Genomic DNA, 230,686 nt, shown 5'->3' with positions numbered 1-230,686 from the left:
TTTTTGCAGACAGAGCGTTATATTACAGCATATTGTAATGCTTTTAATAAGTGTCGCAAAAGGAGAGGATTCAAATACTGCCAGTCTCCAATAATGCAATCCGAGTCAAACAAATTAATGTGGAGTTAGTCAAAAACACACTGAAGTCTCTTGAATATGCCACCAAGTCATCCATAGCAAGCATAACTGGACTCAGTGTGGCAACTTGCGGCAATATTCTGAAGGAGCTTCTTCAAACCAGGGAAGTGTTAGAGACAGAGCTGGAGGAATCCAACGGTGGACGCCCGGCAAGGCGGTACAAATATAACGCCGATTATTCCTATATTCTCTGTTTAAATGTGAAAACGGAAGGCGGATTGGATTCTCTTACTTATGCAGTATCCAATTTGCTGGGCGACATCATTGTAGAGAAGACCTCGATTGTGCCTTATATTGATTATGAGGTCATAGTGAAACAAATTGGAGAACTCATTAACATCTATGGAAATGTCAAAGCGGTTGGCATTGGTATTCCCGGGGTTGTACATCAAGGGGTTATCGGTGTGTGTGATATCGACCCGCTCATAGGAATTCCTCTGGGCCCGCTGCTTTACAACAAATACGAACTGGAAATCACTATTGAAAATGATATGCATCTAACAGTTTACGGATTTTATAAAATGCAAAATTATGATGAAGACAAAACCTTCGCGATTGTTAATTTTCCCAAGGATAATTTCCCGGGAGCGGGGTTTATTGTCGACGGACACCTGTTAAAAGGAAATACCAAATTTGCGGGAGAAGTTTCTTTTTTGCCCTTTGATATGACAAGGGAAGAACAACTAAAGCAGAGCAAAAATACTCAGGGGTTCGTTCCTTTGGCTGTCAAAACGATAACTTCCATTATTGCTATTATTGATCCTGTATCTATCGCTTTGACTGGAGAATTATCCAAGCCGACTCTGTTGGACGATATTTATAACGGTTGTCTAAAAGATATACCCCAAGAACATATGCCAGAGATTTTTGTGAAAAGTGATACGAATGACGAATACATGAACGGGTTGATTTCGGTGACCCTCGAAAGTCTGACGTACAATTTGCAATTGGTGAAAAAAAGAAAATAGGGTATTGCTCCATTAAGCAAGAGAGGATGAGATCAATGACTCAAAAAGCAATTTCATGGAACGCAGGAATCTGGACTAACCCTCCTGTGTTATCCTTGCAAGAAGGCCAGTTCCTCCAAGTTGAAGCCAGCGAAGGAAGCGATTATTGGGAAAAAACCTTATATGGATTCGAACGCAGTAGTGGACATTCTCTGCTTGCAGCATGGGAGAGGGATTCTGCTATAGAGGTCACGTTTCAGTTAGGCTCATTTACTGAGCTTTATGATCAGGCAGGAATCATGCTGTATCAAGGACCAGGAAAGTGGATTAAAGCTGGCATTGAATTAAATGATGGAATTCCTCAACTGGCTGTCGTTGTCACAGACGACTATTCCGATTGGTCATTATCTCCTGTACCTGAATGGGTAGGAGATCATGTCACGATTCGCGCTTCCCGAATTCAGGATGCAGTGGTTATTAGAGCGCGAACAGATCATCATGACTGGCGCACCGTGCGTGTGGCACGTTTTCCTTACGAATCCGGGCAACAGGCTGGTCCTTTTATATGCGCGCCGACCCGGGCCGGTTTTCAAGTTACCTTTACGCGTTGGATAAGCACTGAACCGGACAACGATATTCATACAGACCCGCCCATCTAAAAATAGTCATTGGCAATCTGGCCAGAGTGTACGGAGTAACAGGATTACATCAAAAAATTAACATGTCCAAACACTACTATATTTTAAAGGCGGGAGGCTATAACTGCTTGCATCAAGATTTGTATGGTGAGGTGTTTTCCCTTTTCAGGTCGTAATTACGTTAAATCAGCGAGAGATGATCGTATTAAATGTATTTATCAGCGTGAAGCCTGAAAAAGAGAAGGAATGTTTGTAGAGTATCAATGAAATAATCAAGAATTCTCGTCTTGAAAAGGGAATTATCAGTTACGATTGAGCATTGGCAAGACGACGAGGCGATTTTGAAACACATCAATTGTAGAAGGAATTTCCTTAAGAGGTGAATATAACTCTTGAGGCAGTTTTTTTAGAATCACAAAAAAGGAGCTCCTTAGCTGGAGTTCCTTTTTTTAATATCGTTTAATCTCCACAGACCACCTGCCATCCATAGGTGTTTACTAGTCGCTGCTCAGATCGATGTGAAAAGATTTAAAGTTCGTTGACAACTTGTATATACATGTTATAATCCTGTATATACATTAGTGATTGAAAGCGCTGTACTTTGTGCTTGTAATATTTAATTTAGAGAGAAAGGAATGAGTATGATGCAAACGACAAGCAAAGGCTTGGTTCACCAAGATAAGGACTGGTGGCGCAAATCGGTGGTCTATCAGGTTTATCCCAAAAGCTTTCATGATACAACGGGCAATGGAACAGGTGACATCCGAGGACTGACGCAAAAGCTTGATTATTTACATGAGCTGGGTGTTGATATTATCTGGTTACAGCCGGTATATGTCTCCCCACAGCGTGATAACGGGTATGATGTAGCGGATTATTGCAGGATTAACCCAGATTTTGGGACTATGGAGGACTTCGAGGAATTGAGTCGGGAAATCAAGGCGCGTGGAATGCGTCTGATGATAGATATTGTGGTAAATCATTCTTCGACAGAGCATGCCTGGTTTGAGGAGGCACGACAATCAAGGGATAATGCGTACAGGGATTATTATATCTGGCGTAATCCTGCACCTGATGGCGGGCCACCTAACAACTGGAAGTCCAAATTTGGTGGGCCTGCATGGCAATATGACCCAAGGACAGATCAATATTTTCTAACTCTGTTTGACAAAACTCAGGCAGATCTTAATTGGGAGAATCCAAAGGTACGTGAGGAAGTCGTAAATCTGCTGGAATTTTGGGCTGAAAAGGGAGTCAGCGGATTCCGACTGGATGTGATTAATTTAATTTCCAAGGATCAACGATTCCTGTGTGATGATCACAGCATGGCTCCGGGTGACGGACGCAAGTACTATACGGACGGTCCACGCGTACACGAGTACATTCACGAGTTATATGAGAAGGTATTCCGTAAGTATAATAACGTGACTGTGGGGGAGATGTCCTCTACGTCGCTGGAGCACTGTATCCGTTACTCCAATCCAGAGCAAAAAGAACTGTCCATGACCTTCAATTTTCATCATTTGAAAGTAGATTATCCGAAGGGTCAGAAGTGGGAACTGATGCTCTATGATTTTGAAATGCTGAAAAGCCTATTCTCGGAATGGCAGATTGGCATCCAACAGGGAGGCGGCTGGAGTGCATTGTTCTTTAACAATCATGACCAGCCACGAGCGATCTCCCGTTTTCTGGATGATGGCGCATATCACGCCGAAAGTGCTAAGCTGCTGGCGACGACCCTTCACGGACTTCAAGGAACGCCCTATATATTCCAAGGCGAAGAGATTGGTATGGCCAATCCGAAGTGGTCAGATATCGAAGAATTCCGGGACGTGGAATCTCTGAATATGTATCGCATTTTGCAGGAGCAGGGCAAGAGCGCTGAAGAAGCATTAAATATGATCCGTGAGCGATCCCGTGATAATTCGAGAACACCAATGCAATGGGATGATAGTCCAAATGCGGGTTTCACTTCAGGTACACCCTGGATCAAGGTAGATGAACGATATCCACAGATCAATGTCCAGGCACAGTTAAAGGAACCGAACTCCATCTACCATCATTACCAAAAGCTGATCAGATTGCGCAAGACGGTGCAAGTCATTACCGATGGAAATTATCAACGACTGGATGAAGCCCATCCTAAGATATATGCCTACCAACGCAGCAATGAAAAGGAGACTCTGATCGTCATCTCTAATTTTAGCGGGCAGGAGGCTGAATTCGATTTACCTGATTCATTTTACTCACAACTACAAGCTCAGGTATTGGCTTCAGCGGAACTGTTAATTGGCAATACCGAGCAAGTGCCGGAATTAAAGCAGTCTATCACATTGTCCCCATATGCTTCCTATATGTGGCTCCTTCGTTAGACGCAGTTTATAGTGTGGCAACAACCAATAGCCCCGGGTTCCTTACTGTCATGGCGACCGGGGCTGCTACTTTATTAAAATTAAGGGAGTGAGTTAAATGCCGATTGAAAGAGCACAGGTGGAACGAATTATAGAAGCCGTTGGCGGCAAAGATAATATTGAGGCTGCTACCCATTGTGTAACCCGTCTGAGGTTCGCCCTCTATGACGACAAGCTGGTCGATAAAGATGCATTGGATCAAAATGATTTGGTCAAAGGCCAATTTTCCTCACAAGGACAGTATCAGGTCGTCATTGGGCCAGGTCTGGTTGATAAGGTGTATGACGAAATGATTGCAATTACAGGCGGCAACCGGGCTTCCAAAGATGATGTTAAAAATGCGGCCAGCAAGAAACAGAATCCGATTCAGCATGCCATCAAGACACTGGCAGATATTTTTATCCCTATACTGCCCGCCATTGTGACCGCAGGCTTACTGCTTGGAATTAATAATATTTTGACAGGCCAGGGGATTTTCTTCGAGGGAATGTCTCTGGTTCAGGTCTATCCACAATGGACTGATTTTGCTGCTATTATCAATACGATCGCCAGTACCGCCTTTACGTTCCTGCCTGCCTTGATCGGATGGTCGGCAGTTATACGGTTTGGTGGTAGCCCGTTACTCGGGATTGTACTTGGCCTGATTTTGGTTCATCCAGACTTGCTCAGTGCTTACAGTTATGCAGATGCAGTTACGAAGGGAACGGTTCCAGTATGGAATCTGTTCGGCTGGGAAGTGAACAAAATCGGTTATCAAGGCCAGGTTCTGCCGGTTCTCGTATCCGCTTACGTGTTGGCACAAATTGAAAAATTCTTGAACAAAAGAATAGCCGATTCATTTAAGCTGTTATTAGTCGCACCGATTACATTATTAATTACGGGATTTCTTGCATTTACGGTTATCGGACCGGTTACTTTTATGATCGGTAATGCGATTACGAGCGGTCTTGTATACGTTTTCGCTCTGGCTCCTGCGCTGGGAGGGCTGATTTATGGAGGTCTTTACGCGCTGCTCGTCATTACGGGAATGCACCATACTTTCTTGGCCGTAGACGTACAATTAATTGGAACACAGGGCGGTACCTTCCTATGGCCGATGCTGGCGCTTTCTAATATTGCTCAGGGTGCTGGTGCACTGGCTATGATGCTGGTATTAAAGGATCAGAAGGGCAAAGGGCTAGCCTTTACCTCATCCGTGTCTGCTTTTCTGGGTGTCACGGAACCGGCGATCTTTGGGGTAAATATCCGTTATAAATATCCATTTGTGTTCGGAATGATCGGTTCCGGTATTGCGGGTGTATTGCTAACGGTGAATCATGTCATGGCTTCTTCAATCGGTGTTGGGGGGATTCCAGGTTTCCTGTCTATTTTCCCTATGAACTGGGGCGTATTCTTCATTGGAATGTCGATCGTGTTAATTCTGCCGTTCAGCTTAACTTTAGCGTATGGCAAATTACTAAATAAGCGCCAGCAAAATAACCCGCCTGCCAAGACGGCAAATGCTTCCGCACCAAAAAGCACTAACCACAAGACCTCTGCACTCGATGTGCTTGAAGTTATGACTCCGGTGCAGGGTCGCATCGTGCCTCTGGAACAGGTTCCTGATCCGGCCTTTGCCGAGCGTCAGATGGGACAAGGCATTGCGGTCGAACCGGAAGAAGGTCGGATTTTTGCTCCTTTCAGCGGCCAAGTCATCCATATTATGACGAAAAGCAAGCATGCCCTGATTTTGGAGCATGCGACAGGTGTACAGATTCTGGTGCATGTGGGCGTTAACACTGTATCCCTAAAGGGAGAAGGATTCACTATGCACGTGGAGACAGGCCAAACCGTCGAGCAAGGACAATTACTGATGGAATTCGACCGTGATCTGATCCAAAAATCCGGATATCCGGTTATTACACCTGTAATCGTTCCGGATGGTCAAGAAATGATTGAATCGATTGAAGAATTGCCAGGCGAGGCGAATGATTTGCAATATATCTCGATGAGAATTCACTTCAAGTCATGATCTGTTTGACAAGGATTATCACAAACTTTAAAAGCATACAGGTCGCCAAAGTGAAAGAATGCTACAATAAACGTGGTGATGAAAATTGACAACGAATATATTTCTGCAAATTTATCAGGATTATGTGGAACGAATCCGGGCAGGTGAATTGGCCCCAGGCACAAAGATACTCTCTGAGAATGAATTGGCCAGGGAATATAATACTTCCCGTGAGACCGTACGTAAGGCACTTCACTTGCTTGCACAAAATGGGTATATCCATAAAATAAAAGCTAAAGGTTCCTTTGTTCTGGATATTGGGCGTATGGATTTTCCAGTTGGCGGATTGGTCAGCTTCAAAGAGATGTCCGAGCGCATCGGGCGTAAATCACGTACGATTGTGCACGAGAATCGCCTGATTCCGGCCTCAGAAGAGATTGCTGGTCATCTTGAGCTTGACAAGCATAGGCATCTTGTCTGGGAAGTGATTCGCGCGCGTATGATTGAGGACGAATCCGTAATTCTGGATAAAGACTATTTTCGATCAGACATCGTGCCTGTACTTACCAAGGAGATTAGCAGCGGATCCATTTATGAATATCTGGAGAATGAGCTTCACCTTCAAATCAGTTATGCCAAAAAAGTAGTCTCTGTAGAAGATGCAAGTGAAGAGGATCATAAGCTGATGGATCTCAAAGGCTATATTCATGTGGTAGTAGTGCGTAATTATGTTTATCTGGAAGACACTACCTTGTTCCAGTACACCGAGTCACGGCATCGGCTGGATAAATTCCAATTTGTCAACTTTGCCCGACGTGTTCACGGGGAAGAGAAAAAAACGAGTGAGAAACCCTCTCTTTAGAGACGAGGGTTTCTTTCCTGTATAAGTTGAACTCGAAAAATGCACATTAAAACGGATAAACTTTTATGAATGGGGAAAAGAATAATATAAAAAATACTTGACATGAAACGCGTTACAAAACTTAGTATTGGTATAGAAGTATTTTATAACACAATAGTAAAGGCGGAGAGAATATGAGTACACAGTTTCCAAAAGATTTCCTGTGGGGCGGAGCAGTTGCTGCTAACCAGCTCGAAGGCGCTTATCAAGAAGATGGAAAAGGTTGGTCTATTCAGGATGTAACCCCTCGTGGTGGTTGGGGACCCGTTACGGATGTACCAACAGAAGATAATATGAAGTTGATCGGTATTGATTTCTATCACAAATATAAAGAAGATATTAAACTTTTTGCAGAAATGGGTTTCAAAGTGTTCCGGACTTCCATCGCTTGGTCACGGATTTTTCCTAAAGGCGACGAACTGGAACCGAACGAACAAGGCTTGCAATTTTATGATGATTTGTTTGATGAACTTCACAAATATGGAATTGAACCACTCGTTACATTATCTCACTATGAAACACCTTTACATCTGTCCAGAGAATACGATGGTTGGGTGAACCGTAAGCTTGTTGGTTTTTATGAGCGTTATGCTACAACAGTATTTAACCGCTACAAAAATAAAGTAAAATACTGGTTGACTTTCAATGAAATCAACTCCATTCTGGAAGCTCCATTCATGAGCGGAGGCATTAGCACACCTAAAGATCAGCTTAGTGAACAAGACCTTTATCAAGCCATTCACCATGAGCTTGTTGCAAGTGCAAGAGCGGTAAAAATCGGTCATCAGATTAACCCGGATTTCAAAATTGGTTGTATGGTACTAAGCATGCCTACTTATCCGCTGACACCTAATCCAGATGATGTGATCGCTGCAATGGAGTTTGATCACAGAAACATGGCCTTTGCGGACATTCATGCAAGAGGTCAATACCCAGGCTACATGAAACGTTTCTTTAGAGAAGAAGGAATCACGATTCATTTTGAACCGGGTGATGCCGAAGATTTGAAGCATACGGTTGATTTTATCTCGTTCAGCTATTATATGAGCACTTGTGAGACAGCCGACGAAGCTAAAAAAGTCCAAGGTGAAGGTAACATCCTCGGTGGTGTCAGCAATCCGCATCTCGAGGCAAGCGAGTGGGGCTGGCAAATTGATCCGCAAGGCTTGCGTTATGTACTGAACACATTCTATGACCGCTTCCAAAAACCACTATTCATTGTTGAAAATGGTTTGGGCGCCGTTGACGAGCTGATCACCAATGAAAAAGGTGAAAAAACCGTTGAAGATGACTATCGGATCAACTATCTGAATGATCATCTGGTTCAAGTAGGGGAAGCCATTGACGACGGAGTAGAAGTTATGGGCTATACGTCTTGGGGTTGCATCGATGTTGTTAGTGCATCGACAGCTCAGCTTAAAAAACGTTATGGTTACATTTATGTAGATCGTCATGATGACGGTAGCGGCACACTTGAAAGATACCGGAAAAAATCGTTCCATTGGTACAAAGATATTATTGCCACGAATGGCCAAAGCCTTAAACGTTAATTTATAAATAAACCAGTGATTTTGTTTTAAATAACAATGAAGGCTTTATGTAGCGACCGCTTCTGCTCTTTTACGGGGAAGCGGTCGCTAATTTTTTAGGTATTAGCAACCGATTGTCAAGCTAAGTGCGTTTGAAAATGTCTTGGAAGAATTGAGCCCATAAATTAATGCAGATGGAGGAAAATAATGAAGATTGAGCATGTAGCGATCTGGGTTAGAGACTTAGAGAAAATGAAGAACTTTTATGAACAATATTTTGATGGAAAATCTAATGATAAATATTATAATGCTACAAAGGGATTTGAGTCCTATTTTATCACCTTTGAGGATGGAGCCAGGTTAGAGGTTATGCGTAAAACGGGAATAGAGCATTCACCACAGATAAATATTACTGGCTGGGCTCATGTTGCATTTTCCGTTGGAAGTAAGGCACTGGTGAATGAAAAGACAGAACGGCTCATGCATGCAGGATATGAAGTAGTGGGCCAGCCAAGATTGACAGGTGACGGCTATTATGAAAGCGTAATTAAAGATCCAGAAGGCAACTTGATAGAAATTACAATGTAAATAGTTTTCCAGCTCTATTGCTGCAGGAAACCCTTGCAAGTTAATCCGAAAAATCACGGCAGATGGGAATTAACAATAAAACTACAGCTCATTCAAAACGGGAAGAAACCCATTTTTGCACAGATTTGTTCAGGGAATAATGTAATAATGGACTTAAGAGGAATATTTTCTAAATTATAATGGCCTATTCAGAAAGGAAAGAACAATCATGAAACTGATGTGTATATCTGATATTCACGGCTCGCTTCACTGGTTGCAGCTGGCGCTGCAAAAGTTCAGGGAGGAGAAAGCCGATTGTCTTGTCCTGCTCGGAGATTATATGTACCATGGACCGCGCAATCAACTGCCGGAGGGATACAACCCAGCAGAAGTAGCTTCTTTGCTGAATCAGTACAAGCCGCATATTGCGGTGTCTGTCCGCGGGAATTGCGATGCAGAAGTGGATCAGATGCTACTTGAATTTCCGATGATGGGCGATTATGCTTTATTGTACCATGAAGGTCGGCGTATCTATGTCACGCACGGACATGGCTTTAGCATGGGGAACTTGCCACCACTGGAAACAGGGGATGTGTTCATTCAGGGACATACCCATATTCCGGTAGCGGATGTGGAAAAAGGAGTTTTCGTTCTAAATCCGGGCTCAATCTCGTTGCCAAAGGAAAACTATCCGCCATCTTACGCTTTACTGGAAGAAGCACAGTTTACAGTGAAGGATTTTGAAGGAAATACGCTTAAAGCCATCACGTTTTCAAAGTAATTACTCCCATATGAATATAAAATATTCAAAACTTTTCCGATCTGATTGAGACAAAGATCATATTATTGTATGATAGGAACGGAGTCTGTCCGTCGTTTATTAGACAACGTTTTTCAGCTACAGATAAGACTCAACATTATAATGAAGAAAGAGAGCTTCAATACATGCAAATTAAGGATTCACATTATAAGATGCCGCCTGAATGGGCACCGCATGAACGTACGTATATTTCCTGGCCTGTGCAGTCTTCCATGGTTTACCCGGATATGCATGCCGATGTATGCAAGGGCTACGCTGGAATTGTACGTGCCATGGCTGAGTTTGAACCAGTTACCGTGGTCGTAAATCCAGATGATCTGGAGAGCGTCCAGGCACTTGATCTCGGGGAACGGGTGGAACTGCTTCCAATAGAGCATAGCGATGCGTGGCTGCGCGACAACGGTCCTACTTTTCTAACGAATGAGCATGGACAGTTGGCAGGTGTGAACTGGAAGTTTAATGCCTGGGGCGGCAAATACGCTCCGTGGGACCTGGATGATCAGGTAGCGCCGCAAATTTTGGACAAGCTTGGATTACCGAGGTTTGATGCACCGCTTGTGATGGAAGGCGGCTCACTGCATGTAGACGGTGAAGGCACATTAATTACAACAGAAGAGTGTTTGCTGAATCCGAACCGCAACCCGGAATTAAGCAGGGAAGAAATCGAACGGTATGTGTGCGAATATACAGGCGTTGAGAAGATTATCTGGCTGAAACGTGGACTTAGTGGTGACGAAACGGATGGGCATGTAGACAATATTGCTTGCTTTGCTGCTCCCGGTAAGGTCATTATGCAAGTATGCGATGATCCTGGGGATGAAAATTACGAAATCACACAGGAAAACCTGCGTATTCTGGAGCAGGCAACGGATGCAAAAGGCCGCAAGCTGGAAGTGATCCAAATCGGGCAACCGCCGCGCGTGGATTATGAAGACAGCCGGTTGACGCTGAGCTATATCAACTTCTATTTTGTGAACGGCGGCATCATTTTGCCAGTGTTTGGCGGCACTGCGGCTGAAAGTGACCGCGCAGCCGAGCAGGTACTGGCAAATGTATTTCCAGACCGTACCATTCGTACGGTGGACGGCATGGCGGTTATCCGTGAAGGCGGTAACGTACACTGCACTACCCAGCAGATGCCTGCTGTGAATCAATAAATGATATAAATATCCAAGAGGAGGACTGACGTGAGAAAAGTAAAAGTAGCGGCAACCCAAATGAGCTGCTCTACCAACATTGATGAAAACATAAGCAAAGCTGAGAAGCTGGTGCGTGAAGCGGCTGCACAAGGTGCACAGATTATTTTATTGCAAGAATTGTTCGAGACTCCGTACTTCTGCCAGAAGGAAAAGTCCGATTATTTTGCATATGCAACCGAGCTGGAGCATAACAAGGCGGTTAACCATTTTAAGAAGATTGCCAAAGAATTGCAGGTTGTGCTGCCAATCAGTTTTTATGAGAAAAAAAATTACGCCCGCTACAACAGTCTTGCTGTAATTGATGCAGACGGTGAAGTGTTGGGTAAATACCGCAAGAGCCATATCCCGGACGGTCCCGGTTATGAGGAAAAGTTCTATTTTAATCCAGGCGATACCGGCTTTAAAGTATGGAATACACGATATGCCAAAATTGGAATAGGCGTTTGTTGGGATCAATGGTATCCCGAAGCTGCCCGTTGTATGGCGCTGATGGGTGCAGAAATATTGTTCTATCCAACAGCGATTGGTTCGGAACCGCAGGATTCTTCCATTGACTCCAAGGATCACTGGCAGACCTGCATGCTCGGTCATGCTGCTTCCAATTTGATGCCAGTTATTGCTTCCAACCGCATTGGAATGGAGACAGATGAGGACTCCAGTATTACGTTCTACGGCTCATCCTTTATTGCTGGGCCACAGGGTAACAAGATTGCAGAAGCTGGTCGTACCGATCAGGAAGTGCTTACTGCTGAATTTGATCTGGACGAGCTGGAAGTGGGGCGGATTGAATGGGGTATTTTCCGTGACCGCCGCCCGGAGCTATACAAAACGATTGCTACCTATGACGGTGATTTAAAAGTATAATCTTTATATGGACATAGACAAAGTACCCCTTGCCGGCAAGCCAAGGCGTTTCCCTCATTCGGATTCGCCTCGCTTTTCGGGAAGGGGATTTTTAGTTTGTGATCACAAGTTTTCATTAATGTCCTTTTCTATTCCGTTTCCAGCAACAGCTTCTTCCCAAATAAGGCGAATGACAGTGCCATTCCCCAAAGTTGTTTCCACCGTAATTTTACCACCCATGGCTTCGATCAGCCCTTTGGATATAGCCATGCCAAGTCCTGTTCCATTCACCGCCGCAGAGGTAGCGGTTCCCCGGTAGTAACGCTCAAACAATCGGTTTACTGTATTTTCATCCATTCCCGTGCCATTATCAGCGAACTGGATGGTGAGTCCTTTGCCACCTTCGCCCGGTATAACCGAGACGATAAGTACCGTATCCGGCGGATTATGCAGCAGAGCATTGGCTACCAAATTGTTAATGATTCTTTCCAGCCAAGGAGTATACAGCCTAACGGTTACGTCAAAAGAAGCGGCCTGAAACAAAATGGTTTCTTTTTTATAAAAAGGGTCGGCAGCCGCTTGCTTTAATGCGTCCTCTAGCCAGCTATTGAGTTCAATCTCCTCGGATTCTGGCGGACGGGCGCCGCTTTTTAACCGATAAGTCATCGCAAGATCATTAATCAGCATCTCCATATGTGCAGATTTCTCCAGCATTGTGCTGGAAAATTGACGAACCTCCGCCACCGTCCAATCATATTGAGGTTCAGCCAGCAGGTGCGCATAGCCTTTAATTGAAACGAGCGGTGTTTCATGGTTAGCCTCCGTTTGGTGTTCATGATCGCTGGGAGCTCTCTATTTCCGCTTGTACAAGCTTATAGCCCAGTCCCCTAACATTTACGATAAAGCTCGGGTTTGCGGGGTCAGGCTCAATTCTTTCCCGGATGCGATGAATATGAACCATGACGGTATTGTCATCACGCAGCTCTTCTTCGCTCCATACCGATTCATATAGCTCGCTTTTGCTGAAGATACGATTGGGGTTTTTACATAAGAACAGCAGTAATTGGAAGACGAGCGCCGGACAGCTTACCAGCTTTTGCTCAACGCGAAGCTCGCACGCTGCTTCATCGACCTGAAAACGCCCGTAATCATAAATAACATTCATTCTACTGGTGGGTTGCTCAGATCCAAATGGTCTGATTGCACGATTGGCTGCCAAGTAACGACGTAGCTGGGAGCGTATACGTGCCACAACTTCCAAAGGATTAAACGGCTTGGTAATATAGTCATCGCCACCAACGGCAAAACCGGTCAGTTTATCAAAATCAGATTCCCGAGCCGTAAGAAATAAGATGGGAGCATCCGTCGTTTGACGGAGAAACGGACAAATTTCGATTCCGCTGCGTCCAGGCAGAAGGACATCTAATAGGATCAGATCATATTTTTTTTCTTCACAGGCAGCAATCGCTGCTTCACCTGTCATGACCGTGTCTACATTCGTGTAGCCTTCCTTGCGGAGTACAGTCAGCAAGAGTTCAAGAATGGAGTGCTCATCATCGACAAGTAAAATTGACGCATGGTTCATGCTTGTGTTCCTTTTTCCACCGTAATCTTTCCTACCATCATATCATGCTTTCTTTAGCGTGATCTTATGATGTTGTCTTAACGAAAGCTTAATTGTGGACTGTGGTCATGGATAAGTGTTAAGACACGGTTAAAGTAGCGTTACACGTGACCTAAGAGTGGTTTGTTAGAATGAGTTAGACAAATACTATATTATGAACAAACATACTTGCGGGGGTGTGGAATGAAGAGACCAAATAGAAAGCACAGAATGAAAATCATCCACTATAGCAAAATGATATGGGTCATGGGTGCGCTTGCTGCTCTGATCACGGCATGTGGAGGAGCAAATCCGGAAGTGGCAACAAACATTCCTAAAGAAAAAACTGAAAAAACAAACACAAAGACTCAAACGTTGAAGCCTGAGGAGATCCCGGTAGAGCTTCTTGATGGCAAATATGCTGAGGTGTATGGCCACTTTAGTGATGAGTTTAAAAAGCAGGTCAGTGAAGCTGATTTTGTAAGCAAGGCTGCTGATTCTCTAAAAGGGGTAAAGTCGTTTAAGCAGGCGTCGGTCATCCAATTTAATGGCAGCGATAAGCGTACATGGATAAGCGATTCCGGGAAAATGGGACTGACCACTGTTTTTGATGAAAAGGGAGAGATATCAGGCCTTCAGGCCAAGCAACTTTCTCCTTTCCCACAAACAGATCATATCCTGACCAAAATCAAATACGATTGGCCTTTAAAAGGGGATTGGTTTATTGTCTGGGGAGGAACAAATGCACTGGTTAATTATCATTATGAATATGAAAGCCAGCGATACGCCTATGATATTATACAGAACAAGGATGGCTATTCGTATAAAGGTGATCGGCTGAAAAATGAAAGCTATTATGCCTTCGGTCAGCCCGTTCTTGCTCCAGCAAGTGGTACTGTGGTATCAGTCGTAAATCATATTCCAGATAACGAGCCTGTCGGTGTTATGAACGAGAAGGTACCTGCGGGGAATGAGGTTGTCATTGATCATGGCGGGGAGTATAGCGTGCTGGCTCACATGAAGAACGGCTCCATTAAAGTAAAGGTAGGAGATAAGGTGAAGAGCGGCGATGAAGTTGGTTTGCTTGGTAATTCAGGTAATTCTAGCGAAGCGCATCTTCATTTTCAGGTGTCAGACGGTGCGGATCTATTCAAGTCTCGTTCGATCAACATTCATTGGAAGGATGACATTGCTCCTGTACAGGGCGAGACGATAAAGGCCGAGTAACCCGCTTGGCAAATTAAATGAAACGTTAGGGAAGGAATTAAATGATGAAAAAAACGCTTTTCTTTATACTTAAATCACTAGGAATAATGCTTACAGCAATAGGGATTTTTCTGGTTATTGTTTTTACAGTTAATATTATCTGCAACCAATTGGAGAAAGGAAAAATAGAACCCTATGGTCAGCTTGTACCAGTAGATAGAAAAAATATGAATGTTTTGATCCAAGGAAAGGGCAAAGAAACGATCGTACTACTACCAGGTTATGGAACAGGAGCACCAGGTATAGATTTTAAGCCACTTGTGGAGCAGCTAACTCCATTTTACAAAGTAGTCGTGATTGAGCCTTTTGGTTATGGATTAAGTGATGTAACCGAAAAAGAACGAACCGTTGAAAATATTGTAGCTGAAATTCATGAATGTTTACAAAAATTAAATATTGACCGATACACTCTGATGGGTCACTCCATTGCCGGCATTTACGGACTAGAATATGTGAACAAATACGAAAAAGAAGTCCGTGCATTTGTTGGGATTGATAGCAGTTTTCCAACGCAAGGTGGCACGGATGATGAGTTTCCAACAGAAGCCTATAAACTGATTAAAGAATTCAGGTTTTAACAGATTGCTAATGAAACTAAATCCTGACCAACTTGTTGCACCTAAAGTAGATGATGAAACGAGAGAACAAATTAGAATAATTTCTCTCAAGAACGCGATGAATCCAAATATTATAAGCGAAGGAGAAAATTTTAAAAATAATTTTAAATCCGCCGAAAACTTTAAATTCCCTAAAAATCTTCCTGTTATATTCTTTTTACAAAAAAATAATACGGATGTTGAAGGCTGGAAACCAAAACATGAAGAACAGATAAGAGATTCTGTACATGGAAAAGTAGTGGAGCTTGAAGGAGAACATTATTTACACCATACCCAATCCAAAGAAATCGTTAAAGACTTTAGAAGCTTTATGGAAGAAGTGAAACTGAAAAAGACCCCTCCACTATGAAAAAATTTAAAGAGTCGAGCGATTCACAGAATATTGTGAATTGCTCGACTCTTTTTATATGAAGAGCAGAAATATCATATTTTCAGGGTCTGTGAATAATTTTGTGTAAACTCATTTGGAATACATTACCAGTGTGGAGGATACCCCTTATCGCAAGTGCTGACCTACGCGGTCTGGAAAGAAAATAGACAATTGAAGTAGCATTAGTCCCCAGTGTTGAACCCGACCTGTCCATTTGTGAACGACGTCCATGGTACCCAGGTAAAGCATCTTGAGCAGAGCTTCATCGGTCGGGAAAATGCTCTTGCCCTTCGTGACTTTACGAAGCTGGCGGTGGTAACTCTCGATGATATTGGTGGTGTAAATCAGCTTGCGAATCTCGGGTGGATCAGATCTTTGTACGAGACATAACGGCAGGACGCTAGGCCAGAACTTGGCGGACTCATGCTCACCGATCCACATGCCCAGCAAATCCTTGTTCCCGTCCAGATCGATACCAATGACCATGTACGCCGCTTTGTTCACAATGGCTCCATCTGGCTTGACTTTGAAGTGAATCGCGTCCAGAAAGACGACCGCATATACGCCTTGCAGCGGTCGATTTTGCCACTCTTGAATGAGCGGTACGATCTTGTTCGTCACATGGCCCAAGCAGCCCATAGATGGAATTCTCCTGAATAGACATCTTGACGTTGTTCATTGCCTGCTGGTCCCTGAAGGTTTTGCGGAGATTTTGAGTCTGTAAAATAATGTTGTCCATATAAGTTCATTCTTTTCATTCGTTCTGACAACTACTTTAAAGGTCAATTCTAAGAACTTTATAAGGATTTAAAATATAATGTACTCATAGCCGATGTTGATGTTCGTCTAACATGTTTATCTCAATTGAAATAAATTGTTAATATTATGCATTCATGCAGTATCCGCTATAATGGATACAGTGATTTAGGAAAGGAATGTAATCATGAAGAAGGTCATCGTAATTGGATCAGGGATTCTTGGGGCATCGACAGCTTATCAGTTAGCCAAAATGGGTGCTAATGTCATTATTGTAGACCGCAAAGATAAAGGACAGGCTACTGATGCCGCTGCTGGCATTATCTGTCCCTGGCTATCACAGCGACGCAATCAGGCTTGGTATCGGCTGGCAAAAGCTGGTGCACGTTTTTACCCCGGACTGATTGAAGAACTCAAAAGCGAGGGAGAAACAGAAACAGGCTATGCTCAAGTGGGTGCTCTTAGTATCCATGATGATTTGGAGAAAATCAGAAAGATGGAAGAGCGGGCACACATACGACAAGCGGATGCACCGGAAATCGGTGAAATTACCCGCTTAAATGAAAAAGAAACCCATGAACGGTTTCCTTTGTTAGTAGAAGGTTATCATTCTGTTCATATTAGTGGTGCCGCCCGTATAGATGGTCGTGCGCTGCGCGATGCGTTGCTCCGATCAGCACAAAGAAATGGGGCCATCCTTGTACATGGGGATGCTGCGCTTCAATATGAATCCGACCATGTAACAGGAGTAGCAGTCGGTGCAAAGAGCTTCTCGTCTGACGAAGTCATTGTCTGTGCAGGTGCATGGGCAAATCAACTGCTGCAGCCTTTAGGCATTCACTTTAAGGTTAGTTTTCAAAAAGCACAAATCATGCATTTACAGGTTCCTAATAGGCAAGACACAGGCACCTGGCCTGTAATCATGCCGCCTTCTGATCAATATCTGCTGGCTTTTGATAAACAGAAGATCGTAATAGGGGCGACTCACGAAAATGAAATCGAAGGTTACGATACGAGAGTAACAGCAGGTGGGATGCAGGAAATTCTGAATAAAGGTCTAGAATTGGCACCTGGTTTAGCAAACAGCAATTTTCAGGAGGTAAGAGTTGGTTTCCGTCCTTTTACACCCGGTTTTCTTCCGGTGATAGGCGCTGTTCCTGGGTGGGACGGCCTTATAGCGGCAAACGGACTTGGAGCATCCGGGTTGACTATGGGTCCATATATTGGAAGTCAGTTGGCAAAGTTGGCACTTGGAATGGCTTTGGATATCGATATAAATGATTATGATATTCGAAAAGCAATAGATGAAAGTTGATCCTTACCTACAGACAACACCATATAGCTTAAGAAGTCGCCATATTGGCGGCTTTTTTTTGTTTTAGCGATATAAGTTCTTGTCCTTAGGGCGGGACAAGAACATGTATTCATAGCCGATTAGAAGTTTGACTAATGGCCTGGAGTCACCGAGGAAGCCTAGCTATTCATTCTATACGTCATTCATCATGTCATTGATATAGAAATTCTTCAACGATTGTGTTGTGGTTTGCATGTTTTTCGAGTAGTCGATTTTATAGATACAGGAGTAAATCACATTTAATACGTAATCAAAGGCAATTTGCGACGAAAATGTACCAATCTTGGCATGTTTTACTTCGTCATTAGGCACCTGGATGCAGATATTACTGAGTTTTGCCAATTCACTTTGATTAGTTGCTGTAATTGTGATAAAAGGGATATTTTCACGTGTAAAATGCTGAGCTGCTTTTAAATAAATCGGCGACTTCCCGTGGTAAGTTAAAAAAACAGCACAATCCTGTGGCGTAAGATTAGCCGTATGGTAAGCCCATTCGTACAGCTCCGTGGCAATAACTACGTATTTGTTGATTTTAATCAATTTATTTTGGAAACTTTTCGCTCGGATTTGTGAATCTCCCAACGCATATATAAAGATCCTTTTCGCTTGATCCAGCAACTGGGCTGTTTGCGACAGTAAGTCATCATCCATGAATGCAAAGTTTTTTTCGATCGTTTCCTTCATTAACTCTGCGATTTCTTTCGCCACTTGAAGTGGGGATTCATCAAGACCGAATGGATAGTTGGGGTCCACGTTGGAAATGTTCTGGGTATTTTGCTGAAATTCCCGAGCAAGTTTTATTATAAAATCCTTGAAGCCGGATAGCCCAAGTTTATGTGTTAATCGATTAATTGCGGAATGCGAAGTATACGTTGCCTTTGCAAGCTCCTGAATATTTAAGTGCAGGATGCTTTCCTTGTGAAGCAAAATATAGGATGCAATGCTTTTTTCGTTTGGTGTAAAGTTTTGCATTTCTGATAATTGCATCAGTATTTTCAACAGGTTCACCCCGGCTCAATTGAATATAACGTTCGATAAATAATATGAAATAAACATTTTGTTTAAAAATAAACAACCATTTTTAAAAATAATCGGTTGAATGTACCATTTTGGCGGCAAATCCTTTACGATCGACGTTCTTCTTCTATAATAAATGAAAAAGAGCCTAAGGGGGAAATAATATGCTTACCATCGGTTATATTGGAAATGGGAAAAGCACGAACCGTTATCATCTTCCAATACGCTAAAGAGAAAAATCTGGTTATACAATGCTATCAAAATAGACGTTACGATTCGGATTTCCTCACTACCAAGAAGGTTATTGAATCAGGAAAGCTTGGAGATTTGCTGGAGGTGGAGATGCATTACGATTATTATCGCCCTGAGATCCCGAACTCCACTTCTCATTTTTCCAAATATAACAGTTACCTATATGGGCATGGCGTTCATACCATTGATCAGGTTCTTTCCTATTTTGGGAAGCCGGACACAATCCATTACGATGTTCGTCAATTGCTGGGTGCTGGGAGAATGAATGATTACTTTGATCTGGATTTTTATTATCCCTCGCTCAAGGTATCCATCAAATCCAGCTTTTTTCGTTTAAAAGAGCGGTCGAGTTTTGTTGTTTACGGCAAAAAAGGCGTTTTTATAAAGCAAACGAAGGATCGTCAGGAGGAGCATCTGAAATTATACTATCTGCCTAGGGGACACGCCGATTTCGGCATCGACCAGCCCGAGCATTACGGCATCTTAACATATCTGGATGATAAAGGCGAGTATCATGAGGAAAAAGTCGTTTCTGAAAAGGGAGACTATGCCCGAGTGTATGACGATATCTATCAGTCGATCATACTTGGCAAAGAAAAAGTGATTAAAGACGAAGAAACGATAGCTTCTATGGAAATACTAGAAAAAGGTATAGAGGAGTGTAACTAAAGTGAAGTTGGGAATTGTCGGAGCAGGGATGATCGTAGAGGATCTATTGAGCTTTATTCAGGAAATCCCCACCATTTTATTAAAGGCCATTTGTTCTAGACCTAGCCACGAGGAGAAATTACTGGATTGGCAAAATAAATATGGTATATCTCAGATTTATTCGGATTACAGCGAGATGTTGATGAATAGTGATGTAGATACAGTCTATATCGGACTGCCTAATCATCTTCATTATTCATATGCCAAAGAAGCATTATTGAGTGGTAAACATGTCATTTGTGAGAAGCCGTTTACTTCCAATTTGCATGAATTTCTAGAGCTAAAAGAAATTGCTCAGCAAAGAAAACTCATATTGGTGGAAGCCATAACGAATCAATACCTGAAAAATTATTTGTCAATGAAGGAGTATCTTCCTAAGCTGGGTGAGATCAAAATAGTTGAATGCAACTATTCCCAATATTCATCTCGGTATGAGGCATTCAAATCGGGAATAATACAGCCTGCGTTTAATCCGGAAATGTCTGGTGGAGCCTTGATGGATATTAATTTATATAATATTCATTTGGTTGTTGGTTTCTTCGGGAGCCCTAAGAAGGTGGAGTATTGGGCGAACATGGAGCGTGGAATTGATACTTCAGGTATGCTGCTGCTGGATTACGATGATTTCAAGTGTGTCTGCATAGGTTCAAAAGACAGTACGGCCCCCAATGCAGTGAATATTCAAGGTAATAAGGGCTATATACACATGGCAAGTCCTGCTAATGTATGCGACTGCTTTGATTACACTGCGAATAAGGAAACGCCAATTCGGGTGAACCTGAAAGATCATCCGCATCGTATGTATGACGAATTCGTTGAATTTGACCGTATTATCAGAGAAAAAGATTTGGAAAAAGTCTCGGATATGCTTGAACATAGCGAGAAGGTCATGAATATCATTGAGAAAGCCAAGCAGTCCGCCAATCTTGTATTTGGTCCCGACAAACCATTTCATTCCAGATAATTTTTTTCATTTGAGCTACATAAGCGCAAAGAACCTAACTAACTTTTAGCTAGGATGGAGATCTTTACGCTTATGTAGACTAAAAATATCATTGAAGAAAGTTCCTGCTTCATATACAAAACAGCACTATAGAATATCTGTTTTATTCCATTTTCCGGGATTCGTATCATCCGGGATCATATGATTGATTATATCTAAGTAGTGATTTGCTTTGTCTTCCATGTATTCGGCCCTTAGCTTCGCTTCCTCCAACTGAGCCAGTGCAGCGGCTTTTTGTTCCAGGATGATTTCATAGCGTTTCTGAATAGTAGAATCGCCTTCCAAACATAGATCTACATAGGTTTTGATGTTTTCCACTGACATGCCACAGTGTTTCAGATATTTTATACCTGTGAGCCAATTGATGGATTCGTCATCAAGCTGAAAAGCATAATAAATCTGTTGCACAGATCATTTTACGTTGGTTGAAACTACGAGGAGTCGTTGTAATTCCAAAGTCTGTTCGTAAAGAAAGAATCATCGAAAACTTCAATATCTTTGACTTTGAATTAAGCGAAGAGGATATGGAGTTGATTACTATGTTGGATACGAAAAAGAGCTTGTTCTTTTCACATAATGATCCTGAAATCGTGAAATGGCTCGGCAGCGTTAAATACGATATTTAATGCTTTTATAACAGTAAACAACTGAAAATGAAGAAGCAGCTCGCTTACTGAGTTGCATCTGATTTGCTTACTTGAGAGTAGCAGACATATAGTCTGCTACTCTTTTCGCTCCAGATTCACAATCTCCGGTCCAACAGCATGCCAATTTGCTCGGCCATCTCGACAGGAGGGAGAGGTATATCGTTCAAAAACCACCACTCCATAATCCCCACCACGGCGGACGCTGCATAACGGACAACCACTTCTTCGTTTAGTCCCCGATTTCTTTCTTCATTCATGTCGACCTCCGAATTGGGCTTGAAGACCGGCGGAATGATGCGGAGGGAGTCGTCCCGTTCCCGGTTTATAAGAAACCTTTCGCTGTGAACTGCAAGATAATCGAATCATACCGAAAAAGGGACGACTGTAACCGCCCCTTTTGGCTTCTTCGCCGACCGGTCCAGATGCTCAGTCATTCATGACCTGGTCGTATTTTTCCTTCAATCGCTTGATGTCCGCTCTTGGAGGAGCCCCGAACATGCGGGAGTATTCGCGACTGAACTGGGAGGAACTCTCGTAACCGACTCTGAAAGCGACGTCCGCGGCGTCCGCCGATTCAGCCAATAAGAGGCGGCGGGCTTCCTGAAGTCTCAGTTGCTTCTGGAACTGAAGCGGGCTCATGGCGGTTACCTCTTTAAAATGCCGATGAAACGAAGAAACGCTCATACTGGCGGTCTCCGCGAGATCTTCGATCCGAAAAGACTGATCCCAATTTCGGACAATATGGTCGATAGCTTCCCGGATCCGATAGGTGCTGCTTCCTTCGACCGCAATCTGAGCCAATTCGGCTCCATAGGGTCCCTGCAGCAGCCTGTATAGAATCTCTTTCGTGTAAAGAGGGGCGAGAAACGGGATTTCTCCCGGGGTGTCCAGCAGACGGGCAAGCCTGAGCACGGCGTCCTGAATGGACGATTCCATCTGGCCGACGAACAGGGCACGTTTGGCGTTATCTTTTGACGTGACCTTAATATCACAATCGTTCAGCACTTCAAGGATCTGGTTCTGTGTAAATTCGAGCTTGAGACTCAGGTAAGGAGAGTCAGCAGAAGCTTTTATAATTTGACCGATCACAGGCAGATTCATGGAAGCGATGAGATAATTGGATGGTCCATATTCAAATCTCTCCTGTGCCAGCAAAATTTCTTTCAAACCTTGAACGACAACACAAAAAGAAGGCTTGTAAACCCGATAAGCGGGCTCGGTTATGCTGGAATGCTGATAGAAAAATAGGGAAGGGATCGCCGTTTCCCTGGAGCTATTCTGAAGCGAGTGACGCTTGATCAATCCGGTGAGCTCCTGCTGCTGTTGAAGAATGTTCTCGGACATTCAAATCCTCCTTGCGGGTTTGTCTGGTTCCATTATAAGACTTACCTGCCTGTAGCAAAAGTGGTCGTGATAGGATTGGGCAATCATTTAAGACGAATGAGATACCGCTTCGCTTTCTCCGGTCGGCATAATAAGACTAAGCTCGCAGAATCAAGCAAGGGGTGATAACACCGCAATAAGGAGGCAAGATTACATTTGAATAATACTTGGAAAATCTACATGCTGACTCTCATCAGTTTCCTGGTGGGTACGTCGCAATTTGTTATCGTCGGCATTCTGGATCAAGTCGCTTCTTCTGTCGGCGTATCTGTATCGGCGGCAGGGCAACTTACGACTGCATTCTCGCTCGCCAATGCAATCGGCACCCCGCTCGTCATCCTGGCAGCGGCGAAGCTGGATCGACGCCGCCAACTGTTGATTGCACTCTGCATTTTGCTGCTCGGCATTGTCTCCACGCTAGCTCTTCCAGGCTTTGGCTTTCTGATGGTCTCACGTGCCGTTCTCGGCGTTGCGACGGGAGTGTTTATCGTCACGGCCTACGGGACAGCTGCACAGCTCGCGCCTCCCGGAAGGCAGGGAGGCGCGATGTCCAACGTAGCTATGGGGTTCAGTGCTGCTCTGGTCTTTGGCGTTCCGATTGGCCGTGTTGTCGCTGGAGCGTATGACTGGAAGACGATCTTCTGGGGACTCGGATTTCTCAGCCTACTTGCGCTCGTTGCAGTAGCCCGTACGACTCCGGCTTCCGAAAGTGAAGCGCCCGTTTCTTTACGTCGCCAACTCTCCTATCTTAAGAAACCGAAAATCGCTGCTGCCCTTGGCGTGCCGTTCTTCGTATTTATAGGCTACTCGGCGGTCAATACCTATATCACGCCTTTCTTGGCTACACTTATCCCGATAAGCGAGCAGGGTATCAGTGCCGTACTTCTGGCTCTGGGCATCGCAAGTCTGATCGGATCGAAAGCGGGCGGATTTCTGACGGACCGGATTGGCACTAGCCGAACGCTCCTCATCAGTATGAGTGTCCAGGTCGTTGCGTTGGTGCTACTATCTCTATTCACAGGATCGGTAAGCATGAGCGTCTCTCTTCTCATGCTCTGGGCGATTGCGATTTGGTCATTTGGACCGACACAGAACTTCAATCTGATTTCAATCGCTCCGGAAGCCTCCAGTATCATGCTTAGCCTAAACAGCTCTTTTGTACAGCTCGGCTTCGCCGCAGGCGCAGGCATTGGAGGAATCGCCGTAGGGAGTTCATCGGTCATGGCCGTTAGCTGGATCGGTTCTGCCGCTATATTGACAGGTCTCTCGATCGCTGCCGTCTCCTTCGGACGTACCCACACTTACGCGAGAATCGAATAGATGAAAAAAGTAGATGGAGTGATGAAAATGAATAATATCTTAATCCTGGGCGCTAACGGCCAAATTGCACGTCAGGCCATCGACATGTTCCTCAAGGAAACTGATGCCCAGCTTACACTTTATTTGCGCAGGTCCAGCCGACTGGAAAATGTTGATTCCAGTCGTGCACAAGTCATTGAAGGTGACGTCATGGATATGGAAAAGCTGAAAGAAGCCATGATTGGAAAGGACGTCGTCTATGCCAATCTTGCTGGTGATCTGGAACAGTACGCCAAGAACATCATGGAAGCTATGAGCGCCACTGGTGTTAAACGTTTGATTTTTATCAGTTCGATGGGCATTTATGATGAAGTGCCGGGAGAGAAGTATGGCAGTATTCTAGAGCCATATCGAAAATCAGCTCAAATCATTGAAGCCTCTGACCTCGAATATACAATCCTTAGACCCGCATGGTTTACGAATTCAGATGAAATTGACTATGTGACCACTGAGAAAGGCGAACCGTTTAAAGGGTCAGTTGTCTTGCGCAAGAGTGTTGCTGATTTGATCGTTAAATTAGCTGAATCACCTGAATTGGAAGTTCGCCGCAGCTTAGGAATAAACAAACCCGAATAAGGAGAGATAAAGCAACTGGATTTTTAAGGTGCTCTGTCGTGGAGGGTTTAAAGCTGGAGCGGAGTAAGGGACTGATGTCTCTAAAAAGGGAGAAGATGAATAATTTGAATCGTTGGTTTGGGAATTTATTGGTTTAAAGGCTTATCACATTAATAGAGTTTGAAGAGGATGAATCTTTCAAACAAATATATAATAGTTTTCTTGATAGGATAGTAGCCAAATAACTAAAGAAAGATAATTAACATTTTTAATTAAGTTGATCACTGATAAATCAAATTTTGTTCTTTTATTGCTTTACTAGAGCGAAGGAGTAGAGAAAACATATGTGCAAAACTCATGTTCTAAGTGTTCCAAGCGCAAAAGCGCCCTTGCCTTTTCCGTGATTATGGGTCGCCGGAGTATTGCTGGTTCGAACGTTGGTGGAATCCGGGAAACGCAGGAGATGCTTGATTTCTGCGCTCAACACGGCATTGCACCTAAAATCGAGGTCATTCACGCCGACCAGGTGGATGAAGCTTATGAGCGTGTTCTTCGCAGCGATGTACGTTATCGATTCGTGATTGATATGTCTACTCTGTAATTTGGTAAAGATAAAATCATATTAAGGAAGGAAGATGTATGATGCAAAAGCGTAAATTGGGAAATAGCGGCCTGGAAGTTTCGGCGATCGGGCTTGGATGCATGGGAATGAGCTACGGTTATGGTCCTGCTTCAGACAAGAAGGAAATGATCTCGGTCATTCGGGAAGCCGTAGAGCGCGGCGTGACTTTCTTTGATACCGCCGAAGTATACGGACCTTACACGAATGAAGAGCTCGTGGGCGAAGCGCTCCTCCCTGTTCGCGATCAAGTCGTGATTGCCACGAAGTTCGGCTTCAATATTCAGGATGGCAAGCAATCCGGGATGAACAGCCGCCCTGAGCATATCAAGAAAGTTGCCGAAGAATCACTTAGACGTCTTAAGATTGAAGCCGTCGACCTGTACTATCAGCACCGGGTCGATCCGGATGTGCCGATCGAAGAGGTAGCGGGAGCTGTGCAAGATCTGATTCGGGAAGGAAAGGTGAAGCACTGGGGATTGTCTGAAGCAGGAGTGAAAACGATTCGCCGTGCACACGCGGTTCAGCCGCTCACCGCGCTTCAAAGCGAATACTCGCTGTGGTGGAGACGTCCCGAAGAGGAGCTAATACCTACCCTTGAAGAACTCGGCATCGGCTTCGTTCCGTTCAGTCCTTTGGGCAAGGGATACCTGACGGGAAGTTTTAACGCCAATACGACATTCGATCATGGCGACTTGCGCAGCATTCTTCCGCGCTTTACTCCTGAAGCTCTGAAGGCCAATCAAGTGCTGGTTGACCTGCTGAAAGAAATGGCTGAGCAGTTAAAAGCAACGCCAGCCCAAATCGCACTCGCCTGGCTGCTCGCCCAAAAACCATGGATCGTACCAATCCCCGGTACGCGGAAATTGAGCCGTCTGGAAGAAAATCTGGGTGGGGCGGACATTGAGCTTACGTCAGAAGACGTGCGGAACATTAACGACGCAACTTCGCAGATCCCTTTGATGGGCGAGAGATATACAGAGGAACTGGAGAGAAGAACCGGTCTTTGATCCGATCTTCAAGTCATTCGACAGTGATGCGATTCTTTCAATCGTGGAACGACATTGTAGAATGGCGGGTGAATAAGATGAAGAAGTTATCTGAGCAGTTGCCCGTCCTGTTGAACTTCAGAACGCAAGGGCGCAAGAAAATTAAGGCAACTGTCTTATTCCATATCCATTAAAGGAGTGTGTGAAACATGGAATATGTAAAGCTGGGCCGTACTGGATTGGAAGTTTCAAGACTGTGTCTTGGCTGTATGAGCTACGGTGTGCCAGAACGCGGAATCGCTCCGTGGTCGCTGAACGAGGAGGAAAGCCGTCCGTTTATCAAAAAAGCGCTGGAATCGGGCATTAATTTCTTCGATACGGCCAATGTGTATTCGGACGGAACCAGCGAAGAAATCGTTGGACGTGCACTGAAGGATTTCACCCGGCGCGACGAGGTTGTTATTGCGTCGAAGGTCTTTTTTCGTATGAGCCCGAGCCCGAACGGCGCAGGATTGTCAAGGAAGGCGATCATGAACGAAATCGACAACAGCCTGAAACGGCTAGGCACCGATTACGTCGATCTGTATCAGATCCACCGCTGGGATAACACAACGCCGATCGAAGAAACGATGGAGGCACTTCATGATGTCGTGAAGGGCGGCAAGGCCAGATACATCGGAGCTTCTTCCATGTACGCCTGGCAGTTTATGAAGGCTCAGCATACAGCCGAACGCAATGGCTGGACGAAATTTGTCTCGATGCAAAATCATTTGAATTTGTTGTACAGGGAAGAAGAACGGGAGATGCTGCCGCTCTGCCATGAAGAAGGAATCGGCGTCATTCCATGGAGTCCGCTGGCCAAAGGGAGGCTCACCCGGGATTGGGAGGAGCAGACGGCACGCTCGGAGAAAGACGAAGTCGGAAAAGCTTTCTACGGAAAAACAATGGCTGATGCTGATCGCAAGGTCGTGGAGAGCGTGGCTGAAGTCGCCGCCAAACGCGGCATTCCCCGCGCTCAGGTAGCCCTGGCGTGGCTGCTGCAGAAGGCGCCGGTAACTGCTCCAATTATCGGGGCAACCAAGCTTCATCATCTGGAAGATGCGGTTGCCTCGCTGTCAGTGAAGCTCGATGCGGACGAAATTGCGAGTCTGGAAGAGCCTTATGTGCCGCACCCTGTGACGGGCAATCTAAGCCAGACAGGCAGGCGGAATACTGAGCGAAAATTCTTACCAGTGAGCGCAAAGCGCGTTATCAGGCATTTTAAAAAGGACTTATAACTTGCGACCAATACAGACTAGATCTATATATAAAGAGAGGGTAACTCGTGAAAAAATTAATTCTGGTATTGGCATTACAGAACAACAGGTTAAGGGGAAGCTTGGAGCACCACTGCATATTCTTCATAAAAAGTGAATCTTTTTTTCAAAAAGTGGATAAGGTCATGGAAGAAGCAGTGAAAGTGGGCGCGGTCATCGCTGTTCCTGCACATGATACTTTTTGGGGAGGGTATTCGGGCTATTTTCAGGACACGGACGGCCATTTATGGGAAGTCGTCTGAAAATCCGGAGTGGGAATTCGCGGAATGAGTCTGAAAATCGGAAAGCAAGCAATTTTGATCATCCTGGAAGCAGTTGCGTGGATAAGAGGTAAAAAAGGGTATTCCGCAGCCGGAAGGCTTTTCGGGATACCCTTCTTGTAGATATTTTCAAATCAAGCCTGCCTGTCGTGCGGCATCAAATGTCTAAACATAAGCCCCAGCTTTAACAGTAGCAGGTGGTCAGTATTCTTCAAATCCAGATTCAGCAGCCCCGAAATTTTCTCCAGCCTGTACAGCACCGTGTTGCGATGGATAAACAGCTCACGCGCGGTTTCATTCACCTGGCCGTTGTTGGCGAAATAGGCTTCAAGCGTGTGCATCATCTCGCCGGCATATTCCTCGTCCTTGTCCAACAGTGGACGGAACAGATAAGAGCAGTACCTGCTCATGACCTGCTTCGGAATATGTTTGAATAGATAAATGAATTCCAGGTCGGCAAACATGACAACCGTTTCGCTTGAACCGAGCTCCGTGCTAATTCTCTCGGCCTCGGCACACTCCCGGAAGCCGTCGATGAACTCCTCCATACCCATCCTGACTTTGCTGATGTAACATGTCCTTGCTCCTGCTCCGTGGTCCCATGCGTGCATCAAATCCGCATACAAACGCGCGGAATTCTCATACTGTCTGCGCTTCTTGGCCTCCTCTTCCGGAATGGGAAAGAGGGAATATACGCGGTTCATCACATAGAAATGATGGGATTCCAAGGAGGCCGTCTTCGGATGGTCCTGAAGCTTATCCCGAATCTCCTTCAGTCTACGTCGCTGACTCTCATGGTCCCATGTATCAGCTCCTGTGGAGGATATCATACATACATAGGGAGTGCTCCAAAATGCGCTTCCCAACGCTTCGGCAAATTCGAGAACCGTTTCCCGAGAGGCGTTTCCCTTCAAGTAACGCTCCATGGCCGCACCAAGACGACTGCCCGCCGCAGAAGCCTCTTGATTCCAGATGATCTCCAGATGATAGGAAAGAATAACGGCAGCCTGGTGAAAAATGCCCTCCATATCATGTGCTTCCTGCAGATTTTCAGTCTGAACCAGCAAATAACCGTATGATTTTCCGTTTTTCAGCAGGTGGACCCGATACAACAGGTTGTTGGCTGCCTTATAAAACCGATTGTCCTGATGCCAGGGCCAGTGACTCAATAGCTCTATTTCGGAATAGCTTGTCACGTTATACAAGGCCTGTCCCTCGGAGGAGACGATGGCTACAGGATGTCCCAAAATGCTGGTGATGCTTTGAAAATAATTGGTGTACTCATCCGCCTGCATCGCAAAATCAACCAGCTTCTTCTGCGTTTCAAGCAATTCATTCAGCCGGCGGGTATCACGTTGGAACTCGGATTGGAAAAGAGCAGTGATCTGCTCGGAGAAGGTGAATTCAAAAGGCAACTCAATCAGGGGGAAGCTCAAACGGTCGGCTTCAAGCAGGGCAATCTCGGGAATTTCCGTCCAGTAGCGGCCAAGCTTGATGCCAAGCCCGGAGGCGCCCCGTTCATTCAGCTTTTGCAGTAAATTGACAAATTCCTCGGGTGAATCCCTGATCGCATAAGCCGTAGTCAGCAGCAGCTCCCCTTCCTTTATCCAATTGATCACGTCCGGGGCATCCATCAAATTAATGGAGGTGATTGTTCGGGAAATTCCCTTTTTACCGGCCGCCAGCTTCCCTTCCGATAACGGATAGACCATCAAGGCGTCTTCTATAGTTAAATGCATGTCAAATCACTCCCCAAAAATGATGCGTATATGATTCAGGTCCCGGACACGACGTAACTTTTTAAGCAATTATATAGGGTTTCCTCGACTTTATGCAATCCTTTTCGCCTCTTAAATGTAATATAAGTTAACATTATTTACGGATAATTCTGTTTTTTAACCAACCCATAGCCCTTTTTGTTAGATTAAAAACCAAAATTGTGTTAGGAATATTTACATTCATATTTTTTAGCTATATGATAGGACACAACTTCAAAGAGAAGAGGGGATTCAGATGCAGCTTACCCAAAATCAACAGGCTGCGGCCGAAAAGGACAGCCGTTCCATGCTTGTTGTCGATGATGTCGGCAAAATCTACCCCAATGGCACTGTAGCTGTGCAGCATGCGGATCTGCATGTAGGGGAAGGGGAATTTCTCTGTTTTGTCGGCCCTTCCGGTTGCGGTAAATCGACTATTTTTAATATGATTGCCGGTTTGACGGAACCGACCTCCGGTCATCTGTCCGTGCTGGGCACCTCACCGAAGGAAGCGCGCAAGCAGAATGAGATTGCCTTTGTGTTTCAGGAGCATACCCTGCTGCCATGGGCCAAGCTAATTGATAATGTCACCATGCCTCTTACTTTGCGCGGAGTATCCAAGAAGGAGCGTATTACCGAAGGGGAGCGGGTTCTTGAGCTGGTAGGCCTAAAGGAATATATGAAAGTGCTGCCCCGTGAGCTGTCAGGCGGAATGAAGATGAGGGTATCGATTGCACGAGCGTTGATATCCAGACCCAAGTTGCTGTTAATGGATGAACCGTTTGGCGCTCTTGATGAAATTACCAGGCAGACGCTACAGGATGAACTGCTGAATATTTGGGAACAGGACAAAAAGATGTCGGTTCTGTTCATTACGCATAACGTGTTTGAAAGTGTGTTTCTATCGACAAGAGTAGTGGTGATGACGCCCCGTCCCGGTAAAATTTCGGACATCATCGATATCCCGTTTGCTTATCCAAGGAATGATGGATTCCGGACCCGTCGGGAATTCAGTGAATATGTACGTAGCGTGTCCGCTGTGCTGAAACATGGATAGCCAGAAATGAGAGGAGAGTGAAGAAAAATGGAAGAGATCGCATCCATTTCAGCCGTTGAAACGGCAGTGGGTATCCAGGCTTCCGCGAAGGAAAATGCCCGCAGCGGTTATCCGGCAGTCGAGAATAAGGTCCTGAGCCTGCTAAAGAAAGTTCTGCCGCCATTTGTGGTGTTTGTCCTGTTTATCGGCGGATGGGAGATCATTGTGCGGATGATCGGAATGCCTCCGTATATTTTGCCCAAGCCATCCGATATTGCGGCGGCGGCCGCCGAGAACAGCACGAATCTGATTACGTCGGTAAGCACAACCATTGTAGAGGCGTTGATCGGTTTTGCGATTAGTGTAGTGCTCGGCATTTCATTAGCCATTCTGCTGGCGCTGTCCAAAACGGTGGAAAAAAGCGTATATCCGTACGCCATTATCCTACAGACTATTCCGGTCGTAGCGGTAGCCCCGATCATTGTGATCTGGTTCGGAGCGGGGATTAATGCCATTGTGATCATCTCATTCCTGATCAGCTTTTTCCCGATTTTATCGAATACGCTGATCGGATTGAACTCAACGGATCAGAACATGAAAAATTTATTCTATTTGTATAATGCGAGCAAGCTGCAGACCATCTGGAAGCTGCGATTTCCGGCGGCGCTCCCGTACATTATGGCGGGGCTGAAAATTTCATGCTCCAGTTCAGTTGTCGGAGCGATCGTGGGTGAATACATTGCCGGCATTGGCGGCGGACAGGGTGGACTCGGATACGGGATTACCGTTGCGGCAACCCGCCTGCAAACTCCTTATCTGTTCGCCTGCGGTTTGGCAGCATCCATCTTGGGAATAGCATTTTTCCTAATCATTAACATGGTATCGAACAAGCTTTTGAAGTCCTGGCATGAGTCGGCAATGAAATGATACCAGAACCGGGAGAGGGTCCAACATGTCCAAACATCTTATGAACTTACGGTACAAGAAGTGGCTGCTGTTGACTGCAGCTTTGATCATGTTGCTTCTGAGCGCATGCTCCAATTCCGGCGCTCCGGAATCCTCGGCCTCGGCGAAGGGGGAAGACGGAACAGATCTGAAGCAGGTGAGACTGATCGAGGGCTGGTACGCCAAAGGGGAAGATGGAGGCTATTTTGCGGCATTGCAGCAGAACTACTACAAGGACAAGGGGATCGATATGACGATTCAACCGGGAGGTCCCGAGGTGTCAACCATGCAGCTTGTCGCTGCGGGCAAAGCCGAATTCGGTATCTCTTATGCAGATGAAATTTTGAAGGCGCGGGAACAGGGAATCCCTGTTGTTGGCATCCTTGCCGGCTTTCAGAGCACACCGCAGGTTCTTATGTACCACAAAGGGCAAGACATCCAGGATTTCACCGACCTGAACGGCAAAACCGTATACATCGGTACAGCGGTGCCTTACTGGGAATATATCAAGAGTCAATACAATCTGACGGATGTAAAAGAAATGAAGTATAACGGACAGCTTGTCAATTTTATTAATGACCCCAATTCGCTGAATCAGGGCTACATCACGAACGAGCCTTACGCACTTTCCCAGCAGGGGGTTGAGGTGGACTATCTGAAAATCGCCGATTCCGGTTATGCGAACTATGCGGATGTTCTTTTTACAACTGAAGACTACCTTAAAAAGCACCCCGATGTCGTAGAGGCTGTGGTTCAGGCAAGCCAGAAGGGTTGGAGCTATTATCTTGACAACTATAAAAAGGTAAACCCGTTCATTCAGACCTACAATCCGGATATGACGGTAGAAGCAATGAATTATGAGGCGGTGCAGGAAAAGCCCTTTATTCTTAACAAGGAATCCGAGGCAAACGGTATCGGTTATATGACAGAGGAACGCTGGAGCACCCTGCAGGATCAGATGATCAAGAGCAGAGGATTAACGAAGGCACAGGATGTTGCCCAGGCGTTCAAGACCGAATATCTGATGAAGCCATGAGTGTGAACCGAGTATTTATAGCTTCAAACCAGAATTTTCAGAAAAATGAGGGGACTTTATATGTTCAAACTTGGAAATCAAAAGAGCTATTGGCAAGTGTCCGAAACGCTTGTGGATCTAAGGCGGACGCAAAAGTACGGCAAGCCCGTAACCCTTCCTGCACAGCCGCAGGAAATCATATTTGATCTGGAACATACGGCGCTCATTGTCATTGATATGCAGAATGATTTCTGCACACCAGGAGGCTGGCTGGATTCCATCGGGGCGGATACATCGCCGCTCCTGAGCCCGGTCAGTCGGCTGAATCGGCTGCTGCCTGAGCTGCGTAAAGAGGGTGTGCCTGTCATCTGGGTGAACTGGGGCAACCGGGAAGACCGGATGAATGTGCCGCCATCCGTGCTCCATGTATACAATCTGGACGGACGGGGCAACGGCATCGGGGATGCGCTGCCGGGGAACGGCTCCAAGGTACTGGAGAAAGGCAGTTGGGGAGCGGCTATTGTCGACGGCCTGGATGCGGCCCCTGACGATATCTATGTGGATAAATACCGCATGAGCGGGTTTTGGGACACACCACTGGACAGCATCCTGCGCAATCTGCATATTCAGACGGTGTTGTTTGCCGGGGTAAATCTCGATCAGTGTGTCATGCATACACTGCAGGACGCGGCTTGCCTCGGATATGACGGCATACTTCTGGAGGACTGCTCGGCAACGAATTCCCCGGCTTTCTGCATGGAAGCCACTTTATACAATATCAAGCAATGCTATGGCTTCGTGGCCGATTCCAATTGGCTGGTGGAGGAGCTGAACGGGGCAGCGGCCCATACAGAGGGAAATACACCGGAAGAGCTGGCTCCTCTGGAAGGGTGAGCGGATGGGAGGGGTGACCCGATGAAAGATCAATGGAACGCCGTTGTAAACCACCAGCTGACGGTTGAACCGACAGGACAGGGGACGCTGAGCGGACTCAGTTTTATGGTCAAAGACGTGTTTGCTGTCCGTGATTATACAAACGGCGCGGGCAATCCGTGTTGGCTGGAGACACACAGCCCGGCGGCGGAGCACGCGGAAGCGCTCAGCCTGCTGCTACAGCAGGGGGCGCGGCTAACAGGCACGACACATACGGATGAGCTGATGTTCAGCCTGAACGGTGAAAATGTCCATTACGGAACACCGGTGAATCCGAAGGCCCCGGACCGTATCCCTGGCGGTTCATCCAGCGGATCGGCGGTCGCCGTCGCCGCAGGGCTTGCCGACTTTGCTCTTGGAACGGATACGGGAGGATCGGTACGTGTGCCGTCTTCGTACTGCGGAATTTATGGAATACGTCCTACGCATGGGATCGTCTCCGAGAAAGGCGTTATCCCGCTCGCTCCCAGCTTCGACACCGTCGGCTGGATGGCACGCGATCCCGAGACGCTACGCCGGGTAGGTGAAGTGCTTCTGCCGCAGGCAGCCTTGGGTTCCGGCTTTAGCAGGGTGCTGATCGGTGAGGATGCCTGGGAGCTGGCTGATACCGAGAGCAAAGAGGCGCTTGCCTCTTGCCTGGAGTTGCTGTGCGGCTTGGCTGAGAGCCATGAAGCTGTTCGCATCGCCCCGCAGGGTCTGCCTGAATGGATGGCCATGTTCAGGACAATCCAGGGCTACGAAATATGGCAGGAGCATGGGACCTGGATTGAACGTGAGCAGCCGGTCTTCGGATCGGATATAGCCGGGCGGTTCTCCTGGGCAGGCACCATTGAACGTGCCGATCAGGAGAAGGAAGCAGAACGCCGGCTTGAGGTGCGCAAGCACATGGCTGACCTGCTCGGAACAGATGCGGTGCTTGTGATACCGACGACTACCGGAGCGGCCCCGAAGCTGGGGCTGGCCGGGCCGCTCATTGAAGAACGAAGAGTGCGAACGATGCGTCTGACCTGCATTGCTGGCTTGTCGGGACTGCCGCAGCTTACGATCCCCGCTGCCGAGATACTGGGCTGTCCGGTCGGTATTTCCCTCATCGCCGGCCCGGGACAGGATCGGCGTCTGCTGGAATGGGCTACATCCCTTGTTCCGGCAGTAAAAGTATAAGGATTATCACTCGATATATAAGGACATTAAGCTACGCGAAAAGAACATCAAAGCCGCAGGAGAAAGGGTGTCAGTTATGTTTCAACGATATGAAGGAACGACATGGGAGGAGCGCTTTTTGCCCCGTCTGACAAGCAAACAGGTCAAAGAACTGCCGAAGGAGAAGGCGCTGGTTATTCTGCCGGTCGGAGCTGTGGAGCAGCATGGGCCCCATCTGCCTGTATATACGGACACTCTGATTGGGGAGGCGACATTAACACAAACGCTGGAGCGGGTGCGGTCGGATAAGGAGATATGGCTGTTGCCTCCGGTCTCGTATGGCAAAAGCAATGAGCATATCGGGCTGCCGGGCACCATTTCCTTGTCTGCGGGCACGCTACATGCCATAATGCTGGACATTGCAGAAAGTCTGAAGGCCAGCGGTTTTCGCAAGCTACTGCTGTTTAATACGCATGGCGGCAACGTGGATTTGCTGAATACCGTATCACGGGAAATCCGGATTAGAACGGGGATGATGGTTTTCTATCTCAGTCCCAGCAGTCTGAATGTGGCGGAGGACCTCCTGTCTCCCGAGGAACTGGAATACGGAATTCACGGCGGCGATTATGAGACTTCTCTGGTCATGTCCATTAAACCGGGCTGGGTGCAGAAAGAGTTCCTTGTCAAAGAGCTTCCCGATATGTCCTCTTACCGTTTTCTTACATTAGAAGGGAAAATCCGCTTCGCCTGGAAGATGGCTGATATATCCGCTACCGGCATTGCCGGGGATGCTACGATGGCCACGCCTGAGAAAGGCAGGATCATTCAGGACAGAATTACGGCAATTCTGTCGGAGGCGCTGGAGGAGCTGTGTGATTTTGAAATCACCGATGTCCGCGGGACTGAGACGGCTCAGCAGCCGGCAGGAAGCCGCCCGTGAAGCTCGTCAGTCTTAAACACGGCGATGGGGAACGGGCCGCGATTGAGCATGAAGGCCGATTTTTCCTACTGGAGGAGATCAATAGGGCGGAAGGAAGCGCATGGGGAACCTCCGTCATGGAGATATTGCAGCAGGGTCAGTTGGAGGAGCTTGTCCAATGGTATCAGAAGCACGAGAACAAAACATGGTCATCGAGCCCTTTCATACCAGCAAAGGAGGCCATACCGGCTCCTCTCTTCCGCCATCCCCGCAAAATATGGGGAATTGGCATGAATTATGTACAAAAAGCGATCGATCTCGCCTCCACTCCTCCAGAGCTTGAGCCGATCTGCTTCATGAAGCCGGACTCAAGCCTGATCGGGCCGGAAGAGTATATCCGGCTGCCGGCTCAGTCCGTGAATGTGACATCAGAAGCGGAGCTTGGCATTATTATCGGCCGAAGCTGCAAAAATGTGCCGGAAGAACGCGTGCGGGACGTCATCGCCGGCTTTGCCGTAACCCTGGATATGACAAGCCAGGACATTCACGCACGGAATCCCAGATTTCTGCAGCGATCCAAGGTATTCGACACATTTCTCAGTCTCGGGCCACAGCTAATAACACCTGACGAAATAAGCGATCTGCAGAGCCTTGCTGTTGAAACCGTATTGAACGATGAGGTTATTCATAGCAATACCGTGTCTCGCATGATTTATCATCCATGGTTTATTGTCTCGTATTTTTCACAGATGATGACTCTCTATCCAGGCGACGTGATCATGACGGGCACACCAGGGTCCGTCCAGATTCAGCACGGAGATGTTGCCGAATGCAGAGTCAGTGGCTTTATGACGCTTCGTAATCCGGTAGCGGATGCAGAATACAACCATCAGTAATTTTCCTTGGGGAGTGGTAATGAGATGAACAAGTACAGACAAAAGGGATCTGCTGTTTTACTGGTAGCAATGCTTTCCTTATCAACATTGCTGGCTGCTTGCGGCAATCAGCAAACTGCTCAGAATGCCGCTGCTGAGACACCGGGTTCCACGAGCGAAAGCGGGGAACTCACGGCAGTCACACAGGTGACGAACTGGTTTGCCCAGGCTGAGCATGGCGGTCTGTATGCGGCAAAGGAGCAAGGTATTACAAAGAGGCTGGTCTGGATATGACCATCCAGGCAGGAGGGCCGCAGGTGTCTCCCACACAGATCGTGGCTTCCGGCAAAGCGCAGTTCGGACTTACCACGGCGGATCAACTGCTGGTCGCCCGTGAACAGGGAATTCCTTTGGTAGCGATTGCGACGATTTTCCAGAAAAGCCCTCAGGGACTTATGGTTCATGCCAACCAGAACATTTCCTCCCTTGCCGATTTGAACAACCGTGCCGTTTACGTGGGGGCAGGCTCGGTATTCTGGGATTATGTGAAGAGCAAATACCAATTGGATAATGTGAAGGAAATGGCTTATACCGGTTCTCTGGCTCCTTTTATACCCGATGAAACGGCTGCCATTCAGGGATATGTAACTAGTGAGCCGTACGAGATGAAGAAGCAGAATGTGGACGTTAAATTCCTGCTGCTGGCGGATGCCGGTTATAATCCGTATTCCAATGTGCTGTTCACGACAGAGCAGTATATTCAGGACCATCCCGATCTTGTGCGTGCCTATGTTGAGGCTTCGATGAAGGGCTGGGATTATTACAAGACCAATTATGATAGCGTGAATGATGTCATTTTAAAGGAAAACCCGGATTTTACGAAAGAAAAGCTGAACTATGCGGCGGAAGCGCTCATCCCGTTCGTATATGAAGGTGATGCGGCGGAACATGGTGTCGGCTATATGAAAGAAGAGCGCTGGGCGGAGCTGGGACAGCAGTTGATGAAGATTGGAGCATTGAAAAAAGAGCCCGATGTCAGCAAGGTATTCACGGATAAGTTCTTGCCGCATTCTTAGGAGGAAGGGCCTTTAGGCGGGCTGAATGAAAACATACGGGAGGGGAACCGAATGAATGAACATTGGACAGCCATTCTGAAAGAACGCATCGATCCTGAGCTACTGCAGTGGGAGGAGCCAGCAATTGCCAAATATTCGATGGATTATCATCACTTCTCCCCTGTGCTAACCAGTCAGCTGCAGGGCAAGGTCGCCGAGTGCATCGCCAGTCCACGCACCGAGGATGAGTTTGACACTCTGCTATCCATTGCCGCGGAGCTGGGGGTTCCACTTACCGTCAGGGGCAACGGTACTGGCAACTATGGCCAATGTGTCCCGGTCACAGGCGGAATCGTGCTGAATCTGGCGAAGTACAACAAGGTCCTCGAAACGGGAGAAGGCATAATGCGGGTTCAGGCTGGAGCAAGGCTAGGCAAAATGGAATCCACTGCCCGCAAGGCGGGCTATGAGCTGCGAACGATGCCTTCCACCTTTCAAACTGCGACGATCGGCGGTTTTTTGAGCGGTGGTTTTGGCGGCATCGGTTCGATCAGTTGGGGAACCATCTGGGACGATCTGGTACGTTCCCTGAAAATCAAGACCGTCGAGGTTCAGCCCCGTACCATTGAGCTTCAAGGAGAAGAGGTGCTGCCTTACCTGCATACCTACGGTACGATTGGCATTCTGTCCGAGGTGGAAATTAATCTGACTCCGCGGGTGGAATGGATGCAGTGGGCAGTAACCTTTGACAGCTTTGAACAAGCTTTTCGCTTCGGGCAGTTGGTTGCCGAAGATACGTCCTTTATAAAGAGGCTCATTTCTATTCATGAATGGCCGATTTCATCCTATTTTGTACCTCTCGATATTCCCGAAGGGCGTACCGCTGTACTGCTTGAAATGGATACGGCCTGTGAATCGCGGCTGGAGCATGCCATAGCGGAAAACAGCGGGCTGACGTCTAAAAAGGTCTCCGCCGAGCAGTATCATAAAGGCGTCGGTGTATCCGACTTTACATGGAACCATACAACCCTGTGGGCGCGCAAGGCAGACCCGGGCTTGACCTACCTGCAACTGAATTTTGATCCTGCCCATGCCCTTGAGCAAATCTCGGCTATGAAAAAGGAATATCCGGAAGTGATGAATCATATAGAATTTGCCCGGCAAAGCGGAAATTTGCTGATTTCCGGCCTGCCGCTGGTTCCCTTCACAACGGAGGAACGCCTGAATCAACTGATGGAGCGTTACGAGGAAAACGGGGTTGTAGTCAATAATCCGCATACCTGGGATTTGAAGGAAGGTGGACGATCATACGCCCACGACCGTTTGTGGGAGATCAAACACCACAACGATCCGAAGGGAATTCTAAATCAGGAGAAATTAAAACGTCCGGCTGTCAGCGGCATCTGATCAACGGGTGATGGGAGATTTTCCACACAGCAGCAGCTAGCTTACCATACGGATTTTTATAGTAAATCCGGATCTACAGCAAAGGAGCGGGTCGCATGAAATTTGGAAATGTGGTCATCCGCCGCAAGGCTCCTTGTACGATGCGTGACGGTGTAACGTTGTATTCAGATATATACATGCCTGATGAGACGGGAGAATATCCCGTGCTGCTGATGCGCCAGCCCTACGGCCGGTCGATTGCCTCTACCGTTACGCATGCCCATCCCGTCTGGTATGCCAGTAAGGGATACATCGTGGTAATCCAGGATGTCAGGGGACGGGGAGAGTCGGAAGGCGAATTTGAACCGTTTGTACAGGAAGCTGAGGACGGCTTTGATACCATCGAATGGGCAGCAGTTCTGCCCGGCTCGACCGGGAAAGTAGGCATGTACGGTTTCTCTTATCAAGGGCTCACACAATGGGCTGCGGCTTCCCTTCAACCGCCCGCGCTCAGGGCGATTGCGCCGAGCATGTGCCCGGCAGACATGTACCATGGCTTATTTTACCCGCATGGCTCCTTCGCGCTTGGCAATCACCTGCCGTGGGCTTTCCAACTGGCTCGTGATACGGCGCAAAGGGCGGGTGACTTCGAGACGGCCGAGCAATGCTCACGGTTTATGCGCAGCCCCGAGGAGATGCTGTGGAAGATGCCACTGAATGAAAGACATCCGATTCTGGAGCAATACTTTCCTGCATTTTATGATTGGATCGATCGTATAGAGTACGATGAGTACTGGGAGCGGATGAACTGGATCGACGAGATTGTCGGGGATCCGGTGCCAGCTTTGCATATTGGCGGCTGGTATGACGGTTTCCTGATGGGCACGCTGCAGTCGTTTGAGGCTCTGCAAGCTACTGCCACACCGGCTTGCTTTCATCGGCTCATCGTCGGCCCGTGGTCCCACATTCCATGGGGGCGTAGAGCGGGCGGAATCGATCATGGCGAGCAGGCGGACGGCGGTCATCATCTGGAGCAGCTGCGTTGGTTTGATTATTGGCTGAAGGGCAAGGAAGACACGGAATTGTCCGGAGAACCGCCGATCCGTTATTTTGACCAATTGAGTCATGAATGGCATACGGCGGAGCAGCTTCCTTTTGTACTTGAGGGTGAGCCCTCCCCGTCCGAATGGTTCTATCTATCAGGGTCACAGACCCCGGCAAACGGTGCGGCAGGAGGCGGCAGACTCGAAAGGCATAAGGAAGACGTGGAGGAGGCTGTGCCGGATGTATTCGTATACGACTCGCGTCTGCCGATGCGTCTGGACTCTTACCTGCCGTCCGACCGCATGGCCATTCAGGAACGGCAAGAGATTCTGGTATATACGGGAGGACCGCTTGCAGAGGATATCCCGATTTTTGGGTCACCGGAGTTGTCCGTTCAGTACCAGACACTGGGAGGTCCGACTGATCTGGTGGCCGTCCTCACGACCGTATCCGAGAATGGAACGGCCCGGCTGCTCAGCGTGGGCCGTACGGAAATCTGCAGTGAAGGAGCAGAAGCCTCCAATGAATGGAAAACGGCGCGGATCCGGCTGCGTCCCTTGGCGGCCACCCTGCCGGCTGGCACGTATGTCCGGCTTGAATTGACAGGCAGCGCCTTCCCGTTGTTCGCTCGGCATCCGAATGGTGTCAGAGGTGAGACGAACAGCACGGGAACAGGCGGGCTGAAGATTGCCACCACGGCTGTGCGCAGCACGGAACAGGACATATCCTGTTTGAAGCTGCCGGTGAAAAGATGACAAGCGAAGCATAAATTAAAATCAATCAAAGTGAGGGTGAATGTATATGGTGAACATTCCAGGACTGGTTGCCGGTAACTTTGAGAATTGTCCCGTCCACAAAATTTCCGCACAGGATACGAACAAGTTCATACTGCTGTGCGACAGGGAGCAGGTGCCTTTCACTTCATTTGTAGAGATCTTCGAGGTGGGAGGCAGAACTCCATCCAATGAACACCGGGAAGCTTATGAATATTTTTATGTGCTGAAAGGGGAGGGGGTTGCCAAAGTTGGCAACGAATATGAGACTCCGATCCGCCAAGGCTCATTCATTATTATTCCGCCGGGCAACCATCACGATATTATCAACACGGGCAGCACACGCCTGTATTGCCTGACGACCATGGTACCGGACGAATTGTTCTCGGATATGATCAAAGCAGGTCCTGTCGCCGAGCTGGATGAGGAGGATCTGGCCGTGCTTCAGGCGCTGGCTACCGCGCAATGAGTACAGGGCTGCATTTCATTAATGTACACCTTCCGCATCGGGAAGACTCCCGTCTGTATGAACTAAAGGCGGAGGGTGGGAAATGGGTTAGCATCCGGCGACAAGACCGTTTCCTTGATGCGGGGGATAGCGGCGGTTCCCGTCTGATTGCCCCGCAGCAGGCTGGATCGGACCTGAAACGGCTGGCGGACGCGGATTGCATCGATCTGCGGGGCGGCATTATGCTTCCCGGATTGGTCGACTGTCATATGCATCTGGACAAAGCCTTTTCGCTCGTGCAGGTGCCGAACCGCTCCGGCACGCTTCAGGAAGCCATTCATAATTACAGCCAGGCCGTACAGAGCTTCAGCAAGGAGCAGCTGACAGAACGCATGCTGACAGCCGCCAGAATGGCACTGAGCTACGGGACCACGACCATAAGGAGCCACCTTGACTTCCCTGTTCATTTGGAGAGAGAGGTGGCCTTTCGGACAATTGAGGCAGCCTTGGAGGTACGGGAGAAGCTAAAGGGCAGTATGGTGATCCAATATGCGTTGATGGTTCCGTTTCGCGGCAATCATGAAGTTGCGGATGAGGCAGTCGAGGAAGCGCTGCGGATGGGGATTGATGTACTGGGCGGAGCTCCTCATCTGGCAGACGACCCTGAAAGGGAGATTGGCAGGGTTTTCCGGCTGGCGGAACGTTTCGGGGTACCGGTTGATCTGCATGCGGATGAAAGTGACGACCCCGAAAAAAGAACCGTGCTGAGCATAGCAGAGCATACGATTTGCTGCGGCTATCAAGGCAGGGTGACGGCAGATCATCTGTGCTCGCTGTCCGCGATGACGGATAAGGATGCACAGCATGTGATGGGGAAGATGAAGGAAGCCGGTCTTAACGCGGTAACGCTGCCTGCGGTGAACCTGTATCTTCAGGGACGGGAAGATCGCGGCCTGGTAAGACGGGGCACAACGCGAATTCGCGAGCTGCTTGCGGAGGGCATTCCGCTGGCGGCGGCCTCCGACAACATTCAAGACCCGTTCCATCCGTTCGGCCGCGGGGATCTGATACAAATCGCCCAAATTACATCGTATGCGGCCCACATGGGCAGTGAACGGGATTTGGTACAGCTGCTGCGGATGATCACGGATATACCTGCTGGTATTACAGGCTGCGAAGGGTACGGAATAGAAGAAGGGTATGCCTGCAACTTTGTTGTAACGGATGCGGCTGATGCGACGCAACTGCTGTCAGGCACAAAAATGAGCCGCTGGGTGTATGCCTGCGGCGGCTGGCAGTCCGCTCTGCATGCATCTCAGGCATATGCGTAAAGCCGTATAAAGTAATGGCATCAAACAGAATTGATTTATCAGTTATAAAGGGGAGAGAAAGTGGGGGGGCATAATGGTTGCACCGATTACAGGAACACAGACGATGGTTGTCAGCCCTCATTACTTGGCAAGCGCGGCCGGATCGCTTATTTTGCAGCAGGGAGGTAACGCTTTTGATGCCGCCGTGGCGGTGAGTGCCTGTCTTGCCGTCGTATACCCACATATGACGGGATTGGGTGGCGATTCCTTCTGGCTGACCTATAGCAGCCAGGAGGGAAAAGTCAGGGCCTATAACGCGAGCGGCCGTTCGGGCAGCCGGGTTACAGCCGCCTGTTTTGCGGGCGAATCTGCCATCCCGCAGCGGGGACCCCGCAGCGTCATTACCGTGCCGGGCATGGTGGACGGCTGGGATGCCGTACTGCGGGAATACGGCTCGAAGACACTGGCAGAGGTGCTAGAGCCCGCGATCCGCTATGCGCTGGAAGGCTTCCCGCTGTCGCCGGACCAGCATGCCAATACGACCGAGTGCTTCGAGGTGCTGGCGGCTTATCCGCAGACGGCCGCCATCTATCTGCCGGGAGGAAAGGTCCCGGAGCAGGGCAGCTGCTTTGTGCAGTCTGCTCTGGGAAGCAGCTTGCTGCAGATTGCGGACCATGGCCGGGACGAATTTTATTCAGGCAGTGTTGGTCAGGAGATTGTTCGCTCACTTGCGGAGCAGGGCGGTCTATTGACGCTGGAGGATTTTGCGAGGCACAGAGGTGAATGGGTGGAGCCGATCAAGGGGAGCTATCGTGGTCTTGACCTTTACCAGGTCCCGCCGAACTCACAGGGCTTTACCGGCATCATGGCGCTTCATATTCTCGAGCAGTTTGATTTGGGCAGTATAGAGCACGGTTCCTATGAGTACTATCACCTGCTTGTGGAGGCGCTGAAGCTGAGCTTCCGTGAGCGAAACCGGTATTTGACAGATCCACGATTTTCCTCCATCCCTCTGGACCGTCTGCTGTCCAAGTCCTACAGCGCGGATCTGGCAGCCTGCGTCGATATGGACCACTCTCTGTCGATGGATACCCAGCCTGTAGGCAATGATACGGCGTACGGGGCGGTTGTAGACGGAGAGGGAAATGCCGTCTCCTTTATCCAAAGCCTGTATTTTGAATTCGGATCAGCTGTGACGGGAGGAGACACCGGCATTCTGCTGCAAAACCGGGGCTCGTTCTTTTCCCTGGATCCTTCGCATGTGAACAGGCTTGAACCGGACAAGAGAACATTTCATACGCTGATGCCGGCGATGGCCTGCCGCAATGGAAAGCCATATATTTTATATGGCACCCAGGGAGGGGAAGGCCAGCCGCAGACGCAGACCGCGCTGCTGACCCGTATGGTCGATTACGGCATGGACCCGCAGACCGCCGTACATGAACCGCGATGGGTGTGGGGCCGAACATGGGGGGAGGAAACGCAGGATCTGAGACTGGAAGGCCGGATCGCTGAAGAAGTGCAGCGTCGTTTGAAGCTGGCCGGGCACGTGGTAAAACCGGTTGAGGATTTTGCCGGAGCCATGGGGCACGCGCATGCCATTTTGATCGATGACAGCGGCTTGCGGATCGGCGGCACGGACCCCCGCTGCGATGGAGCGGACATCGGCTGGTGATCCGGGAACGGGACATAGCCTTAACAGCACACATTAGAAACGCCCTGATCGGGAAGAAAACTGTTTTCTTTCCTTGATCAGGGCGTTTTTTGCTGTTTCTATGCAGCCCGCGTGAATATTTTGCTCTTTCGTAATACTTTCGCCATGTTCACCGGGTCACTTATAACCGATGAATAAGGAGGTTGATGACACGGGAGGTATAACCGAGGCAGGGATTTAAGACGTCCCGCAGTGCCCGCCCTTTGGGTATTGGTAAAGATTCGATTTTGGTATCGAAGAGAAAAATATTGAACAAAAACCTACAGAAGAATCCCGCGCCTTGTCAGGACAACAGGACCATGATGAGGGCTTTGAGGCCCACGGATACCGGGAGGAATAACACTGTAAGATTATAGGAAGAATAGGAGTAATTCAATTTTATTTATAGTATAATGGTTACTTCAATAGGGGATGGAAAACAGGGAAAGAGGAAACGAATGCCTACTATACTGGTTGCTGACGACGATGCGAACATTCGCGAACTCGTCTGTTTATTTCTACGCAACGACGGATTCGCAACAGCCGAAGCCGCAGACGGCAAGGAAGCACTGACCGTCTACGCTACAACGCATGTCGATCTTGTCGTGCTCGATATTATGATGCCGATAATGGATGGTTGGACGTTATGCAAGGAGCTCAGAAGAGCCAATCCTGATCTTCCCTTACTTATGCTGACTGCGAGAGGCGAAACATGGGAGAAAGTGAAAGGTTTCGAACTTGGAACAGATGATTATTTGACGAAACCATTTGATCCACTGGAATTGACAGTTCGGGTCAGAGCACTGCTGAAACGCTACCGGATTGGCACCACGCAGACGATCCAGTTCGGCAACGTCATCCTTGATCGACAGACCTATAAGGTGATGAGAGGGACGGAGTCGCTCACGTTGCCGCTAAAGGAGTTCGAATTGCTGTATAAGCTCGCTGGAACACCTGGACAAGTGTATACGCGCGAGCAGTTGATCGATCAAATTTGGGGGATCGATTACGCTGGAGATGATCGAACGATAGACGTACATATTAAACGCCTGCGCGAACGGTTCGCGACTACACCCGATTTTCGTATAGAGACGGTGCGTGGGCTTGGCTATCGGCTTGAGGTTTACGAATGATCAGATCCTTATATACACGTGTTGTCCTGACATTTCTGGTCTCCGTCCTCACGGGCACGATCATTGCTTTTTTTGTAACATTTTGGGTGTTTGAAGAGAAATTGAACGAAAATTTGCAAACCACCTTATTTAACTTTGGTCAGGACATTGTCCGGGTTTACGAAACCATTCCGTTACGTGAAGCGGACTTATTCGTAAGTGGAATGAAACAACTCGATTCCTATTATATTCGAATTTTCGATGAAACGGGGCAGTTCCAGTCTTACGGAACGCTTAACGGACAAAATCCTGCTACTGTGACGATGGGTCAAGTAAGGAAAGTATTGGGTGGAGAAGTTGTTCAAGTTAATCCGAATAGTGTTTCAACCAACCTCTTGGGACTGAGGTTGAAAACGGAAATGGGAATGAAAGCGATGTTTGTGGAGCCGCTTATGTATCCTTCCGCCTCTTTTACCCAAAAGTGGTTATTTACTTTTTTGACCTATTCGTTGGTAACAGGAAGCCTATTGATTTTGGTTGCCTCTATATTCCTAGTTAGACCGATCAAAAAGCTGACAAAAGCGACCAGACGTATTGCAGCTGGAGATTTCAACGTCAAGCTGAATATTAAGCAAAAGGGTGAGCTAGGTACTTTGGCTCGCAGTTTTGAAGAAATGATGCATGATCTACAGCAACTTGAGCAGATGCGTAGGGAGTTCGTCACGAATGTGTCGCATGAAGTTCAGTCGCCGCTCACCTCGATATCCGGTTATGCTATAGCACTCAAGCAAGTAGACATAGCAGATCACGAGCGAAGCCGTTATCTCGATATCATCATCGCGGAAGCAGATCGGATGTCCAAGATGAGCGATAGCCTGCTAAAGCTGAGTTTGCTTGAATCGCAGTCACAGCAGATGCGGTTGGTCACGTTCAGCCTTGATGAACAGATCAGACGAGTCATCGTCGCGATCCAGCCGCAATGGTCGGCTCGCAACATCCGTTTCGAGCTCAATTTGAAGGCCGTTCGCCTATTGGCGGATCAAGATCAATTAAACCAGGTATGGACGAACATACTCGGTAATAGCATCAAATTTTCCAAGGATGGCGGCGTTATTAACATCAGCATCAAGCAAGATATTAAAAGCGTAACAGTCCGAATATCCGATACGGGCATTGGTATTTCCCTTGAGGACCAGAAGCGTATATTCGAGCGATTTTTTAAAGCTGATCGTTCCCACAGTCGTAAATATGGCGGTAGCGGTATGGGACTCGCCATCGTTAAACAGATCGTATCGCTTCATCAAGGCGACATCCGAGTGGAAAGTGAACCCGGCCAAGGAACGACCGTCATTGTCACCTTGCCAATCACAACGCCAACAGATTAGTTAGATTCATAGGGTATCATTCGGATTATCTAAACCGCATTTTCCATGATACAGCATTATATGCAGCTTCCTTGCATGTGACGACGTAGCATTTTTTTTGCTTGTTCATACTCCGTTCATATTGTCGTCATAGGGAGTACATCTTCTTTGGTTAAGCTTTCATTAGCGGCTCGTTAAGGTAGCCCAACAAACAGATGAGGACAGGAGAAGTTGAGCGTGAAACGAAGAGAGGTAATGAAAACGAGGAATGGAACGAGAACAAATAAAGTACGAAGCATTTTGCTTAAAATAATAGGAACAATAATTATAGCAATCGTGCTTTTTCTAGCCATTGTTTATACAGTTAATATTATCAGCAGCAAATCAGAGCAAGGAAAAATACAATCCTATGGTCAGTTCGTACCTGTAGATGGGAAAAAAATGAATGTTTTGATTCAAGGAAAAGGCGAAGAGACCGTCGTGTTACTACCAGGTTATGGAACAGCAGCACCAGCACTTGATTTTAAGCCGCTAGTAGAAGAGCTATCTCCATTTTACAAAGTCGTCGTTATCGAGCCTTTTGGTTATGGATTAAGTGATCTAACCGAAAAGGAACGAAACACAGAGAATATTGTAAGTGAAATTCATGAAGCTTTACAGAGTCTTAAAATTGACCGATATATTCTAATGGGTCATTCCATTGCAGGCATTTACGGACTGGATTATGTGAACAAATATGAAAACGAAGTGAGGGCATTTGTCGGAATTGATAGCAGTGTTCCAACACAAGGCGGTATGGATGCTGAATTACCAATAAAAACGTTTAAATTTCTCAAAAAATCAGGTTTAGCCAGATTGGTAATGAAACTAACTGGTGACCCATATGCTGGACTACCATATGATGATGAAACAAAAGAACAAATGAGAATTCTTTCTCTCAAAAACATGTATAATTCCAGCACCTCAAACGAAATGGAAAATATTTATCCTAATTTTAAAGCAGCTAAAAATTTAAAATTTCCAAAAAATCTGCCCCTTATTTTCTTTATACAAGCAAATAATACAGGTGTGGAAAGATGGATACCACTGCATGAAGAGCAAGTCAAAGATTCTGTACATGGAAAAGTAATGACACTTGAAGGAGAACATTATTTACACCATACCAAATCAAAGGAAATCGCTGAAAACTTCAGGAGCTTTATGAAAGAAATAAAATAAGTGCACTGAAAAAGGCACCTTCACTATTTTCTACAAATGTATAAGTGAAATAAAAACCGTCCTTTGGTCATATCCCTGTCAAGTAGACAGATGAAAAAAGCAATGCAGCCAGCGCGTGCCGATACTCAATCGGTGCGCGCTGTTTGAGTTTAGACTGGAATCACTGGTAGTTCGGCTAACGATAATTTTCGTCTCTTCCTTGTTCACAAAACCCGCATTTCTTTTAATTTTCAAATTAAATCATACAAGCTGCATTCAGAATTGATGTTATATATAATTGTCATAGTATAAGCTGTGGATACGATCTGCTCCAGCATGGATTCATATTGCTATTGCTGTGAAATAGATCTTTGCACGCGGTGGAAGCCTCGATCACAAGTGCGTCGAATTTGCTCTGCTTCTTCGGTCAAGTACTTGTTCCCCTTTGTCGTAAAGGACATAAACATGATCTTTTTGCAGATCAGATACCTCGTTCACTGAATGGGTGGATGGACAGATGCAGAAAATGATAGAACCATATTTCAAGATATTCTGAAAAGTCATTTCGGATTTAAAAAATCGCTTGATTATTGAACAAGAGAATTAATATAGAGGAACGATGCTCTATTAGATCGCTTTCTAGTTACTGTAGTTAAGATTCTAGGAGCGTATTCTTCAAAAAGAAGCCCTTTATATAATTAAATTTATACTGTACTGCTTTGAAAAAGCTCAATAAACCTTTGAGCTGCTGAAGAAAGGGGCAAATCTTTTTTGATAGCAATACTTAGAAACCTTTTAGGTATGGTTTCTTGGATTGGTACTATGAATAGCTGTTGTTGATCCAAATCGCTGCGAACAAAATCCTCGATTACACATGATATGCCCAAACCTTTTTTAGCAAACTCAATTAACAGTTCCATGGTACTCAGCTCTACTTTGGGTATTACTTTTAAGCCATATGAAGTGAAAAAGTTGTCAATATATTTTCTTGTATTAAGTCCTTTCTGCATCAGAATGATCGGGTAATTTACTACTAGTTCTTTTAAGAATATTGGTTTATCACATATTTCTTTAAATCTCTCACCTACTATAAAACAATCTTGTATTTCTATTTTTCCAATCACCGTCAAAGAATCTCTGCTTCCGTTCAGATTGATGATTCCTATGTCAACTTCGCCTGACTCTAGCTGCTTAATTGTAGAATGAGTAGATTGATCTTTGATATAAATCTCGATATTAGGGTAAGCCAAGGAGAATGTTTCTAGGTATTGCATCAAGAAGTTACTACAAGCTGTTGTGCTTACGGCTATTCTTAGTTGGCCAGCATCTAAATTTCTTAATTCCAAAAATTTTCTTTCAGCTGCCTGTAATAACTCATAGCTTTGTTCTACATATTGAAATAATATCTCTCCTTCCGCAGTAAGGGACACTCCTTGTGCTCTTCTATGGAACAACTGTCCACCTAGCTTATTTTCAAGCAGTTTTATGGACTGACTAACTGCCGATTGTGATGTAAACAGTTCCTTTGCCGCATTAGACATACTTCCAGCTTTTACTGTGATATAGAAGATCTTATAGAGTTCATGATTAATATCCATATAAGTAATTAGTATACCTCCTATACTTATTATTAATTTTACTTATTATATTGCGTGAATTATACTCGGGTTGTCAATGATTAATCAATAAATTGAGAAGGTGATCAATCTAGTATTCCCATATTTAAGATATATTATTGACTCATCTGTAGGGGATATTCAATCTTCAGAATTTGAGAGGGGATAATACTGAATGTTTCTGATTTCTATTCCATTGCTCCCTAAATAGGAGGTGGGATTACTTTTGCAATGGACACACTTGAAACCGTTCTTTTGGTATTTTCTCGTGGTTCTGAAATCGGATAAACGATTTATTGAAGCACTTCGTTCTATTTCCGATTGGCTAATCGATCAAAGTAAGAGAAAGGGGAACATACATGGCTATCGTATTCATAATTTTCGCATTATTGGCAGGAATGGCCTTACCTACACAATTTAGTGTTAATGCGCAGCTAAGGACGGTGGTGGGATCACCTATTGTTGCTTCGGCCATTTCTTTTACAGTAGGTGCCATCTCATTAATAATCATATCTTTTTTTGTAAAAGGACCATTGTTCAAAAAAGAATGGTTTGAAGCTCCCTGGTGGATGTGGACAGGAGGACTACTGGGTGCTTTCTATGTATTGGCGACAACCATTCTTATGCCCAGAATAGGAGTAGCAGCTACGGTTGGATACGTTTTAGCTGGACAAATAATCGTATCGGTGATCATTGATCATTTTGGATTAATTGGTGCTAGTATGCACACTTTGAATATTCCTCGATTATTGGGAGCTTTTTTGGTTATTGCAGGAGTCTTTGTCGTACAAAAATTTTAAATACACTTGGGGGGATCGTACATGAGCAAAATAAGAAAAGACTTTCTGTGGGGAGGGGCTATTGCTGCTAACCAAGCAGAAGGTGCACATCGTAGGGATGGAAGAGGGTTAAGTACCGCTGATATTCAGCCGTTTATTCCAAGGGCTGATCCTACTGATCTACATTTTAATAACATGGATTCAGAAACATATGAAAAATACAAACATGGGACATACTATTTCCCTAAGCGCCAAGGAGTACATTTCTACGAACGATACCGTGAGTATGTCGATGCGTTAGCAGACATGCATGTAAAAACATTGCGGTTGTCTATTTCTTGGAGCAGGATTTTTCCGAACGGAGATGATCCCGTTCCAAACGAGCAGGGTTTGGCCTTCTATGATCGATTATTTGAGTACATGAAAGAAAAAAATATTGAGCCGATCGTCACGATTTTCCATTATGAAATGCCTTTAAATTTGGTTGAGCAATATGGCGGTTGGACAAACCCGAAACTGATTGATTTCTTCGTGAAGTATGGGCAAACCGTCCTGCAAAGATATCACGAAACCGTTAAATATTGGATCATTATCAATCAAATTAACCTTGTCCACAAAGAAGCATTTGCCTCCCTTGGCATACTGAAAGATAAAGTTGATCATTACGAGCAGTCTCAGTTTCAAGCGGTTCATCACCAATTCGTTGCTTCTGCAAAGATTACTGAGTTTGGCCACAAGCTAAACCCATCCCTTCAAATGGGAATGATGTTGGCCGATACATTAACTGCCTCTTATTCATGCGAACCTGCAGATGTCGAACTGAATTTTAGACGGAATCGAATGCAATACTTCTACAGCGACGTTCTGATTCGAGGAGAGTATCCAGAATATGCATTGACGTATTTCGAAGAACATGACATCCAGTTGGAAATTACGGAATCGGAGAAAGAGTTGCTTCGGAACAATACAGCTGATTTCCTTGCAGTCTCTTATTACTGGTCAAATACTGTTAAAGCTAGTGAGAATACGATGGACCCTAATTCTACCGTCAAAAACCCCCATTTGAAAGCGAATCGCTGGGGCTGGTCCATCAATGCGTCAGGATTATATCTCTGCATGTCTAAGTATTGGGACAGGTATCATGTTCCCATGATGGTGGCTGAGAATGGTCTTGGATTTAAAGATGTTTTAACATCTGACAACAAAGTTCATGACGATTATCGTATTGAATACCACCAGGAACATATTGCTGCGCTGAAAGAGGCAATACGTGAAGGGGCAGATGTTTTTGCCTACTGCAGTTGGGCCCCTTTTGACATCATCAGTGCAGGTACTGCAGAAATGAGCAAAAGATATGGCTTTATTTATGTGGACTATGATGATGAAGGTAACGGAACTGGGCAATTCCATTATAAAGATAGCTTTTACTGGTATAAGCAAGTTATTGATACAAACGGCGAGGATCTTCATAGAACCACCAACGATTAGGATGAGAATCACTAAATGATTAAGGCACCCCCGGATCATTTTGTATCGTTTCAGTAATACGGTATGTGGAAAATGGTCCGGGCATTTATAATAGGGGGGACAACTATGAGTTATCAAAAGTTGGCAAAGGATATTCTGGATGGTGTAGGAGGGAAAGAGAACGTCAATGCGGTTTGGCATTGTGCCACGAGATTGCGATTTAAATTAAATGATGTGAGTACTGCAGATACCAAAAAGATTGAAAACACAGATGGGGTCATTACCGTCGTCAATAGTGCCGGACAGTATCAGGTGGTTGTTGGTAATTCCGTTGCTCAAGTCTATGATGCACTAACATCATTACCTGGGATGACATTACATGCTTCTACCAACAATGAAAGCGCTTCAGAAAAAAGAGTTGGGAAATTTAATCCTGTCAGTCAGTTGATGGATTTTGTTTCGGCCGTGTTCACGCCATTTCTGGGAGCCTTGGCTGGAGCTGGAATTTTAAAAGGTATTCTGGCTTTATTTATAACAATGAACTGGATATCGACCAACAGTGGTGCGTATAAAATATGGAACGCAGCAAGTGATGCCATTTTCTACTATTTGCCGATTTTCTTGGCATTTACTGCGGCCAAGAAGCTGAAAGTCAATCAATTCGTAGCCGTTTCGTTAGCTGGTGCACTCATTCATCCATCTTTAGTAGAGATCGTATCCAATTCACAAACGATTGATTTCTTCGGTATTCCGATTGTTCCAATTACGTATACGGCGTCTGTATTTCCTATTCTGTTATCGATTTGGGGCCTCTCTTACCTGGAACCTGTGCTGAATAAATTCTTTCCGGAATCAATTCGTAACATGTTAACCCCTCTGGTTTCGCTAATGATTATGTTGCCTTTAACTTTGGCTGTAATTGGGCCTGTAGGCACAAAGATCAGTGACCTGTTCGCCATGGTATTGTTAGCAATATACGGTTTTTCGCCGTTATTCGCTGGGTTAGTGTTAGGAGCTTTCCATCAATCGATCGTTATTTTCGGAATCCATTGGGCGCTGATTACGCTGATGATAAACAATGTTGCTAATCAAGGATACGACCAATGGCTACCTATCGTATGTGCAGCCGTACTTTCCCAAGCTGGTGCTGCTCTAGGCGTATTTTTGAAAACCAAGGATGCCAAAATCAAAGGCCTATCGGGTTCTGCAGCAATCACAGCCATTTTTGGTATCACTGAACCTGCAATTTACGGCGTAACCCTTAAGTTAAAGCGTCCATTCTACTGTGCAATGATTGCTGCCGGTATTGGAGGCGCTGTCATTGGGTCGTTTGAAGTACATGCATCCACTTTCACATTTCCGAGCTTGTTGGCAATTCCAACGTATTTAGGACAAGGCTTTATTGGAGAAGTCATCGGATTGATTATTGCATTCTTTGGAGCAGTCATTTTAACCTATTTCTTCGGTGTATCTAACAAGTCTGGGACGAATTCCATAAGCGTTCAAGCAAATCCAAACGACGTTGTGGTACCTGTGGATGGCCAAATTGTTCCTTTAAGCAGTGTAAGCGATGAAGTGTTTGCTTCTGAAGCGATGGGTAAAGGAGCAGGGATTATTCCAATAAGCGGAATTGTTACAGCTCCGGTAAACGGAACGGTAAGCAGCGTGTATAAAACCGGGCATGCTATCGGCATTGTTTCTGATTCCGGTGTGGAACTTTTGATCCATATCGGCATTAATACCGTGAAATTAAAGGGACAACACTTCAAACCCTTGGTTAAGGAAAATGACAGAATTACGATTGGAGACAAATTAGTTGAGTTTGATTTGGAGCAAATCAAGGCTGCAGGTTATGATCCTACGGTAATGGTTATTGTTACGAATTCATTTAATTATGATCAAGTGCATGTGAATCTGGAGGATCCAAATTCAAAACAGTTATTACATGTGATTCCTGCAGAACCTGGGAATTCGTCCTCGAATCCAGTTTAACACAAGACAGCATGGATTTGATTTTGGAAGTAAATTGAAAAAAACGTATAACAACCAGCTATAGCTATTATAGCTGGTTGTTTTTCTAGTAGATAGTTCTGTTGCTAACAAAGAAAAGGATTGAGATATTACGAATGCTTGGGTAGTTCAGCAAAGTATTGACATTAAAGTCTCGAAATAGCCTTATCGACTTCGAGAGGTAATGAGTCTGCTTCCAGGACAATGTAATTCAAAGCCTCTTGAAACACGTTGATCCAGATCAGTTGTTCCTAATCCGTATAATCGTTTTCCTCGAGTACGTAATGGTGAAATCGGACTAGAGGAAGGTTGGGCGATTGCAAAATGCATCCGTCAAGTGATCGAAGAAGATAAAAATAAAATTGTTGCTATTGTCGATGTCCCAAGCCAAGCGTATGATTATCGTGAGGAGTTGTTCGGTATTCACTATGCCTATGCAGCCGCAGTTGACGCGTATGCATCGGCTCGTCTGGCCGGACATCCCGTGATTTCCCTTCTGGTTGGTAAAGCTATTTCGGTAGCGTTTCTTGCCCACAGATATCAAGCTAGCCTAATTTAGCTCTTAAACAATCCAGGTGCGAACGTTCATGCCATAGAAAGCAACCGGAATATCGTGTCCGTTAATAGTATTTTCTTTAACCGACCACGAATGAAGTTGTAATTCCGTATGATAACCAACACATCTCTTTGCTAGCAAATGATAGATTCAATGTCTACATTTCCCCCCCGGAAGAGGTGTAATGATGGAGGAATGAACCAATATGTTAAACCTAAATAAATTATTGCGTAATAGATTAGGAATAAGTTGGGACAATGAATTAGAACTTGAAGATTTAAATACTATTATTGAAAAAACAGCAAAAACAATTCCATTTGAAAATTTAAGTATTATAAACAATTCGTCGAGTAAAATAACACCTGAAAATCTAATAAAAAAATAATCGAACGCAATGAAGGTGGACTTTGCTATGAATTAAATTCATTATTTTATTTCTTTTTAAGTGAAAATGGGTATAATGCAAAAGCTAATTCGCTGTATGAGGTACGACTATACTAGTCGAAGCTGGAGTGCTATAGGAGAAACACATGTTGCTATTATAATCAATCATAACGATGGATCGGATACACTTGGTTGGACAGAAAAATTAAGGGCTAGTAGAATAATTACAACATACAAGGAGCGGATCTACTATGCCAAGAAAAAGACGTACAGTTACAGACGAGTTCAAGAGACAAGTGGTTCAACTATATGAGAATGGAAAATCAAGAGCAGATATTGTGGAGGAATATGAACTTTGGGCTACATGAGCCCAGTAAACTACAGAAAATCAGCCCTTAAAAAAGTTGTCTGAATTAGTGTTGACAATCCAATGACAAAAATGGAGATTCGGGATAAAAAGACTTTTTACCGTATCGCAAAAGACCAGTTTGGACTATGTAATCGTGCCGTTAGGGATTTTTCATTACTACGAAATGAAGATAAAAAAGATACGGATGCCTAAGTCATGTAGTCGTGAACGCAGTTTTTCGAATTGGGGCTATGGTCCACTAAGTTTAATCTGGTTCATAGGGAAAATAAAGCTATAGCATCTAGCTATAGCTTTATTTTCATTGATGTTTTTACCATGAAGGCTATCTAGTTTTAGAGAATTTCTTTTTTTGTCTCGTCTAAGAAAGCTGATAATGCCGGTGTAATTAGGGTATCTTTTCGTTTAACAAACATTGTCGTTACTGACGAATACTTGTCTGGTAATGAGTGGCAGGTTACCTTTCCACGAAATTCATAATCAGCAATTATGGAATAGGGCAGTAAAGTAATGCCCAATCCTGCACTAACACAAGCAATGATCGTTTCAAGCGTTCCAAATTCCATTAATTTCACAGGTAATAATCCTTCTTCTTGCAGGAAAGTGTTAAGCTTGGTACGGTATGAACATCCCTTAGGGAAAACTAGCATTGTATGATTTTGCAAATCATGAATCGATTGTATTAAAGGATGTTTTGGTGAAGTTACAAGAACAAGCGTCTCTTCGATAACTTTGTCTTGTGTCAGATCAGGGTGTTCAATGGGACCGGAAACAAAAGCCCCATGCAATTCATAATGAAGGACTCCATGAAGTAGCTTTTCTGTGGGACCTGTAATTAAAGAAAAATCTACATCCGGATATTTTAAATGAAATTGTGCGAAAACAGAAGGGAGCCGGACTGCAGCTGTTGTTTCCATAGAACCGATAGCAAGAGGACCGGAAGGAATGGAACTGCTTCCTACTGCGGCTCTAGCTTCGTTAATCGTATTTAAAATCTTTTCGGCATATGTTACTAGAACTTGTCCAGAAGGAGTAAGCGTAATTCCCTTCTTGTGACGATAAAATAAGACTGTCTGAAGATCGGCCTCTAACTGTTGAATTTTGTGTGTAACATTGGATTGAGCATAATTTAGTTTCTTCGCTGTTTTGGAAATACTCCCCTCATGAGCAGCTTGAATGAAAATCTCCAACAAGTGAATATCCAAGTTGAACCTCCTTTTGAATACGATCTATCTGAAATCATGATATATAGCATCTGATTTACGGATTATACATGATAGGTAAACTCGATGTAAACTTATAAAGAATGGAATCTTAATTGATCAGGAGGACAAATCGATGTCTATTCAATTAAACAGTAAGTTCTGTGAAAGCTTCAATATTCGTTATCCAGTCGTTCTCGCGGGGATGGCGGGTATTACAAATATGGTACCATTAGTCACTACTGTTTCTAATGCAGGTGGGTTGGGTACCCTAGGTGCTGCTTATATGAGCCCCGAAGAACTAAGAGTTGCCGTACGCGAGATCAAAAAACTGACTCATGCACCGTTTGCCGTAAATATTTTTACTCATGTTGGACCTGATCAGTATATAAATTTTGATGCCGTAAACGAAGAGTTGGTTACCATTCGAGAGTCCTTGGGTTTGAAACACCGTGCTAAAGATGAAATACGTACACCCAATCATTTTGAGGAACAGTTTGGCATTTTATTGGATGAAAAGGTTCCGATTATTAGTACAACTTTTGGATTACTTTCTGAGCATCATATGCAGAAGGCAAAATCGTTGGGTATTAAAATTATTAGTAAGGTAACAACTGTAGAGGAAGCTATTCAAGCGGAGAAACGCGGATGTGATGTAATAGTTGCACAAGGTAGTGAAGCAGGAGGGCATCGAGGAACTTTTGATGTATCATCTCAGCCCATTGGGGCAAACATCGGAACCATGGCACTTGTCCCCCAAATTGTAGATCAAGTCCATATTCCAGTCCTTGCTGCCGGCGGAATTATGGATGGCAGAGGGCTCGTGGCTTCACTCGCTTTAGGGGCACAAGGTGTACAGATGGGAACGCGATTTTTGACATCAGTTGAGTCTGGTGCACATGAGGTATACAAACGTGCATTACTTGATAGCACCGAGGAAAGCACTGTCATTACAAATGCATTTTCTGGACGACCAGCACGGGGAATAAAGAATGACTTTATACAACAATGGGAAGCATCCAATATCAAGCCTCTATCGTTCCCTACCCAAAATACATTAACTCGAGAGATCAGAAACGCTTCTGCTCGTCAAAACAATCCAGAATACATGGCTCTTTGGGCAGGTCAGGGAACTAGAATGCTAACAGTTAACCAATCTGCAGGCGATATCATAAATCAAATTGTAGAAGAGGCCAGAAGTATCATTCAGTTGTAAAGGGGATTTGCCCCATACAGGATAATGAAAAAAGGAGTTGGTTGTATTGCCACTTGTTCATTTTAATTTAATTGAGGGTAGAGACAAGGAGAGTATAAAACGGTTGTTAGATGTTTCACATGAAGCAATTGTTGAGGCCTTTGACGTTCCACAACGAGACCGATATCAAGTTGTTCATGAACATTCATCCTATCAGATGGTTATTGAAGATACTGGATTGGGAATCAATCGCTCTAATAATCTTGTCGTTTTAACGATCATTAGTAAAGCTAGAGCAAATGAAAAGAAGGAGAAACTGTATTCTTTACTCGCAGAAAGGCTAGAACAGCATTGTGGTATATCACCTGAAGACGTTATCGTAAGTATCGTTGAAAATGGAGATGCGGATTGGAGTTTTGGACTTGGTGAAGCACAATTTTTAAATGGCAAATTATAAATACGTAATCTATCAGAACAGGGGATATGTTCAATGACGACTTACCATACTGTTGATGTAAATGGAATTGACATTTTTTATCGCCAAGCAGGGCGAACCGACAAACCTGTGATTGTATTACTTCATGGTTTTCCAAGTGCAAGCCATATGTTTAGGGATCTTATTCCTGTGTTAGAAAATGACTTCCTTGTAATTGCTCCGGATTTTCCGGGTTTTGGGAATTCACTCTCACCTGACCGAGCTGGTTTCACATACACATTTGAAAATATCACCCATATCATGGAGTGTTTCATTTGTAAGCTAAAGCTTACCCAATATGCACTATATGTATTTGATTACGGTGCACCAATTGGATTTCGCATTGCTATGCGTAATCCAGAGCGTATAACCGCAATAGTAAGCCAAAATGGTAACGTGTACCGTGAAGGCTTGGGTGAAAAATGGGCTGCAAGAGAAGATTTTTGGCAGAACCCAACACAGGAAAAAAGAGAAAGCTACAGAACTGCATTTGCTCCTACAACGATTAAGAACCAATATGTTGACGGAACGAAAGATAACTTGGTCTCTCCAGATGGATATATCCTTGACAGTGCGTATATGTCCCGACCTGGAAATGATGAAAAACAACTGGATTTAATTTACGACTACCGGACGAATGTAAAAATGTATCCGCAATTTCAGCACTATCTCCGAGAACATCAACCTCCTCTTTTGGCGGTTTGGGGAAAAAACGATGTCTCATTCATTCCTGCCGGTGCCGAAGCCTTCAAGAGGGATCTGCCGAATTCGGAAATTCACTTACTAGACACAGGACACTTTGCTTTAGAAACTCATGCGAAAGAAATTGGAGAATTGATGTTAGGATTTTTGGAAAAACACAGCACGGCAGATTGAATGAACACGAATATGCTCAAAACACGAGGTTGAAAGATCCGTCAAAAATAACTGTTATAACCAATAGACATTGACTCAAGTTTATTGGTTATTTGTGTTCAATATAATAAATAATGACTCTTTAATTATATCCCAAGGTTCCATCCATCTTGAAATCAGATGCATACCATCTCAAATCTGAACTATGCATGATAGTAACTCAGGATATATGCTACTACGTAGAGACAGATTCTAAAGGAAGAAGTGGGTTTTATGAGGAAGCTCTCAGCTTATCGTTTAATAGGGGGAATACTAGCTTTGATTGTTAGTATGGGCATTGGAAGGTTTGCTTTTACGCCAATAATGCCAATTATGGTGGACAACGGTTTGCTGTCAGAAGAAGGGGCTGGATACTTAGCATCTAGCAATTACTTCGGATACCTTATTGGAGCGATATTCACGATGTTCGTCAAAGACAAAAATAGAGGCTACTTTTTGATCGGTGGCTTGTTGTGTAGTTTTGCAAGTACAGGGGGAATGGGAATGTATAATTCCTTTGACGCCTGGTTTGTACTTCGTTTTGTTTCTGGCTTAGCTAGTGCTGTTGTGTTTATTATTACATCCAGCATGATTCTTGAAGAGCTAACACCAATCCAATCAGGAGGTTTTTACAGTGGTGTAGGTTTAGGAATACTTATAACAGGCTTAGTTGTACCTGTTTTCTCTCGGGTTGGGAATTGGAGTGAAGTTTGGGTAGGGCTGGGTTATATCAGTCTCATACTTGCTTTCGTTAGCTGGTATTTTTTAACTAAAAATCAAAACAAAACGTTTGTTAAGTCTCTAAGTCTTAGACATAATCAGCAAAACGTCGCTAATCACGCACCAAAGCTGATCATTTGTTTGATCATCGCTTATGGATTAGAGGGAATGGGCTATATTGTCACTGGAACGTACCTTGTTGCTTTTGCCAAGACCGTATCAGATATACCTAATCTCACCTCATTTAGTTGGATCTTAGTGGGTATTTCAGCTGCACCTTCATGTATTCTTTGGACAGCTTTAGCAAATAGATGGGGTAAATTAAGAACGCTAATCATTGCTATGGTTGTACAGGCTATAGGTATAGGGCTTCCCGTGGTTGTAAATTCATTGACTTCGGTCATTATTGGTGCCTTATTGTTTGGTGTAACTTTCATGGGGATAACAACTCTTTCGATAGCCTTAGCCAAGGACTATACTACGAATCATCAGAAGATAATTGCACTGCTTACTAGCAGCTATGGACTTGGCCAAGTGATTGGTCCACTCGTTGCAGGTTTTTTAATCTCAAGGAACCAAACATACACATCTGCTATATTGGGCGCTGCCGTTATAATCCTTTTAGGCGTAATGGTGTTCACATTCAGTATTTCAGATTTTCGAAAATTAAGTTCGGTGAGTCAAACTAGTATAGATTAGGTGATTCCAATCCTTTTCTGCCTAGGTGGCCATATTATATTGCCAAAGAATTTATACGCTTTCAAACCATTTATCTTAATAACACTTTGGGATTGTGACTGTTCGGCAGGCGATACCTAAATTGTGACGAGTGAGGTTGCCGATGCGCAGTCGTTATTATCGTTTCAATTTAGGTATATTTATTATCCTATAGCGAGAAGGTATGAAGGTGGTCTAAATGAAAATCAAAAAAATTTTAATAACAATGTGATATTATTGGCCGACGAGCATCAGAATGAAATGATCGTGATGGGTAAAGGTAGAGCATTTGGAGCTTTCACATGAAGTGATCGAATATGCGAAGCAGAAGATATCCGTGAAACTGAGCGATAATATTTATATCAAATTGACCGACCATATCAGCTTTGCTATGAATTAAATTCATTATTTTATTTCTTTTTAAGTGAAAATGGGTATAATACAAAGCTAATTCGCTGTATGAGGTACGACTATACTAGTCGAAGAAGCTGGAGTGCAATAGGAAAAACACATGTTGCTATTATAATCAATTATAGCGATAAGTTGTACCTCGTCGATGTTGGGTTTGGAGGGTATTCTCCATTAAAGATCATTCCTTTAAATGGAGATAAGGTGACTTCTGAAAATGGGGAATTCAAAGTAATTTATAAAAATGAATTAGACACAATTAAAGTACCAATTAAGAGATAAATAACTGTACCAATTCTTCTAGAGGAACAAAATTGAAACAAAGAAATATAAGCATTTAAGTTTCAGTATCAACTTGGAAAAAAATGAGGTTCAATATGTAGGGAATTTCCTCGGCCGTAGGTCTGGAACTAAGTACAAAGTACAATTTTGTATCGAAATCAACGTTATGATATTACATCTTTTAACGGATCAGGTTAATTGAGAAAGATAAAAAGCATTCTATATAGAATGCTTCAGATTGAAGACAAAAGGCATTTGGGAAAGCTTTCTTTCCCAAATGCCTTTTTGATTTTTGATTTTCTTCTTAGAATCTATCTTAAAAATAAGTATAAATTGCCTATTATTCATATTTTTTATGCCATTTTTGGACTTACCCAAGTCCAATTGGCTAATTTCTTAAGATTTATTGCAGCAAAAGTTAGCATCGCCTGCATGGACAATTTTTTAAGTCCCCGTAGGGTTGTCCATCGCATACCATGCTTTTCTTTTGCATCTGCAAAGACTCGTTCAATGGATTCTTTTCGACGTGCATATATTTCTTTTACTTCTTGTTTATGACGAAGGTGTTCGGCTTCTTCTAAATAGCCTTCCCAGATATGGCGTTGGATTAACTTTTGATGATTTTGACTCTGAGTACACTGTTCTAGTAAAGGACACTTTGAACACTTCAAGGGATTGGATTTGTACTGCCGATATCCTTCCTTCGTGGTTGTTGTGTATGATAATACCTCTCCTTGCGGACAGATATAGCAATTATAGTGCTCATCATAAACGTATTCATGTTTACGGATGAACCCTTCCTTTGTTTTTGGTCGAATATAATGAAGTGCAGGAGTGATGCCATTCTCTATAAGAAAATTACAAATTGCAGGAGTCTTATATGCCGCGTCAGCAGCAACAGCTAAAGGTTTCTTTACTTTATCAATTATTTTCTCTACTAATGGTTGAAGTATATGACTATCATGAATGTTTCCAGGCGTTACAATGGATCCTAATACAAAACCATTTCGGTCAGTAGCAGCATGAAAAGAATAAGCAAACTGTTTTGTTCTTTCATCTTTTACGTAGTACCCACTTTCAGGATCAGTAGTACTTTCCTTAATTTCCTTTATCTCTTCCTTTTCAAACTTTTCAGGTGGAAAAGGTTTCTTTCCGTTATCAATACGGTCTTGATTTAATTCAGCTTGAAGTTTCGCTTCATAAGCTCGAGCTTCTTTTCTCACTGTTTTCTTTTCAAATTTACGTTTATTAGCACTTGCTTTAACATGAGTTGAATCAATAAATACATGATCTGCGCTCAATAAACCTTTATCTGTAATCTCTTTTAGAATCCGATAAAAGATTTGTTCAAATAGATCGGTTTCTTTAAAACGACGCTCATGATTCTTACCGAAGGTAGAGAAGTGAGGAACTTCTGTATAAAAACCGAATCCCAAGAACCAGCGATATGCCACATTTGTTTCAATTTCTTTAATGGTTTGTCTCATAGAGCGTATACCAAATACATATTGAATAAATGTCATCTTAATCAATACAACAGGATCAATACTCGGACGGCCTAGTGTTGAATAGAGTTTTTCAACCAATGGATAAATGAAGGAGAAATCAATAGCAGATTCAATTTTTCGCACCAAATGATCTTGTGGTACTAATTGGTCAATTGCGATTACTTCTAACTGATCTCTTTCAGAATTATTGTTTCTTGTCATCATTATCCATCACCTCTTAAAATCTCTTATTAAATATTTTAAATAAAAAGGCTTGTCTGCCATTAGTTTTACCAGTTTTTTGAGATTCAGACATGCCAAAGTAAGCACAACCTTATCTGTCATTTTGGACTTGCCTTTCTCTCTTGTGTAACGAAGATTGTGATATTCCTTAGCTGTTCCAAACAGGCGCTCAATCGTCTCCTTGCGATGTTGGTAAAGCTCTCGCATACCAATTTGATGGCGGATATCTTCACAAAGCTCCATGTAATCTTTCCAAAGGTGTCGAGTTACAACTTTCTGATGTTGCTTACTGTCAGTGCAGATGGATAGAAGAGGACATGTCTCACAAATTTTCGAATTGCTTTTATACTCTCGGTAACCCTCACGTGTTGTTGTGCGATAGGTTAAGACCTGATTTTCTGGACAGAGGTAACAGTCATAATAGTCATCATAAATAAATTCCTTGGATCTTAATTTATCTTTCTTGCCCCTAGGTCTCGTATAAGGAAAGACAGGGCTGATGTTTCGATCAATAAGAAATTTGGCAATACTTGGTGTCTTGTAGCCAGAATCAGCGATGATGAATTGTGGGATATGCAAAGCTTAATAACCAGTCAAACTGGATTTTTGACGGAGTTAGCCCTGGATGATGGTAAAAATTACATGACAGCTGCCTTTCGTTTTATTAAGCAAACGACTCATATGGAAAGTAATGCGCTATTGACAAAAATTGAAAAGCTAGCTGGCAAATACCTCACTGTAAAAGTGAAGAATACGTTACCAAGTATTTTAGAAGGTTTAGAAGAGATGAGACTCTATGCGGAGGTGCACCATTTGACTGTTAGTGATTATCTCTGGCAAGAGTGCTCGAAATCGGCTATAAAAATAAACAGCTTGATTGAGTTTGCAGTGGTAAACTTGGTCAAGTTGTTATTTATTTCTCAAAACTTGTAACAAAGTTATTTACAAGTCAAAAAGAATCTGTTATAATCAACTTGTAATAAAAGGTATTACAAGATAGGAAAAACCAAAGTGAATTATAGGAGGATTTCATAATGAAAATCGCAGTTGTAGCAGCAAATGGCAAAGCCGGACGACTAATTGTCGAAGAAGGGTTAAATCGTGGTATGGATGTCACTGCCATCGTTAGAGGGGAGAACAAAACACGCGCAAATGACGCAATTATCAAAGATGTTTTTGAGATTAATAAGGAAGATCTAGCAGGATTGGATGTAATTGTTGACGCAGTCGGTGCTTGGACGCCAGAAACAGTTCATATTGTTCCAGATGCGGCTAATCATTTGGCGAATCTTTTGAAGGGAGCAGACACAAGACTGTTAGTAGTTGGTGGAGCAGGAAGTCTGTTTGTCAATCCAGAACATACGAAGACCGTTGCGGATGTTACGACTTTCCCAGAAGAAGCAATGCCAGTACTTAATGCACACCAGAAGGCACTTGATGATCTTCGCAAGTACGATGATGTTAACTGGACCTATGTCAGTCCTGCAGGAGATTTCCAAGCAGATGGTGAGAGAACTGGAAAATACATTCTCGGTGGCGAAGAGTTGATTCTCAACAGTAAAGGAGAGAGTGTCATTTCTTATGCTGACTATGCAATTGCAATGATCGACGAGATCGAGTCAGGTAGCCATATCAAAGAAAGAATCAGCGTTGTTAGCGAATAACAACAGTGATCTGCATTGACAGATTTCTTGTAAGAGATTACCTTACAAGAAGGAGGTTGTTGAGATGCAGATTTCAAGTAAGTTTACGATAGGGGTTCATCTTCTCTCGGTAATTGATTATTTGGGTGAAAGCGAAAAAGTTACCAGTAACATTCTGGCGGGCAGCATCGGTGTGAATCCTGTTATCGTAAGAAATGTAATGGGAAGTCTTAAGGGAGCTGGTATCATCAGCATTAGTCAAGGGAAAAGTGGTATTACTCTTTCAAGAAAAACTTATGAAATCACATTCTATGATATTTATAAAGCAGTAGACTCTGTAAAGGAAGAGAGTCTATTTCATTTCCATGAGAATCCTAGTCCAGAATGTCCGATAGGAAGCAATATCCATAAGGCAATGGATTCGAAATTGGATAGAATTCAACAAAGCATGGAAAATGAAATGCGTAATATTACGGTTGCCGACGTTATGCAGGATATCATCAAAGAGTTCGAAATCCCGGAATTTCCTTAATAAATCAATGAGAAGCGTGTACTCTTCCATCGGTGCTAAAATCGATGGAAGAGTACACATTTCTTTTTTTTTATCTTGAAAACGGCGGACAACATTCTTTCCGTATGTTGTGAAATGTGGGACCTTGTCATCTAGCGTTAACCCCAGAAACCAGCGGTAAGCATTATTGACTTCAATTTCCTTGATAGTCTGACGCATGGAGCGAATGCCGAATAGGCATTGGATAATAGGGATTTTGAGGAGCAGTCAAAGGTTTCCTCAATCTGACGAAGTAAGTAGTCTTTAGGAAATAACTCGTCTAGACTGTAAAAACCGACTTGACCACGATTGTAGGCCGGATTTTCCTTGTGAAGCATACTCTTACCTTCCGATAATTCCTATATCAATTATACTACTTGTTAGAAACGCAATTCTAACGACTTTGTCTTCAGTCTGAAGCATTCTATATAGAATGCTTTTTATCTTTCTCATAATTTGGTGATGTACCAGAGTGTGTTAATATGCGGTTTAGTATTTTTCCGGTAAATGGCATAAAGTAATTGAGTATTAGCCCCCCTAAACAAACGGTTAACAAAGTTCCAATGCCAATGGGTCCATTTAAAATGGCTGCTATGATCAAGAATATAAGGTAGAGGAATGTTCTCGAAAAAAATAGATTTGTTCTAGTTAATTCTTGTATGATTAATGTTAATCGGTCAACTGGAATGGGTGCAAAATTTGTCTGTAAATATGTTGCAGTTCCTAATCCTACAACAACTAAACCAATTCCAAAACAAACAACTTTGCTGTACCATAGTTCAGGTGTTATCAAATTGTGCAATAAAAAAAGCCACATATCAATACCAATACCCGTTATAAATGCTGTTAACAACCCCAAAACTTCTGGTCTTTGTCTTTTTAAAAGTGAATTACAACATATCAATATTATAGCTATTATGATTTCCCAACTTCCCACAGTAAGTCCCACATTTATGGATAGTCCTACCAAAAGTGCATCAAAAGGTGAAGTCCCAAGGTCTGATTGTATAGTGAAAGAAATTCCAAGGGATAATATAAAAATTCCTAATACAAAAAAAACATATTTCACTTTACTCGACCTCTTCATCATAATTTTATATTGCAAATGCAATAAAATAAGGGTAAATTTAATATATGCCATTTTTATTGCATTTGCAACAAAATAGATGCAAAGGAGTTAACTATGAAGGAAGTACTTCGTGAAATTGGAATGATAGCAAGGGCATTAGATTCTATAAGTAATATAGAATTTAAAGAATATGATCTTACAAAAGGGCAGTATTTGTACCTTGTGCGAATATGTGAAAACCCAGGAATCATTCAAGAAAAGTTAGCGGAGATGATAAAAGTAGATCGAACAACTGCATCCCGTGCTATAAAAAAACTTGTAATCAATGGATTTATTGAAAAGAAAGAGGATAACCATAACCAAAAAATTAAAAAACTCTTTCCAACAGAGAAAGGGAACAATGTTTATCCTTTTATAAAAAAAGAAAATGATTATTCCAATAACGTTGCATTAGAGGGATTTTCGGAAAGAGAAGTAGAATCCATTTTCAATCTTCTTCAAAGAGTAAGAGAAAATATAGGGAATGACTGGGAATTTGTAAAAAAGGGGAACAAGAGAAATTATTGATTCACATGAAGGAGCGATACATTAGAGTGACTGTAAAAATAATAAAGTGCAGCCGTGAAGATTTACAAATACTCCAAGAAATAAGTATTGAAACATTCAACGATACTTTTAAAGATCAGAATTCACCTGAAAATATGAAAGCCTATCTGGAAAGAGCATTTAACTTTAAACAGTTGGAGGAGGAATTGTCCAACGTCTCTTCAGAAATCTTTTTCATCTATTTCAATGAAGAACTTGCTGGATATTTAAAGGTAAATATGAATGATGCCCAATCCGAAAAAATGGATGATGAGTCGCTTGAAATTGAGAGGATTTATATAAAAAACAAATCTCAAAAACATGGGCTTGGTAAATATCTGCTAAATAAAGCTATGGAAATTGCGATGGAACATAATAAAAAGAAAATCTGGCTCGGCGTATGGGGAAAAAATGAAAACGCCATTTCTTTTTATAAGAAAATGGGGTTTGTTCAAACTGGCGCACACTCTTTTTATATGGGTGATGAAGAACAAATTGATTTCATAATGACCAAAACAATGATATAAGTTTAGGATGATATACGAATTCTTATTAAATTTCATATTGTGATTTATTTACTAATGTGTATAATATTAACTATAATTGAATTCAAAAATGTTTTCTAGGGTTCCGCGATGTAATATCGGCTGGTCCGAGAGAAAACTCACAGTCGTCGTACTGTGCCACGGAGGGATAAAAGCCTGGGAGAAAAACTGCTGTATGCAGTATGATCTCAGGCTTTTTTTATTGCTGCTTTAAATCCATACTATATTGCAGCATTATCAAAAAGGAGGAAGCACAGAATGAACAAGACATGGTTATCTGTTGTAATTGCGGCATTATTTGAAGTTGGATGGGTCATCGGCCTGAAACATGCCAGTGGATGGTTAGAGTGGGGAGGCACTTTAGTTGCCATTTTAGTAAGTTTCATACTCATGATTATGGCTTCCCGTACGATTCCGGTAGGAACAGTCTATGCAGTGTTTGTCGGGTTGGGAACGGCCGGTACTATATTGGCAGAAATTTTGTTGTTTGGTGCTGAGGTACAGGGATCTAAATTGTTGCTGATCGGGGTGCTTCTGCTCGGAGTTGTAGGGCTCAAAATACAGAGCAAAGAGAAGAAACAAGGAAAAGAGGTGCACTGACGTATGAACTGGGTATTTCTAATTTTGGCAGGCGTATTTGAGATGATTGGAGTTCTCATGATTAATAAGCTCCATAAAGACCGGAATTTCCTGTCCACTTGCTACTTGCTTGGAGGCTTTGGATTGAGCTTTTTATTTCTAACCCTAGCTATGGAAACACTACCAATGGGAACGGCCTACGCCGTCTGGACCGGTATTGGGGCTTCGGGCGGGGCCATATTGGGCATGATCTTTTATGGTGAACCGCGTAATACCGCGAGAATTCTGTTCATCGCGATGGTACTCGGTTCAGCAGTTGGTCTAAAGCTGGTAAGCTGAATAATGATGGTATTAGATAAATTGGTCATTTTAGAATAGCAGCGAACTATCTGAATGCTCATCGAGCTTGATGTCGCTGCACCTCTACTTTGCGCAGGTATTACAACATACTCGCCGCTAAATCATTGGGGAGCTGGACCAGGTAAGAAAGTAGCGGTTGTGGGTATGGGTGGATGGCTGTCAAAATTGCACATGCAATGGGTGCAGAGGTAACTGTTCTGTCACAGTCATTGAAGAAAAAGGATGATGGCTTGCAATTCGGGGCAGATAACTACTACGCTACAAGCCCCAGAAACTTTCGAAAAACTCGCTGGGTCCTTTAATTTGATTATTAACACAGTAAGTGCGAATATCGACATCAATGCATATTTCGCACTGCTCACTCTGGATGGCACTCTGGTTAACGTGGGTGCTCCTGGGGAGCCGTTGTCAGTAAACGTGATGTCTCTCATCGGACACGTCGTTCGTTTGCAGGTTCAATGATCGGAGGCATCCGTGAGACTCAGGAAATGCTGGAATTCTGTGCAAAACATAGCATCGTTCCTCAGATCGAAGTCATTTCAGCTGACCAAATTGACGAAGCCTACAAACGCGTGTTAGCTTCAGATGTGAAGTACAGATTCGTGATTGACACTAGCACAATATGAGTTGTGTTGATAAGTTCTATAATTGATTTTAGTGAAGTTGTCTCAAAACAAAAGTTTTTGAGACAACTTCACTTTATTCTATCTATGATCTTATCAAATCTTTGATGCTGTCGAGGGACAAAATCATGGTACCATTGAAAGTCATTAATTTAGTGTCTTCTTGTATTATCGGGTTAGCCAGAATCTTCTGGTTGGCCTTTTTTATCGTCGTTTTACGATAGGGTGTCGAGAAAACGTGGTGGCTTTAGGGGCAGTGATCCCGTAACAAAAACAGTTCTCCTACAACCCTCCAAAAGACCATATTTCAGCTGGTAGGGGCTGGTGGCCCCGCATCACAAGCCAAGCTACGGGTTTGGAACCATCGTGGAAAGACCGACGAAATAAAAGATAAGGAGTGAACCTAGGGTTCAAGCGCGGCGCAGGGATTTTTCAAACGAAATAAACCCTATTTTGCATGAAGAGCACAGATTCGAGCGGTTAGGAGCGATGTTGGCCAAGCTAGAGGCCAACACAGGCATGGCTTCGGTTGTTGTTTTGGAGGCGACAGGTCACTACCACCGCTCGCTGGTCTCATGCCCTTAGGGCTGATGGAAGCCACCGGCTAAGCCGGTGGTTATGACTAAGTTATGAAATAAACGTAAGCTACAGACTATCCACTTGGTTACACATCACTGTCAATGCTAAGCAATATCTCGGAAAAATCTAATGATGAACTCGAAGAACGATTTCTCTATATCGGTGTGCAGTTCCCCAGTAGGCCAGGACAGATAGATCGTTCGCGTACATCGAGGCTCGCTGATTGGAAGCAGTTTGATGCCTTCGGTTACGACGTTCCTCCACAGGATAGAAGGAATAAAGGAGATGCCAAGTCCTGTCTGAATCAACCCTCTTACCGTAGCCGGATCATCACTTTCAAAGACGATGTCCGGTTCATAAGGGATGTGAGTAAAAAAGCGGTCTGTTGTCTTCCTAAGCGAATTGCCAGGTGTAAGGCTGATAAACTTCTCATGCTCTAGGTCTTTCAGGAATACGGTGTCCTGAAAACTCAGAGGGTGAGATGTGGGTACGCCAAGCAAAATTTCCTCCTCCAGCAGGATCGCATGCTCGTTGTCCGTCAACTCTTCGGACGTAATCGCAAAATCGTACGCAAGTCCTTTCTTCATCTTCGCAGGGTGCTGGGTCAGGTTGAATCTAATTTGAGGGTAGAGATCGCGAAACTTACCGACAATCTTGGGCAATAGCATAGAGCCGACGGCTACGTATAACGTGATGACCTCTACCTTTTCATTTTTCATTTCTTTGACTTCGGATATGCCTTGCTCTAGCGCTGATAGCGACTGGTTTACTCTTTTTAGGAATTTTTTTCCATATTCATTCAGCACGATATGTTTTCCTTCGCGGTCAAATAGCTGCACACCCAATTCCGCCTCCAGGTTTCTAATCATTTTACTTAAGGCAGGCTGTGAGATAAACAGCTCGTTCGCGGCACGTGTGACATGCTCATACTTGGAGGTCACTTGAAAATACCTAAGCTGCAAATAATCCATTGTGAAAAATCTCCTTTATAACCATTAGGTTATCGATCATATGTGAATATATATATTTTACAGGTATTTGCTCACTTATTACAATTGACAATGTAAAGAAAATGAATCCGCTAAAGGTGGTGAGATTCTGAACATCGTTTTTACATTTCCCGGCCAGGGGTCACAGGTTCCTGGAATGCTCCAAGATGTGCCCGAGTATGTGAAAAAGGCAACAAGTATCATCGAAACTGAACTGCGTGATGATGAGGAGGCTATGGGCTCAACGGTCTGGATTCAGATTGCACTCTTCGTTAAGGAGACGGCAATAGCCTATCGGTTGATCGAGCAGGGTATCCGGCCCCAATTCGTGGCAGGGCATTCCATTGGTGCATTTCCTGCGGCGGTGATCGCGGGAGTTCTTTCGTTCGAGGATGCGCTTCGGATCGTGTGGCTCCGTGCCCGGTTGATGGAAGAAGCTTTCCCTGAGGGCTATGGAATGGGTGCGATTATCGGACTTACGAAGACAGAGGTTCAACAAGTCATGGATCTTTCTCATAGCGAGGCGACGCCTGTCTACCTCTCGAATATGAACGCAGAGCAGCAAATCGTCGTATCCGGTTCATTGGAAGGGATAAATAAAGCTTTTATGCATGTGAAGGAGTTTGGGGCCGCTAAGACAGTGCTTCTGAAGGTTCCGATTCCTTCACACTCCCCGCTGATGTCAGAGGTAGCCAAGAAACTATTGGAGCAAATACACACTTTTCCTTTGCAGGATGCCCAGATTCCATATTTGGTGAATCATACGGGCAGAAAGACGACAGCCAGGGAAAAAATTGTGAAGGACCTTGCCCTAAACGTAGCTTATCCCGTCCTGTGGATGGATATGGCGGCTGTCTGTGTAGAATCGGGAGCTGACTGTTTCATCGAGATGCCTCCGGGTCAGACTCTTTCTGTACTCGTCAAGCAGGCCCACAAGGATACCCGGCAAATAGCCGTGGGCGAGATTGGTCTGGAAGCGACCCAGTATCTGATTAGAAAATGGAAGGAGCAAGAAGAATGAATAAGGTGCTGCGTTCCTGGTCACAGAATCGTGACAAAAAACGGGAAAAGCTAGAAAAGGTGAGCAAATGGCTGGATGGAAAATACGTTGACCCATCCCGGATCGTCGATCTGCTGGAGACATTGATCGCGCCAGGTGCGAAGGTCGTCTTGGAGGGGGATAACCAGAAGCAGGCGTCCTATCTGTCCCAAAAGCTGCTGGAGGTCGATCCAGGCAAGGTGCATGACCTGCACATGATTATGTCCAGCATTTCAAGACCTGAGCATTTGGATATTTTCGAGAGAGGCATTGCTGGGAAGTTGGATTTTTCCTATAGTGGCTCCCAGAGCTTGCGTGTCGCACAAATGATTGATGACGGAACGCTGAAGCTCGGCGACATCCATACGTATTTGGAATTATTCGGTCGTCTCTTCATTGACCTTATACCAGATGTAGTGCTTGTAGCGGCGGACAAATCGGATCGTGAGGGCAATCTGTATACAGGAAACAACACGGAAGAAACTCCAACGATCGTTGAGGCGGCGGCTTTTAAGGATGGTATTGTAATCGTACAGGTCAACGAAATTGTGGACGTGCTGCCGAGAACGGATATTCCGGCGTCCTGGGTTGACGTGATCGTACAAGCTGACAGACCTTATGCGCTGGAAGCACTCTTTACCCGCGATCCGCAAAATATTACAGAGCTGCAAATCCTGATGGGCATGATGGCGATCAAGGGCATTTATGGAAAGCATCAGGTTCAGTCGCTTAATCATGGTATCGGCTTTAATACTGCAGCGATTGAGCTTTTGCTGCCGACCTATGGCGAGCAGCTCGGCTTGAAAGGGAAAATTGCCAAGCATTGGGCCCTAAACCCGCATCCAACCTTGATTCCAGCGATTGAGTCCGGTTGGGTCGAAAGCATTCATAGCTTTGGAGGCGAGGTTGGCATGGAGAAATACATTGCCGCTCGCTCGGATGTGTTCTTCGTCGGCAAGGATGGGTCTATGCGCTCCAACCGGGCGATGTGTCAGGTTGCTGGCCAATTCGCAGTGGATATGTTTATCGGATCGACGTTACAGATGGACGACGAAGGCAATTCGTCTACTGTTACTTCCGGCAGACTGTCCGGCTTTGGAGGAGCACCGAATATGGGACATGATCCCCGTGGTCGGCGACATGCGACTCATGCCTGGCTTGACATGATTGAGCGTCCGACGGAACTCTCCAAAGGACGCAAGCTGGTCGTGCAGATGGTTGAAACCTATGGTGCCAACAAAAAGCCAGTATTCGTCGATTCGCTCGATGCCATCAAGGTGAAGGATGAATCTGGCCTCGCCACTACTCCAGTCATGATTTATGGGGATGATGTCACCCACGTCCTCACAGAGGAAGGTATCGCATATCTCTACAAAACAGACAGCGTTGAGGAGAGAACGAAGGCACTAGCGGCGATTGCAGGCGTAACGCCATTGGGTATGGAAAGCCATGAGAGCGATGTAAGCTTGCTGCGTGACAGAGGAATTGTGGCCTACCCTGAGGATCTTGGGATCATGCGTAGACAAGCTAAGCGCTCGCTGCTGGCTGCGCAGACGATTAACGATCTCGTGGATTGGTCAGAGGGGTTATATGATCCGCCTGCTAAATTCCGGAGCTGGTCTTAAAGCCATGCTCGCGACCAAACATACAGCTCTTGCGGTTTCCCTGGCTGCCAAGGCTGTAAAGGCACTGATGGAAGAGGCGTTGCTTACGCCCAAGCCTGGGCTTGTGGATGCCAGGGACAATGGCTCTCATAGCGACATGTCCATTGATTTGATGCTTGAATCCGCGAGATCATTGGAGAATACATTTCGGGAAATAGCCAATGTGTCCTACCAACATCCGGTGAACCAGACATTGCGCGAGAAAATTGCTCAAATCGGGAGAGATGGCGAGAAAGTGATGCTCCGTGCAACCAATGGAGTGAATACACATAAGGGGGGCATTTGGGCCCTTGGCCTTCTAGTGAGTGCACGGGCAGCCTTGCCCGAAGAACAGGACCCATTACAAATTATGAGCATTGCAGGAAGAATCGCGTCGTTCCATGACCGGTATCGCCCTGTGCAGCAGACGAATGGACAATCGGTGAAGAAGAGATACGCGGTAATGGGAGCAGAGGAAGAGGCGAGGCTCGGTTTTCCGCACATCCGTGATAATGCCCTGCCCACTTTGCTGCACGCCAGAGCTTGTGGCAAGACGGAGGAGGAAGCACGCATCGAGGCATTATTGGCTTTGATGGCAAGTGTGGACGATACCTGCATCCTACATCGCGGCCATTGGTCAGACCTGATAACGATCAAGCGAATGTCCGGTGCCTTCCTTGCTGCAGACGGATTCAGAACCCAGTCGGGCAGAAAGTTGTTTTACCGATTGTCCGAGCATTGTAAATTTAGACGGCTCTCACCTGGAGGCAGCGCCGACCTGCTAGCCGCCACATTGTTTCTCATCGATTGATACTTTTACTTGGAGGTGTTCCTGAAGGATGGAAAAATTACAGTTTCAATATCAAACGACGAAGCCCATCCGTAAGCCGGCACATATCGGTGTCGTCGGTTCGGGGGATTTGGAGATTATTGTAGAGCCTGTGGAGGGCCAGACCACCAACGTCAGCATTTTAACAGGCAGTGAAGGGTTTGGACAAGTATGGGAAAATGTGCTGACACGTTTTTTTACCCGTTATCCGATTACTGCCAATATTACGGTTCATGACTTCGGAGCCACTCCGGGGGTAGTAATGCTTAGATTTACGCAAGTGCTGGAGGTGCTTGACTATGCAGAATAGTTTTGTGGAGCTGAATGGACGCGAGAGAGCCAGGGCGCTACTGGACGAGGGGACTTTCAGGGAGTTGCTTGGGCCGTTGGACAAAATCCAATCCCCGCACCTTGAACCGCAAGGTATTGTTCCTCAGAGCGATGATGGAATCATTCTGGCTTTTGGCGAAATACGCAAGCAGAAAGTCTTGATCATTTCGATGGAAGGAGCTTTTCAAGGAGGGGGCATTGGAGAAGTCAGCGGGGCCAAAATTTCCGGAGCGCTCGAATTAGCACTGGAGGCGAATAAGAGCGGAAACAAACTATATCCCATCATGATCTTCGATACAGGGGGTGTTCGGCTACAGGAAGCGAACTATGGGTTGTTGTCGATTTCGGAGATTGCGACACAGATCGTCGGTCTGCGTAAATACGTTCCGGTTATCGGGCTGATCCCAGGCCGCGTAGGGGCATTCGGGGGAATGTCCATTACTGCTGAGTTGTTCACCACTTTGCTTGCTACAAAGAAGGCACGTCTTGGCCTCAATGGGCCGGAGGTAATCGAACAGGAAGCAGGGGTCATGGAGTTCGATTCCAGCGATAAGGCCTTGATTTGGAACACAATTGGAGCCAACCAGCGCTTCCATACCGGATTGATTGACGAAGTGGTGGAAGATACGACGGATGCAATTATCGAAGCGATTGATAACGCACTTAAGGCACCTGCGAAACCTGCTAGAACCGAACAAATCGATTTCTATCTGACCCTGCTAAGCGACCTTGATCCTACAGAGTTTTGGACACCTGAGCGTTATCGTGAATTTTACAAGCAGATCCAGCCAGTACAGCAGCCTGTTCCGCTGGCAAGAGAAGGTACATCTGACGCTTCGGATAGCAGAGGTTACTACTGGTTCTCACATTTGACGGGCATAAATCACCCCATCAGTGATGTTCCTTCTGTGCTAGCGGCTGATGTGGAGAAGAATGGACAATTGTGTAGATATATTGCGATCGTTCCAGATACCTCTAACCGTTTTCCGCGTGTCAGAAATGGCGAGGTCGGTATGCGCGAAGCTTGGACAGTGGCCCAAATCGTCAGAGATGCTATTCGTCAGGATGAGGATCAAGCCACCAAACGTCCAATCATCGTTGTCATCGATGTACCGAGTCAAGCCTATGGCTATAAGGAGGAATTGGTCGGTATTAGTCTTGCTCTCGCAGCAAGCGCAGACGCTTATGCAACCGCTAGATTAGAAGGACATCCAGTCATCGGTGTAATCGTTGGCAACGCGATTTCTGGAGGGTTCCTTGCACATGGATTGCAATCAAATCGCTTGATCGCACTGGATGACAGCAAAGTTAATATTCAAGCCATGTCCAAGGCTTCTGCTGCCCGAATCACCAAGCGGACGATTGCAGAGCTGGATGAAGCTACCAAGAAAGTCCCAGCCATGGCCTATGATGTGCGCAGCTACAGTACTCTAGGAGCACTATATTCGCTGCTGAGCGGGATCCAAGCGGACGATCCACAGAACAGTGATGTAGCCATTGTGGAATGGACCATTTCCGAGGCTATTGAAAGTACGAAAGGAGCGCCTCGTGACCTTAGCTTCCGCTTGCAGACCAAGGAAGCTCTGGCAGGTGGACGTACGGCAACTAATAACGTTCGACAAGCACTTTTGGAGCAATGGTAATTCGGTCACATGATCTGATTGAAGTGTCCAATTTGAAATATCTCTCCTTCTACGAAGACAAGGAGTGGGTAACCGCCTCGCTGAGGCGGACCCCCTTTGTAGTCGTTCGTAGGGCTGAACTGTTAGCGAATGGTTCTATTCCCGTCGGAATACGTGGGCCAGAACGGAATCAACGGGAAGCTGCCTTCCTTGACCCGGAGGGCGTATGCCAGCTCGTGTCTCCTTATGCGATAGCGGAGCGTCAGATGTGGAACTCTTTATCTACAACAAGACGGCAACAGCCCGTCCTGCAGGTGATGGATTTATTAGCGGAAATCATGCTGGATTGGCGCTGGGGACCAGTGGGAAGTGCGGGGTTCGAAATAGTGACGCAATACCACACTGTGAAGGAAACGAGTGATCTTGACCTTGTTATAGATGGCTCGGAGGTTATTGATTATGCTGCAGCTGAAAGACTTGTGCACAAGTTGGAGCATCTGGATGTTCGAATTGATATTCAATTGGAGACAAGAGACGGTGCCTACGTCCTGCACGAAATTCTTGAGAGACGGGCCAGCACTGTGGTGCTGCGAACTTCTTCGGGCCCCAAGCTCGTCCGTAATCCTTGGCAATGAGGAGCTATAATCAACGGCAAAAGGGAGGAATGCACGACCATTTGGCTTCAGGCAAGCTGTCAAAGGGGAAGTGCGCATTATGGAAAACACTGAAGAGCGGAATATTAATATTAATGAGAGCGATATCTTAAAGGTGTTTGCTGTTAGCGGAGCGGTCTTGCAAAGCGTTCTGGGAATGTTTCTGAAGTATGCACACACTAATGATGATCTAGCCTTATTAGGCGTTATTTTCAATATAGTGAAGTATACTGCACCAGTCTTTATTTTTGCCATCGTATATGGGATGGTGAAAAATAATCAGCATACTAAGGTATCCCATTTTTATAAGGAAAAATTCGGTGAGCTCGTGATTCCTTATTTACTGTGGGCATCGGCTGGCTTAATCTTCTTCCCCGAAATTCAGGCTAATCAGCACGTTACATCATTCTGGACGCTCATCGAGTCATTTGTGCTTGGTAATGCATCATCACAGTTTTGGTACACCGTGATGATGCTGCAATTTCAATTGCTGATGCCAGTTCTTATTTTCATCTGCTACAAATACCTGGCTAAGCCTAAGCGGGTCATTCCGCTGCTTATTGTGAGCTTCGTGATCTTCGGAGCGTGGCTATGGATGTACGATACCTTCGTATTCCAGGGAGCATATGCGATTAGTCTGCGTTACCTTGACCGCTTTTTCGTCAGTTATTTTATTTATGCTTTACTAGGTGGAATCGCTTGGGTATATAAGAAACAGTTTGACGGAGTGCTTCGCCGGATTCAGTTCATACTCATTCCGGTAATGCTGCTTATTCTCATTTGGACAAATCGCGAGTTTTTCAGTTTTGGATTTGAGGATATGTCCTTCGGAAATCTGATTTATCTGAAGCCGTCCATGACCTTGTACAGTCTGTTAGTGATCTTCCTGATATACATGCTGGCCAGACATTTGATCAGCCTGAATTCCCGTTCACTTCCATACTATAAATGGCTCTCTACTTACGCGTATCGGGCCTTTACAGCGAACGTGTTCATTCTGGTCATCGTGCTGCGCTTGTTCGGTAATTTGATAGGCCAGCTTCCTTTCTTCGTGGCGCTGCTCTTGGTTTATCTTTCGACTTTAGCATGCTCGTTCGGCGTCGTTTATGCTTTTGCGCAGCTAAAGGTATGGAGTGAGCGGTTATTCTTAAAACAAAAAGGAGCACACAGCATTAATCACTAAGATAGGTGCTTAATGCAAACAATTCACGTAACATCGTGTATATGACGCTATAATTTGGGTGTATCTAAGTTATTGATATATAAGACGGCAACCATAAAGGGTATCTCGATGATTGAAGAGATACCTTTTTTGTGTTCCTCCCATTTCATATTGAATGTGTTCATACGGAACGAACATACACTTTCGCGGACCTTGGTTCAGGCTCGGTCGAAGAATTTTATATTTTTAACAATTGTGTATGCATATTTTTCAGGAAGTATAATTCCATAGAAATCTGTTTGTTGATCAATGATCCAACGAATGAAGAAGACCCATCAGCAGCAATCAGCTCAAGAGCAATCTTCGCAACAATCTGAACAGCGTTCAGCTTCACATTCTCCCGGACCGCCGACATACAGGCAGCCGTTCAATTTGCATTCTTCATCGAACATCTCTGGCGTGGTCGGATTATACTCCGAAAAGACCTGATCTTAATTTCGGTCATAAAATCATTATTTACCGTTCGTTCTAGATATGTTGTATTGTTGGCGTGGTAGGAATACACGGATAAGAAGCCAAGAGTTATGAGAAGTGGTGTGAGATCTTGCCGTGGAGCTCTTTATAGACATATTAGGATGATAATTCTCAAATGATTTTTAACAAGGAGGAATAGATAGAATTATCGGATCAATCCATAACGCTCGTCAAAGATACACAACATATTTTACCAATTGACAAGGAAAAACATAAAAAAATTATGGTTTTTGTTCTTGGAGATATCGTAAGTGCCAGCGGTAAACCTCCGGTCGGTTGCTAATCCATATCATTTGCAGGATGTTCAATGATCAAAACCTACATCAATGCGTATACGGCAAATGAATATAATCCCAAGCTGATTGTAGAAAAATTGGTAGGAAAAAGCGAATTCAAAGGTAAAAATCCCATTGATCCCTTCTGTTCTTACTGGGATACTAAATTATAAGAAGGGGAGAAGAGGCATGAAGTATAAAGCTGTCATTTTTGATTTGGACGGAGTAATTTGTTTTACAGATGACTATCATTATCAAGCCTGGAAGAAGGTTGCCGATTCTCTCGGAATCATTTTTGACGAAGTAGTTAACAATCGTCTTCGTGGCGTAAGCCGCATGGAGAGTCTGAATATAATCCTGGAGAACCATCCCCGCAAGTTGAAGGAAGAGGAGAAGCTGGCAATAGCCGAAGATAAAAATGCTTATTACAAAACGCTTCTTACAAAAATGACTCCTGTTGATTTAAGCGATGAAGTGAGAGAGACTTTACTTCAATTGAGAGAACAGGGTCTGAAGCTGGCTATCGGCTCGTCAGGTCAAAATGCACGGTATATTCTGAAACGAATTGGCTTGGGCGACTTCTTTGATTCTGTGTCGGATGGCAGCAACATCGCTAATTCCAAACCAGATCCTGAAGTGTTTATTAAAGCTGCTCAATATATTGGTGTTTCCGAGAAAGATTGTCTTGTAGTTGAGGACGCCATTGCTGGCATCAAGGCTGCTGTTAACGCCAAGATGGATTCAGCTGCGATTGGAGACGCTGCACAGTATGATCTGGCGACTTATCGCATGAACTCATTTAGAGAACTGTTGCAAATTTGCGAATAATAAAAGAAGCGTGCGAATGACGTCTTTGCAAATACAAAAAAGATCAACCAGAATGAAATGGTTACCTCATGATACGAACGGACAGGAAAGTTTAACGAGGGTAGAGCTTGTTATAGAAAACTAAGGGTGAGGTTTTAGAGAAGGCGGCCGGTCAGTTAAACCGGCTGCCTTTTTGAACGAAGTGCCAACATTCCATCGGCTACTTCATTCCTTATTCAATGAATTCATCATTTCTAAATTTTCGGAATTCTTTAGGTGTTTTTTTATGATGTTTTTTAAAAGATTGAATGAAGTGATTTGTACTATTGAAGCCCACTCTGTAGGCTATTTCAGTTATTGTATAATGTGTTGAGATTAATAATTCACTGCTTTTCTTGATGCGGTATTTAATCAAATAATCGTAAGGTGTCATATGGATTGTTCTCTTAAAACTACGATTGCACTCTGACACACTCAGATGTACTACATCAGCAATTTCTTGCAGTGTTATATTGTTTGAGTAGTTTTGATGGATAAAGCTGAGCATCAATTGAAGCCTCTCTTGTTGCAATTTCATGTATTTAGGTGCTTCCTCAGAAGAAAGCGAAATATTAGATATTAAGACTAACCATAATTGTGCCGTTTTGATGGAAACCTCATATTCCCAGCCCCATTTTTTTTTCATATCAAATTTCTGTTTCATATCCCAAAGCATTTGCAGTATTTGAATTTGCCATTCAACATCTCCTTTGATTACTAATGACAATAAGAGAGAGTTTGTATAAGGCAGTACATAGTTTTTTTCCATCGCACTATCTGCATAAAAGGCCAGCAGCTTCTCAGGGAAATTAAAACTGACATATTGACCGTTATGTGTAAGGTGTGTAGTAACGTGAAGAACACCTTTATTAATTAAAATGGCCTGACCTGTTTCTAATTCATGATCAATCCCGTTAACTTGTATCACTAGCTTTCCTTTGGTAACCAAAGTGATTTGTAGTTCCTCATGCCAATGTAAATCGTTGAATCCTCTACCTTCAGGACTACTTGCATGAATAGTATGGGTGTACATGATGTATGGAAATGAAACATCGGGATATAGAATGGTCTCGTGCAATTGTTTTTCCATTTTATCGAATTCCTTTCTAATGACAATATTTCTATATAAATTAAAGATATAGTTACACAAATAAAATAAAAGTGGTGATATTATTATACCAGATCTTCGGCTTATCATTACAATCCTGTGCACAGGCGATTGGATAAGACATCTTGGAGGCGTACATGTGAAAATAAATCAATCGTCGTTACCGCTTCATCCGTATATTTTACTTTTAATCAGCATACTGTCTGTTTCTATTTCATCCATCATGATAAAATCCTCAGATACTCCAACCTCTGTGGCTGGGATGTACAGATTGTATATGTCAGTACTAATAATGCTTCCTTTTGTACCTTGGAAAATGTTCCGTTCCTTAGAAATGAACAAAAAAGATTGGAGTACCGTTTTCATAGCTGGTCTTTTTCTCGGGTTATATTTCTTATTCTGGATGGAATCATTAGTATATACCTCAGTTGCGAGTTCTATGGTCATCTTATCCTTACAGCCTTTATTTGTAATGATGGGTTCATACTTTATGTTCAGAGAACGAGCAAACACATTGACCATTCTTTGTTTGATCGCCGCTCTTGTCGGTTCAATCATTATAGCTTGGGGAGACATAGGGATTTCGAGGGAGGCATTAATCGGAGATGGATTATCTTTATTAGGAACAATCTTGGTTTCAGCATACATGTTGGCAGGACAGAAAGTAAGTCACAAAATAAATGCAAATTTATATAGTGTTATTGTTTTTTTTATTGGTGGCAGCGTCATGCTGGTCTACAATTTGTTGAATCATTATTCCTTGATCGAATATGACTCGTCGGATTGGATGTATTTCTTGTTACTTGCAGTAATCCCAACTATTTTTGGACAATATATTTTTAATCTGTTGTTGAAATCAATGGGTGCAACTACTGTATCAGTTGGTATTATTGGAGAGCCTGTTCTTGCTATAATTCTCGCCTACTTATTCTTGGGAGAAATAATTTCTGCATTTCAATTCATAGGCGGAATCATGACTTTATTCGGTATGGGGATGTATTTTTGGGCAAAATCTTTAAAGTATACTACAGTTGCAAAATATTAAATTTGAAATTGATTATCGCGAAATTTAAGAAAACGATCGATGAGGAGAATGTTTAGATGGCAACGATTGATGATTTTTTGAAACTAGATATTCGAGTTGGAACCATAATTAAAGCTGAGTTTTTTGCAGAAGCAAAAGTACCTGCTATTAAACTTGAAATTGATTTTGGACAAGATATCGGAATAAAAGCTTCGAGTGCACAAATTACAAAAAGATATGTGGCTGAAGATATTATAGGAAAACAAATAATAGGTGTAGTCAACTTTCCACCTCGACGGATAGCAGGCTTTAATTCAGAGGTATTGGTCCTTGGAGGAATACCCGAAAAGGGAGATGTGGTTCTATTGAAACCAGATATTAAACTACCTGATGGAACACCAATTGGGTGATACATCGTTCCTGTTTAATTAGTGTAAAAATATACAACTTCACCAAAGGCAAGGCATTGAAACAAAGAGAAACGATAGTTCATTAAAACAGCGGCAGGCTAGGACTTTGTTTTCAAGTCCTAGCCTGCCGCTGTTTTAATTTAAGCAGACATTACGCTTTGAAATAATATGAACGGATTGTCCATGTCTGTCCGTAATGCCAGATATCCTTACTTACATGGGCTATGATTATAAGGCCCTTCCATGCTTAGCGGAATGATAATTTTTTCAATCGGATTCCTGTTGAAAACGAACAACTTCAGCAGAAGTTACTGATCAGTAAAAGAATTGAGAAATTCAAGCAACTATTAGAGCCTATATGGAATAAAGTCAAAGCGCTACTAAGCGATGGAAATAAAGAAGGCTTATTTAAGTTTAGGAATATAAATAATACTGTATCCTTTGTAATGTCAGTAGCCATTTTCCCACGTCAAAATTCGTTGTTTAAGAAAGTGAAGAGGAAACGATAGAGGAAACATTAACGTTTATTTTGAAGGGTCTAGTACCTTTACCGGATCATATTTAAGGATACAAATGTTTTAAACTTGCCTCGTGCCTGCTCGGTGGTAAATTGCCAATAGACGGTTTTCTGAGCCTGGTTACGCTCGACTTCCCAAGCCGTTGCCTCCCGTTGCAGCTCTTCCATGGAGCAGCGGATAGGCGAATACTTATCAAGCTACTGAAGAACCACGCCCTGAGACGGAAGTGAAATTAAATTTAAAAAAAGTCGAGCAAGAATTCAATTTATCCTTGTGCTCGACTATTTTAGGACCTTTCTAAAAGCGCATTACAATATTAACTGGTGCGCCGAACCATTAATTCCGTAGGAAATACTTCTTCGACAGGTGCGATGTGCTGCCCGTCAGACTCAATGGATTCTATCATCAACTTAGAAGCGGCCTCGGCCAATTCGTTGATAGGATGCCGGATAGTCGATAAGCTCAGTAGCTCGGAGACGGTCGGCATATCATCGACACCCAAAACGGCAAGGTCTTGTGGAACGGACAGGTCCAAATCTTTGCAGGCCTTTAAGACCCCGATGGCAGAAGTATCGCTTAAACAAAACAACGCTTGCGGTAGCTGGTTGGTTTGGGCCAGATTTTTCACGGTATCGTAACCGAAATTCTCCGTCATATCTCCTGTGATAACGGTCATTAGTTTTCCGTTTTGCTGCAAGGTATCGCTAGCACCATTTAGGCGGTCGTCGAATCCGGGCACATGACCGTGCGGATAAGTCAAAATAACCAGATTATGAAAACCTCGGGATAATAAGTGATTCACCCCGGTCTGACCGCTTTGGTAGTCGTTGACGCGCAACACGTGTGCTCCATAAGATAAATTGTGGCGTCCAATAGTAATGACCGGTACGTTCAGATCCATCAATTTGGGCATGAATTTTTCTGTACCTATGGTCGCTTTGACGATGATCCCGTCGACCATCTGGATATTCATGAAGATTTCTTCAAAGTCCAACAGGATTATTTTATATCCCAGCATCTTTAACTGCTGCTTAATAACTTTGGCAAAATGGAGGAAGTATAGGTCCTCAAAATAACCGTCGTAGGTACTGTCGGATAAAACGAGCCCAATCGTGTGCATTCTGCCGGTAATGAGGCTTTTCGCAACAGGGTTCACTTGGTAACCTAACTTTGTGATCGAGAGACTGATCTTTTCTTTCGTCTGCAAGCCCATTTTCTGAAAGTTGCCGTTCAGAAAATGGGAGACTGTCGCGGGCGAACAGCCCGCGTCTTTTGCCACTTGAACTAAGGTAACCCTTTTCTTAGCCATTTTTTACCTCTACTTTTTTTATTGCGGATTTTCCTATGATTAGCGAGGACGTCTTTCCAATACGCCAGGCAGTGCGGGAAACACTTGATGCGGTTCAGTCTGGTACCAATAGCATACGGAACTCACGTCGTCACTTCTTTCAAATAACGCTTTTCCATCATGCCCGATCTGTTGAACGGTGACACGTAAATCCTCTTCAAACAAAATGGGGTCAAGTATATGCCAACGATAGAAGGCGCGCATCGGACAAGCAGCTCCATCATAAATATGCGATCTGGTGTTGTCTGTCACCTGGAAATGCGGAAAGCCCATAAAGGGAGTCGAGTACGTCTGTTCCTGCACCGGGTTCCCGTTGTCGTATTTCACGAAGCCCCAAGCGCCGCCGAAATAATCTTCCGCCCCCGTTCCGCAGATGGTCGGCCAATCCCGGTCGCCGTCGAGATAAAATTTCACTTCGCCTTCTCCGTACCAGTAACGCGATAAAGAAGTCCATGCCATATAGGTGCCGACATATTTGCCTCTTCCTTTAATTCCATCAATAATCGTATAATCCTGCTTGAGCTGGGTAGGATTTTCTCTGCGGAATTGGGCGTGAAAATATTCCGTATCCTCAGGGAGTTCATCGACCAGTACGTAATCAAACTGGTAGAAGAATGCTTCGATCTCCTGGGGATGCTCATTCGTTATGGTTACTTTGGCGGCTTTTTTGAAAGGCATCGCAAAGTAACTGTTCATGCCGCCAACCGGGTTCACCACGATCGGCAAGGAATTGACGATCGTTCTGGTGCCGAAGCCGTTGCAAAAGAAATCGCCCAGCGGAACTTCCACGGAAGGGGTTTCTTCATCATCCCAATACATCCGCAATACCAGATCACGCAACACGAACCAGCCGGTCTCGGTTTGGTCGGTCACGGTCATCCAGATGTGCTGGATGATGCCCTGACCTTCGATATCGACGAGCGTGGCAGTTTCACCTTGCGCCAGCGAGATAAAGGCTTTGCCTTTGCGGGCAATTCCCAAGGGCCCCGTGGCTTTCCCACCTTCTCCTTTCAGGCCTCGCGGATTTTCCGCTGTGATCGCTCTGCTTTTTCCTCTCATTTTGCCAAAAAGGTGATTCATGGTTTGCATGGTTGATCTCTCCTTATCCTTTAACTGCTCCGTCAGAAACGCCGGACATCAAGTATTTGTTTAGAAATAAATAGATGATAATGATCGGGATGATGCTGATGCTGATGGCCGCAAATGTTTGCCCCCAATCCGTCGCCCCGAATGCCCCGATGAACTCTTGAAGCCCCACTGCGATCGTTTTATATTGCTTGTCGTTCGTAAAGGTGTTGGAAAAAATGAAATCATTCCAAATGAGAACGAAATTGATCGATGCGACCGTGATCGTCGTGTTGATGGTAAGCGGAGAAATGATTTTATAGAACACCTGATAAATATTGCACCCGTCGATGACAGCGGCCTCAATCAATTCATTGGGCACGTAACTGTAAAAGCTGGTGAAGATCAAAATCGATAAAGGCAAGGCAAATCCGACTTGTGGAAGGATTAGCGCCAGATACGAGTTCAGTAGTCCGAAGTCCTTGTACATAATAAACAACGGGATTAAGGTGACTTGAATCGGAATCATGATACCGACCGTAAAGAACAGCAGCAGTTTCGAATTTAACTTGAAATTCATTTTGACGAGGGCAAAGCCCGCCGTTGAGCTTAAGAAGATGATGAGTAGCAGGCAGCTGAACGTAACGATGGCTGTATTTTTGATATATAGCAGCAGATTGCTTTCCCTAAACACACTCACATAGTTGTCGAACGACCATACGCTCGGCAGTGAAAAGGGTTTTGTCGTCAGTTCGATGCTTGATTTGAAGCTGGACAGCATCAGCCAAACGACCGGGTAGATCTGCACGATCAGGATCATGATGACGATAGAATAGAGCAGGAAGGACCAAGCTGTTTTTTTGGATCGCATGTTATGCTTCTCCTTTCCTGGAATTGAATATTGCCCGGATAAGAAGAACGGCAAGCAGGCTTTCGATTACGATAAATACGGCGATCGAGCTTCCATATCCGTATTGATTGGTTGAGAACGCTCTTTTGTACATATAAGTCGTGACCAACTCAGTCGTCGAACCCGGTACACCGATGATATAAGGGATATCGAAACCTCTTAGCGCACCGGTGGTGCACATGATAAGGGCCAAACTCAGCACATGCTTGATACTCGGCAATTTGATATATCGGATCAGCTGCCATCCATTGACACCGTCTATGGTTGCAGCCTCCTCGATCTCTTTCGGAATCGCGATCAGGGCAGCATAAAAAATAACCATGTACATGCCCGTAAAGCGCCAGCCTTCGGGAATGGATACTGCGATCAATGCGGTGTGCGGATTGGATAACCAGGCACTTTGCAAATGGCCCAGTCCGATCCAATCCAGGAACATGTTCAGCAAGCCCAGCGGCTGCAGGGAATAGAAGTTACGGAACATCTGCGCGATAGCGACGGTGACCACCACGGCTGGCAGATAATACAACGTTCTGAAAATGCCGGCTCCTTTTTTGATGTAAGAGAGCAGTAATGCGAAAAACAAACCGATAAAGACTTGCATGAGTACCACGATCACGACATACACCAAGTTATTTTGCACGGAATTCCAAAAGTAGGGGTCCCTAAACATTTTGATATAGTTGCCCAGACCAATGTATCTGGCATCCTTTATTCCGTTCCAATCTTGAAAGCCGTAATTCAGCGACTGAATGATTGGGACAAAGACGGTTCCTAAATAAAATAGCAAGGCTGGCGTGATAAAAATTAACCATGCCTTCTTGTCCTTGAGTACATTCATATAGAATCTCCCCATTTGTTTGTATTGACAGACTTAGTGAAAGGTAGCCACCCGGACCCTGAATGGCCGGGTGGGTGGCAGTTTGTCTGAATGTAAAGATTAGTTGGTGACGTTTTGGGCAATGGTGTCGTCGACTTGCTTGGCGAATTCTTCCGGCGTCGTGGCCCTCATCGTCAATTTGATGATTAAATCGCTCATGACGGAGTTCGTATTGGCATCCAGCAAGGTATCCCAAGGCTTGGCAAATTCTGAACCGTAGTTATCCATATCCTTTTTAATCCGCAGGAACAGTTTGGAGAATTGGGACTCGTCTTTAATCGTAAATTTGAGCGGTGACATCTGCTGTTTAGCTACGTAGACGTCACTGTAATTTTTCAAGACATAACTTAGGAAGTCCTTGGTGGTTTCGTCGAATTTGCTGGTTGTGGCGGCAAGGCCGATCCCGCTGTTTCCGAAAAACTCGTTTTCCGGCGTTTTGGCGTTATCAATGGTTGGCAGGTAGAAATAGTCGACGTTGCCTTTAAGTTTTTCCGGCAGATTTTTGTCTACGAAAGACGGGATTTCCCAGGTACCCATGTTATACATAGCAGCTTCACCGTTGAGGAACATGTTCTTGGCTGTCGTATAATCCGTCGTGGCAAATCCTTCCTGAAAGTATTGGCCGATCTCGTAGGCAAAGTTCGCCGCTTTCATTCCGACCTCGTCGGTCATTTTGGCCTTACCTTGGCTCAGGTTACGGGCAAATTCATTTCCGGTAGCTCGGAACGGAATCATGGCCGCATAGCGCAGCAAGGGCCAAACGTCAACGCCGTCAACGGCGATCGGGGTAATCCCCTTGTCCTTAAGCGCCTTACTAACCGTGAGCATATCATCGAGGGTTTTGGGAACGGTAAGGTTATTTTCCGCGAATATTTTCTTGTTATACCAAGTCATTTCCAGATGATACTCCAAGGGGAGAAGGTACAGGCTTCCATCAGGTAATTGCTGGTATTTCAGCGCAGGTTCGTAGAACTGATCGTACAATCCTTGTTCATTCAGGAATTTCTTCATATCAACCAGCATTCCGGCGTCCGCCAATTGTTGAGCGTACGGATCGGCGTCCATATCGATGAATTCCGGAGCTTCGCCGGAAGCGACGAGCGTTCTCAGCTTGGTCAAATAGGAAGGTCTATCGGACGTCACTTGAATATCTAGCTTGAATCCGGGATGATCTTTCGTATACCGGTCCGCCAGCTCGCGTATCGTTTGGACAATCGCTCCGTCTGCCGGACGGGCCGACAACCATGTAATCGTTTTGCCGTTGGAGGCATCTGACGAATTTCCATGCTTGCCCTCGTTAGTGCCGGCACTATTGTTCGCAGTCCCTCCGCAACCCGCGAGAGCGGTTGCAACCAATACGAAGATTGCGAGAAGTGAGACGATCTTCGACATTTTGCTCGTTCTTGCCATTGTAAAACCCCTCCATTTTTTATGTTTTTCAATAAAAATCGCTTTTGAAGACTTTTAATTCGTGCCAGGTTAACGATTCGCTGCCGTTTTGAGCTTGACGTCGTGAACTTTAATGGAGCCCTCGTTCACAAAGAAACCGAAATGGCCAGTTTTGAAATTATAGACCCGCGTTGTCATCGCGATGGCATCATTGACATACAGACACAAGATGTCATCTTCCAAAATCAGTTTTACCGTTATCCGGTCGTGCTGATCAAACTGAAATGGTCTTTCCAGTTCTATCATTTGCGGTCTATCACCGGCAATTTGCCATTGGAAAAAACCGGGCTCGGTTCTTGGCCACATATCGAATGCGACTCGATTGTGGAATGGGTCGAATTTAATGAAATATCCTATGTCGAGAGCTTTGTCGGTTCGCAGCGCGATGCCGAAGTCTTTGGACTCTTTCCAGTCCGTAAACTCAGCTTCGATTAGAACTTGAGAAGGTAATTCATTAAATACGCGGTAATCCAGTCCATCGGGAGACTCTAGTTCGAATCGGCTTCCAGCGTGGCGACAGTTTTTCTCCGCTTCAGGAATGACGTCTACTTCGGTATTAAAATGCTCATAGATCGAATGAGGCATCCTTACGAGCAAATCGCCATTATCGTTTGGATAAACCTCATGAACGACCAGGGTACCGGCCCATTCCCAGTCACTGTAATCGTTTGCACCTTGTTTGGAAGGAACCCAGCCAAAAGCGTATCTTTGTTGGCCGTCCGAAGCCGTTTTTGCCGCATAAAATCCTCTGCCGTCAAAAGTGTCCGGAATTGGAGAAGTATATACGCCTTCGATGCTTTTGCTTTTTTTATAATGCGTCACAAACTTTTCACTGAACGTCGAGTAGACCAGGTAGTGCCAGTCTCCCATTTTGAAATAATCCGGACATTCCATAGTGATGTACTTGTCCGGGCTGTAAAAAGGCTCCCGATAACGCCAATGCTTTAGATCATTGGAAGTGAGAAGGGCAATGCACCCGCCTCTCTTTTCGGAGGAATTCGTGTGTCTAGAGGTAACGAGCATCCAGTACTCTTGTCGTTCTTCGTTGAAAAACACAAAAGGATCACGCCAATCGGATTGCTCATATCTAACGCCGTCTCCATAAAGCTTGAAATTTACATCCTTCGTCCAATGGATTCCATCGGTGCCGGTTGCCTTCAAAACGACTTGTAAGGCCTTTCCGTCAATACAAAACTCGGCGTTAGGATTATGCCCGGTGTAGAAAAGGTGATACGTGCCGTTCAGGTCCTTAATCACCGAACCGGTATAAGCGTTCCGGTCGGGATCGGCTTCACTTCCGTTGGGTAGAGCTACTCCATAATCTTCAAAATCCAAGCCATTTTGGGTTGTGAGAAGGTTCCATGTCGTATGATTTCCGTAATCTCCGCCAACTCTTTGATCATGGAGATAGTAGAGCTTGTACTCTCCATTGTCGTAGAAAGGGATCACATCTCCAACCCATCCGCCTTTCGGTTTGTAAAATACTTTTTTCATCACATCATCTCCATTTGGTAAAACGTTTTACAAACAAATGATATCATAGGTTATTTAAATGTCAACGCTTACAACCTTGTTTTAAAAAGAATTTGTAAGATATTTTTTTGAATATAAATTTATATAGTAAAACGTTTACCTAAAAATAATATAATAATAAAAACACTTACCATTCAGGGAGATTCAAAAATACGATAAGTGCGTTTGAAGTAGGGGCACGAAATTGACGGGAATAGAACGGTTCTGGCTGAAACCACAGTAAAAAGTTGTTCAACGACCTTTGGGATCTTTGGACACCTTTTGCTGTTCATACGCTGCAATGCTTGATTCACTGCGTTACGAAACGATTAACTTCTTCCAACGACGGCAAGGCTGCAATCGCTCCAACTTTAGTGCACACGATGGTGCACACGATGGTGCACACGATGGTGCCCACTTGATTGGCAAGTGTCACAAATTCCTGCTGCTGCTCCCCGTTGGAGTAAATGCTTTAGGTTGACCCAGCTAGCTGATTTGAACTGTATGCTGCAGATGTTTCTGAGGTACTAATAAAAAAGAATGCTCAAAAAATGAGCGTTCCTGGGAAAGTCAGTTGTCTTCCTCATTTTTCGTTGAAATTTCTTAAGACCTGCTTTGTTTTAGCGGTTATTTCTTCTTTGCCCAAAAGGTTACGTTAGCTGGTTGTTGTGACTGATACGTTTCCTGATATGATAAACAACGAGCAGGATTAACGGGAAAGCGAAGGCATGAGTGAGATCCCAATCTACCCAGTAGGTTGGGATCTCCTTGACGTAGAAAATAATATTTTTTGCAATCAGATGCGACAGTCCGTAAATCAGAAACGCCACTGGAAAGATCAATGACCGGTAGGATTTTAGCTTTAGTAGCTGAGCTGTCCCCAAGACAAATGCGTAGAAGAAAAGCGCTGTTTTGAAATAGCTGCTAATGATCCACGTGGTGGTCATTAAAGCCTCAATCCGCTGCAGAAAATTAGCAATGTTGATTCTCTGGGCAAGAATATAGGCAGCGTAAAATTCGTGTTCTGAGAAATATGCCCCGAGTACTGTCAGGGAGAGAAACAAAATGAGGTTGAGTCCAACGGCCCCGATCAACAGGGAGATGAATAAATTGCGGCTCATATTGCTTTGTTTTTGGACATAGGGAAACACCATGAAGAACACGCACATTTCTCCAAAGGGATAAAATACGCCGAACATAATGGTGTGCAGCATGTCAGGAAATGGTGTATTCAAAATAGGATAGATACGCACTAACTTGACATCGGGGAACAGGAGAACGAATAGGCAAATCAGAAAAAACGCAAAGAAAGGAAAAAAAATTTGGGCTGCTCTGCCCAGCGATTCAAGACCCAGCCGCAAGCCATACACCAGCAAAAAAATCGCCATGAAGCGAATGACCCCGCCGGGTGTCCCCTCGTAAATCTGTGTGCACATGAAATCTTCAATTTCTCTGACATAGGTGGAGGCAGCAATCAGGTAAAAGAATAAATAGCTCAACGCTACAGCTCCACCCACCCATTTTCCTAACACTTGTAATGAAAGCTCGATAATCGTTTTAGTTGGATCAATATTTGATGTAGATACCATCAGCTTTACGCATGCAAGTCCTAGCGGAATACTAATCAAGGCGGCAATCCACGCGTCCTCGTGGGCTCCTGTTGTCATTGCCGCAGGATACACAAGTGCCATTTCCCCGATGAGCGAGTAAAAACCAAGCATTATCATTTGAGCCGTACTGATCCGGTCTTTTTCAAGATTCATGAGATTCCTCCAAATCTGCTGCAAACTGCCCCTCAAGTTTTCTTTTCATTTCCATTATTATGTGATTTTATAACATAATTATTAATTGATAGTCGAAAAGGAATGATAAGGGGATAATTATCAACTTCTTCTGTCATACTATTTTTAGTTTGCTCACGGAATGCGGAGGTTGCGACATGAAGGATACAATTACGGGCACACTATCCCATCGCCTGGAGGACAATGTGGTGCAGTTGGTTCAACTGCTCGGGAAAAGCACCGATTTGATCACTAAAGAGGTGCAGTTGGATGAGTCTACGCATATCGCCTTGCTTTATATTGATGGTCTTGTGGATACTCAGGTGCTGCATAACTCCATATTATTTTCACTTCAGGAACGCTGTAACCCTGAGCAGATGAGAGATCTTGATGCTAATCAGAAGATTGAGCTTTTGCGAAAACGTATGCTGATTGCGGGGGATCTGTCCGTCACGCATGACCTTGGGCAATTTGTTCATGAACTGCTATCCGGTAATATCATGGTGCTGGTGGACGGAACATCCAGCGCCCTGCGGATCGGACTGCCTGGATGGGAGGACCGCAGTGTAGGCGAACCAAGCTCACAATCAGTTGTACGTGGGCCGATGGAAGGGTTTACAGAAAATATGCGGACAAACACAGCGCTGATCCGAAGGAAGATTAAAGACAGCCAATTGTGGCTGGAAACTTTCCAGATCGGTAAGGTGACTCAAACTAGCGTATCCATTATGTATCTCACCAACATCGCAAACCCTGACCTGGTGCAGGAAGTGAAGCGCAGATTGGCCAAAATCGATACGGACAGTATCCTGGAGAGCGGATATATCGAGGAATTTATTCAAGATACGGCTGCTACGCCGTTCCCTACGATCTATAACAGCGACCGGCCGGATACTATCGCAGCGGGAATCCTGGAAGGCAAAGTGGCGATTCTTGTAGATGGAACACCATTTGTCCTGCTGGTGCCTACTTTTTTTGTCACCTTTTTTCAATCCGCCGAGGATTATTATCAGCGGGCCGATATCGCCACCTTGCTGCGGTTTATCCGTTTTCTTTCCTTTTTTATTACGCTGCTTGCCCCTTCCTTTTATGTAGCGGTTACGACTTATCATCAGGAGATGATTCCTACCAATCTGGTTATCAGCCTTGCCGCACAGAGGGAAAGCGTTCCCTTTCCCGCATTTGTGGAGGCGATGCTCATGGAATTAACGTATGAGATTCTGCGGGAAGCGGGAGTGAGGATTCCGAAAAATATAGGGCAGGCGATATCCATTGTTGGAACACTTGTCATAGGCCAGGCAGCGGTTGCGGCGGGCTTTATTTCATCAGCAATGGTTATCATTGTATCCATTACGGCCATATCCAGTTTTGTCATACCAGAGACGGGCATGTCGATCGCTGCAAGAATCATTCGCTTTGCTCTTATCGGACTGGCTGGCTTTATTGGACTATACGGAATACTCTTCGGTATCTTTTTAATTGTGCTGCATTTGGCAGGTCTGCGTTCTTTCGGCAGGCCTTATATGAGTCCGATCGGGCCATACCGTCCAAATGATCTGAAGGATTCCATCTTCCGCTTTACATGGCCGCGCTTAAAGACAAGGCCGGCAGAAAGCATGGTTCAAAATCTTGACCGCCAAAGCACATCCAAGCGAAAGGAGTCGGCAGATGAGCCCAAAAAACCGTAAAACTGTTTCGCGACTGCTGCTTGCTCTTTTGCTCCCTATGCTGCTCAGCGGGTGCTGGGAAAGACAGGAGTTAAATGAAATGGCCTTTGTGCTGGGGATGGGGCTAGATAAAGCTGAATCTGGCTATAAAGTTACACTGCAGGTGGTTATTCCTTCAGCAATTGCCTCGCAGGCGGCAGGAGGCTCGGGAGGTGGGGTGCCGGTGGTTGTATCTAGCTTCACGGTACCCACGATCTATGAAGCCCAGCGCAAGTACAGTCTCGAGAGTGCGAGAGCCAGCTACTATGGGCATATCCGTATACTGGTGATCGGAGAGGAGCTTGCCCGGGCCGGGATTGGCGAGGTACTTGATATGCTGAAGCGGAGCCGCGAGCCGCGTAATGATTTCTACGCCATGGTCGCCAAAGGCACCACTGCCGAAGATGTCCTGAAGGTCCTTACCCCGCTAGAGAAATTACCAGCAAGTAAATTGTATAATTCCCTAGACAAATCATATAAGGCATCGGCAAAAACAGTCGCTGTTCCTTTGAACCAATTTATTGAAGATTTGCTGTACGAGGGGAAGAATCCGGTGTTGACCGGAGTGAAGATGTCCAGCAGTGTCAGTGAGGGCGAAAAGAAGAGCAATCTGGAAGATAGCTCGCCTCCAGTTAGATTACGTTACAGTAATATAGCCGTATTCCGGAAGGATAAGATGATCGGGTGGTTAAGCGATAACGAGACGATCGGCTACAATTATGTCACCAATAACGTTGTCAAAAGCTCAGGGCCTGTAGCAGGAGACGACGGACGGCCCATCGTCATTGAAGCGCTACAAACAGACACCAAACGTAAAGTCAAGTTTATTGACGGTGAACCACATATTTACATCCATGTAAAGGCCTTGTGTAATGTGGAAGAGGTAATGAGCAATGATAATCTGGAGGCAGTGCGTGTGATTAAAGAGCTGGAAAGAAAATCGGAAGAAAAAATTATCTTTCGGATGAAAACGGCAGTTGAGCAAATTAAAGAGCGATATAATGTGGATAGTATGGGTTTTGGACAGTCGATCTATCGTGCCAACCCGAAAGCTTGGGCGAGGCTGCAACGGGAAAAAGGGGACAATTACCTAAAATCGCTACCCGTCCATTACAAAGCCAGCGTGACGATTAACCGGATTGGCATTACAGACAAATCCTTTCTTCAAGATATTAAGGAGTGAGCGCAATGGTGTTACTGCTTTTTCTGGCTGCAGCGGCGGCTTGTGTGGTCATCGATGTGCCTTTGTTGAGACGAGGGAGCAGGTTCCGAGACTATCTGGTCTGGGGCTTGTTCTGGATCACGGGGATTGGTGCGGTGGTCTGCTCCTTGTATAAGATCAATGTGCCGAGCCCATTGCTTCTGGTCATGATGATTTATAAACCAGTTAACAACCTGTTTGCATCCTTGTTTAATTAGACTGTAAGGGAATCCACAGCCGTTTATGAGGAATACTGTAATTGAGAGAAAATTTCCCGAGTTGCTTCTGAGTTGAAACTCTATGAAAAATTGGGTGAAATACTCGATGCGGAGAAGAAAGAGTTTGGAAAGGCAACAGCTGTGCGAAGATTGAATTCATTGCTAAACGTGCAGGTTTAATTGTATAGATGATTCATCATTTCTTTAAAAGTGAATTCGTTAAAGAATTTGTTTTCACAAGGCTTGGATGAATGATCCTATGGACACAGAAACCTCAAGCGAAATTTTTCGTCGAATCGAAGAAATTTGCAACTCTATCATGGTTGTAAAAGAAGTCGCCCAAAGCTATTTGTGAAAGCAACCCCTAAACGAATTCGGCGTGGAGAAGGGATTTTATGGTTGTGAACCGTCCTTAAGAAGGTGCTCTGATAGGTAGCACCACCAATGCTACATAAAAAGGTGTCCACTGACCTTAGGGATCGTCGGACACCTTTTGCTGTTCTTATGCTTCAATCCTTGATTCACCCTGTGCTACGAAACGAATAACTTCTTCCATCGACGGCAAGGCTGCAATCGCTCCAACTTTAGTGCACACGATGGCGCCGACTTGATTGGCAAGTGTCACAAATTCCTGCTGCTGCTTCGCGTTAGAGGTAAATGCCTTAGGCTGACTCAGCTGGCTGATTTGATACAGCATTGCTCCGACGAAGGCATCTCCGGCACCAGTAGAGTCGATCGATTTGACAGCAATACTGCCGATTAACGAACGGGAGGCACCGCTTGAGATGAGGGTTCCTTCTTTCCCCAAAGTAACTGCCACCGTCTTGGCTCCCAACCCATGCAAAAGATCCAATGAAGCATTGCGGTCAGCCAGCCCTGTAATGATGTTTAATTCCTCTTCGCTTACTTTTACCAAATCCGCATTGTGTATTCCTCTTCTGGACAGTACGATAAATTCCTCCAGCCTGTCTTTCCAAAGGTCCCCCCGGTAATTGGGATCAAAGGAGGTGAATTGCCCATTGGCCTTCGCTTCGTCCAATAAAGACAAATACGCTTCCCGAAAAGGATCGGCGAGCAAGGCCGTTGCCGAGCCAAAATGCAGAATGGCAGCCTGCCGAGTCCAATCTCTATCAATGTCCTGTAGAGACAGATGACGGTCAGCTCCGCGGTTGAACACGAAATCCCGTTCGCCGTTAGCGGCAAGGGAAACAAAGGCCAGTGTAGTCGGCGTTGCAGGATCAAAAAGGAGCATGGACGTATCCACATGCTGCTCATCCAGAATTTGCTTCAGGTACATACCGAAGGGATCGGCTCCGACTTTCCCCAAGAATGACGCTTTTCCTCCGAGCTTGGCTACGGCTGCGCTTACATTCGCTGGAGCGCCGCCGGCCTGCTTGGAGAAATGCTGACCCTTGGCAAGATTAACATCAATATCCGTGCAAAAAAAATCAATGAGCAGTTCGCCCACACAAAGAACCATTCCGTCATTTTTCACTTTGATTCACCTCTTGGTAGATTTAGTTTAGAACAGGGGTCGAGTCCCGGTATACGATATCCGTTGCAACATGGGTCACTCGGTACGGCATGGTATTGTCTTTGATTCTGGACAATAACATTTCGGCTGCAATAACACCCATCTGACTACTGTAAATATGCACGGTTGTAAGATGGGGCTCGACAACCCGGGATTCCGAAGCATCATCGAACCCGCAGACAGCAACATCCTCCGGGATTTTAATTCCCTTGTTCTTCAAAGATTTTATCACGCTGATGGCAATGAAATCATTGGCGCAAATAAAGACGGAGGGGCACTCCTTCAGGGCATCCAATTGCTGCTCCATCTCTTTAAAGAAGTTGCGGTCAGGCGCTACAATGCTATAGGCAGGATCTACGGCGATTCCTGCTTCTGCTAAGGCCTTATTAAATCCGGTCCAGCGTTCATTGAAGCTTTTGCAGTGATTGTAATCGCCTACAAAACCGAAGCTTTCATAGCCATGATCGATTAATTTCCGGGTAACACAGTATGTGCTATGCTCATTTTCCATTAATACCAGATCTGCCTTCAATTCCGGATACACCATATCTGCAGCGCAATCAATAAAAATGGTTGGGATGCCAAGATCCGTGATCAGCTTGCTGTATTCTTTGCTGAACATTTCGATGCAGAAGATGCCAGCCACATTCGAAGGCTCGAAATTACCGGGTAGGGTCATCGTATTGATATCGTTCTCACGGACAAAATAAATGGATAAAGTATAGCCCTGGTTGCTGATTTCCTTCTCCAGCCCGCTGATCAGCAGCGATCCAAAGTGTGAGCTATTGGGAAGATTACAGGTCAAAAGTGCGATATTGCCCTGTTTTTCAGAGGCTGTTTCCATATAAGAAAATTGTTTGTATTTAAGCTCCATCGCTTTTTTGATCACCTTGTCCCTCGTTACGGCAGGAATATTCTCTACTCCATTAAGCGCCTTGGATGCAGTGTTTCTGGAAATTCCCAAGGCATCAGCGATGTCTTGAATAGTAACCTTTGACTTTCTTGTCATATTGTTCCACCTTATTCTCCCGAATTAAGATTCTTCATATTTCTAAATATATAGTATTTTCATGCTTTTAACAATGAAATTATTCAAATGAACAAAAAATGTTTACATTTATTCATTTCTTGGGTGCATTTTTAAGAAATTTGGTGCTAAAAATATTACATTCCTCTTGTATTATGCATTTTGAATGGATTTAGTTGCCGAAATGTATTGACTTATTCAATGGTCACCTGTTAAATTGTAAGAGAAAAAATGTTCAAATGTAAAATGTAAACCCATTCATCTTGGGGAAGTGTAAATTTCTAGTCATGTTGGAGGTGGGTGAATTACCAGTAAGGCATTTGCAAAACATCTTGCGTAATTTTGTCAGAGAGATGACATAACATGGCTTATAACTGTCTTTAATAACAAGCCGTGAACAGTAGGGGGGAAAAGATTGGCAAACTCGATCGCTCAAAAAAGGGGAGTTAAGGCTTCAGAAACAAAAAAAAGAAACCATTGGCTAAGTTACATGGTTCGAAATTATATATTGTATTTGTTTCTGGTTCCGTCCATAATTCTTACCGTCATTTTCAAGTATGTTCCCATGTACGGCTCGATCATTGCGTTTAAAAATTTCAGTCCAAGAAAAGGCATCATGGGCAGCGAATGGGTTGGATTTGAACATTTTCAGCGTTTTCTTTCATCACCAAATTTTTATGACATTTTAATGAATACGCTTAAATTAAGCGCTTACGGTCTTATTCTCGGTTTCCCAGTACCCATCATTCTGGCCTTAATGCTAAATCTGATCAGAGGAGCGAAGCTTAAGAAGAATATTCAGCTTATTGTATACGCACCTAACTTCATCTCGGTTGTTGTTGTTGCCGGCATGCTGTTTGTTTTTCTTTCGCCGACTGGAGTAGTGAACGCTTTGGTAACAACCTTCACCGGCAAGCCGATTTCTTTTATGACTGATCCCGCCTATTTCCGAACGGTATATATTTTGTCCGGTATATGGCAAACAGCGGGCTGGTCCTCTATCATTTATGTGGCCACCTTAGCCAATGTGGACCCGCAGCTGCATGACGCTGCAACAATTGATGGTGCTTCTTTGATGAAGAGAATCTTCCACATTGATCTGCCAGCTCTCAAACCCGTCATGGCCGTCCTGTTCATTCTCGCTGCAGGAGGTATCATGTCGATCGGCTATGAAAAGGCTTACCTGATGCAGACGGCTCTGAACACACCAACCTCGGAAATCATCGCGACTTACGTATACAAGGTGGGGTTGCAATCCGGCGATTATGCTTATTCTACGGCAATCGGGTTGTTCAATTCCGTGATTAATGTATTCCTGTTGATTTTCGTAAATACCGTCGTCAAGAAGCTGAACGAAGGAGAAGGGCTGTATTAAAGAAGGAGGTATTTATGGATATTCATTACACCGGGAAGGACCGGATTCTGATCATCATCAATTATATTCTGCTTGGTTTGTTTGTTCTCGCTATTTTGTTACCGCTGGTTTATGTGGTGCTTTCGTCCTTTTTGACTCCAAATACCCTGATTACCAAAGGGTTTGCCATTACATCATCCGACTGGACACTCACGGGATATGCCAAAATCCTAAGCAACGGTGCCATGATCCGCGGTTTTTTTAATGCCATTTTTTATTCAGCAGCCTTTGCGTTCGCAACCGTATTGTTTTCCGTCTTTGCTGCTTACCCGCTTGCGATTGAAGAGTTGGTAGGGAAACGGTCCATTATGATCTTTTTCCTGATAACAATGTTTTTCGGTGGCGGTCTGATTCCAACCTATCTGGTGATTAAGGATTTAGGCATGTTAAATACGGTGTGGGCCATTATTCTGCCCGGCTCGATCAGCGTATTCAATATTATTCTGGCAAAGACTTATTTCCAAGGGCTTCCCAAAGAGCTGTTTCAGGCGGCGAGCATAGACGGAGCTTCCGAGCTCAGTATTTTCTTTAAAATCGTCCTGCCATTGTCGAAGCCTATTATTTTTGTTCTAGCTTTATACGCTTTTGTCGGACAATGGAATTCTTATTTTGACGCCATGATTTATCTGGATGATCCAAAGCTGTTTCCGCTTCAACTGGTGCTGCGCTCCATTTTGATACAGAATCAGGTTCAGCCCGGTATGATTGCCGATGCGTTGGCGCAAGCGGAGCTTAAGAAATTGTCCGAAATGATTAAGTACTCTGCCATTGTCATATCAAGTTTGCCTTTGATTGTCATGTATCCATTCTTCCAGAAGTATTTTGAAAAAGGTGTCATGGTAGGTTCGATCAAATAACAAACCGGGGGAATAGAGATGAACAAAACATTACTAACCTTGTCTGTGCTGGTACTTTCTACTTCACTGCTTGCCGGATGTGGCGGTTCAGGCAATAATTCTGCGGCATCCGAAGATTACAAGCTGGAAAATGTCACTCTGCCGCTTAAAGAGAAAGTTACTTTGCATTTTATGACTCAAAGCTCGCCGCTGGCACCTTCCGATCCAAATGAAAAGCTGATCTATAAAAGACTGGAAGAAAAAACAGGGGTGCATATCGATTTTACCAACTTCACCTCGGATTCCTTCATTGAAAAAAGAAACCTGGCTGTTGCCAGTGGAGATCTTCCAGATGCCATACTAGATGCCGGGTATTCCGATTACGATTTGTTGAACCTCGGAAAGGATGGAACCATTGTCCCTTTAGAGGATTTGATTCAAAAATATATGCCGAATCTGCAGAAGGTATTGAAGGAAGCACCTGAGTACAGATCCATGATAACCGCACAGGACGGGCACATTTATGCCTTTCCTTGGATTGAAGAGCTGGGTTCTGAGAAGGAGAGCATTCATTCTGTAAACGACATGCCATGGATCAATGTGGAGTGGCTGAAAAAGCTGGGACTTAAAATGCCAAAAACCACCGAGGATTTAAAAAATGTCCTGCTCGCATTTAAAAACGGCGACCCTAACGGAAATGGCCAAGCGGATGAAATCCCGCTGTCCTTTATACTCAATAACGGCAATGAGGACCTGAATTTTCTGTTCGGATCATTTGGTCTTGGGGACAACGGCGATCATACTGTAGTGACCAATGAGGGGAAAGTGGTCTTCACTGCCGATCAGGACGGTTATAAAGAGGGGATCAAATATCTTAATGAGCTGTATAAGCTGAACCTGATCGACGAAGAGTCATTCGAGCAGGATTACAATACGTATCTGGCCAAAGGCCAGAATGAAAAATACGGTCTCTACTTTCAATGGGATAAGGCGAATATTTCAGGAGACAACGATAAATATGAATTGATGAATCCGCTCGCGGGGCCAAGCGGTAAAGTCAATGTGACCCGCACGAACAATCTCGGCTTTGACCGGGGGAGAATGGTGATTACCAGTGACAACAAAAATCTTGAGCTTACGGCAAAATGGATTGACCAGCTGTATGATCCCATCCAGTCCGTACAGGACAACTGGGGCACCTACGGCGACAAAACTCAGCAGAACATTTTTGAATACGATGAAGCGAGTCATATGCTGAAGCATCTTCCGCTTAAGGGAACGGCTCCTGTCGAGCTGCGGCAAAAAACGAATATCGGTGGTCCATTGGCAATTCTTGACGAGTATTACGGAAAAGTAACGACCAAGCCCGATGATGCAGTAGGGCGGCTCAAGCTCATGAAAGAAAGACTTGTTCCTTATATGAAGGCTGACCACAATTTCCCGAAAGTCTTCTTCTCGCTGGAAGATCAGAAGCAGATCTCTACCTTGGAAACAGACTTATTTGCCTACGTTAACCGCAAACGGGCGGAATGGATCAAAACAGGAAAAGTGGAAGAAGAATGGGCGGATTATAAAGCCGAGCTTTCCAGACTGGGACTGGACAAATGGCTGGAAATCAAACAGAAAGGCTATGACAGATATCTTAAAAATCAAGGCTGAAACATACAAAAGGTGGTAGGGAGTGATTTATTTTAGGTACTCTCGGTCGTGAGCAAAATCAAACAATTCTGTTAAATACCTTATCAACAATCAAAGGGAGAGTGGATACCATTAAAGAAATGCACCTAACGGATGACAATAGCAGCAGAAAAGGATCACGAAACAGTTATTATAGGGAGACATACAGGCCTCAATTCCATTATTCACCTGAGAAAAATTGGATGAACGATCCCAACGGCTTGGTTTACTATGAAGGAGAGTACCACCTGTTCTACCAGCATACGCCCCATGATACGCAGCCTGACTTTGGCCGCATGCATTGGGGGCATGCAGTGAGCAAGGATCTAGTACATTGGGACGAACTCCCGCCGGCAATTCCGCCTGGAGAGGACGGAGCAATCTTTTCGGGAAGTGCGGTGGTGGATAAGAACAATACAAGCGGATTTTTTGACGAGCAAGGATCAGGATTGGTTGCCATTTATACGAATGAGGGCAACAGGGCTCAGTCCGGCAAGCCGCAGGTGCAAAGCATTGCTTACAGCAAGGACAAAGGTCGAACCTGGACAAAATATGAAGGTAACCCGGTTTTATTCCCAATGGAAACGCTAGACTTTCGTGATCCGAAGGTGTTTTGGCATGACGAATCGTCGATGTGGATCATGGTTCTTGCCGTAAGAGAACGTGTAGAATTTTACACATCTCCAAACCTTAAAGAATGGTCTTTTGCAAGCGAATTCGGTTCCGACATTCCGCATATACACCGAGGGATATTTGAATGTCCTGATATATTTCGAATCCAAGTGGATGAGGATCCTAATACCACGAAGTGGATTCTGATGCTAAGCGTGGGGGATAGAAATGGTGTGAATCCAGACGATCCGGAACCACCAGCAGGCGGTTCTGGCATGATGTATTTCATAGGCAACTTTGACGGTAAAGCATTTACTCTGGATGAAACGCTGGAATCTTTCGATGCTATTAAATGGGTAGACTACGGATCAGACTTTTACGCGGCCGTAACCTGGAATGGCATTCCAAACGAGGACGGACGAAAGATTTGGGTCGGCTGGATGAACAATTGGCGTTATGCTACCATGCTACCTTCAGAGGAATGGCGTGGCAAGATGTCAATTCCCCGTGAGCTACAGCTTAGGACTTATCCGGAAGGACTTCGCCTAATCCAAGCACCCATAAGGGAATTAAGTCAGCTCAGAAAACCGGTTTTGTCTCTGGAAGACTTGACGATTAAGCCAGGTATGAACGTGTTGTCTGATATTTCTGCTGCAAAGGCAGAAATTATTGCAGAATTTGAAATCAGTACTGCCGTGGAATTCGGGTTCAAAGTGCGGGAGTCTTCCAATCAGGAGACGATCATTGGATATAATATCTCGAATGGGGAGTTGTTCGTCGATCGGACGAAGTCGAGCGCCATTGTTTTTCATTCCGATTTCACAGCAATACACAAGGCCCCTATGAAGCCAGAGCATGGACGAATACAGTTGAGCATTTACGTAGATTGGTCAAGTGTCGAGGTCTTCGGCAATAATGGGAAAACAATCATTTCAGATTTGATTTTCCCTGACTTGGAAAGTAGAGATCTAGAACTCTATGCCATTGGTGGAGAACTAAGGGTTCTGTCGCTTCAAATCAATGATCTGGTAAGTATTTGGGGAATTGAGACTGTCTAGACGTTAGTTATCGTTACCATTGATGACTTCATCTACACCTCAAGTAGCAATATTAGTATTTTTTAAGCCGCTAATTAGAAACGTGAAGATTAGCGGCTTTTTATTATGGAAAAGCGGGGAAATCTGGTTAAAAAATGAGTTTGAAAAGTTCCAATAAATGAAGAACGGTAGGAGAAAAACTGTATAATGAAAACATCTAAGGGGAGAAGGTGTCCCCCATGATTCAACAGCAACAAACGATAATTTTAAGCCCGTATATCGAACTATATAATCAGGTGATTCCCAAGGATAATATACTTCGGCAAATCAACGAGTTCGTTGACTTCTCGTTTGTATATGATGAATTGAAAGTAAACTATTGTCTGGACAACGGTAGAAATGCGGTTGATCCTATTCGGATGTTCAAGTACCTTCTCATAAAAGCGATTTTCGAATTGTCCGATGAAGACATTGTGGAGCGATCCAAATACGATATGTCGTTCAAGTACTTCTTTGGCATGGCCCGGAAGAGTCCGTGATTGATCCCCGTTCGTTAACCAAATTTAGAAAGCTGCCGCTAAAGGATTTGGACCTTCTCGACATGCTGATCAACAAGACCGTTGAAATCGCAATCGAAAAAGGGATTATCCAAAGCAAAGTCATCATTGTTGACGCGACTTATACGAAGGCTCGTAACAACCAGAAAACTCCCCGAGAAATCTTGCAGGATCGTGCTCGAAAACTAAGAAAGGCTGTCTATAAAGTCGACGAATCCCTCAAAGCCAAGTTCCCGCCGAAGAATACGAGCGATGTGCTGAAGGATGAAATCGCTTACTGCCAGAAGCTTATGGATGTCATTGAAGCAGAAGGCGGTGTCTGTGCGCTGCCCAAGATAACAGAACCGTAAAAGAAGCCGTCGCAGATGACCTTGAACAACTCGCCAAATTGAACCCGCTCATCACTCAAGGTGCCCGAAAAAAAGAAGATGAGTTCCTCTTCAATAAAGATGCTGGCATGTATGTTTGTAAGGCTGGCCACATCGCAATCCGGAAAGCGCGAATCGGCAAAAAAAGGGTCGGCGCAAATCCAACGGATACGTACTACTTCGATATAGAGAAGTGCAAAAGATGTCCACTCAGAGAAGGGTGCTACAAAGAAGGAGCAAAAAGCAAAACCTATTCCGTGAGTATTAAATCTGCCGAGCATACCGAACAAATGGCATTTCAAGAAAGCGAGTACTTCAAGGAGAAAGCTAAAGAACGCTACAAAATCGAAGCAAAGAACAGCGAGCTTAAACACAGACACGGGTATGACGTAGCGTCTTCCTGTCTAGTTGGCATGGAGTTCTGATGAAATAAATAACGGATCCATAGACCTTCTGGAACAGCAAAAAAACGACCTTTTATCCAAATATCTGGATAAGGGTCGTCTTTTGTCTTGTCCTTTATGGTTACTCACCAGAAAAACACAAGTTTTTCAGTGGCCTCGTAGTTTTATCGGGTTCTTTTATATTGCATATAAACAGACACGATGATATAATCAGATTACGACTTTTACATTTTAAATTTACATATTTATTACATCTTACACTTTAAGTGTACCATGCCGGAAAAATCTTGTCAAATGTTTTTTCTCAATTTAATGGTTAGGAGAGATATTGAATGAGTCCTTTGGTTCTCGGTTTTCAGGAAATGGAAAAAACGCAGCTTTTGCTCGTTGGCGGAAAAGGGTTGAATTTAGGGGAATTATCAAAAATTGAAGGAATACATGTACCAGAAGGTTTTTGTGTTACAACAGTGGGATATCAAAAAGCCATCGAAAAAAAAGAAACGTATCATGCTTTGTTGGATCGACTAACCATGCTAAAAGTAGAAGATCGAGATCAAATTGGTGAAATCAGCAGGGAAATTCGACAAATCATTATGGAAGTAGAAATCCCTACCGATGTTGTGAAAGCAGTTACTCACTATCTCTCCCGGTTTGGCGATGAACATGCTTATGCAGTGCGTTCTAGTGCGACTGCTGAAGATTTGCCACATGCCTCTTTTGCTGGTCAACAAGACACCTATTTAAATATCATCGGCAAAGAAGCAATCTTGCAGCATATCAGCAAATGTTGGGCTTCCCTATTTACGGATCGCGCGGTAATCTACCGTATGCAAAATGGATTTGAACACAGTCAGGTTTATTTGTCCGTTATCGTTCAAAGGATGGTTTTTCCACAGGCTTCGGGGATTTTATTTAGCGCTGATCCGATTACTTCCAACCGAAAGCTGCTATCAATTGATGCCAGTTTTGGACTTGGAGAAGCGCTGGTCTCTGGCTTGGTATCTGCCGATTGTTATAGAGTACAGGATGGGGAAATTGTCGATAAGAGGATAGCAACCAAAAAATTGGCTATCTATGGACGAAAAGAAGGCGGAACAGAGACCCAGCAGATCGATCCTGATCAGCAAAAGATTCAAACCCTTACTGAACAACAAATTTTACAACTGGCACGCATGGGAAGACAGATCGAAGCTTATTTTGGTTACCCGCAAGATATCGAATGGTGTTTGGTTGATGATACATTTTACATTGTCCAGAGTCGGCCAATCACGACTTTATACCCGATCCCTGAAGTAAATGATCAGGAAAATCACGTTTATGTATCCGTCGGTCATCAACAAATGATGACTGACCCGATAAAACCATTGGGATTGTCTTTTTACCTGTTAATAACTCCTGCACCCATGCGTAAAGCCGGTGGAAGGTTGTTTGTTGATGTTACACATATGCTGGCTTCACCTGTCAGCAGAGAAACTTTCTTAAATACCCTGGGACAATCCGATCCGCTCATAAAAGACGCATTTATGACCCTAATAGAGCGAGATTTTATAAAATCGTTACCAGATGATAGAAAAGAACTGAGTCCCGGTAATAGCAGTAAAGGTAGGTCGTCTGCAGGTTTTCAAGCACAAATCGAAAACGATCCGGCAATCGTTTCTGATTTGATTAAGAACAGTCAAACATCGATAGAAGAATTAAAACAAAACATCCAAACGAAATCAGGAGCAGATTTATTTGATTTTATTCTGGAAGATCTCCAGGAATTAAAGAAGATCTTATTTGACCCACAAAGTTCAAAGGTTTTTATGACTGCTATGAATGCTTCGTCATGGATCAATGAAAAAATGTACGAGTGGTTAGGTGAAAAAAACGCAGCAGATACGCTTTCTCAATCTGTACCAAACAACATTACTTCGGAAATGGGTCTGGCGCTATTGGATGTCGCAGATGTGATTCGTCCTTATCCGGAAGTAATTGATTATTTACAACATGTAAAAGATGATAATTTTTTGGATGAACTGGTTAAGTTTGATGGTGGACAGGAAACTCAAGACGCTATCAATGCTTATCTCAACAAATACGGAATGCGATGTGCCGGTGAAATCGATATTTCGAGAACTCGTTGGAGCGAAAAACCAACTACACTTGTCCCCATGATTCTTGGTAATATCAAAAACTTTGAGCCTAATGCTAGCCATCGGAAATTTGAGCAAGGGCGACAGGAAGCTTTGAAAAAAGAACAAGAGTTATTAGATCGATTGAAGCAATTACCGGATGGTGAACAAAAAGCCAAAGAAACAAAACGAATGATCGACCTCATCCGAAATTTCATCGGTTATCGGGAATATCCAAAATACGGCATGGTTAATCGCTACTTTGTTTATAAGCAGGCTTTAATGAAAGAAGCCGAACAACTCGTACAAGCGGGCGTTATTCATGAAAAAGAAGATATATACTATCTCACTTTTGAAGAACTTCACGAAGTCGTACGCACAAATAAACTAGATTACCAGATCATTAGCAAACGAAAAGACGAGTACGAATTGTATGAAAAACTAACTCCACCACGTGTTATCACGTCTGATGGTGAAATCATTGCAGGTGAGTACAAACGAGAAAATCTCCCAGCCGAAGCTATTGTAGGTCTGCCTGTTTCTTCCGGACTTATAGAGGGACGAGCACGTGTCATCTTAAACATGGAAGATGCTGATCTAGAAGATGGAGATATATTAGTCACCTCCTTTACTGACCCCAGCTGGACACCATTATTTGTATCCATAAAAGGCCTAGTCACCGAAGTTGGCGGACTGATGACCCATGGAGCCGTTATCGCACGTGAATATGGCTTACCAGCAGTTGTCGGGGTGGAAAATGCTACCAAACTGATAAAAGATGGGCAACGAATTCGCGTGCATGGAACAGAAGGGTATATCGAAATATTGTGATGGCTGAATGCGTCAAGTAAGAGCCTTTATCATAATGGACGGCATTAAATGCAACCTGTCATGGATAAAAGGGCGATTACCCTGTTCGTCCTTTTATCTACCCATGACACAAAGCACCCCCAAAAAATCAAATGATTTTAATTTGGGGGTGTACTTTAACAATAATCAGGAGCCTTTAGGAGTTATCGGCGGTTTCCCTTGCTGCGATTCTATGTAGTTCAATGAAGCATAATAATATTATTCTCAAAACAAACACAATGATTTATACATAGCCGATCCGATCTAAATCTCTTGTCCTTTACGGCAATAGGTACAAGTTCTTGTCCTCGACTCGAGACAAGAACTTGTACCGTTAAAACAAAAAGGCCGCTAAAATAGCGACTTTTAATGTTCTTGTCCCTCGACAGTATCAGGTGTTAAATACCTACCCAAATGTGCCCTCAGAGTCGAACCTGCATATTCGCTTCTGAACAAGCCTCTTTTAACCAACTGCGGTATCAGTTTTTCAAAAAAATATTTTCATAGATTCTTCTGAACCGCCCGGAAGAGCTATAAATCCGTCTATAGCGGCGGATTGAAAGTAGTGGAAACCGTTGTCACTAATCCAATCCGCTGAGTTTCACGAGCAATCGCCGCAAAAATCATTGTAGGATCTGGACTGCCAAAATTAGCGGAATCACCCAGCATCTGTGGGCTAACATAAAGATAATCCGCCCTGAAAAGAAAATCGAGCTTTGCCTTCTCCGCCATATTTGCCAAATCAATGTAATAGTCAATTGATCCCATCTTTTCCACACCGCTGTCTGGGCGCCGCCAACCGTCTCCTTTCATCCAAGTTGCAGATAAGGATAATCCAATGCATAATTGTCTATTTGTAGTCAACTCAACTCTATCAACCTTTCTCTATAGAAAAATAATGTTACGCCTAGGAAATATTCCGATCAGTGCATGCTCAAGTAGGCGAAGCCAACCGAGTTAATATCCAGCATCGACGCCTTTCCAGGGCAACAAGCGCTCGGTGATCATAATGCGATCCTCTCGAATATATTAATAATGAACCCGCAATTATAGTGAGTTCTATGATGTCCTTCGTCATTGGGGTAAAGTTACAGACTTGACTTGAGCAGAGGTATTTCCGTAAATATCTTTGGCCAGCACGAGAACATGTAGCGTATCGGCTTGGGAGGCACCACCCTGTTTGTATTTAGTAGTTGGAAGCGTTGCTGACCAATTGGCTTTATCTTCTGTAATAACGGCACGAATGCCATTGATATAAACTTTAAGCTGTGCGATATCGCTTTGATCTGTGACTGAACCTTCCAAAGCGAGAACATCGTCCTTGATCGAAGCATTCAACTTAAGTGCAGGGGCTCCTGTTTCCTTACGTTTAGAGGGTGGGAGAGCAGTTTGCGGGTTATAGGAAAAGGTTTCATCCTCAAGCGCTGGCGTGTGTGCTGCAATAGGACGGTTTTTGGTCGCCTGCTCATAGGAATAAGCGTAACGAAGCAGGTCATTATCGCTGTATGCGGCACCTGCCATCGTCAGATTAACGGGCATACCGGTATCCTTCATAGCGCCCATACTCACAGATACACTTGGAATCCCGTACTCGCGTAGAATGAAATTCGTATTGGAGAAATAGTTGCCATTCTCCCAAGCCTCATCATAGGACGTTTCATTCACATCGGAGTCAGCTTTGCCGATATTCGAATTTGCCGGGAATGCAATAAAATCAAGGTTGTTTTGCTTCATCCAATTTTCAAAATCAATCTTTCGTACATTTTCAAGCCCCCTCAGTCCTTCATAAAACTGAGGAATTTGTTCGTAAGGGGTGACGCCTTTTTTTATGGTTTCAATGAATACGTCATAGTGGCCAAGGTCTCTGCCACGTTTGGCGTCTACCGAACCGGGCGGATTCGGGAAGACGGTTGCAGGGTCGATATTAGCCCATGACGGGAAATTCGGATCGCCCACACTTTTAAGGAATTCCTCAGCTACATAAGGATTAAGCAGCCCGAATTCCTTTTCAACCCATTTTGCCGGCATCAAACCACGTTCCTCAGGTGTTTTCGCTGTTGCCCGGTCCTTCTCGCTGTTCGCCTGCAAGGGGAAGTCAACTTCCACAACCTCAGCTCCAAGAGCAGTTAAATCCCTTACAGCTTTTTCCCATAATGCCTGTATCGAAGGTCTGAATTTGATCGGAGTTGTGGTTTCATAGTCCTTACCGATATAGATTTTCGGAACGCCAATGCGTTTGCCTTTCAAAGCTTGAATGTCTCGCAGCTCTAAATAGGATTTGGGACGGACACTGTTGACAGAAGGGAGCCGAACGGCTTTCTGTTCTCGCCAGAAATCACCCTTGGTGATCTTATCTTCTACAACGATCACGTCAAGCAAGCGGAGCATGTCCTCGACAGTCCTCGTATGTGGGACAACGACATCCCGTATAGGGAAGAGCGGCCAATTCCCCCGAATGGAGATTAGGCCCCGCGATGGCGTGTAGGCAATTAAACCATTGTTAGATGCTGGTGATCTTCCAGAGGATACCGTTTCTTCCCCCATACCGAAGGCAGCGAGGTTGGCGGCTGTTGATACGCCAGATCCGTTAGAGGAGCCAGAGTACCAGGCTGCAGCCAAATAATCTGGATTGTACGGACTTTCAGCACGGCCATAAACGCCTCTTTGCATTCCCCCTGCTGCCATTGGCGGCATGTTGGTTTTACCAATGAGCACCCCACCGGATTTGCGTATCTTCTCTACTGTAAAGGCATCGTCCTTTGCCATTAGGTTTTTGAAAGCCGGAGATCCAGAAGCGACAGTGAGTCCCTTAACCTTGTAGCTGTCTTTAACCGTGTAGGGGATGCCTTGCAGAGGCCCGGTCTTAATACCTTGTGCCCTTAGTTGATCAGCCTGAGCGGCTTCTTTCAGTACGTCGGGGTTCAGAACAGGGATGGAATTCAGCCGAATGCCACTAGAATCATAGGCATACACCCGGTTAAGGTACAGGGCGGTGAGCTCGACACTTGACAGTGCCCCTGACTTCATCGCTTCCTGCATTTGAGCAATCGTAGCCTCTTGCAATTGAAATGTAACTAGGGAGGACGTGGGTTCACTAGTTTTACTAGAGGATGAGGGTGAAGGAGCGGCGGATGCAAGCGGGCATCCCGTGAAAGTTAAAATCATACCAACTGCGATCCATTTACAATAGTTACCGATTACATACCTTTTATTCGCTTTTAGCGTTCGTGCGCACATAGCATTTTCACTCCTTAAATAGGTAGGATCAGGAATTTGAATAGAGGGGAATGAGAAAAGGCCTCTTTTACAGTATAATTGTTTCTAATTATAGTACTTATTTTCATGTGAAATGTCAATTTTTGTAACGAAGAAAGCGGGGAAGTTCGGGGTGCTTTTGATGAATTTTATTTCCAATACCAATAAGGTCGGTATTCTTTTGCTGTAAGGCTTTCCATCCTTCCTGAATTTGCAACTTGATCGTTTCTGCTGCTTGCTTCTGCGGCAAAATACAGTTTACGTGGGTATTCCAGGCTACTCTTCGTAACGGTCTCTCTCAATGTTTTTCCATGTGTAGAAAAGGTATGTACAGCGCTTTGCGATGCCCCCGTGGAAGAACCACCTGAGCCAGTCGTCATGGCAGATGGAATTATGATTTGATAAGTATTGATCCAGTCACCCTTATGTCCATCAATTCCAGTTGCAGTTGTGATGCCTAATTCGTTCAATTCTGTACGATCTACGCATCCTGTAAGTAATAACCCTGCAATAAACAGAACATAACTAACTCTTACTTGCCGCACCATTGATCTCTCCTATTTTTGGGTATCAGACTTGTTATTCCTATTTTCATCTGAACTGGCAGGGTATTGGTGGGTTGCCTGTCTGGTCTTGTTGGAACCTGATTTTTCACTAGGTCTCGTTTTCATAGCCCACCATGGAACTCTAATGACTAGGTCCTTCATATTAGATTTATAGAAGGGGCTGTAGGGCATAAAATAATTAACTCCGAATGATTTGAGTGATACAAGATGAACTAAAAGGGGGATAAGCCCTATCAGAATACCGAATAAGCCTAGAGCCGCCGCTAGTAACATAAGAGCAAAACGTAGCAACCTGACTGCTGAAGCCATGGTGACATATGGGATAACGAAGTTCGAAATAGCTGTGAAGGCAACAACGATAACCATTGCACCTGAGACCAGACCGGCTTGCACCGCTGCTTGTCCAATAACCAGAGCTCCTACGATTGAAACGGCTGGTCCGATGACCCGCGGCATCCGTACACCGGCTTCACGAATAACTTCAAACATCAATTCCATTATTAATGCTTCCAATAATGCAGGAAAAGGAGTTCCTTCCCGTTTTAATAAAGAGGCCGCGCTATTTTCCCCAAGCTTAACAGAAGTTGCAGAGACTCTCTCTGCAATTATACCTTCCATTACATCGGAAAGTAGGTTTTGGTCAATCAGTCCTTCGATATAACAAACGGCGAGATGGCCTACATGGTCAGGATTATCGGAAAAATCACGAATGACAAAATCAGGACCTTGCCCGAGTTTCGATTTGAGTAAAGACAGAGTTTGGGGCAATGACGGATTAATGGGGTCAGATGTTTGCTGATTGGATTTTTCAACATCTTGTCTACGCCTTCTTTCAGGTCTCAGAACGTTTCTAAACCAACCTGATAACACAAGCTAACCACCCTTACTAATTGATAAAGCATATTTTATCTTCGAAGGCCCAAAATATACCTCTTGAGAGCAGTTGATTCCTATGTTAAACATTGTCAGATTGCTTTCCAAATGAATGAACTTCATGTCAATGTATACTCAACAATGACGAATTTTGTAGAGCATTTGTTCAGAGAAAATCCAAAAAATCAAAAGCGGGCGCCGTCCAACAGAGGAGAGCGCTCGCTTTTGGAAATAACTTAATTCAACTTTCGGTGCGACCAAGCCTAGGCTGTGAAGTGTTTCGCGGGTGGGTCTCAGACGGCGACTTAAAGCGAAAACCATTAAAATAGCGACTTATGCTTATATAAGTTGATCCTTATGAATGGATTCAGGGAATCAACTCCAGCCCTTCTCCCGGTTCCAACACTTTCCCTACCCCTTCCTTTAGAAGCGAAGCGAAGTAGTGAGGGTCTTGTTTGATATGAGGGAACGTATTGAAATGGATCGGCACAACTTGTTTCGCTTGAAGCCATTCAGTTGCCAGCGCAGCATCCTCTGGTCCCATAGTATGGTTGTCTCCGATCGGCAGAAATGCCAAATCGATATTGCTGAGTTCTCCAATCACCTTCATATCGTAGAACAAACCTGTGTCTCCTGCGTGGTAAATCGTTCTGCCCTCTGCTGTGAACAGAATCCCAGTAGGCATTCCCGTATAAATAATTGTTTTAGTCTCCAGATTAACAAGGCTTGAGCTATGAAAAGCCTGGGTTAATTTCACTTTTCCAAATTCGAATTGATAAGCTCCCCCAATGCTCATGGCGTGGGTTCGTACACCTTGCCAACTGAGAATATCCGCTAGCTCTGCCGATGCAATGACCAGCGCGTCATTTCGTTTTGCAATTTCCATAGTATCTCCAACATGATCCCCGTGGCCATGGGTCAGAAGGATTACATCAGCCTGCACGTCGGCTGCTTCCAGATCGGTGTTGGAGTTGCCTGTAATAAAAGGATCAATAAGAATGGTTGTGCCATTGGTTTCGATTTTTACAACCGAATGTCCATGATAAGATACTTTCAATTTTCTTTCCCCCTTGGTCAAATCGGCGATGCCGGGTTTATTCGGGTTAACGTGATGTAACAAACCATTGCCACGATATTGACTAATCTCGAATCGCTATCGAAGCATACTCTTAGAAATTCTTCGCAGCATTGCGCGCTTTTTCGATCGCTTCAGCTTTGATTTGGGGAGCGCGGTCTCCCGCCGTGGATAGACCTTCCACAAACAGGCTATCAAAGTCTGTTACGCCGACAAAATTCAAAACAGTCTGCAAATGACGGCTTCCATTCTCGCGTTCCGCCACAGGACCTTCCGAATAGATGCCGCCGCTAGCTTGAATGTGGAATGCTTTTTTGTTATGCAGCAGTCCAACGGGGCCATTCTCCGTGTATTTGAATGTTTTGGCTCTAACGCAAAATGAATCAATGTACGCCTTCATTACAGGAGGGTAAGAGAAGTTCCACATTGGTGTAACGAACACGTACTTGTCCGCAGTGACAAACTCTTCGAGTAAATGATTCAGTTGGGTCAATTTTTCTTGCTGCACGGCAGTCAATTGATCAAACGATGCTCCTGTTTGAAGCATGCCCCATGCCTCCAATACATCTGCATCGATATGCGGAATGTTTCGTTGATACAGATCTACGTGCACAATCTTATCTTCTGAGTGACTTTCTTGATAGGATTGTACAAATTGCTCGCCAACGGAAAGGCTGTAAGATGCTTCTGGAGTACCGGGATGCGCAGTGATATAAAGGACAGTCGACATAATTATATTTCCTCTCTTTCCTTATAAAAAAATTTGAATTAAACAATAAAGGGGGCGATGCCATTGCCATAAGACCAGTTGTCTTTCGTGACTTCAATTAAATTGATGAAAATATCTTCCGTTCTAATGTCGCACTGCTGATGCAGTTGTTCAGCTAATGCCGCATAGAACTCTTTTTTTACTTCGGACGATCTGCCGACATTCAAAATGATTTGAACGATGAGAAATCCATCACTTCTTTCAATGTCCAGACAGTTTGGATCAAAGTTGAAGTTCTCTCGGTTGTGTTCCTCGATAATAAAAAAACGATCATTCTCAGGCACTTGCAGTTTGTCCACGATCGTTTGCGAGACGACCTCTTTAATACGGGCTTTAGCTTCACTCGAACGTCCTTCCAACGTGACGATACGCGTTAAAGGCATGTAGATTACCTCCTCTTTTTGTTGATATGCTTTATTTTATCTGTTAAAATCCAGAACACGAATGTACATGAGTTCGTGTTTGTTCGTGTCAGAGATGCTCAAACTATTGAAGCCAGGTGATAAGATGGAAGACGAAAAATCTTCGAAAGATTGGCCCCATGATTGGATTAAAAAAATTCGTTCCAGGCCCGCTAGACATAACCTTTCCAAACGAATACGGCAAGTTGACTTGGCAAGGCAAGTTGGCGTTGATCCACGAACCGTTCAACAGTGGGAGAACGGAGATCGTCTTCCCAGCGTTGGCAGCCTCAAACGTTTGATTCAAGTCTTTTTGGAGGAAGGGCTCTTTTTGGAGGGAGCTCAGCGGAAAGAGGCTGAGGAGCTTTGGCTTGCAGTAAAACGTTTTTCAGAAGCGCGTTCTGCCACAAAACGGGAGTTTCCAGATTTTGATGTCACATGGTTTGAAACCGTAGCTTCGTTTGAAGGTTCCGCGCAGGAAGGTCGGGTTGCCACGCAAGCCGTTTCACTTGCAACGCAAAGTCAGTTACCGAAGCCTCTTTCTCTCTTTGTAGGAAGAAGCCAATCCATGGCTGACCTGAAAGAACAGCTGAAGAACCATTCCCTTGTGTCAATCGTAGGACCCGGGGGGATAGGAAAAACATCTCTTGCTGTTCGAGTCGCTTCAACGCTTGCAGAAATGTATCCGGACGGTATTTGGATGTTCGAATTCGGCGCCGTGAAGGAACATCATTTTTTGGGCCAGTATCTGTTATCCACTATGGGACTGCAAAATCAAGGGAATCGAACTGATCTCCAAACCATATTAGATGTAATCTCCGAGAAAAGAATGATGTTTATTTTCGACAACTGTGAACACATCATTGATGCATGTGCGGCTTTAGCTGAATCACTCCTCATGGCTGCGCCAGCACTAAGTATCATGGTCACGAGCCGAGAATCCTTGAACATTTCGGGGGAATACGTCTATCGGATTCCCCCGTTATCCTTTCCAGGGGAGGAGTATTCGCTGGAGATGCTGTCGGAAGAAGAAATCAAGGAATTTGAAGCCGTGCAACTGTTTATGGAACGTGCGTTTTTGGTTGCTCCTAAGCTTCAGCCCACGCTGGCAAACTTGCAGCTTGTAGGTGCCATATGCAAAAAATTAGAAGGGATTCCGTTAGCTATTGAGCTTGCGGCTTCCAGAATGAGCATGTTGACATTGGAACAGATGGAAAAACGTCTGGCGAGTCTGCTGACATTATTGACTGCTGGAAAACGAAATGCTGTGCCTCGGCAAAAAACGCTGAAATCTACAATCGATTGGAGCTACGATCTACTAACCGACAAGGAGCAACTGCTTCTGAGAAGGCTCAGTGTATTTTCGGGAGGGTTTACGTTGGAGGCAGTGGAGCGGATCTGTAGCTGCGAACCCGCATTGCCCATCCGTGATGATAAACTTGCTCGGGAAGATATGCTTGATCTGTTATCCGGACTGGTCAACAAGTCACTCGTCTCAATCGAAACCAGTGATGACTACCGCTATATCCGTTATTTCATGCTGGAAGCCATTAAGGAATATGCTGGCGAGAAGATGCGGGAAGAAACTGATAACCGTAACAGACATGTTCTTCTTGAACGTCATGTTCAACATTACAGCCAAATTTTGAATCGTGCGGAGGCCAAGTTTAGGACTCGCGAACGTGATGCCTGCCTTGATGAAGTGAGACGAGAATATGCTAACCTGCGCTCAGCCATGCAATGGTGTTATCAAAATGCACATGCCAACTCAATCGGACTTCATATGGTTTCAAACCTTTACTGGTTCTGGCTTCATGAAGGCAGGTTAAAGGAGGGGGTGTTTTGGCTTAATCGTTTTTTGGAAAGCACCGTTCATGAAGAACTGCCTGGTGGAGATTTTGCCAAAGCATTACATGGACGGGGTGTCATTCAATTCGTTCAAGGAAACGTTGAAGATGCCATGGTTTCAGCTGCACGCAGCGCTGATCTCGCCCGTGATCTGAATAATTCTGCACTATTATCCTCTTCTTTACGTTTAACGTCATTTATTTACATAAAAAAACTGGATTTGGGAGAAGCTGAGTCTCTGGTTAAGAAGAGCGTTAATATTGCTAGGAAAACGAAGGATAGGTGGAATTTGGCGGCTTCGTTGCATGCTTACGGAAAGCTAAAGCTGGAACAAAAAGAGTATCATGATGCATCTATACTTCTAAAAGAGAGTGTGTACTTCTTCGAATCGGTTCAGGATAAATGGGAAGTATCCGGTCCGTACGAAAGCCTCGGTTATACTTCCTTGAAACTTGGGCAAATCGATCAATCCATTGAATACTTCAAGAAAAGCATTGCGATTAGCCAAATCTACAAAGGAACATGGATTCTTTCTCGTGGAATAGAAGGGTTGGCTATAGCGTTATGGGCGAAGAAGGCTTATCCAGAAGTGGTCATCCTTCTGAGTGCTGCTGAGAAATGTCGCGAAAGATTCGGAGGTGCTGCCGTTCCGAATTTTCCAGTGGAGCATAGCGTAGTGCTTCTTGATCTTCAACATGTTTTAATTGAACAGGAAATGCGTGATATTTGGAACAAAGGAAAGAGTCTAACGAAAGACCAGATTCTTGCATATTCGCTAGAAACCTAGGTTTGGGACACCCAACACGGCTGGAATGTCGTCCTCCAAGTCCTTAGGCAGATGGAGTTGATCCATGGTATATTGATGTACAAAGAAACCGTTCCTTTCGTAAATGGTGGGTCGCACTTCCATTTTACAAAAAAACGGTTTCTTTTTGTTTTACATCTTTGAGAAAAGCGGTCTTCCTTTGGGGTATGCAGTTTATGAACGACCAATAAAAGTCAAAAAAATTGGTATTTGCATTTCAAGATCCCTCTTGACATTCATTTTTTTCTGTAACTATGATGATTACATTAAGGAGGAAGTCAGTAATGAGAATAAGCAGCGGATTTTCAATAGGGCACAGGCTATCCCTGCTGAAATAGCTAGAATTGCTTTCGATGGCATTGAAGACGAAAGTTATGAAATTGTAGCAGACGATCCGAGTCGCAAAGTGCGGAGTGACTTTACTGGCGACATTCAAACATTGTATCCTCAATTATTTTAATCATAATAAAGGAGTGGATTTATCATGGCAACTGTATTGTACGTAACCGCTCATCCTTTAAAAGACGGTACTTACAGCTTATCGGTCGGCAAACAGTTTATCGAAACCTATCAGGAGGCCAACCCAGGAGATGAAGTCATTTATTTGGACCTGTATCGCATGGATCTTCCGCAAATCGACGCCGATCTTCTAAGACGCTGGGGGCAACCGCCAAGTGGTCCTTCCTTCGATGAACTGAGCGAGGAGTCGAAGGTCAAAGCGGTGCGAATGCGCGAGATTGTGGACCAATTCATGACTGCGGATAAAATCGTCATTGTGAATCCGGTATGGAATTATTCTTTCCCGTCGGTTCTGAAAGCGTACATTGACGCGATTACGGTTCCGGGGAAAACTATTAAGCGAGCCGATAATGGGTTGCGGGGTTTGTCCGGTTTGACTGGGACACAGCAAGACAAAAAAGTGATGCACATTCAGGCTTCCGGCACAGTTCTCTCCCATGGGAAGTTTGAAAATGTCGAGTACAGCCACAGTTATGTAAAAGCTGTCATGAATTTACTCGGAATTGACGATGTGCAGGCTATTTTTATTGAAGGTATCAGTGAGCAGCCGGATCAAGTGCAGAGCATAAAGGAACAAGCAATCCGGCAAGCCATATTGGCAGCCAAAACGTTTTGATGTAACAGCCTAAAGAAAAACCAGAAAATTTAGGGTTTTTTCTGGTTTTTCTTTCTCTTTTTTGACTAGGGATAAGGGGACTGTATTGTTGTTACACCTGATGTACGTTGAAGCCAAATTATTTGCATTACAATCCTTGATATTTAAGGATACTTTCATAATGCAACCTGTTTGGCTTCATATTTTTATTGAACCAAAAGCAATTGCAAACTGTACGGTTAAAGCAAAAATTATTGCAGAGGTAATAGCTTAGTATCATTCTATTTATCAGAAAATACACAATAATGGTGAAAAATTAAAACCACATCTACTCCTGTTCCTATGACTAAAGCTGAGAAGTTAAAGGCTACTGGGAAGGATTCAGTCCCTAAGTTGAAGCGCGACGTGTTTTTTACAACAAATGGATAATCCAATTACTGGATTTGGGTTGAAACGGATCCGAGAGTTGTTTCTTTTTGTGAAAGACCCTACAAAGTAAGTCATATAATTGAAGGGAAAGATGTAATTTATAATATGTATAAAGTTGCTGCAACTATTCTAGAAAAAGCTGAATTAGATGCACCTGTTAGAGCTTCTCATGGTAATTCTGCAGCGATGGCTTTTACATTTTATTTAAACATAAATGGGGTTAAACCAAAAACTCGTGCTATTGATGTTATGACATTTGATGAATCCTGTGAAATTATGGATATGAAAGCATATAGCTTTAAATACAACAATTAATCAAAGCAATAAGCAACACTACTAACCCAAAATATCAGTCAAATTCCTTCGGGTGAAGGAGTTTTGACTATATTTATATACAAGCCACTTACATTTATCAAGAGGTAAAAAGGTAGCATGGTATTCAAATGAAAGTGCTTGAAAAGTTAAATCCCGACTGTCTCTTGGTCTACTTTTTAATTGGAAGCAACCTTAGCTCGGTGCAATACCGAACTGAGGTTGCTTCAGTTAACTAAGACATACTGCCGTTTACTTCAGATAGGTTCCCGTTTCTCCAATTCCACCTCTGCCATTCAATACATATACCCTTGCATTTCCTTTGCCGGAGCATGTCAGGGTAATCTTGGCATCAGTAACGGTTTTGGAATCACCGGTCACCGCATCCACATAGGTTCCGTTCGGAATTCCGGTAAACGTGGCGTTTCCCGAAATCGTGACCAATGCAAAGCTGTCAATGCCTTTGGCGCTGTCGGTATATCTTCTCTTAAACGCCAGATTGCCCGACACATTCTCTGTGGAATACTGGCCTTTTTGCAAGGCGGGAACAGCTCTTCTGATTAAATTAAGCTGTCTGATATGTTTCGCCAGAGGATGGTTGAGCGATTCCGCAAGCGTGCCAGTAGCATTTGTGTATTTGCCGTAATCTTGTACCGTAACATTGCCTTTAATGTGATCGCCGAAATATGCCCGTCCCGTTTTGCTTAGCGGTGCGTTTGGACCTGTATCAATGGTTGCCCCTTTTTGAAACTCGATTTCGGAGCCATAGAAGATAGCGGGTATTCCGCGGAAGGTGAACATCAGATCGAGATTCTCGGCCCAAGTGTCCTGTGTGCCCGCAAATCTTTGATTTTCCGGAGCCTGGTCGGGCGCATAGTCATGCGAGTCGACATAGGTTACATTCCAGGTAGCATCATTATAGTATTGATCGCCACCTTTCATACTGAATGCTTCCTGTGCAGTCTTGAATGCCCAATGCATTGGAAAATCAATCACATCCATGCCCGATTTCATCGAATAGTCAGGCGTATGATAGGTATTTCCGTTTAAGAGAGCATTGTTCGAGGTTGGCTGTCCTGCTGTAGTAGAGTTGTCCGCCCACTCTTGTTCAACTGACGCTTTATTGGAGGCGTAGTCATTCTTTCCATCGCCCGGATACGATTTTGAGCTTTTCCAAGTATAGAATGGCGTCGAGATCGCTGGAATTCCACTGTTCCAGACATCTCTGTAACGAGTGGCTACTTCTCCAAAAATATAGAAATCCGAGCCACCTCTTTTCTTCCAGGCAGGGATATAGTATTTATTGAAAATATACCGGCTCACATGCTTCACCGTATCGACACGGAAAGCGTCAACACCCATGTCTATATAGTGATTGTAGGTATCAATTAAATATTTGTTAACTGCAGGGTTTTCCGTGTTCAAATCCACGCAATCTCCCGCTATCTGACCAGTTTGAACAGTATAGGATTCCCAAGAGAGACTTTTCTCTGTATGGTAAATGTTATTGTTCGTCCCCTCGTTCTTCATTAAAGCGAGCCTTGCCTGATACTGCTGATCGGGCGTCATAGTATCATAGTTTGACGGCAGCTTATCCGTAGTTTTCACCAAGTTGTTAGCAGTATCCGGTTTAGCCGGATCTTTCTTGAACATGGGGTACAGATTCTCTTCACCGAAATTACCGGTATGATTGACTACGATGTCCTGAATAACCTTCAGCCCCTTGGCGTGGGCCGCATTGATCAAGTCCTGATAAGAAGCTCCCGCCGATTCATACCGTGGGTCTACTTTGGCAAAATTTAAAGCATGGTAACCATGGTAATCATAACCGCTGGCATTTTGCACAACAGGTGTAATCCAGATGGCGCTGAATCCGAGGGCTTTGATATAGTCGAGCTTTTGAATCAGCCCCTTAAAGTCCCCTCTCCAAGCCGGGTCCGAATCTGGATTGCGCGCCTTTCCATCATCCCATGCGTGCACGTTATTGCTCGGATCACCGTCATAGAATCGGGAAGTAATCACGAAGTAGATGGTGTCTTCCCGAAAATCCCCCTTAGTTCCAATATTATAAACAAAGCTCTGTTTGGTTTGATTACCAGCGCCGTCTATAACGAGAAATTTTAATGTCGTGGTCTTGGAGATAAGAATAGACGGTCCAGTCAATCCGGCCAGCGCGTTGCCGAGGATATAGACTTTTGAGCTTGTGGTTGGTTCTGTACCATCCTCCGTATAGTATGCCTTGGTCGTTGCCGCCTTGTTATCTTTCAGGTTAAAGGATACAGTCACCGAGGAATCAGAATGCCCGGCAGGCAAATTCGCTGTGATTGTCGGAGCTTGCAGATCTGCATTCAGGTCAATCACATAAGCGAAAGAGGATGCATTTCCAGTTTGACCGATTGAATTAACACCGAAGGCCTTAATGGTCAAAGAGGACGCAACTTGGATTGGAGAGGTATACAAGGTCGAGGATGTCGTAGGTGTCGAACCGTCTATCGTATAGTAAATCTTATCGTCACTGTTGGTACTGGAAAGCGTCACCGTTTGGGACGAATCGTATGTTTTGGGTACAGGAGAGGCGGAAATCGCCGGGATTTTAGGCATTTCCGGACTGGCATCATACCATGTGTTATCTGTGTAATACCAGCCCTCTTTCACACTGCGGGACAAGTCGGCCGTCTGTTTGCCGCTACTGTCATTGAAGATAAGACTTGAGCCTGTGGCCTCGGCAATGGTGTAGCTGTACCAGTCGTTTCCATCCGACTTCATCAGAATTCCCGGCCACGCCCCACTTATTGGAACGGTTGCCGGATTCAGATTCCAGTAATGGATTCGAATCGCTGAATTCCAGCTTGAAGGTTTCTTAAAGTGAACCGTCAACCCGGTTTGAGTTGATTTAGGTGTTGTGGTAGGTGCATACGTTGCGGTTACGGTAGACGTGATTGAAGCGGTTGTCGATGGAAGAGCAGTCGCTGTGGAATTCGTGTAGGTGGCTGTATGATCGTTGTTACTCGAAGCTACGCCGGGTAACCCGAAGAAGTTGAAGCAAAGCGATAAAATAATCAACCAAGAAATAAAACTCCCAGTTTTTTTTCTTAACAAGTTAACAACCTCCTGATAATATTTAGTGGGATAGATAATGCAATCGATTGCATTAAAAGTAAAAAAAGAAAGACATTTATTTTGATAAAATGGATTCATTAATCGCCTCCTCCGTGGTGTATATGGAAAATAATCATTGTACGCGCTTACAAAAGAAACTATGAAAAAAGCCCATTCACACAGGGCTCTATACCAATGATTTTTTCCTTTTATGATTATATCATCCATACTTTTACTGGTCAATGTATTGCTAGGGACATATTTCAAACCAAAGAAAGCCAATTCATAATTGAAGCCAACGTCCAAAAAGCCTTGAAGGCACAGTGAGTAATAATGACGGGAGAAAAAGGCCGTTAGAAATTTATCTTTAATATAATCATTGACAAATTGTTAGATAAATGAAATCATGTCTCTGAGTGCAATCATGTGCAAACGATTGCCTCTTTGAAAGCGTATACATTTTGTTTCACGCTCTTTTATTTACTCCTAATCTCTCAAGAGAGGTTGGTTGTAAAATAAAATCAAAAAGGAGAGTTTAGTATGAGGAGGAAGGAAAGCCCCATCTTGAGACGTACCTGGAGTATCGTTCTCTTTGTCGCATTGTTATTGCAAATGATTGGCTTTAATCCCGAAGTACAGGCGAATGTTGATGTTCAGCAGTTAGGCGGTTCGGATGCGAAGCTATCGGCTGTCGCAAACTACGGACTCCCGGAAAGGACGAAGGATGGTCTTATTTTTCATGCGTGGAACTGGTCTTTTGACAACATTACCAGGAACCTTCCTGAACTGGCTCAGGCGGGATTTAAAGCGGTGCAAACTTCGCCAATCCAAGCCAACAAGGAAGGGTTGACAGAAGGCAGCAAGTGGTGGATTTTGTACCAGCCCATCAACTTTAAAATAGGCAACTCTCAATTGGGAAGCAGGGATGATTTCAGACAGCTTTGCCAGGAAGCAGATAAATACGGCATCAGTATCATCGTTGATGTTGTCGCCAATCATACAGGGAATGCGGGCGGTGGAAATCAGCAGTATCAGCCGGCGCATAATGTTGATTCGGTGATCAAGAATAACAGGTATCTCTGGCATGAGGCCAGAGGGGTGGAAAACTGGAATGACCGTTGGCAAGTCACGCAGTGGGGAATTGGCCTGCCCGACCTTAACACGTCTAACCAGGAGTTGCAAGATATCATTATCGGCTTCCTGAATGACGCCATTTCCTTGGGCGCCGACGGTTTCAGATTCGACGCCGCTAAGCATATTGAGCTGCCCAACGATCCGGGGGGCTCCAACTTCTGGCCCCGGGTACTGGACTCGTTGAATAATAAAGACAAACTGTTTAATTACGGGGAAGTGCTTCAAGGCGGAGCTGACAACTTTGCCGGCTATGCCAATTACCTCAGTTTGGCCGCCTCCAGCTACGGGGACAGTGTAAGAAGCGCCGTTGGTTATCACGGTGGCATCAATGTTGATGCGGCCAAATCTTTTAACGCCAATAATGTAAGCCCCTCCAAATTAGTTACCTGGGTCGAATCGCATGACACTTATGCTAACGACAACAACGAATCGACAGGGTTGAACGATTGGCAGATCAAAATGGGCTGGTCAATCATCGCCTCTCGGGCGGAAACGACCTCTCTGTTCTTCAACAGACCGACAGGAGGTGGGAAATTTGCGAATCGGCTCGGCGACGCGGGGAATACGCTCTGGAAGGACCCGGATATTGTTGCCGTTAACAAGTTCCACAATGCCATGGTAGGTCAAGACGAATACATTAGGACGCAAGGGAATCAAATTATGCAGGTTGAACGCGGAACCAAAGGCATGACGATTGTGAACCTTGGAGGCAATGCTCAAATCAACTCTCCTACCAGACTGGAGGACGGCGTTTACCAGAACAAGGCCAACGGCGGTGGATCGTTTACGGTGTCGAACGGCAGAATTACCGGCCATCTGGACGGAGGCAGGATCGCCGTACTGTATAATGCGGCGCAGCAAACTCCGACAGTATCCGTCGATCCTGGGGAAGGCGCCTTCTTTGCAGATTTTGTTAACGTGAGAATGAACTATTCCAATGCAAATTCAGCAACCTACACTTTGAACGGGGGGCCGACGACTCCGTTCAGCTCGGGAGATATGGTCAGCATTGGCGCTGGGACTCCAATCGGATCGACGTTTGTTCTGAAAATTGTCGCCGCGAATTTGTCCGGTCAAACAGAGAAGATGTTCAAGTATACGAAGGAGGAACCGAGATCGGGCATAACCGTTCATTTCTACAAGCCTTCCGGCTGGGGAGCATCGAACATCTACTACTACGATGATTCCGTGACTCCGCTCAGGGAAGGCTCAGCTTGGCCGGGCGTGGCCATGCAGGATGAAGGCAACGGCTGGTATGTGTATAGGGCCCCGGGCTGGACGCAGGCTAAGGTCATATTCAACTCAAGCGGAAATCAGATGCCCGGATCGCAAATGCCTGGATATGCCGTAAGTGGCGAGAAATGGATCAAGGAAGGCCGGATTACTTCGCAATATCCCCAAGGGACAAAACCGGCGGTTACGATCGATAAACCGGAAGGAGCATTCCATGGGGATAGTCTGGAGATCACGCTCAATTACAGCAATTCCGACAGTGGTACTTACAGACTGAACGGCGGTCTTTTTCCTCCGGACATAAACTGACGTTAGGCGCGGGGCGATCCGCCCGGTACCCGCAATACGCTGGAAATGACAGCAAGTAGCGCTATAGGGAAAACAACCAATACCAATACCAATACCAATACCTATACTTTCGCTAAAGCACAAAGCCCAGGCGAAATTACAAGCCGGCGGATTAGGGTGCCCCCAACATTTATTATTACGACGAGATGATGACTCTCAAGAAAGAAAATGCAGCTTGGTCGGGAGTTCCAGGGGAGTGGCTTGTATTCCCACACCAGCTCCGGCTGGAGCTCTGCCAGGCTACCAAGAGAACACATGGGGCGATATGGCCTACGCTGTCCGCAGCGGACGGCCTCACCGTGCCAGCGGTGAACTGGCCTACCATGTTTTGGAGGCGATGTTGGCTTTCCATGGTTCCTCCGATGAGCAGAGGTTCTATCCGATGCAGAGCACATGCCTGTGCCCAGCGGCTTTGCTGGAGAATCTGCGCTTGTATACGTTGGATGCGTAAAGTAATGTCAGCCTGATGCTGAATCCGCAGCATACAAAATAATTTACAAGACTGGAGAGACTGTCTTGAAAGTCGGTTTTTGGATTTTTTACATCCCGCTTTGAATGTGCATTCTCAAGAAAAAAATAATGAGTAGTTGATCGATAAGTATCAAAGTTAACTGTATACGCAAGTCTGAAAAAGTATGGGGTAAAATGGTTGCCGGCAAATCAAGCAAACAAATTAACGTCTATTCATTCACAGTAAACAACGAAGATCCCGGCTATTATATATCAGGAAAGCACAACAAGTATAACCAACTTATCCTTTTGTAAATGGGAAAAGACACGTCTGAATAGCCAAGAAGAAACGCCATATACTCCAGAAGGAAGACAAATAAACGCGCTAATAACAGGTAAGAAGCCACTAATGACAAGGGCTGACGAGTTACTAAGCATACATCTCTCGGAGCTCATTGCAAAAGGGATGACATCGGACATGTACAATTTTGAATACTACATGAATCGTGCCTAGTACCGCAGGCTGCTCCCATCTAGGTACTAATGTTTGGAGAAAGATTCAAGATTTCAGAGAAAAGTTGACAGTAAATATCGCTACTTAAAGATGGAACGCCGTATGCCGCGAAAGTGGCACGTATTTGCGAGACAGGGAAAAGGCAATACCATCCAAACGAGAAACTAAATAATTAGTCGCCGATTGAATTCCGACAACTGGCTAACTAAACTTGAAAGGTGTCTTGAACCTTGTCTCACAAACCTGGGTCAGTCCCGTCCCCTTTGGGAAGCAACGCATTTTTTTAAAATTTAGGAAGCAAAATCTTACTTCGGGAAATTATTCACATATTATGTAATGGGAAGGTGGGCGTCTTCTAAATACAAGGATACGGGCTGTTGAGAGAACAAGAGTTACGGTAGCCTATCAAGATCAAAAAATAGAATTAACTTTTCCAGATCCCGATTTTATTATCTCCTTGGCGGAATGCAGCTAGACTCCTTGAGTATAGGAATGGTTAAGTTGACGAGATGACTGGCCGTTATCCGATTCGCCGATATGACAAGGGTATCAAGGTCTTGTTCTTTAACATGATTGAGAAAGAAATGTCGAGGGATAAGAGTTGCTTGGTCTTTTTGTTTAAATTTTTGGATACGATTTGTATCGAATTGTTACACATAGAAGTTGTACAGTGACACAAAGTTTCACCCTTATTAATCATTTCTATTCAATCGAAGGAAAGTAGCCTGGGCGCTAGGAGATTTGATTCAGGCGGAAAAAGATAAACATGGGGGACTGTCGGAGGCGGGCGTGGGAACCATTCGACGCGCGCATTCCGTTCAGCCGCTCACGGCCATCGAGAGCGATTCGTTGTGGTGAAGATGTCCGGAAGACGAACTGCTGCCTACGTTAGAAGAACTCAGCATTGGCTTCGTGCGTACAGCCCATTGGGAAAGGGTTACCTGAGCGGAACTTTGCAGCTTTTTTGTTTTGAGGAACCAAGTTTTTTTCCGAGTTGAGGACAAGAACTTGGTTCCTTTGCTGAAAAGGGAACTTGGTCCGATTACCGATTTGATTAACATCTAATAGCAAACAAGCCAGGAAGACTGTAGGAAGAGACGATAGCGTGATGGTATTCATACTCGTTGCAGAAATGTTTAGGAATGATTCGTTGAAATCTTGGAACTAATGTCATTCAGTGGGTCGACAGTTGTTTAACATTGAAGGGTCACGTTGTTCTCAATTGGATCGCGCCCCATCCGAAAGCTATTCACTGTTGCTTTTATATCTGCAAATGCAAAAGGAATCCTGAAATAGTAATTTGAGTTCAGAGATACAAAAAGAACTTCTCGTACCGGCTGACGAAAAAGCCTAATGATATCTATAGAATACCAGCTATCCCATGTGGCTCGAGCGCCAGCAGACATGACTGACCATACATGCCAATACTTACTGCAACACGCACATATCTATGAATGAGGGCATGAATAAGAAAGCGGCATAGGAAGCATTGAAAAAAAATTATGGTTTTGTGCTGCTGAATGCTGGCACCCTTTTGATTTTACCGCGCTATTCCTTGTGACGCATAAACAGCTTCCATGCGCTTTTTTGCGTTCACCATATAGACCGTAAAAGGCAACCATATCAACTGTGAAATCGGTTGTATGATTTCCTTGCTCGTTAGCACGGATTGCGTAGAAGAAGTTTGGACAAAGGCTTAATAAAAATGTCTTCTTTGGATTCAAAATTTCGGTAATAAGCCTGTTTGGAAACTTCATCAGATTAAGGTTTTTCGCCGTATTCTTTACCGAATTCCTCCATCTTCTCAAGGATCGGTAGTAATTTGGTTCCCTTGTCTGTTAACGAATACTCTACTCGCGGAGGAACTTCCGGATAAACATTACGTTTAATAACTCCATCGTTCTCCAACTCTTTAAGCTGCTTTGTGAGAGAGCCTTGTGATAAACCTCCAAGAAATTTTTTTATATCCGTATAACGGTGTGTTTCTCCTTTTAGATACCATAATATAAAATATTTCCAACGTCCTGAAAGAACATTTTGGGTAAATGCTATCGCGTACATATCCCTTTTTTCGTCCATAAATTCTTCATCAAATCCTTCATTACAGACCCTCATTGATATCACTCCTAATCTTAAGGTACAAAAAGTTGTACTATGTTCATTTATATTGCCCTCTTTGTAAATGAACATAATGACTTTATGATTGTGTCAACAAACAAAAACAATTAAATTTTAGTTTACCTAAAATGCGAAAGGATAATGTTCGTTTTATAGTTAGTAGGATAACTAAAATTGCGTTTTTTTGATTTTATATTTAGTAAGCTAAATAAATATAGCACAGAAAGGAGTTACTGATAAGTAAATACAGGAAATAGACTACAACTTTCGATTTTAGACTTCGTTCATGTCTTTAAAGGAAGTGATGCTAAGAAAAGTCTCCAAAACATAACGGAAATGGTTCAATTAGCAGAACAGTGGGGGTACACAAGGTACTGGTTCACTGAACACCATAACACAACAACCTTGATGAGTACTTTACCAGACTTGCTGAGCCTTCATGCAGCAGCTCACACCAAAAGTATTCGAGTAGGTTCCGGAGGGATCATGTTGCCTAATCCCAGCCCCTTGAAAGTTATGGAGAACTTTACTCTTCTCGAAGGATTATATCCAGGGCGAATTGACCTGGGGATCGGCAGGGCTTCAGGTACTGATGGCAGAACCATGTGGGCATTGCTAAGATCCCGAGAATTAATGGAGGTTAATGATTTTCCAGAGCAATTAGATAACCTGCTTTCCTTTTTTGACCGTAACTTTAAAGAAAAACACCCGTTTAGTCACATCAATCCTCCTGGAGGTTCCAAATATGTTTATGTTGGGATCTAGCGAAGGTGGATTACAGTTTGCCTTAGAAAAAGGATTAGGATTTGTATTTGCAGCTCATTTGGCACCGCAACTAGCTATTCCTATGCTAAGAGCTTACCGTTCGAATTTTAAACCTTCGTTCTATTTAAGTGAACCCCAAAGTATGTTAGCAACGATCGTTATTACAGCTGAGACGGAAGAAGAGGCTAAATATATAGCAGGACCGGCGGAGTTAATGTGGGCACAGATGAGCACAGGCATGAAAAATCTTACTTTTCCTACACATGAAGAAGCCAAAAATCACATTTATACATCAGAAGAAGAGCGCGCTAAGGAACGAAACAAAGAACGCTTTGTTATTGGAAATGTTGAACAGGTTGCTGAGCGACTTCATCACATTTCAAAAGCAAGTTTAGTGAATGAAATCATGATTGCAGATTTTTATCCTAATCAAGAAAGCCGAAAGAAAGGGCATGAATTACTGGCAGGTGAATTAGGTTTATCACAGGGGAATACATGAACTCATGAAAGGGAGATCATTCAACAATGGAAGGAAAAAAGCTAAAATTAGGAGGGATTATTGATGGCGTTGGTTGGAACTATACGGGATGGAAACATCCTGATATTCCAGAAAAAGCCAGTTAAAATATTGATTATTACGTTCAAAAAGCCATACAACTTGAACAAGGAAAGTTCGTTCTCATCTTTTTAGCGGACGTAAGTCATATTGGACCTGGCATGATATCACACTATCTAAGCATGTTTGAGGGCGTATCTATTTTGTCTGCATTGAGTATGGTAACTCACTCCATTGGCTTGACCGCGACAATAGCCACTTCATATTCTGATCCATTTACTGTTGCTAGACAAATAGCCTCACTCGACAAGATTAGCAAGGGCCGAGCAGGATGGAATGCGATCACCTCTAATCCGGGAGGGTTAGCCAATTACAGTCGGTCCCATTTAAGGAAAGCAGATCTTTATCCCATGAAAAAAGAGTTTTTAGAGATTGTTGAAGGCCTCTGGGATTTGTACGAAGACGATGCATTCATACGTGATAAGAAAAGTGGGGTATTTTATGACCCGAGTAAGATGCATCCACTAAATTATACTGGGAATTACTTTTCAGTGGAGGGACCAATAAATGTTAGTCGATCTCGACAATGCAGACCGGTCATCTTTCAAGCCGGTACCTCCTTGGAATTCATGGATATAGCTGCACAGCATGCCGAAGTCATCATGGCTCCAGGAGATCAGTTTGAATATCTTAAGGAATTCACTGCTGAACTTAAAAGAAAAGTGCAAAATCAAGGGCGTTTACCAGACGATCTACTGATTATGTCTTCTCAAAATCCCATCGTTGGTGAAACGGAGAAAGAAGCCTTGGAAAAGCTAAGGGAAATCGAATCTTGGATGCCTAAAGGTTATCGAGTGCCGAAACCTCAATTGATGGGATCTGCGGAGCACGTTTAAATCACTAGAGCAAAATGGGTTTATATACCGCAAACGTGATGAACAAGACGCAAGAGTTATGCGAATTTATCTCACAGAAAAAGGAAAAGAATTAGAGGTTCCGGTTGAGATCAAATGGAAAGCACAACAGGAAAAATTACTACATTCCATGACTGTGGAAGATCGTTTGATACTCAGACATTTCATGCAAAAGTTGGAGAGTTTATCATGAGTTCGCTACTGCCAATGAGCAAAAGGATTATTATTTTTGAAGAAGGAGGTTCCCTTTTGAAAACAATTGCTATTATCGGGCTGGGCCCGGCCTCGGTTTCTCATTGGCCAAAACATTTGGAAAACATGGTTTTCGCATCGCTTTGGTATCCAGAACACAGGATAAACTCAATCAATATGCAGACCAGTTGAATGAGATGGGGATTGAAGCCAAAGGATTCGCCGCAGATATTACGAACAAGATGCAACTCATTGCAGAATTTCAACAAATTAGAAATACATTTGACACAATCGATGTGGTGGAATTCAGTCCCCATAACGGAAATGTGCCAGTGACGCCTGTCTTGGAAACCACAGTTGAGAGCGCACTTCTTTTTACAAGTGAACTATCTGCCATGATTCCAAGTTCCATGTTTGGAAATTCAGGTATAGCCATGTCGGGGCTACGAAACTATATCCTCAATTTGCACGAACGTTTGCTTCCGCATGGTGTATTCGTTGGGCATATGTCGATTAGTCCGTTGATCAAGAAAGATACAGGTTTTGATCCGGATCAAGTGGCTGAGGCATGGTACGACTTATACGAGCGTAGAACACAGGCAGAAGAGACCTTTCCAAAAGGTATCAAACAGTTATTGAAATGATTTGTTGAAAGATTTGGGCATAGATAAGTTATCAAAATTCAAAATAAGGGAGATGTTTTACATTGAGTAAAAAAATTCGTACAGGAATCATAGGTGCTTCAATTAATAATGGATGGGCAAGCGGCACGCATATTCCAGCCATTGAGCATTTGGATGAGTTTGAGCTTACGGCAGTTGGGACAAGCAATATGGCGAGTGCGAAGAAGAGCGCAGAAGCCTTCTACGCAGATTACGGCTTTGATAACATGGAGGATTTGGCTCAACATCCTGATGTGGACATGGTAGTCGTCAGTATTAACGTCAAGGAACATTATAATGCCGTTAAAGCCATTACTCCTGCTGGTAAACTGATATATTGCGAATGGCCACTGGGATCAAATACGGGTGAAGCACTCGAAATGGAGGAATGGGTAGCGTCCGCACAATTGCCAAATGCTATTGGATTACAGGCCAGACAAGCTCCGGCAATTCAGTATGTGAAAGATTTAATGGCAGAAGGTTATGTTGGAAACGTATTGTCTGCCAATCTAAAGATCTCCATTGATGGAATGGGTGGCGTGGGTGACAAGTCCAGTGCGTACTTGTTTGATCGGAAGATTGGAGGGAACTTGCTGACCATTGTAGGTGGTCATAATCTGGATGCATTTACCTACATGCTTGGGGACTTTACAGAACTTTCTGCCCTCACAGCACAGCAGTTTCCTGAAGTCGAATTGGTGGATATTCAGAAAGTCATCAAGAAGACGACAGATGATCAAATACTGATTACTGGAAAATTAACGAGTGGTGCAGCAGCCAGTGTTCATATTCAAGGTGGAGTCAAACATAAGACAGGACTAACGCTTGAAATTTTCGGAGACAAGGGCACAATCGTGCTGAGTGCGCCTGCATCCATTCAATTCGGATCACACCAATTACGCGGTGCAGGACCTACTGACAAAGAGCTTCGTGAGCTAACCATTCCCGATTCCTATTACTGGGTCCCAGATTCCCTCAAAGACGACTCAGGATTTGTTCTGAATATGGCTCAGGCTTATCGTAAGTTCGCCCAAGATATTCAAGAAGGAACAACCTTAACACCTACTTTCGCGGATGCGGTGAAACTTCATCGGTTACTTGATGCCGTCGAAAAATCAGCACAGACCGGTGAACGTCAATATTTTTGATGCTAAAAAACTCGAATCCGCAGTGATCAAGCACATTGCAGCTGCGGATTCTTTATCGTTTGCGATCACTCCTAATCTAAAGGTACAAAAAGTTGTACTATGTTCATTCATATTGCCCTCTTTGCAGATTTAACAAATGAGTTTATGATAGTGTCAATGTCACTGAACAGAATAAAATCATTCAACATTTATTTAGCAGGCTAATTATTATCACACTACAAAAAGATGATTCCACTCTGCGCCTATCCGGAATGAAGGAGAAGAACTAAATGAAAACAAGAAGTGAGATGCAACTGGCTCTACAGATGGTTTCTGGGTATGGGGCTGAATTCAGCGCATGGAGAATGTCTGGCACTGCCCCGGCAGCTTACACCAATATGGATAGTTATGTGGAACGGGCTAAATTAGCTGAAAAAGGAAAATTTCAAATGATTTTCATTGCGTCCCTTACGAATATGGAATGCGGGAATATTGAATAAACGAATAGAAGAGAGGATTTTAATGAATAATACGCTTGAATTGCTTCATAACCATACATCGATTCGTTCTTACACATCTCAACCCCTGACTGAGGAACAACGAGATGCAATCTTTCAGGCAGCTAATCAAACTTCATCGTTCAGTCTCCTGCAGGCCGTGTCCATTATTCGAATCACAGATCCGGTTCTTCGAAAAAAAGTCAGACAACTTTCTGTCAATCAACCTTATATTGAAGAAGCGGCTGAGTTTTGGATTTTCTGTGCAGATTTCAATCGAAATCATCAAATTGCCCCGGAAGTGGATATCGAATATATTGAATTTCTTTTGATCGGTTCATTCGACGCCGGACTGGTGGCACAAAATGCGTTAACCGCGGCCGAATCCCTGGGGCTCGGCGGGGTATTTATTGGCGGTGTCAGAAGTAATATTAACGAACTATCTGAAGTATTGAATTTACCGAAATATGTGATTCCTTTAGTGGGGTTATGCATCGGTAATCCAGCTGGAGATAAACCTGAGCTGAAACCTCGGCTGCCTCAATCCATGGTATTACTTGAAAATCAGTACCAATCACTTGATCAAGAGAAATTAGCTATCTATGATGAAACCATGTTGAACTATTATGAAAGTCGTCCGGTGAAAGCACCTTTCACAGTGAAAAAAGTAAAAGGATGGAGTGACCACATCCAGGATCATCTTCAGAGAAGTATTCAGCCTCAAATGATGGACTATTTGAACAAACAAGGATTTGCCAAAAAATAAGTTTAGCAAAGGCATACTTTTGAACCTTGGACCTGGATAACTGCCCCCAAATTAGGGGGCAGGTTCTAAGATAAATTGACACCTGTATATCACCGTGATACATTTAGTCTGCTAAATATAATTCGGATGACAGGGAGGGATAATTCATGACGGATGCAGTAGATTGTGATATCCGACAGTCGTTAGATCGGATTTCCTCCCAAATGCGGCGAAATTATAGTGAATCTCTTAGGGAACTTAATCTCTATGTAGGGCAAGATAATTTGCTGTATCGTCTGTGGTTGGGTGATGGGGTAACACAAATGCAACTATGTGAACACTTGAAATGCGAACCGCCAACGGTAACGAACATGGTTAAATCACTGGAGCAGAACGGATTTATATATCGTAAACGTGATGAACAAGATGCAAGGATCATGCGTATTTTTCTAACGGACAAAGGCAAAGAATTAGAGACACCGGTTGAGATTAAATGGAGGGAGCAGCAGGAAAAATTACTTCAATCCATTTCTCCGGAAGATCGGCTGATATTAAGACAATTAATGCAACAAATGGAGAGAAATATATTATAACTCTCTATTTCTTCAATATATATTTAGCTTACTAAATATATGCGATCAGATTTGCCAAGTACAATCAAGCTTGGTTCCACATTAAAAACAGAGAAGAGTACGAACATGATGACCCCATATCTGGACAGAATTAATGAATTAAGCAGAAAACAAAGTAATAATGGTTTGACCGACCAGGAGAAATCAGAGCAGATGGAACTTCGGCAAAATTATTTGAAAATGATCCGTGGACAACTTCTAACAACGATGCTTGCGGTCTCTGTGGTTGATCCTGAGGGTAATGATGTCACCCCATCCAAATTGATTGATGAAAAGAAAATCCTTTCAAATACCAAGATATAATTAGTAATTCCCATTGAAAGTGGCTAACTTAGCGGCTTTTTTATGTTATCGGTACAAGTTCGTGTCCCGAGCCAAGGACAAGAACTTGTACCGATTGCCGGAATGGACAAGAACATGATTCGATCAACGATTAGATGGAAATCTAAATAGTGAGCATATACTCTTAATACTTCATTAAGTACTGTAATACATGACGGATTGTATTATGAAGTACGACAGCTAAAAACAAAGAAGTCCATGAGAAACAATCAACATGTGTATTGAGTCGTTCTACTCTCATTTGAAGACCAAGAAATAGATTCGAATAAGACAGCAAACAAAACTACCACTCTTCGGTGGAAAACCGGTGAACGGTCGTAGCTTAAATTTGTCCTGTATGTTTTGTCTACTTGACAGGGTTACCGAAACTAGAACTTTTTGTGTTGAGCTATCGGCTCACTTCGAGGATTGTTGGTTGATATAGGAACGATATCGCAACCCATCTATGAGCAAGGATACCAAATCCCTCGCGACTGCAGGATCGAAGTTGGTGATCTTTAGGCATAGGCTGGAAGCCGCATTCAACAAACCGGTGGAACTGATGTTGGGGCATGTCTCACCAGCATTTGAAGCTGCATGAAGCAGACTTTCCAATATCGGAATAAAATGGCTATCGAAGGACTCCGTTAGTGCTTCATATGCAGGATCACTCGAATGTAATGCTGCTGCAAGTCCGGGTATGGATAAAATGAAATCAACATACGTCTGCATCCATAGGGCCAAAGCTTCGCCAGGTGCATGTTTAGCAGTCAATGTGGTTGCAGCCTCTGCACAGTTATCCATTTCCTGACCAATGACAGCCAGAATCAAATCTGATCTTTGGGGAAAATGACGGTATACTGTTCCGACTCCCACACCTGCCTGCTTGGCAATTTCGCGGATTGGCGCATCAACTCCCGAAGTTGTGAATACAGTCAGAGCAGATTGGAGCAGGGCACAATTATTGCGCTTCGCATCCACACGTAAGTATCGATCTTTATGATCGTGGGGCTCCACGGTATTGTCAGTATTTTGTTCTTTCCGTTCCATACAAAATGCCCCTCTCAGATTTAAACCATTCCATCTGAACATTATACTATTAAAAATAGACGTACTCAACATAGCTGCATTTAATAACGCATTTTTGAATCATATAAGAATTTAGAAAAGTATTGTAATCGGAACAATGTTCCGTATATAATTGGAACATGGTTCCGTTTAATATCACTCTCGACACTAAATGGACTAAATACAACCTATGAATTAAAGGAGATTAACTATGCATAATAAACCTGTCGCTTTGGTCACTGGAGCTAATAAAGGAATTGGTTATCAAATTGCGAAAGACCTCGTGACACACGGTTTCACCGTTCTGATCGGTTCTCGCAATTTCGAGAATGGTGAAACAGCCGCGAAGAATATAGGCTCGGAAGCCCATGGCATCCAGTTGGATGTAACTGACCATTCATCGGTTTACGCAGCTGCGGAACGAATCAAGCGTGAATTTGGGCGGCTTGATGTTCTTGTTAACAACGCGGGTATCGCTTTTAGTGGTATTTTAGGCACAACTGAAGAAGAGATGAAGAATGTATATACTCCAAGTCTGGTGCCTCTTGACGAGGTACGCGGATTGTTTGAGACCAATGTATTTGGCGTCATTGCCGTCACGCAAGCGATGCTGCCACTGCTTCGTGATGCAAAGGCGGGACGCATTGTAAATATCTCCAGTGAACTGGGCTCATTGACGCGTAACCTTGAACCCGGGTCATTGTCCATCGGTTACTACGGTCCTTCCAAGACTGCTGTTAACGCAGTTACCGTTGCCTTTGCCGTGGAACTTGCGTCAACCAACATCAAAGTCAATGCGGTATGCCCCGGATTCACAGCAACAGATATGAATAACTTCCAAGGTACGAACACAGTCGAACAAGCTGCTGCTCTAGCTCTTCGTTTCGTTCTCCTTGATGAGAACGGCCCGACAGGAACATTCTCCAACAAAGAAGGCATTATACCTTGGTAATGTAGGACAATTTTAATTGATAAAATAAAGGAAGCAACTGACCATTGGGATCAGCTGCTTCCTTTATTGTGTTGTCTACGACAAGTATGAAAGCATCGGAAAAAGTTGGTTCCTTCTATCCTACATTTGCTTTCTCTGTTGGTTTAGTAATTTTCCAACCTAAGAAGATCACGATGAACCCAATGGCAATAAGAAGATACAATGTTGGAATGAAGCTTCCCGTGTAATCATATAGCAAGCCAATGATAATAGGACCTACTGCACCGATCATATATCCAATTGCTTGTGTCATTGCTGACCATGTACTGGCTTCAATAGGTGAATTTGTTTTATCAATGGGTAATAACAAGGTTAGTGAAACAAGTCCACCGGCACCAATTCCTAGACATATACTCGATACGATAGGTGTAATATTTGTAAAAGTTAAAAGAGCTAAACCTATAATCTCACTAAGAGTGAAAAATGTAATCCAGAATCTTCTACTTGGAATGGATCTCAAGAGAAAAGGCAATAATAGAGTAGCAGGTAGCTGTGCAATCATAGATATGGTGCCTATAAGACCAGCATATGATGAAGCATATCCCTTATCTTCCACAATAGCTGGAAGCCAAGCTGCAAAACAATAGAATAGAAGAATTACAATTCCCACAAAAGAAGTTAATAACCAGGCTTGTTTATTATTTAGAGGTAAGGAAGCACTTCTCCGTTGTGATGCAGTATTTTTGAGAGTATGAGGATGCTTTATTACCATCAACCAAAGTGGAACGGCAATTAAGGAAAAAATAAACCAGAATCCTAACCCAATCTTCCATGAATCATTAAACCAGTGTTGAAGAGGGGTTGTTAATCCTATAGCAATGGATGCACCTACTACCATAGAAGTGGAATACATGCCGATCATAGGTGCCACTTTATCTGGAAAATAACTTTTAATGAATCCAGACATTAGCGGGCTTACAATACCAATTCCTGCACCAATGAGTAAAGAAGTAATTAATAGATATATTGGGGAATTCGTAAAGAAGCGTAGAAATGTTGCAACACCAATACAAGCTATGAAGATGGTAATGATTTTCTCAGACTGGTAGCGATTGGCTAGACGGCCAGCAAATAATGAACAAAAACCAATACATAATAAAGGAATAGAAGTCAGTAAACTGGCTGAAGTCGAATTCATGCCTAAATTCTCCGTTATGCCATGTAAGACCGGACTCACTGATGTTATACCAGGCCTAAGATTAAAAGAAGCTAGTATAAGTGCGAAAAGAAATAACTTGTAACGATTTGCCATGCACTAATTACCTCCAGTAATTTCTTGATGTATTATTTTCTTTTATGTTACATTAAGTTTTACATCTAATAAAATGCATATTTATTATAAGGGAGATATCAAAATTGATATGGAATGAATTACAAATTCAACTCATTGTTAAAATCTCGGAAACAGGTAGTTTTACAAAAGCAGGTGAAGAGTTGCATATGACACAACCGGCGGTAAGTCGCATTGTGGCAGCTGTTGAATCAGAATTAGGTACGAAGCTGATTATAAGAAACAGGAAAAATGGATTAGTTTTTACTGATGTAGGTGAACGAATATTAATACTTTTTAGAAATGTCCTGAGTGAATTACAAAAAGTGGATGAATTAATTGCGGCAGAACAAGGATTAGAAATTGGGAAAGTTCATATAGGTGCTTATCCTACAGCATGTACAAGGTTTATTCCCAAAATTATACGCACAATGGAAGAAAAGCATCCCGGTCTTGAAGTCAAGCTTTCGGAAGGCAGTGTAGATCAAGTTAAAGAGTGGTTACGAACTAGATCCGTTGATGTAGGAATAACAATTCCTCCTGAAAATGATTTTGATGTTATTCCATTGGTAAAGGACGAGTTAATTGTAGTTATCCATTTAGATCACCCTTTAGTTCAGAAAGAATCCATAGAGATCCCCGATCTGGAAGGCGAAAACCTAATTCTTGGAAGAGGCGGTTATGAGGTACAAGTACATGCGATATTCAAAGAGTTTAAAATGAAACCTAAAGTTCGGTTTGTAGTCGATCATCTAGATACAGCATTAAGTATGGTCAAAGAAGGATTAGGGATTATAGTAACAACTAGAGGAGCACTTTCATCTATGCCGGAGCAAGTGATATTACGCGAATTGAAACCTAGAATGTTTAGAGATATTAATATAGCAGTGCCAGATATTAACGACATATCTAAAGCCACAGATGTTTTCATCCAAACAGCATCTTCTCTTTTTAGCAATAAGCACGTCTAAATGAGTCATATAGGGTGGCATATAAGGGAAGAAAGAAGAAAAACAAGAGGTAGAATTGAGAACGGAAATTATTTTGGAGCTCACATAAATTCCCCTACTTTGGTAAGATCCCATCAATGTAAGGAAATTTATTGTTGTAGTTTAAGACATTAGACCGTGCAAATTAAAAGTCGCTAATATAGCGGCTTGTTTAGTTTAACTACGTAAAAGCGTTATGGGTCACTCTGCTTTTGAGACCTCTCTGGCCATCCATTCTAAAAGAAACAGAACGGGGAATTGAGTGGTTATATTGGCTGATTCATAATACTGGATCGGCTACACTTAATTGGACAATAAAAATGAGGGCTTGTAGAATAAAACTATCATCCTAAGTAATTATTGAGAATATGTGATATTTATGGTATATAAGGGTCCTTTCATATGGAAGGACCCTTATATATTACTACCGTCAATCTTTGTTATGTAACTACCTTTAACAGAAAATACTCCAGCTTTATCCGTCTATTATGCATTGTATCAAAACAAGGAAATAAGTAAACTATAAATTGGAAGCGCTTCCAATCAATTTGAATAGGTGTAGAGTATGGGCTCTATCACGAAAGGAGGGGACGATTAGATCGAACAGCAATGGTCAACAAGCAGCTTATACCTATCCTGATGGAGGTGCAAGGATGATAAAATTTATCGGTGGTACTAGAAAAATCGTGATTATGTTGCTGCTAGTGATCGTACTTTGTGTGAACAGCTCGAATATAAGTCAAGCGGAATCCCCACAGGTTACAGTGCCCGACGGCAGCATTGAAAGCAGTCTAAGCCCCAATGAAAATCTTGTCCCTGTCGGAGCTACTATAGCAAATTATGATTTTGAAATTGCACAGGACAGTAAACTTAAGACTTGGCAGGTCTCAGGGGATAAATCATCCTCACAGCAGGCAACTTCAGGCTACAGCGGACAACACAGCCTACAGCATGCCAACAGTAGGAAGGATTATCAAGTACGAACGGAGCAGATCTTGACTGGACTGGAAAATGGTTATTATACCCTGACCGGCTGGACGAAGAACAGTGGCGGACAAAGGGCTGCATATTTGTATGCTAAGGGAGCTGATAAGTCCGAATCACGAACAGCACTTCCGGTTTCCTCTCAATGGATCAAGGTAACCGTGAGAGGCGTTCAGGTCAATGACGGCAAAATGACTGTAGGAATCTATTCTGATGCCAAAGCTGGAAACTGGTTGAATTTGGACTTTGTAGAACTTGTACATGACAACAGACCCTACAAGCTGCCCAAAGGTGGCGATGTATCTGAGTTAACGCAAATAGAAGCTAAGGGCGGTAAGTTTTATGATCGGAAAGGGAAGCAAAAGGATCTGTTCCAAATATTGAAAGAGGAAGGACATGATATCGTCCGCCTGCGTTTATATAATGATCCTGGCAAAGGTAAGGGAGATGGGGAATACTACCGTCCCGCTGGCTTTATGGATAAACAAGATATTTTGAAGCTGGCTAAGCGTGCCAAAGCGGCAGGTTTGCAAATCCAGCTCTCATTTCACTACAGCGATTACTGGACCAATGGTGAGCTTCAGATTATTCCGAACGAATGGCAAAAGCAAATCCAAAATCTCACAACAGAACAGCAAAAGGTGGACAAGCTATATCAGCTTCTATACGATTATACGACGGAGATCATGCAATCCATGAAAGCGCAGGGAACGACACCAGAGTATGTATCTCTTGGCAATGAGATGCAGAGCGGGCTACTCTACCCTTTTGGCAAAATAGAAGATGCGACTTCGGAGAATTGGGATCATAATTGGGATCATCTTGCCCGATTCCTCAAGGCGGGTTCCCAGGCAGTAAAGGCGGTATCACCGTCGACCAAGGTCATTATTCATCTGGATGATGCAGGGAATTACAATAAGTATTATGATTTTTTCGATCAACTGAACCTATATCAAGTCGATTATGATATTATCGGGCCTTCCTATTACCCGTACTGGACGAAGAAAACGGTAAGCCAGCTGGTCGATTTCCTTAACGATATCGGTCAAAAATATGAGAAGGATATCATGATCATGGAAACTGGATTTAATTGGAATCCAACTCTGCCGGATAATAGTCCTGGACAACTCGTGGACAATGGGCCATACCCTGCCAGCATGAGCAGCCGGGAAGGGCAGCGGGATTTTATGTATGAACTGTTTAACGGCTTGAAGAGCGTAAATAACGGCAGAGTCATCGGCGACTTGTACTGGGATCCCATTATGATCCCGGCACCGGGATTAGGCTGGGCGATCAGGGAAGCAGACGATCTTCCGGGTAAAAATGTTGTCTCCAATACCACGTTGTTTGACTTTGACGGCAAAGCTCTCCCCGTATTTGATGCCTATAGATACAATACAGAAGGCGTGCCATCAACTACGAAGCAGGAAAATGAACAATAGAAGTATAATGAGGAGGCCAGAAGATTCGCATTAATGCGCTTTTTCTGGCTTTTTTAAGATATTAGAAAGTTAAATGCTTCAGAGCTGTTTCGTTTGTATACATTATTTTTTCGTTATGAATACGAAAATAATCCATTATAAACAGTTTTCAGTTAATTTAAAACTGCTGTATGAAAGCGTATTATCGAATAATAACATAACGCAAGGAGTGATTGAATGATTGTATTCGTTTCAGGTGTTCCATATGAGTAGAAGCAAGTTAAAATTCCGTTATGGAACAGAAAAACCTGATAAAAATCCATTGAACGAATGCCAGAAATCTTCAGAAAGATATTCCGTTCTCTGGATAAAACAAACCATTATAATGCAAGTGCTATAACGAGGGTCGTGCGTAGTCTCTTTTTGAAAACAACATAAAGGTGGAGCAACGTATGAAAATGTCGGTTACTAGACACAATTATTGGTCTTTGAGTATTTTTAATTTTGCATACCTGTTTACATGGTCGGCAGCCATGTCGTTTTTTGTGATATGGTTGAGTCAAAACCTCGGTATTTCTGGCACCAAAACCGGTCTTCTTTATTCAGCGAACTCCATTGTGGCCCTTATTTTGCAGCCGGTGTTCGGCTACCTGTCGGATAAGCTTGGTTTAAGAAAACATTTGCTGTATGTGCTGTTCCTGATTCTGCTGTTGGTAGGGCCTTTCTTTATTTATGTTTATGGGCCGCTTTTGCAAAGCCATTTTGTGATTGGAGCCATTGTAGGGGCACTCTTTATTGGTCTGGTTTTTAACGCAGGGAATGGTGTCGTGGACTCCTATATGGATAAAGTGTCCCGCAAATATGACTTTGAGTATGGCCGAGTACGGATGTGGGGCTCCCTCGGCTGGGCGGCTGCTACATTTGTAGCCGGAAGAGTAATTAACATCGATGTTAATTTGACATTCTGGATAGCATCGCTTTCGGCTCTGGTAGCGCTGATCTGTGTGATCTTAACGAAGGTTGAAATATCCGATCAGGAGCTGCAACGAACCGATTCACTCCGCCTTTCCGATGTGTCTCAGCTTATTCGTACCACAAAGTTCTGGTTCCTGATGCTTTTTATGGTAGGTGTCGCTCAAATTTATGAGGTGTACGATCAACAGTTCGCCACCTACTTTGTAGCTCAGTTTAGTACAGAAGCTGAAGGCAATCAGTTTTTCGGCGATCTGGGAGCCGTACAGGTCTTTTTTGAATTCGTTTTCTTATTTGTAACGCCTTGGTTCGTCAACAAAACTACCGCTAAATGGGCATTGATTATTGCTGGAGCCATCATGTCCTTCCGGATTATAGGCTCATCCATTCCGCTGGGTCCGGTATGGATTGCGGTTATGAAAATGATTCACTCGCTGGAGAAGCCCATTATTTTGGTGGCCATCTTTAAATATATAGCCATTAATTTCGATCAACGGCTGTCTTCAACGATGTATTTGCTGTATCTCTTTATGGGCTCCCTCGTTGTATCTGTTTTCTCGCCTATCGTTGGTCGGTTGTATGAGGTGCTGGATTTCCCGACGACCTATATCATCCTGGGGAGTATTGCCGGACTCTTCACCCTTTTATCCTGTTTCACCTTGACGGCTGACAAAGATAATGGAGAACGTTATTGGTCTCAGTTGGGAAAGACCGGCACGGTAAAAAAACAAATGGATGAACCAAACATATCAAATACTTGATTGTCATCCATATGAGGCGTGTAAATTTGTAAACGCTATTATTTTAAGGAGGATTATCATGAAGGAACTGCTGCAAAAGAATGAAGTCTTTTATAAACTTGATCAGAAAGACAAGGAAATTCGCCAGGGTAAGCTTTCCGGCCATGGTGGAGAAAATCCGCAGGGAGAAGCATTTGATTTTACGAGCTATTACATGACCCATAATGGCAAACCCTTTATTCCGGTAGTAGGTGAGTTTCACTTTTCGAGATTTGCTTATCTTCAGTGGGAAGAGGAGCTGCTCAAAATGAAGGCTGGCGGTGTTAATATCATTGCGTCGTATGTATTTTGGAATTTCCATGAGGAAGAAGAAGGTGTATTCAATTGGTCGGGAGATCTGAATTTGCGTCACTTTGTCGATCTGTGTTCCAAGCATGATTTGCCGCTAATTATGAGGATCGGTCCATTCTGTCATGGAGAGGTACGTAACGGAGGGCTGCCGGATTGGATCTTTAATTATCCTTTTGAGGTCAGATCCAACGACGAGGGCTACTTGCATTTTGCTAGAAGATTGTACCGGGAAATTGCACGTCAGTTAAAAGGCTGCTACTTCCAGGAGGGTGGCCCAATTATCGCCGTGCAGCTGGAGAATGAATACATGCACTGCGGTGCGCCGCTTGATGCATGGGGGTATAAAAGCGGCAAATATATCACGTCTGGCCGGGATGGCAAGGAGCATTTGGCTGAGCTGCGTCGGATTGCTGAGGAAGCTGGCATTCAGCCATTATTCTTTACGGTGACAGCATGGGGAGGAGCAGCTGTGCCAGAGGAGGGAACACTGCCCATGCTGGCAGGATATGCTTATACACCCTGGATTCCGAATCAGCCGCCGAGCAGAGAATATCTTTTTCGTGATCTGCACCTATGCCCTGCAGAGCCTGTTGACTATGATACGCTGGACTATCCTGCAGCTTATTGTGAATTGGCGGGTGGAATGCAGGTAAGCTATAACGCACGTCCTTACGTTCCCGCCTCCAGTGTGGAAGCAATGACTGTTGTGAAGCTTGCAAATGGCAGCAACCTTGTTGGTTATTATATGTATCACGGCGGGTCAAATCCGATCGGTAAAAAAACGTTTATGAATGAACACGCCTTGCCCAAGATCACTTATGATTATCAATCACCGCTCGGTGAATTCGGACGGATTGGCGAGTCGTATGACCGCATTCGGAGTATTGCCATGTTTCTGGATGCCTTTGGCGGGAAGCTGGCCCCAATGGGAAGTGTCATACCTGAAGGGCAGCAAGAACTGGTACCGGAAAACACCGTAGAGCTTCGTTGGTCCGTTCGTCAGAGAGAAGGACGGGGATTTGTGTTTCTTAATAATTTTCAAGATCACATTTCAATGCCAGAACGTGAAGTAAGCTTGGTTTTGGAAACGGCAAGAGGGCAGGTGCGCTTTCCATCAGAAGGAACATTTAAGCTTGGCAGTGGAACCGCGGCTATTTTACCTTTTAACCTTAACATTTATGGCATAGAGATCATTAGCGCGACCGTCCAGCCTCTGACTCTGCTGGATCATGAACATACGGCGGTTTTTTATGCTCATGAAGGAATTGTTCCCGAGTATGTGATCTCAAAGGCAACATTCTCCATGTTAACCGCTGCAGGCGCATCTGTTGTTGAAGGGGAGAAGCAGTGGGTCATTCGTCCGAGAGCCGGACGTGAACATGAGGTACAGCTTACCAATCAGAACGGACAGGTTGTTCGACTGCTTACTTTGACCCGTAAGGAAGCATTGCAGGCGTATCGTTTCAGCCTGTGGGGTCAGGAGAGACTCGTCATCAGCAGTGCCCATCTCCATGAGCAGAAGGGGCAATTAAATTGTACGACGGAAGGGAACAGTCAAATGAGGGTTTCAATGTTCCCCGCGCCGGATCATGTATCTGGTTCGTCTTATGCCGACATATCCAACATGGTCGAAGGAGTCTTCCGCACGTATGACTTAAAGGTTGAAGAAATGAATGTGCAAATGGAGATCAATTACCCGACAGAACAGACTGCAGTTCTTCAGCTTCCGGGAGAGTGGCCCAAGCAGGTGGAGGACATCTTTTTGCATATCGACTATGAGGGAGACGTGGCAGCCGCTTTTATCCGCAATGTAATGTTGACGGACCATATTCAGTATGGCCATACATGGGAGATTGGATTGAAAAACTCAAGACTGGAACTATTGAAAAATACGCTGAATCTTTCGATAACACCCGTTCGCAAGGGTACCACTCAAGGATATGTAAACCAGGCATACATTGAGCGTTTTGAAGGCATTGAGATAGGCAAATTTGAGCATATTCGGGCAGTGCCCCACTATCGGGCAGTATTATACAAAAAATAAGAGAGATGTTAATCCTATTATTGGTTAGTTAAACAGCCCCGATTGGGGCTGTTTTTGTACCGTCATCCTTTTGGGGTATTTCGGTATTGAGTAGGCGAGCAGCCCATGAGTTTCTTGAAGAGTCGCGAGAAGTAGTAAGGGTCGGATATACCGAATGTGCTGCATATTTCTTTTATGCTAAGATCCGTCAAGGTAAGCATCTGACGAGCGCGCTGCATCTTCATTCGAAGGTAGAATTCCACGGGAGGACAACTGGTTTCCTTTTAAAATAAATAGGTCAAATGCTGTTTGGACAAACCGGTATGATTGGCTAATTCGGGGAGTGTCAATGAACCTGTCAGCCGGTCGGTCATGTATCGAATGGCCTGCTCCAAGTATCGCTCTCCTTTTTGGTTTTGGACCGAGCTCCCTGTGCTCAGCCCGACGCTGCTCAGCAGGTGCCGGATTGTCTGTGATACATGGATCTGAGCCGGCATGGAGTAGGGTTTGTCTGACAGAAGAGAATAGCACTGCTCAAAATCCTCCAGCCATTTCGTATGCATAGCAATAGGAAGCAGCAACTGGTTGGTATCAAGCCCGTAAATTTGGATGAGCTGTGCCGCATGTTCTCCGCGCAAATGCATCCAATAGATTGTCCAAGGATTATCGATAGAAGCGCCGTAACGATGCGGTGTCCCTGCGGGTATGACCACCAGCTGCCGGGGCTCAATTTTCATCTGCTTGTCACCACTAGTTTCAAGCCAGCCTTCGCCTTCCACGCAATAAATAAGAATATGCGAATCGCATCCTTCGCTGCGTTCCCGATAATGAAACATTGCGCTTGGAAAACAGCCAATATCGCTGACATACAAGGCATTCGTTAAATCGCTTGCCGTGAGATCTTCGAGCATGTACTCGGGCTGGATAAACAGCTTTTGTGAATCAAAACCGTCTTTCTTTCGGGTCTCTGCCACCGTCAGTAAATCCTCCATTCATTATGAATATGGGTTATCGATATATTGTTGTTGATGCATTTGATTTACTCTTATATTTCTTTCAAATAAGAATATCATCTATCAAGAGGCGAGTTTCGTCAATTGGATTTTTGGTCTGTCAGCAGTAAATTGAAGATAAGTTACAAAAGGAGGAGAAAACATGAGTAACCAACAAGCCGCAGCAGCCGCTGACCTGGCAGTGCGAGTATGGGAAGAGAATATCGAAATCCCGACCTATGGAACCGGAGAGCCGGATAAAAACCCGATGTTCCTGGAGAAACGCGTTTATCAAGGCAGTTCGGGACGTGTCTATCCGCACCCTGTCATTGATAAAATTCTGGATGATATAGAAATCAAGACATATCAAATGCTGATTCTCGAAAATGAGTATGTCCGCATTGAAATCATGCCTCAAATTGGCGGCCGAGTGTACAGGGCACTCGATAAAACAAACAATTACGATTTTGTGTACTACAACCAGGTCATCAAGCCAGCGCTGGTAGGACTTGCCGGGCCATGGATTTCCGGGGGAATCGAGTTCAACTGGCCGCAGCATCACCGGCCGAACACATATGGTCCCGTTGAGCACCTCTTTACTCAAAACGAGGATGGCAGCGCAACCGTATGGGCCAGTGAAATCGACCGGATGTACGGAACCAAGGTAACGACCGGTTTTACACTGTATCCCGGGAAAGCTTACCTTGAAATTTCCGCCCAGCTTTACAACCGTACACCTGAGCCTCAAACGTTTCTCTGGTGGGCGAACCCGGCCGTTGCGGTGAACGATCATACGCAATCCGTGTTTCCACCGGACGTCACTGCTGTATTTGACCACGGGAAAAGAGATGTATCCAGGTTTCCTATAGCTACCGGTACTTACTACAAAATGGACTATTCCGAAGGTGTCGATATTTCCCGATACAAGAACATCCCGGTGCCGACCTCTTACATGGCCTACAAGTCCGACTATAACTTCGTTGGCGGCTATGACCACAGCGTTCAGGCTGGCTTGCTCCATGTGGCGAACCATCATGTGTCGCCAGGAAAAAAGCAGTGGACTTGGGGTAACGGGCAATTCGGGCAGGCGTGGGACCGCAATCTGACCGATGAGGATGGACCATATATCGAGCTGATGACAGGCGTTTATACAGATAATCAACCTGACTTTACGTGGCTACAGCCCTATGAAGAGAAATCGTTCAAGCAATATTTTATGCCTTATAAAAATATTGGGGTTGTAAAGAACGCCTCCATTGATGCCGCTGTTAATCTTGAAGTAGATGAAAATGCCCGCAAAGCAGTCGTGATGGCTTATGCTACTTCAGTTTTTGAAAATGCGGTTGTTGAGCTGAAGGGCAAGAAGCGATCTTACGTGCACGAGAAGCTAACACTGTCTCCTTTATCCACATACAAGACGGTCGTTAGTCTGGATGAAGAGGATCGGCCTCACAATCTACAGGTTACGATATACGACGCGAAGGGGCGATCGCTAATTACGTATCGTCCTGCCAAACCGTCCATAGAGCAGGTACCGGATGCGGCGAAGCCGCTGCCTTTGCCGGAAGAGCTGAAGACAAATGAGCAGTTGTATCTGGCAGGGCTGCATCTTGAACAATACCGCCATGCCACGTTCGAACCTGAAGCTTATTATCTGGAGGGACTAAAGCGGGACAGCACCGATATACGAATCAATCTCGCATACGGAACGCTGTTGCTGCGTAGAGGACAGTTTGCTGATGCAGAAGCCCATTTCCGTACGGCGGTCAAATCTCTGACTTGGCGAAACCCGAATCCTTATGATAGTGAAGCCTATTACCATCTCGGGGTTGCCCTAAAGCTTCAAAATAAAGAAAAAGAAGCATTCGCCGCTTTCTATAAGTCCGTGTGGTCAGCAGCATGGCAGGATAGCGGGTATTTCTCCCTGGCACAGATTGCGGCAGGTCAAGGCGCATACGACGAGGCACTGGAACTGATCGAACGATCTTTGATCCATAACAGTCGTAATTATAAAGCTAGACACTTGAAAAATGTACTGCTGCGTAAACTGGGGCGTCAGGCCGAAGCACTTGCTTTTGCCGACGAGACTTTGCTGCTTGACGTTGCTGACTTCGGCACGGCTTATGAGCGTTCCCTTATCCTGCTAGACCTGGGCAGAAAAGAAAAGGCTGATACCGCACTAGAGGACTTATTGCGTTTGATGCGTAACGATTTTCATAACTGCATGAATCTGGCTTCGGATTATGCAGGAAGCGGCTTGTATACAGAGACAGGCGTTGTGCTGGAGCAGGCGATTGCTCGCCAAGGCGCTAACGTGTATCCAATGTTGTATTATGCACTGGCTTACGCATACGAGCAAGAAGGCAGAAGTGAAGAAGCCGCTGAGCAGCGCAAGGCGGGAAGGGCCGCACCACCGGATTACTGCTTTCCGAACAGCCTGTTTGAGCTACAGATTCTGACAAGCGCCCAGACGCTCTGTCCTACTGATGATCGAGCACATTATTACCTTGGCAATTTGCTCTACGACAAGAAGCGCCCGGAAGATGCGATCAAGCATTGGGAAGCATCGGTAGCATTGAATGACCGTTACGCAACCGTACACCGCAATCTCGCTCTGGCATATTTCAACAAACGAAATGACCCTGAGGCAGCACGGCGCTCTTTGGAGCAGGCTTTTGCCTGCAATTCTACCGATGCTCGGGTATTCTACGAGCTGGATCAGCTATACAAAAAAATCGGCATGTCCAGCAAGGATCGATTATGTCGTTTGGAGCAGCATAAAGAGCTTGTGGAGAAGCGGGACGATCTGTTTATTGAAAACATCTCTTTGCTTAATCTGCTGGGAAGGCATGAGGAAGCGCTGAAAGCCCTCTTAAATCGACAGTTCCATCCGTGGGAAGGCGGAGAAGGGAAGGTAACCGGTCAATATGTGCTTACACTGGTGGAGCTGGGTAAACGAGCATTGAATCAGGGAAGCGCCGAAGAAGCGATCGAATTGCTGAGCCGCGCACTGCAATATCCGGAGAACCTTGGCGAAGGGAAACTTGAAGGGGCACAGGAAAACAATATTCATTATTATCTTGGCAACGCCTACAAATTGCTTGGCCAAAAGGAAGAAGCAGAGTATCACTGGTCGGTCGCATCGCAAGGGCTGGAGGAACCTGCCAGCGTCATGTACTATAACGACCAGCCGCCAGATATGATCCTTTATCAAGGTATGGCATGGCTTCAGCTGGGCAATGTGAAGGAAGCAAAACGCCGGTTCAATAAGCTGATCGACTATGCGGAAAAGCATCTTTTCGATGAGGTAAAAATCGATTATTTCGCCGTTTCGTTGCCGGATTTCCTTGTATTCGAGGATGATCTGAACAAGCGCAATCGGGTTCACTGTCTGTATATGATGGGACTGGGCCTGTTAGGCTTGGAACGAAACCGGGAAGCAAAGGAAAGATTCGACGAGGTACTGTCACTGGAACCAAATCATCAGGGAGCTCTTATTCATAAGGAATTAATCCAGTAAGAAGCGGTTCATATGACACGACTTGGAAGAATAAATATTTCCCTTGATCAAAAGTGGGGGGCATTACGGATTCAAAGACCTTGGGTTGCAAGAGGGCTGGCCAGTGGCCGGTCTTCCTTCTCCCGTCGCGGTTGGAGTGCCGCATACGTGGAATGTTGACCGAATATGGAGGAGTATCGGGGATTAGGCTGGTATGAATATCGGTTCGAGACTCCGGATTTACATGCAGGTAATCGGGTCTGGCTTCACTTTGAAGTGGTATATCGGGATGCAACGATTTGGATTAACGGTGTGGAGGCAGGAAGCCATCGAAATTCGGGCTATACGGCATTCCACGTCGAAGTAACGCCATACCTAAAAGCGGGTGAAAATTTGCTGGTCGTTGCTGTCGATAATCGGAACAGTGACATAGCCCTGCCCAAAGCCAACAGCTTTGATTGGGCCGATGATGGGGGCATCATTCGGAACGTCACAATGGTCGTCACCGGAGAAGCGGCAATCAACTATGTCAATTTAGAGGCGGTTCCTGTCTTGGCAGTTTCGGAACAATCAGCCCCTTCAGGGACAATAAAAGGAAGCATAACCCTTCACGAAGCTTTAAACATTGATGTAAATCAAGTGGAACTTGAACTTTTTTTGAAACAAGAGGGATTAACAGTATGGAGTGGGCAACAAATAGCAGCTTATCCTTGTACCTCGATCCCATTGCCCGAAATATGCCTTGATGATGTTAATCTTTGGCATTTTGATCATCCAAATCTGTACGAGATGACCATTCGAACTATATTTGATGGCTGCATACATTGATGAAATAACAATTGGTCTTAGACTATCTGAGGTAGCAGGTATTAACATCGAGGATCTGGATATGAACAAAGCTTTAGTTCGTGTTATACGCTAAGGTAATAAAGAATAATATGTGTATTTCAGCAAGCAAGCGTTACTGGATTTAGAAAATTATCTCCAGATCAGAGAATCCAGATATAAACCAGAGAAAACTGAAAGCTTTTTGTTTATTGCTGCTCCCTATAGGTCGTAAAGGAAAAAGTCGGCTAATACAAAGGTCAATTGAGAAACTGATTGAAAAGTATGCTTCAGTGTTGTCAATAAAGGGATAAACTTGTTGGACAAGTCCGGCAAGAAGTATAGAGTCTATATTTTTAGACTTTGACTATCTTTGACATATGAACAAAATACGGATTATGTGAATATCTATAAAAAAAACCGCATAACAGCGCGGCTTTATCGGTTGTCGGATGACAAGAACTTTATCTCATAAATGACAAGAATCTTATCTCATTTCCCATATAATTTTATCATTTCCCATATAATTTTAATTATATCTCATGATTATTATTACAGCAAAAATAAAAAATCGCCTAATAAAGGCGAATTAAATCTGTTTGTTTTTTTATATTCTTAACTTCATTACATATTGCTTAACGTAAGATTCAATTCGTTTATTTTCATCACTTGGATTCTCGTAAATTCTCATGGCTACACTTAATGGCTTAAAAGAATTCATCTTGAATAACAATTTCTTCATTGTTTTAGTACTTAGCGTGCATTTAAATTCATTTAAATTAATTCTTCTATCAACATTTGGAAGAATGATTTCGATCTTTTGTTTCTGACTCACATCAGAGTTGTGTTTAAGAATTGCTCTAGGAATACTATTCTGTAACATAATATCTAATTTATCTCGATTCGGAACACTAATTTGTTCGGCTCCTTCCACCGCTATTTTAAGCCATTCGTAAAAATAATTGAGACATAGTTCAGATGTCACACGATTTATTACCCAGTGAAACATTTCTCTGTTATCATATATAGACAGATTGGTATGAGCAAAGAGCCTATTTTTGTAGTCATCTATGATGTCCTCTATAAGTTCAGTTGCAACAGTTATACCGGGTCTTCTTCTAGAAATAACTAGGTTATTGTAAAAATGCTCTCTCCCTAATAAAGTTTGCTTCCAGAATACATATGCATAGGCAAATGGACAAATGGGAGGAAACTCTTCATTTTCATTTTTTCTAAGTTCTTGAAGCATTAGTATACATTTAAGATGTTTTTTGATGAATTTCTTTCTAACATAATGATCTATAGTTTTGAAACATCTACAATTTTGCTTATATAAATCATTTTTAAACTCATCTCTATATGAGTAATCTTGAGTTGAGGTAACTTTCACATTAAAAAAACACTTAGATTGAATTTTAGGTTCCAGAGTAAAATGTTGGATTGAACTAACTAGAGGTGAAAAAAGCAACCGATTAGAATCATCTCTCTTCCCTTGTGCTATCCATTTAGAAACTGGAACATCCGCTATCTCTACCTTCATTTTCCATTGTGACCAAGGGGTGCTACCGATATCGGCTAGCTTAAATCCACACTTACAGGTAAATGGCTCGTTTAGTGCTAAATCGCTAAGTAGGAAAGGAATCCGATTTAAGCACTTTGGACACGAACTCAATAGTTTAATTTGATGAATCGGGCAACTATGAAACAACGAGAATTGATGTAACCAACTATGATATCCTCCTTTAATACATTCTGGACACCAATTTAGTGATTGAGGAAACCAAGTAGAAATAGGTTCTTGATAATACTCCACTGGCTTTAGAAGATTTGATATTACTGATTTGTTGAGAACGGATAAATCTACTCCCAAATATTGTTTCAATGTGTTTAAATCAAATCCACTTAATTTAATTAGTTCTCTTCTAGAATCAGTCAAAACATTTTTTTTAATCTTTTTTACTTCTGCATTACCCAGCGTTTTCAGAATTTCAGTGCGGTTTATATGATTGGCTAAACTTACTTTTTCAAATATTGACCAAGGTGACTCGTATTCATTCATCCATTCTTTTCTCCATACAATGAACATTAATTAGCCTTCTTTCTGGCCAAGGCCATATAAATTTCAGATTCGATATAACCAGATCTGTTAATTGCTTCTCTCCACTGATGCATTGAGAGCCATTCGGAACCTTTACCGTTAGAGCCATTAATTTTCAATGCATTTTCGACGGTAAATGCTATATACTCCATGGGTATTTCAAACTTACCGGAGAGGCCGAACTCTTGCCGTATTTCTAAAAAGAGATTGAACAAACTAGATGAAAACTCAGACAGTCTTCTCCCTGAGTTAAAAGCCTGGGGAAAGTAATACTTAGTGTAGTACCAGCCACTGTCTTCCGGAAACTCGGATTCATCATAGCTCTGTAATACAAACTCCATCTCGGTTGAAGCCTGAACTCCCTTAAAACGATACTCAGATGCCATAAACCGGCCTACAATATGTGCTTTTTCATTAGCCAGAAAAAAAGATCTCCGATTGACCAGTTGTTCTTGTCCAATCGATATTGTAGTCATTCTAATATTCCTACGTACTAGTTGATTAGAGATATCAATTAAGCAATCATATTGCCATTCCGTCATTTTTTGAGCTTCATCCATAATCAAAACAATTCTGCGAAGGTTTGAATGTTCAGCTTTTTCATGCATCAAATTCACAATTTGATTGCGTAGCACAATTTCATCTTTTTTACTATTAAAGCCAAAGGAGAAGTCTGACAACATGTCTCTAAAAAACTTTTCTGGACTAGGTACTCTATAGCTTTTGCAGTCTGCAACAAGTACAGGAATCGGGGTTTCCAATTCTGATGGTAAATAGTTAACAGCGAACATTGTTGCTCTAGTCTTCCCTAAACGGGGGCGACCATAAACAATCATTCCCGGCCCACCATCTTTAATAATCTGAATAATCTTATCCATCAACCTGGTTATCTCAATGGTAGGAAGAACATATTGCCCCTGCTCAATTGGATGTGTTCCAGGTATAATATTTGGTCTTTTCATTGTTAAGCACTCCTTTCTAATAAGTAATGGTTTTGTACCTTTTTGTAGAGGTTGATGTTTTTTGGACCAGAATCTTTTCTTGTAATTCTCTTGCTTTATCTAGTTCTGCTAAATTTTTATGTTCTTGAGCTAATAACTTATTTTGATTCGGGGAATTACTTTCTTCTTCTGCTTGTCGAATAACTTGTTGGACTTTTGCTATTCGATTTCCTGAGCCTTTCTTCTTTTCCGTTTCTTTTGCGATTAGATATTCATGGTAAACAAAAATCGGATCGTCCCACTGTGTAAAATGAATGAGTTTATTCTTTTTTAGCAGATTAATGGCTTTTCGTATCTGTAAAGTATGCGGTGTTAATGACCATTTACCAGCCGCAACGAGCTCTCCAAACTCACTACCATCTGGGAGAAACACTCTGATCGTACGAAGATCATCTACATTTATGTGTACATTAACCTTTGTACCAATTAAATGAGCAGATTTTACTAGTAATTCATTACGGTATTCAACTCCCATATATTCGATGTAAGGACGCTTTCCCGAGGAAATACTACCTCGAATAGTTCTAGGTTGTTCGACTTGTGTAAACAGAAATTCTGTACGCTTTGATTCATTTAACAATCTGGGTTTCATTCCTTTCTTGAGTCTTTGATCCAGTGCTTCAAGTGGTGAATTATAAAACAATGCCCCGTGTGGAGTGCCATTATAATTTGAAATAACAACATCGACGATTTCCTCTAAATGTTCAAATGTCATTTCATAACGGATGGCCATTTTTTCAGGATCTTTCCTACGGGGATCTTTTGGATGACTTCCGGTGGTATTTGCCATCCGTTGAATACTACTGGAAGTAAAGGTATTATGAAATCTTTCAATGAAAGAACGTCTCATTGGCCTATCAACTGCACCAATACAAGTTGTACATCCTATTAAATTGCTTAAGCGTTCCCTAACCATTTGAGCAAGATGAGATTTGGCATTGTCAAAATAAATGACATCCCATACCGCCCATTCAATCTCAGGAAATTGTTCAGATGGGTATCCCCCTGTTGGCTGATATGACAGACCGTCTATTGTTAAATTCTTTTTCTTAAATGGCATAATCGCTTTTTTGGCAGCGATCATTACATCACTTGCGTTATACTCCTTGTTAAGACAAATGTGAGGTCTTCCAATAACGTTTCGAGTTGCGCGGTCTGTAAAACTCAATAGCCAAAGTCTGTCTAAAGTTAAAACTGCGTCATCTCCTTCCAATGTTTTCACCTTTATAACAAAAATGCCGTCAATTCTATGGCCATCAAACTCAACCTTTTGATAAGGGGTTATATTTTGAGGATAATTCTGTTGGCCTACCCCCGAATTTTTAGCTTTTTGTTCAGCATCATGTCCGAATCGCGAAGCAGCCTTGCCAAAGTGAATATCCCTAAGGTTCTCTAAGTATCTACATAGCGATCTATACCCCAAAGTATCAGTGTTAAATGGATAAGAACTTCTAGGAATACCTGCTTCTTTGCATCTATCCACAAATTTTTTATGTATGTATTTAGGTTTCATAACCGGTTCAGTTAACTTTTTTTTTCGACCAAAAAACAAGTCATCTATTTCATCTCTAATTTGTGGATATTTATCAAGTAATAAATTGAATTCCCCTGTTTTTCTTGATACATTACTTTTTTTAGATAGTGGGTCTAATTCATATTTTTTTATATTTTTTCCCGGTATCAGGGCTCTATACCCCCATGGAAGAGCATTTTCATCGTAAGAAATACAACGATTATATAAACGTATCAGATTTCTACGATCGATACCCGTGCATGAAAAGATTTCCTTCAGACTCTTCTCATTGTTTACATAAAGATCGATTGCTTCTTTTCGCTTTAGAAATAATATTCTTTTCTCTTCGTTAAGCAACGTCTCATCTACTTTAAACCAAAGGTCACGATCCATTTGAGTTTGTGACAAGCCGCCTCTATCAAAAACTTTCACTCGACTCATTCAACTGCACCTCCGTTTGCGTGGAAATAATACATTCATTAATATTTACATCAATAATTCCTCTGTAAAAAAGCCATATACATGCATCATGAATATCTTTAAAGGGGATGTTGGACTGCTCAGTCAATGTTTTTAAGCTTAGCCGCTCAGAAGTTAAAATTTTTATGATCTCCTCGGTACATTTAGGTTGGGCGTTATTTTTCACGACAGAGATAATCTTTAATCTATTTTCCAACTCTAAGTAGTTCTTTCTTAGATCTTTGTCTGTAACAATTTCATGCAAAATTCCATTATTATCGCACCAAATTTTCTGTGCCTCTATTTGTTTCAATGTTCGAGAGTTACGTGGATTTTCAGCATTTAACTCGGATTCATATTTAACCTCACAACATTTTATAGTTCCATTTTTCATCTGAACCCACATATCAAAAATACTTGTATGTAGCTCACCATTAAAAACATAGCTGATTTTAGGATATTGTTCACAATAAGTTTCCACATCTGGCGTAGTTTCAATTCGTATCCAATGGTCAAATTCTAGATCACTATAAAGCGTGACCTCCCTCATCCCCACTTTAGGTCCGAGTGAAGTCCAATAATTATTACCGTATTTAGAACTCCGGGGTACGATATTTGGTGTGTACATCATTATCATCACCTTTCAAGACTTTTATTTCCTAATTCCTGAATAATAAACATTTTAAATGAACCACTTTTAAATACAGGATATATTCTTCATTCTATTCTTCTAAATGGTTTGAATAGTATTTATGGAAACACCATTGAATTTGTGTATGTCTCGATTTTTCATATATTTTTATTAATTGATTCAATACAAAAATCCTCTGCATCGTATTCTCACAAAAGAAATTGAGTTGCCGATAATAATAGTTAATTTCTTTGCGATACGGATTAGGTAAGATTTGATTTTTTTCATAAATCTCTAGCAGCTGTAAGTGGAATTTGTATACATTCTTTATACTCATTCATGCAACCTCCTAACAATTTATCATGAATATTTAGTTGCATTCATAAATTTAGAATCTTGGACTTTCTAAAGTTAAAAATTTAAGTAGTTTATTTGTACATTATATTTTGTTAAACGAATCATGAAGCTTATCTTGGCAGGCAGTGTTATAGACATCGTTCAACAGGTTAAGACTTTTTCAGTCATGTTTATATCAGATACTTTGAACTTCCTCTACTCCATCTGAGAAATAAATAGACCTAACACAAAATAGCGAATACTATCTTCTTTTGATCTCACACTTATTTTTATACCAACTTCATTATTATCTTTTTGTACAGTATATAATTTCGATAAATTAGATAGACTAATAAAGTAGATTCATAGAGAAAAGTGTTAGAAAAATGAGGGGAGACGATCGCAATGGATTTGTACAGAATCATCGGTTTTAACATTAGATGTAAAAGAAAACTTTTGAGGATGACTCAAACACAATTAGGGTTAGCTGTTGACCTATCTCGAACGGCGATTAGCAATATAGAAAGTGGCAAACACCATGTCCAGATTCATACCCTATTTAAAATTGCACAAGTACTTGATACGTCGATACAATCGCTGCTAAATAATACTTTACATGATTTACCGCCTACTAAATTAGCCAACAAAACTATCTAATATTTGGGTTTTACCTAAGCATTTGCTTAGCAAATTTTAACTGGGCTCTTAGATTTCTAATTGCTTCATAATAAGCATCAAGTACTTGCTCGTTTACTGAAACTCTTTTATCAATAACATATGCTAAGTCAACAAAATCAAAATTAACTATTATTAATATATCGAGATTCTTCTCAAAAAATAGAACGGGGATCTTCCACTCTCCGTTTTTTTGTGCATCCTCAAAATGCTGGTATTTCATTAGTATTTTGCTACTGTAACACAAGCCTGCAAATTTTAATCCTTGTCCAGTAACGGCGGCCATTCCAATTCCTAATTCCTTCTTTTTATGTCTCATTTCATCACCTCAATTCAAGTATGGACAATTTTTTTGTGATTGATACGTTAACATATCATTTAAGACATTTGACCCATATACACTAATGTATTCACCTTCACAGTTTGTATACACTGAGTCTGAGGTGTAGCAATGAAGGAACCGATATTGGTTGCAGTTGGAAAACGGGTCCGTGAACTTAGGACAAAAAAGGGATTCTCACAAGAGGAACTTGGTGAGAAGGCAGGGTTTCATTTTTCTTATATTGGTGGTCTAGAGCGGGCAGAAAAAAATATTACATTACTAAACCTGCAGAAGATTGCAAACGCGCTTGATGTTCAAGTTTTAGACTTGTTTTTATATAGCAAGTACATAAAGAATGAAAAGACTAAGAAAGATCAACTATTAAATCAATTGCATACAAAATTATTTGATATGAATAGCTCTGAATTAATTAAAATTCAATTGCTGGTTTCTCAGATCTTCGACAATAAATAAACCGCTCAACCAATTAGGTTAGCGGTTTATTTATTATTTGAAAAGGGAATAATCTCCTTTATGAATATCGGGAGGTTATTACAAATGCATACCATTTGGAAAGGCACGGTCGAATTTGGTTTGGTACATATCCCTGTAAAGTTATATGCAGCTACAGAGGAGAAAGAATTTTCCCTTCAGTTACTACATAAAGGGTGTCATGGTACAGTTAAGAATCAACGTTATTGTTCAAGTTGTGAAAAAAAGCTGAGTTCAGAAGATTTAATTAAGGGATATAAATTAGATAACAACCAGTTTTTAATTTTTGAAAAAGAGGAATTGGAGCAAATACATGAAGATTCAAAAAGAATAAATATTATTCAATTTATTAAAGAGACATCAGTGGACTTAATGTTCACACAGAAGGTCTACTACCTTGGTCCAGAAGATAGCTACACAGATGCATACAGTCTTTTTATTAAGGCATTGGAAGTTACTAAACGTGTAGCAGTTGCTAAAATAACGATAAGATCAAGTACAAAACTTTGCATACTTAAACCAATGAACGGATCATTTATCCAATTGTCTACCATGTACTACCCAAATGAAATACGTCCTTCTGAACGTATACCGAATTTGCCTAGCGAAGCACAAATAGATTCGGATCAATTACAGTTAGCTCAGCAGTTAATAAAGAACCTCTCCTCTTCTAAAACCGATGAATCCCAATTTATAAATGTCGGGCAAGTTCGAATGCAGTCGTTAATACAATCTAAAATTTCTGGACAAGAAGTAATCCAAATAGATTCAGAAAAGAATGAGTCACATCACATTATTGATTTAATGGAAGCTCTTCAAACGAGCATTACTCTTCTCTCAAATCCATCAACTAAGAAAAACAAACAAAAGAAAAAAGAGAGTGCATCATAAATAAAAAGAACTCATTAACAAAAATGAGTTCTTTTTATTTCATGAATTGTAGGATTAAAAAAAATTATAGTTATATATAGCGCATTATAATTTGATTTCTTAAAGAATTTTTGCTACGAACATTTGTAAAATTCATTCGTACTTTTCTTAAGGAATGCTTCCTTTCTATTCACTATTTACATTTCAATATCTAATTTGTACATATTATTCTGACCTGTACAGAGTAACTGTTCTTCTTAGTGTATATTGCTCCTCCAAAAGTTAGCGGCGACTGTTCACCTTGGCTGATTGCAGACGGACATTTTCCTGTGTTGACAGCTTGACAAAATATTGAACATTACCAACTGTTCTCTGGATCTGCATCATAAACATTTTTTATTTGATTAACTTATTTACTGTGGTAAGAAGTTCATCTACTACGTCATGGTCATCTTCTTTAATCAGTCCCTTTACTCCAATTCCTCGCATTTGTTCTTCTATTCGATTCAAACCTTACTTATACTGTGTGTTTAACTGTATTGGAGTGGTTGTTCTGAATGGACCAGTGTATCAGTGGATAAACAAGCCTGATTGCTTGTTTCTATTTTTTGAATTCGACGGTCCTACTCGACTTCTTAAAGCTGTTTAAAACATCCTCTCTTTATATACACCGTAAAATAAATACACTAAAACAACGTTAGACCTATTAACCACTTTCTCAATACGGAAGTGCTTTAATGCTTTATAAAACTTCAAAGGCAACAAAATACTGATGTTGCGCCATGCTTCACTTGAAGTGTAGATTTTCCCCACATATAAGTGAAGTCAATAAAACATATGAACAGTTGTTCATGTGTTAATAAAATAAAAAGCTGGGATATGTATGGCAGGACATGATCATAGTCATGGGCATGGACACAACAACAAAAAAGTTTTGCTGATCTCCTTCATTATCATCACTACTTACATGCTGGTCGAAGCTTTTGGTGGATTTATTACCAATAGTTTAGCTTTGCTCTCGGATGCAGGTCATATGTTATCGGATTCTCTTGCGTTGGCGATCGCTTTGCTCGCGTTTAAGTTTGGAGAGAAAGCTGTCAATAAGGGAAAAACCTTTGGTTACAGGAGATTTGAAATATTGGCTGCAATGCTAAACGGTATTACTCTGATTGCGATTGCCTTATACATTTTTTACGAAGCGATTGAACGGTTTATAAATCCGCCAGAAGTGGCTACAGTAGGGATGCTAGTTATCAGTATTATTGGCCTGTTCATTAATATACTCGTTGCCTGGATTATGATGCGAGGTAGCGATACAGAGCACAACCTGAATATGAGAGGTGCTTAGCTGCACGTCCTCAGCGATATGCTGGGATCTGCTGGAGCGATTATTGCCGCTCTTCTGATGATGTTCTTCGGATGGGGTTGGGCAGACCCACTTGCTAGTGTAATTGTCGCAGTACTTGTCCTTCGCAGTGGTTACTTTGTTAGTAAGCCTTCCCTGCATGTGCTTATGGAAGGAACACCCCGTAACATTGATGTAGAGGAAGTCGTACAATCCATTTCGCAGTTCGAAGGTGTGAAAGCCGTACATGATGTGCATATTTGGTCAATTACTAGCAACTTAAACGCTCTGACTGCGCATATCGTAGTTGATGGAAATAAAACAGTGTATGAAACCGAGGCCCTACTGCACAGTATCGAGCATATGCTGGAGCATAAGAACATTCCTCACTCTACTTTGCAGATCGAGTCCGAACAGCATAGACACGATGAATCCATTTTGTGCACTATAGAATCAGGTGTGCCGGATGCACATGCCCATCATAACCATTAATAAAAGGAGGACTGTTTTGACTTTTTTGGAGCGGCTGAGTCCTCGACCGCTCCCTTAAGTACCAATGCACTCCTTGGAAATTTGCTCTGTCGACTAAGATCCAAGGCAAAACGGGTTATTCCTTCTTAAATGGAGCGAGCGTGAATATAACACATAGTTCACTAAGTTTTTTTGCTGCACTTGGCGACAAACTTGGCACGCAGAAAAACAAATTAGATTTTGCTCTACTTACAGCCACATAATAAACTCGATGGTCTTCTTTATTAGACACATCAGGATTTAAAAGGAAACCGAGTTCTCTCTCTTCAGAATATTTTTGCTTATTTGGAAGAACATTAACCAGTACATTTTCAAATTCACTTCCTTTTGCTTGATGAATTGTTCGATCGAACCCATGATTTTCTTGGTTTTGAATCAATAAAGCAAGTTCTGAATATTTTTTGCTTTTATAAAAGACCTCTATTTTGGTTGGTTTTTTCCTTATTGCGATTACTGGTATATCTATATTTAGGCTCACAATCTTCTCATACAATTTTTGGATGGGTTCGTCCTTGTACGTAGGATATTCAGCTAACATCTGCTGAATGATCTCTAATGCTCTTCTTTTGTCACTTATTCCAATGGTGCTCCTGCTTATTTCCTGAATAGCTTTTTTAAAATTTAATAAACGTGCATATTCTATTGCTTTAATAAAAGAAATCATGATTTTTCTCCGGTCACTAGTTGAATCATTTTCAGTAAAAACAGATTCGAGTGTCTCGAATGTAATAAAGTCATCATAATCAATTTTATCCCTCAAAGAGTTAGCCTTAATGTTGGAAAATGAGAGTGTGTAAAGATCTTCAGTATTAAGTAAATTATGAATGTATTTAACGGCCTTCAAAGGATGACCTATTAAAATAGTTGGTAAATTACCCTGTTTATTTTCCGGACTTCTTTGAATAATATCAGAACGAATAGTATTTAAAAGATTTATAATTTGTTCTGTACTTCTGTGGTTATATTCCATTTTATAGAACGAGATATTCTCTAAATTAAATTTTTCAAATTGTTTAACATCAGAGCCCTTAAAACCATAAATGGATTGAGCTGCATCTCCAATAACACCTACAATAGTTTCTTTTTCTGCAATTTTTTTTATTATTCTTGTTTGCAAAGGGCTCGTATCTTGAAACTCATCTATGAAGATATATGGAAATTTAGAACGAATTACTCTCAAAACATCAGGATAGTCATGCATTATTTCCCAAGCAAAAGCTAGTACATCATCGTAATGGAGAATTCCTTTTTCCCAAAACATCTGCTTGTATCTATACAGGCTATTATGCATATCAACTTTTCGACCCTTGATGTGAAGTTTACATTCATTATCATTATCAATGGACCAAAATAAATGTTTCACCACATCGACGTTGGATAGTTTGTATTGTCTCTCCAAAGCAGAAGTTTTTTTAAAGAATCCTGATATTAAATGATCAGAAGGGCCTTTAAGTTTATCAATATCAATTTTATGTTTCCTGCTGATTAGAGGTATAAAAGGTCTTACTACATGCAGAAATAAAAAACTATGGATAGTACATACTTCAACGTGATCATGTTCATTGGAAAGTCTCTTTAGAATAGTTTCAACACCAATATTAGTATAGGTAATACAAGCCATCTTCTTATTTCGTCCTAAGCGCTCGGACTTATGTAATATATGCTGAATATGGTTGATTAAAAATCGTGTTTTACCCGCCCCAGGTCCAGCTATGACTTTAAAGTGAGTTTCAATTGGAATTGCAGAGTCAGCAGTTATCATTTTGAAATCCATACGATCGCATCCTTTATATATTGTGGAACATGAAATGGTTTCTTATCAACATCTTCTAAGTTTTGCTCCAAATTGAAGGCAAGCTCATATGCGTTCTCTCCCTTACTGATCGAGCTAAGGTATCTAGCAGCTAGAACATGCTCCTTTTTATCGTCGTGGTTATACTTAGCAATACTATCGGTGATTCTAGTGTGAAATCCCCCCTTTTTTCCCATTCGTTCTAAAATAGACTCGAATGATTCCCTATTATTATAAAGTTCAAATAAATCAACAAGTTCTTTATAGTTAGTCATATTTTTAGTAAGAATCAAAAAATTACCGGGATTCTCATAGCACAATGAATATTCGAAGGTTTTACCTTGATTGATTTTTTGGGAGAAACAACGGATATTATAAGGCTGTATTTGGTACACTAACTGATTAGTACATGGAAAATAAGTATAATAAATTGGCTCTGTATACATTTCGAAAGGGTAGCATTTTGTATCCTTATCTAAATTAGTTTTATCTGAGTCATCTTTTGAATTTTGTATTTCAGCAATTCTAACTGGATCTAAGTCAGTAATACAAGCGACCTTTTTATGCAAAGTGAATTTTTGACTAGTATTAAAAAGCTTTAGAAAATGATCAAAGTATCTCCCATTAACATTGATTACTGCAACATGGTCACCTTCTAAATCGTAACCAAGATATTTCGCAAATAAAGACATAGTTAATTGTTCTGCCAATCCTTCAACAAAGATTATAGATTTTGCAAACAGCATATCAGATTTAGTGGTATCAAGAAATCTCTCAACATAGGCTTTACCCTTTGGGTCATTATCAAAAATTCTCCCCAGATATGCTATGTTAAGTTGATTCTTATCAGTTCGATGAAAACACATAATTTCATCTAAAGAGACAGCTGAAGTAATATTAGGTGAATGAGTCGTTATGAAAATTTGTCTAGCTTTACTTTTGCCGTTTTCCCTAAGAAATTTTAAAAATTTATATTGCATAGCTGGATGTAAATGAGCTTCAGGCTCTTCAATTACTAAAATAGGAAATGTCTTCGCATTGCTTCCTAAATAATCACCAGATGCATCTTTTTGCATCTTAGAAAGTAATAAAGACATAAAAATAAGATTATTATAGCCTAAGCCATTATGAGTGGCCGGTATAGTTATACCAGTTTCGTATTTTACAATTAATCTAAGTGCAGAATATAATTCTGAATCCAAAATATTCCCATCAAAATCAGGCACAGCGTTTCCAAAAGAGGCTCCAGTATCATGAGCGTAACTTAACATCTCTTTCTTACCATGCTCCATACGATCTTGTAGTGTTTTTATAAGAGCAGCTGCATTAACAGAAAAATCTTTTTTTAATTTTTCAATTTCTTCTTCTTGTGTTTTTCTATTTATGCCTTTTTGATCATTATTCTTTATTTCATAATCCATAAAAAAATCAATAACTTCTCTCAAAAGAGTGTTTTTTCCAGTATATAAATCACGTTCTACGTCACGAATTGCATCAATGAACTGAAAATCAATTTTTTTTAGAGACTCATTTTCAGCAGCCTGCTTCAATAAAGCATCACCACCGTAAATACTTGACTTATATTTCCTTAAAAATTTATGCTTAATAATGAGCCAATAGTCTTCTATGTTTTTAGAACTTACATTTTTCATTGCATTGATATAATCTTCTTCCTCTTTTTCTGGTAAATAGAATAAGTAAGTCAATTTTGCTTGGTATGGTTTTTTAAGCTGGATAAGCCAGTTCGATACTGTTACTAAATCCTCTGAAAATTCCTCCTCATTTTTGGATTCAGTAAAAATTAATGAAATGGTTACCTTAGGAGAATTTTTTTTGAGATCATTGATTGTAACTTCCTTGTTAAAATCATCCACACTCAGCTTTTTGGATGATCCTACACTGAGAACTAATTCAAGAGCTTTAAGCAAGTTAGATTTTCCAGAATTATTATGACCTATAATTACATTCATACCCTCATTAAAGTTTATAGTAGTATTAATTTTAAAGTTTCGAAAGTTTTCTATGGAAATACTTGATATATACATAAATATTCTCCTAACATTAATATGGTTAAAAAAGTAGATCATTTTAACTATGAATGCAGTAAATTATACCTAATATGAACGAAATAGTTTGTCGTTTTATGTCGTATCAACAAAATAAGCTTGGTATTATTTGAAATTTCCTTTGGAGTGCTATGCGCCCGGCAGTCATAACGTCAGCAAAATTCAAGCCTTTACCGTCCTGATTCCAGGTCCCCTCAACATTTTGCCCCTCCCTATAGAAAATCATCTGGAAAAATGTGTTTAATCATAGATAGTCCCCTTTCAATTCATGTTTTTCATCTGTAAGCCCCTTCATTAAGGACCTTAAAATGCGGTTGTTCTATGCAAGCGCCGTCATTTCAAATATAGTTGAAGTGCTTTTTGATAAATCTTCAATAGATTTTGACTTTCAGTTATTCATATGACGACTTTCTGTTTTTCCAGTCAGTCCTATTTTCAAAGTGTAGCAAATCATTGGAAAGAAAAAGGATGTTCCCACAGAGGAAACATCCCGCAAAACGCTTAGAATCATTGCTGCAAACCGCAAATGGAATGAGAAGTTACCTTAGCGCAGTGCCTTTAATTTCACATCCAGCTCGTCGAGCATGCTCGCATCCATGGGATAGTAAGAGGCAAAATCCCTTACCGAAGCGTCTCGAACTTTATACCAAAGCGCCGTCCATTCCGTATCGGACTTCAGGACTTCCGACGTTCCGTCGGCGTGCGTCACCCAAATCTCGCACAGAGCGCGAACTCGTTGCCATATAACTCCTTGGAATGACCATCGAACCCGAAGCGGCTTTTGTATAACCCGTTGCCGAGGCTGACCTCCACCCGGTTATCGCCCTCGCGCAGCAACTCCGTAACGTCGTACGTCTGGTACTGCAGCCACTTGTGGTAGGCGTTGAAGTGCGGGGTGAAATATTCGTCGCCGGCCTTCATGCCGTTAATCTGCATCTCGTACAATCCGAGACCGCAGACGTACGCCCGCGCGGAAGCGAAAGCCGATGTAGTTAACAACGTCTTTTTCGAGAAATTCTATAAAATTAAGCTTCATGTCAGCCAATTTATGAAGCGAATCAATAAGCATCCGATGGAAACGATAGATCGCCTGCTTGTCAGGTTATGATCTTAATTGCGGTTTAAATAGAGAGACTATTTTTACTTGCTGATATCATTTCCTCCAGTCTGTTCCAAAGAAAATCATGTTCACCTCGCAGCAATCTTAATTTCCCTGTGAGAAGTATTTAGAGTTATCACCACTAATCCGAATATCTCCAAACGAATTAAACACTCGCAGATCGACGCTGATACAAGTAGCGTGCTCTGGCAACATAAATCGCGGGCATTCAAATAGTCCATGCCCCTTAAGCTTCTTCCCCATGATGTCATCTCCTAAGCTGATTGACTGATCGGTGACCACGCAAGTACGTTATCTGCCCTAAATGTCCGAGGCTGATTACTGTTAAGGTGATCATCCCATCACGAACTTCACGAAAAAAATCAACTGTTCGATCTAAAGTAGCGAATCAATTTCTGCCATTAACCTCTTTACGGCGTTTAAAGGAAGAATGTAGTGACCTTCTGAAAAGATTGCTTTTTCAGAGTAATTTTGAATTAAAAATTACTTATAAATTTTCTAACAAATAACAAAACACAAGGAGATAGACCTCAAAAGCAGTAACCACTTTACCAGATGGTCCCATATATCATCATAGTACTCGTAATGAAAATCACCCACATTATATTTGATTTGATGTTGATCTCCTTCTGGATAGTGGCTGTAGTGGGTATCATTTCACCCGTAATGGAGCTGCAATTTTGCATACATATCCTCTAAGGTAAACCTTGAATCGATATGATTGTACCAACGAACCAGACGCTCTGACTGGTCATGAACGTACCGCATATCACTGGTGATTCGTGGTGCAGGCTTCATTTCGTAAAAGAACTCATGATCGTCAAGTAATACACTGACAGCTGGGGAATCGCCAAGACACCATCTTTCTCCTTTCGGCCAGTCCTCTGTCAAGCAAATGCGATGATTGAATTCTACCAACTGCTCGAATAAATACGCTCCGATCTTACCATAAGGCTTAACTTTGACAGCAAGTTCTGCAATACTTACTCGAATGGTCGAATAAACATTGCATGGAATTACCCAAAGTGGGATATTGGAACGAAAAACCACATTCGCTGCAGCAATGTCATTACTTAAGTTAAACTCAAAATCACCGTTAGGCCAAGGTCCGCCTCCAATCCAAACGGCAGTAAACCTGCCTGCAATCTCCGGACAAGCCAGGTACGCTGAAGCCAAATCTGTGATTGCTCCAAGAAAAATAACATAGAGGGGCTGTCGATCGTCCAACATGGCCTCACGAATAATGAGTTCAGCTCCCTCAGACATCGTAGGAGTGTTCTCATTGGGTATCGATCTTTCTGTCCCTTTGAACACCGGCACCTCATCATTCATATTCATCAAGTCAAGCAAGTTAATGATTTCGTCATAGCTCTCCTGCATTGAAGCCGTTGTCCGTCTTTCACCAAAATGTGCAGCAATGATCCCTTTCAGATTAAATCGAGGCGTCAACAAAGCATGAACGATCGCATACTGATCGTCTGCCTCATTCTTAGCATCAGTGTTAATAATAAGACGTATTTTTTTTGACTCTGGCACTTCAAATGGATGCGTTAACAATTCACTTCTCTTCCTCATCTTAAACAGAATATATTTTGATCTTGGCCGATAAATGTACTCCACTCAATAGTCAAATACAAAATCGAGGACTGAATTAACTGGAAATATTGCAACTGTGTTACATAAGACTCATAGCGAGCGCTTTATAAAATAATTAAGTGTTATAGGCTTCTATCGGCACATTTCCTGCTTCGCTATCTTTGAACAAATTTATAAACAGCGGTATATGAATGTTAACAAGGAAGTCACTACCCTTCCCCAATGTAAAAATGGACCAGCTGAAACAATCAGAACTCCCTCTCTACTTCGCTAATCCTTCCACAGGATCGGACCCAGCAGCATCGTAGAGAAGGACCTTTCCAATACCAGAACTCGTTTAAGGCAGAAGTTCGAATGACGCTTCTTTCACATCGCGAGAACTCGATCCGATATAAACCTTGAACTTCCCCGGTTCGGCCTCATATTTTCGATCCGAATTCCAAAAAGCCAAATCCGCTTCGGCGATGGTGAAGCGGATTTCTTGTGCTTCGCCTGCGGCTAATGTCACCTTTTGGAACCCCTTAAGCTCCTTCACTGGACGGACCACACTGCCATGAAGGTCCTGAATGTACAACTGGACGGTCTCCTCTCCCTGTATCATACCTGTATTGGTAATCGTCACGTTGGCAGTAATTGTCTCTGAAGCATTCATCTGCGATTGGGATAACCAAATTGCCGAATACTCGAACGTCGTATAGCTTAGCCCGTAACCAAAAGGATACAGGGGATCATTAGAACCATCTATATACTTGGAAAAGAACTTTAAATGCTTATTGCTTTCCGTTACAGGCCTCCCAGTGCTAAAGTGATTGTAGTATACTGGTACTTGTCCGGCATGAGCGGGGAAACTCATCGTTAGTTTGCCGGACGGATTATAATTGCCAAAGAGCACATCTGCTATGGCATGCCCGGCTTGAGATCCAAGGAACCATGTCTCCACGATGGCGTCCATATGATGCTCAAACCAATCCAGCACAAGAGGACGTCCATTTGTTAGAACCAATACGGTCGGTTTGCCTGCCTTAACAACTGCCTCCGCTAGTTCTTGTTGAGCCTTCGGCAGCGTAATATCCATGCGGGATGCAGCCTCGCCAGACATTTCACTGTTCTCACCAAGGGCAAGAATAACGATGTCGGCTTGTTCCGCCGCAGAAGCTGCCCGCTCCAGTCCTCCTACAATCGCTTCCTCAACCTTGCATCCTTCTTCGAGCAAAAGATCTACCGCCGGTACTCCCTGTTCTTCAATCCCTTGCCAGAGCGTAACGGTTTCATTCGCATATCGGGACCACTGCCACGGTCCCAGCAGATCCTTGCTATCACTGAATGGACCAATTACAGCTATCTTTCGTTCCTTGCTTGTAATCGGGAGCAAGCCGTTATTTTTCAACAAAACGATGGATTTCTGCGCCAGACTTCGACTCGCTGTCAGATGACTCGGATGGAAGTGAGATTCCTTTTCTATTTCCGGGCGTACATAACGGAACGGGTCATCCATAATGCCGATCTTATACTTAAAAGTCAAAATCCGACGTACCGCTTGGTCCAATTGTTCTTCCGTAACGAGTCCCTGTTCGATCAATTCATGTAAATGATCATAAGAACGAGTCACCATCTCAATATCCAACGTTGCATCAAGAGCCTTTTTTGCTGCTTCTTTGCTATCCCTTGCGTACCCATGAGCGACGATTTCGTCAATGGAGCCGTAGTCGGAAATCAATATACCGTCAAAGCCCAGCTCTCCTCTCAGTACATCGTTAAGGAGGTAGCGGTTTCCTGCCACAGGAACCCCCTGGTACGTATTAAAGGCATTCATCACCGACCCGGCGCCCGATTCAATCCCCGCCTTGAAGGGCGGTAAGTAAACATTCCGCAAGGTACCTTCCGAAATATCTACCGTATTGTAATCTCTTCCTGCCTCGGCAGCTCCGTATGCAATAAAATGCTTTAAACAAGCAATGAGTGTATCAGGATCGTGTAAACTGTTACCTTGATAGCCTTCTACTTGAGCTTTGGCGATTAGACTTCCCAGATAAGGATCTTCGCCTGCGCCCTCTACGACGCGACCCCAACGCGGGTCTCTCGTAACATCGACCATCGGTCCATGGTTATATGTGATACCGCTGGCGGTAGCCTCTTTTGCGGCAATCGCACAAGCTTCCCTGATAGATTCCAAGTCCCAACTGCAGGACCAAGCAAGCGGCACGGGAAATACCGTCTGAAACCCATGTATAACGTCAAAATTAAATAGCAACGGAATACTATGCGGGGATTGCTCCACCGCTATTTTTTGGAGTTCGAACACTCTGCGACCCGTTACGGCCGACAGAACTGAACCAGCCCGGCCTTCTGCAACCAGTTTTTCCGGTGTGTCAGACGCAAGCTCTGATCCAAGCGAAAGGTTTGTAGACATACACTGACTCATTTGACCAATCTTATCAGTAATGGACATCTTGCTGAGAAGAGCTTCAACGGATAGGTAAATCTCTGTATCGTCGCGTTGCTTTACATCATGCTTCCGATAAGGAGCGATTTCGGAAATGAGCGTATCCGCGAGCGATGGGCCAGGCCCTTTCACACCTTTTACGAAGAATGCTTCCTGGAAGGGAATCTTGATCCTGCCCTGAAACTCTTCATCATTAAATGTCAGTTCAAATTCAAGCGTTTCATTTGGTACAAATGATGATACTCCCTTGGCCTGAAGCATGTTGCCTTCTACAGTCAACGCAGTGATTTCGATTGGAAACGGAAACGGTTCCAGAACAACTGATAATACATAAGTTTCTTTCTTTTCAATGATAAATTGCATTTTAATCGTGGATTGAGGCGTTTGGTGCAGAAAACTCCAAGTACCAATCATGCTGTCAACTCCTCTACAAATTTTCAAATCTACCTTTCACCACATCGATAGCCAAACCTTTAGGCCGCAGATCCCACAACGACTTTCCGTTATTCATATGACGACTTTTGTGTTCGAAGGTTTGGGCTTAAGAACAACTTCTACAGAATGGGTCCGATCATCCTGAAAGAGAGGCAGCAGATTTCCATTGATAAGGCTTCCATCCACCTGTATCTCGGGTTGTCCTTCAGACAACCGTGATGAGTTCCGGATGGTAATATCATAACGTGTGCCACGGAACTCCCTAAATACCTGGGCTTCCTCCCAATCTGCCGGGAAGCAAGGGTCAATCCGGAGACCATCATAATCCCGCTTGATCCCCATAATTCCCTCCAAGAGGGACATGAGTCCCCATGCCGAGGTTCCGGTTGTCCATGATTGGTAGGACTTCCCATAATATTTGGGGTGAATTGAATAACAATTAGTGAAGACATACGGCTCCGCTCCAGATTGTGTGGATGGATTCGCTTCGCTGTCTGGAATGATCTTCAGCAATGTACGTAGGGCTTCTACTCCCCTGCCTGCCTTGCAATCCGCCATAATTTTGAAACCGGTTGCGTGGCAGTAAACTCCGCCGTTCTCGAATAGCCCGGGAAGCATGCCGGCCATTCTGCCTACATGGGGAGAATATTCCGTATAGGGAGGCATATTGATCGGGAAACCAAAATCATGCTCCATGCTGTCCATGGAATCCAGCACCTTGGGCAGCTTCTCTTCATCCGGAATATCAGCTAGTACGGCCCACGATTGTGCGTTAATATAGATTGTGCTCCCCTTGCTGTCTTTGGAGCCGATATTCTCTTCTTTGCTAAGAGCGCGCATATACCAGCTTCCGTCCCAAGCCATTTCGTTAATCGCATTGCGGAGGATATGGTACTGTTCATCCAAGTACCCAGCATAACCTGTGTCGCCCAATCGCCGGATCAACGCTGACAACTCTTTCAGGGCATAACAAAACTGCTGGGATAGCATGACAGATTCCGCATCCGGGTCCGTTGTAATATTCAAGGCATCGTTCCAATCCGCGAAGAAAATCCGCACCAGGCCATGTTTCCCTTTATCTTCAATCAACCGGTTGACTGCAGCCTTTACATGCTCCAGCATCGTTGCCGAGCCTTCATCCTGATATTCGATCTCCATATCCAGAAGAGAATAATCTCCGGTTTCTTTAATCAACTCACACACCGCCCAGATAATCCAGAACGGCTGGTCTGAGTAACGGGTAGCATCATATGGATACCAAGTCAGCACAGCATGTCCTGCCTTAAACTGATGCCGCAAGCATTCTATAATTTCCTCCTTGGCCCTTTCCTGTCTGTAATTTAGAAGGGCTACGGCAATCTGAAGATTATCCCGAACCCCCTTCTTGCCGACTATGCAGAAGTCAATCTGTTTTTTCACCCATTCGTTCATAAGCACGTTCAACTTCTCATGAGGCGTAACAATATGGAGGCCAGCGTATTTGCACTTCTGGTGCTCCTTTGTTTCCAGTAGTGCTTGTTCGATACGGTCCCTGTTGCTGTATTGCTCCATCGTTTGAACCGCTTCTTCCAACGATTCACTGACGCCCAGCACATAATACAGCTCCTTCTCTTCACCAGCTGCCAGTACCAGCTTGTTCTGCAAGACCCCACCGAGGTTAACAAGCGTTGTTAGAGAATTTGTGCAATCTTTCCCCTTAACTACAACGTCAGGCCGCTGGAACAACGGTGCCGGCATGGCATCCAATCTGGTATACGACCCCAACTCCCCCAGAAACTCACCAAGATTGCCATCAAAGGCGTGGACGGTATCCGAGCAGGCGATATAACCGTTATATCTGTTATGGGGCGCGAAGGGATGATTGGACTGGCAGTAAATACCATTCAGCCTCTCATCAAAGAAGGTTTCACAGCTCCTGTACATTTCGTAATACCGCGGGTAATTAAAGCCTTCAAGCTCAAAGCTCACGGTAGAGAATACGCTGATATTCTTAACTTTATCCGTATTATTCCTGACCTTGACTACCCATACCTCGTTATAGCCTTCATGCGGGACCAAAAGCTTCCAGGAAGCATGGACGCCGTTCTTTTGTGATTGGAGAATGGAATATCCAATATTGTGCTCACATGAGAAATCCTCGACTTCTTCATTTAATGGGCCTTCCCCTATATTCCAGTACACATTGGCGTCATCATCGCGCAAGTACAGGTATTTGGCATCCTGATTATTGATCATACACATGTCTGCTTTTGAATTGATATAATAGCTTCGGCCATGCCCAATTTGGGAAACTTGTGTGCAATATCCTTGCTCGCTCCACAAATAATTGTACCAATGCCTCGGGGGCCGTGGCGTATTAATAATACAAGAGTTACCTTTATCAGAAAAATGATGAATTTTATCTACTTTCATTTTCTCACTCCTAGTAAACGGTTATGGAAATAGAGGAATTATTTTCAACATAGAGCGGTAGTCTGCTGTTATACATAGGAATCTGACCTAGTTTTTCACAATGGTCACAGGTAGCTTTCCGCTGGGGTTCTTCTTTCCCGTTAATATATTCATAATGGCTTTAGCGCCGGAAGCCCTGAATTAAGACCGCTTTACTGTACAGCTCATTTATCTATATTTTTTGTTTTGGCTTTAATTTCAGACCGCACCTTTTCAGTTAGTATTAGGCTGTCTGTACATTATGTTCTTCTATCAAACGTACCGGGATCTCAATGGATGCAGCAGCCAACCCGTCAATATCAATCTTCAATGTTGACAAGCCAGGTTCGTAGCCTGCACGGACAATGGCAAGCAGTCTTCCCTTATACGAAGTAAATTCCCCTTTTGTATAGTTCTCAGTTGTTTGCGGCCTACCCGTGCCGAACGCTGCCAGTGTCACTGCTCCTTGAGCCTTGGCTGTCGCCTTAAAATCGGCTGTTGGCACTAATCTACCTTCCGCATCAATGATTTCGACAACTACATGAATCAATGATTGACCATCTGCCATAAGCTCTTTCTTGTCTGGAATCATCCGGATTCCTTCGGGTTGACCTGCCGATACTAGCTTATCGGTTGAAATGCGCTTTCCTCTCACTAAGCTTACTGCTTCTAATATGCCTGGTTCATACGTAAGTTCAAAATTAGTTGTATATTGATTTTCCTTTCCGGCCGGCTTTCTGCCAAGACTTACCCCATTCAGAATCAGTTCCACTTCCTCGGCTGCGGAGTAAACGTCTACCTGTGTCGGGATACTCTCTAAACCTGCCCAACTCCAATGATGCTCGCATTCTGGCCACCCCCATCTACTCAGAACTTCCATCTTTCTATAGTTTCCCGGATTTCTCGTTGCTATGAAGGTCTCTTGAGAACCCCATACGATTCTGCGGTAGGCAAGCTGAGGGCGTTCTAAGCCACAAAGATCGAAGTCCGCATTATTGGCTACACGCCAAGGATAAGGGGAACTACCAATGCTTATATTTGTGTCCACAACCTCTTCGGAATCTACATACTTCGCTTTTCCAAGTCCCGCTTCGCCAATGTAATCATGGCTTGTCCATACGAAATCACCAATCACATGAGAAAATTGTTCCACATCATGCCAGTACTTGTCGCACTGAAGGGGCATGCTTTCTGTTCCGCAGATCACACGGTTCGGATATTTCTCGATAGCATTGCCGTAATGATAGTTCATGTAATTATAACCGACGACGTCTAGCGGGGCAGCGAAAGCTTCCGTATAGTCAGCCCAGACCTTCATACCGAATTCGGTATCATAATTGATTGTGGAGCCTCCACCTGCTTTAAATAGCTGAGACAATTCCTCGTAAAAGATTGCGGTCTCTTCATCGTCAAGTCCATTAAAGAGAGAGCATAACGAATTCGTGACCAATCGAGTTGGATCGAACTTACGCACTTGAGCCGCTAGTTGAGCTCCCAAACGGTAACCGTCAGACATTCCCGCCCGTTCAGGCACCTCATTGCCCGTAGCCCACATAATTACGCTCGGATGGTTCCGGTCACGAAGCATAATTGTTTCCAGATCTTTCGCCCAATCCTCTGCGAAGTATAGACTATAGTCGTGAGTGTTTTTCTCCATTGTCCAAACGTCGAAAGCCTCGTTAATAACTAACAGTCCTAAACGGTCACAAGCATCAAGTAAATCTCTTGACATCGGATTATGTGCAAATCGAATAGCGTTAAATCCGTTATCTTTGTGAAGTTTCATTTTCCGGAATTCACTGTCCTTAAACGAAGCTGCACCGAGAATGCCATTGTCATGATGGACGCAGCCGCCCTTAAGCTTAAGAGAACGCCCGTTTAACATAAAGCCATTGTGTGGATCAACGGATATCGTTCGAATACCGAAGTGGGTGCTATCGTGATCAAGAACTGACTCTTTGTCGGCTAGATCTGCTGTAATTCTATACAGATTAGGGCTATTGATATCCCACAGATCCGCATGTTCAACCGCCACTGTTACCCGGCCGACAGCCTTCTCTCCAGCAGGCACATGCACTTTCACCCGACCGGTCCCCGCTTCGGTTCCGGATGCTTCCTTCATCATCTTGATGTTCAACCAAAGATCGGCGGCAGCAGCTGTAGAATTCTCAACCGTCGTTTCGACAATGACAAAAGCGGTTCCGTCTACAATATGGGAGGTATGGGCAAAAATCCCCCACGGAGCGATATGTACCTTTGGAGCGACAAGCAAATCGACATGGCGGTAAAGACCCGAGCCCGAGTACCAGCGAGCATTCGGTTGTGCTCCGTTATTGACAATAACCATTAGGTTATTGAGTTTGCCCGGCTTCAAATACGGTGTAAGGTCAGCATGGAAAGGAGAATAGCCGTAACGGTGTCTCGTAACAATATGCCCGTTCAATTTAACCGTTGCATTCATGTACACACCGTCAAATTCCACCAGAACCCTTTTATTAGCATATGCTTCGGGAATGTCAAGAACCTTGGTGTAGGTTCCGATTCCTCCGGCGTAATAACCTGTTAATGATCCTCCAGGCGCTTCTGGTTTCGTATCTGTCTCAATCATGAAGTCATGCGGCAAATTCACGGTTCTTCCTGGCTGACCTAAGTCTGGCATTGAAGATGGCGTTCCATAGATAAACTCCCAAGCCCGGTCGATGTTTTCTCTTAACATATCTGACCTCCAGTTTTTATTGTTCTGTAATTGTTACTTTCGATGAAAATGCCTTTCGTTCAACAATAAGTTTTTCACCTATAATCTCAAAGGTGCCTTTTAATTGAATATCTTGGGATGAAGCACCTATAAACACTTCCATCTTTCCTGGTTCCACAACCTGATTCATATCCAGGTCATGGAATGCCAATTGCTTCATATTTACTTTGAAAGTGACTTTCTTTGTTTCTTGGACATCCAATTCAACCCGTGCAAATCCAACCAGCTGTTTCACAGGTCTTACAACACTGCTCACTTTATCCCGGATATAAATCTGTACCACTTCATTTCCAGTAACCTCTCCCACATTCTTCAGCTTAAACTCTATGTTCAACTCTCCGTCCGCTTGAACCGTGCAGTCTTGTTTTAATTCGCTGTATTCAAATTGTGTGTAACTTAATCCATGTCCAAATGGATATAACGGTGTATTCATGCTGTTATCAATATATTCAGCCCATTCATTAATTTCGACATAGAGTGGTAGTCTGCTGTTATACATAGGAATCTGACCTGCTTCTTTGACAATAGTCACCGGCAGCTTTCCACTAGGATTCTTCTGTCCGGTAAGGATATTCATAATGGCTTCGGCTCCAGACTGTGCAGGCAGCCACGAATAAAGGACTGCTTTACTGTATTCGCTTACCAATGGAGTAGCTAATGGACGGCCATCAACAATAATTGAAATCACCGGTTTATTCAACTTAAATACTTCTGCCATCATTTCCAGTTGAGAATGTTCAAGACCAATGTTGTGATTATCTTTGTTTTCACCGCAAGTCGCTTCAGGATCAATCATGCTTTCTTTACCGCCTAAAACGGCAATGACGATATCCGCCTGTTGCACCGCAGCTTTTACCGCTTCAATCCCTCCGTCGATAGCTTTGGAGATATTGCAGCCTTTGGCGTGCAGTACATGATCTTTCCCAAGCTCTTTCTCCAACACATCTTTAACCGATTCACAATCCGGATAGAACATTTGAACAAATTCTTCATTCGTTTTATAGACTCTTTTCGAGGAATCTTCAGAAGCTAAATTCTGTCTGATCATATTCATAATGATTTCTCTTTGTTCAGGGGTGGGTTGGTCATCAAATTCAATTCCCATCGATTTTAATGACTCTTTATTGTCGGTTATGGCCCCTGTATAAAGCATTCTCAGGAAGCTGTCTTCTTCGGATTTGTCGAAATCACTACTTCTTGTGTTGGCCGATCCTACCGATGAATAACCGCCAAAGAAGTTGGTTTTGGTGTCTGAGGCGGGGCCGATCAGTGCTACTTTCAGGCTCTTTTTGAGCGGCAAAATATTGTCCTCATTTTTCACCAACACCATCGATTTCTCCGCAATCTCCCGTGATAACTCCAAATTCTCCGCTTTTTTAATTTCATATAAGAAATCGCCGTCTTCATAAGGATTCTCAAATAGCCCCAACCTGAATTTGGTCTCAAGAACTCGTCTTACGGAATTATCTATATAGGCTTCTTCCAGTTCGCCTGATTCAACTGCCGCTATTAAATGCTGATAACATTGGTTGCCGGGTTGTTCTACATCTAATCCGGCTTTAAGTGCTAGAATAGCTGCTTCTTTATGATCTTCTGCCACTCTATACCGTAATGTTGCATGCGTGATACTGCCATAATCAGCCACAACCAAGCCATTAAATCCCAACTTGTCTCTCAGAATATCGGTAAGCAGCCACTTTGACGTAGACACAGCCTGGTCATTTAAAATCCCATAACTATTCATGATCGCTTTCACGTCCGCCTCATGAATAGCCGCTTCAAAGGGGAAGCAATAACTATCCAACAATCTTCGCTCGTCGACTTGCTGTTCTCCGCCGCCTCTTCCCCCTTCAGCATTACCATAACCGACAAAGTGCTTAGCGGCAGCCATGATCTCATGATCACCTTGGACGCCTTTGACGAACGCCACGCCCATTTGCGCAACTAAATAGGGGTCTTCTCCATAGGTTTCGCCGATTCTTCCGAATCTCGGATCCCGTCCCAAGTCGAACAGGGGGGAATGCACAGCCTTGAATCCATATGCCCTTAGTTGTTTTTTGACGACCTCACCCATTTTTTGTGCTAACGCCGGCTCCCAGGCAGAAGCAAGATTAAGAGACTGCGGAAAAGTAGTTGCGCCTGGGATCTGCGCCCCTGCTATCCCTTCACTATGAAACAGCGCAGGGATACCTAATCTGGTTTCTTCAACAAGAAACTTTTGTATGCCCTTTATTGTCTCCTTATCCTTCTTATTGTCACCCGTTAGGGAGTCGTTTAAATAACTGATGGTACCAATGCCATCTTTTAATTTACCGTGTCTAGTATCATACACGGTTTCTCCACCATATGAATTTGCACAAGTTAACTGGGCCACTTTCTCCTGCAGTGTCATTCTTCCAATTAAATCTTCGACTCTCTCATGAATAAATTTACTGGCATCTTTGTAAATCATCATTCTTCCCCCCAAAAAATTAAAGTTTCCATCAACTGTGAAGATGTTTTAACTCAAGTTTACTCTGAGCCTGAAAGCCAGCTCTACTCCTTGAACGACGTTTCGTTATTCATTCCACGACTTTATGTGTACTGACAGCCTCGCAGGGTTAGGGAGCCTTAAGAAATAACCATGTACATACTTCTTTCTACTTATTGTAAAACTTTGCAGGACCAGCACTCTACGGGGGAAAGTTTTGATTTTCTTCGTTTTTTTAAGCGCTTACTTTTTGATTGACTTGGGAAGGCGGATCCATACAGTGGTTCCTTCACCAGGTAGGCTGGTAAAGGACAATCCGTACAACGACCCATAGTTCAGTTGAATCCGCTCTTGAATGTTCTTGATGCCAAACCCGCCCGTGGTTTTGCTAACAGGCTTGATTAACAAAGCCTCCACTACTGCTTCCACCATGCCGATGCCGTCATCGCTGATCTCCACGACCAGATCGCCCTTCTCCTCCATAGCTGATACCTGGATTATGCCCGTCTCCGAATCTTTCTCTAAAATGCCGTGCAGAATCGCATTCTCGATTAAGGGCTGCAGCATGATTTTGGGCACCTCACAGCCCAGCAGCAGCGGTGAAACCTTCAAGCTCAGTGTAATCGCACTATTAAATCGCATGTTTTGGATCGACACATAGGATTCAATATGCCGCAGTTCACTCTCCAAAGTGACGGTCTCACTGCCGTTCGACAGGCTCAAACGATAGAACAAAGCCAGCCAGTCTACTACTTTGGATATCTCCTCATTACCGGATTCAATAGCCATAACATTGATTAGATCCAGGGTATTGTAAAGAAAATGCGGGTTAATCTGTGCCTGCAGTGCCTTCAACTCCTTGTTCTTCACTTCGCGCCCGAGCGTGTAGGTCTCCTCCATCAACCGCGATACATTCTCCACCATCATATTAAAATTAGTTGTTAGCTCTCCGATCTCATCTTGGTTGGCTGGAAGCGGTGACATGCGTAAATTGCCGTCCTTGACCTTGCGCACATGCCGAATGAGCTGCCGGAGACGTTTGGTTGCCGAACCAGCAATAACGAAGGACAGAATAAAGGTAAGGGGAATAATGAATAAAAAAATTAAGATCAGCCGATTGCGCATCCGGTTGCTGGATTCCAGTATGTCCGAGTAGGGCACAATCATCGCTATACTCATATCCGTCTCAGGGATTGCCTCCAGTCCAAGCAGGATTTGCTGCCCATTGAACTCTACAGTGTCGATTTCCCCATCGGCTGGAACCAGAGACAGCATATCCTTAAATTCCTTGGAGGTATACAGAAATTCACCAGAGGTGCTTAGAACATCACCGCGGTTATTGAATAAGACTACGGAGGTAGACGGAGTGGCAACAGCATGTTCCAACACGGAACGAACTGTGCTTTGCGAGATCCGGGCACGCACAAGGCCATCACTCACCTGTATATTGTGCGCATTTGGAATGACTCGCAGGACGGATACTTCATCGCTGCCCTCTTCCTGTTCAATAGCGGAGGAAGGCAGCCAGGTGAAGACGGAATGGGAAGCGATAAAGTTCTTGAACCAGAGGCTGCTCTCCAATTTGTCCATGTTCAAATAGTCGGGACTTTCTGTGGCTGAAGCAAGCCCCTGCTTCATATAGAGCTGAACAGTTTCAATATCCGAATTGTAGCGGGATTTCACCAGTATCCGGTCGAGCCTTCTGGCATCCGTTCCCCAGAGATTGATATCCTCATACCGTCTCGGATCTTCGGCTACCAGAGTCTGAACGGTATCATTGAAGGCAATGAAGTTCAACACTTCATTAACTGTCTCTGCACGGTAATGCAGGTAGGATTTAGTTTCCTCCAACATTTTGTGGGCCGAAGTCAACGCTTGCTTCTCCATTTCATTCGCGGTTAACAACAGATGCAGGACGAGCAGCAGGGCCAACGGGATAATGATCACCAGCATATAGGAAGCGAACAGCTTATGCCGGATGCTAAAATCAGCGAACGCTCTCCTGGACTTCAGTTTCATTTGGCCATCCTCTCCCGGTACTCCGAAGGCGTGCAGCCTGCGCATTTTTTGAAAAAGGTGGTAAAGTAATTGGCATCGGTGAAGCCGGTCCGTTCTGCAACCTCATACAACTTCAATTCCTTGTCCAGAAGTAGTTCCTTGGCCTTTTCCACTCGCAGCGAGGAGATATATTCCTTGACGGTGCCCCCTCTCTGCTTCTTGAACAGGGAGCAGAGATAAGTTTCGCTCAACGCCACATGATCAGCAATATCTCGAATTGTGAAACCCCTTTCATGAAAGTACTTGTGAATATAATGCAGAATCTCTCTCATTTTAGCCGAGCTACCTTCCCCTTCCGGCGGTACCAGGAACAAGTCCAGGAAGGAGAGGATGTATTTTTCCATGCTTGCCAGGTCGGGAACACGGTCAATCTCCTTCCAGATATACCGCCGCTCCATGTCCTCATCCGTATCCGTAAACCCCATTTGCACAGCTGTATCGAGAATGACCAGCAAGAGTTGGAAATAGGAATCCTTGAGCCGGACAATATTCAGATCACGTGCTGCCCTGGCCTGCTTGGTCCAATTCACAATAAGACTGCGGGCAGCTTCCAGTTCCCCCTGCTTCAGAAGTCCGCGCAGACTGCGCACCATGTTCCAGTCGGTAGCAAGTGATCGGTTGCCACCAAGTGCATTGGCAAAGATTAGCCGATCACCCTCGCTGTAATAATGCAGACTGCACACATCGAGAGCAGTTCTGTATGCATTCGGAATTTGCAACTGTTCTTTTACCGACTCTCCGACCCCCATACAGAAACGGATATTGCTGCCTATGATCCCGGCCGCTTCGGCGTAGAGATCCTCCAATACCTTACGTTGTTCCCGGTAGCTGCAGCCGAAAACCCCCGGCAGAATAAAGATTAAAAAATTCCGTGAATCGAAACCGCAGATGCCTTGCAGCGAAGCCAGCTTGTTATTCATATTCAGCTCCCGCAACACTGCCTCTTGGACTAGCCTCGGATCTTTGGGATATTGCGGTGGCTGCCAGTACATGCACGATGCAAGCACAGTATACGGTCCTTCCAGAGGCAAAAGAAAGGTTTCTCTACTCTCCAAAGCCTTCGACACATGGAGCGAATCAGGAACTGAAATAAGTTTGCGGACCATCTCCTGTCTCAGATAAGGCAGACCTTCATCATAGGCCTCCTGCAGTTGGCGCTCCTCCATTCGCTTTTGCTTATCCTTTTTTCTGGACTCCACTGCCTCTCGAACTGCCTCCCTCACCTTATCTAGATTGATCGGCTTTTCAATAAAGTCGAGAGCATTCAGCCGGATCGCTGACATTAGATATTCCTTGTCCGAGAATCCGCTCAGGAACAATAGCTTGCATGAAACATCAATCTTACGAAGCTGTTGCGCGAATTCTATACCATCCATCTTCGGCATCCGGATATCACAGAGCACGATGTCGGGACGAAAGCTCTGGAACCTCTCCAGAGCAATCATGCCATTGCGGGCCGTTTCCAACTCATTAATACCCAACTCCCCCCAGGCAATATGCTTGCACAGCATTTCCCTGGTTCTCTCTTCATCCTCTACGATCAGCAGCCTCATGATGTGCTCACTTCCCCTACGACGTTTTCATTCATTATATATCAACAACGCTGCTCCCATCCCCTTCATTCCTTCACTCCGTCTTCTTCTATGGATTCATCATTGCCTAGGTTCTCATTATGACTCCGACATCGTTATCAATAGCTTAGCAGAGATTCAAATTGTTCAACGGTATTGATACATTTCCACACAAAAGGCGGATGGATTGCTGCCGACTGCTAATCCATAAGAGGCTTCGTCCCCATTCAGAACACGCCCCCGGATCCATTTGTCTTTAACGAACGTTCCTTCCTCGATGCTAATGTAGTCCACTTTGGAAGTGTCGCCGCGCTTAGGCAGAAATTCAAATGAACATCCAATGCCGACTAAAATAAATTCGTTATCCGACGCTTCGATTACGAGGCCGCCTGACACCGGTTTCCCTTCCTGTCTGCGCTGATAGTTTACTTTCAAATCATATTTGGTGAAAGACAATATACAGCCGGGCTCATGATTTTGAATAAATCCCGTCATTTTTCCTGTACCGCGGTACTTCTGAATGATCGCCTGCATATTGCCGAGAAGCTCGTAGCTGCGTGCGAGGTAGGGGCCGGTTCCATTTGAAACAAAGGCAGAAAAGTCGATATTCAGAGCTAAACCCAATTCGATATTTGCGTTGTCATTTGAAGGAGGGGCAAAGATGCTTTCAATGCCAAAAGGAGAAAAACACAAGGCATTATGTTTTCCAATCGCATAAAATACGTTTGTCACTGAAGCGACGTCTCTTCTAGTTTCGGGAATAAACAAGGGGTTGTCGTTCCCGGCCGTATACTCCTCACAAATCTCGGCAAAATTGGGAACATAAATATCCGGCGCATAAAGACAGATGGTCGGAGCCGTCGCTTTCCAAATCTGCATGACCTTTGCTATCGGCCCCCCGCTAGGATAAGATCCGGGCTTCCATGGGAATTGCTCAAGCCATGCATTCACGAACATAGGAAGAGCGTACTCATCAGAACCACTGCTAGCGATTCGTTCGATGGCCCGAGCGTAATGAAAAGCCATAAAGTATTCTTCCGCATCATCCGCAAACGCCTCCTTCCATGAACCTACCTTGCCAAAAATCGCAGCCAATTCATCGGGTATCGAGTCGTTGAATTGCTCGTTCGCATGATCGGAGTAATCACGGTCGCTGCCCAAGAATCCGATTTCATTCTCAACTTGCACCATGATAACGGTATGGCGATCTCCATCCGCTTTCTTCAGATGAGCCATGAAATATCTGAACGCAGCCGCATCAGCTTCAACGGCTTTCTCACATAATGGCGATATCGTATCGGAAGATTCTTTATTCTGATATACCGCCCGAAAGTAGGTCTCGTAGTCCCTTTTAACCCAGCTTGGAACATATGAGGATTTTCCGTTCTTCCATAACCCGAACCATAAGAATACCAGTCGCAGGTTTTCTTCCTGGGCTTGTTCAATAATTCCATCAACAAGATGAAAGTCAAACTCCCCCTGCATCGGTTCGATCAGTTCCCAATAGACCGGTACGATTACTGTATTTAAGTGTAATTCTCTAAGTTGAGGCCAAACCTTATGCTTCATATAGTTCAAGTCAGAGGCACTGGAGTTATGGATCTCCCCTGCCAGTGCAATAAATGGATTTCCATCGACATACAAATTGAATATCCCATTTTCCTTCTTTAACTGAGGCATTAAGCTAATATTACTCATCATCTCTCACTCTCCATTTGATATTTATTACAAGCGATTCTCTCAGTTCGTCGTATACTAACATCTGCCAAAAGAAGCGCAGCTTGCCTGCTGCGCTCTTCAAAAAGTACCATGACCGGTAACTCATTCATTTCCCTATTCGACGGTGATCAAATGTTATTTCTTCTTTGCCAGAAATTCTTCAGCCTGGGTCTGCACCTCTGCTTTGACCTTATCCAGACCAGCACTGTTCAGATTTTTGGCCAGTTCGTCAAATGCTTTGTCTACATCCTTGACTGCGCCGATATAGATTGGATTGGCATATTGTGTCGAAGCATTGGCCAAGTTTGCAATCTGCGTCTTGACATTCTCCGAGTTGAAGGAGAAGCCTTTTAATGCGAAGTCTGAGGTATTATATTCGTCCTGTTTCTTCCAAAAGTCAATATAAGTCTGTGGCCAAGTACTCATCGGCTTAAACAAAGCCTTATTTACGAACCAGAAGCCCGCAGCATCCGGAGGATAGGTATTTGTATCGGCTGTTATCCCTTCCGGCAGCCCGATTTTATCGTCTGGTGTGATGACGTAGTTCTTGCCTTCGATCCCGAAATAAGTCAAATACACATAAGAAGGATCTTCCATAATAAGGTCGAACGCCTGCATCACACGTTCCGGATTTTTGGAATTGGCCGCAATGGAAATTCCAGCTCCTATATAATTTCCAATTGGGACCTTACCATTTGGCATCAAGGACGGAATGATATAGGTTTCAATTCCTTTCGCTTGAGCAGCTTCTAGGGTGGATGCAATATCTATGCTGTTGCCAAACGCTACCGCAGATTTGCCTTCCACAAAATTATCCTTGGAGCGGATCTTATTTGAATATGGATTTTTGTTAACATAACCTTTGTCATACCAGTCCTTCATGATGCCGGCAGCATATTTTTGTGCGCTTAGGTAAGGCTCCTCTACCATGCTGTAGATTTTCCCAGTCGGATCTGTAAAATCGTAAGCTACTCCTTGAGCCAAAGGACCGCCTCCGAAAGGACCGCCTGTATAGCCAATTTTATCACGCATCAGCTGTTGATACGGTGTCGGAAGATCAACCTGAGAGTCCAGGTTTAGGCCGATCATATTCGGATGGTTTTTCTTAACAGCTTCCAGATAAGGACCAATTTCAGAGAGGCTCTTCACCTCGGTAAGGCCTGCTTCCGCCATAATATCCTTGCGTAGTACAGCCACAAAGACATTGCTGTCCGGAGTGGTTTTTGGAATCATAAAGATTTTACCGTTAATCTTGGCCTCTTCCCAAGCTGTAGGATCAATAGCAGCCGATTTCTTCGGCATATATTTGGCTATATCCTCAGGCTTAAGTTCATAAAAGGCTCCTTTATTCGCTTGTTCGACATAATAATTCCAATCTGCCGAAAAGATAAAATCCACATCTTCGCCTGAGGCCAACAACAATGGATACTTCGACTGCACATCCCCCCAGCCGATGTAATTCAGATCAATGGTGGCATTGATGTCTTTTTTCAGCTTTTCATTGAGCTTCGCGAGCACATCCGGCATACCCTTCGGTGCTTCACCGAGCAGGTAACCCTTCAGCACAACCTCCTCTTTCTGATTCGGTTCTGGCCTTGTGGCGGCATCGTTGCTACTCGAGCAGGCAGACAGCAGCATCGTCAGTGACAGCAACGTTGTCAGGATCAACATAACTTTTTTCTTTACTTTTCTCACTCTTATTCCCCCTCTGAAAATCGCAATTATATATAAATCCCCATTTATGCAGGATTCACAAACGTATTGCCTCTGCATCCGCACAGTAGGGTTTACCCTTTTACGGCGCCAATTGTAATACCTTTTACGAAATACTGCTGAAGGAACGGAAACAGAATCACAATTGGTCCTGTAGCAATCACTGTCATAGCAAGCTTGAACGTTTCTTTAGGCGTGTCAAGAGCCGACATATGTTGGGCCATAGCCGCAGACATGTTCATTGAAGACAACATTTTATAGAGTAAATATTGCAATGGCACGTATTGCTCCTTGTCAGTGAACATCATCGGGGTCCACCAGTCATTCCAGTAGGCCAGAATGGTGAACAAACCAATAGAAGCGAGTGCGGGCTTGCAGAGCGGCAACACCATCTGCCAAAAAATCCGAAAGTCTCCCGCCCCGTCAATTTTGGCCGATTCCACTAGCGGCTCTGGCACAGAGCCCTGTATGAAGCTGCGCAGAATCAGCACATACATAACATTGAACATGGGGAGCAAAATTAGTACTGCAAGAGTGTTCTTCAGATGCAAATAACTGGTGATCCAGATGAAATAAGGGGCCAATCCACCGTTAAACAATGTGGTGAAGAACAGAAAAAACGCTAGTTTATTCCGGTACTTTACTTCCTTACGGTACATTACATAGGCCGCCATCGTGGAGAACAGCAGCGAAAGCACCGTTCCAACCACCGCCACGATCAGCGAGACGCGGTAAGCAGAAAGAATCTCACCGGGATTGCGGAAGATGTAGGCATAGGCATCCAACGAAAAGCCGCGTGGCAGAAAGGAATAACCCTTGGCTAAAACCTGCCCTTCTTCCGAAATAGAGCCGGAGATTAGAACGATAAAAGGCATCAAACATAGAACTGCGATAAGCGAGACAACAATGTATGAGAAGGCCTTAAAGACGGGCGCCGAATTCAATTTGTTTTTTGTCATAAAGATTCCTCCTTTCTTATGGTCAAGTTAGAACAGTGCGTTATCCTTGTCATAGCGGCGGACAAGGTAGTTAGCGAACAGGATAATAATCAGTGTGAGTACCGATTGATAGAGCCCCACCGAAGAAGCCATGCCAAAATCCTGCGTGCCCATCAGCGAGCGGAACACCAATGTATCAATAATATCTGTGGAATTCATCAGCGCGCCGTTGTTGCCGATCAGTTGGTAGAACATATCGAACTCGCCGCGCATAATCCTTCCTAGCCCCAACAGAATCAGCACTACCACTGTAGGCTTGAGCAAAGGAAGCGTGATTTTCATGATTTTTTGAAAACGGCTAGCGCCGTCAATTGTTGCTGCTTCATAAATCTCCTGATCAATCCCTACAATTGCCGCTAGATACAGGACACTGCCAAAGCCAACCCACTTCCACACGTATAGCAGCGGGAGCAGAAGATACCAATAGCCGCCAGACGAATAGATGTCTATAGCTTCAAACCCGATATTCCTCAGGAAAACGTTTACAATTCCGAATTCATAATTCAGAAAATTATACACAAATGCGGACACTGTAACCCAGGAAATAAAATAAGGCAGAAACATAAAAGTTTGGGTAGCCTTTTTGAAAAATTTGTTGTATGTCTCCGAGATCAGCACTGCGGCTAAAATTGAGAAGAACGTATAAAATCCCAGAAACATCAGATTGTACATGATGGTATTCTTGGTCACAAGCCATGCCTTGCCGGATTGAAAAAAATATTCGAAATTCTCCAGTCCGTTCCATGGACTCATGAAGATGCCATCCCTATAGTTGAATTCCTTAAAAGCCATAATGATGCCTGTCATCGGTATATAAGCAAAGATGATAAAAAAAACAGCAATCGGGATGAACATCGCATATAGCACCCAGTTTTTCCTTAGCTCCTGTAGTGGGGACAACCATTTAACCTTTTTGGGGGTCCGCACCGCAACCTCCTCTATTTTCGAACTCATAAGCAGCCTCCTTCAGTATGTTTCTCTGTGTCCTCCTTTATTGTAGTAGGCTTCAAAGCCAGCACCTACGGGGAAAAGTTTCGATTTCCTTTGAGATCTTATGTTAGCGCTTACTTTCCCCTTAACTTTGCAATATGTACTCACACAGTGGTTCCCTTACCAGGAAGGCCGGTAAAAGATAATCCATACAGCGGCCCAAAGTTCAGCTGAATCAGCTCTTGAATGTTCCAGATGCCGAAGCTTCTAGGCGACTCGGCTCTTGCCCCGGTTGGACACTAATAAGCTGGTTGTGTCTAGCTTGACTGGCCACGCTAATAATAAGAAAGCCGATGGTTCACCACCGGCTTCGATTCCTCCTATTTTAAATCCGTCTATTTTAAATCCGTGCACTATAACGGCCTACTACATCTCGCCACGCTCACGAAATAATCGGTAAAATTGCCTTTTGCTGCATTGAACTTTTTACCTCTAGCCTTATTTCCTTTCCAGCAGGAAATGGACAGCAGGGATTGTTCCGTCCAGAACGAAGGTCACGCCGTCATGAGCAGGAGCGCATTCGATGCTGGCGATTGGCGTGCCCACCGTGTCCAGAGCAGTAAGCGTTGCGGACTTGCAGCGCACGAACAAGGTTCCTTCCGGGGTGTCCGCGTACAGCTTCCCCTGAAAATCGACAGTCGTAAATAAGCCTTCCGTGGTAAAGATGGTTCGTCCATGCCGGTGTGGCCGAGGACCGTCAAAAGGTAGGTTTCTGAGCATTCTACGGAAGTGCCTTTTACAGGCAGCAATGCCGCTGAGATGCGATGGTTGATAAGAGAAAGGGAAATATCCTTTGTCAACGCGATGCCGTCCGAAGGATCGCCGCTGAAGTAAGAACAGCCTTCGGTGCGGATGCGGAAGGTGCCTGCCTTCGGATCAAAGGCCAATTCTCAGGTATCAAAGGCCAATTCTCCGGTATCGGAGACGAGGGCACTGCCCACGAGTCCTCGGTCGTCGGGCAGAAGGCCCCAACGCTTGAGCGCGACATCCAGGTTTGCGGCAAACGTAGTGTAATCGCCTTCGCCAGCCAAGGAAGCAATCTCATTGAAGACCAGGATCCTGTCGCCCAGCTTCGCTCCGGGCAGTTCTTCATCTGCCTTCGCGGCAAGACGCTCCAGCCGCCCTTCGCCGTTCGCGTGCCGCAGGGCGTCCCGATATGGAGACCAGGCGTAATATACGGCGCGTTTAGCCTGAGAAAGATCGCCATTGTTTACAAATCCGGCGGTAACAGCAACATCTGCGTCACCGGTATAGGCATCCCCTTGATCCAAGAATACGTTGCGCAGGCTTGTAATGTAAGGGAGATAGGCGTTCGGCATACTGAAAGCTGGCGGCAGGGTCTTCAGATCGTTCTGCGTGAAGACCAGATCCACCCGGTGCTCCGCCGGAGCCACGAGGTCCCCGAGAAACAATGCGGCCATAAAACCGAACTGACAGATCAGGGATGGATCGTTGTAAGCATCAAATATGTTGGTAATCTCATCGGCAGGCTGGTCGTTCCAGCTTTCAGACGTATGATAGCAATAAACGATGAGACCATCCCAGTCGTTCAGACAGGCATAGGCTGCCATCGAAATGAACGCCGTGGAGTGGAACGGGTTAACACCATACTCGTTCCACTCGCTCAAGATAAAGGGGTTGCCCGCCACCACTGCCGTGCTGGCCATCGGAAGCATGTTAGTGCGAAGAAACAAGCCGTCCTTATGAATGGTCAATGGATTGGAAGTTACATATTCCCGCATATCTGCCACTTTCGGCTTAGCCTCGTCGAAGGGAGGTATCGGATGGTTGAAGTAGGTATTGTTCTCCATCAAGTCGCCGTCAGCATGGGAATAAACATCCGCAGCGCCGTTTAATAGGTTGCTAGTCACAATGGGTACTTTCGCCCCCAGAGAGCGAACATGGTCAATCATTGTGCCATAATACCGACGGTTAATATAAATGCCGAATTCTGTGAAATCGGCATAGCGTGCGGGGCTCTCTATACCTGTCCATTCACCCATAGGGTTATTCTGAACCTGATAGAAATCTCCCTCCGGGAAAAGCACGGTGCCCTCCTCCGGATCTTCCTCTGTGCCTAGAGCACAGACGCCATTAAATGTCCAGGCATCGGACAGATTCTTCCTTGTATCATATTTGGCAAGCAGGTACCGGTTAAAGCGGCGTTGCAACTCCTGTCGGTACGGTACGATGCCCTTCGTATCCTTTATATCTTCCGTGCCCTTAAAGACCGAATCCTCATTATTGATCTGAATGGTCATAACCGCCGGATCGTCGATTAGGGCTAAGCCAGTGTAAGGATTCACGTGGCAGAGGAGCTTCGTTGCATATTCCTTCTGAAGTTGAATCAATCACTCACATGAAAGATTCTCAAACCTCATGGTTCAATCCTGTCTTGGATATAGCTCTTCAATTTAAATCTTACATCTATATGAGACTAAATATATTTCTTCTTAGTTAAGATCCTCACTCAGATTTATCGAGCGGATCTCTTTGGCAGGATTCCCCCCCTCCTGATGCGACGATTACTTTATGGCCAATCGACACAGTTCTTCCGCATACCCAAACATTGTTGCCAATAGAAACAGGTGCTCCATTTTCAGGGTCTTTAATTCGTTCATATGGATCTATGGGGTGTGGTGCCGTATAGACATGAACGCCAGGACCCAACAAACAGTTATCCCTTATCCGCACCTCGCATACATCTAGGATAACTTCAAGATGAATGCTCTTGTCCACAACCGTTCGCCCCTACTAATGATTCTTATACAAGAAAAAACGGATAAAGGTAGTCGATCAAGTTGATCGGCTACCTTCTCGTTTGATGAATGGTTAACGTTTCCCGTATGAGATCAATCAATGGATACCCCCACAATAGTTACATTAACGCGGTCAATGCTTACTCCAGTGAAATTTTCAACAGCTTCCTTAACATTCGATTGAAGTACCTTACAGACTTCTGGCACTTTTAATCGGTGTTGAATGGTTATGCATAAGTGAATATCGAGTCCCGTAGCGGTTTCCTTTAACTCAATGCCATTTTGACTACTGTTTCCGCCGAAGCGACTAGTAATATTTTCAATAATTCCATTTGATGTACACGTGATCCCGGTAATAGCATTTGCTGATTTGAGAGTAATTTTAGAAATAATTTGTTTGGATATATTGATTTTCCCCATCGCATTTTCAATGAACATACATCATCCCCGCCTTCAATACTTGATTAGAGAAGTTTACTTCCCTGTGAATGATATATAATGTATCTTTTGAAACTAAATTGTATCATTGTTAAGCACTGTGCACTTACAATTTATGCTCTTTAAAACCATGATAAAAAGTATTCACAACCAACTCAGCTGCGGAATTTCTGGCAATATTCCCTTCCACTACTTGCTGCCAAGTAAGAAATAGAAGTGAGTACAGTACATTGACAATCCAGTTCTTGTCAATATTTTCACGAAAATACCCTTTCTGTTGCAGAAACCCAATTGCATGCAGTATAGGTTCTCTTAACTTCTCATCTTCTTCCTCGATTTCTTTGTTAGCATTGACGCTAGCATCATGGTTCAGAAAATAAATTTTATCACCGAGTGGAATCAAGGCCTCAATGAGCTCAGGAATATAGGATTCGTAATTCTCTTCATCCAACCTGATATCTTTCGTAGTCTCTGCAACAACTTCTATAGCACGAAACCCTAAATAAATCATCAATTGTTCCCGGCTCTCAACATAACGATGCAAGGTTGCAATGCCGATTCCTGCAGATTCGGCAATCTCATGCATGGAAGCACTCGGCTTCTCAATCAAGCACTTAGTCGCTTCATCTAAAATAGTATTCAATCGTATTTGCTTAATTGACGTAAGTTCTTGCTTCTTCATATCGCACCTCTTGGTGAGCAAATGTTTTTTGCATTCAATAGTGGTTCACTTGAAAGTATAACAGGAATCACACCTCAAATTTATTGTTTTTTTAATTGCTAGGATACTAACTTTAATCCAACTATACTAAAGATAATTCCGCCGACGAATGCTAATTTTTTAACATTCTTAGGCTCTTTGAAAACATACATACCTAACAGTACACTTCCTGAGGCACCAATACCTGTCCAGATCCCGTAGCCAATACTAATTGGAATTTCTCTTAAAGACAAAGAAAGAAAAATAAAACTTAACCCGAGAAACAAAGCGAAAGTTAATGTATGCTTCAGTTTAGTGAAACCTTCTGAAAATTTCAAAAATATGACCCCACCAACTTCAAATAAACCTGCTAGAACTAAAAAGAACCAACTCATATTCTATACACCTGCTTCTTCTTTTGGTTGATTAGATACTAACTTTAGACCTATAATACAAAAAATCAGCGCACACACTAACATTATTTTAAGTGCACTTACTTTATCTCCTAAAAAAATCATTCCAACAAGAGCGGTACCAAAAGAACCAAGTCCCGTAAAAACTGCATAGGCTGTAGATACAGGTAGGATTTTTATGGATTTCGCAAAAAAATAGAAGCTTCCAACCATTAGAATGACAGTAGGGATTACAATTTCTAGTTTTGTAAACCCATCTGAAAATGCCAAACCTAAGGCCCAACCTATCTCTAAAATTCCTCCAACAATAAGAAACAACCATGCCATGCAAATCTCTCCTTAACTGTCATTATTAGAATCATCCCAATCCTGCTGTCACATCATATATAAATAACTTATAATAAAGTATTTATCTTTAAACGGCCTGGTTCATCCCGAAAAACGTAGACCGCTTGATTTCGTCAACTAATGTGGTTCATAAGCTCGGGGATTAGGGGATTACCTTTCTTTTTTACACCTTCATCATTCCTCTCAAAGCTAAAAATGAAATAAAACTTTATTTATTGATAGAATATTGTATCATTTGTGTGTATTGTAAACCAAAAAAAATTCAATTGCAACTTTTATTATTTTGGGACTATGTTCTTATCCAGCCTGCATCGCTAAAGTGCCTCATGTCACCCATATCATCAAGAAATGAACTCTTTATGAAGAAATTCTTGAGGATTGCACGTGGATCTCCGTGTTATTCATGAAGAGTACATTGTAAAGATTATTGAGAGTAGACAAATTGACAAACGTTTTGTTTATGCTATCCTTTTTCCGATCAAACCAAATAACCTCCACAGCTATGGAGGTATTGGCCAATTATGAAAACTCGGGGATTAATTATTCCAATAAACCTTGTATTCTGGATCAATGCCGGTTCCACTAAACATACCAATATCAAAACCATTACTAAAATCAAACCCTTTACTTACATCAAAGGTTTTTACGGTATCCTGAATAGCCTTTATACGATCTTTACGATTCGTTTCGAAATACGTCGGTATAATGATGTTTCTGTAACATCTTCGCTAAGTATAGCGCGTCTTCCAAGGCCACTGAGCTTCCATATCCAGTATTCGGGTTTATTGTGTGTGCGCATCTCCTATGACAACAACCCTTCCTTTCGACCAACTCGGAATAGGGTCAACACAGTATATTTCTTAGAGATAATATTAAAAGAATTTTTGATGATCTCAGACACGGATTTATTCGAAGATGTGATATTGCAATATGCTGGGATTGCTTATGTAGGGGGCATTGAATGGTGGATTCGAAATGGAATGCCCTATCACCGCAAGTCATGGCTACGCAAGTTGGGACCTTGTTAGAAAGGGTAGTTCTCGTCATCCTTATATCTGCAGCCTTTTGAGCGCGAATAGCTGTTCTGTCAAGAAAGAGGCATTTTCCCTTTTCCATAAAGGTTACAGTATACAACGAAACACTAAAACAACAGCAGACGATCGGCTGCCGTTGTTTTAGTGTTTTTTTCATTTTTTATTAGAGTTTATTATATATACTTCCTCGGTTACGGGCTCTAATCAGTCTGTTTGCCCAATACTTTGCTGAACTACCCAAGCATTCGTAATATCTCAATCCTTTTCTTTATCAATTCATTTGATTACTTGTATTGGTGTGCCCAGCCCATTTCTTACCGCTTTTCACTTTTCTGATCTTTATTACTTAGAGAGAATACTTCCATATTATCAATTGTTTGCAACTCAACATTAGCTGTAAATTTTACGTCCTTCGGAATAATATATGGCTTTTCATTATTAATTGCAGCTTCCTTGAATTGTGTAGGCTCATTCTTTAATCCGCTTAAAGACATAGATATTTCTATTACCTTGCTTTGAATACTGCGTTTTTCAACTTGTGTCACATAAACAATAAATAACAAAATAATAGATATGATTATACTTAAAATTATTAAAGTAACTTTAAAAAGATTTTTTCTCAAGCCTACTAAATCCCTTTCTTTTTTAGAGTAATTATTAACAGACATCCTCCGCTTAACTTTGTTCCGTAGCACCTCCACATTCGCTTGGGCAAGGCGGCCTGATACAGCCGGCGATAGATTCGACAAAAACGGCTGATTCAAATCTTTTTATGCTGAAATAGTTGGAACCACTTTCAAAAAAAAGCTATATTAGGATATATATATTATCCTTAGCATGAGAAAAAAAGGAGGAATTTTCTAAATGAATGTACGAAGCTGTTTGCAACAAGGATGTAAGGTGGGCTTATGTATGTTGTTGTTGTGCGTATGGATGATGGGGGCTGTAGCAGCTAGCCAAGCCGGAGCCCAACCCGTGTTCCCGGGAGCCGTGGGATACGGGACTGACACTCCAGCAGGCCGAGGCGGAAAGGTAATCAAGGTGACCAATCTGAACAATGACGGCCCAGGCTCATTTCGAGCGGCATTAGAAGCCAAGGGACCGCGGATTATTGTATTTGAAGTCGGCGGTGTCATAAATCTAGAAAAGAAGCGTCTCGAGCTGAGAGAACCCTACGTGACCATCGCAGGTCAGACGGCCCCCTCCCCTGGCATTACATTTATTCAGGGAGGTATGCAAATCAAAACGCATGATGTGTTAATGCAGCATGTCCGGTTTCGGATGGGCAACGGTAACAGCGCCCAAGGCGTAGGCTTTGAGCCAGATGTATCCACTTATGGAGCCTCTGCTTATAACATTGTCATTGACCACTGCTCCTTTTCTTGGGGAGTGGATGAGAACATGTCCTTTTCAGGTCCACGTACCAGCGGAACTCAAGCGACTAGCCGCCGTGTAACTCTCAGCAATAGTATTATCGCCGAGGGCCTGTATAATTCCGTTCATGAGAAGGGCCCTCATTCCATGGGCACGCTCGTTCATGATTACGTCCAGGATGTAGCGGTCATCGGAAATCTTTATGCTCATAACATGGAACGTAATCCATGGTTCAAAGCATTCACGACGGGCGTAATTGTTAACAATGTTATTTATAATCCCGGAAAATGGGCTATTCGGCTCGGATTCGTGGAGAAAGAATGGGCAGATACGGGGATCAAACCGGAAGGCCCTAAAGTCAGTATCGTCGGGAATTACATGCAACATGGAGTAGATACGATTAATGGGTTAGGAATGGTCGGAACAAACAGTAAAAGCGGCTGGGCTTATCTCAAAGATAATCTTGCTTATGACCGTAATGGCAAGTCAGTCCCGCTGACTTTTGGCGGAATCAAGGAACTTGACAATCCACCTGTTTGGGTTGAAGGACTTGGAGCACTAGCTGCCTCGGAAGTAGTAAAGGAGGTCACTGAGCATGCAGGAGCAAGGCCGGAGGACCGGGATGCAACAGATCAACGAATTATCTCCGATTTTCTGACTGGTCGAGGAAAGATAATTGATAGTCAGGAAGATGTAGGGGGATACCCGGATGTTCCAGCGACCTACCGTGCTTTAAATGTACCTGACCACAGCATTGACGAATGGTTGTATCAATTTTCAATTGAGTTGGAGTAGTCTTTAATGCTCTTCAACAAGATCTAGTACAGTCCAGCATTCTGACTTGGGTACCTCCCAAGATTATAGGATCTGATGTCCAATGAAAAGATCTGCTCAAACGTTTTTCGAGTAAATGGTCTCAATATAATGAATAACCATCTGTAATGATTCGATCCAGTTCATACGGCTAATCACTCCTTGATTTCTATAATAGACACTCTCTAATTCCCACCTTGTCCAGCATCTGAATGGCAATATGAGTTGCAGCTTTCATCTTCAATTGCAAATGGAGCATAATCATTTCGACTAACTGGTTTCGTATGGTGAACAAAGGATTAAGTGAAGTCATTGGTTTTTGGAATATAAAAGAAATTTCTTTCCTTTATGACTGTTGCATCACCCAGTCGAGAATCTCCCTGCCTTTGAAATCCAATTGTCCGCGCTGAATTTTCCGGCTGCGCCCAGCAAGTTTAGCAAGCCAATGAAGTAACACTTTTACCACTTCCAGACTTGCCGATATTATCAAGTATCTCCCCCTTGGGCACTGCAAAACTGATATCGTCAACAGGAGTTACATCACCTGAAGAATTATCATAGTTTAGGCTGAGATGACAGACTTTTAACAGTAATGGGCATTGTAACCGTTGATGAAGTTCCTCAGTCAGCAGCAGACTCCTGACAAGTATTTCGGTTGGAACTCTGGTTGGAGGTGCTTCTTAGACGGTAACCTCCAGCGTTACCATCATTCTGTTCCACTTGTTCATTTTTTCCAAACTTTTTTAAAACCAATAGGCGCAGTACGTAAATAACTGCGCCGGATAACTTTTTGTGATAGGCATAGGAACGGAAAAAGACGAATATCAACCGATTTATTAGAAAACTACTCGTTTTGTCGATACTTTATACACAAAAAGCTGCTATTTAATGACTTCTAAAGGTGTTAGATTTATGTTTTCCTACATGATTTTAAGTACTGAAATCTAAGCTTCGATTTGCTTACGCAAATCTGCGTCCCAAATTCTTATCGTATACATACGTATCAGATCAACGGGTTCCGCCATTCTTTGTTTCAACTGTTTCATTTAGTCCAAGATGATAGGAAATTTCACTTGCTGCCTCTAAAATTTTGTTTATAGTAATCTGCTTTGTTTCCTCTTTATAAAGACTAAGAGGAATTGCGCAGATGATACTCCCCACTACGTGGTTCGTTCATCAAATATAGGTGCCCCAATGCCGATGGACTCATTCTTACGTTCGCTATAGGTATATGAATATCCAATATTTCTTATTTTCTCAATTTACGTCCATATTTGTTGAATGTCATTGGTTGATACTCCTTCTTGCTCAAGGACTTCGCTTATCTTGTCATCAGATAAAAAGGCTAAAATGGCCTTTCCGCTAGCACCCATATGAATCGGTTAGAGAACTCCCCATTCTAGACGATACTGAAGTATGTTCGAACTGTGAATGCCCAAAATAAATGAGAGCTTCAAATATTGTTCCTGGTATTGTGCCAAAAATACCGACTGTTCAACTTCCTGAGCCAGTCGCTTCAAATAAGGCTCAGCCACTGAATTTAATCCAAAGTTCGCGCTGATAAAGGAAGAAAGCCTGATGAATACTGTCTAAAGGTAGCTGCACACATTATGAACCTTCAGTATATTCTCGGACCCAGAATTATTTGCCATCGGAGGGAGATTAGCGCCCAACCCATATTGATTGAGCGTCTGGATTGAGCTCTTGGAGAGATCAAGAGAGTAAATCCACTGCACATGGCGAATCCGAAGATTACTCAATGTACTTATCGAAGCGACGCAAACCTGTATGGCGCGCTCTATAACTTTTTTCTTGAAAAGGAGAAAAAGCTCGCGAGTCTCAGACCTAATTATCGAAAGAAGAAGGTAAGTCAGGTCTCTTGTCTTACCTTCTTCTTTTTTAAACAAAATTATATGACGTACAGGTTCATCATGTGTAGGAAACATACTTCCCTTGATGGCTATTCATTGTGCAGTTTTTTATGGTTTTAGGTAATTAAGGATCCGACTCAATAACCATATATCCGATATTAACACGACAGGTATACAGTACATACAGTAAGTAAATTTTATATAAAAAAAAACGTGCATAAGGTTAGGTCATTCATGCACGTTTGGATAAACAACAGACTAGAACGGGAATTTAGGTTTGAATCCTTCACAAAGTTAACGATTTTGAATAGCAATTCCCTCCACCTTGACGTTCACCACAACAATGGATAACCCTGTCATATGAATCACATCTTCCATTACATTTTGTTGTAACTCTCTGGTCACTTCATGGATGGGACATCCGTAATCAACGACAACTTTTAGATCAATAGTTGTTTCATCCGAGCTAATTTTTACTGAAATTCCTTTCTTAATATTTTTTTCATTCATACGTTTGTTTGCTTCTTTCGAAAACCCTCCGTAAATTGCTGAAATTCCTGGAGTCTTCAATGCGGCTACACCAGTAATTTGGGATACAACATCATCTGATATTAGAATGCGACCGTGCTGCTCGTTTTCAGTCATACGACTCTCTCCTTTGGCATCGTATAAAATTTACTTTTACTGCTTTTGATTTTTGATACTTTTTTCTTACTGTTCATTGTAGTACGCTCATATAAGAAAAAAATCGTACATTAGGGCAAGAGGCTAATGTACGATCGGGTAGATGCTCAAGCAAAGCTATGGCCTTTCTCTTTTGTATCCGTTACAGAGACAATGAGCTATCATTGTTTGTATGCATTTCCTTCTTATTCTTCCGTTTCAGCTTCAGTTGAGCTACAACCATATACAGAGTCGGAACTACAAACAACGTTAAAATGGTTGAAAAAATCAGTCCGAATATAATGGTCGCTGCCAATGGCTTGAAGAGAATTTCTCCCATCGTAGCAATCGGTATCATTCCGACGATCGCAGTTAGCGAGGTGAGCAAGATCGGACGGAAACGGGCAGAGCATGCCATTAAGATGGCTTCTGTTAACTCGGCGCCTTCACGGCGTGCATCTTCAATAAACTCGATCAATACAATACCATTACGCACGACGATACCGGCAAGGGAAATGATACCCATGATACTCATAAAGCCGATTGGCATACCTGTAATAAAGCTACCAAGCACTCCTCCTGCTGCTGCCAGGTACACAGTCGTCATTATAATGAGCGGTGTGGAAACCGAGTAAAACTGCATGGTGATCAAGAGCAGAATGAGAAAAACAACGATAACGGCTAATTTGCCTAAATCCTTAAACAAATCGGACTGCGTAGATGTTTCCCCGTCCATTTCCCAAGTGTACCCCGAATCGAAGTGTGTACTTGTAAGCTTGCTGCGGATGTCCAGGGTGAGCTCCGAAGCCGTACGCCCTTTTGCATTGGCTGTAATCGTTACCGTCCGTTCCAAATCATAGCGGTGGATTTGCTGAATGGAAAAGTCCGGTTTCATCGTGGCTAACTGGGATAACAGGATCTGCTCTCCTCCCGCATTAGTGACACTTAGCTGTTGGAATAACACCTCAGGATCATGGTTAGGTTTATCCATATACATATTGATATCCAGCAGTTCCTTACCCGTGTCAAAATCCGTGACCTTCACTCCGTCACCCATTAGCAACAAAGTGCGGGTTAAGTTGGAATAGTTAACCTGATATTTATCCAAGGCCTGCTGGTTGACTTGAAAATTCAAATTATAGCTCTGCATCCCCATGTTATCGGTCACATCTACAGCTCCAGAAGTCCCCGCAACGATTTCTTTTATTTTTGTGGTCATCGTTTGCAGCTTACCAAGGTCTTCTCCTTTAATACGGACAGACACTGCACTGCCGACTGGGATACCTAATTGAGGAACACGTATACTTATTAATGCTGCTGGATATTTGGCTTGCAGCGTACTCGTCCAGCTGTCCACTGTTTTTTTGATATCAAAGACTCCTTCTTTACCAACAACAGCAAGTTGTCCGTGCACCGCTCCCACAGAGCCACTACCAGCTGCTATATCGCTGTACATTTGAGGTGCTCCACCACCTGCCGTTGCTGCCAGATGTTCTGTTTCTGGCTGCTTTTTAACCCAGTTCTCAATCTCAGTTATAACCTGATTGGTTGCCTGCAACGACGTTCCTTCTGGCATTGTTACGTTGATTGTGGCATCCGGTTGGTCCGATTCAGGAAATAATTGAATGGGCACAATAGCAAGCAGTCCATATGCTGCCGTACCAATCATAAGACCAATAAGCGCAGTGAAAAGTGGTCGACGCAGTATTCTCGGCATCCAGTTTTTAGCGTATACATTAGAGAGGGACTGAATTTGATTGCCAAGGAGCCCTGGAGGCTTGGTCGTTTTGCTACGTTCTTTACCTTTATGTCGGTTATCGTACCATTGACGGAAAATAGGAATGATCGTAAGCGACATAATCATGGAGGCCAGCATCGTTAACGAAATTACAGTAGGAATCGGTTGAATAAAGTCTCCCATATTGCCCGGCAGAAATAAAAGCGGGGCAAATGCTGCAACTGTAGCCAGCGTGGCTGTAATGATCGATAAGGATACTTCTTTCGTTCCTTTAATTGCCGCCTCCGTAGCAACTTCCCCAAATTCAGAGCGTCGGCGTTCAATGTTGTCATTGACCACGACGGCATCATCAACCAGTATCCCCAGTACGATGATTAATCCGATAACTGAAATTTGATTCAGCGTCGTTCCTGTCATCGGCAAGACAATAAAACCGATGGCAATAGAAACAGGGATAGCCAACGCCACAAATGCAGAAGTCAACAAGTTTAAACCTAATGTACAAATCACAATAACCGATGCAATAGCAATCATCATCTCTTTGGACAGATTACCAAAGATTTCACTTACACGGTCATTTTGAGCGAAAAGTAGTTCAAAATGTACATCTTTAGGTAAACTACTCGCAAGTTCGTTAATTTTGGCTGTTGCCGCTTTGGATACCGTTGGTACGTCTGTGCCTGTATCTCCACTCAAACTGATTGAAATAGCAGGCTTGGTATTCACATACGTATAACTCTCCGTTTTTTTAAAAACAAGCGAGGCTGTACCGATATCCTTCAAGGATATTGGGAACCCTTCTTCGTTGCTTGAAATCTGAACGTTATTTAAAACACTGGGGTCAGTTGAAGCATCTACCGTCAACTGATACGTACGCTGATTGAAATCCAGACTTCCTGTAGGTACTCTATCGTTTTCATTTTTAATGGCTTGAACGACCTGTTCCCAGGAGATGTCGTATTGCTGCATTTTTTGAGTGTTCAGGCTTATTCGTACTTCTTGTTCTGGAATTCCTTGAATATTAACTTTTGAAATACCTGGGACCGTTTTTAATTGATCTTTCCATTTATTCATCAACTCATTTAACGAGTATAGATTTTCAACTTTATCAGAAGTGATTGCGTATGACCCGATGAAGGAGCCTGCCATACTATCATTGATAATGGGCTGCATCGCATCGTCCGGAAGCTCAGACTGTGCATCCTGTACTTTGGTACGAAGATCAGCCCACACTTTTGTCGGATCTGCCTCATCCAAAGCTTCTATAGTTATACTGGATTGGCCTTTAGAAGAAGTGGAAGAAATGGTTTTGACACCCTGCACTTCTTTGATTTTCTGTTCCAATATCTTCGTAATGGTTTGTTCGATTCTTTCAGGTGAGGCCCCTGGATACACAGTTGTAACACTGGCTGACATAGGAATAACGTCAGGCATCTCCTGTTTAGGTAACGATGCAAAGTTGTAAATCCCTAGCAAAATGCACATGCCAAAGAAAATAAGTGTGATTTTCTGTTTTTTAACGATATATTTAATCATTCGGACGACTCCTCCGATTTCCCAAGTACATCATTCCCGAGTAAATCGCCATTAAACAAGGTTCCTGCTCCTTGCGTAACGATTTGATCGCCTACCTGTAGTCCAGAGACAACTTCGAGCTGATTATTAGTCACCTTCCCCAGTTTAATCGCTGTTTTAACGGCCTTTCCATTTACAGCTTTAAAGACATACGGGTCATTTCCCGTACTAATTACAGCCTCTACAGGCACTAAAAGCGCTTCGTTTTGATTCATGCTTTTGGATGCACTAATGACTTGACCAGGCTTCCAATTCAGTTCAGGATTGGGAATGCTAACTTCCACATTGATGCTTCCCGTTTTGGAGTTAGTCGATGGATAGATCTGAGTAACGGTCCCTGTTCTAATTTCATTATAAAGTGATATATTTACTTTTTGATTTTTCTTCCACGATAAGATTTCGCTGTCCGGTACGGGAAGAAGTACTTTTAAAGTGCTGATATTTCCGATAATAAACGCTTCACTTCCGCTGGAGCCCAACTGCCCATCAGATATCTTTTTCTCAATTACAACACCAGCTATAGGGGATGTTAATGTGGTTTTCTTAAGGGCCAAAGCCGATTGCTCATAAGTGGCCAATGCATCCTTGTAGGAAGCCTGAGCCTGAGCTTTACTGGCTAGTCCTTGTTGCTGAGTAGCCATAGCCGATTCCAGCCCTGCCCTGGCCTGATCTACACCATCCGAAGCTTGTGCTCGTTGTTCCTGAGAAGCCCCTGCAAGCAAAAGGGACAATTGCTCTTGCGCATCACTTAAACTTTTTTGTGCGTTTGTTACTTCCAGCTGCGCATTTTCATTTTCCGTTAATGATACGGCCCCTGCCTGAAATAGACTTTGGGTCCGGGCGGCATCTGCCTTTTTCTTGTTGTACATATTGGTTGCCGCTGTAACTGCATTTTGCGCCTGTGTAATTTCCTGTTTTTTGGCACCATTGTTTAATTCTCGTAATTTAGATTGGGCTGAATTAATCTGGGATTGTGCAGTACGAATACTCGCCTGTGCTGATTGAACAGAAGCGTCTGCTTGACTAACACCAGCTTTCGCCTGATCTATAGCTGCCTTGGCCCTCGCAAGCTGCAGTTGATAAGTGGATGTGTCCAATTTCGCGAGGACTGCCCCCTTATGTACCTGATTCCCTACTTCAACCGTTGTATTTAAAATACGTCCATCCGCTTCAAAGGAAACCGCAGTTTGATTGCTTGCCTGCAATGTTCCCGCCAAATTAAATTCATTAGCCAAAGGTTGCATCTTTACTTTTTGAATTTGTACCGGCTGACCAGATTTTGCAATGGTATCCTTCGAAGCGCTTGAGCAACCGGAAACCACCATGGCGAGAGTTATTCCCATGACTAGCATTTTGATTCGTGTTCTATTCAACAATTTCATCCTCCTTGACTTACTTCTAAGCGGTTACCAGCAATCTACGAGATTAACTGGACTTTCTCTTTTCATGGTACAACAGTTAACAAAAAAAAAAATCGTACATAAGGGCAAGCACCTCATGTACGTTTGGGCAAATTCAAAATGATTATATGTTTTTATTCACCAATTTTAAATATTTAGAATGCCTCGTTCCAAAGAAACGGCTACTGCTTCCGATCTGGATTCGACACCGAGCTTGTTGTAAATGTTCGTTAAATGAGCTTTCACCGTCCGCTCCGAAATCCCCATGTCGAGCGCAATATCCTTGCTTCTAAACCCCTGCGCAACAAATTGTAATATGTTCTTTTCTTTCTCGGTCAGGATTGAAGTATCTTCATGCAGCTCACTCTTGACCTCTTTCTCACTTGTTTTAGCAAAAACTCTTGCTGTAATTTCCGGCTGAAGAAGTGTCTCTCCTCTTAAAGCGGATTCAATAGTCCGAAACAAATTTTCACGGCTAGTATCTTTTAATAAATAGCCTTTGGCCCCCAAGGAGAGCCCCTGAATCATTAAATCATCTTCGTTATAGGTAGTCAGGATAATAACTGGTGTGTCATTTTGCTTCTCTTTTAAAGCTTTCATCGTTTCCAATCCACTCATTTGGGGCATGTATAAATCCATTAGGATGACATCCGGTTGAAGTTCCTCAATCAGGGTCATAGCTGTTACCCCTTCTCCCGCTTCACCCACAACTTCGTAGCTGTCATTTGTCTCTAGAACGAGTTTAAGCCCTTCTCTAACCACCCAATGATCATCTACGATTAATATTTTAAATTTCATGATACATCTCCTTTGGTAAGGGGTACCTCTATTTTAATAGATGTCCCTTCTTGAACTGTGCTGTTGATCTGGATTGTTCCGCCCAGCAGACGCGCACGCTCATGAATACCTATGAGTCCGTAATGTCCTGATCGTCTGGCAATGAGATCTGGATTAAATCCTTTTCCATCATCACGGACCACTATAGTAATTTTATCTGAATTATCCAAAATATTAATCCAAGCGTTCTTGGCATAAGAATGCTTGCCTACGTTCGTCAAACATTCACTTATGATTTGTAACCCATGCTCAATCAAAAGCCTGGATACCGAGGATTTCATTTTGATGTTCAGTGATGTACGAATTCCGGTAGCCATCGTAAAACGCTGCGCTTCTTCCCGGACTGCATCGGAAAAGTCGACTTCCGAGGCCGATTTTGAACGTAGGTTATCTATAGCCCTTCGTGAGTCAGCCAGTGCCTTTCGTGCCTGTGACATGGACTGTTGAACGATTTCATGGGCTCTCTGCGAGCTGCCTTTTATCATATGGGCATCTACGGCTTCCAGCTGCATAATCAGGCCAGCAAGACCTTGAGCCAGTGTATCATGCAAATCCCGGGCCATGCGTTGCCGCTCGTTGGCTAATGTAAGCTCTTCTACTTTTTGATGTGCAAGCTCCAGTTCAGTAAGAAAGTTTTGGGTACGAATCCGCGCATTGACTTGTCCGTAGAAAAGAATAGAATATGCAGCTACGATAATAACGATAAGAATGAGCAACCCAATAAACAGCACGGAGTTCTCATCATCGCGATGCCATATCATAGCAAGGCAAAAAAGAAGATAGAAGCCAACAAACACCAACACAACTTTTTTTGTTTGATAATATATACCTATGCTTTGACCGATTAAAATTGGAATTAATCCAATCAGCACAATTGGGAAACTGACAGGAAGAAGGAAAGCGCTTAAGAAGATGATTCCAGCTTGAATAATAAAATAGATCCATGAGCCGTAATTTAGTACTTTACGAACATGCCAGTACAAAAGTACATGCAGAGTTAATGCCAGAGAGAACAATAGACTTCGAAATGGTAATGGTGTAGATATATTTTGGATAACAATTCCTTCGATAAAGATGAAAACGATCCATAATATAATCGGAACTCTGGAAATATTAAGTCGATCACCTTCTCCATCGTAGATCTTTAAGTCTACATCTTCTTGGCCTTGTTCATTAGATTGTTTGCCCATAGTCCACCTCTAAATTTATACTTAGAAAAAACATTATATTTATATTTTATCATTTTGTACCTTTTTAAAAAAAACGTACACATGTGCGATGACGTGTGTACGAGTGGGTAAAAAAATAAATTTTAGCATACTAAAATTCAATATCAATCATAAATTTTCCCATTTCTCTCTGTAAAAAAGCAAGTACACCTTACTAATTATTACTTTAATGGTCATATAATAAGGGATGGCCAGCAATACTCCTGTAATTCCTGCTAAATCCCCACCAATCAGCACAAGAATAATCACTGTCAAAGGGTGAACGTCAAGTTGCTTACCGAATACATAGGGAGAGATGATATTGTCTTGTATTTGCTGGGCCAATAAAATAACGATAAGTGACCATATCGCAACCGAGGGTGACTGAATGAAGCCAATAATAACAATAGGAATCGATGATAGAATAGCACCTACAAAAGGAATAAAATTCATAATCACCGCAACGACGGTTAATAATAAGGCATATGGCAGTCCAATCAAAAGAAATCCGAAGTACATTAACACACCAAGTGCCAAGTTAATAAGTACTCTTCCCACGATAAAGCTGCTAAGTGCGCTATCAATATCATCCAAGACCTCGTTTGCAGCGATTAGAAAGCGCTTAGGAACAAAACTAACCAATTTACGGCCAAATTTCCCCCCTTCCTTTAACATATAAAAAAGGATTAAAGGGAACGTAAACAATGTGATTGTAACATTGGAAACAAGACCAAACAAATCGGTTACATAATCCGTAATTAATAAGAAACCTTTATTCAAGTATTCAGTAAGGTGTGTTAGCGGATTAACGTCTCCTGGAAAAATGGCAGAAAGTGCCCCATTCTGTTCTAATTCATGAACTTTATTACCTAATGCACTAAATAAACTTGGTGCATTATCCACTAGGTTGATCATTTGATTACGTATGGAAGGCCAAATACCAACAATAAAGACAGCTAAAATGGCTGTAATGGCGATATAAATGAGTATGATTGCAAGAGAACGGTTTAACTTATGTCTTTCCAGTAAATCTACCAATGGACGCAGAAGATAATAGAAAAAAACAGACATCATTAATGGCAATAAGACAACGCTGATTAACGAAGTTATCGGTACAAATAAAAAATCGACTAGTGTACACAAATATATAATGATGAGCACAAAAATGATACCCATACACCATTTAAAAAACTTATTTATTTGTGGAGAGTGATTAAGCATTAAAAGTATTCCCTCCTACCTTTGCATTTTTAATGAACAATTTTAACTTCTTCAACTGACCACACCCTTTAAACATAATAAAAGGAAATTTGCATTATTAGCACTCTGCTAATTTACTTGATTTCTTCTATTCATTTTAAATTGAAAACTAAAATAAAAAATCGTACATAAGGGCATAAACCTCATGTACGATTGGGCAAATTATTTTAAATTTTTGCAAAGTTCTTGAAAGGTCTCTATCTTTAGATGGATGCTTAAATATTTTCGCAAATCTTCTCTCAGCTAACACTCCCGAATATACATGATTCCTAATAAATATATTAATTTTTTTAATGGTTAAGGATTCCAATATATACTGCTGGTTAGGCACCTCTAACCGTTCAAGAGATACAACTAAGAACAGATTCAATCGAAACTAAACAAGCTGATGCCGAATAAAGCGAGATAGCAGCGACGCGGTCGGGATGATCAGCAAGTGGACCTCCGATGAACTGCTCTAGCGCTTCGTTCAAAGTAGTCACCAGTTTAATCGGATCTACGACCGGATATTCGATGGCAACCGCTGCAGGAATAGGGACATTTCCTGCACTCTGGGATTCCCCTGCCGCAACGGTGTAACCGACGAGAGAAGCAAGATTCCCGCCCGCAGACTCGCCCGTTAATATGATCTTGGTCGTATCACCGTTCCATCGGCTGGTGTTGTCACCGACCCATGCAAGGGCTCTGGACACAGCAGCGGGAGTTGTCTCCCAAGTCGGTTCACTTGGTGTCGATAGAGGATACTCAACGTCAAATACCAGGTAACCCTGCTGGGCAAAGTAATGATCGTCAGAAACAAATCCCTCGAACGATCCTTCTAAAAAACTACCGCCGTGACTTGGCTCTTCTTACTGACATCAGCACTGCGCTCGCCCGCCCGATTCCGCTTCCTGCACCTATGACGATGATGACTTTACCCTCAAGCGAAGCATCGTTTTTTCTGGAGGAAGGAGCAGCGTAGGTTTGTGGAGTCTTTTCTGCTACAAACACAATTGAAGCCAAATCATTCTTAATTGCTTCTAGTGTAGAAAGGGGAATGTTCACTTGAGGAAGGTCAACCAGCTGACCCAAAGTGAGATTGGAGGCATCTTAAATGTTGGTTCACTTACAAATTCAGGTAAATGTTTTTGCAGTACAACGAACGCTTCTTCATGGTTTAATAGATCACCAATTTTAATATTTTCATTGTAGGCCATTGGGCTCATCCTCCAGTAAAGTTAATATACTTTAAAAAAAATGATATTATATATATCATTATGATAGTACTACTATCATTTTCGAAAGTGAGAATGCAACTTTACTTCGTGAACCAAGCAAAAGTTAATCCATAAGCTTCGCTATGTTTAATACGGACCTGTTCATTGACAAGCAAGAAGTAACTTTGCTAGCATAATTGAAGCTGAATCCTGTAAGGAGGTCTTCCTCATTCAACCTACATCTTCCGCTATTTCCCTAAAAAGGAGCAATTGATCGTGTCCGTTGCTTCCAAGATTGTCCAATCCTAGTTTGAGGTGTTGTCAGAAATTATAAGTGGTAAAGGCAACTGTTACGACAAGCTGGACAGAATCTTTGGTGCGCTCATCTTTTTTCAGAACACAGAGCATCAACGAAACTCTAAACTTATTGAAGCATTTGAATGCTACGTTGCGATGTCAAAACAACCTCTGGAAGATATAGAAATCTACCAGGCACAATACAACAAACTGATCGCGCTTTTCAGCGAGCTTACCTTACTTGGAGAGCAAGACGGCTCTGTAAGGACGGACCATATGACTGCCGATACTATCATTACCATGATGAACATTTTTGTAAATATTATCCAATAGAATGGCTATGCTGAATGCCATTGCGGCATTTCATACACAGGTAGAAGAGGCAGAACAGTTCAATATCCTGAAGAAATTATTGTGGACCAATTAAGAGCTTAAACATCGCCTTTGGACTTTAGATTGGCTTTAGGTTATCGCGGATTCCCAAACTATGAGACCGATGTGAAGCACATATTGAACAGGACATCCTACACTATTTTTGTTGTTTATGTACTGGACCACGTATTTTGTACAGAAGAAAGTACCTAACGCCAGTAAAGGCTGGCAAGGCACTTTCTTCATTCGGTGTTTACTTCAAATCTTCCACCTGTTCGTTTGGTCATGCTGGGAGCAGACAAATCTCTCCAGCATGACTTTGCAGTAGCATCTTTGCTTTATGCTACCCGTGCTTTCACTCCATTTTCCATTCCTCCTTTTTTCGCCTAAATCGCCCGTGCAATTTCGTTTGCCTCGGCCACGGCATTCAGCGCTCTGCGAGCTTGGACCGCATCTCCGATAACATGACATGGAATGTAATGCTCTCTGCAAAACGCATTTATATTCTCAAAACTTCGTGATTTGGCACCGATAGCAACGACAACCGAATTACAAGGGTAGTCTTGAAGTTGCCTCTTGTTTTCAATTACAACTGCGTTGTCCTTAATTTCCACACATTTGGCATCCGTTAAAGTTTTCACCCCAGAAGCATAAAGATTTTCCATGACGCATATTAAGGGATGCGGTAACAGGCGTTCCGAGTTTAACCTCTACACCTTCTTTGATGGCCTGCTTCCCCATAGCCAAAGCAGTTGCCTCAAGACCTGCTATCCCGCCCCTGCAACCAAAGCTTTTTTGGGGTACTCGGTAGTCGTTAGCTTGTATTCGGCTTCTCTGCCCAGTGCTGGATTTCTCAAGCAAGTGATAAATGGTACTTCCGTAGCAACATCAGCCGCAATAACCAGCTAACGTAACCTTCGCACAAGGAGAAATGCCACTAAAATTAAGCAGACCATTTTAAAAAAACTTCACCACCAAAAAAGAGAAAGAACTTCCTATGAATGATCAATGAAATGAGCGTTTTTTTAGTAACTTCAGAAACATCTACAACATGCAGCTAAATGCTTCTATGACATTGGGCAGAAAAAATTTTAGATGCAGTATAGTTGAAGGTAGTCGATTGAAAATTCTAGTTTACCGGGAGCCATTTAATGTCTACTTCTTCATCCAAAACTGTCCAATTTTTATTGTCGTTCGAACCTTCAAATGTCCATTGGATGAAATACAGGTCGCTCCCCTGCAGCCGGTCCGTAACCAGCCTTCGCCGATTTCAGGCTGCTGTTTGTAGTCTCGGCTATCTAGGGCTTGAATCATCAAGCATGTCCGTTTTTCTTCAGAATCTCTTTGATCTTCACATACATTTCTTTAGATACATGTTCCTTCAAGGTAGTACCGTCCTGATACATACCCAGATTCATGATCATTTTCTGCTGAGCTCATTGGCCGCCTTGCTGATATCAATCTCCATGCTAAGATAATCGGCTCCGGCAAAAACCTCAAACCAACACTTCCCTACCGGACAATGGATTGCCACGGTTACAGGCAATTGGAGAAGTGTAGACGTTTCAGGAATCGCCGCAAACTGGAAACATGACATATCTGAGAGGAAGTTCGAATAAACCGGTAGAGAAGATCCGAAAAATATCTATACCGATAACGAAAAGAAACGATTGAGTGAAGCTTAGCTGAAGCTAAAGTGCTTAACGGGTTTCGCTATTACCGTTTACACCGTCTGCAAAACTTAAGAGAACAAGTCCTGATGACAGCTGTTCGGTGAAAATAAAGTATTAGACTGACGATGCTTCATTAAGCTAACAGGCAGGTTAACCTAACAAGCAGACTGCCAATTACGTTTGAAAATACCCAAACGTGCTGCCGGGTTGACATTCAGAACTGGCCTTGTGAATCTGGTGGAGTTAAAGGGAGTGCTAGTTGTGTCTCATCTATTATTTTGAACAAGCATTGTATTGAAGAGCCAGCGAAAATTCCATCTGAAATACTGAGCTAGATGCCAATCTTCATAGCCATTTAATACACCTTCATTTAACCAGTAAGACTCTGGTTTTCCGCTCGTCGCAGCTTCAGACACATAAGCGATCGTTTTTTCTAAAAAGCGAATGACATCTAGGATTTTATCTGGAGTGGACACATCTCCATGCCCGGGAATGACAGTATCTACCTTCAGATCTCTTTGAATGCGTCTAAGGATGCGTATCCAAGCGTAGGGATTACCGTATGGCATGACCGGAATCGTCTTGTTGGTTATTAAATCACCAGCAATCAAGGTTCGTTCTTCAGGCACGTAAATAACGGCATCGCTTAAAGAATGGCCGCCTCCGTAGGATAAAACTTCGACAGTGCGTTTTGCTCCTTTTATAACTAGTTTATCGTCAAAAGTTATCGTGGGTATCACCCTACGAAGGGAAGGGATAGCATCATACAGGGCTCTCTGCACGGAAAGATCATAGCCGATTTCGGTTAAGATGTGCGGATTTTTTTCTTGTGAACGTACTTGATGTAGGCTATTTATTAACTTCTGAATGTTTTGTTGCATAAGATCAATATTCACTTTACCCATTTCAGATAGCAAATCTCTTGTCCAAACGGTAGATATAAAATCACTTTCCATGAATTCCTGATTGCCGTTGACATGATCTCCATGGAAATGAGTATTGATCACATATTTAATTGGTTTATTCGTTAATTGTTCTGCGGTTTGACGTAACAAAGCACCAGAATGCGGTAGGTTAGTTGTGTCCACAACAACGGTCAAATCCCCAATGTCAATAATTGCCGCATTCCCCAGCGAACCACTACCAGGTACCGAAATAGCACCCCAGATACCTTCCGCTGCTTGTTGAATCGTGAAATATTTGTTGTTCATTGTTTATGCCTCCATCAAAATAAGTTTGACACCATTTCCTTTTATCTTTAGTTTTTTTATGTTTCATGTATATCAATTAGCAACTTTAGCTTACAAGTTAGAGTCAACTAGAAATCAAGCACAAATTTTTGAAATGAAGTTAGAGGTGCAAATATCGACTTCGAGTTGACTTAAAGATGTATAATAGTTTTAAATTTTGGTTTAGAAAAAAGGAGTGACATAAAAAACAATGCTTACTATAAGTCAAGTATCAGAAAGAACGGGGCTAACTCCTTATACGATTCGCTATTATGAAAAAATTGGAGTGCTACAGGAACCAAATCGAAGAAATGGAAGGACACGCATTTATACCGAAAGTGAGGTTTCATATATACAATGTTTAATTAGATTAAAAAAATTGGGATTGTCGCTTGAGGAGATTACGGAATTTACTCGTGACGGATGTGTACTGGATAAAATTCAAAAAGGGGAAGAAGTTGCTAATTTTACTCCTGCCTTACACATACGGATAGAAATTCTTGAAAAGCATCTGGTGGAACTGGAATCCAAGCGGCAGGAACTTGAGTGCATGATTTCCCTTGCCAACGAGAAGATAGCCCTGTACCAAAAACTTACGAAAGACGATATAGTAATGTAGAAGACCTGGTTCACCACCAGCATATACGATGGCAACAGAATTGATTGAACTAACGAAATACGTTAGTTGAACGACAACATCGGCAGTCTAAGACTTTATTTTTCAAGTCTTGTTCCGTCGCTGCTTCTTTTAATGGATTAGTCTAAAACTTATTTTTCAAAAGCTGACGATTCTTCAATTCAAAAACCGCGTTAAATCAACGACACCAGTCTAAGACTTTATTTTCTCAGTCTACAACTATATTTACCTAGTCTAACACTTTATTTTTCAGTCTAAAAGACAACAGCAGCCGCCCAGAACATGAAGGAGATGGTGATCTACCTGGATCGCATTTGAAAAACGGGGGGATTATGGCACGTTTATTCTCAGTAATTGACTATGTGAAATCCAAGAAGCCCTGTACCTGTACCTTAATAGAGTACAGGGCTTCTTACTGTATTCTTTTACCCTATGCAGGCATCATCTTTACTGACAAGGCACATTTGTCATCCATTTTGTTCATTTGCTCCATACTTGTTGTACCAGGATTTCGCTTGTCGTTTCAACAAGCGAATGCCGTTTACACCGAGCTCGACGGCATCGCCCGCGGCATCGCCTGTTTCCATATCCGTGTAGGACTGGCCGTCCAATTCGACGCGCTGCGGCGTGCCTCCGAAATTCTGGATAAACACGAAGTCGGCCGTTCCGTTCGTCCGCGCCTGCGCCGTAACGCCATGAGGAAGCTTTGTATCGATTACCCGCTCCAGGCCAGCCTCTTCAGCCAATCGGCCATAGAATGCGTCCAGAAAATCGTCCTTGAGCCGGGTCGCCATGTAATAGGCGCGCCCTTTGCCCAGTCGATTCACCGTCAGCGCGGGACGGCCTGCATAGAAACTGTCCGTGTAGACGCCAAGCACTTCCGCACCCTCCGGATGGATCAGCTCGCAAAGTTCATGCGATTCAAATGTTCCAGCCAGGCCGAGCGGATTATCTGTCGCCAATACGACGCCGTTGCGATCATCGTCGTACAAACCCTCGATCTCCTCCGCCCAAATACCAAGCGTGTTGCGTAGCGGTCCCGGGAAACCCCCGAGGTGGCAAAGATCATGCTCGTCGACGATCCCAGACCAGTACGTTGCGACCAGCGTTCCCCCATTCTCGACGAAAAGTTCTAGCTTCTTCCCGGTTTCCTCCCGGCACAAATATAGCATGGGCGCGACAATCAGCTTGTACGGCGCGAAGTCGTCCTCGGAGCCGATGACGTCGGTTGGCACGCCGTGAGACCATAAAGCGCGGTGCTGAGCGTACACAGTCTCTTCGTAATGGAGACCCGTGTTGCGCGGCCCTTGTGCATCCTTGATTGCCCAACGGTTATCCCAATCGAACAGGATTGCCGCTTGCGCGGGCGTCGAAGTCCCAACGACCTCAACCAATCCCGCCAGCGTCTGGCTAAGCTCCGTGACATCTCGGAAGACTCGCGTATGCTCGTGACCGACATGGTCCACGACCGCGCCGTGGAATTTCTCGCTGGAGCCGCGGCTTTTGCGCCATTGGAAGTATTGGACGGAATCCGAGCCGTGCGCCACGGCTTGCAACGAGGACAGTTTGTGCATGCCCGGCTGCTTTAGCTTGCTGACTGGCTGCCAGTTGGTCAGGCTCGGCGTGCTTTCCATCAGCAGGAACGGCCGCCCCTTGATAGAACGAAACAGGTCGTGATAGAACGCAACGAATGCTCCCAGTTCGGCGTCGTCATGATGCTCATGCCACGTCGGGTAAGCGTCCCAGGAAATGATGTCGAGCAAATCTCCGAATTTATGGTAGTCCAAACCCTCGAACATATGCATGTTGGTCGTGACCGGCAACGCTGACCCTGCTTTCCGTATCGCTTCGATCTCGTAACGGCAGAAATCGATCGTTTGGTCCGTCACAAAGCGGCGCCAGTCGAGATTCTGGCCATGTACTGCGCATTCGCCGTGCGGAGCAGGTGATTCGATCTGCCCCCAATCGAGGTACGTATGCGCCCAGAACGTCGACCACCACGCATGGTTTAACGCCTCAAGCGTGCCGTATTTATTTTTCAACCACGCCCGGAAGGCGTCTTGGCAATGGTCGCAATGACAATCGCCGCCGAATTCGTTGGAAATATGCCAGCCTACGACCGCCGGATGGTCGCCGTAACGCTCCGCCAGCTTCCGGTTGATGATGGAAGTCTTTTCGCGGTAAACCGGTGATGTATAGCAGTGATTGTGACGCATGCCGTGCAGGTTGCGGACGCGATTCGCTTCGACCCGCCGAACCTCCGGATACTTTTCTGACATCCAAGCCGGACGTGCGCCGCTAGGCGTCGCCAGCCAAGCATAAATACCGTTCGCTTCGAAGCGCTCGAGCAGTTGGTCCAACCAATCGAAGGTAAACGTACCTTCCGTCGGTTCGAGCGCGGCCCATGCGAATATGCCGATCGACATGACGTTGCAGCCGGAAAGTTTCATCAGACGGATATCTTCCTCGAGCACCTCCGGATAACGAAGCCATTGATCTGGATTGTAATCGGCACCGTGCATCATGACGGGAAGCTTGTCGCTTACGGGTGGGAATACTTGCGTGTTCTTCATAGCGTCTATCTCTCCTCGTGTAATGGTGTATTATGGACAAAATCTAGCATTTACCTGCAAAAATGCAGCTAAATCTTGGAATCAAACGAATCCGTTTGAACTTATCGTATTTGTGCTGCTGGCAGCATAGCTACTCATCTGCTTTAAACACCGGAATGATGCGCAAACCAAATTCAATTTCCTTTTCATCCAGACGATATGGCTGGAGCAGCTCCGGACCGCAAGAGTTCGATCCAATCCCACTCATCTTGTAATCAAGATGGATAAACGTTTCTTTACGCTTAGTAAGCTCATGGAGGTGCCCCGCAGCCGCAAGATCGTCCATGCCGTAATGCCCCGCATTGAACGAGAAGGCCTCATCCCCTTCGAAACGAAGGCCCATGCCTAGTGCATTGGATACAGTGACCCATTCTGTTCCGAATCGTGAGCCGTTTTCTTGCGGTTTAATGTAAGGAACGAACATCTCATCGACTGTCGTCAGGTAATGCCCTTTCTTTACACTTCGACATTTGTCCATATAGCTCTCGTGCGGGCCGAGTCCGAAGTATTCTACTTCCTCCATGCCGGCAGGCATCGTGAGCTGAAGCCCGAAGCGAGGCAAATACAACAGGTCCTTCTTCACGTTCGCTTTTACACATAGCGCGATTTCCCCCGTCGCCAACACTGTCCATTCGGCGTTTCCTGAGAGAATGGTCGGTACGCTATAGCCGCCCAATGAGAAGGAGACTTGAATGGTGACCGAACCGACTTCCTCCTGCTTCCAATCCACGCAATACACCTTCGTGACCGCCCGATCAAATCCGGCCTCAAGCCACTTTTCTTTCACAAAGCGGTCGTTATCGGTTGGCGCACGCCATACGGAGAAGGCAACGGGTTCTTGGATAAGCGGCACGCCGTGCCGGGAAATCGCCGTGAATGCTCCCTTGCATAAATCGAAGTGATGGACGAAATCAAAGCCTTTGATCGTCAGCATCCCATCCTCTTCCCGCGCCAAGATGCCGGGCCGGTCAACGGCAACGACGTCTACTTTCTTTCGGATGACGGGTAGCTCAAATTGCTCAAACGCAATTTCGTGCCCCAAGTCGCCCCATGACGTCTCGCGGTTCAATCGGTATGAGATCGTCAGGAAATAACGGCTCTCCGACTCCTTAGGCCAGCAAACCGGGATCGTAATCGTTTCCGTTGCGTGCGGCGGCGTCGACAGTCCTTCGAGCAGGCCTTGTCCCGCGACTTGTCCGTCCTTCTCGACCTTCCAATGGAAAATGACGTGGGACAAGTCGATGAAATCGTATAGATTCGTGACATCGAGCTTTCCTGCCGCAAGCGCCTTTGCTTCCACGCGAATTGGAGCGATGACTTGCTTTAGCTCGAGCAGACCGGTATGCGGAACGCGGTCCGGCGACACGAGTCCGTCAATGCAGAAATTTCTGTCATTTGGCCGATCCCCGAAGTCGCCTCCGTAGCCGAAGAAAGGTGTGCCGTCCTCCGTCCGCGTCAAAATCCCGTGATCGCACCATTCCCAGACGCAGCCGCCCATCAGCTTCGGATATTTATATATGACGTCCCAGTAATCCTTCAAATCCCCGGGGCCATTGCCCATCGCATGGCTGTACTCGCATAAGAAGAGCGGCATCGTAGCCGTTTCGTCCTTCGCATAATTCTCAATATACTCGATCGATTCGTACATATGGCTATCCATGTCCAAACACCTCGTTTCGATGCTGCCTTGATGGCGTGGTGCGGCGCCTTCGTAGTGAATCGGACGGGATGGATCGCGCACTTTCGCCCACTCCGCCATCGCGATATGATTTGCGTCGAAACCAGATTCATTCCCCATCGACCAAATGATGACGGACGGGTGGTTTTTATCCCGTTCGATCATCCGTTCCGCGCGTTCGACAAAGCTTTCCCGCCAGGCTGGATTCTTCGTCAAGGCATGGTAGGTTCCCGTCGCGGGCAGCACCCCATGGCATTCCAAGTCCGCCTCGTCGATGACGTAAAATCCGTATTCGTCGCAAAGCTCCAAAAATTTCGAGTCGTTGGGATAATGTGAAGACCGAATCGTGTTGATGTTATACCGCTTCATTAAGACAAGGTCTTGAACCATGTGGGGAACGGGAATGGTCTGTCCCAGCTCGGGATGAGAGTCATGCCGATTGACCCCTTTTAGCTTAACGGCCTGTCCATTAATCCGAAAGACACCGTCCTTGATTTCGATTTTGCGGAAGCCTACCTGGAATCGGAGGACTTCTTGTCCGGAGTATACGAGTAACTGGTACAAATAAGGACACTCCGCGTTCCACAGCACCGGGGCTTCGACATGGAACGCTAGCATACCCTTCCCGTCGATTGCCGCCGATTGGAAGCCGACCTGCTTACCGTCCGTGTCAAGTAGTTCCGCTTTTACGCCTACAGGGCCAATCGCCTCGATTTCGCAGCGCAGCACGGCCCAGCTGAAATCACTCGCCAACTCTTGCTTGTTGTAGACATCCCGAATGTAATGTGAATCGCGTGCGAGCAAATAGACGTCCCGGAAAATACCCGAAAATCGCCAAACGTCCTGATCCTCTATATACGAACCATCACACCATTTTAAGACCATGACAGTAACCCGGTTCGATCCCGTTCGCAAGACGCCCGTCAGATCGAACTCCGCCGGCATCCGGCTTCCTTGACTGTAGCCGACAAACCGGCCGTTGACCCATAGGTAAAAACATGAGTTCACGCCCTCGAACACGATGAACGGCTTCTTCTTCTCCCAGCTAACCGGCACATTGAAGTCCCTGACATAGACCCCCGCCGGATTGTCGTCCGGCACATACGGCGGATTATACGGAAAAGGATAGTGGATGTTCGTATAATGCAGCTGGTCGTATCCGTTCACTTGCCAGCAGGAAGGTACAAGAAGATCGTCCCATCCACCGACATCCGCCCTTTCCTCATAAAACCCGTTTTCAACCCCCTGTACACTGGCATGATAGCGGAATTTCCAGCTGCCATTCAACGTTTGGTAAAAGGGAGATCGCCCTCGCTTCCCCTCCATCGCCCGCCGCGTATCCCCATATGGAATAAAATACGCCCTGGATTCCTCGCGATTGATTTGCCTTATACCCAAGTCCTCCCAATACGTCTCGATCTTAACCATAATCATCCACGCCCTTTCGTCCTTTACGCTCACCACTCGTCCACGCTTCGTCCTTGTAATCGATACTTGCTTTGTTATAATGAATGCCTATTGATCTACTTACTTGCTGGCAAGCAGTCAAAGCGATCGGTACGGAGTGACTGCGGTGAGCTAGCGCCATGTCGTAAGCCTCTGCCGTCGATACGATTTTATTGTATTCGGTAACTCATCCAGCATGATTGAAATGCGGCAGGATGATATCGACGGAAAACCCAGCAGAAACATCTGATACCCGATCAAGATAGGCTCAGCGTGAGCATTAGAAGCAGGGTTTCATTCTTCCTCACTCCAAATCTGTGCAGGTTCATGCTCTCCCTCTCCCTCTCCTCTCTCCGCTATATATCCATTATAGGATAGCGTAATGGGTCTCGAGAATTTAGCCTAGCAACAATAACCCATACTTTTTCACCGATCTGTCGAACCATGTGTTTTCCCTCATAGCAAAAAACAGAGAACCCCGTTCATGATTCAACCGGGGTCTCGCTCACACATGCAGCTATTCAAATCTTGTGCCTCTTGCTCGTAAAAAGTCTCTTTCGAATAGTATGAGTCAAAACGAAAGAAACGGGTCCCCATTCCAAGGAATGGGGACCCGTTTTTCCAATAACTTAATTTCGATGTCTTTAGCTTAGATCCAAAGATCTTGTTACTTTACAGCATCGGCTTTCTTAATAAGTTTGAAGTCGTCAATGTTTCCCCATTGCCCGCCGGGGAATTTTAGATGGGCGCCAATAGTCAGAGTTCCATCTGTAACTACAACGTTATCTATTGTTGGATTAGACCATTGTCCGGTATTTGTAAAACTCTTCCTTTTACCTCCAGCAAAAATCTCAGATATCTCTTCTTCTCCTCCGCCATAGACCCAAGCAGATAATTGATAGGTGCCATTTTTAATCCCTGTGATAGTTTGGGAAACTTTGAATTCTGTGGATGTTGGTCTCCAATAGTGTAATGCTAATGTGCCGGAGTGTACGTCACTATCTGTACTAACCGCGTCTGTATCCCCAGTAACCTTCCACGGTTTTAATCCAATCTCAAAGCCAGGATTTTGAATCATACTTGTGCTTGGCACCACAGTAACTTTGGAAGAGTCAGTAAAACCCCCATCATATGAAACCACCGATATGGTTGCTGTCCCAACAGAAAGTCCGGAAATAGTCCCATTATAAGGATGTACCTTTACGATATCAGGATTTGAGCTCGTAAAAGTAATTCCTTTATAGGTTGCATTAGCAGGATTGATGATAGCATTTAGCTTACTAGTAGCACCTACTTCAATCGTTTCGGTGTGCTTATCCAGAGCTAAAGATTGCACAGGATACCGATTATTTTCAACAGCACCGTCAATAAATGCATCTAATGCCAATGAGGGCGTACCGTCCGGGTCCCATGCAGATTTAGGATACCCAAAATAATTCCCCTCAGGTGCCCAATAAAATACACCCGTTCCCAAATCGTTCGGAGCTGCATGTAATTTATTTTGAACATTTACAAGCATGTTATAAACACTATCAGCATCCTTGGCAACTTCCCCCCCGACTTCAACAATCATGACTTCCTTCCTATATTTTTCTGCGAGTTTATTCATGTTTTCAGTTAATTCATGAATTGAGGAAGTAAAAACCGAATCCGGATAATAAGATAAGCCAATGATATCATAATCGCTATCTTTAAGACCGGCTGCAACCAGACCGGCATAAAACGGTTCAACGCCATTTTCTGCTCCGCTTGCTCTATGGATGATAACCTTAATCCCAGGAAAAACCGCTTTGGCTGCGCTCGATCCGGCTTGGATCAGTTGAACGAGGTTGGACGTATTGCTATACTCCCCCAAGGGATGCATCATTCCATTATTAATTTCATTCCCGATTTGTACCCACTCTGGTGTTACGCCTGCTACTTTTAGAGCATTCATCACCTCAGAAGTGTATTCCAATACATGTACTTTTAATTGATCTAAATTATCGTTGGCCCATGCTTTAGGTGTTATCTGTTTTCCCGGGTCAGCCCAAGTATCACTGTAGTGTAAATCAATCATAACCCTAAATCCGAAGGCGCTTACACGAGATGCTAATGCAACTACTTCTTCTGTACTGCAATGACCATTGGAAGGATCATCAGACGGATCAACAAAAGCCCGTATTCTTATGGAATCAATTCCGTGATCCTTTAAAATCTGAAGAAGATCTTGCTCTTCCCCATTATCATTATAGAATTTATAACCCAAGGCCTCTAATTGTGGCAGCCAGCTGATATCTGCGCCTTTGGCGAACGAGTCAGGGATAGATGAAGCGCTTACCTTTATCGGTAAGATAAAGGCTGTCATGGATATAATCATTGCAAATGTAAGAATCATAGCAATTATTCTATTTATCATTGTACTACCTCCTTGTTTTATTTGCATCAATACATCTGGATTGAAGCGCTTTCACAAACCTCTATGGATCACATCCCGTTCCATGCCAACTGGATCGTCCACTTGGATTTCAGAATCCGCCGATTCGGGTAGTTCCAAATTCGCAACCTGAGCAACTCACACGCTCCTCTTTAATCGCAGCATGTCGTCCTGCACCCAGTCTTCGCAAAACGTACCTCCTGCCGCTTCGATTTCGTCCACAAACGAGATATCTATCCCTTTCGACTTTCGTTGAAAAAGAAAGAGGGAGTGACTCCCTCTTTACGTTATTTCCCTGCCAAGAAGGCGTCAATTTGGCTTTGCAGTTCCGCCTGTACTTTGTCGATACCCGCAACTTTAAGTTGCTTGATTAGATCGGCTTGACCCTTCTCCAAATCCGGAATCAGGCCGTACTCTAACGGGACGCCGTATCGTAACATCACGTTTCCGATGCTAGCTATTTCATTCTTTACCTTCTGGTCGTCGAACACGAACGTCTCAAGCGGATAGTGATAAACTTTCTTCTTCCAGTCAGCTTCCATATTCGTCGCTTCCTGAGGGTAGGAAGCATCCGTCCGATTGAGTGCCGAATTCCACCCCCAGTAGGAGAAACCGGTGAAATTCGCTTGGCTCGCGCCTGGTTTAAACTTGTCGTCGCCGACCGGCTCGTAGTGCTTGCCTGCGATGCCGTACATCGTTAAATCATGAATTTGCTTGTCGTTCTGCAATAGGTCGATCACCATTAGGGAACGCTCTACATGCTTGGTCGTTGCATGAACCGCCATGCCATTCTGCGTTGAGATGGAAGCCGTCTTCTTCTGATTCGGGGTGAGATCGGCGATAGCCATGTCGGCATCAGGAAGCGCACGACGAGCCTCGGCCAAATCGAAGCCCACAGATCCGAGATTGCGTTTGTACGATGCGGCCTTGCCAGCCTTCATTTCCTGCCAAACGTCATTCTTGCTGTTGACAACGTTCTTGGACCAACCACCGTTATCGGCCAAGTCTTTATAATAAATGAGCAATTTTTTGAATTCCGGCGTATCATAAACGTTAAAAACTTTGCCTGTTGCATCGTCGAGCTTATAAGCGAACGGGATGTTCGGATCTACGAGTTTCCACTCGTTATACTGCTCGAGTAGTACATTATCCAGCTCGTTCCATTTATACCCGCCGCCCGCCGCTGCGGCGAAGCCGCTCATCCCTTTTTCGTTCTTCGAAATCGTCTTCGCGTAGGCGGCAAACGTCTCGGGACTGGTGACTGGCTCAAGATTGTACTTCTTGCGTAAGTCCTCACGAATCAGCAGAACTTTGTCCATAATTTCTTGGTTGTTGTTCGGCACCATGTACAGCTTGCCCTTAATCTTCGCCTGGTCCCAAGATAGCTTCGGCATTGCTTTCCATGTCATAGGTGCATAGGACTTCAGCAGTTCGTCGGTCAGTTCGTAGAAGCCACCATTTAGCGCCTGATTGGAATAGAATGCCCAGTTCGCCGTGTACACCAAGTCGAAATCATCTTTCGCTGCGAACCTGAGTGGATATTTCTGCGACCAATCGGACCAGTCGAGGAATTCGACATCGACTGTCGTGTTGATCTTCTTCTTCAGCAGTTTGTTCACCTCACCGAACACTTCGTCGTAATCCGCCGGCTTGGCGCCCAGCAGCAGCATTTTCAGTTTAACCGTGCCGTCGTTCGCGCCGTCTGTACCGTTCCCCTCCCCTGAATTTCCATTTTTTCCACCGCATGCGCTAATTAGCGTACTAAGCAACAACACGATGACAAGAAGCAACATGGCATTCCTCTTCTTATGTTTCATGATCCATACTCCCCCTAATTCAGATAATGGCGTTGGTGTGAACGGACATGCTATCGATAACCAAGTTGCCCTGAGATCATCCTTTCACTGAACCGACAGTCAAGCCTTTGACGAAAAAGCGCTGAATGAACGGATACGCGATTAGGATGGGTCCTGTCGCTACAATCGTCATCGCCATCTTCAAGCTTTCGGTCGGGATATTTAAATTGACAACCGCCCCCGATTCCATCATCGCCTTGCGCATGCCGTCCATATTCCCAAGCATGCGATAAAGATAGTACTGCAGCGGCATCAAATTCTCTTGCGAGATAAAGAGCAGCGGGTTATACCAATCGTTCCAGTAACCAAGCGCGATGAACAATCCTATGGTCGCCAGTGCCGGCTTCGACAAAGGGATGATCAGCTCGATAAAGATCCTGAAATCGCCCGCTCCGTCGATTTTAGCGGATTCTGTAATCGCTTCCGGGATATTGCCCATGAACGTCTTCATGACAATGATGTAGAACACATTCATCAATAAGGGAAGAATCAATACCAGAAAAGTATCCTTTAGGTGCAAGTATTCAACGACGAGCAAATACCAGGGGACAAGCCCACCGTTGAACAGTGTCGTAAAGAAGAAGTAGAACGAGAAGGTTCCTCGCCATTTGAAATCCTTCCTAGCCAGAACATAGGCCGTCATTGCGGTCAAAAACAGCCCGACCAGCGTCCCGATGGCGGTCACCCCGATCGTGACGGCGTAAGCCTGGATCATCTGTGAGGGATATTTGAACAGAATACTATACGCTTCGATCGAGAAGACCGTCGGGAACAACTGAAAGCCATTCTCAATAATGCTCTTCTCCTCTGTCAACGAGGAGGACACGATCAAAATAAAAGGCAAGATGCAGAATAAAGCCAGAATAGTAAGCGAGACGTAGCCGATAATATTGAGCAATACACGATCGGCAGACACGCGTTTTCTGCCTACCGCTTGGGCGACTGGGCTCGTATTTATCGTAGACATGGGCATTCCCTCCTTCTCTTAGAATAATGCACGGTCTTTATCGTATTTGCGAACCGCGTAGTTGGCAATCATGATGGTCACGAAGCCAAGCAACGATTGGTAGAAGCCCGCTGCGGCCGACATGCCGATCTCATTTGAGCTCATCAGCAGGCGGAAGACAAACGTATCGATGACATCCGTATTTGAGAATAAGAGACCGTTGTTGCCGATCATGTTGTAGAACATCCCGAAATCCCCACGAAAAATATTGCCGATCGCCAGCAACACCAGGATAATCATTGTTGGATACAGGTTTGGAACAGTAATTTTAAGGATTCTCTGGAATACGTTGGCTCCATCGATTTCCGCCGCCTCGTACATCTCGGTATCGATGCTCGTGATGGTAGCCAGATACATGATCGTCCCGTAACCGAACGCCTTCCATGTGGATACGATGACCAGAATGAACGGCCAATACGCGGGGGTATTGTAAATGTCGATCGGCTCCATGCCCAGCTTCGTCAACATCGCGTTAATAAACCCGAAGTCGTAGCTAAATAAGTTGAATGCAATGGCGCCGACGACAACCCACGAGATGAAGTAAGGCAGGAAAAACACCGTTTGAGTCAACTTTCGAAACCACTTCCCCCCCACCTCGAACAGCAGGATCGCGGCAAAGATTTGCACTACGTTGTTCACGACAATGAACGCGATATTGTAAAGCGCGGTGTTGCGTGTTACGCGCCAGGCGTCACCTGACTCGAAAAGAAACCGGAAATTATCGAGACCATTCCAGGGGCTCCCGAATACACCGCCGTCAAAGTTGAATTGCTTGAACGCCAATACGATTCCCGCCATAGGCACGTACGCGAACAGAAAAATAAAAAGTACGCCTGGCGTGAGCATCAGTAGCAGGGTTTTATACTTCCTGACATCGCTCCAAAATCCATGCAGGTTCATACTGCTCCCTCTCCTCTCTCCTCTTTGTCCCCATTATAGGCGAGCGTTATAGGCCTTGAAAATTTAGCCAAGCAACAAAAAACTATACTTTTTCACCGATCTGTCGAAACGTTGCCGTTTCCCTCCATGAAAAACTACACTGCCCCATTGATTAACAAGGCCGTCTGGAACCAAACAACAGAGATTTTAAAAGAAGCATAATTATCTAATAAACTTTCAAAATAAGGTCAGTGAGTTCATTGATCAGGCGTAGAAAAAAAGACCCTCGGTCATGATTCGACCGGGACCTCAATCACACATATAGCTATCAAATTTTGTGCTTTTTGCGGTATTCTCCCGGCGTCATGCCCATTGCTTGCTTGAACTTCCGGTTGAAATAAATTATATTCTTATAGCCCATCTGATCAGCGATTTCATAAATTTTCTTCGTCGGGTCTTTAAGCAGCTCGCACACACGATCCGTCTTTAGGCCGGTCAAGTAATCGCTGAAATGTGTGCCCGTCTCCTCTTTGAATAACTGGCCCAAATAGTTCGCAGTAAAATCTAAATGCGCCGCGACTTCCTTAAGCGTAATTTTCTTCTCCAGGTTATTCTCCACGTATCGCATGATTTCTTCAATTAGTTTGCGCATCTGCCTTTGTCCCTTGATGTACAGCATCTCAGACAGCTCGAAGAATCCCCTGCGAAGCCAAGACAGAATGTCATGCACCGTCTCGAATTGAAATAGTACGTCTGGTTGGCGCGATTCCCATTCCAGCAGCTCGTATAAATTTTCTTTTCGCTGCTGAAGATCGGCATGCAGCTTGGACGTCATGCGTATGATAAGCGCGTACACGCCTTCCTTGCCAGTCAGTGTCACATCCTGTTGAAGCAACTCCATCAAACAGTCGTCAATTGTGACCAGGTCGTAGTCCAAGATCGCTTCAAGCATTCGATTGACCTTCTCTTCCATGCACTTGCCCGGCGTATTTTGAGGATGCGCATCGATCACTCCTTGAATGATTCGATTTTTGCCGAGCAGCCATTTCGCGCCAAGCGCCGCCAGCGCCTGTCGAAAAGACTCGTGGAGTTCCGTCTCGTTGGATGCGTAACGACCGACGCCGATCGTGACCGTGCGAGAAGTACTTCGATTCACATGTTCGACAAGCTCCTTAAGCAAGCTATTGAAGCTAGACTCCGGCACGGCTGCAAGAATCACGAATCGGTTTCCCTGCCCCCCGATGACGGTACCGAACCTGATGTCCGCTGCAAATGTCTTGATCGTCCGGCTGATCTTTCGAATCTCTGCGCGTTGCTCTTCCGGCGGAAGGTTGCGCATCTTCCATTCTAAGTCGTCAATTTCCACGAGCGCCACGGACGTCCCCTTCTCCAAATAATGCGCAAGCACGCCACTAACGTGCGATGTGGCCGGCGCGGGCGTTCGTTCCTCAAACCACCGTAGGAGTAGCTCTTCGTTCACGAGCGACAGGGTTTCCGTAAAGGAACGATCCTGCTCCAGTTCTTGCTCAATTTTCGCGACCTGCTCCGTCAGTATGCGAAATAATTCTTGGTCTTCGACCGGCTTCAGCAAATACCCTGAAGCATTGATCTCGATCGCTTCCTTGGCGTAGCCGAAATCCTCGTGGCCGCTAATAAATACGATCTTAACCTTCGGATGGATCGTCTTCGCCTTCCGGGCGAATTCGGTTCCCGTCATGATCGGCATTCGAATGTCCGATAAGATCAAGTCGATCGGTTCGGATTTCATGAGCTTCAATGCCTGAAAACCGCTATGGGCCGTGCCCGCCACGCGAACATTCAGCCCACTCTCGAGGACGCGTCGGCGCAGCCATTCGAGGTCGACCACTTCATCATCAACTAGCAACAGATTAACACTCATGTACATGCCTCCGATCGTTTCACTCATTTGCACTATGCCTGAATGTATCATACCTTTTCCCCCCCGAAGGACAACATGGCGGTCTTCAATGAAAACGGATACAAATTCACGGTTACTGCCGTGGTTCGCCGCCCTGCCCATCCTGATGCCCAGCCGGGAGTAGAATACGAACCGTCGTTCCTCCTCCATAAATACTTGCGATCTGGACGCCGTAAGGATCTCCATATAACAGTTTGATGCGCTCGTCGACGTTTTTGACACCGTAACCGCCCTCTTGCCTCGAGTTGTTTAGCAATCGCTCCACCGTATGGGGTTTCATGCCAATGCCGTTGTCGATGACCTTAAGCTCGATAAGATCGCCAATACGACACGCCTTAATCAGGATCGCGATAGAATCTCCGAACCAAGCGTGCTTAAAGACGTTCTCCACGAAGGGTTGCAGAATCAGCTTGATGACCGGCACCTGCAGAATATCGGGCTCGACATCGACATGCACCGTAAACGTGTCCGCATATTTTACCCTTTGGATCGCAAGATAGGTCGTCACTTGTTCCAGCTCTTTCTCCAGTTCAATGCAGACACGGCCTTGGTTGAGGGTGAGACGGTAAAAACGGGAGAGCCCTTGCACCATCTCCGTCACCTTGTCCGTCTCTCCGAGATTCGCCAAGCTTCCGATCGTCGACAGCGTGTTATAGAGGAAATGAGGATTGATCTGTGCTTGCAGGGCCTCCAGCTCAGCTTGTTTCTTTTGGATGCCTTCAATATAGACGCTATCGATCAATTTTTGGATACTACTGGCCATCACGTTGAACGCATCGGCGATTTGTACAAACTCGTCATTGCCGGAGAATTGTATCCGCTTTAGAAAATCCCCTTCCTGGAACGAACGAACAAGGTTGACGATTCTCGACATCCTACGCCCGGAAAGGCGGGCGACGATATAGCCAATGAAGGCCATGACAACAAAGCTAATGGCACATACGGTGATGATGATTCGCTGTAACCTACCCGCATCCTTTGACAAGTACGAATTGGGCACCAGCGTCTCGATTACGAAATCAGTACCCGGGATCTCTTCCAGGAGGCTTAGATACGCTTCGCGCGAGGCGTTCTGTTCGGCCTTTCCTCGATGGTAAAGCGATATGCCAGTGGAACGGTCGACCAGACGTAGCGTAATCCCTTCTTCGAGTGGAAAGGCCACGAAATCACCCAACAGGTCTTCGAGTGACATAGTGATACGCACATAGCCAATTTCGGTCTTATAATCAGCATACGATACCAAACGGCGAAAATGTGATATATTACCAAGTTTACTGTCAGTATCGATTTGCAGCCAGATGTTGTCCCGTTCCGTGGCTTGAAGCGAACGAAACCACTCGGAATGGGAAATCTCATCGAACGGCAGGATATAATAATCGTTTTGCGCGATCGGCTCCGCGAGGTTATCGCCACTCACAATGCTCAAATCGCTGTTCAGTGTGTAAAGCATAAGGCGAATATCGTTCCCAGATAGCTGCAGCGGCGCAGTCATCTGCGGGATGATCTCATCCAGCATCGTCCAGTAAATGTCCAGCGGGTCTCCCTTCTTCTGAATGGCTTGCTGGAACGCCAAGCTGCCAAATAGCGTATCGGATATGCGCTGAATTCCGTCCATCTGGTAAAGAATATTGTTCCTTGTCTGCTCCATGCCGGTCCGAATATTCGTCTCGGCCATCTCTGTCCGTGATTGAACAAGCATCGAATACGAAATATAGCCGATCAACACGTCCGTAAGCAACACTAGCAGCAAGTAGGGGACCATCATTTTATAAGTAAAAGGCACATATGATTTCACCGGTAAGTTCCTTTCCCATTCCTCGTTCTAATAATAAATCTGGCCATGTTCTAACCACAAGCATTTCGATTCCGTGATCGCTGGTTTCGCCAGATAATCCTGACCTCTCCTCTTAAATGAAGAACGGTCTTTAGAACTATAGAGATATTCTTGTAAAGATCTTTAGGGCTTGCTGAACGGATCGCATATTACAACGTTACCGGCAAGCGGTTTATGAAGGTCTACCAAAGCCATTATATAAAGCGGCAAAAAGAGAAGCCGAAGTCTCTTTTCGAGTTTCCTCACCAGCAGTTGCAGGCCAATGTCGGTCTTTCTGGTCTTTTGAATGTGTGTTTGAATACTGCCAAGCCCATAGCTGCACTTGCTGCTTCTTGCGTTCGGTTCGTATCTTACCCTTCTTCCCACTGCCTCTCGGTAAGCGTTATAACTCTGAAAGCCACATCTATACATTCTTACTGCGAAAATGTATTTTATAGGTTTTCTGCTACTAACATATGATATTAAGTTATCTATTACGGATTTAGGTTCATCTGCCGAATAATTAAAACCTACTCCAGAGCTTCTCCTATAGTATAAAGAGAAACCCCCTGTTCTTTTGGTAGGCCACAGATCTCCCCATAATGGCAAGAAAGAGACCGGTTCAATTGAAGCTTGATTCATCAAAATTGTACTTCATCTGTTTTCTACCACTGTAGAATAGTTCGTACATCGGTCTGTCGGCTGTTTTAAATATACTAACTACTGACGTATGTAGGGCGTTTGGCAAAAGGGACCACACATGTCCTTAGCCACAAGGGAAAACGAAAGCACCCTGATCCTAATATTATAAAAAAAATAGACATTATGCTATGTGTTCCTCGCATAATGTCTACGCTTCTAGTAAAACAATCAAGTATTCATGGTTTTAATTGTTAAGTGTATACGTCGAATTCACTTTAACGTTTCTTTCAATGGTGTTTCTCACAGGTGATAGTTTTATGGCTTGTGCAACCAATTCTTCAACCTGCGTTTCATCTGCGTCACTGTCCACATTGAAACGAACGTTTATTTCATCAAAGCCAGAATTCCCCTCTTTTAAGCCAAAGAAAACGTTCAGATCTATTTCGCCAGTAACATCAACGTCCAACGAATTTACTTTAATCCCCATACCACTAGCTGTTGCAATGAATCCAACACCTACACAAGCGCCAAGTGCACTTAACAAAAGTTCAACGGGATTAGGCCCTTTTCCAGTTCCGGATAGCCACTCTGGTTCATCAATGGGTACCGGCTTATAGTCCCCAACCTCGGCCTCCGAGTAAAACCCATCTTTCCATTTTACTGTAGAAGCAAAACTTGTAATCGCATCCTCAGGATTTTCCTTATATTTTTCTGCCAAGCTTCCGAGCATATTCACATCTACACCGTTCATTTTACTCATATTTAGGACTCCTCTATTTTATATTTTTCATAGACCTATCTTAATTGAATCCTCGCTTGTCCTTTATGACTTTTTAGGCGGGATCGCACACCCTTCATCAGTACATAGTCCTTCACTAGAGGTTTCATCAGAAAGAATTTCAAACTTAGCTACCGGATGCTCTTCTTCCCAAACTTTCTCCAACACTTGAGAAAAAGATTCTGTCGGCTGTGCCCCTGAAACTGCATATTTTTGGTTGAATATAAAGAACGGTACCCCGCTAATCCCAACTCTACGAGCTTCATCTTGATCTTTTCGTACTTGATCTTTATAAAGATCCTTATTTTTTAATACTCCGAGGGCTTCTTTTCTGTTTAATCCAACCGTTTCTGCAATATCGGCCAGTGTATCATAATCTCCTACATCCCTTGATTCAGTGAAATGTGCAATAAGTAATTTTTCATTCAACGTTGTTTCTTTGCCATTCGTTTTTGCCCATTTTAATAAACGATGAGCATCCAGTGTATTGGTGGGTTTAAGACTATCTAATTGAAAGGATAATCCCACGTTCTTGGCTTGTTGAGTTAAGTGGCTAAGAAATTCTTTTGCTTGTTCTCTTCCGCCAAATTTAGGGATTAATTTTTCTACAAAACTTGTTCCATCATACGAAGAAGCTCCCGTATCAAGCTCAAAGCTTTTGTATTCAATACTTATTTCATCTTTATACGGTAATCCATCTAAGGCTCGCTCCAGATTTTGTTTACCAATATAGCAGAATGGACATGCAATGTCAGACCAGATTTCAATTTTCATGTTTCTACCCCTTCTCAGTTTTAGTTATTCGTCAAATGCAACCAGTGCATTTACTCCATGAGCAAGAGCGGAACCAGCTTTTAATGCAGTAGCTACCATAATCGACTCAGCCAGTTCTTCTTTGGTTGCTCCGGCTTTTTTAGCTGCTTTCGTATGAATATCAATGCAATATGGACACCCAGTGGTATGGGCAACCGCAACCGCAATCAATTCTTTTTCCTTGGTACTGAGTATGCTGGCTTTCAACGCTTGCTGATCAAAAGAAGCAAAGGATTTAAACGAATCACTTAATTGGGTAAACTCCCGTAGTCTATTAATATAAGATGCACGGTATAACTCGTCGTCATCGGTACCATCATACGCATTTAAAGCATTAACGCCATGAGCCATCGCCGAACCTGCCTTGAGCGCGGTGGCAACCATTATAGCTTCTGCCATTTCCTCTTTTGAAACACCATGTTTCTTAGCTTGTTTTACATGAACCTCAATGCAATAAGGGCATCCCGTGGTGTGGGCTATAGCAATTGCAATTAGTTCCTTGTATTTTGCTGTAAGTTTACCTTCAGCCAATGCTAACTTTTCAAAGGCTACAAACGCCTTGAATATCTCTGGAGAAACCGAGTTAAATTCTCCAATACGTTTAAAATTCGATTTTTTAAACAAACTGTCTTGATGACTCATAAAAAAACCCTCTATTCATTAGAAATTTTAGTGTACTCTGAGCTTTTATTCATCACGCTCAGAATTTTTTCCTTGCTTACGCTTTTTCATAGATCCTACGATTGAATCAACAAGTTTCTCTCATTAAATGCCTCCTTTTAATCAAAAACAAGAAGACATTATTCAATTGATTAATTGAATTATAGAATGCATAGGCATTTAAGTCAAGTTCTTTTTATGCGAAGAGGGGACACCTTGGAAACCATGAATATCCAGATATTTAATGAATCTTTTATATCCAACCTTCCAAAATATGCATGCGAATAGCCATAAAAAAATGAACCCTTAGAACACATTGGTTAAACTCAGGGTTTATCTAATATATTCTAGGGGGTGCATTTCAAATCGATATAGGTCCTTCGTTATTTTTCATACTCCCGTTTAATACAGTGTTTCGATTGCCTCACGCGTAAACGGAAGTAATTCTTCTGTTCGTCCATCGCGGATTTTGTTTACCCAGTCAGGGTCAGCCAATAATGCGCGCCCGACTGCGACCAAATCGAATTCTTCACGTTCCAATCTCTCGATTAAATCACCCATCTTGTTGGCTTTGCCATTAGCCTCTTCCCCGGTAGCAAAGAAATCCAAAAAATCAGCGTCAAGACCGACAGATCCAACTGTAATTGTTGGTTTCCCTGTCAGTTTTTTTATCCATCCTGAAAGATTCAAGTCAGATCCTTCAAAAGCCGGTTCCCAAAAACGACGAATAGAAGCATGAAAGATGTCAACGCCTGCATCAACTAATGGTGTTAAGAAGTGTTGTAGTTGTTCTGGAGTTTCTACTAATTTTGCTGTATACGCATCATATTTCCACTGTGAGATTCGCAACACAATTGGAAATTCTGGTCCAACAGCAACTCGGCAAGCTGCGATAACCTCACTAGCAAAGCGCGTACGATTGACAATATCACCACCGTATTCATCGTTACGCGAGTTTGTTTTTTTCCAAAAGAATTGATCAATTAAAAATCCATGTGCCGCCATAATCTCGATGCCATCAAACCCAACTTTTTTAGCATTGACTGCTGCCTGCACGAAGGCTTCAACTAATTCCGAAATTTCTTGTTTAGAGTAATCATTGACGTTACCACGTGCACCCATGTGCCATATTTGCGAGAAAATTTTGCCACCGACTTCGTGGATACCATTAACTACTTCTGACCATCCATTTAGCGCCTCTTCTCCGTATAAGTGTGGTACGTCCTCCTGCCATGCTGGCACCTCGGATGCAACATCAGGATGGTTGATAAATGTACCCTCTGTTAGAATAAGTCCAACACCATTTTCAGCTCTACGACGATAATACGCAGCGACATCCCTCCCTGGCACTCCATTTGGAGAAAAATTTCGAGTCATAGGTGCCATTATAATACGATTAGATAGTTTGAGATTTCCCATTTCGAATGGTTTAAAAAGAGCATCAACAGATTGAAAATTATTCACAAAAAAACCTCCAAGTTTTATTATTGTCATTTTATAACGTAGACGTTCGTATATTAGCAACAATTAAATCAACTTATCTAATCCCTAACAATGCATATAAAAAGACTCTCATTCTAACGTTTATAAAATGAACTGAGAACCAAGTTATGGCTGCACCACCACAGAAGCCTGTTAAATAGGGCAGCTTTCCTCCATTAAAGCAGATATCCAAATTGGCTCCATCTTCGGCTTAGGGCTTGTTTTACCTAAGACATTGATTTTCATGTAATTTGGGAAAACACTCTTCCATCAATGAAATTACTTGAAACCAAATCCTTGCTGCTCCAACATTCTTCTCACTTCAAGATAATAAATGTGGTTATAGAAGGAGGATATTTCTTGACTCCAACCTCTTGTTTCTTTTCCATTTGTACGTTTATCCATGTAGTTAGAGATCGTTTGATCATATTCTTTAATGAGGCCTTCTAAGTTGGTGTCGTACCGTTCTTTATGCCAAATTGCTTTTTGAGGTAAACGTGGCTTCTTCGAGTAGTTTCTATATTGATACGAAATAGCGAAAAATCCCTTATAAACGTTTGTTATATACCTCAACAGCACTTTGCAGAAAATCCTCTATCTCTTCGCGTGATTTACGAAGCTTGTTGACATATCGAGTAAGCTCTTTACCGT

The 230,686-nt window shown here is 43.8% G+C and carries 184 protein-coding genes, 20 pseudogenes and 1 riboswitch (1 of these 205 only partly in view); of the genes and pseudogenes, 113 read left to right on the top strand and 91 right to left on the bottom strand.

Translation table 11 applies throughout. From position 1 onward, the window contains the following. The first annotated feature begins 197 nt into the window (after positions 1 to 197). The 11 genes and pseudogenes from ACQ4MX_RS01720 to aguB all read left to right on the top strand — a co-directional run bounded on the left by ACQ4MX_RS01720 (position 198) and on the right by aguB (position 12,004). A complete protein-coding gene (locus ACQ4MX_RS01720; protein ID WP_431091234.1) occupies positions 198 to 1,106 on the top strand; it encodes an ROK family protein in 909 nt (302 codons plus the stop codon). A 35-nt stretch (positions 1,107 to 1,141) separates the two neighbouring features. Beyond that, positions 1,142 to 1,744, top strand: a complete 603-nt coding sequence (locus ACQ4MX_RS01715) for a DUF1349 domain-containing protein (protein WP_431088965.1) — start codon at positions 1,142 to 1,144, stop codon at positions 1,742 to 1,744. Positions 1,745 to 1,830: 86 nt separating this feature from the next. After that, positions 1,831 to 1,919 (top strand): annotated as a pseudogene (locus ACQ4MX_RS01710) (2OG-Fe(II) oxygenase); the annotation flags it as partial. 448 nt (positions 1,920 to 2,367) lie between these two features. Then, positions 2,368 to 4,095: an alpha,alpha-phosphotrehalase gene (gene treC, locus ACQ4MX_RS01705; RefSeq protein WP_431091233.1), complete on the top strand. Its 1,728-nt coding sequence runs from the start codon at positions 2,368 to 2,370 to the stop codon at positions 4,093 to 4,095. 97 nt (positions 4,096 to 4,192) lie between these two features. After that, a complete protein-coding gene (gene treP, locus ACQ4MX_RS01700; RefSeq protein WP_431088963.1) occupies positions 4,193 to 6,145 on the top strand; it encodes a PTS system trehalose-specific EIIBC component in 1,953 nt (650 codons plus the stop codon). 85 nt (positions 6,146 to 6,230) lie between these two features. Next, entirely contained in the window at positions 6,231 to 6,986 is a 756-nt protein-coding gene (gene treR / locus ACQ4MX_RS01695) for a trehalose operon repressor (RefSeq protein ID WP_431088961.1), read from the top strand. A gap of 173 nt (positions 6,987 to 7,159) precedes the next feature. Then, positions 7,160 to 8,575 carry a glycoside hydrolase family 1 protein gene (locus ACQ4MX_RS01690; RefSeq protein ID WP_431088960.1) on the top strand — a complete coding sequence of 472 codons (1,416 nt, stop codon included), beginning with the start codon at positions 7,160 to 7,162 and terminating at the stop codon, positions 8,573 to 8,575. Positions 8,576 to 8,761: 186 nt separating this feature from the next. After that, positions 8,762 to 9,142, top strand: coding sequence for a VOC family protein (locus ACQ4MX_RS01685; protein ID WP_431088958.1), 381 nt, complete (start codon positions 8,762 to 8,764; stop codon positions 9,140 to 9,142). Between the two features lie 208 nt (positions 9,143 to 9,350). Then, positions 9,351 to 9,902 (top strand): phosphodiesterase, encoded by a 552-nt coding sequence (gene yfcE, locus ACQ4MX_RS01680; RefSeq protein WP_431088957.1) that lies wholly within the window; start codon positions 9,351 to 9,353, stop codon positions 9,900 to 9,902. A gap of 164 nt (positions 9,903 to 10,066) precedes the next feature. Continuing rightward, a complete protein-coding gene (locus tag ACQ4MX_RS01675) occupies positions 10,067 to 11,098 on the top strand; it encodes an agmatine deiminase family protein (RefSeq protein WP_431088956.1) in 1,032 nt (343 codons plus the stop codon). 30 nt (positions 11,099 to 11,128) lie between these two features. Continuing rightward, positions 11,129 to 12,004, top strand: a complete 876-nt coding sequence (gene aguB / locus ACQ4MX_RS01670) for an N-carbamoylputrescine amidase (RefSeq protein ID WP_134914184.1) — start codon at positions 11,129 to 11,131, stop codon at positions 12,002 to 12,004. A gap of 102 nt (positions 12,005 to 12,106) precedes the next feature. Here aguB and ACQ4MX_RS01665 read toward each other — a convergent pair whose 3' ends face one another. Together ACQ4MX_RS01665 and ACQ4MX_RS01660 are read right to left on the bottom strand one after the other, a co-directional pair. Further along, positions 12,107 to 12,676 (bottom strand): sensor histidine kinase, encoded by a 570-nt coding sequence (locus ACQ4MX_RS01665; protein ID WP_431088955.1) that lies wholly within the window; start codon positions 12,674 to 12,676, stop codon positions 12,107 to 12,109. Positions 12,677 to 12,815: 139 nt separating this feature from the next. Further along, a complete protein-coding gene (locus ACQ4MX_RS01660) occupies positions 12,816 to 13,568 on the bottom strand; it encodes a response regulator transcription factor (RefSeq protein ID WP_431088954.1) in 753 nt (250 codons plus the stop codon). A 222-nt stretch (positions 13,569 to 13,790) separates the two neighbouring features. Between ACQ4MX_RS01660 and ACQ4MX_RS01655 the strand changes: the two genes are divergently transcribed. Then, positions 13,791 to 14,813, top strand: a complete 1,023-nt coding sequence (locus tag ACQ4MX_RS01655; protein WP_431088952.1) for a peptidoglycan DD-metalloendopeptidase family protein — start codon at positions 13,791 to 13,793, stop codon at positions 14,811 to 14,813. Between the two features lie 41 nt (positions 14,814 to 14,854). After that, positions 14,855 to 15,818: pseudogene (locus ACQ4MX_RS01650) on the top strand (alpha/beta fold hydrolase). Between the two features lie 147 nt (positions 15,819 to 15,965). Here ACQ4MX_RS01650 and ACQ4MX_RS01645 read toward each other — a convergent pair. After that, positions 15,966 to 16,454 (bottom strand): annotated as a pseudogene (locus ACQ4MX_RS01645) (transposase); the annotation flags it as partial. A gap of 328 nt (positions 16,455 to 16,782) precedes the next feature. On the opposite strand from ACQ4MX_RS01645, the gene ACQ4MX_RS01640 reads away from it, so the two are divergent. Continuing rightward, positions 16,783 to 17,910: an NAD(P)/FAD-dependent oxidoreductase gene (locus ACQ4MX_RS01640; protein ID WP_431088951.1), complete on the top strand. Its 1,128-nt coding sequence runs from the start codon at positions 16,783 to 16,785 to the stop codon at positions 17,908 to 17,910. Positions 17,911 to 18,081: 171 nt separating this feature from the next. On the opposite strand, the gene ACQ4MX_RS01635 is transcribed toward ACQ4MX_RS01640, so the two are convergent. Further along, entirely contained in the window at positions 18,082 to 18,948 is an 867-nt protein-coding gene (locus ACQ4MX_RS01635; protein ID WP_431088950.1) for a MurR/RpiR family transcriptional regulator, read from the bottom strand. A 222-nt stretch (positions 18,949 to 19,170) separates the two neighbouring features. On the opposite strand from ACQ4MX_RS01635, the pseudogene ACQ4MX_RS01630 reads away from it, so the two are divergent. Further along, positions 19,171 to 19,887: pseudogene (locus ACQ4MX_RS01630) on the top strand (Gfo/Idh/MocA family protein); the annotation flags it as partial. 1 nt (position 19,888) lies between these two features. Further along, positions 19,889 to 20,890, top strand: coding sequence for a Gfo/Idh/MocA family protein (locus tag ACQ4MX_RS01625; protein WP_431088949.1), 1,002 nt, complete (start codon positions 19,889 to 19,891; stop codon positions 20,888 to 20,890). A gap of 126 nt (positions 20,891 to 21,016) precedes the next feature. On the opposite strand, the gene ACQ4MX_RS01620 is transcribed toward ACQ4MX_RS01625, so the two are convergent. After that, the gene (locus ACQ4MX_RS01620) at positions 21,017 to 21,337 is read right to left on the bottom strand and encodes a hypothetical protein (RefSeq protein ID WP_431088948.1); all 321 of its coding nucleotides are present in this window, start codon (positions 21,335 to 21,337) and stop codon (positions 21,017 to 21,019) included. Here ACQ4MX_RS01620 and ACQ4MX_RS01615 point away from each other — a divergent pair. After that, a pseudogene (locus tag ACQ4MX_RS01615) lies at positions 21,310 to 21,555 on the top strand (aldo/keto reductase); the annotation flags it as partial. The gene ACQ4MX_RS01620 and the pseudogene ACQ4MX_RS01615 sit on opposite strands and share 28 nt — an antisense overlap. A gap of 116 nt (positions 21,556 to 21,671) precedes the next feature. On the opposite strand, the gene ACQ4MX_RS01610 reads toward ACQ4MX_RS01615, so the two are convergent. Both ACQ4MX_RS01610 and ACQ4MX_RS01605 read right to left on the bottom strand, forming a co-directional pair. Next, positions 21,672 to 21,833: a TetR-like C-terminal domain-containing protein gene (locus ACQ4MX_RS01610; protein WP_431088947.1), complete on the bottom strand. Its 162-nt coding sequence runs from the start codon at positions 21,831 to 21,833 to the stop codon at positions 21,672 to 21,674. Positions 21,834 to 22,002: 169 nt separating this feature from the next. Continuing rightward, complete coding sequence (locus ACQ4MX_RS01605; protein WP_134914166.1) at positions 22,003 to 22,920, bottom strand: AraC family transcriptional regulator; 918 nt, start codon at positions 22,918 to 22,920, stop codon at positions 22,003 to 22,005. A 195-nt stretch (positions 22,921 to 23,115) separates the two neighbouring features. Here ACQ4MX_RS01605 and ACQ4MX_RS01600 point away from each other — a divergent pair, with 195 nt between their 5' ends. The 6 genes and pseudogenes from ACQ4MX_RS01600 to ACQ4MX_RS01575 all read left to right on the top strand — a co-directional run bounded on the left by ACQ4MX_RS01600 (position 23,116) and on the right by ACQ4MX_RS01575 (position 28,039). Next, positions 23,116 to 24,279, top strand: coding sequence for an MFS transporter (locus tag ACQ4MX_RS01600; protein WP_431088946.1), 1,164 nt, complete (start codon positions 23,116 to 23,118; stop codon positions 24,277 to 24,279). Between the two features lie 27 nt (positions 24,280 to 24,306). Beyond that, the gene (locus tag ACQ4MX_RS01595) at positions 24,307 to 24,894 is read left to right on the top strand and encodes an NAD(P)H-binding protein (protein WP_431091232.1); all 588 of its coding nucleotides are present in this window, start codon (positions 24,307 to 24,309) and stop codon (positions 24,892 to 24,894) included. Between the two features lie 373 nt (positions 24,895 to 25,267). Beyond that, positions 25,268 to 25,474 (top strand): annotated as a pseudogene (locus ACQ4MX_RS01590) (alcohol dehydrogenase); the annotation flags it as partial. 41 nt (positions 25,475 to 25,515) lie between these two features. Further along, the gene (locus tag ACQ4MX_RS01585; RefSeq protein WP_431091231.1) at positions 25,516 to 26,502 is read left to right on the top strand and encodes an aldo/keto reductase; all 987 of its coding nucleotides are present in this window, start codon (positions 25,516 to 25,518) and stop codon (positions 26,500 to 26,502) included. Between the two features lie 188 nt (positions 26,503 to 26,690). Next, positions 26,691 to 27,758 carry an aldo/keto reductase gene (locus ACQ4MX_RS01580; RefSeq protein ID WP_431088945.1) on the top strand — a complete coding sequence of 356 codons (1,068 nt, stop codon included), beginning with the start codon at positions 26,691 to 26,693 and terminating at the stop codon, positions 27,756 to 27,758. Positions 27,759 to 27,805: 47 nt separating this feature from the next. Beyond that, positions 27,806 to 28,039: a VOC family protein gene (locus tag ACQ4MX_RS01575; RefSeq protein ID WP_431088944.1), complete on the top strand. Its 234-nt coding sequence runs from the start codon at positions 27,806 to 27,808 to the stop codon at positions 28,037 to 28,039. Between the two features lie 152 nt (positions 28,040 to 28,191). On the opposite strand, the gene ACQ4MX_RS01570 is transcribed toward ACQ4MX_RS01575, so the two are convergent. Next, the gene (locus tag ACQ4MX_RS01570) at positions 28,192 to 29,796 is read right to left on the bottom strand and encodes a PucR family transcriptional regulator (protein ID WP_431088942.1); all 1,605 of its coding nucleotides are present in this window, start codon (positions 29,794 to 29,796) and stop codon (positions 28,192 to 28,194) included. Between the two features lie 274 nt (positions 29,797 to 30,070). Here ACQ4MX_RS01570 and ACQ4MX_RS01565 point away from each other — a divergent pair, with 274 nt between their 5' ends. The 17 genes from ACQ4MX_RS01565 (at position 30,071) to ACQ4MX_RS01485 (ending at position 48,080) form a co-directional block, all read left to right on the top strand. Beyond that, positions 30,071 to 30,871 (top strand): ABC transporter ATP-binding protein, encoded by an 801-nt coding sequence (locus tag ACQ4MX_RS01565; RefSeq protein ID WP_431088940.1) that lies wholly within the window; start codon positions 30,071 to 30,073, stop codon positions 30,869 to 30,871. 27 nt (positions 30,872 to 30,898) lie between these two features. Beyond that, on the top strand, positions 30,899 to 31,777 hold the full coding sequence (locus tag ACQ4MX_RS01560; RefSeq protein ID WP_149094003.1) for an ABC transporter permease: 879 nt from the start codon (positions 30,899 to 30,901) through the stop codon (positions 31,775 to 31,777). 25 nt (positions 31,778 to 31,802) lie between these two features. Next, on the top strand, positions 31,803 to 32,831 hold the full coding sequence (locus ACQ4MX_RS01555; protein ID WP_431088938.1) for an ABC transporter substrate-binding protein: 1,029 nt from the start codon (positions 31,803 to 31,805) through the stop codon (positions 32,829 to 32,831). A gap of 60 nt (positions 32,832 to 32,891) precedes the next feature. Continuing rightward, the gene (locus ACQ4MX_RS01550) at positions 32,892 to 33,704 is read left to right on the top strand and encodes a cysteine hydrolase family protein (RefSeq protein ID WP_431088937.1); all 813 of its coding nucleotides are present in this window, start codon (positions 32,892 to 32,894) and stop codon (positions 33,702 to 33,704) included. Between the two features lie 21 nt (positions 33,705 to 33,725). Next, positions 33,726 to 34,904, top strand: a complete 1,179-nt coding sequence (locus tag ACQ4MX_RS01545) for an amidase (protein ID WP_431088936.1) — start codon at positions 33,726 to 33,728, stop codon at positions 34,902 to 34,904. A gap of 76 nt (positions 34,905 to 34,980) precedes the next feature. Continuing rightward, positions 34,981 to 35,823 carry a creatininase family protein gene (locus ACQ4MX_RS01540; RefSeq protein WP_431088934.1) on the top strand — a complete coding sequence of 281 codons (843 nt, stop codon included), beginning with the start codon at positions 34,981 to 34,983 and terminating at the stop codon, positions 35,821 to 35,823. After that, positions 35,820 to 36,698: a fumarylacetoacetate hydrolase family protein gene (locus tag ACQ4MX_RS01535; RefSeq protein ID WP_431088932.1), complete on the top strand. Its 879-nt coding sequence runs from the start codon at positions 35,820 to 35,822 to the stop codon at positions 36,696 to 36,698. Before ACQ4MX_RS01540 ends, ACQ4MX_RS01535 begins: the two co-directional genes overlap by 4 nt. A 24-nt stretch (positions 36,699 to 36,722) precedes the next feature. Next, a complete protein-coding gene (locus tag ACQ4MX_RS01530) occupies positions 36,723 to 36,971 on the top strand; it encodes a hypothetical protein (RefSeq protein ID WP_431088931.1) in 249 nt (82 codons plus the stop codon). Positions 36,972 to 36,994: 23 nt separating this feature from the next. Beyond that, positions 36,995 to 37,753, top strand: coding sequence for an ABC transporter substrate-binding protein (locus ACQ4MX_RS01525; RefSeq protein WP_431088930.1), 759 nt, complete (start codon positions 36,995 to 36,997; stop codon positions 37,751 to 37,753). A gap of 51 nt (positions 37,754 to 37,804) precedes the next feature. Further along, positions 37,805 to 39,139, top strand: a complete 1,335-nt coding sequence (locus ACQ4MX_RS01520; RefSeq protein ID WP_431088928.1) for an FAD-binding oxidoreductase — start codon at positions 37,805 to 37,807, stop codon at positions 39,137 to 39,139. Between the two features lie 95 nt (positions 39,140 to 39,234). Next, the gene (locus ACQ4MX_RS01515) at positions 39,235 to 40,917 is read left to right on the top strand and encodes a CocE/NonD family hydrolase (protein ID WP_431088927.1); all 1,683 of its coding nucleotides are present in this window, start codon (positions 39,235 to 39,237) and stop codon (positions 40,915 to 40,917) included. 46 nt (positions 40,918 to 40,963) lie between these two features. After that, positions 40,964 to 41,404, top strand: a complete 441-nt coding sequence (locus ACQ4MX_RS01510; protein ID WP_134914126.1) for a cupin domain-containing protein — start codon at positions 40,964 to 40,966, stop codon at positions 41,402 to 41,404. After that, the gene (locus ACQ4MX_RS01505; protein WP_431088925.1) at positions 41,401 to 42,714 is read left to right on the top strand and encodes an amidohydrolase family protein; all 1,314 of its coding nucleotides are present in this window, start codon (positions 41,401 to 41,403) and stop codon (positions 42,712 to 42,714) included. The genes ACQ4MX_RS01510 and ACQ4MX_RS01505 overlap by 4 nt, the downstream gene beginning before the upstream one ends. A gap of 73 nt (positions 42,715 to 42,787) precedes the next feature. Then, positions 42,788 to 44,368 carry a gamma-glutamyltransferase gene (gene ggt, locus ACQ4MX_RS01500; protein WP_431088924.1) on the top strand — a complete coding sequence of 527 codons (1,581 nt, stop codon included), beginning with the start codon at positions 42,788 to 42,790 and terminating at the stop codon, positions 44,366 to 44,368. Between the two features lie 476 nt (positions 44,369 to 44,844). Further along, positions 44,845 to 45,519 (top strand): response regulator transcription factor, encoded by a 675-nt coding sequence (locus tag ACQ4MX_RS01495; protein ID WP_137063941.1) that lies wholly within the window; start codon positions 44,845 to 44,847, stop codon positions 45,517 to 45,519. Further along, positions 45,516 to 46,883 (top strand): sensor histidine kinase, encoded by a 1,368-nt coding sequence (locus ACQ4MX_RS01490; protein ID WP_431088922.1) that lies wholly within the window; start codon positions 45,516 to 45,518, stop codon positions 46,881 to 46,883. The genes ACQ4MX_RS01495 and ACQ4MX_RS01490 overlap by 4 nt, the downstream gene beginning before the upstream one ends. A 234-nt stretch (positions 46,884 to 47,117) precedes the next feature. Further along, positions 47,118 to 48,080 (top strand): alpha/beta fold hydrolase, encoded by a 963-nt coding sequence (locus ACQ4MX_RS01485; protein ID WP_431091230.1) that lies wholly within the window; start codon positions 47,118 to 47,120, stop codon positions 48,078 to 48,080. Between the two features lie 683 nt (positions 48,081 to 48,763). Here ACQ4MX_RS01485 and ACQ4MX_RS01480 read toward each other — a convergent pair. Next, entirely contained in the window at positions 48,764 to 49,657 is an 894-nt protein-coding gene (locus ACQ4MX_RS01480; protein WP_431088921.1) for a LysR family transcriptional regulator, read from the bottom strand. A gap of 377 nt (positions 49,658 to 50,034) precedes the next feature. Between ACQ4MX_RS01480 and ACQ4MX_RS01475 the strand changes: the two genes are divergently transcribed. From ACQ4MX_RS01475 to ACQ4MX_RS01450, 6 genes and pseudogenes are all read left to right on the top strand, one after another. Next, complete coding sequence (locus ACQ4MX_RS01475; protein ID WP_431088920.1) at positions 50,035 to 50,475, top strand: DMT family transporter; 441 nt, start codon at positions 50,035 to 50,037, stop codon at positions 50,473 to 50,475. A gap of 21 nt (positions 50,476 to 50,496) precedes the next feature. After that, entirely contained in the window at positions 50,497 to 51,942 is a 1,446-nt protein-coding gene (locus tag ACQ4MX_RS01470; RefSeq protein ID WP_431088918.1) for a glycoside hydrolase family 1 protein, read from the top strand. 105 nt (positions 51,943 to 52,047) lie between these two features. Further along, entirely contained in the window at positions 52,048 to 53,913 is a 1,866-nt protein-coding gene (locus ACQ4MX_RS01465; protein WP_192512612.1) for a beta-glucoside-specific PTS transporter subunit IIABC, read from the top strand. 259 nt (positions 53,914 to 54,172) lie between these two features. After that, positions 54,173 to 54,487, top strand: a pseudogene (locus tag ACQ4MX_RS01460) (biotin-independent malonate decarboxylase subunit gamma); the annotation flags it as partial. A gap of 205 nt (positions 54,488 to 54,692) precedes the next feature. Continuing rightward, a complete protein-coding gene (locus tag ACQ4MX_RS01455) occupies positions 54,693 to 54,872 on the top strand; it encodes a hypothetical protein (protein WP_431088916.1) in 180 nt (59 codons plus the stop codon). Further along, positions 54,869 to 54,988 (top strand): arylamine N-acetyltransferase, encoded by a 120-nt coding sequence (locus tag ACQ4MX_RS01450; protein ID WP_431091228.1) that lies wholly within the window; start codon positions 54,869 to 54,871, stop codon positions 54,986 to 54,988. Before ACQ4MX_RS01455 ends, ACQ4MX_RS01450 begins: the two co-directional genes overlap by 4 nt. 585 nt (positions 54,989 to 55,573) lie before the next feature. Here ACQ4MX_RS01450 and ACQ4MX_RS01445 read toward each other — a convergent pair. Further along, a complete protein-coding gene (locus ACQ4MX_RS01445; protein ID WP_431088914.1) occupies positions 55,574 to 56,443 on the bottom strand; it encodes a LysR family transcriptional regulator in 870 nt (289 codons plus the stop codon). A gap of 133 nt (positions 56,444 to 56,576) precedes the next feature. Between ACQ4MX_RS01445 and ACQ4MX_RS01440 the strand changes: the two genes are divergently transcribed. The 7 genes from ACQ4MX_RS01440 to ACQ4MX_RS01410 all read left to right on the top strand — a co-directional run bounded on the left by ACQ4MX_RS01440 (position 56,577) and on the right by ACQ4MX_RS01410 (position 61,131). Further along, entirely contained in the window at positions 56,577 to 57,656 is a 1,080-nt protein-coding gene (locus ACQ4MX_RS01440) for an NAD(P)H-dependent flavin oxidoreductase (protein WP_431088913.1), read from the top strand. Between the two features lie 46 nt (positions 57,657 to 57,702). Continuing rightward, on the top strand, positions 57,703 to 58,092 hold the full coding sequence (locus ACQ4MX_RS01435; RefSeq protein ID WP_431088912.1) for a tautomerase family protein: 390 nt from the start codon (positions 57,703 to 57,705) through the stop codon (positions 58,090 to 58,092). 33 nt (positions 58,093 to 58,125) lie between these two features. Continuing rightward, complete coding sequence (locus ACQ4MX_RS01430) at positions 58,126 to 58,986, top strand: alpha/beta fold hydrolase (RefSeq protein WP_431088910.1); 861 nt, start codon at positions 58,126 to 58,128, stop codon at positions 58,984 to 58,986. Between the two features lie 297 nt (positions 58,987 to 59,283). Beyond that, positions 59,284 to 60,423 carry a YbfB/YjiJ family MFS transporter gene (locus ACQ4MX_RS01425; protein ID WP_431088909.1) on the top strand — a complete coding sequence of 380 codons (1,140 nt, stop codon included), beginning with the start codon at positions 59,284 to 59,286 and terminating at the stop codon, positions 60,421 to 60,423. A gap of 123 nt (positions 60,424 to 60,546) precedes the next feature. Next, complete coding sequence (locus ACQ4MX_RS01420; protein WP_431088908.1) at positions 60,547 to 60,747, top strand: CAT RNA binding domain-containing protein; 201 nt, start codon at positions 60,547 to 60,549, stop codon at positions 60,745 to 60,747. Position 60,748: 1 nt separating this feature from the next. Next, positions 60,749 to 60,841, top strand: coding sequence for a PRD domain-containing protein (locus ACQ4MX_RS01415; protein ID WP_431088906.1), 93 nt, complete (start codon positions 60,749 to 60,751; stop codon positions 60,839 to 60,841). Further along, positions 60,808 to 61,131, top strand: a complete 324-nt coding sequence (locus tag ACQ4MX_RS01410; RefSeq protein ID WP_431091227.1) for an arylamine N-acetyltransferase — start codon at positions 60,808 to 60,810, stop codon at positions 61,129 to 61,131. The genes ACQ4MX_RS01415 and ACQ4MX_RS01410 overlap by 34 nt, the downstream gene beginning before the upstream one ends. 353 nt (positions 61,132 to 61,484) lie before the next feature. On the opposite strand, the gene ACQ4MX_RS01405 is transcribed toward ACQ4MX_RS01410, so the two are convergent. Further along, positions 61,485 to 62,843 (bottom strand): IS1182 family transposase, encoded by a 1,359-nt coding sequence (locus ACQ4MX_RS01405; RefSeq protein ID WP_431088905.1) that lies wholly within the window; start codon positions 62,841 to 62,843, stop codon positions 61,485 to 61,487. A 6-nt stretch (positions 62,844 to 62,849) separates the two neighbouring features. Beyond that, positions 62,850 to 63,431, bottom strand: a pseudogene (locus ACQ4MX_RS01400) (transposase); the annotation flags it as partial. Positions 63,432 to 63,434: 3 nt separating this feature from the next. Here ACQ4MX_RS01400 and ACQ4MX_RS01395 point away from each other — a divergent pair. From ACQ4MX_RS01395 to ACQ4MX_RS01385, 3 genes are all read left to right on the top strand, one after another. Continuing rightward, positions 63,435 to 63,794 (top strand): hypothetical protein, encoded by a 360-nt coding sequence (locus tag ACQ4MX_RS01395; RefSeq protein ID WP_431088903.1) that lies wholly within the window; start codon positions 63,435 to 63,437, stop codon positions 63,792 to 63,794. A gap of 101 nt (positions 63,795 to 63,895) precedes the next feature. After that, a complete protein-coding gene (locus tag ACQ4MX_RS01390; RefSeq protein ID WP_431088901.1) occupies positions 63,896 to 64,525 on the top strand; it encodes an NAD(P)-dependent oxidoreductase in 630 nt (209 codons plus the stop codon). 64 nt (positions 64,526 to 64,589) lie between these two features. Continuing rightward, complete coding sequence (locus tag ACQ4MX_RS01385; RefSeq protein WP_379386453.1) at positions 64,590 to 65,036, top strand: Rrf2 family transcriptional regulator; 447 nt, start codon at positions 64,590 to 64,592, stop codon at positions 65,034 to 65,036. A 66-nt stretch (positions 65,037 to 65,102) separates the two neighbouring features. Here the strand turns inward: ACQ4MX_RS01385 and ACQ4MX_RS01380 are convergent. Then, positions 65,103 to 65,392: pseudogene (locus tag ACQ4MX_RS01380) on the bottom strand (transposase); the annotation flags it as partial. A gap of 86 nt (positions 65,393 to 65,478) precedes the next feature. Next, on the bottom strand, positions 65,479 to 66,123 hold the full coding sequence (locus tag ACQ4MX_RS01375; RefSeq protein ID WP_431088900.1) for a YczE/YyaS/YitT family protein: 645 nt from the start codon (positions 66,121 to 66,123) through the stop codon (positions 65,479 to 65,481). A 114-nt stretch (positions 66,124 to 66,237) separates the two neighbouring features. Here ACQ4MX_RS01375 and ACQ4MX_RS01370 point away from each other — a divergent pair, with 114 nt between their 5' ends. From ACQ4MX_RS01370 to ACQ4MX_RS01350, 5 genes and pseudogenes are all read left to right on the top strand, one after another. Next, a complete protein-coding gene (locus tag ACQ4MX_RS01370) occupies positions 66,238 to 66,690 on the top strand; it encodes a MarR family winged helix-turn-helix transcriptional regulator (RefSeq protein WP_431088898.1) in 453 nt (150 codons plus the stop codon). Between the two features lie 26 nt (positions 66,691 to 66,716). Next, positions 66,717 to 67,235, top strand: a complete 519-nt coding sequence (locus ACQ4MX_RS01365; protein ID WP_431088897.1) for a GNAT family N-acetyltransferase — start codon at positions 66,717 to 66,719, stop codon at positions 67,233 to 67,235. Positions 67,236 to 67,319: 84 nt separating this feature from the next. Next, a riboswitch (guanidine-I (ykkC/yxkD leader) is annotated at positions 67,320 to 67,418 on the top strand. A 93-nt stretch (positions 67,419 to 67,511) separates the two neighbouring features. Next, a complete protein-coding gene (locus ACQ4MX_RS01360; protein ID WP_431088896.1) occupies positions 67,512 to 67,853 on the top strand; it encodes a DMT family transporter in 342 nt (113 codons plus the stop codon). A 3-nt stretch (positions 67,854 to 67,856) separates the two neighbouring features. Next, positions 67,857 to 68,171, top strand: coding sequence for a DMT family transporter (locus tag ACQ4MX_RS01355; protein WP_431088895.1), 315 nt, complete (start codon positions 67,857 to 67,859; stop codon positions 68,169 to 68,171). A gap of 60 nt (positions 68,172 to 68,231) precedes the next feature. After that, positions 68,232 to 68,818, top strand: a pseudogene (locus ACQ4MX_RS01350) (NAD(P)-dependent alcohol dehydrogenase); the annotation flags it as partial. A 680-nt stretch (positions 68,819 to 69,498) separates the two neighbouring features. On the opposite strand, the gene ACQ4MX_RS01345 reads toward ACQ4MX_RS01350, so the two are convergent. Continuing rightward, positions 69,499 to 70,365 (bottom strand): LysR family transcriptional regulator, encoded by an 867-nt coding sequence (locus ACQ4MX_RS01345; RefSeq protein ID WP_431088894.1) that lies wholly within the window; start codon positions 70,363 to 70,365, stop codon positions 69,499 to 69,501. A gap of 124 nt (positions 70,366 to 70,489) precedes the next feature. Between ACQ4MX_RS01345 and ACQ4MX_RS01340 the strand changes: the two genes are divergently transcribed. From ACQ4MX_RS01340 to pgmB, 8 genes are all read left to right on the top strand, one after another. Beyond that, on the top strand, positions 70,490 to 71,404 hold the full coding sequence (locus ACQ4MX_RS01340) for an ACP S-malonyltransferase (protein ID WP_431091225.1): 915 nt from the start codon (positions 70,490 to 70,492) through the stop codon (positions 71,402 to 71,404). Beyond that, on the top strand, positions 71,401 to 73,047 hold the full coding sequence (mdcA, locus tag ACQ4MX_RS01335) for a malonate decarboxylase subunit alpha (protein ID WP_431088893.1): 1,647 nt from the start codon (positions 71,401 to 71,403) through the stop codon (positions 73,045 to 73,047). Before ACQ4MX_RS01340 ends, mdcA begins: the two co-directional genes overlap by 4 nt. A gap of 4 nt (positions 73,048 to 73,051) precedes the next feature. Further along, on the top strand, positions 73,052 to 73,876 hold the full coding sequence (locus tag ACQ4MX_RS01330; RefSeq protein WP_431091224.1) for a triphosphoribosyl-dephospho-CoA synthase: 825 nt from the start codon (positions 73,052 to 73,054) through the stop codon (positions 73,874 to 73,876). A gap of 28 nt (positions 73,877 to 73,904) precedes the next feature. Continuing rightward, on the top strand, positions 73,905 to 74,204 hold the full coding sequence (locus ACQ4MX_RS01325) for a malonate decarboxylase subunit delta (protein WP_192512599.1): 300 nt from the start codon (positions 73,905 to 73,907) through the stop codon (positions 74,202 to 74,204). Next, on the top strand, positions 74,194 to 75,867 hold the full coding sequence (mdcD, locus tag ACQ4MX_RS01320) for a biotin-independent malonate decarboxylase subunit beta (protein ID WP_431088892.1): 1,674 nt from the start codon (positions 74,194 to 74,196) through the stop codon (positions 75,865 to 75,867). The genes ACQ4MX_RS01325 and mdcD overlap by 11 nt, the downstream gene beginning before the upstream one ends. Continuing rightward, positions 75,861 to 76,481 (top strand): malonate decarboxylase holo-ACP synthase, encoded by a 621-nt coding sequence (locus ACQ4MX_RS01315; protein WP_431088891.1) that lies wholly within the window; start codon positions 75,861 to 75,863, stop codon positions 76,479 to 76,481. Before mdcD ends, ACQ4MX_RS01315 begins: the two co-directional genes overlap by 7 nt. 79 nt (positions 76,482 to 76,560) lie before the next feature. Further along, positions 76,561 to 77,682 carry an acyltransferase family protein gene (locus ACQ4MX_RS01310; RefSeq protein WP_431088890.1) on the top strand — a complete coding sequence of 374 codons (1,122 nt, stop codon included), beginning with the start codon at positions 76,561 to 76,563 and terminating at the stop codon, positions 77,680 to 77,682. A 977-nt stretch (positions 77,683 to 78,659) separates the two neighbouring features. Next, positions 78,660 to 79,298 carry a beta-phosphoglucomutase gene (gene pgmB / locus ACQ4MX_RS01305; RefSeq protein ID WP_431088889.1) on the top strand — a complete coding sequence of 213 codons (639 nt, stop codon included), beginning with the start codon at positions 78,660 to 78,662 and terminating at the stop codon, positions 79,296 to 79,298. 211 nt (positions 79,299 to 79,509) lie between these two features. On the opposite strand, the gene ACQ4MX_RS01300 is transcribed toward pgmB, so the two are convergent. Continuing rightward, positions 79,510 to 80,406, bottom strand: a complete 897-nt coding sequence (locus ACQ4MX_RS01300) for an AraC family transcriptional regulator (RefSeq protein WP_431088888.1) — start codon at positions 80,404 to 80,406, stop codon at positions 79,510 to 79,512. A 157-nt stretch (positions 80,407 to 80,563) separates the two neighbouring features. Here ACQ4MX_RS01300 and ACQ4MX_RS01295 point away from each other — a divergent pair, with 157 nt between their 5' ends. Together ACQ4MX_RS01295 and csaA are read left to right on the top strand one after the other, a co-directional pair. Then, complete coding sequence (locus ACQ4MX_RS01295) at positions 80,564 to 81,469, top strand: DMT family transporter (protein WP_431088887.1); 906 nt, start codon at positions 80,564 to 80,566, stop codon at positions 81,467 to 81,469. Positions 81,470 to 81,525: 56 nt separating this feature from the next. After that, complete coding sequence (gene csaA, locus ACQ4MX_RS01290) at positions 81,526 to 81,858, top strand: chaperone CsaA (protein ID WP_431088885.1); 333 nt, start codon at positions 81,526 to 81,528, stop codon at positions 81,856 to 81,858. Positions 81,859 to 82,692: 834 nt separating this feature from the next. On the opposite strand, the gene ACQ4MX_RS01285 is transcribed toward csaA, so the two are convergent. The 7 genes from ACQ4MX_RS01285 to ACQ4MX_RS01255 all read right to left on the bottom strand — a co-directional run bounded on the left by ACQ4MX_RS01285 (position 82,693) and on the right by ACQ4MX_RS01255 (position 91,300). Beyond that, positions 82,693 to 83,685: a LacI family DNA-binding transcriptional regulator gene (locus ACQ4MX_RS01285; RefSeq protein WP_431088883.1), complete on the bottom strand. Its 993-nt coding sequence runs from the start codon at positions 83,683 to 83,685 to the stop codon at positions 82,693 to 82,695. Between the two features lie 39 nt (positions 83,686 to 83,724). Next, on the bottom strand, positions 83,725 to 84,813 hold the full coding sequence (locus tag ACQ4MX_RS01280) for a glycoside hydrolase family 172 protein (RefSeq protein WP_431088882.1): 1,089 nt from the start codon (positions 84,811 to 84,813) through the stop codon (positions 83,725 to 83,727). Between the two features lie 13 nt (positions 84,814 to 84,826). Continuing rightward, positions 84,827 to 85,660, bottom strand: coding sequence for a carbohydrate ABC transporter permease (locus ACQ4MX_RS01275; RefSeq protein ID WP_431088881.1), 834 nt, complete (start codon positions 85,658 to 85,660; stop codon positions 84,827 to 84,829). Between the two features lies 1 nt (position 85,661). Next, positions 85,662 to 86,537, bottom strand: a complete 876-nt coding sequence (locus ACQ4MX_RS01270) for a carbohydrate ABC transporter permease (protein ID WP_431088880.1) — start codon at positions 86,535 to 86,537, stop codon at positions 85,662 to 85,664. Positions 86,538 to 86,636: 99 nt separating this feature from the next. Further along, on the bottom strand, positions 86,637 to 87,986 hold the full coding sequence (locus ACQ4MX_RS01265; RefSeq protein ID WP_431088879.1) for an ABC transporter substrate-binding protein: 1,350 nt from the start codon (positions 87,984 to 87,986) through the stop codon (positions 86,637 to 86,639). Between the two features lie 69 nt (positions 87,987 to 88,055). Further along, the gene (locus ACQ4MX_RS01260) at positions 88,056 to 89,519 is read right to left on the bottom strand and encodes a GH32 C-terminal domain-containing protein (RefSeq protein ID WP_431088878.1); all 1,464 of its coding nucleotides are present in this window, start codon (positions 89,517 to 89,519) and stop codon (positions 88,056 to 88,058) included. A 668-nt stretch (positions 89,520 to 90,187) separates the two neighbouring features. Further along, complete coding sequence (locus ACQ4MX_RS01255) at positions 90,188 to 91,300, bottom strand: GerAB/ArcD/ProY family transporter (protein ID WP_431088877.1); 1,113 nt, start codon at positions 91,298 to 91,300, stop codon at positions 90,188 to 90,190. A gap of 176 nt (positions 91,301 to 91,476) precedes the next feature. Between ACQ4MX_RS01255 and ACQ4MX_RS01250 the strand changes: the two genes are divergently transcribed. From ACQ4MX_RS01250 to ACQ4MX_RS01240, 3 genes are read left to right on the top strand one after another with little or no spacing between them, the layout of a single operon-like run. Next, on the top strand, positions 91,477 to 93,006 hold the full coding sequence (locus ACQ4MX_RS01250; protein ID WP_431088876.1) for a spore germination protein: 1,530 nt from the start codon (positions 91,477 to 91,479) through the stop codon (positions 93,004 to 93,006). Next, entirely contained in the window at positions 92,987 to 94,207 is a 1,221-nt protein-coding gene (locus tag ACQ4MX_RS01245; protein ID WP_431088874.1) for a Ger(x)C family spore germination protein, read from the top strand. Before ACQ4MX_RS01250 ends, ACQ4MX_RS01245 begins: the two co-directional genes overlap by 20 nt. 5 nt (positions 94,208 to 94,212) lie before the next feature. After that, on the top strand, positions 94,213 to 94,443 hold the full coding sequence (locus ACQ4MX_RS01240; protein WP_431088873.1) for a hypothetical protein: 231 nt from the start codon (positions 94,213 to 94,215) through the stop codon (positions 94,441 to 94,443). A 502-nt stretch (positions 94,444 to 94,945) separates the two neighbouring features. Here the strand turns inward: ACQ4MX_RS01240 and ACQ4MX_RS01235 are convergent. After that, positions 94,946 to 95,923, bottom strand: a complete 978-nt coding sequence (locus tag ACQ4MX_RS01235; RefSeq protein ID WP_431091223.1) for a carbohydrate kinase family protein — start codon at positions 95,921 to 95,923, stop codon at positions 94,946 to 94,948. A gap of 37 nt (positions 95,924 to 95,960) precedes the next feature. After that, positions 95,961 to 96,986, bottom strand: a complete 1,026-nt coding sequence (locus tag ACQ4MX_RS01230) for a LacI family DNA-binding transcriptional regulator (protein WP_431088872.1) — start codon at positions 96,984 to 96,986, stop codon at positions 95,961 to 95,963. Positions 96,987 to 97,494: 508 nt separating this feature from the next. On the opposite strand from ACQ4MX_RS01230, the gene ACQ4MX_RS01225 reads away from it, so the two are divergent. The 6 genes and pseudogenes from ACQ4MX_RS01225 (at position 97,495) to ppsA (ending at position 106,854) form a co-directional block, all read left to right on the top strand. Further along, positions 97,495 to 98,379 (top strand): ABC transporter permease, encoded by an 885-nt coding sequence (locus tag ACQ4MX_RS01225; protein ID WP_431091221.1) that lies wholly within the window; start codon positions 97,495 to 97,497, stop codon positions 98,377 to 98,379. Positions 98,380 to 98,393: 14 nt separating this feature from the next. Further along, on the top strand, positions 98,394 to 99,275 hold the full coding sequence (locus ACQ4MX_RS01220) for a carbohydrate ABC transporter permease (RefSeq protein ID WP_431088870.1): 882 nt from the start codon (positions 98,394 to 98,396) through the stop codon (positions 99,273 to 99,275). 18 nt (positions 99,276 to 99,293) lie between these two features. Beyond that, entirely contained in the window at positions 99,294 to 100,913 is a 1,620-nt protein-coding gene (locus tag ACQ4MX_RS01215) for an ABC transporter substrate-binding protein (RefSeq protein ID WP_431088868.1), read from the top strand. Between the two features lie 119 nt (positions 100,914 to 101,032). Further along, positions 101,033 to 102,601 carry a glycoside hydrolase family 32 protein gene (locus ACQ4MX_RS01210; protein WP_431091219.1) on the top strand — a complete coding sequence of 523 codons (1,569 nt, stop codon included), beginning with the start codon at positions 101,033 to 101,035 and terminating at the stop codon, positions 102,599 to 102,601. 218 nt (positions 102,602 to 102,819) lie between these two features. Then, a pseudogene (locus tag ACQ4MX_RS01205) lies at positions 102,820 to 103,930 on the top strand (transposase). A gap of 311 nt (positions 103,931 to 104,241) precedes the next feature. Beyond that, positions 104,242 to 106,854: a phosphoenolpyruvate synthase gene (ppsA, locus tag ACQ4MX_RS01200; RefSeq protein WP_431088867.1), complete on the top strand. Its 2,613-nt coding sequence runs from the start codon at positions 104,242 to 104,244 to the stop codon at positions 106,852 to 106,854. Positions 106,855 to 107,421: 567 nt separating this feature from the next. Here ppsA and ACQ4MX_RS01195 read toward each other — a convergent pair. From ACQ4MX_RS01195 to ACQ4MX_RS01165, 7 genes and pseudogenes are all read right to left on the bottom strand, one after another. Further along, positions 107,422 to 107,736: pseudogene (locus tag ACQ4MX_RS01195) on the bottom strand (LLM class flavin-dependent oxidoreductase); the annotation flags it as partial. 210 nt (positions 107,737 to 107,946) lie between these two features. Then, positions 107,947 to 110,109 (bottom strand): amidase, encoded by a 2,163-nt coding sequence (locus ACQ4MX_RS01190; RefSeq protein WP_431088866.1) that lies wholly within the window; start codon positions 110,107 to 110,109, stop codon positions 107,947 to 107,949. A 115-nt stretch (positions 110,110 to 110,224) separates the two neighbouring features. Continuing rightward, positions 110,225 to 110,344, bottom strand: a complete 120-nt coding sequence (locus ACQ4MX_RS01185) for a hypothetical protein (protein ID WP_431088864.1) — start codon at positions 110,342 to 110,344, stop codon at positions 110,225 to 110,227. Positions 110,345 to 110,684: 340 nt separating this feature from the next. Continuing rightward, positions 110,685 to 111,236, bottom strand: a pseudogene (locus ACQ4MX_RS01180) (spore germination protein); the annotation flags it as partial. Between the two features lie 697 nt (positions 111,237 to 111,933). Next, positions 111,934 to 112,623, bottom strand: coding sequence for a metal-dependent hydrolase (locus tag ACQ4MX_RS01175; protein WP_431088862.1), 690 nt, complete (start codon positions 112,621 to 112,623; stop codon positions 111,934 to 111,936). A 112-nt stretch (positions 112,624 to 112,735) separates the two neighbouring features. Next, complete coding sequence (locus tag ACQ4MX_RS01170; RefSeq protein WP_431088861.1) at positions 112,736 to 113,371, bottom strand: FMN-dependent NADH-azoreductase; 636 nt, start codon at positions 113,369 to 113,371, stop codon at positions 112,736 to 112,738. A 38-nt stretch (positions 113,372 to 113,409) separates the two neighbouring features. Continuing rightward, on the bottom strand, positions 113,410 to 113,793 hold the full coding sequence (locus ACQ4MX_RS01165; protein ID WP_431088859.1) for a tautomerase family protein: 384 nt from the start codon (positions 113,791 to 113,793) through the stop codon (positions 113,410 to 113,412). Between the two features lie 67 nt (positions 113,794 to 113,860). Between ACQ4MX_RS01165 and ACQ4MX_RS01160 the strand changes: the two genes are divergently transcribed. From ACQ4MX_RS01160 to ACQ4MX_RS01145, 4 genes are all read left to right on the top strand, one after another. Beyond that, the gene (locus ACQ4MX_RS01160; protein ID WP_431088857.1) at positions 113,861 to 116,446 is read left to right on the top strand and encodes an NB-ARC domain-containing protein; all 2,586 of its coding nucleotides are present in this window, start codon (positions 113,861 to 113,863) and stop codon (positions 116,444 to 116,446) included. Between the two features lie 178 nt (positions 116,447 to 116,624). Beyond that, the gene (locus ACQ4MX_RS01155) at positions 116,625 to 116,924 is read left to right on the top strand and encodes a hypothetical protein (protein WP_431088856.1); all 300 of its coding nucleotides are present in this window, start codon (positions 116,625 to 116,627) and stop codon (positions 116,922 to 116,924) included. A gap of 24 nt (positions 116,925 to 116,948) precedes the next feature. Continuing rightward, positions 116,949 to 117,599 carry an FMN-dependent NADH-azoreductase gene (locus ACQ4MX_RS01150; RefSeq protein ID WP_431088855.1) on the top strand — a complete coding sequence of 217 codons (651 nt, stop codon included), beginning with the start codon at positions 116,949 to 116,951 and terminating at the stop codon, positions 117,597 to 117,599. 513 nt (positions 117,600 to 118,112) lie between these two features. Continuing rightward, the gene (locus tag ACQ4MX_RS01145; protein WP_431088853.1) at positions 118,113 to 118,322 is read left to right on the top strand and encodes a hypothetical protein; all 210 of its coding nucleotides are present in this window, start codon (positions 118,113 to 118,115) and stop codon (positions 118,320 to 118,322) included. A gap of 249 nt (positions 118,323 to 118,571) precedes the next feature. Here the strand turns inward: ACQ4MX_RS01145 and ACQ4MX_RS01140 are convergent, their stop codons facing one another. Beyond that, a complete protein-coding gene (locus ACQ4MX_RS01140; RefSeq protein ID WP_431088852.1) occupies positions 118,572 to 121,418 on the bottom strand; it encodes an alpha-amylase family glycosyl hydrolase in 2,847 nt (948 codons plus the stop codon). Between the two features lie 540 nt (positions 121,419 to 121,958). On the opposite strand from ACQ4MX_RS01140, the gene ACQ4MX_RS01135 reads away from it, so the two are divergent. From ACQ4MX_RS01135 to ACQ4MX_RS01125, 3 genes and pseudogenes are all read left to right on the top strand, one after another. Continuing rightward, positions 121,959 to 124,094: a starch-binding protein gene (locus tag ACQ4MX_RS01135; RefSeq protein WP_431088850.1), complete on the top strand. Its 2,136-nt coding sequence runs from the start codon at positions 121,959 to 121,961 to the stop codon at positions 124,092 to 124,094. A 271-nt stretch (positions 124,095 to 124,365) separates the two neighbouring features. Next, positions 124,366 to 124,584: pseudogene (locus ACQ4MX_RS01130) on the top strand (gfo/Idh/MocA family oxidoreductase); the annotation flags it as partial. Between the two features lie 1,230 nt (positions 124,585 to 125,814). Continuing rightward, a pseudogene (locus tag ACQ4MX_RS01125) lies at positions 125,815 to 126,050 on the top strand (aldo/keto reductase); the annotation flags it as partial. Positions 126,051 to 126,858: 808 nt separating this feature from the next. Here the strand turns inward: ACQ4MX_RS01125 and ACQ4MX_RS01120 are convergent. After that, a complete protein-coding gene (locus tag ACQ4MX_RS01120; protein WP_431088848.1) occupies positions 126,859 to 127,212 on the bottom strand; it encodes a winged helix-turn-helix transcriptional regulator in 354 nt (117 codons plus the stop codon). Positions 127,213 to 127,485: 273 nt separating this feature from the next. Between ACQ4MX_RS01120 and ACQ4MX_RS01115 the strand changes: the two genes are divergently transcribed. From ACQ4MX_RS01115 to ACQ4MX_RS01070, 10 genes are all read left to right on the top strand, one after another. Continuing rightward, entirely contained in the window at positions 127,486 to 127,980 is a 495-nt protein-coding gene (locus ACQ4MX_RS01115; protein ID WP_431091218.1) for an MsnO8 family LLM class oxidoreductase, read from the top strand. After that, positions 127,961 to 128,479: an LLM class flavin-dependent oxidoreductase gene (locus ACQ4MX_RS01110; RefSeq protein ID WP_431088846.1), complete on the top strand. Its 519-nt coding sequence runs from the start codon at positions 127,961 to 127,963 to the stop codon at positions 128,477 to 128,479. The genes ACQ4MX_RS01115 and ACQ4MX_RS01110 overlap by 20 nt, the downstream gene beginning before the upstream one ends. A gap of 128 nt (positions 128,480 to 128,607) precedes the next feature. Then, positions 128,608 to 129,432: an NtaA/DmoA family FMN-dependent monooxygenase gene (locus ACQ4MX_RS01105; protein WP_431091216.1), complete on the top strand. Its 825-nt coding sequence runs from the start codon at positions 128,608 to 128,610 to the stop codon at positions 129,430 to 129,432. Beyond that, a complete protein-coding gene (locus ACQ4MX_RS01100; RefSeq protein ID WP_431091215.1) occupies positions 129,416 to 129,643 on the top strand; it encodes a MarR family winged helix-turn-helix transcriptional regulator in 228 nt (75 codons plus the stop codon). The genes ACQ4MX_RS01105 and ACQ4MX_RS01100 overlap by 17 nt, the downstream gene beginning before the upstream one ends. Before the next feature lie 103 nt (positions 129,644 to 129,746). Beyond that, entirely contained in the window at positions 129,747 to 130,286 is a 540-nt protein-coding gene (locus ACQ4MX_RS01095; protein ID WP_431088844.1) for an SDR family NAD(P)-dependent oxidoreductase, read from the top strand. Positions 130,287 to 130,348: 62 nt separating this feature from the next. Next, complete coding sequence (locus ACQ4MX_RS01090; protein ID WP_431088842.1) at positions 130,349 to 131,452, top strand: Gfo/Idh/MocA family protein; 1,104 nt, start codon at positions 130,349 to 130,351, stop codon at positions 131,450 to 131,452. Between the two features lie 269 nt (positions 131,453 to 131,721). Further along, positions 131,722 to 131,931, top strand: a complete 210-nt coding sequence (locus ACQ4MX_RS01085; protein ID WP_431088841.1) for a hypothetical protein — start codon at positions 131,722 to 131,724, stop codon at positions 131,929 to 131,931. 22 nt (positions 131,932 to 131,953) lie between these two features. Continuing rightward, positions 131,954 to 132,694, top strand: a complete 741-nt coding sequence (gene nfsA, locus ACQ4MX_RS01080; RefSeq protein ID WP_431088839.1) for an oxygen-insensitive NADPH nitroreductase — start codon at positions 131,954 to 131,956, stop codon at positions 132,692 to 132,694. A 146-nt stretch (positions 132,695 to 132,840) separates the two neighbouring features. After that, a complete protein-coding gene (locus tag ACQ4MX_RS01075) occupies positions 132,841 to 133,266 on the top strand; it encodes a MarR family winged helix-turn-helix transcriptional regulator (RefSeq protein WP_431088838.1) in 426 nt (141 codons plus the stop codon). A gap of 105 nt (positions 133,267 to 133,371) precedes the next feature. Further along, positions 133,372 to 133,608, top strand: coding sequence for a DUF896 domain-containing protein (locus tag ACQ4MX_RS01070; RefSeq protein WP_431088836.1), 237 nt, complete (start codon positions 133,372 to 133,374; stop codon positions 133,606 to 133,608). 435 nt (positions 133,609 to 134,043) lie between these two features. On the opposite strand, the gene ACQ4MX_RS01065 is transcribed toward ACQ4MX_RS01070, so the two are convergent. After that, positions 134,044 to 134,676 carry a TetR/AcrR family transcriptional regulator gene (locus ACQ4MX_RS01065; protein WP_431088835.1) on the bottom strand — a complete coding sequence of 211 codons (633 nt, stop codon included), beginning with the start codon at positions 134,674 to 134,676 and terminating at the stop codon, positions 134,044 to 134,046. A gap of 229 nt (positions 134,677 to 134,905) precedes the next feature. Here ACQ4MX_RS01065 and ACQ4MX_RS01060 point away from each other — a divergent pair, with 229 nt between their 5' ends. Then, positions 134,906 to 135,646 carry an SDR family oxidoreductase gene (locus ACQ4MX_RS01060; protein ID WP_431088834.1) on the top strand — a complete coding sequence of 247 codons (741 nt, stop codon included), beginning with the start codon at positions 134,906 to 134,908 and terminating at the stop codon, positions 135,644 to 135,646. A 115-nt stretch (positions 135,647 to 135,761) separates the two neighbouring features. Here the strand turns inward: ACQ4MX_RS01060 and ACQ4MX_RS01055 are convergent, their stop codons facing one another. Beyond that, on the bottom strand, positions 135,762 to 136,937 hold the full coding sequence (locus ACQ4MX_RS01055; protein WP_431088833.1) for a CynX/NimT family MFS transporter: 1,176 nt from the start codon (positions 136,935 to 136,937) through the stop codon (positions 135,762 to 135,764). A 104-nt stretch (positions 136,938 to 137,041) separates the two neighbouring features. Here ACQ4MX_RS01055 and ACQ4MX_RS01050 point away from each other — a divergent pair, with 104 nt between their 5' ends. The 4 genes from ACQ4MX_RS01050 (at position 137,042) to ACQ4MX_RS01035 (ending at position 144,456) form a co-directional block, all read left to right on the top strand. Then, positions 137,042 to 137,926, top strand: a complete 885-nt coding sequence (locus ACQ4MX_RS01050; protein WP_431088832.1) for a LysR family transcriptional regulator — start codon at positions 137,042 to 137,044, stop codon at positions 137,924 to 137,926. Between the two features lie 671 nt (positions 137,927 to 138,597). Further along, a complete protein-coding gene (locus ACQ4MX_RS01045) occupies positions 138,598 to 140,370 on the top strand; it encodes a glycoside hydrolase family 53 protein (protein WP_431088831.1) in 1,773 nt (590 codons plus the stop codon). Positions 140,371 to 140,807: 437 nt separating this feature from the next. Further along, a complete protein-coding gene (locus tag ACQ4MX_RS01040) occupies positions 140,808 to 142,082 on the top strand; it encodes an oligosaccharide MFS transporter (RefSeq protein WP_431091214.1) in 1,275 nt (424 codons plus the stop codon). A gap of 58 nt (positions 142,083 to 142,140) precedes the next feature. Continuing rightward, complete coding sequence (locus tag ACQ4MX_RS01035; RefSeq protein WP_431088830.1) at positions 142,141 to 144,456, top strand: beta-galactosidase; 2,316 nt, start codon at positions 142,141 to 142,143, stop codon at positions 144,454 to 144,456. Positions 144,457 to 144,518: 62 nt separating this feature from the next. Here ACQ4MX_RS01035 and ACQ4MX_RS01030 read toward each other — a convergent pair. Together ACQ4MX_RS01030 and ACQ4MX_RS01025 are read right to left on the bottom strand one after the other, a co-directional pair. Further along, positions 144,519 to 144,704, bottom strand: a pseudogene (locus ACQ4MX_RS01030) (helix-turn-helix domain-containing protein); the annotation flags it as partial. Between the two features lie 15 nt (positions 144,705 to 144,719). Next, a complete protein-coding gene (locus tag ACQ4MX_RS01025; RefSeq protein WP_431088829.1) occupies positions 144,720 to 145,409 on the bottom strand; it encodes an AraC family ligand binding domain-containing protein in 690 nt (229 codons plus the stop codon). Positions 145,410 to 145,590: 181 nt separating this feature from the next. Here ACQ4MX_RS01025 and ACQ4MX_RS01020 point away from each other — a divergent pair, with 181 nt between their 5' ends. Further along, positions 145,591 to 148,947, top strand: a complete 3,357-nt coding sequence (locus tag ACQ4MX_RS01020) for a DUF5107 domain-containing protein (protein WP_431088828.1) — start codon at positions 145,591 to 145,593, stop codon at positions 148,945 to 148,947. A 165-nt stretch (positions 148,948 to 149,112) separates the two neighbouring features. Continuing rightward, on the top strand, positions 149,113 to 149,754 hold the full coding sequence (locus tag ACQ4MX_RS01015; protein WP_431088826.1) for a sugar-binding domain-containing protein: 642 nt from the start codon (positions 149,113 to 149,115) through the stop codon (positions 149,752 to 149,754). 604 nt (positions 149,755 to 150,358) lie between these two features. Here ACQ4MX_RS01015 and ACQ4MX_RS01010 read toward each other — a convergent pair. From ACQ4MX_RS01010 to ACQ4MX_RS00995, 4 genes are read right to left on the bottom strand one after another with little or no spacing between them, the layout of a single operon-like run. Further along, entirely contained in the window at positions 150,359 to 151,837 is a 1,479-nt protein-coding gene (locus tag ACQ4MX_RS01010; protein ID WP_431088825.1) for a TniQ family protein, read from the bottom strand. Continuing rightward, positions 151,837 to 152,811 carry an ATP-binding protein gene (locus ACQ4MX_RS01005; RefSeq protein WP_023988766.1) on the bottom strand — a complete coding sequence of 325 codons (975 nt, stop codon included), beginning with the start codon at positions 152,809 to 152,811 and terminating at the stop codon, positions 151,837 to 151,839. The genes ACQ4MX_RS01010 and ACQ4MX_RS01005 overlap by 1 nt, the downstream gene beginning before the upstream one ends. Before the next feature lie 16 nt (positions 152,812 to 152,827). Then, complete coding sequence (locus tag ACQ4MX_RS01000; protein WP_023988765.1) at positions 152,828 to 154,804, bottom strand: hypothetical protein; 1,977 nt, start codon at positions 154,802 to 154,804, stop codon at positions 152,828 to 152,830. Further along, on the bottom strand, positions 154,782 to 155,453 hold the full coding sequence (locus tag ACQ4MX_RS00995; RefSeq protein ID WP_158451769.1) for a TnsA endonuclease N-terminal domain-containing protein: 672 nt from the start codon (positions 155,451 to 155,453) through the stop codon (positions 154,782 to 154,784). Before ACQ4MX_RS00995 ends, ACQ4MX_RS01000 begins: the two co-directional genes overlap by 23 nt. Before the next feature lie 741 nt (positions 155,454 to 156,194). Between ACQ4MX_RS00995 and ACQ4MX_RS00990 the strand changes: the two genes are divergently transcribed. Further along, entirely contained in the window at positions 156,195 to 156,446 is a 252-nt protein-coding gene (locus ACQ4MX_RS00990) for a helix-turn-helix transcriptional regulator (protein ID WP_431088823.1), read from the top strand. Between the two features lie 10 nt (positions 156,447 to 156,456). On the opposite strand, the gene ACQ4MX_RS00985 is transcribed toward ACQ4MX_RS00990, so the two are convergent. Further along, complete coding sequence (locus ACQ4MX_RS00985; protein WP_431088822.1) at positions 156,457 to 156,783, bottom strand: hypothetical protein; 327 nt, start codon at positions 156,781 to 156,783, stop codon at positions 156,457 to 156,459. 132 nt (positions 156,784 to 156,915) lie between these two features. Between ACQ4MX_RS00985 and ACQ4MX_RS00980 the strand changes: the two genes are divergently transcribed. The 3 genes and pseudogenes from ACQ4MX_RS00980 (at position 156,916) to ACQ4MX_RS00970 (ending at position 159,985) form a co-directional block, all read left to right on the top strand. Further along, on the top strand, positions 156,916 to 157,260 hold the full coding sequence (locus tag ACQ4MX_RS00980; protein WP_322172211.1) for a helix-turn-helix domain-containing protein: 345 nt from the start codon (positions 156,916 to 156,918) through the stop codon (positions 157,258 to 157,260). A gap of 84 nt (positions 157,261 to 157,344) precedes the next feature. Next, positions 157,345 to 158,169 carry a Ku protein gene (locus ACQ4MX_RS00975; protein WP_431088820.1) on the top strand — a complete coding sequence of 275 codons (825 nt, stop codon included), beginning with the start codon at positions 157,345 to 157,347 and terminating at the stop codon, positions 158,167 to 158,169. An 862-nt stretch (positions 158,170 to 159,031) separates the two neighbouring features. Further along, positions 159,032 to 159,985: pseudogene (locus tag ACQ4MX_RS00970) on the top strand (cation diffusion facilitator family transporter). A 115-nt stretch (positions 159,986 to 160,100) separates the two neighbouring features. Here ACQ4MX_RS00970 and ACQ4MX_RS00965 read toward each other — a convergent pair. The 23 genes and pseudogenes from ACQ4MX_RS00965 to ACQ4MX_RS00855 all read right to left on the bottom strand — a co-directional run bounded on the left by ACQ4MX_RS00965 (position 160,101) and on the right by ACQ4MX_RS00855 (position 190,817). After that, positions 160,101 to 161,798, bottom strand: coding sequence for a UvrD-helicase domain-containing protein (locus ACQ4MX_RS00965; RefSeq protein ID WP_431088818.1), 1,698 nt, complete (start codon positions 161,796 to 161,798; stop codon positions 160,101 to 160,103). Further along, entirely contained in the window at positions 161,783 to 163,861 is a 2,079-nt protein-coding gene (locus ACQ4MX_RS00960) for an ATP-dependent nuclease (RefSeq protein ID WP_431088816.1), read from the bottom strand. The genes ACQ4MX_RS00965 and ACQ4MX_RS00960 overlap by 16 nt, the downstream gene beginning before the upstream one ends. Positions 163,862 to 164,426: 565 nt before the next feature. Continuing rightward, positions 164,427 to 164,591 (bottom strand): hypothetical protein, encoded by a 165-nt coding sequence (locus ACQ4MX_RS00955; RefSeq protein ID WP_431088815.1) that lies wholly within the window; start codon positions 164,589 to 164,591, stop codon positions 164,427 to 164,429. Further along, positions 164,588 to 164,818 (bottom strand): alpha-L-rhamnosidase N-terminal domain-containing protein, encoded by a 231-nt coding sequence (locus ACQ4MX_RS00950; RefSeq protein ID WP_431088814.1) that lies wholly within the window; start codon positions 164,816 to 164,818, stop codon positions 164,588 to 164,590. Before ACQ4MX_RS00950 ends, ACQ4MX_RS00955 begins: the two co-directional genes overlap by 4 nt. A gap of 268 nt (positions 164,819 to 165,086) precedes the next feature. Next, complete coding sequence (locus ACQ4MX_RS00945; protein WP_431088813.1) at positions 165,087 to 165,245, bottom strand: hypothetical protein; 159 nt, start codon at positions 165,243 to 165,245, stop codon at positions 165,087 to 165,089. A 414-nt stretch (positions 165,246 to 165,659) separates the two neighbouring features. Continuing rightward, entirely contained in the window at positions 165,660 to 166,559 is a 900-nt protein-coding gene (locus ACQ4MX_RS00940) for a nucleoside hydrolase (protein ID WP_341062304.1), read from the bottom strand. Positions 166,560 to 166,935: 376 nt separating this feature from the next. Next, positions 166,936 to 169,455 (bottom strand): glycoside hydrolase family 3 N-terminal domain-containing protein, encoded by a 2,520-nt coding sequence (locus ACQ4MX_RS00935; RefSeq protein WP_431088811.1) that lies wholly within the window; start codon positions 169,453 to 169,455, stop codon positions 166,936 to 166,938. 93 nt (positions 169,456 to 169,548) lie between these two features. Beyond that, entirely contained in the window at positions 169,549 to 171,888 is a 2,340-nt protein-coding gene (locus tag ACQ4MX_RS00930) for a GH36-type glycosyl hydrolase domain-containing protein (RefSeq protein WP_431088810.1), read from the bottom strand. A 262-nt stretch (positions 171,889 to 172,150) separates the two neighbouring features. Next, positions 172,151 to 174,622 (bottom strand): glycoside hydrolase family 2 TIM barrel-domain containing protein, encoded by a 2,472-nt coding sequence (locus ACQ4MX_RS00925; protein WP_431088809.1) that lies wholly within the window; start codon positions 174,620 to 174,622, stop codon positions 172,151 to 172,153. Positions 174,623 to 174,638: 16 nt separating this feature from the next. After that, entirely contained in the window at positions 174,639 to 177,116 is a 2,478-nt protein-coding gene (locus ACQ4MX_RS00920; protein ID WP_431088808.1) for a glycoside hydrolase family 3 N-terminal domain-containing protein, read from the bottom strand. 258 nt (positions 177,117 to 177,374) lie between these two features. Then, on the bottom strand, positions 177,375 to 179,150 hold the full coding sequence (locus ACQ4MX_RS00915) for a sensor histidine kinase (RefSeq protein ID WP_431088807.1): 1,776 nt from the start codon (positions 179,148 to 179,150) through the stop codon (positions 177,375 to 177,377). Beyond that, positions 179,147 to 180,742 (bottom strand): response regulator, encoded by a 1,596-nt coding sequence (locus tag ACQ4MX_RS00910; RefSeq protein ID WP_431088805.1) that lies wholly within the window; start codon positions 180,740 to 180,742, stop codon positions 179,147 to 179,149. The genes ACQ4MX_RS00915 and ACQ4MX_RS00910 overlap by 4 nt, the downstream gene beginning before the upstream one ends. Positions 180,743 to 180,907: 165 nt before the next feature. Next, on the bottom strand, positions 180,908 to 182,461 hold the full coding sequence (locus tag ACQ4MX_RS00905; protein ID WP_431088804.1) for a DUF5597 domain-containing protein: 1,554 nt from the start codon (positions 182,459 to 182,461) through the stop codon (positions 180,908 to 180,910). A 153-nt stretch (positions 182,462 to 182,614) separates the two neighbouring features. Continuing rightward, positions 182,615 to 184,174, bottom strand: a complete 1,560-nt coding sequence (locus ACQ4MX_RS00900; protein WP_328799920.1) for an ABC transporter substrate-binding protein — start codon at positions 184,172 to 184,174, stop codon at positions 182,615 to 182,617. A gap of 92 nt (positions 184,175 to 184,266) precedes the next feature. After that, on the bottom strand, positions 184,267 to 185,151 hold the full coding sequence (locus ACQ4MX_RS00895) for a carbohydrate ABC transporter permease (RefSeq protein ID WP_328799919.1): 885 nt from the start codon (positions 185,149 to 185,151) through the stop codon (positions 184,267 to 184,269). Positions 185,152 to 185,178: 27 nt separating this feature from the next. After that, complete coding sequence (locus ACQ4MX_RS00890; RefSeq protein WP_328799918.1) at positions 185,179 to 186,144, bottom strand: ABC transporter permease; 966 nt, start codon at positions 186,142 to 186,144, stop codon at positions 185,179 to 185,181. A 474-nt stretch (positions 186,145 to 186,618) separates the two neighbouring features. Continuing rightward, positions 186,619 to 186,900, bottom strand: a complete 282-nt coding sequence (locus ACQ4MX_RS00885; protein WP_431088802.1) for a hypothetical protein — start codon at positions 186,898 to 186,900, stop codon at positions 186,619 to 186,621. A gap of 170 nt (positions 186,901 to 187,070) precedes the next feature. Beyond that, entirely contained in the window at positions 187,071 to 188,531 is a 1,461-nt protein-coding gene (locus tag ACQ4MX_RS00880; protein WP_431088801.1) for a hypothetical protein, read from the bottom strand. Between the two features lie 160 nt (positions 188,532 to 188,691). Further along, positions 188,692 to 188,892, bottom strand: a pseudogene (locus tag ACQ4MX_RS00875) (acetyltransferase); the annotation flags it as partial. A gap of 140 nt (positions 188,893 to 189,032) precedes the next feature. After that, positions 189,033 to 189,377 (bottom strand): Asp23/Gls24 family envelope stress response protein, encoded by a 345-nt coding sequence (locus ACQ4MX_RS00870; RefSeq protein ID WP_053325496.1) that lies wholly within the window; start codon positions 189,375 to 189,377, stop codon positions 189,033 to 189,035. Positions 189,378 to 189,483: 106 nt separating this feature from the next. After that, entirely contained in the window at positions 189,484 to 190,059 is a 576-nt protein-coding gene (locus tag ACQ4MX_RS00865) for a TetR/AcrR family transcriptional regulator (protein WP_431088799.1), read from the bottom strand. Positions 190,060 to 190,157: 98 nt separating this feature from the next. Further along, positions 190,158 to 190,472: a DMT family transporter gene (locus ACQ4MX_RS00860; RefSeq protein WP_053325498.1), complete on the bottom strand. Its 315-nt coding sequence runs from the start codon at positions 190,470 to 190,472 to the stop codon at positions 190,158 to 190,160. A gap of 3 nt (positions 190,473 to 190,475) precedes the next feature. Continuing rightward, positions 190,476 to 190,817 carry a DMT family transporter gene (locus ACQ4MX_RS00855; protein ID WP_431088798.1) on the bottom strand — a complete coding sequence of 114 codons (342 nt, stop codon included), beginning with the start codon at positions 190,815 to 190,817 and terminating at the stop codon, positions 190,476 to 190,478. 917 nt (positions 190,818 to 191,734) lie between these two features. Between ACQ4MX_RS00855 and ACQ4MX_RS00850 the strand changes: the two are divergent. Then, positions 191,735 to 191,907: pseudogene (locus ACQ4MX_RS00850) on the top strand (TetR-like C-terminal domain-containing protein); the annotation flags it as partial. Positions 191,908 to 192,186: 279 nt separating this feature from the next. On the opposite strand, the gene ACQ4MX_RS00845 reads toward ACQ4MX_RS00850, so the two are convergent. After that, positions 192,187 to 192,636, bottom strand: coding sequence for a hypothetical protein (locus tag ACQ4MX_RS00845; RefSeq protein ID WP_431088797.1), 450 nt, complete (start codon positions 192,634 to 192,636; stop codon positions 192,187 to 192,189). Positions 192,637 to 192,784: 148 nt separating this feature from the next. Between ACQ4MX_RS00845 and ACQ4MX_RS00840 the strand changes: the two genes are divergently transcribed. Continuing rightward, complete coding sequence (locus ACQ4MX_RS00840; protein WP_431088795.1) at positions 192,785 to 194,041, top strand: pectate lyase family protein; 1,257 nt, start codon at positions 192,785 to 192,787, stop codon at positions 194,039 to 194,041. Between the two features lie 364 nt (positions 194,042 to 194,405). On the opposite strand, the gene ACQ4MX_RS00835 is transcribed toward ACQ4MX_RS00840, so the two are convergent. The 8 genes and pseudogenes from ACQ4MX_RS00835 to ACQ4MX_RS00800 form a co-directional block, all read right to left on the bottom strand. Next, the gene (locus ACQ4MX_RS00835) at positions 194,406 to 194,549 is read right to left on the bottom strand and encodes a hypothetical protein (protein WP_023988748.1); all 144 of its coding nucleotides are present in this window, start codon (positions 194,547 to 194,549) and stop codon (positions 194,406 to 194,408) included. A gap of 1,675 nt (positions 194,550 to 196,224) precedes the next feature. Further along, positions 196,225 to 196,575 (bottom strand): Asp23/Gls24 family envelope stress response protein, encoded by a 351-nt coding sequence (locus tag ACQ4MX_RS00830; RefSeq protein WP_272640807.1) that lies wholly within the window; start codon positions 196,573 to 196,575, stop codon positions 196,225 to 196,227. Between the two features lie 181 nt (positions 196,576 to 196,756). Next, positions 196,757 to 199,867 carry an efflux RND transporter permease subunit gene (locus ACQ4MX_RS00825; RefSeq protein WP_431088794.1) on the bottom strand — a complete coding sequence of 1,037 codons (3,111 nt, stop codon included), beginning with the start codon at positions 199,865 to 199,867 and terminating at the stop codon, positions 196,757 to 196,759. Next, positions 199,864 to 201,288, bottom strand: a complete 1,425-nt coding sequence (locus tag ACQ4MX_RS00820) for an efflux RND transporter periplasmic adaptor subunit (RefSeq protein ID WP_431088793.1) — start codon at positions 201,286 to 201,288, stop codon at positions 199,864 to 199,866. Before ACQ4MX_RS00820 ends, ACQ4MX_RS00825 begins: the two co-directional genes overlap by 4 nt. Before the next feature lie 165 nt (positions 201,289 to 201,453). Further along, the gene (locus tag ACQ4MX_RS00815) at positions 201,454 to 202,104 is read right to left on the bottom strand and encodes a response regulator (RefSeq protein ID WP_272640804.1); all 651 of its coding nucleotides are present in this window, start codon (positions 202,102 to 202,104) and stop codon (positions 201,454 to 201,456) included. Beyond that, the gene (locus ACQ4MX_RS00810) at positions 202,101 to 203,333 is read right to left on the bottom strand and encodes a sensor histidine kinase (protein WP_431088792.1); all 1,233 of its coding nucleotides are present in this window, start codon (positions 203,331 to 203,333) and stop codon (positions 202,101 to 202,103) included. Before ACQ4MX_RS00810 ends, ACQ4MX_RS00815 begins: the two co-directional genes overlap by 4 nt. A gap of 147 nt (positions 203,334 to 203,480) precedes the next feature. After that, positions 203,481 to 204,572: an AI-2E family transporter gene (locus ACQ4MX_RS00805; protein ID WP_431088791.1), complete on the bottom strand. Its 1,092-nt coding sequence runs from the start codon at positions 204,570 to 204,572 to the stop codon at positions 203,481 to 203,483. Between the two features lie 380 nt (positions 204,573 to 204,952). Continuing rightward, positions 204,953 to 205,387 (bottom strand): annotated as a pseudogene (locus ACQ4MX_RS00800) (alpha/beta hydrolase); the annotation flags it as partial. On the opposite strand from ACQ4MX_RS00800, the gene ACQ4MX_RS00795 reads away from it, so the two are divergent. Next, positions 205,285 to 205,572 carry a hypothetical protein gene (locus ACQ4MX_RS00795; RefSeq protein ID WP_431088790.1) on the top strand — a complete coding sequence of 96 codons (288 nt, stop codon included), beginning with the start codon at positions 205,285 to 205,287 and terminating at the stop codon, positions 205,570 to 205,572. The pseudogene ACQ4MX_RS00800 and the gene ACQ4MX_RS00795 sit on opposite strands and share 103 nt — an antisense overlap. Before the next feature lie 79 nt (positions 205,573 to 205,651). Here ACQ4MX_RS00795 and ACQ4MX_RS00790 read toward each other — a convergent pair whose 3' ends face one another. Continuing rightward, the gene (locus ACQ4MX_RS00790; protein WP_431088789.1) at positions 205,652 to 205,807 is read right to left on the bottom strand and encodes a hypothetical protein; all 156 of its coding nucleotides are present in this window, start codon (positions 205,805 to 205,807) and stop codon (positions 205,652 to 205,654) included. Between the two features lie 318 nt (positions 205,808 to 206,125). On the opposite strand from ACQ4MX_RS00790, the gene ACQ4MX_RS00785 reads away from it, so the two are divergent. Then, positions 206,126 to 206,437: a hypothetical protein gene (locus ACQ4MX_RS00785; protein ID WP_431088788.1), complete on the top strand. Its 312-nt coding sequence runs from the start codon at positions 206,126 to 206,128 to the stop codon at positions 206,435 to 206,437. Between the two features lie 1,978 nt (positions 206,438 to 208,415). On the opposite strand, the gene ACQ4MX_RS00780 is transcribed toward ACQ4MX_RS00785, so the two are convergent. Beyond that, positions 208,416 to 209,360, bottom strand: coding sequence for an MBL fold metallo-hydrolase (locus ACQ4MX_RS00780; RefSeq protein ID WP_272640797.1), 945 nt, complete (start codon positions 209,358 to 209,360; stop codon positions 208,416 to 208,418). A 229-nt stretch (positions 209,361 to 209,589) separates the two neighbouring features. Between ACQ4MX_RS00780 and ACQ4MX_RS00775 the strand changes: the two genes are divergently transcribed. Then, on the top strand, positions 209,590 to 209,997 hold the full coding sequence (locus ACQ4MX_RS00775; protein ID WP_023987566.1) for a MerR family transcriptional regulator: 408 nt from the start codon (positions 209,590 to 209,592) through the stop codon (positions 209,995 to 209,997). A 485-nt stretch (positions 209,998 to 210,482) separates the two neighbouring features. On the opposite strand, the gene ACQ4MX_RS00770 is transcribed toward ACQ4MX_RS00775, so the two are convergent. From ACQ4MX_RS00770 to ACQ4MX_RS00705, 14 genes are all read right to left on the bottom strand, one after another. Beyond that, positions 210,483 to 212,588: a beta-galactosidase gene (locus tag ACQ4MX_RS00770; protein WP_431088786.1), complete on the bottom strand. Its 2,106-nt coding sequence runs from the start codon at positions 212,586 to 212,588 to the stop codon at positions 210,483 to 210,485. 130 nt (positions 212,589 to 212,718) lie between these two features. After that, positions 212,719 to 215,739 carry a glycoside hydrolase family 2 TIM barrel-domain containing protein gene (locus ACQ4MX_RS00765; RefSeq protein WP_431088785.1) on the bottom strand — a complete coding sequence of 1,007 codons (3,021 nt, stop codon included), beginning with the start codon at positions 215,737 to 215,739 and terminating at the stop codon, positions 212,719 to 212,721. After that, complete coding sequence (locus ACQ4MX_RS00760) at positions 215,726 to 215,893, bottom strand: hypothetical protein (protein WP_431088784.1); 168 nt, start codon at positions 215,891 to 215,893, stop codon at positions 215,726 to 215,728. Before ACQ4MX_RS00760 ends, ACQ4MX_RS00765 begins: the two co-directional genes overlap by 14 nt. A 525-nt stretch (positions 215,894 to 216,418) precedes the next feature. Next, entirely contained in the window at positions 216,419 to 218,149 is a 1,731-nt protein-coding gene (locus tag ACQ4MX_RS00755; RefSeq protein ID WP_431088783.1) for a glycosyl hydrolase 53 family protein, read from the bottom strand. Between the two features lie 305 nt (positions 218,150 to 218,454). Next, positions 218,455 to 219,984, bottom strand: coding sequence for an ABC transporter substrate-binding protein (locus ACQ4MX_RS00750; protein ID WP_431088782.1), 1,530 nt, complete (start codon positions 219,982 to 219,984; stop codon positions 218,455 to 218,457). Between the two features lie 76 nt (positions 219,985 to 220,060). Next, the gene (locus ACQ4MX_RS00745) at positions 220,061 to 220,990 is read right to left on the bottom strand and encodes a carbohydrate ABC transporter permease (RefSeq protein WP_103048577.1); all 930 of its coding nucleotides are present in this window, start codon (positions 220,988 to 220,990) and stop codon (positions 220,061 to 220,063) included. Between the two features lie 18 nt (positions 220,991 to 221,008). Then, complete coding sequence (locus ACQ4MX_RS00740; RefSeq protein ID WP_023988741.1) at positions 221,009 to 221,929, bottom strand: ABC transporter permease; 921 nt, start codon at positions 221,927 to 221,929, stop codon at positions 221,009 to 221,011. A 307-nt stretch (positions 221,930 to 222,236) separates the two neighbouring features. Beyond that, positions 222,237 to 223,808 carry a response regulator gene (locus ACQ4MX_RS00735; protein ID WP_431088780.1) on the bottom strand — a complete coding sequence of 524 codons (1,572 nt, stop codon included), beginning with the start codon at positions 223,806 to 223,808 and terminating at the stop codon, positions 222,237 to 222,239. 112 nt (positions 223,809 to 223,920) lie between these two features. Then, positions 223,921 to 225,642, bottom strand: a complete 1,722-nt coding sequence (locus ACQ4MX_RS00730) for a sensor histidine kinase (protein WP_431088779.1) — start codon at positions 225,640 to 225,642, stop codon at positions 223,921 to 223,923. A 904-nt stretch (positions 225,643 to 226,546) separates the two neighbouring features. Continuing rightward, the gene (locus tag ACQ4MX_RS00725) at positions 226,547 to 227,062 is read right to left on the bottom strand and encodes an OsmC family protein (RefSeq protein WP_103048574.1); all 516 of its coding nucleotides are present in this window, start codon (positions 227,060 to 227,062) and stop codon (positions 226,547 to 226,549) included. A gap of 63 nt (positions 227,063 to 227,125) precedes the next feature. Further along, a complete protein-coding gene (locus tag ACQ4MX_RS00720; protein ID WP_431088776.1) occupies positions 227,126 to 227,854 on the bottom strand; it encodes a DsbA family oxidoreductase in 729 nt (242 codons plus the stop codon). A gap of 24 nt (positions 227,855 to 227,878) precedes the next feature. Next, complete coding sequence (locus ACQ4MX_RS00715) at positions 227,879 to 228,535, bottom strand: carboxymuconolactone decarboxylase family protein (RefSeq protein ID WP_254349315.1); 657 nt, start codon at positions 228,533 to 228,535, stop codon at positions 227,879 to 227,881. Between the two features lie 420 nt (positions 228,536 to 228,955). Continuing rightward, a complete protein-coding gene (locus ACQ4MX_RS00710) occupies positions 228,956 to 230,017 on the bottom strand; it encodes an NADH:flavin oxidoreductase (protein WP_431088774.1) in 1,062 nt (353 codons plus the stop codon). 565 nt (positions 230,018 to 230,582) lie between these two features. Further along, positions 230,583 to 230,686, bottom strand: partial view of a thioredoxin family protein gene (locus tag ACQ4MX_RS00705; RefSeq protein WP_431088772.1) — the 3' portion only. Its footprint extends 238 nt past the window's final position; only the last 104 of its 342 coding nucleotides appear in the window; the start codon falls outside the window, past its right edge — the gene reads right to left on this strand; the stop codon is at positions 230,583 to 230,585.

Source organism: Paenibacillus sp. 8b26 (assembly GCF_050626875.1).
In the GTDB taxonomy this organism is placed as follows: Bacteria; Bacillota; Bacilli; order Paenibacillales; family Paenibacillaceae; genus Paenibacillus.
The sequence above is the reverse complement of the archived record's forward strand: the minus strand, read 5'-3'. Positions and strand labels throughout refer to the sequence as shown.

What these genes read in the sequence shown, in the direction of transcription:
- ACQ4MX_RS01065 (WP_431088835.1), bottom strand. Translation starts at nt 134,676, where the DNA reads ATGGAACGGAAAGAACAAAATACTGACAATACCGTGGAGCCCCACGAT.
- ACQ4MX_RS01360 (WP_431088896.1), top strand. Translation starts at nt 67,512, where the DNA reads ATGAACAAGACATGGTTATCTGTTGTAATTGCGGCATTATTTGAAGTT.
- ACQ4MX_RS00915 (WP_431088807.1), bottom strand. Translation starts at nt 179,150, where the DNA reads ATGAAACTGAAGTCCAGGAGAGCGTTCGCTGATTTTAGCATCCGGCAT.
- ACQ4MX_RS01150 (WP_431088855.1), top strand. Translation starts at nt 116,949, where the DNA reads ATGGCAACTGTATTGTACGTAACCGCTCATCCTTTAAAAGACGGTACT.
- ACQ4MX_RS01135 (WP_431088850.1), top strand. Translation starts at nt 121,959, where the DNA reads ATGAGGAGGAAGGAAAGCCCCATCTTGAGACGTACCTGGAGTATCGTT.
- ACQ4MX_RS01015 (WP_431088826.1), top strand. Translation starts at nt 149,113, where the DNA reads ATGGAGGAGTATCGGGGATTAGGCTGGTATGAATATCGGTTCGAGACT.
- ACQ4MX_RS00830 (WP_272640807.1), bottom strand. Translation starts at nt 196,575, where the DNA reads ATGACTGAAAACGAGCAGCACGGTCGCATTCTAATATCAGATGATGTT.
- ACQ4MX_RS01060 (WP_431088834.1), top strand. Translation starts at nt 134,906, where the DNA reads ATGCATAATAAACCTGTCGCTTTGGTCACTGGAGCTAATAAAGGAATT.
- ACQ4MX_RS01475 (WP_431088920.1), top strand. Translation starts at nt 50,035, where the DNA reads ATGGCTATCGTATTCATAATTTTCGCATTATTGGCAGGAATGGCCTTA.
- csaA (WP_431088885.1), top strand. Translation starts at nt 81,526, where the DNA reads ATGGCAACGATTGATGATTTTTTGAAACTAGATATTCGAGTTGGAACC.
- pgmB (WP_431088889.1), top strand. Translation starts at nt 78,660, where the DNA reads ATGAAGTATAAAGCTGTCATTTTTGATTTGGACGGAGTAATTTGTTTT.
- ACQ4MX_RS00770 (WP_431088786.1), bottom strand. Translation starts at nt 212,588, where the DNA reads ATGAAGAACACGCAAGTATTCCCACCCGTAAGCGACAAGCTTCCCGTC.
- ACQ4MX_RS01085 (WP_431088841.1), top strand. Translation starts at nt 131,722, where the DNA reads ATGAAAACAAGAAGTGAGATGCAACTGGCTCTACAGATGGTTTCTGGG.
- ACQ4MX_RS01165 (WP_431088859.1), bottom strand. Translation starts at nt 113,793, where the DNA reads ATGCCTTTAACGCGTATCGTCACGTTGGAAGGACGTTCGAGTGAAGCT.
- ACQ4MX_RS01000 (WP_023988765.1), bottom strand. Translation starts at nt 154,804, where the DNA reads ATGAGTCGAGTGAAAGTTTTTGATAGAGGCGGCTTGTCACAAACTCAA.
- ACQ4MX_RS01245 (WP_431088874.1), top strand. Translation starts at nt 92,987, where the DNA reads ATGAGCCCAAAAAACCGTAAAACTGTTTCGCGACTGCTGCTTGCTCTT.
- ppsA (WP_431088867.1), top strand. Translation starts at nt 104,242, where the DNA reads ATGAGTCCTTTGGTTCTCGGTTTTCAGGAAATGGAAAAAACGCAGCTT.
- ACQ4MX_RS01605 (WP_134914166.1), bottom strand. Translation starts at nt 22,920, where the DNA reads ATGTCCGAGAACATTCTTCAACAGCAGCAGGAGCTCACCGGATTGATC.
- ACQ4MX_RS00735 (WP_431088780.1), bottom strand. Translation starts at nt 223,808, where the DNA reads ATGAGTGTTAATCTGTTGCTAGTTGATGATGAAGTGGTCGACCTCGAA.
- ACQ4MX_RS00975 (WP_431088820.1), top strand. Translation starts at nt 157,345, where the DNA reads ATGCATACCATTTGGAAAGGCACGGTCGAATTTGGTTTGGTACATATC.
- ACQ4MX_RS00765 (WP_431088785.1), bottom strand. Translation starts at nt 215,739, where the DNA reads ATGATTATGGTTAAGATCGAGACGTATTGGGAGGACTTGGGTATAAGG.
- ACQ4MX_RS01505 (WP_431088925.1), top strand. Translation starts at nt 41,401, where the DNA reads ATGAGTACAGGGCTGCATTTCATTAATGTACACCTTCCGCATCGGGAA.
- ACQ4MX_RS01035 (WP_431088830.1), top strand. Translation starts at nt 142,141, where the DNA reads ATGAAGGAACTGCTGCAAAAGAATGAAGTCTTTTATAAACTTGATCAG.
- ACQ4MX_RS00865 (WP_431088799.1), bottom strand. Translation starts at nt 190,059, where the DNA reads ATGAAGAAGCAAGAACTTACGTCAATTAAGCAAATACGATTGAATACT.
- ACQ4MX_RS00870 (WP_053325496.1), bottom strand. Translation starts at nt 189,377, where the DNA reads ATGTTCATTGAAAATGCGATGGGGAAAATCAATATATCCAAACAAATT.
- ACQ4MX_RS01210 (WP_431091219.1), top strand. Translation starts at nt 101,033, where the DNA reads ATGCACCTAACGGATGACAATAGCAGCAGAAAAGGATCACGAAACAGT.
- ACQ4MX_RS01655 (WP_431088952.1), top strand. Translation starts at nt 13,791, where the DNA reads ATGAAGAGACCAAATAGAAAGCACAGAATGAAAATCATCCACTATAGC.
- ACQ4MX_RS00895 (WP_328799919.1), bottom strand. Translation starts at nt 185,151, where the DNA reads ATGACAAAAAACAAATTGAATTCGGCGCCCGTCTTTAAGGCCTTCTCA.
- ACQ4MX_RS01255 (WP_431088877.1), bottom strand. Translation starts at nt 91,300, where the DNA reads ATGAATCTTGAAAAAGACCGGATCAGTACGGCTCAAATGATAATGCTT.
- ACQ4MX_RS01280 (WP_431088882.1), bottom strand. Translation starts at nt 84,813, where the DNA reads ATGCAAACCATGAATCACCTTTTTGGCAAAATGAGAGGAAAAAGCAGA.
- ACQ4MX_RS00725 (WP_103048574.1), bottom strand. Translation starts at nt 227,062, where the DNA reads ATGAGTAAAATGAACGGTGTAGATGTGAATATGCTCGGAAGCTTGGCA.
- ACQ4MX_RS00825 (WP_431088794.1), bottom strand. Translation starts at nt 199,867, where the DNA reads ATGATTAAATATATCGTTAAAAAACAGAAAATCACACTTATTTTCTTT.
- ACQ4MX_RS01160 (WP_431088857.1), top strand. Translation starts at nt 113,861, where the DNA reads ATGAGTTCGTGTTTGTTCGTGTCAGAGATGCTCAAACTATTGAAGCCA.
- ACQ4MX_RS00775 (WP_023987566.1), top strand. Translation starts at nt 209,590, where the DNA reads ATGCTTACTATAAGTCAAGTATCAGAAAGAACGGGGCTAACTCCTTAT.
- treP (WP_431088963.1), top strand. Translation starts at nt 4,193, where the DNA reads ATGCCGATTGAAAGAGCACAGGTGGAACGAATTATAGAAGCCGTTGGC.
- ACQ4MX_RS01470 (WP_431088918.1), top strand. Translation starts at nt 50,497, where the DNA reads ATGAGCAAAATAAGAAAAGACTTTCTGTGGGGAGGGGCTATTGCTGCT.
- ACQ4MX_RS01345 (WP_431088894.1), bottom strand. Translation starts at nt 70,365, where the DNA reads ATGGATTATTTGCAGCTTAGGTATTTTCAAGTGACCTCCAAGTATGAG.
- ACQ4MX_RS00805 (WP_431088791.1), bottom strand. Translation starts at nt 204,572, where the DNA reads ATGCTTAATCACTCTCCACAAATAAATAAGTTTTTTAAATGGTGTATG.
- ACQ4MX_RS01235 (WP_431091223.1), bottom strand. Translation starts at nt 95,923, where the DNA reads ATGGTTCTTTGTGTGGGCGAACTGCTCATTGATTTTTTTTGCACGGAT.
- mdcD (WP_431088892.1), top strand. Translation starts at nt 74,194, where the DNA reads ATGCAGAATAGTTTTGTGGAGCTGAATGGACGCGAGAGAGCCAGGGCG.
- ACQ4MX_RS00860 (WP_053325498.1), bottom strand. Translation starts at nt 190,472, where the DNA reads ATGAGTTGGTTCTTTTTAGTTCTAGCAGGTTTATTTGAAGTTGGTGGG.
- ACQ4MX_RS00885 (WP_431088802.1), bottom strand. Translation starts at nt 186,900, where the DNA reads ATGCTCAGAAACCTACCTTTTGACGGTCCTCGGCCACACCGGCATGGA.
- ACQ4MX_RS00985 (WP_431088822.1), bottom strand. Translation starts at nt 156,783, where the DNA reads ATGAGACATAAAAAGAAGGAATTAGGAATTGGAATGGCCGCCGTTACT.
- mdcA (WP_431088893.1), top strand. Translation starts at nt 71,401, where the DNA reads ATGAATAAGGTGCTGCGTTCCTGGTCACAGAATCGTGACAAAAAACGG.
- ACQ4MX_RS01225 (WP_431091221.1), top strand. Translation starts at nt 97,495, where the DNA reads ATGGTTCGAAATTATATATTGTATTTGTTTCTGGTTCCGTCCATAATT.
- ACQ4MX_RS01010 (WP_431088825.1), bottom strand. Translation starts at nt 151,837, where the DNA reads ATGTTCATTGTATGGAGAAAAGAATGGATGAATGAATACGAGTCACCT.
- ACQ4MX_RS01040 (WP_431091214.1), top strand. Translation starts at nt 140,808, where the DNA reads ATGTCGGTTACTAGACACAATTATTGGTCTTTGAGTATTTTTAATTTT.
- ACQ4MX_RS01665 (WP_431088955.1), bottom strand. Translation starts at nt 12,676, where the DNA reads ATGGAGATGCTGATTAATGATCTTGCGATGACTTATCGGTTAAAAAGC.
- ACQ4MX_RS01110 (WP_431088846.1), top strand. Translation starts at nt 127,961, where the DNA reads ATGTTTATGTTGGGATCTAGCGAAGGTGGATTACAGTTTGCCTTAGAA.
- ACQ4MX_RS01215 (WP_431088868.1), top strand. Translation starts at nt 99,294, where the DNA reads ATGAACAAAACATTACTAACCTTGTCTGTGCTGGTACTTTCTACTTCA.
- ACQ4MX_RS01405 (WP_431088905.1), bottom strand. Translation starts at nt 62,843, where the DNA reads ATGATGACAAGAAACAATAATTCTGAAAGAGATCAGTTAGAAGTAATC.
- ACQ4MX_RS01490 (WP_431088922.1), top strand. Translation starts at nt 45,516, where the DNA reads ATGATCAGATCCTTATATACACGTGTTGTCCTGACATTTCTGGTCTCC.
- ACQ4MX_RS00715 (WP_254349315.1), bottom strand. Translation starts at nt 228,535, where the DNA reads ATGAGTCATCAAGACAGTTTGTTTAAAAAATCGAATTTTAAACGTATT.
- ACQ4MX_RS01020 (WP_431088828.1), top strand. Translation starts at nt 145,591, where the DNA reads ATGAGTAACCAACAAGCCGCAGCAGCCGCTGACCTGGCAGTGCGAGTA.
- ACQ4MX_RS01690 (WP_431088960.1), top strand. Translation starts at nt 7,160, where the DNA reads ATGAGTACACAGTTTCCAAAAGATTTCCTGTGGGGCGGAGCAGTTGCT.
- ACQ4MX_RS00740 (WP_023988741.1), bottom strand. Translation starts at nt 221,929, where the DNA reads ATGAACCTGCATGGATTTTGGAGCGATGTCAGGAAGTATAAAACCCTG.
- ACQ4MX_RS01430 (WP_431088910.1), top strand. Translation starts at nt 58,126, where the DNA reads ATGACGACTTACCATACTGTTGATGTAAATGGAATTGACATTTTTTAT.
- ACQ4MX_RS00780 (WP_272640797.1), bottom strand. Translation starts at nt 209,360, where the DNA reads ATGAACAACAAATATTTCACGATTCAACAAGCAGCGGAAGGTATCTGG.
- ACQ4MX_RS01370 (WP_431088898.1), top strand. Translation starts at nt 66,238, where the DNA reads ATGAAGGAAGTACTTCGTGAAATTGGAATGATAGCAAGGGCATTAGAT.
- ACQ4MX_RS01390 (WP_431088901.1), top strand. Translation starts at nt 63,896, where the DNA reads ATGAAAATCGCAGTTGTAGCAGCAAATGGCAAAGCCGGACGACTAATT.
- ACQ4MX_RS01545 (WP_431088936.1), top strand. Translation starts at nt 33,726, where the DNA reads ATGAAAGATCAATGGAACGCCGTTGTAAACCACCAGCTGACGGTTGAA.
- ACQ4MX_RS00755 (WP_431088783.1), bottom strand. Translation starts at nt 218,149, where the DNA reads ATGATAAATAGAATAATTGCTATGATTCTTACATTTGCAATGATTATA.
- ACQ4MX_RS01465 (WP_192512612.1), top strand. Translation starts at nt 52,048, where the DNA reads ATGAGTTATCAAAAGTTGGCAAAGGATATTCTGGATGGTGTAGGAGGG.
- ACQ4MX_RS00760 (WP_431088784.1), bottom strand. Translation starts at nt 215,893, where the DNA reads ATGGCGCTAGCTCACCGCAGTCACTCCGTACCGATCGCTTTGACTGCT.
- ACQ4MX_RS00995 (WP_158451769.1), bottom strand. Translation starts at nt 155,453, where the DNA reads ATGATGTACACACCAAATATCGTACCCCGGAGTTCTAAATACGGTAAT.
- ACQ4MX_RS01440 (WP_431088913.1), top strand. Translation starts at nt 56,577, where the DNA reads ATGTCTATTCAATTAAACAGTAAGTTCTGTGAAAGCTTCAATATTCGT.
- ACQ4MX_RS00855 (WP_431088798.1), bottom strand. Translation starts at nt 190,817, where the DNA reads ATGGCATGGTTGTTTCTTATTGTTGGAGGAATTTTAGAGATAGGTTGG.
- ACQ4MX_RS01495 (WP_137063941.1), top strand. Translation starts at nt 44,845, where the DNA reads ATGCCTACTATACTGGTTGCTGACGACGATGCGAACATTCGCGAACTC.
- ACQ4MX_RS01055 (WP_431088833.1), bottom strand. Translation starts at nt 136,937, where the DNA reads ATGGCAAATCGTTACAAGTTATTTCTTTTCGCACTTATACTAGCTTCT.
- ACQ4MX_RS01585 (WP_431091231.1), top strand. Translation starts at nt 25,516, where the DNA reads ATGCAAAAGCGTAAATTGGGAAATAGCGGCCTGGAAGTTTCGGCGATC.
- ACQ4MX_RS01510 (WP_134914126.1), top strand. Translation starts at nt 40,964, where the DNA reads ATGGTGAACATTCCAGGACTGGTTGCCGGTAACTTTGAGAATTGTCCC.
- ACQ4MX_RS00890 (WP_328799918.1), bottom strand. Translation starts at nt 186,144, where the DNA reads ATGAGTTCGAAAATAGAGGAGGTTGCGGTGCGGACCCCCAAAAAGGTT.
- ACQ4MX_RS00980 (WP_322172211.1), top strand. Translation starts at nt 156,916, where the DNA reads ATGAAGGAACCGATATTGGTTGCAGTTGGAAAACGGGTCCGTGAACTT.
- ACQ4MX_RS00965 (WP_431088818.1), bottom strand. Translation starts at nt 161,798, where the DNA reads ATGGATTTCAAAATGATAACTGCTGACTCTGCAATTCCAATTGAAACT.
- ACQ4MX_RS01240 (WP_431088873.1), top strand. Translation starts at nt 94,213, where the DNA reads ATGGTGTTACTGCTTTTTCTGGCTGCAGCGGCGGCTTGTGTGGTCATC.
- ACQ4MX_RS01145 (WP_431088853.1), top strand. Translation starts at nt 118,113, where the DNA reads ATGTATAAAGTTGCTGCAACTATTCTAGAAAAAGCTGAATTAGATGCA.
- ACQ4MX_RS01170 (WP_431088861.1), bottom strand. Translation starts at nt 113,371, where the DNA reads ATGTCGACTGTCCTTTATATCACTGCGCATCCCGGTACTCCAGAAGCA.
- nfsA (WP_431088839.1), top strand. Translation starts at nt 131,954, where the DNA reads ATGAATAATACGCTTGAATTGCTTCATAACCATACATCGATTCGTTCT.
- ACQ4MX_RS01480 (WP_431088921.1), bottom strand. Translation starts at nt 49,657, where the DNA reads ATGGATATTAATCATGAACTCTATAAGATCTTCTATATCACAGTAAAA.
- treC (WP_431091233.1), top strand. Translation starts at nt 2,368, where the DNA reads ATGCAAACGACAAGCAAAGGCTTGGTTCACCAAGATAAGGACTGGTGG.
- ACQ4MX_RS01610 (WP_431088947.1), bottom strand. Translation starts at nt 21,833, where the DNA reads ATGAATGAAGAAAGAAATCGGGGACTAAACGAAGAAGTGGTTGTCCGT.
- ACQ4MX_RS01315 (WP_431088891.1), top strand. Translation starts at nt 75,861, where the DNA reads ATGGTAATTCGGTCACATGATCTGATTGAAGTGTCCAATTTGAAATAT.
- ACQ4MX_RS01640 (WP_431088951.1), top strand. Translation starts at nt 16,783, where the DNA reads ATGAAGAAGGTCATCGTAATTGGATCAGGGATTCTTGGGGCATCGACA.
- ACQ4MX_RS01285 (WP_431088883.1), bottom strand. Translation starts at nt 83,685, where the DNA reads ATGGCTAAGAAAAGGGTTACCTTAGTTCAAGTGGCAAAAGACGCGGGC.
- ACQ4MX_RS01355 (WP_431088895.1), top strand. Translation starts at nt 67,857, where the DNA reads ATGAACTGGGTATTTCTAATTTTGGCAGGCGTATTTGAGATGATTGGA.
- ACQ4MX_RS01385 (WP_379386453.1), top strand. Translation starts at nt 64,590, where the DNA reads ATGCAGATTTCAAGTAAGTTTACGATAGGGGTTCATCTTCTCTCGGTA.
- ACQ4MX_RS01520 (WP_431088928.1), top strand. Translation starts at nt 37,805, where the DNA reads ATGAATGAACATTGGACAGCCATTCTGAAAGAACGCATCGATCCTGAG.
- ACQ4MX_RS00920 (WP_431088808.1), bottom strand. Translation starts at nt 177,116, where the DNA reads ATGATGATTTACAAAGATGCCAGTAAATTTATTCATGAGAGAGTCGAA.
- ACQ4MX_RS01550 (WP_431088937.1), top strand. Translation starts at nt 32,892, where the DNA reads ATGTTCAAACTTGGAAATCAAAAGAGCTATTGGCAAGTGTCCGAAACG.
- ACQ4MX_RS00960 (WP_431088816.1), bottom strand. Translation starts at nt 163,861, where the DNA reads ATGTATATATCAAGTATTTCCATAGAAAACTTTCGAAACTTTAAAATT.
- ACQ4MX_RS00840 (WP_431088795.1), top strand. Translation starts at nt 192,785, where the DNA reads ATGTTGTTGTTGTGCGTATGGATGATGGGGGCTGTAGCAGCTAGCCAA.
- ACQ4MX_RS00910 (WP_431088805.1), bottom strand. Translation starts at nt 180,742, where the DNA reads ATGAGGCTGCTGATCGTAGAGGATGAAGAGAGAACCAGGGAAATGCTG.
- ACQ4MX_RS00935 (WP_431088811.1), bottom strand. Translation starts at nt 169,455, where the DNA reads ATGATTGGTACTTGGAGTTTTCTGCACCAAACGCCTCAATCCACGATT.
- ACQ4MX_RS01250 (WP_431088876.1), top strand. Translation starts at nt 91,477, where the DNA reads ATGAAGGATACAATTACGGGCACACTATCCCATCGCCTGGAGGACAAT.
- ACQ4MX_RS01570 (WP_431088942.1), bottom strand. Translation starts at nt 29,796, where the DNA reads ATGCATTTAACTATAGAAGACGCCTTGATGGTCTATCCGTTATCGGAA.
- ACQ4MX_RS01300 (WP_431088888.1), bottom strand. Translation starts at nt 80,406, where the DNA reads ATGGAAAAACAATTGCACGAGACCATTCTATATCCCGATGTTTCATTT.
- ACQ4MX_RS00720 (WP_431088776.1), bottom strand. Translation starts at nt 227,854, where the DNA reads ATGAAAATTGAAATCTGGTCTGACATTGCATGTCCATTCTGCTATATT.
- ACQ4MX_RS01330 (WP_431091224.1), top strand. Translation starts at nt 73,052, where the DNA reads ATGCTCGCGACCAAACATACAGCTCTTGCGGTTTCCCTGGCTGCCAAG.
- ACQ4MX_RS01075 (WP_431088838.1), top strand. Translation starts at nt 132,841, where the DNA reads ATGACGGATGCAGTAGATTGTGATATCCGACAGTCGTTAGATCGGATT.
- ACQ4MX_RS00815 (WP_272640804.1), bottom strand. Translation starts at nt 202,104, where the DNA reads ATGAAATTTAAAATATTAATCGTAGATGATCATTGGGTGGTTAGAGAA.
- ACQ4MX_RS01660 (WP_431088954.1), bottom strand. Translation starts at nt 13,568, where the DNA reads ATGAACCATGCGTCAATTTTACTTGTCGATGATGAGCACTCCATTCTT.
- ACQ4MX_RS01190 (WP_431088866.1), bottom strand. Translation starts at nt 110,109, where the DNA reads ATGTGCGCACGAACGCTAAAAGCGAATAAAAGGTATGTAATCGGTAAC.
- ACQ4MX_RS01120 (WP_431088848.1), bottom strand. Translation starts at nt 127,212, where the DNA reads ATGAGGGTCTGTAATGAAGGATTTGATGAAGAATTTATGGACGAAAAA.
- ACQ4MX_RS01310 (WP_431088890.1), top strand. Translation starts at nt 76,561, where the DNA reads ATGGAAAACACTGAAGAGCGGAATATTAATATTAATGAGAGCGATATC.
- ACQ4MX_RS01565 (WP_431088940.1), top strand. Translation starts at nt 30,071, where the DNA reads ATGCAGCTTACCCAAAATCAACAGGCTGCGGCCGAAAAGGACAGCCGT.
- ACQ4MX_RS01265 (WP_431088879.1), bottom strand. Translation starts at nt 87,986, where the DNA reads ATGGCAAGAACGAGCAAAATGTCGAAGATCGTCTCACTTCTCGCAATC.
- ACQ4MX_RS01485 (WP_431091230.1), top strand. Translation starts at nt 47,118, where the DNA reads ATGAAAACGAGGAATGGAACGAGAACAAATAAAGTACGAAGCATTTTG.
- ACQ4MX_RS01455 (WP_431088916.1), top strand. Translation starts at nt 54,693, where the DNA reads ATGTTAAACCTAAATAAATTATTGCGTAATAGATTAGGAATAAGTTGG.
- ACQ4MX_RS01325 (WP_192512599.1), top strand. Translation starts at nt 73,905, where the DNA reads ATGGAAAAATTACAGTTTCAATATCAAACGACGAAGCCCATCCGTAAG.
- ACQ4MX_RS01395 (WP_431088903.1), top strand. Translation starts at nt 63,435, where the DNA reads ATGCAAAGCTTAATAACCAGTCAAACTGGATTTTTGACGGAGTTAGCC.
- ACQ4MX_RS00795 (WP_431088790.1), top strand. Translation starts at nt 205,285, where the DNA reads ATGCAAGGGCTCTGGACACAGCAGCGGGAGTTGTCTCCCAAGTCGGTT.
- ACQ4MX_RS01675 (WP_431088956.1), top strand. Translation starts at nt 10,067, where the DNA reads ATGCAAATTAAGGATTCACATTATAAGATGCCGCCTGAATGGGCACCG.
- ggt (WP_431088924.1), top strand. Translation starts at nt 42,788, where the DNA reads ATGGTTGCACCGATTACAGGAACACAGACGATGGTTGTCAGCCCTCAT.
- ACQ4MX_RS01275 (WP_431088881.1), bottom strand. Translation starts at nt 85,660, where the DNA reads ATGCGATCCAAAAAAACAGCTTGGTCCTTCCTGCTCTATTCTATCGTC.
- ACQ4MX_RS01005 (WP_023988766.1), bottom strand. Translation starts at nt 152,811, where the DNA reads ATGAAAAGACCAAATATTATACCTGGAACACATCCAATTGAGCAGGGG.
- ACQ4MX_RS00790 (WP_431088789.1), bottom strand. Translation starts at nt 205,807, where the DNA reads ATGGCCTACAATGAAAATATTAAAATTGGTGATCTATTAAACCATGAA.
- ACQ4MX_RS00945 (WP_431088813.1), bottom strand. Translation starts at nt 165,245, where the DNA reads ATGGGGAAGAAGCTTAAGGGGCATGGACTATTTGAATGCCCGCGATTT.
- ACQ4MX_RS00905 (WP_431088804.1), bottom strand. Translation starts at nt 182,461, where the DNA reads ATGATGAGTAATATTAGCTTAATGCCTCAGTTAAAGAAGGAAAATGGG.
- ACQ4MX_RS00925 (WP_431088809.1), bottom strand. Translation starts at nt 174,622, where the DNA reads ATGTTAAGAGAAAACATCGACCGGGCTTGGGAGTTTATCTATGGAACG.
- ACQ4MX_RS00820 (WP_431088793.1), bottom strand. Translation starts at nt 201,288, where the DNA reads ATGAAATTGTTGAATAGAACACGAATCAAAATGCTAGTCATGGGAATA.
- ACQ4MX_RS01685 (WP_431088958.1), top strand. Translation starts at nt 8,762, where the DNA reads ATGAAGATTGAGCATGTAGCGATCTGGGTTAGAGACTTAGAGAAAATG.
- ACQ4MX_RS01530 (WP_431088931.1), top strand. Translation starts at nt 36,723, where the DNA reads ATGAACAAGTACAGACAAAAGGGATCTGCTGTTTTACTGGTAGCAATG.
- ACQ4MX_RS01580 (WP_431088945.1), top strand. Translation starts at nt 26,691, where the DNA reads ATGGAATATGTAAAGCTGGGCCGTACTGGATTGGAAGTTTCAAGACTG.
- ACQ4MX_RS00950 (WP_431088814.1), bottom strand. Translation starts at nt 164,818, where the DNA reads ATGCAGATTAACGGCATGAAGGCCGGCGACGAATATTTCACCCCGCAC.
- yfcE (WP_431088957.1), top strand. Translation starts at nt 9,351, where the DNA reads ATGAAACTGATGTGTATATCTGATATTCACGGCTCGCTTCACTGGTTG.
- ACQ4MX_RS01555 (WP_431088938.1), top strand. Translation starts at nt 31,803, where the DNA reads ATGTCCAAACATCTTATGAACTTACGGTACAAGAAGTGGCTGCTGTTG.
- ACQ4MX_RS01715 (WP_431088965.1), top strand. Translation starts at nt 1,142, where the DNA reads ATGACTCAAAAAGCAATTTCATGGAACGCAGGAATCTGGACTAACCCT.
- ACQ4MX_RS01220 (WP_431088870.1), top strand. Translation starts at nt 98,394, where the DNA reads ATGGATATTCATTACACCGGGAAGGACCGGATTCTGATCATCATCAAT.
- ACQ4MX_RS00745 (WP_103048577.1), bottom strand. Translation starts at nt 220,990, where the DNA reads ATGTCTACGATAAATACGAGCCCAGTCGCCCAAGCGGTAGGCAGAAAA.
- ACQ4MX_RS00930 (WP_431088810.1), bottom strand. Translation starts at nt 171,888, where the DNA reads ATGAAAGTAGATAAAATTCATCATTTTTCTGATAAAGGTAACTCTTGT.
- ACQ4MX_RS00810 (WP_431088792.1), bottom strand. Translation starts at nt 203,333, where the DNA reads ATGGGCAAACAATCTAATGAACAAGGCCAAGAAGATGTAGACTTAAAG.
- ACQ4MX_RS01260 (WP_431088878.1), bottom strand. Translation starts at nt 89,519, where the DNA reads ATGAAAAAAGTATTTTACAAACCGAAAGGCGGATGGGTTGGAGATGTG.
- ACQ4MX_RS01270 (WP_431088880.1), bottom strand. Translation starts at nt 86,537, where the DNA reads ATGAATGTACTCAAGGACAAGAAGGCATGGTTAATTTTTATCACGCCA.
- ACQ4MX_RS00990 (WP_431088823.1), top strand. Translation starts at nt 156,195, where the DNA reads ATGGATTTGTACAGAATCATCGGTTTTAACATTAGATGTAAAAGAAAA.
- ACQ4MX_RS01070 (WP_431088836.1), top strand. Translation starts at nt 133,372, where the DNA reads ATGATGACCCCATATCTGGACAGAATTAATGAATTAAGCAGAAAACAA.
- ACQ4MX_RS01540 (WP_431088934.1), top strand. Translation starts at nt 34,981, where the DNA reads ATGTTTCAACGATATGAAGGAACGACATGGGAGGAGCGCTTTTTGCCC.
- ACQ4MX_RS01230 (WP_431088872.1), bottom strand. Translation starts at nt 96,986, where the DNA reads ATGACAAGAAAGTCAAAGGTTACTATTCAAGACATCGCTGATGCCTTG.
- ACQ4MX_RS01560 (WP_149094003.1), top strand. Translation starts at nt 30,899, where the DNA reads ATGGAAGAGATCGCATCCATTTCAGCCGTTGAAACGGCAGTGGGTATC.
- ACQ4MX_RS01045 (WP_431088831.1), top strand. Translation starts at nt 138,598, where the DNA reads ATGATAAAATTTATCGGTGGTACTAGAAAAATCGTGATTATGTTGCTG.
- ACQ4MX_RS01595 (WP_431091232.1), top strand. Translation starts at nt 24,307, where the DNA reads ATGAATAATATCTTAATCCTGGGCGCTAACGGCCAAATTGCACGTCAG.
- ACQ4MX_RS00750 (WP_431088782.1), bottom strand. Translation starts at nt 219,984, where the DNA reads ATGAAACATAAGAAGAGGAATGCCATGTTGCTTCTTGTCATCGTGTTG.
- ACQ4MX_RS01515 (WP_431088927.1), top strand. Translation starts at nt 39,235, where the DNA reads ATGAAATTTGGAAATGTGGTCATCCGCCGCAAGGCTCCTTGTACGATG.